Raw genomic sequence first — 228,144 nt, 5'->3', positions numbered from 1 at the left:
ACGTGTCGAGCCGCAGCTCCAGCCCGGCGCGTACGGCGGCCAGCCGGAACGGCATCTCGTAGAGGTGGGTCGCGTCGCAGGGACGGCAATGCCGCAGGTAGGGCTCGGGCATCAGCTCGGCGAGCCGCCCGGAGACCTCGCCCTTGACCGTCGGCTCGCGGACGATCTCCCGCATCCGCGTGGCCACCTCGTCCAGAGCGGCGAGGATGCCGATGCCGGCCGCCTTCAACGGCTTCGCCGCGTCGTAGATGCGCTTGCCCGCGTCGGCGTCGGAGAACGGCTCGACGGCGGCGGCCACCGCTCCCACGTCGGCGCGTCGGTAGAGGTGCGGGGCGCCGCGTACGGTCCAGAGCATGACCACGTCGTCGCCGGTCAACGGGCCCACGTCGACCCCGCGCGTCGCCAGCGCCCACCGGCCGCCGTCGGGCCCGGTGTCCTGCACGCCGATGTCGAGCACCGCGGTGTCGGCGAGCGAGCCGTGCGCCCGGTCGAGATGCTGAGCGCGCACGCGGAAGGCCATGACCTGACGCCTGTCGACCATCGCCACAGCGTAGGCGGCGGCACCGACACTTCCGGCGCAGCGCGGCCCGTTCGCCACGGTGGGACCAGCCGTCGGTGGAACGCTGTGGGTGTCTCCGGCCGCGTTTGACACCCATGGCGTTCCAGTCGTCGCCCGTGGGCGAGGGGACGGGGCGTCAGCTCCCGGCGAGCAGCCGTTCGCGGACCTCGCGGCGCAGGATCTTGCCGATCTGGGAGTACGGCAGCTCGTCGACGATCACGACCCGGCGCGGCACCTTGTAACCGGCCAGGCGGGTGCGGCACGACGTCCGGATCGCCTCCGGGTCGCCGGCCACCGCCGGGTCGACCACCACCGCGGCGACGACCTCCTCGCCGTCGTCGGTGGGCATCCCCACGGCGGCGGCCTCGCGTACGCCCGGGACGCGGCGCAGCGCCTCCTCCACCTCGGACGGGTAGACGTTGAAGCCGCCCGTGATGATCAGCTCCTTGATCCGGTCCACCACGGTGACGAAGCCGTCAGCGTCCATGGTGACGATGTCGCCGGTGCGCATCCAGCCGCCCGGCAGCAGCACCTTGGCCGTCTCCTCCGGCCGGTGCCAGTAGCCGGAGAACACCTGCGGGCCGCGGACCAGCAGCTCACCGGCCTCGCCCGGGGCGCGGTCGCGGCTCGGGTCCTCCGGGTCGACGATACGTACGTCGGTGGAGGGGAACGGCACGCCGACGGTGCCGGGCCGGCGGGTCGGCGCGACCGGGTTGCCGACGGTGATCGGGGACGTCTCGGTCATCCCGTACCCCTCGACCAGCAGGCCGCCGGTCACCTGTTCCCACAGCTCCACGGTGGCCGGTGGCAGCGACATCGCGCCGGAGATCGCGTACCGGATGGAGGTGAGGTCGACGCCGCGTTCGCGGGCGGCGGTGGCGAGCTTCGCGTAGACCGGCGGCACCGCGGGCAGGAACGTCGGCGGGCGGCGGCGGACCGCGTCGAGCACCTGGTCGGCGTCGAAGCGGGGGAACAGCACCAGCGTGGCCCCGATGCTCACGGCGAAGGTCAGGCAGAGCGTCAGCCCGTAGGCGTGGAACAGCGGCAGCACCGCGTACACGGTCTCCTCGCCGTCGCGCAGGCCGGGCACCCAGGCCCGGCCCTGCGCGGCGTTGGCGCGCAGGTTGCGGTGGGTCAGCACCGCGCCCTTGGGCTCGCCGGTGGTGCCGCCGGTGTACTGGAGCAGCGCGACGTCGCCTGCCTCCGGCGCGGGATGCCCGGCGGGCAGCGGCCCGGCCGCGGCGACCAGGTCCGACCAGGCCAGGGTGCCGGGCGCGGGGGCGGTCATCGCGGCGCGGGCGGCGCGGACCTTCGGCAGCGGCGCCCGCAGCGCCCACCGCTTGAGCCGCGGCAGCGCCGCGGTCAGGTCGACCGCCACCACGGTACGCACGGCGCCGCGTCCCGCCACCAGCGGCGCGACCTTGTCCCACGCGATCGCGACGCCTGCGCCGTGGTCGGTGAGCTGACGGTCCAGCTCGTCGGCGGTGTAGAGCGGGTTGTGCTCGACCACGACCGCGCCGAGGCGCAGCACGGCGTAGAAGGCGACCACGTGCTGCGGGCAGTTCGGCAGCACCAGCGCCACCCGGTCGCCCGGGCCGACGCCGAGGCCGCGCAACGCCTCGGCGGCGCGGGCCACCTGCTCGGCCAGCTCGGTGAACGTGGTGGTGGCACCGTAGAAGTCGAGCGCGACCCGGGGGCCGAACCGTCCGGCCGCCTCGGTGAGCAGGTCGACGAGGGAGCCGTCCGGCTCGGTGATCTCGGCCGGTACCCCCGGCGCGTAGCTACGGGTCCAGGGTCGCTGGGCGGTCGCGTCCATCGCCGTTACTCCTCGTCGCGCGGATGACGACCCCAGCCTAACGTGACCGGGCGGTAACCTACGCTGACGTAGGTTGCCGGGTAGGTCACACCTGCGCAGGTCAGCGTCGGCGTGTCGAATGCTGGTGCACCACCCGCCGGCCCTTCACGATGCCGACGATGATCACCGCGGCGAGCGCGATCACGCCGATGATCACGAGCCAGCGGACCGCCTCCAGCAGCAGCCCGAGCAGGATGATCACACCGGCGACCACGCCGACCACCCAGAGCAACGCGCGCATGTCCCAGCCTCCCGTCGTACGGTCGGCCGTCCGCTTTCCCACTGGTCGTGCGGCCATGCGCCGCCGGGCCGGTCAGTGCCGGGCCACGTACACGGTGTTCGCCGCCTCCCGGCCCTGCAACGGGTTCGGGAACCGGACGACGTGTGCCACCGAGGTCGGGAACACAGCGGTGAGCGTGCGCTGGAACGCCGTGTCCGGCGGGTCGTTCGACCAGAGCGCGAAGACCCCGTCCGGGTGCAGCAGCGCGGCCAGCCGGCGCAGCCCGTCGACGGTGTAGAACGCGGCGTGGCTCGGGTGCAGCACCTGGCGGGGGGAGTGGTCCACGTCCAGCAGCACCGCGTGGAAGCGGCGGCCCGGCTCGTCCGGGTCGAAACCGCCGTCGGCGACCGCGGCGAAGAAATCCGCCCGGACCAACCGGGTACGCGGATCGGTGGCCAGGCCTGCGGTGAACGGCAGCAGGTCCCGCCGGTGCCAGTCGATCACGTCCTCGATCGCCTCGACCACCAGCAGCGAGCGCACCCGGGGATCCTCCAGCGCGGTACGCGCCGTGTAGCCGAGGCCCAGCCCGCCGACCACCACATCCAGCTCCGTGCCGGTGAGCGGGGCCAGCCCGAGCCGGGCCAGTTCGATCTCCGCCACCGGGAAGGCGCTGGACATGAGGTACTCGTCGTCGAGCTTCACCTCGTACACCTCGGAGCCCAGCGCCGGGTCGCGCCGCCGCCGCAGGCTGATCTCGCCGATCGGCGTCTCCCGCCAGGCCAGTTCCTCGAAGCGCGCGCCCACCCGGTGTCCTCTCCGCCGATCCGTCCCCGGATGCTACCGGCCGGTCCCGGCCCGGCCCGGCGAAACCCCGGCGCGCGGCGCTCAGTCGGCGGGGCGGGTGGCCACCACGACCGTGTCCAGCGCGTCGACGGCGCCGCCGTCGCTCGTCGGGACCGGCCGGCGGGTGGTCTCGGCCCGCTGGACCCGCAGCCCGGCCAGCCCGTCGACCACCGCCTCGGGCGTGAGCAGCACGGCGGGGTCCTGCGGGCCGCCGGTGCCACCGGTGAGGTTGGCCAGGTCGTGCCCGACCACCACGAGCGTGCCGCCGGGACGCAGCGCCGACTTCGCCGCGGCGAGCACGCCGGCGAACTCGGCGGCGGGCAGGTGCAGGTAGCTGATCAGCACCAGGTCGTAACTGTTCGGCACCGGCCGGTACGCGGTCACGTCCGCAACCCGCCAGTCGACGGTCACGCCCCGCGCGGCGGCCAGCTCCCGCCCCCGGTCGACGGCCACCGCGGAGAAGTCCACCGCGTTGACCCGCCAGCCCTGACCGGCCAGCCAGACCGCGTTGCGCCCCTCGCCGGCGGCGATGTCCAACGCCGACCCGGGAGTCAGCCCGGCGACCGACTCGACCACGAAACGGTTGGGCTCAGCGCTCCACACCAGTCCGGGCGTGTCGGCGTACCGGCTGTCCCAGGTGCTGCTGTCCACTGTGTCCCCTTCCTCGGCGGCCCCACACCGCCATGGTGACCGTACCGGCCACGGCAACCGCTCCCACGGCGAGTCCCCACACCGGCGGCAACTGCTGCGCGAGCACGAACACGCCCATCACCACGACGAACCAGCCGAACCCGCGGCGCAGCAGATCGGCCGGGATCCGCCCGGCGAGCCGGCCACCGAGCAGGCTGCCGACGACCGCGGCGGCCGTGACCGCGCCGGCCAGCCCCCAGTGGATCTGCACGCTGGACAGGTAGCCGGCCAGGCCGGCGAACGACTTCATCGCGATGACGACCAGCGAGGTGCCGACCGCGACCGGCATCGGCAACCCACCCAGCAGGGCCAGAGCCGGTACGACCAGGAAGCCGCCGCCCGCGCCGACCAGGCCGGTGACCAGGCCGACGACCACGCCGTCTCCGACCACCCGCAGCATCGGCAGCTCGTGCGGCTTCGGGCGGCGCCCGGCGGACCGGCGGCCCCGGAGCATCGCGACCGCGGTGGCCAGCATCATCAGGGCGAACCCGGTGAGCAGGACGCCCGCCGGGACGAACTCGGCCAGCCGGCCGCCCGCGTACGCGCCGGTCATGCCGGCCACGCCGAAGACGAGCCCGGTACGCCAGCGGACCCGGTTCGCCCAGGCGTGCGGCAGCACGCCCACCGCGCTGGTCACGCCGACGACGAGCAGCGAGGTGGCGATGGCCTCCTTCGCGGGCAGGTCGGCGACGTAGACCAGCAGCGGCACGGCGAGGATCGACCCTCCGCCGCCCAGCAGGCCCAGCGTCACGCCGATCAGCACCGCGCCGGCCAGCGTCAGCGCGAGAGTGGTCACCTGCGGCCCCCGTCGCGCAACTGCCCGACGATCGTGTCGAGGTCGCAGCTCGCGCCACGGTTGTACGGCAGCTTGCTCAGCAGCATGCCCATGGCGCAGGTGTTGGTGAGCGCGGCGAACGTGAGGCCCGCGCCGATGAACGCGGCGACCCACTTCAGGCCGGGCACGAACACCGAGCCGAGCACGGCGGCGAGCACGATCGCGCCGGCGACGAGGCGCACCTGGCGCTCCAGGTCCCAGCGGGCCCGGCCCTGGTTGACCTGCGCGCCGGTGGCCTGCCAGGCCAGCATGCCGCCGTCGAGCACCTTGAGGTTGGGCAGGCCGACGGCGCCGAGCGCCTGGCCGGCCTGACCGGCCCGGGCGCCGGAGCGGCACACGAGCACCACGTCCTCGTCCAGGTGGCTGCGCAGCTCGGCGCGGTGCTCGCGGAGCAGGTCCAGCGGCACGTTGTACGCGCCGGGGATGTGCGCCGCCTCGAACTCGCCGGGCGTCCGCACGTCCAGCACCCGGGGCGGACGGCCGGCGGCGATCAGCTCACGCAGGGTGGCCGCGTCGATGGTGGTGGGGGTGGTCGTGGTCATGCTCTGTCTCCTTGGGCTGTTTTCGGGCAGGGTCCGGCGCCGGCCGGCGTGTCGGCACGCCGGCCGGGCGTCGGGGGAGAGGGTCAGGCGGCGGGCGCCATCCGTACGCCGGCCTCCGCGGCCCGGGCGTACGCGTCGTCGATCAGCACCACGTCGCGGCCGGCGTTGGCGAGCAGGGACGCGGCGGCGGTGGCCCGGTAGCCGGAGCCGCAGTGCACCCAGATCGTCCCGGCGGGGATGTCGGCGAGCCGCTTCGGCACGTCCGGCAGCGGCACGTGCACCGCGCCGTCGATGTGCCCGGCCTTCCACTCGTTCGTCATCCGCACGTCGAGGACGACCTGCGGCTCGGGCAGCCCGGCCGGGGACTTCCCGGCCTGCGCGGCGGCGAGCGCGCCGAAGTCGGCCACGGCCATCTCGCGCAGCTGCGCCGGGTCGCCGGCCCACTGCTCGGGTTCGCCGGTGGCCTGGGCGGCCGGGCGGTCGATGCCGATGCGGACCAGTTCCCGCTGGGCGTCGGCGACCTGCTCCGGGGTCTGCGCCAGGAACGTCACCGGCACGCCCCAGTCGATCAGCCAGCCGAGCCACGTCGACATCGGCCCGTCGAGGCCGAGGCTGACGGTGCCGGCCAGGTGCGAGGTCGCGTACGCCTTGCGGTGGCGCAGGTCGACCACCCACTCGCCGGCGGCGATGCGACGGCGCAGCTCGTCGGCGTCGGCGCGGGCCACCGGCGTGAGGTCGACCGGGGCGGGCCCGGCCGCGTTCGCCACGCCCATGTGGGCGTAGTACGCCGGGTAGGCGTCCAGACCGGCCAGCGTCTCGGTGACGAACCGGTCGGCGGCCAGCCGCAGCACCGGGTTGGCCTCCTTCTCCCGGCCGATCGTCGACTCGGGGGCGTCGGCCTGGCTGGCCGAGCAGAAGCTGCCGAAGCCGTGCGTGGGCCACACCTGCGCGCCGTCGGGCAGCAGGTCGGCGAGCTTGCGGGCCGAGGCGTGCTGGTGGTGCGCCAGTTCGTGCGCGTACTGCTGGCCGAGCAGGTCGGTACGGCCGGTGGTGCCGAACAGCAGTGACCCGCCGGTGAACACGCCGGCCGGAGTCCAGCCGCCGTCGCGCTCGTCGAGCACGTACGACAGGTGGTGGAACGTGTGGCCCGGCGTGCCGAGCACCCGCAGCCGCATCGTGTCCGAGACCGGCACGGTGTCGCCGTCGGAGGCCGGCGTGCGGTCGAACTCGACGGTGTCGGCGGCGGCCACCAGGTACTGCGCGCCGGTGATCCGGGCCAGCTCCAGGCCGCCGGAGACGTAGTCGTTGTGGATGTGCGTCTCCACCACGTGGGTGATCCGTACGCCCTTGGCGCCGGCCAGGTACAGGACGCGGTCGATGTCGCGCTGCGGGTCGACCACGATCGCCACCCGGCCGTCGGAGGCCAGGTAGCTGCGGTCGCCGAGCGAGGAGGTCGCGATGACGGACACGTCGAGAGTCATGCCGTTTCCTCTCTTTGCCTATATACCCCGGGGGGTATGTGAGGGACAGTCTGCGGCCCGGGTCCTCCGGGCAGTGGTTTACCCACCCGCGCCGTGGTCACACGGCGCGGGTGGGACTCAGCTCGTCAGGCGGGCACCGTCAGGGGGCGCCGTCAGGCGAGGGACAGGAAGAGCTTCTCCAGCTCCTCCTCGGTCATCTCCGGCTCCTCGCCGGCCTGGCGGGCGGCGTCGCAGTAGCGCATGCCGGAGGCGATGATCTTGAAGCCGGCCCGGTCGATGGCCTTCGAGACCGCGGCGAGCTGGGTCAGCGCGGCGCGGCAGTCCTCGCCGTTCTCCATCATCTCGATGACGGCGTTGAGCTGCCCCCGGGCTCGCTTGAGCCGGGTCAGCGCCTCGCCGGTCATCTCGGGTCGAAGATTCACGTCCCACCTCCTGTGCTCGAAGATACCCCAGGGGGTACCCCGGTCGCCACCCCGATCAGACGCCGGCCTGAGCCCGGACCTCGTTCATGTCGAGGTCACGCACGGCCCGGATCAGCTCCTCCAGCCCGGCCGTCGGCAGAGCGCCCGGCTGGGCGAACACCAGCACGCCGTCCCGGAACGCCATCAGTGTCGGGATCGACCGGATCTGGGCCGCGGCCGCGAGCGCCGGCTCCGCCTCGGTGTCGACCTTGCCGAAGACGATGTCCGGATGCTGCTCGGCGGCCTTCTCGTAGACCGGCGCGAACGCCCGGCAGGGGCCGCACCAGCCGGCCCAGAAGTCGACCAGGACGATGCCGTCCCGGTTGACGGTCTCCGCGAAGTCGGCGGTGGTCAACGCCACGCTGGCCATCAGTACCTCCGTTGGTTCGGGTTCCGGCATGTGTAACACACCCCCGGGGGTATCCATTCCGGGAGGGTGCTCCGGTCGCCTTGATCGACCCCACCTCGGGGAGGTGGTGAGGTCCGGGCCGATGTGATGCGGCCACCTCGGGGAGGTGGCGAGGGTGGGTTCCGTGCCCCTGCCTTGATCGGCTCCACTTCGGGGAGGTGGTTGGGTCCGGGCCGCTGTGATGCGGTCACCTCGGGGAGGTGGCGGGCGAGTGCATCGGCGTGGCGAACGCGCTGTCCTGGTGGGGCAGGGTTCCTGTGGAGGAGCTGCACAGGGCTCGGGCCTTGGCTGGCCTGGATCGCCTGGTCGACCGAAGCCGGGGCTGGGCTGTGTGCCGTGGCGTGATCGACTCCAGTTCGGCGAGGTGGTGTGGTCCGGGCGGGTGTGATGCAGCCACTTCGGCGTACTTGCGCTGGGGCCTGGGGTGGGCGTGCTTTGTTCCGGTGCTCGGGCGAATTGGGGCGGATGGGCGTCCGTGTGCGCCCGCGGCGTGATCGGCTCCAGTTCGGGGAGGTGGTCGGGTCCGGCCGGGTGTGATGCAGCCACTTCGGCGTGCTTGCGCCGGGGCCCAGCGCGGGCGCGCCCGTGCCGGTGCTCGGGCGGGCGCACACCCTGTGGCTTGATCGACTCCAGATCGGGGAGGTGGTCGGGTCCGGGTGGGTGGGATGCAGCCACTTCGGCGTACTGGCGGAACGGGGCGACAACCAAGGGCCGGTGAGGGACACGCAGGGTCGCCGGCGCATCGACGGAGCGCTTATCCTGTGCGCCGACCATCCCGGCGGGAAGGGACCCGATGGCGTCGCGGCAGGACCAGCTGCACTCGTACCAGTTCACCGTCCAGCGGGCGGTCGCCGCGCTCGTCATGCGGGAGACCGACCCGCCGCAGTCCCCGTTCCGCCGGCTGGCCGGCGCCGGTCTGGCCAGCGTCCTGGTCGCCGCGATCGCGCTCGGCGGCGTCGCCCTCTACGGCCTGTTCACCGGCGGCGGTGACTCGTGGCGCGAGACCGGCGCGGTGATCGTGGAGAAGGAGTCGGGCGCGCGGTTCGTCTACCGCGACGAGAAGCTGCACCCGGTGCTCAACTACGCCTCCGCGCTGCTGATCATCGGGGCGGAGCAGCCGAAGACGGTGCTGGTCAGCCGCCGCGCCATCGAGGGGGTGCCGCGCGGCCTGCCGCTGGGCATCGCCGACGCGCCGGACTCGCTGCCCGCGCCGAATCGGCTGGTCCGCGACGCGTGGACGCTCTGCTCCATGGAGGGGGACGAGAGCGGGCGCGGCGAGGCCCGGTCGGTGCTGCTGATCGGGCGGGAGGCCACCGGCGGCCGGGCGCTCGGCGACCAGGGCCTGCTGGCACGCCACCCGGACGGCGGCCTGCACCTGGTCTGGCGCGACCGGCGCTACCTGCTGCGCGACACCGACCGGGTGCTGGCCGCGCTGGCGGCCACCCGGGAACGGGCGGTGCCGGTCGCGGCGGCGCTGCTCAACTCGCTGCCGGCCGGCGCCGACCTGGCCCCGCCGCCGGTCGGCGACCTCGGTGAGCCGTCCGAGCGGGTCACCGGCGCGAGCGTGGGTGACGTCTACCTGGTGCGCAACTCCGGTGGCGGACGGCAGTACGCGGTGGCCCAGCGCGGCGGGCTGGCCGGCATCACCGAGTTGCAGGCGGCGCTGCTGCTGGCCCGCACCGGCCAGGGGGAGCCGGAACCGATCACGCTCGGCCGGTTCGCCGCGCTGCCGAAGCTGCCCGGTCTGGTGCCCGGCGGGCCGACCGCGCCGCCCGCGGTACCGCCCCGGCTGGCCGCCGCCGAGGGCGGTGCGCTCTGCGCGCGGGCCGGTGACGACACCGGGGTACGCGAGATCCGCGTCGGCGTCACCGCGCCGGACCTCGCCGCCGCCACGCGGACGCCCGCCGGCCGGGCCGGGCTCGCCGACGAGGTGGTGGTGGAGCCGGGACGCGGCGCGCTCGTGGAGGCGGTGTCCGCGCCGGGCGCTACCGGCGGCGCGGTCTGCGTGGTCACCGACCTGGGACGGCGGTACGCGCTGACCGGCGCGGAGGTGGCCGGCATGCTCGGGTACGCGGGCGTGCGCCCGGCGCGGCTGCCGGCGGGCCTGGTGGACCTGCTGCCGGCGGGTAGCCCGCTCGACCCGGAGGCCGCCCGCACTGTCGCCGCACCAGCCTGACCGCCAGGAGCACGGGCGCAGGCCGGGCGGGAAGAGGAGCGGGTCAGTCGGCGGGGCGGCGCAGCACGCTCACCGCGAAGTCGGCGTCGTCGCGCCAGGGACGCAGGTCCCAGGTGGCGAAGCGGTGCTCGGGGCGCAGCCCGGCGGCGATCGCGTCGGCGTCCAGGTCGGCCACCGGGTAACCGCGGTCGGTGGCGAAACCGACCACGACCAGGCCGTCCGGGCGCACGTGCGCGGCGACGCGGCCCAGCACGTCGCGTTCGGTGCCGGGGGCGACGAAGACCATCACGTTGCCGGCGAGCACCGCGGCGTCGAACGGCTCGGGCTCGCCCTGGGCGGGCAGGTCCAGCTCGGCCAGGTCGGCGACCAGGAAGCGGGGACCGGGGTGGTCGGCGCGGGCCGCCTCGACGAGTGTCGGGTCGGCGTCCACGCCCACGGCGTCGTGCCCGCGCGCGGCGAGCGCGGCGGCGACCCGGCCGGTGCCGCAGCCGGCGTCCAGCACGCGCGCGCCGGGCGGTACGAGCGCGTCCAGGAGCCGCGCCTCACCGGCCAGGTCGGCGCCCTCGGCGGCGAGCTGGCGGAAGCGGTCCACGTACCACTGGGAGTGGCCGGGCTTCGTGTCGGTCACCCAGCGGGTCGGCTTGCCCATGAGGCCACCGTAGCTGATCTTGTGGCGGCGGGTCAGGCGAGCGCCAGGAACGTGCCGGCGGCGAGCGGCCCGCCCAGCGCGACGCCGGCGAGCACCTGCGGCCAGGTGTGGTCGCCCAGCCGTACCCGGGACCAGCCGACGGCCGCGACGAGTGCCCAGCCGACGTTCGCGGCCGGGCCGGCCAGCGGCACCAGCACGGCGACGGTGGCGGCGGCCACCGCCGCGTGGATGCTGAGCTTCCACCAGTGGTTCACCAGCGCGCACGCCGCGCCGACCACGAAGACCACGACGATGACGGCGAACAGTTCGGCGGGTGCGCGTACCGCCGCCAGCAGCAGCAACCCGGCTGCCACCGAGGCGAGCCCGATCGACAGCGGCCGGGCCCGCTGGGTGCGGTCGCCGACGTGCCGGTCGGTGAGCCGCCCCCGGCGTACGCCGTGCACGAGCACGCCGATCGGGATGACGGCGCAGAACAGCAACGCGATGCCGCCCCAGAGCAGGAACTGGCCCGCCGAGCGGCTGACCCGGGCGGCGGCGATCAGCGGCAGCGCCGTGACCAGGACGGTCGGGGCGAGCGCCTCGGTGAGCAGCCGGGCCGCCCGCGCACCGGCCCGCTCGTCCCGTGATACTCGCACCCGATCATCCTGGCACGGACGCTCAGCCCTTCTCGGCTCCGCTGGTGAGTCCCTCGGTCAACAGCCGCTCTCCGGCGAAGAAGAGCACCACGATCGGCAGCGTGAGGATGACCGAGCCGGCCATCAGCACGGTCTTGGGCACCTCGACGCCGTCGGCGAGCAGCGACAGCCCCAGCGACACGGTCCACCGGTCGGGCCGGTCCACCAGGAACAGCAGCGCGAACAGGTACTCGTTCCAGGCGATCATGAAGTCGTACAGCGCGACAGCCATCACCGACGGGGCGGCCAGCGGCAGGCTGACCCGGCGGATGATGCCCAGGCGTCCCGCGCCGTCGATCGCCGCCGACTCCTCCAGGCTGACCGGGATGGTCTCGAAGTAGTTCTTCAGCATGTAGACCGAGACGGGCAGCGTCTGCGAGATGTAGACGAGCACCAGCCCGGTCAGCGACCCGCGCAACCCGGCCCGGGTGAAGACCATGAACAGCGGGATCGCGATGACTATCGACGGGAACAGGTAGACCGCCAGGAACAGCGCGCTGACCTGCCGGCGGCCGAAGAACCGCAGGCGGGACACCGCGTACGCGCCGGGAATGGCGATCACCAGGGTGAGCGCGGTGGCGGCGAGCGCCACCAGGCCGCTGTTGCGGATGAACGTGAGGAAGCCCTGGCCGCCGTCGGAGACGGACTTGAGGACCTCGGCGTACGTGGCGACGGTCAGCTCGCCGAACGGCACCCAGAGCGAGCCGGGTTCGAGCAGCAGGCGTTCGATCGGGCGTACCGAGAGCACCAGCATGTACCAGAACGGCAGCAGCGTGACCACCAGGAAGCCGGCGATCACCAGCCGGCGCAGCCATCGCAGGCTGACCGTCTCGATCCGGTCCCGGTCCATCACGCCTCCCGTCGCGCGCCGAAGAAGCGCAGGTAGATCGCCACGAACACGAGCAGCACCACGGCGAGCACGACGGCCTGGGCGGCGGCCGCGCCGATGTCGGTACGGGCGGTGAGGAACTGGTAGACGCGGACGCTCACCACCTCGGTGCCGGCCGAGCCGCCGGTGAGCAGGTAGACGTCGTCGAACTTGTTGAACGTCATGATGAAGCGCAGCACGCCGATCAGCGCGATCACCGGCATGAGCTGCGGCAACAGGATGTGCCGGAACCGCTGCGTGGGTGTGGCGCCGTCGACCCGGGCGGCCTCCTCCAGCTCACCGGGCACCGCCTGGAGCCGCGCGAGCAGGAACAGGAACGCGAACGGGAAGTAGCGCCACGCCTCGAACGCGATCACCGTCCACAGCGCGGTGGACTCCTGGGACAGGAACGGCACCGGCTGATCCCAGCCGAGGAAGCGCTTGCCCCAGTCGTTGACGATGCCGAGCTGCGGGTCGAGCATCACCTGCCAGACGAACGTTATGGCGACCACCGGCGCCACGTACGGCAGCAGCATCGACGCGCGTACCAGGGTGCGGCCCCGGAACGGCCCGCGGACGGCCAGCGCCGCCACCAGGCCGACCAGTATCGAGCCGGCGGTGCCGCCGACGCTGTAGAGCACTGTGGTCCAGAGCGTGTCGGCGAATCCGGGGGTGTGCAGGACCCGGTCGATGTTGTCCAGCGTCAGCTCGCCGAACAGGCCGGTCTTGCGCAGTGTCGCCAGGCGTACCCGCTGGAAGGCCAGCACCACGGTCCAGACGATGGGTATGCCGATCACCGCGAGCACGACGAGCAGGGTCGGGGCGACCAGCGCGAGCCCGGCGCGGGACTCGCGGCGGCGCAGCGTCAGCGGTCGGCGGCCGGGTCGGCGGGGTCGCTCCGGTGCGGGGGAGCGGCCGGCCTCCGGCGCGGTGGTGGTCAATTGACGCCCTTGGCTATCGCCTCGACGTCCTTGCGGGCGCGTTCGGCGGCGGCGCGGGCGTCGGACTTGCCGCCGACGACGTCGGCGAGCGCCTTGGGCACTGGTAGTTCACCCAGGATGGCGCCGACCAGCTTGCCCTGGTTCTCGGTCAGGCCCCACCGCTGGAACGTGTCGGGGCTGCGCCGCAGCGTGGCGAGCACGTCCTCGCCGTAGACCTCGGACAGCGGCTTCTTGGTGTCCACCCCGGCAGGGCTGGTGTTCCAGGCGGTGCGGAACTTCTGCTTGTCCTCCGGCGTGCCGGTGCGCACCGGGAAGCGCCCCTCGGGGGACATGCCGAACCAGCGGGGGTAGCCGTCGGAGAGCATGTACTCCACGAACGACTTCGCCGGGTCGGCCGCGCCGTCGAGCACCGACCAGGAGCTGACCTCGCCGTACTGGGCCGGTTCGGTGCCGTTCGGGCCCTTGATCGCGGTGACGAAGCCGCTGTTCTTGGCGAGCCACGCCGGGTCGGACTGGCACTGCGGGCAGGTGGGACGGGCATCGGCGCGCAGGCCGGCCAGCTCGTCGAGGATGAACGGCGACCAGATCAGCATGGCCGCCTTGCCGGCGAAGTAGGTGGCGCGGGTGGTGTCGACGTCCTGGGCGCCCTTGACCGAGTTGTTCCGCATCAGGTCGCCGTAGAAGCGGAACGCCTCGACGCACTCGGGGGAGTCGAGGGTGATCTTGCCGGAGTCGTCGGTGAGGCGGCAGTTGTTCGCCAGCGCCAGGTGTTCGAACGTCTGCTGGGTGAACACGTCGCCGGGGGCGGTCGCCGCGGTGATGCCGGCGACACCGCCGGTGTTCAGCTTCGCCGCCGCGGCGGCGATCTTCTCGTACGTGTCGGGCACGGGCAGGCCGGCGGCGGCGAACAGGTCCTTGCGGTAGACGAGCAGCTGGCCCCACCCGTCGCTGGGTACGGCGAGCTGCTTGCCGCCGTCGCTGGTGAGTTCCAGCGCGCGGGGCGTGAACGTGTCCTTGCCGAGGCGGTCGACGACCGTGCCGTTGGCGTCGGCGTCGACCAGTTCGTTGGCGGACAGCGTGCGCACCCCGGCCAGGGAGACCGAGCCGACCACGTCGGGCAGGTCGCCGGCGGCGGCGCTGGAGGCGATCAGGGACGGGAACTGGTCCTCGTTGACGGTGACCAGGTTGACCTTGACGCCGGTCTTCGCGGTGTAGTCGGCGATGATCGCCTTGGTGGCGGCGACCCGGTCCGCCACGTCTTCCAGGCTCCAGACGGTGATCCGGGAACTGTCGGATTTCTGCCCGTCGTCGCTGCATGCGGCCACGCCGGTCCCGGCCAGTGCCAGGATCAGGCCTAGTGCGAGCCGCCGTGTTGAGGGTGATGACATCGGTGGCACTCCTCTCGAAAGAGTACGGCTTGCCGCTAATACCCATCGATTCATCAATGTAATCACATATGCCCATTTTTTGGGTTAGAATCGAGGTCGGCACTTTCTTCGGAGCGACGCCATGAGCAACTGGGTTGTCTCTCTGGCCGGGCCCCGGCGCGTACGCCTGGAGCCCTGCCCCGCGGACCGGCTCGGTCCGGGCCAGGTCCGCGTCCGCACCCACTACTCGGGCATCTCCGCCGGCACCGAACTGACCCTCTACCGGGGCAGCAACCCGCGCCTGCGCAAGGACTGGGACGCCGGTGCCCGCATGTTCGTGCCCCGGCAGGCCGGCCCCGCGTACCCGGTCGTGGGTTTCGGCTACGAGGAGGTCGGCGAGATCGTCGAGGCCGCTCCGGATGTCGCCGACCGGCGGCCCGGCCAGCTCGTCTGGGGCATCTGGGGGCACCGCGCCGAAGCGGTGCTGCCCGCCGCGGCGGCGCATCCGCTGCCGCCCGGCATCGACCCGCTCGCCGCCGTCTTCGCCCGCCCCGGCGCCATCGCGCTGACCGCGGTGCTCGCCGGTGACCTGCACCTGGGCGACTGGGTGGGCGTCTTCGGGCAGGGCGTGATCGGGCTGCTCGGCACCCGCCTCGCGGTGCTCTCCGGCGCCCGCGTGGTAGCCGTCGACCGGATGCCCGGGCGGCTCGCGCACGCCACCGGGCTCGGCGCCCGCCGGGTCGTCGACGCCGCCGCCGGGTCGCCCGCCGCCGCGCTGCGCGCCGCCACCGGCGGCCGGGGCGCCGACGTCTGCCTGGAGCTGTCCGGGTCGTACCCGGCGCTGCACGAGGCGATCCGGGCCACCGCGCACGCCGGCCGCGTCGTCGCCGCCGGCTTCTACCAGGGGTACGCCCACGGGCTGGAACTCGGCGAGGAGTTCCACCACAACCGGATCCAGCTGGTGGCCGCCCAGGTCTCCGGGCCGGACCCGGCACCCGGCACGGCCGGCCGGTGGTCCGGGACCCGGATCGCGGACACGTTCATGGACCTGGTGGCCGAGGGCAGCGTCGACCCGCTGCCGCTGGTGAGCCACGTCGTCGACGCGGGCGCGGTGGCCGACGCCCTCGCGTTGCTCGACCGCGGTGACGGTGACGTCCTCCAAGTGGTGCTGAGGTTCTGATGGACATTCCGCTCGCCTGCCAGGAGCAGCTGCTTCCCGGCGCCGACCTGACCCGGAAGTACGCCCTCGCCGTGTCCCTCGGCTACCAGGGCATCGAGCTGCGCGGCCGGGGTGACCACGCGCTGGCCGGACGGCTGCCGGAGCTGCGCCGCGCCCGCGCCGCCGGTGTGGTCATGCCGACCGTCTGCGTCGAGATGGACCACTTCATCGGCGACTTCGACCCGGCCCGCTCCCGCGACGCGGTGGACAACCTGCGCTCCCAGCTCTCGGTGATCGCCGAGTTGGGCGGCGTCGGCGCGATGACGCCGGCCGCGTGGGGCATGTTCTCCCGCCGGCTGCCCCCGTTCGAACCGCCACGCTCGGCCGACGGCGACCGGCGGGTGCTCGTCGACGCCCTGGGCGAGCTGGCCGGGCACGCCCGCGCCGAGGGGGTCACCCTGTTCCTGGAACCGCTCAACCGGTACGAGGACCACATGGTCAACCGGCTCGACCAGGCCGTCGAGCTGTGCCGCGCGGTCGGGTCACCGGCGCTGCGGGTGGCCGCCGACACGTACCACATGAACATCGAGGAGGACGACCCGAACGCCGCGCTGCGCGCCGCCGCGCCGTACCTCGGGCACGTGCAGGTCAGCGACTCCAACCGGCACCAGCCCGGCGCCGGGCACCTGGACTGGGCCGCGCTGCTGGCCACGCTCGACGCGATCGGCTACACCGGCTGGCTCGCGCTGGAGTGCCGGCTACGCGGCGAGCCGGTCGCCGCGCTGCGCCAGGCCGCCGGCGCGCTGGCCCAGGCCCGTCCCCGGCGGGCCGCCGCATGACGCTGACCACCGGGGTACGCGCCGACGCCGACCGTCACGCCCGGCTGCGCCGCCTCGCGCTGGCCACCCTGGACGCCAACTGGGAACACGACCACACGGTGCCCTCGCGCACGCTCTACCCGCACCAGTGGAGCTGGGACTCGGCCTTCATCGCGATCGGCCTGGCCCACGTCCGTCCCGACCGGGCCTGGCGGGAGCTGCGCACGCTGTTCGCCGCGCAGTGGGTCGACGGGCGGGTGCCGCACATCGTGTTCAACCCGGCCTCGCGCGCCGGGCCGTACTTCCCCGGGCCCCAGTTCTGGGACTCCGCCCGCGCCGACGGCGCCCCGGCCCGGGCCACCTCCGGGATCGTCCAGCCGCCGGTGCACGCCCCGGCCGCCTGGCTGGTGCACCGCCGGGCGCCCGGCGAGGCGTCGGTGGCCGCGCTGCGGCGGCTCTACCCGAGGCTGGTCGCCCAGCAGCGCTACCTGACCGGTCGACGCGACGCGGGCGGCGGCGGGCTTGCGTCGATCGTGCACCCGTGGGAGTCCGGGCTGGACAACAGCCCCGCCTGGGACGCGCCGCTGGCCGCGGTGCCGGCCGACGAGGCGGTGATGCGCGCGTACCGCCGGCACGACACCGCGCACGCCGACGCGGCGCAGCGCCCCACCGACCTGGACTACGCGCGCTACGTCGCGCTCGTGGAGTCGTACCGCGCCGGCCGCTACCGGGACGAAGGGCTGCTCGGGCGGCACCCGTTCCTGGTGGAGTGCCCCCTGGTGAACGCCGCGCTCGGCGTCTCCGAGTACGCCCTCGCGCGCATCGCCACCGTGATCGGCGCCGACCCGGGGCCGCACCGCGACCGGGGCGCCCGGATCACCGAGGCGATCGTCAGCCGGCTCTGGGATCCGGTCACCGGCACGTTCCGCCCCCGCGACGTACGCGCCGACCGGCTCGTGCCGGCCCGCACCGTGCTGGGGCTGATGCCGCTGGCGCTGCCCGAGCTGCCGTCGGCGCAGGTGAGCGCGGTGCTGGCCGAGGCGTGCTCGCAGCGCTTCGGGCTGGCCGCCCGGATGGACCGGCCGCTGCCCACGTACGACCGCACCGCGCCGGACTTCGAGCCGCTGCGCTACTGGCGCGGCCCGAGCTGGATCAACACCGGCTGGCTGCTCTGGCAGGGCCTGCGTACCCACCGGCGGGCCGACCTGGCCGCCGGGCTGCGCGAGTCCCTGCTCGACCTGGTCGACCGGGCCGGCTGCCACGAGTACTTCCACCCGGACACCGGCACCGGACTCGGCTCGCCGGCGTTCAGCTGGACCGCCGCGCTGGTGCTGGACGCGCTCGCCCAGGAGTGACACCGGTGGGCGCCGGACACCGGCGCCCACCGGATCCGTACCGGGTCAGACGAGGCCGGCCGGGGTGCCGCCGCCGATGCGCAGGGCCGCCATCGGGGCGTCGTCGATCGCGTAGCCGAGCGCGTCGACCACCTCGACCACGCCGCTGACCTGCCGGGCCAGCCGCACCGCGAGCTGAGCCGTGGAACGGCGCTCCACCTGCCCGGTCAGCGTCACCACGCCCCGCTGGACGGTCACGTCGACCACGCCGTCGCGGACGCCGAGGCTGCGCCACAGCACCTCCTCGACCACGTCGCGCCGGATGCCGGCGTCCGGGCGCAGGTGCACCTTGAGCAGGTCGCCGCGGGTGACGATGCCGACGAGACGGCCGAGGTCGTCGACCACCGGCAGCCGCTTCACGCCGCGCGCGTCCATCAGCCGGGCCGCCTCGACGATCGTCGCGTCCGGCGTGACGGTGACCGGCGGGGCGGTCATCAGGTCCGCGGCGAGCGTCGCGCCCGCCTTCGCCCGCGCCTCGCGGCGGTGCCGGTCGGGCAGGATCCGCCGCTCCCGGGGCTGCCCCAGCAGCTCCACCTTGTACATCAGGTCCGCCTCGGACACCACGCCGAGCACCCGCCGGGTCTCGTCCACCACCGGCGCCGCCGTGACGTGCCGGTCGGCCAGCACGTCGACGATCTCCCGGTACGCCGTGCCCTCCCGTACCGACGCCACGTCCCTGGTCATCACGTCCTGCACCTGCCACGTACGCATGGCGAACCTCCCTGTGTCCGCCTCCGACGCTAGGTGGCGGCGACGGGCCGGAGCAGGGGCGCAAAGACCAGGTCAGGGGGCCGGAGGTCCCGAATCACCCAGCCGCGACGGGCTCGGCGACCTCGTCGGCGGGCGGCTCGACGATCAGCAGGCCGGCCGGCACCGGCTCGACCTCCACCCGGCAGTCGTGGAACGTCGGCGCCTCGCCCAGGTCGGTGTCGCGGACCCCGGTGACGGCGTTGACGGTGGAGCGCCCCGGGCTGCGCCGCGCCCAGTACGCCTTGTAGGTGAACGCCAGGCCCGGCCGGGCCGCCTCGTCCACGGCCACCGCGGCGAGGAACGCGCCCCTGTCGTTGTGCACGCGTACCGCGTCGCCGTCGGCGAGCCCGCGCGCCGCCGCGTCGGCCGGGTGCAGGTGCACCCGGGGCGGACCGGCCCGGCGGGCGTGCCAGGGCAGCGAGGCGAACGTGGAGTTCATCAGGTAGCGGTTGGCCGGGGTGAGCAGCGTCAGCGGGAACCGGCGGGCCAGCTCCGGGTCGGCCGCCTCGGCCGGCGGCGTGTGCCCGGGCAGCGGGTCCACGCCGAGCGCTGCGAGCGCCGGGTCGTGCAGCCGGGCCCGGCCGTCCGCTGTGGGGAAACCGCCCTCGGCGTACGGCGCGGAGCCGACCGGCACGCCGGTGAGCCGGGCGTACGTGCGCTCGCGCAGCTCCTCGTACGTGATCGGCGCGCCGGCCAGCAACTGCCGGGCCAGGTCCTCGTCGCTGTCCGAGAACGCCGGATGGTCCACGCCCAGCGCGGCGGCGATCCGGCGGAAGATCTCGGTGTTCGGCAGCGCCTCGCCCGGCGCGCGGGTGGCCGGCAGGTTCAGCGTCGTGTAGTGGTGCCCGTAGGACGTCTGCAGGTCCAGGTGCTCGGGCTGCATGGTCGCCGGGAGCACCACGTCGGCGTAGTCACACGTGTCGGTCCAGCGTTGCTCCAGCACCACTGTGAACAGGTCCGCGCGGCCGAGCCCGGTCAGCAGCCGGGCCTGGTCCGGCGCGGTCGCCGCCGGGTTGGCGTTGAACACCACGAGCGAGGTGACCGGCGGGTCCGCCTCCCCGGTGAGCACGGCGGCCAGCCGGCTCATGTTCAGCGTCCGGGCCGGCGGGGCCGGCAAGCCGGCGGGCCGGATCACCGGGCCGTTGTCGATGCGGTGGTGGCCGCTGGTGGTCACCAGGGCCCCGCCGCCGGGGTACCGGAAGTCGCCGGTGACCAGCGGCAACGCGCAGATGGCCCGGATCGCCTGCCCGGCGCCGTGGTGCCGTTGCAGGCCCAGCCCGACCCGTATCGCGGTGGGCCGGGTGGTGGCGATCCGCTCGCCGAGCCGGCGTACCGTCCCGGGCGGCAGGCCGCACTCGGCGGCGGCCCGCTCGACCGGCCACTCGTCGAGCCGGGCGGCCAGCTCCGGCCAGCCGGTGGTGTGCGCGGCCAGCCACGCCTCGTCGGCCGCCCCGGCGTCGCGGACGTGGCGCATCAGCCCGAGCGCGAGCGCCGCGTCGGTGCCTGGTAGCGGCGCGACGTGCTCGTCGCTGCGGGCCGCCGTGTCGGTACGCAGCGGGTCGATGGTCACCACGTACGCGCCGCGCTCGCGGGCCTGCTGCACGAACGGCCACAGGTGCAGGTTGGTCACCAGCGGGTTGGCGCCCCAGAGCACGATCAGGCCCGCCTCCACGATCGACTCCGGCTCGAAGCCGACCGAGCTGCCGTAGAGCGAGCGCAGCGCCGCCCGTGCCGCCGCCGTGCAGATGGTGGTGTCCAGCCGGGACGCGCCCAGGTGGGCGAAGAGCCGGGGGCCCATGGTCCAGCCCTGGACCAGGCCCATGGTGCCGGCGAAGTAGTAGGGCAGCACCGATTCCGGGCCGTGGAGTTCGATGCTCGCCCGCAGTCCGGCGGCCACCCGGTCGACTGCTTCGTCCCAGCTCGCCGGCCGGTACGCGACCCGGCCGGCGCCCTTCGGGCCGGTGCGGACCCAGGGCTTGGTGAGCCGGTCCGGCCCGTTCACCGCGTCCAGGTAGCGGTTGACCTTCCCGCAGAGCGCGCCCCGGGTGAACGGGTGGTCGCGGTCGCCGCGCAGCGCGACCGCGCGGCCGTCGGAGACGGTGAGCTGCCAGACGCAGGTGTCGGGGCAGTCCAGCGGGCAGGCGCCGGGGTGGGTGGTGACGGGGGCCATGGGGCGGATGCTACCGACGCGACCGGCCACGTGCCCTGCGGCTTTCCCACCTGCCGGCGGGTGGGGGAGTTTGGCCGGGGTGGGGGCGGGTACCCGCCGGGGCCGACCGGGGCGGGCGTGGTGCCCGCCGTCGGCGAGGGGAGGGTGGGATGCGGTTCCCCCTGTTCGTCGAGGCGGTGGCGCGGCGGTCCGAGTTGCCGTCCGACGAGGCCGCGACCATCTCCCGGGCGGTGTTGCAGGCCCTCGCCGAGCGGATCACCGCGGACGAGGCGGCCGACCTGGCGGCGCAGTTGCCGGACGACGTCGGCGGCTACCTGGCGCCGGGCGGGACCGCGACGACCGGCGGCGCGGTGGACTTCCTGTACCGGGTGGCAGAACGCGCGGCGGTGGACCCGGCGGTCGCCGAGGTGGGTGCGGCGGCGGTGCTCGCCACGCTGCGCGACACGGTGACGGTGGGGGAGTTCCAGGACCTCGTGGCGCAGCTTCCGAAGGGCTTCGACGCGATGGTGGACCCGATCCCGCGGCCACCCTACGATGTCTGAGCAGGCTCCCCGCGATCCGGGTTGAGCTGCGGCACCGGGGCCGCCGTGACGAAGATTCGACGGCGAGAAAGTATTTTCACCGTAAAATAACTCGTCGGTGATCACCTACGCTGTAAAACGTCTACGCGCTAGAGGGATGATCGGACGAATTCCTCCAGCCGAGGTTCCAGGACGTCTTCCTCCCTTCGGGTCAAGCCGCATCGATGCTCTTCCGGTGCGGAGATTGAGCAATATTCTGCTTCCAATGTGAAGTCCTGGGGGGGATCAATGATCACATTCGTCGATCGCTGCGTGCCTGTCCTCTGTGGAGCGCATCCCGCTTCCTGATATGGCAGAGCCGATGATTATCAATCGTTTCGGCGCGATCACGGCGGTACACGGCGGACGTCCGGCACTTCTCGGTGAGACCCACGAGGTCACCTACACCGAGCTGGCCGAGGCGGCCGGCGGGCACGCTGCCGTGTTCGCCGCCGCGGGCCTGCGCCCCGGAGACCGGGTCGCGCTGCTCACCGCGCACGGCGCACCGACCGTCGCGGCGCTGCTCGGCGCCCTGGCCGCCGGGTGCGCGTACGTGCCACTGGACCCGGGCTTCCCGGTCGCGCGACTGCGCCACATGGTCGGCGCCGCCGGGGTCACCGCCGTGGCGTGCGCCGCCGAGCACCGCGACCTGGCCACGGCGCTGGCCGGTGAGCGTCCGGTCGTGCCGCTGGACGAGGTGCCGCCGGCCCCGCTGCGCCCGGTCGCCGACGACCCGGACGCGCTGGCGTACGTGCTGTTCACCTCCGGCTCCACCGGCGTGCCCAAGGCGGTCGGGCAGACCCACCGCAACCTGGCCCACGTCGTCGACAACCAGATCGCCGCGCTGGCCGTCGGCCCGGACGACCGGCTCAGCCTGCTCGCGTCGTTCAGCTTCGACGCCGCCATCCCCGACCTCTACCCGGCGCTGCTCACCGGCGCCGCCGTCGTCCCGGTCGACCTGCGCCGCCAGGGGCTGGCCCACGCCGTCGAGCAACTCGACCGGCGCCGCGCCACGGTGCTGCACTGCACGCCCACCGTCTACCGCTTCCTGCTCGACACGCTCGGCGCGCGCCGGCTGCCCACCGTGCGGGCCGTGCTGCTCGGCGGCGAGCAGGCCACCTGGACCGACGCGGCACGCGGCCGGGACCGGTTCGCCGCCGGGTGCGTGCTGGTGAACGGCTACGGCGCCACCGAGATGACGTTCGCAGCCCGGCACGTGCAGCGGCTGTCCGAGGTGGACCCCGACGCCCGCGGGCCGCTGCCGGTCGGCACCGCGTTCCCCGGCTACCGGCTCGACCTCGCCCCGGACACCGGCGAGATCGTCGTCCACAGCCGGCACCTCACCCCCGGCTACCTCAACCAGGACAGCGACCGGTTCGACGTCGACGCCGACGGGGTGCCGTCGTACCGCACCGGTGACCTGGGCCGGCTGCTGCCCGGCGGGGAACTGGTCTGCCTCGGCCGGCTCGACCGCCAGGTCAAGGTACGCGGGCACCGGGTCGAGCTGACCGAGATCGAAACGGTGCTGTCCGCCCAGCCCGGCGTCGCGGGCGTCCGCGCCGTCGTCCGCGACGGCGAGCTGCTCGCGTACGCCCGCCCGGCCGGCGCCCGCCCCGACCCGGCGGCGCTGCGCGCTGCGCTGACCGCGGCGCTGCCCGACTACGCGGTGCCCCGCGCGGTGGTGGTGGTCGACGAGTTCCCGCTCACCGTCACCGGCAAGATCGACGAGCGGGCGCTGCCCAACCCGGTGGCCGAGGTGCCGGCCGAGGCGGCGCCGGCCACCGGGACCGAGCGCGCCGTGCACGACATCTGGTGCGCGGTGCTCGGCCGCGACGCGGTCGGCCGCACCGACAGCTTCTTCGACGTGGGCGGGCAGTCGCTGCTGCTGGGCCAGGTGCAGCAGCGCCTCGCCGAGCGGTTCGGCGTCCGCCTGCCGATGCTGCGCCTGTTCGACCACCCGACCGTCGCCGCCCAGGCCGCGCTGCTCGACGCCCCGTCCGAGGCGGTCCGCGCGCCGGTGCTGCCCGCGCCCGCCGCGCCGGTGCGCGCCGCCCGCGAGTACACCGGCGACGAGATCGCCGTGGTCGGCGTCGCCGGGCGGTTCCCCGGCGGGCCCGACGTGGCGACGTTCTGGTGGAACCTGTGCACCGGCGTCGACTCGGTGCACGACCACACCGACGAGGAGCTGACCGCGCTCGGCGTCGGGCCCGGCCTGCTCGCCGACCCCCGGCACGTACGCGCCACCGGCCGCCTCGACGGGGTGGCCGACTTCGACGCCGAGTTCTTCGGCTTCGGCGCCGACGAGGCCGCCCGCACCGACCCGCAGCACCGGCTGTTCCTGGAGACCGCCTGGGAGGCGCTGGAGGACGCCGGGCACGACCCGTCGCGCTTCCCCGGCCTGGTCGGCGTCTACTCCGCCACCTCGGCCAACCGCTACTTCCTGTTCCACCTCATGGACAACCCGGCGGTGGTCGGCGACGTCGATCCGGACGACTGGGAGGCGCGGCTCGTCGGCCGCCAGTTCACCGACCACCTGCCCGGGCAGGTGGCGTACCGGCTCGGCCTGAGCGGCCCGGCGATGGCCGTACAGTCCGCCTGCTCCAGCTCGCTCGTCGCGGTCTGCCTGGCCGCGCAGAGCCTCGCCGACTACCAGTGCGACCTGGCCCTGGCCGGCGGGTCCACAGTGACGTGGCCGCGGCACCGGGCGGGCGGGCTCACCTCGCCCGACGGGCGGTGCCGCGCCTTCGACGAAGCCGCCGCCGGCTCCGGGTTCGGCTCCGGCGCCGGGGTGGTCGCCCTGCGCCGGCTCGCCGACGCGCAGGCCGACGGCGACCGCATCTACGCGATCCTGCCCGGCTGGGCGGTCACCAACGACGGCCCGGACCGGGCCGGATTCGCGGTGCCCGGCCCGGCCGGGCAGGCCGCCGCCGTCGCAGGCGCGCTCGCCACCGCCGAGGTCGCGCCGGGCGAGGTCCGCTTCGTCGAGGGCCACGGCAGCGGCACGCCGCTCGGCGACGCCATCGAGGTCGCGGCGCTGCACGAGGTGTACGCGGGCGCCGCGCCCGCCGAGTCGACAGCGCTCGGCTCGGTGAAGACCAACATCGGCCACCTCGACGCCGCCGCCGGCATCGCCGGGCTGATCAAGGCGGTGCTCGCCGTCCGGCACGGGGTGATCCCGCCGAACCTGCACTTCACCCGCCCGCACCCGGAGATCGACCTGGCGGCCGGACCGTTCTACGTGCCCACCAAGGCGCGGGACTGGCCGGACGGCGCGCGCCGTGTCGCCGGGGTGAGCGCGTTCGGCCTCGGCGGCACCAACGCCCACGTGGTGGTGGAGCAGCCGCCGCCGGCCGAGCCGGCCGACCCGCCCGGCGAGGGGCCGTGGCTGCTGCCGGTCTCCGCGCGTACCCCGGCGGCGCTGCGGGCCGCGTTGGCCCGCCTGCGGACCCACCTGGCCGGCGCCGCGCCGGCGCTGCCCGACGTGGCCGCCACGCTGGCGCTCGGCCGGCGGGCGTTCGCCCACCGGGCGGCGGTGGTCGCCGCCGACCTGCCGGCCGCGCTGTCCGCTCTGGACGTGCTGCTGGACACCGACGCCCGCATCGCCGGCGACGGCGGGCCGCTGCGCGAGACGGCCGCCGACTGGGTCGCCGGGCGCGACGTCGACTGGCACGAGCTGCACCCCGACGGCACGGTGCGACGCACCGGACTGCCCACCTACCCGTTCCAGCGCCGCCGGCACTGGATCGACCCCGTGCAGAAAGGTCCGCGGTGAACTGGTTCGTCTCCGCCGGAAGCCGCCCCGAGGCCCCGGTGCGACTGTTCTGCCTGCCCTACGCCGGGGCCGGCGCCAGCGCGTTCCGGCGCTGGGCGGCCGAGTTCGGCCCGGGCGTCGACGTGACGCCTGTGCAACTGCCCGGCCGGGAGAACCGGATCACCGAGGACCCGCGCTTCAGCGTCGCCGACGTGGCCGACGCCATCGCCTCCCGGGCCGACCGCCCGTACGCGATCTACGGCCACTCGATGGGCGGACGGCTCGGCTTCGACGTGGTCCGCGAGCTGCGCCGCACCGGCCGGCCGCTGCCGCTGCGGCTCTACGTCGGCGGCGCCCGCGCCCCGCACGTGCGTACCCCCGGCCCGTTCGACGGCCTGTCCCGGGCCGGCGACGACGAGCTGCTGCGCCGCCTCGGCGAGGGCGGCGGCCTCCCCGCCGAACTGCTCGACCACCCGGAGCTGGTGGAACTGCTGCTGCCGCTGCTGCGGGCCGACTTCGGCCGCGTCGACGACTACCGCCACGTGCCCGGCGAGCCGCTGCCGGTGCCGATCGTCGTGTTCGCCGGGCGCACCGACCGGGCGGTCACCCGGGACCAGAGCGCGGCCTGGGCCGAGCACACCGCGGCCGGGTTCACCCTGCACGAGCTGGACGGCGGACACTTCTTCCTGCACGACCGGCTGCCCGAACTGGCCGCGCTGATCCGCGCCGACCTGACCGCCGCGTCCACTGACACCCGCGCCGGCACGCCGGACGCGGGTCCGGACCCGGTGCGCGCCGCCGGCCGCGGGACCGCCGGCGCCGCGCACCGGGTCCCCCTCGGCGACACCGGCTGGTCGGTGTGGCGCGACGCGGTGCTGCGGACCACCGGGTTCCCGGCCGACGGGCTGGAGCTGTTCACCGCGTCCCGGGCCGCCACGGCCGCCGACGAGCTGCTCGCCACCGGCGCGGGTGAGGACCGGTTCGACAAGGAGTTCGAGGAGGCGCTGCGCGCCGGCGCGCAGCGGTTCAGCGAGCTGGCCGCCGACCCGTCGCTGCGCGAGGCGGTCACCTGGCAGAACCGGGGCGCGCTCGTCGCGTTCGACGGGCTGGTGCGCGGCGGCGCCGACGCGGCCCGCAACGTCCGCCGCCGCGACCGGGAACGGGCGCTGCTGAAGTACTGGCAGCGCTACTGCGGCAAGAACGAGACGGTCGGCTTCTTCGGGCCCAGCTGCTGGGTCACAGTCGATCCGGCACAGCCGGAAGTTGCCCGAGTCAACCCCGGCGCCGGGCTGACCCGCCGACGCTGGGTGTGGTTCGAGTCGTGGGCGCTGACCGCGTACGCCGACCGGATCGGCGCGGACCTGGCGGTCCGCCGCTGGTGGCCGCCGATGCTCCGCCCCCACCTGGCGGTCCGGGACCGGGCCGTGCTGCGGCCCGGACGGCCGCCGCTGACGCTGACTCCGGTCGAGGCCGAGCTGCTGCGCGCGGCCGACGGGCGGCGCCCCGCCGCCGACCTGGTCACCGACCCGGCGATCGGGCTGCGCCGCCCCGAGGACGGCTACGCGCTGCTCGACCGCCTGGTGGAGCGGGAGCTGATCACCTGGGACGCGGCTCTGCCGGTGAGCCCGGACGCCGAGCGGGTGCTGGCCGACCGGATCGAGGCGATCGGCGACGAGCCGGCCCGCGCCGCCGCGCGCGCCGGGTTCGACCGGCTCCGCGCCGCCCGTGACGACGTCGCCGCGGCGGCCGGGGACGCCGACCGGCTGCGCGTCGTCCTGGACGCGCTGGACGCCACGTTCACCGAGCTGACCGGCGTCCCGGCGGCACGCCGGGCCGGACAGATGTACGCCGGACGCACGCTCTGCTACGAGGACAGCGCCCGGGACCTGGACGTGGTGTTCGGCGCGCCGCTGCTGGCCGAGCTGGCCGCCCCGCTCGACGTGCTGCTGCGCGCCGCCCGCTGGCTGGCGAACGCGCTCGCCCGCGCCTACGTCGACGTGCTGCGCGGCCTGTACGAGGAGCTGCGCGCCGAGTCCGGCGCCCCGGTGCCCCTGGCCGACCTGTGGTTCCTCGCCCAGGGCATGTTCTGGGGCGACGGCGAGCGGCCCGTCGACGCGGTGGCGGCGGAGTTCGCCGCCCGCTGGTCCGGGCTGTTCGGCCTGGACACCCTGCCCGCCGGCGCCACCGACGTACGGCTGCGCGCGGCCGATCTCGCCGACCGGGTCGACGCGGTGTTCCCCGGCACCGGCCCGGAGTGGTCGAACGCCGCCATCCACAGCCCCGACCTGCAGATCTGCGCCACGGACGCGGACGCGCTGCGGCGCGGCGAGTACACGGTGGTGCTCGGCGAGCTGCACGCCGCCTGGTCGTCGTTCGACTGCGCGGTGTTCACGCCGTCGCACCCGGACGTGGAGCGGCTGCGCGAGGCGCTGGCGGCGGACCTCGGGCAGCGGCGGGTCCGGCTGCTGTTCCCCGCCGACTGGCCGCGGCGGACCAGCCGTACCGCCGAGTCGCTGACCGGCCCCACCGACCGGCACCTGGCGTTCCTCGACGCGCCGGGCGCCGACCCGGCCCGCGTGCTGCCCACAGTGGACCTGGTCGTCGACGACGTCGACGGCGAGCTGGTCGCCACCGCCTCGGACGGGCAGCGCTGGCCGCTCACCGAGATCTTCGCCGAGCCGTTCAGCGCGCACGCCGTGGACGGCTTCAAGCTGGTCGCCGCCGCGCCGTACACGCCCCGGATCACCGTGGACCGGCTGGTGCTGGCCCGGCAGACGTGGCGGAGCACTGTGGGCGAGAGCGGCCTGGCCGTCCCGAACGGCGAGCGCGAGCGTTTCCTCGCCGTCCGGGACTGGCGCCGCCGCCTCGGCCTGCCCGAGCAGGTGTACGTCAAGTTCGGCACCGAGACCAAGCCCTGCTTCGTCGACCTGTCCGCGCCGGCGTTCGCCACCACGCTCTGCGCGATGGCGCGCGCCGCCCGGGTCGACGGCGGCGACGACGTCTCGTTCACGGTGAGCGAGATGCTGCCCGCCCCGGAGCAGGCGTGGGTGCCCGACGGGCAGGGGCGCCGCTACTTCAGCGAGCTGCGCCTGCACATCACCGACGCCGGGCGGGAGGGCCACCGGTGAGCCACCTGGTGCCCCTGGGCGACACCGGCTGGTCGGTGTGGCGCGACGTGGTCCTGCGGACCGCCGGTTTCCCGGCCGCCGGGCTGGACCGGTTCGCCGCGCCGGACTGCGCCGCCACCGCGGACGCGCTGCTCGCCGGCGACACCGGACCCGAGGTGTTCGACAAGACGCTGCGCGAGGCATTCGCCGAGTCTTCCGCGGTGGCCGGCGAGCTGGCCGCCGACCCGCTGCTGCGCGAGGCGGTGACCTGGCAGAACCCGGACATGCTGATCGCGCTGGACGGGCTGCTGCGCACCGACCCGCAGGTCCGCAACGTGCGCCGCCGCAAGCGCGAGCTGAGCCTGCTGCGCTACTGGCAGCGGTACTGCGGCAAGGCCGAGACCATCGGCTTCTTCGGCCCGGTCTGCTGGGGCACGTTCGACACCACCCGGCCCGGCGTGCGCACCGTGCCCGGTGACGCGCTGGTGCACCGGCGGCGGGTGTACTTCGAGGCGTGGGCGCTCATCGCGTACGCCGACCGGCTCGCCGACGACCTGGCGGTGCGCCGCTGGTGGGCGCCCGCACTGCAACCGCACCTGACCGTCGCCGGGCGGGAGCTGCGCTGGCCGCTGCACCCGCCGATCGCGCTGACGCCGGTCGAGGCGCTGGTGCTCGGCGCCTGCGACGGGCGCACGCCCGCGGTGGAGCTGGCGCAGCGGCTGCGCGACGCCGGCGAGGTGCACAGCGCCGACGACGTCTACCTGCTGCTGGACCGGTGGGTCGAGCGTGGCCAGCTCAGCTGGGGTGCGAACCTGCCGATCGCGCCCGATGCCGAACGGGTGCTCGAAGCGCGGATCGCCGCGATCGGCGACGAGCCGGTCCGCGCCGCGACGGCTGCCGAGTTCGGCCGGCTGCGCGCCGCCCGCGACGAGGTGGCCGCCGCGGCCGGCGACCCGGACCGGCTCGGCGCCGCGCTCGCCACGCTCAACGCCGGGTTCACCGCCGTCACCGGGCGCCCCGCCACCCGGCACAGCGGCCAGATGTACGCCGCCCGTACCGTCTGCTACGAGGAGACCGCCCGCGACCTGGAGTTCCAGATCGGCGCGGCAGTCGTCGACGCGCTCGCCGAGCCGCTGGCGGTGGTGCTGCGTACCGCCCGCTGGTTCACAGGCGAGGTGGCCGCCCGCTGCGGTGACCTCTTCACCGAGCTGCACGAGGAGCTGGCCGCCGACGGGAGACCGGTGCGGCTGGCCGACCTGTGGCTGCTGGCCCAGGGCACGCTCGTCTCCCCGGACGGCCCGATCGGCCGGGCCGGCGCGACGCTCACCGCGCGCTGGGCCGAGCTGTTCGGCCTGGCCGACCTGCCGGAGGGGCAGGCGGAGCTGCGGCTGCGCGCGGCGGACCTCACCGACCGGGTCCGGGAGCTGTTCCCGGCCGAGCAGCCCGGCTGGCCGTCGGCCCGGCTGCACAACCCGGACGTGCAGCTGTGCGCCGACTCGCCGGAGGCCGTCGAGCGGGGCGACTTCCTGCTCGTGCTCGGCGAGCTGCACCCGGCGTCGGTTGCCTTCGACAGCGCGGTGCTCAGCCCGTTCCACCCGGACCCGGCGGCGTTGCGCGCCGACCTCGACGCCGACCTGGGCCCGGTCCGGCTGCGGGTGCTGTGGCCGGACAGCTTCCCCCGCCGCACCACCCGCACCACGTACGCGCTGACCGGCCCGGCGGACCTGCAGCTCGGCATCGACACCGCGCACGGCGCGGACGTGGACCGACTGGTCCCGGCCACCGGCGTGGTGGTCGAGCGGACCGGCGACACGCTCACCGCGGTCTTTCCCGACGGCGCCCGCTGGCCGCTGATGGAGGTCTTCGCCACGCTGCTCGGCGCGCTGCTGCTCGACGCGTTCAAGCTGCTCGGCGCGGCCGCGCACACGCCCCGGATCACCATCGACCAGCTGGTGGTGGCGCGGCGCACCTGGCGCACCACGGCCGGGGCGTGCGGGCTGGGCGGCCACTCCGACGAGTCCGCCCGCTACCTGGCGGTACGCAGCTGGCGCGCGGAGACCGGCCTGCCCGAGCGGGTCTTCGTCAAGGTCGGCACCGAGATCAAACCCTGCTACGTGGACCTGACCGGGCCGCTGTACGCGCAGTCGCTGTGCGCCATGGTCGACGCCGCGCTGCGGACCGGCCCGGACGTGCCCGTCGTGGTCTCCGAACTGCTGCCCGCCCCCGCCGAGTCCTGGGTGCCCGACGCCCGGGGCCGCGGCTACGTCAGCGAACTGCGCCTCCAGATCACCGACCCGGCCGAGCACCTTGGAGCACTCCGGTGACCGACACCCTGACCGTCAGCGCCGTCCACGGCACGGACCTGCCGTGGCCGGACGCCACCCTCGCCGACCTGATCACCGCGCAGGCCGCCCGGACCCCGGACGCGGTGGCGGTACGCCAGTGGGACACCCGGCTCACCTACCGGCAGCTCGTCGACCGGGCCGCCGGGGTGGCCGCCGCGCTGCGTGGGCACGGCGTCGGCCGGGGCGACCGGGTCGGCGTGTGCGGCGCACGTACCCCCGACCTGGTGGTGAGCGTGGTCGGCGTGCTGCTGGCCGGAGCGGCGTACGTGCCGCTGGAGCCGGGCGGCCCCCGGGCCCGGCTGCGCGGCATCGCCCGCGACGCGGGCGTGCGGGTGGTGGTCGGTGACGCGGCGGCGGCCGAATTCGGCGACGAGCCCGGCGTGGTGGCGCTCGCGCTGCCCGGCCCGGCCCCGCTCGTGCCCTGCCCGGCCCGGCCCGGCGACCCGGCGTACGTGCTGTTCACCTCCGGCTCCACCGGCCGCCCCAAGGGCGTGCTGACCACCCACCGCAACGCCGTCGAGTTCGTCACCGGGGTGAGCGCGCTGACCGGCGCCGACGCCTCGGTACGCAGCCTCGGCATCGCCTCGCTCGGCTTCGACGCGGCCACCATGGACCTGTTCGTGCCGCTCACGCTCGGCGGCGCGGTGCAGCTGCTCGGCGCCGACGACCGGGCCGACCCGGTACGGCTGGCCCGGTTCGTCGCCGAGCACGAGGTCACCTGGGGCTTCATCACGCCGACCGTGCTGTCGCTGCTGGACCCGGCCGGGTTCCCGTCGTGGCGGGTGCTGCTCTGCGGCGGCGAGGCGGTCCCGGCCGAGCTGGTCGCCCGCTGGGCGCCGGGCCGGCGGTTCCTCAACGGCTACGGCCCGACCGAGACCACGGTGCTGGCGGTCACCTGCGACCTCACCCCGGCCGACACCGACCCGATGCCGATCGGCCGGCCGCTGCCCAACCACCGGGCGTACGTGGTCGACGCCGACCTGCGGCCGGTGCCGGCGGGCGAGACCGGCGAGCTGCTGATCGGCGGGCCGGGCCTGGCCGACGGCTACCTGAACCGGCCCGGCCTGACCGCCGAGCGGTTCGTGCCCGACCCGTTCGGCGACGTCCCCGGCGAGCGGCTCTACCGCACCGGCGATCTGGTCCGGCAGGGCCCGGACGGCCGGATCGTCTACCTCGGCCGCGCCGACCGGCAGGTGAAGGTGCGCGGCCAGCGCATCGAGCTGGGCGAGATCGAGGCGGTGCTGGCCGCCTGCCCGGGCGTCGAGCGCGTCGCGGTGGAGGCGGTGCCCGGCCCGGCCGGCGCCGAGCTGGTCGCGTTCCTCACCCCGTCCGGCGCACCCGGCGACGACGAGCTGCGCGCGTACGCGACGACGCGGCTGACCACCGCGATGCTGCCGGCCCGGACGGTGCGGCTGGACGCGCTGCCGGTCAGCCCGGTCACCGGCAAGCTGGACCGGCCGGCGCTGCGCGAGCTGGCCGCGGCCGCCCCGGCCGGCGTGGACGACGCGCCCACCGACGGCGACCCGGTGACGGTGGCGGTCCGGCGGATCTGGACCCGGCTGCTCGGCGCCGCGCCCGCCCCGGACAGCGACTTCCTCGCCGCTGGTGGCAACTCCATCGCCGCGATGCGGCTGGTCGCGGCGCTGCGCGCGGAGCTGGGCCGGCAGGTGGACACGCGGGTGCTGTTCGCCGACCGCACGTTCGTCGCGCTGGTGGACCGGGTCCGCGCCGCCGACCCGGCCGACGCCGACGGGCTGACCACCGGCAACCCGCCCACGCTGTCCCCGCCGCAGCGGCGGCTGTGGTTCATGGACCAGCTCGCCCCGTCCAGCGCGCCCTACAACATCGCCGTCGCGCACCGGCTGCGCGGGCCGCTGGACGTCGCCGCGCTCGGCGCCGCGCTGCGCGCCGTGGCCGAACGGCACGATGTGCTGCGCTGGCGGATCCCGCAGAACGGCGGCGTGCCGTACGCGGTCCGCGAGGAACCGACCGACGTGGCGGTGCCGGTGGTCGACCTGACCGGCGGCGCCGACCCGGACACCGAACTCGCAGGAATGCTCGCGGCCGGCGCCGGGCACGCGTTCGACCTGGCCACCGGCCCGCCCTGGCAGGTGACCGTGTACCGGCTCGCCGCCGAGGAGCACGTGCTCGCGGTCACCGTGCACCACGCGGTCTTCGACGGCTGGTCCGAGGCGCTGCTCTACGACGAGCTGGCGCTCGCGTACGCCCGCGCGCTCGGCCGGTCCGTGCCGGGCCGCCCGCCGCTGCCCGCCACGTACGCCGACTACGCGGTGTGGCGCGCCGACCGGGACCGGCGCCGCGGCGAGGCGGACCTGGCCTGGTGGACCGCGCACCTGGCCGGCGCGCCGACGGTGCTGGACCTGCCCCGCGACCGGCCCCGCCCAGCAGTGCAGACGTACGCCGGCGCGGAGGCCGCGGTGCGGCTGGACGCCACCGCTGACCGGGACGTGCGCGACCTGGCCGCCCGGCGCGGCACCACAGTCGCGGCGGTGCTGCTGGCCGCGTTCGGCGAGCTGCTGCGCCGGGTCACCGGCGGCGACGAGCACGTGCTCGGCGCGATCGTCGCCGACCGGCGGCTGGCCGCGTTCGACGAGGTGATCGGCTTCTTCATCGACACCGTGCCGGTGCGGGTCCGTTCCGGCGGCGCGAGCTTCGCCGAGCAGGTCGACCGGGCCGCCGCCGAGCTGCACGAGGTCACCGCCCACCCGGGCGCGCCGCTGGAACGCATCGTGGAGTCGCTCGGCGTGGGCCGGGACACCTCCCGTGCCCCGCTGGTGCAGGTGCTGTTCAATGTGCTCAACTTCGCCGCGCCCCGGCTGACGCTGACCGGTCTCACGGCCGAGCCGCTGCCGGTGCCCAAGCCCGGCTCACCGTTCGACCTGACCGTCTACGTGGTGGAGCGCGACGGGCGGGCCGGCGTCGAGGTGGTGCACAACCCGGATCTGTTCGAGGCCGAGCGGATCAGCGCGCTCCTGGCCGACCTGGCCGCCCTGGTCGGCGCGCTCGCCGCCGACCCGCACAGGCCGGCCGCCGAGGTGGCGCCCGAGCTGCCCCGCCCGGCGGTGCGCGTCGCCGCGCTCGGCGCGATGACTGTCGCCACCGCCGAACCGGCCCGCGCGCCGCTGCCCACCGGCTCGGACGCGCTCACCGGCACCGAGGAGCTGATCGCCGGCATCTGGCGCGACGTGCTCGGCCGGGACACCGTCGGCGTCACCGACAACTTCTTCGACATCGGCGGCCACTCGATGGCCCTCGCCGCCGTGTACGCCCGCCTCACCGAGGCCACCGGCCGCTCGATCACCATGCTCGACCTGTTCCGCCACCCGACCGTGCGGGCGCTCGCCGCCAGCCTCGACGGGGCCGCCGACCGGCCGGAACTGGCCCGCGCCGCGCTGCGCGCCGCCGCCCGGCGGGGCCGCGCCCGCCGTACCCCGCCACCACGCCGACCTCACCAGTGACGCGCTCCCTTGTGAACTGAAGGAACCCCCATGCAGAACGACATTCCCGCCGACGACGGCCTCGAACCCATCGCCATCGTCGGGCTCGCCGCCCGCCTGCCCGGCGCGGCCGACGTCGACGAGTTCTGGCGCAACCTGGTCGACGGCGTGGAGTCGACGACCGAGCTGACCCGCGAGGAGCAGCTCGCCCGCGGCGCCCGGCCGGAGGAGGTCGACGACCCGGGCTGGGTCAACCGCGCGCCGCTGGTGGACGGCTACGACGAGTTCGACGCCGGCCTGTTCGGGATGACCGCCCGCGAGGCCGAGATCACCGACCCGCAGCACCGGCTGTTCCTGGAGACCTGCTACACCGCGTTGCAGGACGCCGGCTACGACCCGGGCCGCTACGACGGCGCGGTCGGCGTGTACGCCGGCACCGGCGGCAACACGTACCTGCACCGCAACGTGCTGCGCAACAAGCGGGTCGGCGGGAACCCGCACGGCGCGGTCTCGCTTGCCACCGGCAACTCGCCGAACTACGTGGCCACGAACGTGTCGTACCGGCTGGACCTGCGCGGCCCGAGCATGACCGTGCACACCGCCTGCTCCACCTCACTGGTCGCGTTCCACCTGGCCTGCGAGGCGCTGCGCAACGGCGAGTGCGACATGGCCCTGGCCGGCGGCGTCAACATCGAGCTGCCGCACGTCGGCTACCTCGGCATGGACGGCTTCACCTCGCCGGACGGGCGGTGCCGGCCGTTCGACGCCGCAGCGAACGGCACGGTGTGGGGCAGCGGCGTCGGCGTGACGCTGCTCAAGCGGCTCTCCGACGCGATCGCCGACGGCGACCACATCCGCGCGGTCGTGCTCGGCAACGCCATCAACAACGACGGCGCCGGAAAGGTCGGCTTCACCGCCCCCAGCATCGACGGGCAGACGGAGGCCATCGCCCAGGCCGTCGCGCTCGCCGGCGTCGACCCGCGCAGCATCAGCTACGTCGAGGCGCACGGCACCGGCACCGCGCTCGGCGACCCGATCGAGATCGCCGCGCTGTCCGCCGTCTACACCAGGGACACCGACGAGCGCGGCTGGTGCGGCATCGGGTCGGTGAAGTCGAACATCGGCCACCTCAGCCAGCCCTCCGGCATCGTCAGCGTGATCAAGACGGTGCTGGCGATGGAGCACGGGCTGATCCCGCCGACCATCAACTACGAGACGCCGAACCCGGCCATCGACTTCGCCGACACCCCGTTCTACGTGGCGAACACGCTGACCAAGTGGGACACCGACGGCGGGCCGCGCCGCGCCGGGGTCAGCTCCTTCGGCATCGGCGGCACCAACGCCCACGTGGTGCTCCAGGAGGCGCCCGCCGCGGAGCGGGACGAGCCGCCGGCCCGCCCGGCGCACCTGCTCCAGGTGTCGGCGAAGACCCCGACCGCGCTGGACGTCGCCGTGCGGCGGCTCGCCGAGCACCTGGAGGGCGGCAGCGACGTGGCGCTCGCCGACGTGGCGCACACGCTGCGCGTCGGCCGCCAGACGTACGCCCACCGCGCCGCCGTCGTGGCCGGCGACCCGGGCAGCGCCGCCGCCGCGCTGCGCGAGCGGCGCAAGGGCCACCGGGGCGTCGCCGACGGACCCGCGCCCCGGGTGGCGTTCCTGTTCAGCGGCCAGGGCTCGCAGTACGCCGGGATGGGCGCCGAACTGTACGCCCAGGACCGGGCGTTCGCCGCCGCCGTGGACGAGTGTGCCGACCTGCTCCGGCCCGAACTGGGCCTGGACATCCGGGACCTGATCCTCGGCCGCGACCCGGACGCGGCGGACAAGCTCACCGAGACCCGCTGGACGCAGCCCGCGCTGTTCACAGTCGAGTACGCCCTCGCCGTCGCGTGGCGGGCCGCCGGGGTCGTCCCGGCCGCGATGATCGGCCACTCCATCGGCGAGTACGTGGCCGCCACGCTCGCTGGCGTGCTCGACCTCGCGGACGCGCTGCGGGTGGTGGCCGCCCGGGGCCGGCTGATGCACTCCCTGCCGGCCGGTTCGATGCTGGCGGTCACCCTCGACGAGTCGGCGGTGATCGACCGGCTGCCCGCGGGCCTGTCGGTGGCCACCGTGAACGGCCCCGGCACGTGCGTGGTGGCCGGTGAGACCGCCCTGGTGGAGGAGTTCGCCGCGAGCCTGGGCGGCAAGAACAAGTCGAAGCTGCTGCGCACCTCGCACGCGTTCCACTCGCCGATGATGGACCCGATCCTGGACGAGTTCACCGCGCTGATGGCGACGGTGTCGCTGCGCGCCCCGGCGGTGCCGTTCGTGTCGAACGTGACAGGCACCTGGATCACCGAGGCGCAGGCCACCGACCCGGCGTACTGGGCCGCGCACCTGCGCCGCCCGGTCCGCTTCGGCGCGTGCGTGGCCACCCTGCTCGCCGAGGGCACCTGGGCGCTCGTCGAGTGCGGCCCCGGCCGGCAACTGGCCAACCTGGCCCGGATGCAGATCGCCAAGGCCGCCGAGGCGCAGCGCGCGCTCACCCCGCTGGGCAGCCTGCCCGGTCCGGGCGAGCAGACCGGCGACCTGGCCGCGCTGCTCGGCACGGCCGGCGCGCTGTGGTGCGCGGGCGTGCCGGTGCGGCTGCCGGCCGACCCGGACGCGCGGCGGGTGCCGCTGCCCACGTACCCGTTCGAGCGGCGCCGCTACTGGATCGACCCGGACCCGGAGCAGGGGGTCGCCGCGGCGCCCGCCGAGACCGGCCCCCGTCCGCTGCCGGAGTGGTTCGCGGTGCCGGTGTGGCGCCAGGCCGCCCCGGCCCGCACGGTCGAGCCGCTGGGCCGCTGCCTGGTGCTGGCCGACGGCCCGCGCGGCGAGGCGCTCGTGGCCGCGTTGCGCGCCGCCGGCGACGACCCGGTCGAGGTACGCGCCGGTGAGGCGTTCTCCGCCGGCCCCACCGGTTTCCGGCTGCGCCCGGGCGTACGCGCCGACGCGGAGGCGCTGGTCGCCGCGCTCGGCGCCGACCTGCCCCGCCGGATCGTGCACGCGTTCGCCCTCGACGGCGAGCCGGCCGGCATCGACGCGGCGGCCGCCTGGGCGGCCCAGGAGCGCGGCTTCTTCGGCGTGCTGCACCTGGTGCAGGCGCTCGCCGGCGCCGGTGTGCCGGCCGACGAGGCGGGCGTACGCCTGGACCTGGTCACCGCCGGCATCGGCGACGTACGCGGCGACGACCTCGTCCGCCCCGAGCACGCCACGCTCGCCGGCCTGGCCCGGGTCCTCCCGGCCGAGCTGCCCGGCCTGACCGTGCGGCTGCTGGACACCGACCCGGCCGCGCGCGGCGTGGCCGCCCTGGTCGCCGAGCTGCGCAGCCCGGTCGACGCCGAGCACCCGGAGGTGGCGCTGCGCGGCGACCGCCGCTGGCTCGGCGGCTACGAGCAGGTGAGCGTGGCCGCCGAGGACGAGCCGGGCGTACTGCGCGAGGAGGGCCGCTACCTGATCACCGGCGGTCTCGGCGGCATCGGCGTCACCCTGGCCGAGGACTTCGCCCGCCGGGCCCGCGCCAAGCTGGTGCTGCTGGCCCGCTCCGGGCTGCCCGAGCGGGACGACTGGGACGCGCACCTGGCGGTGCACGGCGGCGCCGACCGGGCCGGACGCGCCATCGCGGCGATCCGCCGGATGGAAGCCGCGGGCGCCGACGTGCTGGTGCTGGCCGCCGACGTCACCGACCCGGACGACCTGCGCCGGGTCCGCGACGAGGCCGAGCGGCGGTTCGGCGGGCTCGACGGCATCGTGCACGCCGCCGGCCTGCCCGGCGGCGGCATGGCCGAGGTCAAGGAGCGCGACGAGGCGCAGCGCGTGCTGGCCCCGAAGCTGGCCGGCACGCTCGCGCTGGCCCAGGTCTTCGGCGACCTGCCGCTCGACTTCGTCGTCCTCTGCTCCTCGATCACCGCGGTGATCGGCGGTTTCGGCCAGGTCGACTACTGCGCCGCGAACAACTTCCTGGACGCCTTCGCGCGTTCCGGGGCCGGGTTCCGTGCCCCCGTGGTGTCGCAGAACTGGGGCGGCTGGGCCGAGGTCGGCATGGCGGTGGAGACCGCCGCGCCGGCCGCGTTCCGGGCCGCCGGGCGGGACACCGTGACCACCGCGCTCACGCACCCGGTGCTGACCACGATGGTCGCCGGGCCGCACGGCACGGTGCTGCACGGCCTGGTCGCGGCCGACACCCACTGGCTGCTCGACGAGCACCGGATCGGCGGGGTGCCGGTGGTGCCGGGCACCGCCCACCTGGAGTCGGTGCGCGCCGCGGTGGCCGCCGCGCTGCCCGCGCCGGGCCCGGACGCCGCTGTCGAACTGCGCGACGTGGTCTTCCTGGAGCCGTTCTCGGTGCCGGACGGCACTGTGGCCCAGTACCGGGTCGAGCTGACCCCGGCCGAGGACGGCACCGACTTCACTGTCGCCAGCCTCGCCGCCGGCCAGGCGCGTACCCACGTGCGCGGCACCGCCGGATGGACCACCGAGGCGGCGCCGCCGGCAGCGGTGCCCGCCGTCGCCGGGCGGCGGGTCGACGACGACGCCTCGTTCGGCCGGGGACGCACCAGCATGCTGACGTTCGGCCCGCGCTGGGCGGCGCTGGCCGAGCACCACCTCGCCGACGGCGAGGAGCTGGCCCGCGTGCAGGCGCCCGCCGCCGCGCTCGGCGATCTGCCCTCGTGGGGGATGCACCCGGCGCTGCTGGACGTGGCCACCGCGTTCGGCCGCGGCCAGGGCTCCGGCACCTACCTGCCGCTGTCGTACGGCCGGATCGTGGTGCGCGGCGCTCTGCCGGCGACGTTCCACAGTCACCTGCGGCACCGGCCCGCCGCCACCGACGAGGTGGTCGCCGCCGACCTGTCGCTGCGCGACCCGGACGGGCGGGAGCTGGTCGCGATCAGCGACTTCGTGCTGCGCCGGGTCGACCAGGGCGCGTTCACCGGCAACCTGGCCGAGTCCCCGGCGGCGGACGCCGACGCCCCGGCGCCGGTGACCGAGGACATCCGCCCGGTCGACGGCGCGGAGGCGTTCCGGCGCAGCCTCGCCGCCGGGCTCGGCGCCCAGGTGGTGATCGCCACCCGCACCGTCGCCGACATCCGGCGCCGGGCCGCCCGGGTCACCACCGACAGCATCGCCGAGGAGACCGGCGCGCCGTCCGGCACGTCGGACGCCACCGGCGGCGGTTCGGCCGCACCAGGCACCGAGCTGGAGAAGACGATCGCCCAGGTGTGGCGCGACGGTCTCGGCGTCACCGACGTCGGCGTGGACGACGACTTCTTCGCCCTCGGCGGCAACTCGCTGGTCGCCGTGCAGCTGATCGCCGCCATGCGCAAGGCGACAGGGGTGCGGCTGCCGATGCGCAGCCTCTTCGAGACCCCCACGGTGGCCGGCCTGGCCGCCCGGATCGAGGAGCTGCGCGCCGAGGCGCCCGCCGACCAACCGGCCGCCCCGGCGGCGATCCCGGCCATCCCGCGGCTGCCCCGCGGCTGACACCCCGACGCAAACAAGGAGACACCGCACCATGAGCGAGACAACCGCGACGCTGCCGGTGGTCGTCGAGAGCGACGGCCGGGCGCTGACCGACCTGATCACCGCCCGGCGCGCCGAGCTGCGGGACACCCTCGTCGCGAGCGGAGGGCTGCTGTTCCGCGGCTTCGACGTGGGCGGCGTGGACGGCTTCGACCAGGCCGTACGGGCCCTGGCCGGCGAGCCGCTGACCTACACCGAGCGCTCCTCGCCCCGGCACTCCATCAAGGGCCGGGTCTACACCTCGACCGACTACCCGCCAGACGAGGAGATCTTCCTGCACAACGAGAACTCGTACCAGGCGCGCTGGCCGCTGACGCTGTTCTTCTACTGCGTCACGCCGCCGGACACCCGGGGCGCCACGCCGCTGGCCGACGTGCGCCGGGTGTACGAGCTGATCGACCCGGCGGTACGCGAGGAGTTCGTCCGCCGCCGCTGGATGCTGGTGCGCAACTTCCACGGCGACTTCGGCACCCGCTGGCAGGAGGTGTTCAACACCGAGAACCGCGCCGAGGTCGAGGCGTACGCGGCGGCGAACGGGATCACAGTGGAGTGGGTCGGCAAGGACGGCCTGCGTACCCGCGCGGTCCGCGACGTGGTGCACCACCGGCCGGGATCGGAGACCCCGCGCTGGTTCAACCACGCCACCTTCTTCCACCTGAGCACGCTGCCGAAGGACTACCAGGAGGGCCTGCTGGCCATGTTCGGCGCCGACGGGCTGCCGTCGAACACCTACTACGGCGACGGCGGCGAGATCCCCGCCGACGTCATGGACCACCTGCGCGCCGCCTACCGGGCGGCCACGGTCCGCTTCGACTACCAGCGCGACGACGTGCTGGTGGTGGACAACATGACCGCCGCGCACGGCCGGGAGCCGTTCACCGGCCCTCGCAAGATCGCCGTGGCGATGGCCGAGCCGCACACCCCCGACAACGCAGGAGCGAACTGACATGGCCGAATCCCGATTCCTTGTCGTCCGCAACGACGAGGAGCAGTACTCGATCTGGTCGGCCGACCGCGAGCTGCCCGCCGGCTGGCACGGCACCGGCTTCGCCGGCAGCCGCGAGGAGTGCCTGGCCCACGTGGACGAGGTCTGGACCGACATGCGTCCCCGCTCGGTGCGCGAGGCCCTCTCATGACGCAGGAGTGGACCTTCCCGGCCTCCTACGCCCAGGAGCGGGTGTGGATGGCCAACCAGCTCGACGCCGGGTCGCCGGTGTTCAACGTGTCCTTCCCGTGGCTGTTCCCGGCCGGCGTGGACACCGGCACGGCCAGTGACGTGGTCAACCGGGTTGTCGCCCGGCACGAGGCGCTGCGTACCCACCTGCGTGTGGACGACGGCGCGCTGGTGCAGGTCGTGCGCGCCCACGAGCCGGCGCCGCTGCCCGTCACCGACGTCACCCACCTGCCCGCCGGTGAGCAGCGAGGCGAGTTCGAGCGGATCCGCGGCGAGATGGCGCGGATGCCGATCCCGCTGGACGCGGCGCCGCTGTGGCGGGCCCGGCTGATCCGCATGGATGAAGGGCTGGCGCTGGCATTCGTGGCGCACCACGCCGTCTTCGACAGCCACTCGGCGGTGCTGTTCCACGGCGAGCTGGTCGCGTTCTGCGCGGCCGCGCGCACCGGCGCCGAGCCCGCCGTGCCCGAGCTGCCCATCCAGTACGCCGACTTCGCGGTCTGGCAGCGCCAGCAGCTCACCGGTGCGGAACTGGACCGGCAGCTCGCGTTCTGGACCGGCCACCTGGCCGGCGCGCCGCCGGTCACCAATCTGCCGCTGGACCGGCCCCGTCCGGCCCAGCTCGGCTTCGCCGGTGACGAGGTGCGCTTCACGCTGCCCGACGGGCTGCTGGACCGCGTCGGCGCGCTGGCCACCGGCGCGCAGGCCACCCCGTACATGGTGCTGCTGGCCGGTTTCGCGGCGCTGCTGTCGCGGGTCTCCGGCGACGCCGACGTGGTGGTCGGCGTCTCCACCGCGGGCCGGGACAACCCGGAGCTGACGCCGCTGATCGGCATGTTCGTCAACCCGGTGGCGCTGCGCTGCGACGTCTCCGGCGACCCGACGTTCGCGACGCTGCTCGGCCGGATCCGCAACGGCCTGATCGACGCCATGGAGCACGGGCAGGCGCCGTTCCAGAAGATCGTCGAGGCGGTCGACCCGCAGCGGGACCCGTCGGTGCAGCCGATCTTCCAGACCGCCCTGAACTGGATCCCGGACTCCGGCCTCGACCCGGTGGAGCTCGGCACCACGAAGGACGACCTGGCCTTCGACATCACCACCGGCGACTGCCGCCTGGTCTACCGCACCGACCTGTTCGACCGGTCCACGGCCGAGACGGTGGTCAGCCGCTACGTGCGGCTGCTCGCCGCCGCCGTCGCCGAGCCGGAGCGGACCGTGGCCGCGCTGCCGCTGCTCACCGACGACGAGCGTGACCTGGTGCTCGGCGCCTGGAACGAGACCGCCCGCGACGTGCCGGCGACCACAGTGGTCGACGAGGTGCAGCGGCAGGCCGCCGCCACCCCGGACGCGGCGGCGCTGGTCAGCGACGGCGTGACGCTGCGCTACGCCGAGCTGAACACCGCCGCGAACCGGCTGGCCCGGCTGCTGGTGGCGCGCGGGGCCGGCCCGGAGACCCGGGTCGCGCTGGCCCTGCCCCGCTCCTGCGACCTCGTCGTGGCGATGCTCGCCGTGCTGAAGGCGGGCGCCGCGTACGTGCCGGTGGACACCACGTACCCGGCCGGGCGGATCGCGTACCTGCTCGAGGACGCCGCGCCCGCGCTGGTGGTGGCCGACCCGGACACCGCCGCCCTGGTGCCCGGCGACGCGCTGGTGCTCGACGGCGAGGTGGGCTCCGACCAGCCCGGCGACGACCTCACCGACACCGACCGGATCGCCCCGCTGCGCCCCGAACACCCGGCGTACGTGCTCTACACCTCCGGCTCCACCGGCCGCCCGAAGGGCGTGGTGGTCGAACACCGGGCGGTGACCGCGTACCTGGCTTGGGCCCGCGCCACCTACCCGGGGCTGGCCGGGGTGACGCTGCTGCACTCACCGGTCTCGTTCGACCTCACCGTCACCGGCCTGCTCGGCACGCTCACCGCCGGCGGCACGGTGCGGCTGGCCGCGATCGACGACCCGGCCGCCCGCGCCGGCGGCCGGCCGGCCTTCCTCAAGGTCACGCCGAGCCACCTGCCGCTGCTCGACGCCGAGCTGTCACCGACGACCGACCTGGTGATCGGCGGCGAGGCGCTGACCGGGGAACAGCTCGCCGCCTGGCGGACCGCGCACCCCGACGTGGCCGTGATCAACGAGTACGGCCCGACCGAGGCCACAGTGGGCTGCGTCGCGGCCCGCATCGCCCCCGGCGAGCCGGTCCCGGTCGGTCCGGTGCCGATCGGCACACCCACCTGGAACACCCGGGCGCTGCTGCTCGACGCCGCCCTGCGCCCGGTGCCCCCGGGCGTGGTGGGGGAGCTGTACGTCACCGGCACCCAGCTCGCCCGTGGCTACCACGACCGGCCCGGGCTGACCGCCGAGCGGTTCCTGCCCTGCCCGTATGGTCCGCCCGGCGCCCGGATGTACGCCACCGGCGACCTGGCCCGCTGGCGCGCCGACGGCACGCTGGACTACCTGGGCCGCCGCGACGACCAGGTCAAGGTGCGCGGCATGCGCATCGAGCTGGGCGAGGTCGAAGCGGCGCTGCTGGCCCACCCGGACGTGCGCGCCGCCGCCGCGGCGGTACGCGCCGACGGCGGCGAGCCGATGCTCGTCGGCTACCTGGTGGGCCCGGCCCACGAGGACTCGGTCCGCGCCGAACTGGCCCGCGAGCTGCCGGCGCACCTGGTGCCGGCCGCCCTGGTCCGGCTGGACACGCTGCCGCTGACCCCGAACGGCAAGCTGGACCGCGCCGCGCTGCCCGCCCCGGCGGCGGCCGAGCCGGCCCAGGACAGCTACGTCGCGCCCCGCAGCGAGGCCGAGGCCCTGGTCGCCGAGGTGTACGCCGACATCCTCCAGGTGGAGAAGGTCGGCGCGCACGACGACTTCTTCGCCCTCGGCGGCAACTCGCTGCGCGGCATGCGGGCGATGGCCCGGATCCGCGCCGAGGTGGACGTCGAGCTGCCCATGCGGGCGCTGTTCAGCAGCCCCGTGGTGGCGGACCTGGCCGCCCAGATCGAACAGCGGATCGCCGCCGAGCTCGACGGGCTCTCCGACACCGAGGTCGCCGCGCTGCTCGCGGCGGAAGAGGGAACCAACTGATGACCGACCTGAAGGATCCGGCCCGCGAGGCGGCCCGGCAGGCGCTGATCGCCCGACGGCTACGCGCCCGCCAGACCGCCCCCGCGGCCCGGATCACCCCTCGCCCGGCCGGCGCCCAGGTGCCGCTGTCCTACGCCCAGGAGCGGGTCTGGTTCATGGACCAGCTCGCCCCGGGCGAGGCGGCGTACCACATCGCGGTGCCGCTGCGGGTGCGCGGGCCGCTCGACGTGGACGCGCTGCGCGCCGCCCTGACCGGGCTCGCCGAGCGGCACGAGTCGCAGCGCACCCGCTTCCCGGCCGACGCCGACGGCCGTCCCACTGTGGTGATCGCGGACACCGCGGACGTGCCGCTGACGGTGGTGGACGCGCCCGACGAGGCCGCCGCGCAGGCGCTGGTCGACGCGGCGGCGGCCGAGCCGTTCGACCTCGCCGACGGGCCGCTGCTGCGGGCGCTGCTGATCCGGCTCGCCGCCGAGGAGCACGTGCTGTTCCTCGCCCAGCACCACATCGTCGGCGACGGCTGGTCGGTGGACGTGCTGCTGCGTGACCTGATCACGCTCTACCGGGGCGGCGAGCCGCCCGCCCTGCCGGTCCAGTACGGCGACTTCGCCGTCTGGGAGGCCCAGGAGCTGGACGGCCCGCAGGCGCGGGCGCACGTCGACTACTGGAAGCAGCGGCTGGCCGGCATCACTCCGCTGGAACTGCCGCTGGACCGGCCGCGCCCGGCCACCCAGACCTACCGGGGTGACTTCGTCGAGTTCCAGCTCGACCCGGCGGCCACCGAGGCGCTCAACACGCTCACCCGCGACAGCGGCGGCACGCTGTTCATGACGTTGCTCGCCGCGTACCAGGTGCTGCTGGCCCGGCACTCCGGCCAGGACGACTTCGCGATCGGCGCCTCGGTCGCCGGCCGGTCCGCGCCGGAGCTGGAGAACCTCGTCGGCATGTTCATCAACATGCTGCCGCTGCGCGCCGACCTGGACGGCGACCCGACGTTCACCGAACTGCTGGAGCGCACCCGCCGCACCGTGCTGGACGGGTTCGAGCACGCCGAGGTGCCGTTCGCCAAGGTGGTGCACGAGCTGGGCCTGCCGCGCGACGTCAGCCGCTCCCCGGTGTTCCAGGCCATGTTCGTGCTGCAGAACTACGAGATGGGCCGGTTCACCGGCGTGTCCCGCACCGACGAGGTCACGTTCACCTGGACGCCGATGGAGTTGCGGGCCACCCGCTTCGACTTCGAGCTGCACGCGGTCGAGACCGTCGACGGGCTCTGGGGCAAGCTGGTCTTCAACACCGACCTGTTCGACCGGGCCACCGTCGAGCGGATGGCCCAGCGGTGGACCGCGCTGCTGGACGCGCTCGTCGCCGCGCCGGACACCCCGGTGTCCCGGTTGCCGCTGCTGCCCGCCGCCGAGCGGGAACTGCTGGCCGCCTGGAACGACACCACAGCCGACTTCCCGCGCGCGCAGACGCTGCACGGCCCGATCGAGGAGCGCGCCGCCGCCAACCCGGACGCGGTGGCCGTCACCATCGACGGGCACAGCCGCACGTACGCGCAGCTCAACGCGCAGGCCAACCGCGTCGCGCACCGGCTGCGCGCGGCCGGCGTCGGCCCGGAGACCCTCGTCGGGGTCTGCGCGGAACGCTCGGTGGAACTGGTCGCCGGGCTGCTCGGCGTGCTCAAGGCCGGTGGCGCGTACCTGCCGCTGGACCCGGAGTACCCGGCCGACCGGCTCGCGTTCATGGTCGGCGACGCGGACGCGCCGGTGGTGCTGGTCCAGTCGCACCTGCGCGACGTCCTGCCGGACACCGGCGCCACGGTGCTCGAACTGGACGACGCCGCGGTCTGGGCCGGCCAGCCCGAGACCGACCCGGTGCCCGCCGCCGGGCCGGAGCACCTGGCGTACGTCATCTACACCTCCGGCTCCACCGGCCGCCCGAAGGGCGTGCCCAACACGCACCGGGGCATCGTCAACCGGCTCGACTGGATGCAGAAGACGTACCGGCTCGGCGCCGACGACGCGGTGCTGCAGAAGACGCCTGCCAGCTTCGACGTGTCGGTGTGGGAGTTCTTCTGGCCGCTGCGCGCCGGCGCCCGCCTCGTGCTGGCCAAGCCCGGCGGCCACAAGGACGCCGGCTACCTGCGCGACCTGCTGGTGTCCGAGCGGATCACCACCGCCCACTTCGTACCGTCGATGCTGACGGTCTTCCTCGCCGAGGACGGGGTGGAGGCGGCGACCGCGCTGCGCCGGGTGATCTGCTCCGGCGAGGAGCTGCCGCTGGCCTCGGCTGTCGACTTCACCGCCCGGCTGCCCTGGTGCGGCCTGCACAACCTGTACGGCCCGACCGAGGCGGCGATCGACGTGACCGCCTGGGCGTGCGAGCCGGACCGGCTCGCGGAGGTGACGAGCGTGCCGATCGGCGCGCCGATCGCCAACCTGCGGCTGCACGTGCTCGACCCGTCCGGTGCGCAGTGCCCGGTCGGCGTGGCCGGTGAGCTGCACATCGGCGGTGTCGGGCTGGCCCGCGGCTACCACCGCCGGCCGGCGCTGACGGCGGAGAAGTTCGTCCCCGACCCGTTCTCCGGCGAGCCGGGCGCCCGCCTCTACCGCACCGGCGACCTGGCCCGCTGGGTGATCGGCCCGGACGGCGCCGGAGTGATCGAGTTCCTGGGCCGCATCGACCACCAGGTCAAGCTGCGCGGCCTGCGCATCGAGCTGGGCGAGATCGAGAGCGCGCTGCGCGAGCAGCCGGGCGTCACCGAGGCCACGGTGATCGTCCGCGAGGACAGCCCGGGCGACAAGCGGCTCACCGCGTACCTGGTGGGGGCGGCCGAGCACACCGCGTTGAAGGCGGCGCTGAAGGACACGCTGCCCGAGTACATGGTGCCGGCCGCGTTCGTCACGCTCGACGCGCTGCCGCTGACCCCCAACGGCAAGCTGGACCGCAAGGCGCTACCGGCGCCGGTGGTCACCCGCGAGGCGTCTGTGGCGCTTGTCGAGCCGCGCGACGACACCGAGCGGGCGCTCGCCGCGATCTGGTCCGAGGTGCTCGGCGTGGACACGCTCGGCATCGACGACGACTTCTTCGACCTGGGCGGGCACTCGATGCTCGCCACCCAGGTGGTCGCGAAGATCCGCAAGGCGGAGCTGGGCGGCCGGGCGGTCGGCGTGATGGACCTGTTCCAGCAGCGCACCATCCGCGACCTGGCCGCGTTCATCTCCGGTGACGCCGCCCAGGAGGGGCCGCGCCGGCTGCTCTACGAGCTGACCAAGCCGATCCCGGCGGCGAAGCGGGTGCTGACGTACGTCTGTGTGCCGTACGGCGGCGGCAGCGCCATCGTCTACCAGCCGCTGGCCGACGCGCTGCCGGCCGGGCACGCGCTGTGGTCGCTGGCCATCCCCGGCCATGACGTCGGCCTCACCGAGGACGCGCTGCCGTTCGAGGAGCTGACCAGCCGGGTCGCCGACGAGATCCTGGAGCGGGTCGAGGGGCCGATCGCCCTGTACGGCCACTGCGGCGTGGGCAGCGCGATCGTCGCCGAGGTGGCCCGCAAGGTCGAGGCGGCCGGCCGGGCCCTGGAGGCCGTCTACATCGGCGCGATGTTCCCGTTCGCCCGCCCCAAGGGCGTCTTCTCGGCCGCCCGCAACAAGCTGGAGCAGCTGCGCAGCAACAAGCACTACGCGAGCTGGCTCAAGTCGATGGGCGTGGACACCGACGAGCTGGACCCGGAGCAGGCCGACCGGATCATCAGCAACATGCGGGCCGACTCCCGCGCCTCGGAGGAGTACTTCACCCGGCTGCTGGACCAGCAGGCGACGAAGCTGCGCGCGCCGATCGTCTCGGTGGTCGGCTCGGAGGACCCGGTCACCGACTACTACCGCGAGCGGTACACCGAGTGGCAGTTCCTCAGCGACACGCTCGGGCTGGTCGTGCTCGACCAGGCCGGCCACTTCTTCCTCAAGTACCGCGCCGGGGAACTGGCCGAGATCGTCAGCCAGACACATCCCGCCGTGACGGCCGGCGACGTCAGCGCGCTGACGCCGGAGGCCCGGGGTGAGGACGCCGGCTGGGCGGTGGCGGACACGCTGCGCGTGGGCGTGACCCGCAAGGTCAGCACCGCGGTCAAGCCGAGCATGGGCCGCTTCCTGGCCATCACTGTCGGGCAGCTCGTCTCCAGCACCGGATCGGCGCTCACCGCGTTCGCGCTGCCGATCTGGCTGTTCAACCGCACCGGCTCGGTGGCGAACCTCGGCCTGCTCTGGGCGCTCGCGCTGATCTGCGGCGTGCTCATGCTGCCGGTGGCCGGCGCGCTGGTCGACCGGGTCAGCCGGCGGCGGATCATGATGACGGCCAGCTGCTTCGCCGGATCCGTCCAGCTGGTGCTGGCCGCCCTGCTGTGGACCGACAACCTGGTGCTCTGGCACATCTACATGCTGGTGGCGCTGAGTTCGGTGGCCGGGTCGTTCCAGCGGATCGCGTTCCAGTCGGCGGTGCCGCAACTGGTGCCCAAGCGCTACCTCGGGCACGCCATGGGCATCACCCAGCTGTCCACCGGTGTGGCCACGCTGCTCATGCCGGCGTTCGCGGCCGGCCTGCTCGCCACCATCGACCTCAAGGGCATCCTGCTCGTCGACGTGGCCAGCTACGTGCTCGCGGTGCTCACCCTCGCCGTGGTCCGCTTCCCGGACATGCTCGGCTGGCGGCCCCGGGAACGGCTGCTCGTGGCCATCGCCAACGGGATGCGCTACTCCTGGCGGCACCGCGGGTTCCGGCTGATGCTCGGCTACTTCGCGCTGGGCAACATCTTCCTGGCGCCCGCGCTGGTGCTCATCACCCCGCTCGTGCTGTCGTTCGGCAGCCCCACCCAGGTCGCCCAGGTCGCGCTGGCCGAGGCGGTCGGCGCGGTGCTCGGCGGCGTGCTGATGTCGCTGTGGGGCGGTCCGCGCAAGCGCCGGATGATCGGCGTGCTGATCGGCAACCTGGGCACCGCCATCGGCTGCATCCTGATCGGCCTGGACGCGTCGGTGGCGATGATCTGCGTCGGCTTCTGCTGGCTGGCCATGTCGATGACCACCGCGCAGTCGATCTACGCGACGATCGTGCAGGTCAAGGTGCCGCAGCGCTTCCACGGCCGGGTGTTCAGCCTCAACCAGACCATCTCCTGGTCCACGCTGCCGATCGGGTTCGCGCTGCTCGCGCCGGGCGCCACCGCGCTGTTCGAGCCGATGCTCGCACCGGGCGGGTCGCTGGCCGGCACTGTGGGCGCGGTGATCGGCACCGGACCGGGCCGGGGCATCGGCTTCGCGTACATCTGTTTCGGCGCGGCGCTGGTCCTGGTCACGCTCGGCGGGTTCGCGATCCGCCTGCTGCGCCGCTTCGACATCGAGGTGGAGGACTCCCTGCCGGACGACCTGATCGGCGCCCAGGAGCGCGAGAAGCGCCTGGCCGCCAAGGCCGAGGAGAAGGAACTCGTCTCGGTCTGACCCTGTCGATCAAGGAGTTCGTGTCGGTTCCGGGCCTCCCGGCCGGCACGAACTCCTTACCAGCGGTGGCCCTCCGGGGCCGGATCCGGCTCCGCCCACCCGTCGGTGCGCCGGGGCTGCACGATGAGCAGCGCCACCAACAGGTGGGGGATGGCCACCGGCACCGCCGCCCTCGCACCGGCCGCGGCGAACACGAACAGCGGGAGCGGCACGCCGAAGAGCAGGATCGCAGCCAGCCTGAACCAGTACCACCGGACGCGGGACAGCAGGCGCAGCACTCCCAGGCAGCCTGCGGCCAGAGCGGTCACCATCACCCCACCGGGGCTGAGGAGCACGGACGGCAACTCGGTGAGGGCCCGGCGGAGAGCCTCGACGCGGCCGCCGGCCGGGGCCGGCTCCCACAGCAGGGGGACCACGACGGCGACACCGAGGTAGAGCAGCAGGTGGATGCCGACCCAGAGAGGGGCGGGCAGGGCAGCGAGAGCGTGGATCGGTCGCCGGCGAGACGCATCGACGTTCACGGCGCGAGCGTAGCCGGAATCCGGCGGTGTGCGGTTAGCCTCGACACCATGATCGACGAGTTCACCGACGGGTTGCTGGGGGAGGTGACCCGCCTCGATCCGTGTGTGGCGGTGGTCGAGGCCGGTGAGCAGGACGTCGACGGGCTCACCGACTACAGCCCGGAGGGTCACCAGGCCCGCGCCGATCTCGCCGCGCGCGCCCTGCGCCGGATCGAGGCGCTGCCCGCCAGGAGCCCGCTGCACGAGCACCTCGCCGAACGGCTGCGCGCCCGGATCGCCTTCCACACCGCCGGGGAGGACCTGCGGGAACTGCACGTCGCGGCCACCGGCCCGCTCCAGCTCATCCGCCAGTGCGTCGAGTCCACGGTGCCGGGCCGCGACGCCGGGCGCGCGGCCCACGAGGACGGCTGGGCCCGCGTGGGCGCGCGCCAGGCCGCGATCCCGGCATCCCTGGACGGGTACGCCAGGAGTCTGCTGGTCGCCGCCGAACGCGGTCACCTGCCCACGCGACGCCAAGTGGACCTGGTGACGCAGCGCTGCCGCAACTGGATCGACGAGGACACGGCGCTCGTGCAGCGCTACGGCGACGGCCCGCAGCGCCCGTCGTTGCAGGCGGCGGCGCGGGACGCGCGGGAGGCGTACCGGAGGTTCGCCACGACGCTCACCGCGGACCTCGCGCCGCTCGCGCGCGACGACGAGGCGTTCGGCCCGGCGCGGTACGCCCTCTGGGTGCGGACGTTCCTCGGCATGGAACCGGACCTGCGCGAGCTGTACGAGTGGGGCTGGGACGAGTTCACCGCGACCGAGGCGCAACTGGTCGCGGAGGCGAAGACGCTGGGCGGGACCGTGCCCGAGGCGCTGGACCGGCTCGGCCGTCCCGACGCGCCCGGCACCATGCACAGCCGGGCCGCGTTCGGCGCGTGGTTGCAGGAACTGCTGGAGGCCACCACCGAGCGGCTCCACGGCACGCACTTCGACATCCCCGCGCCGCTGCGCCGCGTCGAGTCGCGCATCACCGCGTCAGGTGGCACCGCCTACACCGCGCCGTCGCGGGACCTGACGCGGCCGGGCCGGGTCTCGTGGCTGCTGCCCGCGGGCCAGGAAAGCTTCCCCACCTGGTGGGCCTACAGCACCGCGTACCACGAGGGCGTTCCCGGCCACCACCTGCAACTCGGCGCCGAGGCGTGCCGGGGCGGTCCCGGGCAGCGGTTGAACCTGCTCGGCGGGCTCTCCGGCGCCCAGGAGGGCTGGGCGCTGTACGCCGAGCGGTTCATGGACGAGCTCGGGCTCTACGAGCAGCCCGGCGCCCGGTTGGGACACCTGTTCATGCAGTTGCTGCGGGCGGCGCGGGTCGTGCTCGACATCGGCTTGCACCTGCGGCTGCCGATGCCGTCCGCCGACGGCGCGCCGTGGACGCCGGAGTCCGCGCTGGACCTGCTGCGCGACCGCTGCCACCAGGGGCCGTACGCGCCCCTGGAACTGGCCCGGTACCTGGGCCGCCCCGGGCAGGCGCTCACCTACAAGGTGGGGGAGCGGGTGTGGCGCGACGGCCGCGCGGCGTTCCCCGGCGACCGGCGGGCGTTCCACAGCCACGCCCTGGCGCTCGGCTCGCTGGGACTGGACCAGCTGGCGAGGGCGCTTCCCGCCTATCCGGCCTCGTCGGCGGGCAGCTCCTCCGGGTCGGCCACCCAGGCGGAGTAGACCGGCAGGGCGTGCCAGGGGCCACCGGCCGCTTCGGTGGTCACCGCGACCACCGCGTACGGATGACCGAAGCGCAGCTCGGCGACGCGGGCGACACCCTCCGGCGGCAGCGCTGTCGCCCGGCCGAACGCGGTCACCGCGGCGGCCTCGAAGCCGTAGCGGCCGAACCGGGCAACCGCCGACTGCGCGGCGTCGAACCCCGGCCCGGCCAGTCCCAGCAGCCGGCCCAGCGCCCGCGCCGCCGCGTCGAAGCCGAACCCGGCCCCGGTCAGGTCGTGCCGGCTCTGCGCCGACCAGCACGGCAGCACCGCCGTCGCGCGTTCCTCCCGGCCGTCGTCCGCGTACGTCCGGGTCGGCTCCTCCCGCAGCGTCCACAGCGGCGTCTCGCCCAGCGGCAGGTCGAACAGCGAGCGGCGCCCCGGGTCCGGCGCCGTGGCGGCGGCCACGGCCAGCTCCTGCGCGGCGGCCAGCACGTCGGCGGCCGGAACCTGCGGCGCGGCGGCCACCGACAACACGAGCATCCCGGCGCCGTCGTCGCCCTCGGCGGCCGGGACCGCGTGCACCGCCACCTCGCCGGCCCGGTCGGTGGCCGCCACCCAGCAGCGGTGCCCGAACGGCGGCGTGCGCAGCACCCGGCTCAATCGGCTCGACCAGGCGCTGCCCGAGCCCAGTTCCGTGCCCGGGGCGGTGTCGAACGGGTCGGCCCACGACACCCGGGTGGCCAGCGCGTTCGCCAGGACCAGCAGCGTGTCCGCGGCGACGTCGAGCGGGAACCGCTCGATCAGCCCGCCGGTACGCTCCCGCGCCCAGGCGTCGAGCGCCGCCTGGTCGGGCAGCGCGCCGCGTTCGGTGTCCTCCGGCAGGGCGGCCCGCCACGCGGCCAGCTCCGCCATCGGCGTGCGCTCCCACAGCGCGGTGGCCGCGGCGACCATCGGGTGCGGCGCGGCGAGCAGCGCCCGCGCCTCGGCGGCGGCGTCGTCCGGGTCGAGGCCGAGCGCCCCGGTCAGCGCCGCACGGTCCTGCCCGGTGGCGGTCGGGCCGGTCAGCGCCAGCAGCAGCCATGCGCCGAGCGGCGAGGCGACGTGGTGGGTGTCACCGGCGGCGCGGTGCAGCCGCTCGGCGTAACGGGCCAGGGATGCGCGCAGGGGAGTCACGGCTCCACTCTGCCCGCTCGCGCGCCGCGTGGCACGCCCGCGCTCAGGACCACAGTTCGAACGGCTCGTCGATCTCCTCGCCGGCCAGGAACGCGGGCAGCAGCTCCGGCAGCCGCCCGGGATAGCAGCGCGGCCGCTCGGCGAGCACCTCGGCCAGCGGCCACCAGCGGAACCCGAAGTAGTCCTCCACCTCGTAGTCCAGCCGCAACGCCTCGTCCACGTCCGGCCCGGGGCCGGGCAGCCGTACCGCCACGATCACCTCGTCCTGGAGGTGCCGGCGCTGCCGGTGCCGGAAGCTGGCCCGGCGCCGCCACGTCGGCGCGCCCACCTCGTCGGGGCCGATGGCGATGCCGGTTTCCTCGCGCAGTTCGCGGACCGCCGCCTCCCGGTACGTCTCACCCGGGTCCAGGCCGCCGCCGGGCAGCTCCCACCACACGCCGAGGTCGGGGTGGTCCGGGTCGCGGGTGTGGAACAGCAGCAGGCGGTCGGCGGCGTCGAGCACGACCAGCCGAACCGCGCTGCGCTCGAACACCGGCAGATCGTCAGGTAGCTGCACGCCCCCAGCGTAAGGAAGGGCCCCTTATTAACGCCTCCGGTAGTAGAAGGGCCCCTTATTAACAGCGCGCCTCGCGGCGCCGCGCCGCGCCGGAACCGCTCAGCCGGCGTCGACGATCCGGGCCACGTCGGGCGGCAGCGGGTACGGCCGCTCCACCGGCACCAGCGCCGCCGCGCCGACCTCGTCGCCGTCGGTGAGTCGACCGTGCACGGACCGGGCCAGCCCGGTGACGTCGGTGAGCCCGAGGACCCACTCGTCGACGTACCGGTGGACCGCCTCGCCGGACAGCCCGACCTGCAGTGAGCGGTACGGCAGCGGCGCCAGCCGCAACGAGCGTTCCGGGTCCCACTGCACCCGCACCGGGCTGACCCGCAGGCCGCGCCGCCATGCCTCCCGGTCCGGGTGCAGGCGGGGGGCGTAGCTGCTGAGGCAGGCGTGCCGCAGGGCCCACTCGAAGCCGGCCCGGCTGATGTCGACCGCCAGCACCCGTTCCTGGCCCGGCTTGAGCGCCCAGCCGCAGCGGTACATCATCCAGCGGAACGACGGCTTGATCCAGGTCATCCGTTCCCGTTTGAACGGCGGCACGAACCGGCCCGCGCGCAGCGCGGCGTCGGCGATCTCCGGCGGGTACGCCTGGTAGACGGTGACGGCGTCCGCGGTGAACGCGGCGCGGATCTGGTGGCGGGGCACTGTCACCGGCGCATGATGGCACCGCCTACCCGACCCGGCGACCCGATTCCCGGGCGGTCGCACCCCGGCCGATAGGCTGCCCGCCGTGGCAGGTCTGTTGAAGAACGTGGCGTCGCGGCTCGGCCGGATCACCCGGGGCGTGCCCGCCCCGCCCCGCACGGGCGGGCCGATCCCGGCCCAGGTCGCACGCCGCCGCCAGGTCAGCGCGCTGCAGCGCCGCGAGTTGTCGTACGCGCCGGAGCCGGACGGCCAGGCCGACCCGGGCGAGATCGTCTGGACGTGGGTGCCCTACGAGGACGACCCCCGCCAGGGCAAGGACCGCCCGGTGCTGGTGGTGGGGCGGCACAGCCGCACGTTGTTCGGGCTGATGCTGTCCAGCCAGAGTGACCGGGACGGTCAGCGGCACTGGCTGGCGCTCGGCCCGGGGGAGTGGGACCGGGACAACCGGCCCTCCTGGGTGCGCCTGGACCGGGTGCTCACCATGCGCGAGGACAGCATCCGCCGCGAGGGCGCGGTGCTGGACCGGCCGCGGTTCGACCGGGTCGGGCAGGCGCTGCGCGCCGGCTACGGCTGGCGCTGACCGCGCGGGTCAGTACTCCGCGACGAGCTGGCGGGGCGGCCGGGCCGCGCCGAGCGTCTTCGCCTCGTACATGGCGGCGTCGGCGCGGCACAGCGCGTCGGTGAGCTGCGTCGGGCAGTGCACCGGCGCCAGCCCGACCGAGGCGGTGACCTGGATGCTGCGCCCGCCCAGCGGGATGGGCGCGGCGAGCGCCTCGCAGAGCCGCCGGGTGGCGTGCTCGATCCACCGGCGGTCGGCCGTGGGGCTGGCCAGCAGGCCGGCGAACTCGTCGCCGCCGAGGCGGGCCACCAGGTTGTTGCCGGCGAACGCGGCGAGCCGCTGCGCGACGCTGATCAGCACCTGGTCGCCGGCGGCGTGCCCGTAGCGGTCGTTCACCTGCTTGAAGTTGTCGAGGTCGAGGACGACGGCGACCAGTGGCTGGCCGGCCGGGTCGGTCAGCAGGGTGGCGGCCAGCCGGAAGAACGCGCGGCGGTTGGGCAGCCCGGTGAGCGGGTCGTGGCTGGCCGCGTGCCGTTCGGCGGCCAGTTCGGCCTGGAGCAGCTCGATTTCGGCCTCGGCGCGTACGGCGCGACGGCGCAACTGCCAGGCCGAGATCAGGGCGCCGGCGGCGGATATGCCGGAGGCGACGGTCATCGGATCCGGCACGCGCGTCCTCCTCACCGCAGTCCCCTAGCCGCGCGCGGCGGCATCCGGAGGCCGGGTTCGGGTCACCGAATGTGAGCGACCCGGCACACCGTACGTTTCGGCTATCATGCTCTCCGTCCATTGCAGATGCAATAGCAGATGCACGTGCATCTCACTCCTCAGTCGACAGACGTCGCCACCCACCGCTCCTCCCCGCGGCCTCGGCTGGCTCATCCCGAAGGACGCCCATGCAACAACCCCCGAACGGTGTGCCCGTACCCGAGCTGCCCCCGATGCGCTGGTCGAAGAGTCGTCGCAGCAACCCCAGCGGCAACTGCGTCGAGTTGGCCGAGCTGCCCGGCGGCACCGGAATCGCGGTCCGAAACTCCCGGCACCCGGAGGGCCCGGCGTTGATCTACACAGTGGACGAGATCGCCGCCTTCGTGCTCGGCGCGCGCGACGGCGACTTCGACCACCTGATCCCGCCGTCCCGCACACGGGACTGATTCGTCGCTCCGAAGGAGTTCACCTCACTGTCAGTTCATGGCATGCTTACTCGTCGGCCGGGACGGCACCCGGCCGGGGCAGTCGGGATGCGAGGGCGGTCAGGTGGCGACGGTGCCCGTCGAGGGTGGTCCGACAAGCGGGCCCACCGTGCTGCGCATGTTGCTCGGTGGGCAGCTGCGGCGGCTGCGTGAGGGGGCCGGGGTCAGCCGGGAGACGGCCGGCTGGGAGATCCGCTCCTCCGAGTCGAAGATCAGCCGGATGGAGCTGGGCCGCGTCGGCTTCAAGGAGCGCGACGTGGCCGATCTGCTCACGCTCTACGGCGTCACCGACGCCGCCGAGCGCGAGGCGCTGCTCAAGCTCGCCCGGGACGCGAACAGCCCGGGCTGGTGGCACCGCTACGGCGACGTGCTCCCCGCGTGGTTCCAGGCGTACCTGGGCCTGGAGGCCGCCGCCGCGCTGATCCGCACGTACGAGGTGCAGTTCGTGCCCGGCCTGCTGCAGACCGCCGCGTACGCCCGGGAGGTGATCCTGCTCGGGCACCGCAGCGCGTCGGCGGCGGAGCTGGACCGGCGGGTGGAGCTGCGGATGCAGCGCAAGGAGCTGCTGCGCCGCAGCAACCCGCCGCAGTTGTGGGCGGTGCTCGACGAGGCGGCGCTGCGCCGCCCGATCGGCGGAACCGCGGTGATGCGCGAGCAGTTGGACGCGCTGATCGAGGCGACCGCCGCGCCGCACGTACGGCTGCAGATCGTCCCGTTCTCCGCCGGCGGGCACGCCGCGGCCAGCGGCGCCTTCAGCATCCTGCGCTTCGGCGACGCCGACTTGCCGGACATCGTCTACATCGAGCAGCTGACCAGCGCCATCTACCTGGACAAGCGCGACGACCTCGACTTCTACGCCGAGGCGATGGAACGGCTGTGCGTGGAGGCCGCACCGCCGGAGCGCACCCGTGAGCTGCTGGCCCGCCTTCGCGACGAGCTGTACCCCGCCTGACCGGCCCGGCCCCGGGCAGTAGCATGATCCGCACCGGAGACAGTGGACTGTGGCACCCGAGTCGTGGAGGCGGCCTTGACCAGCGACGCACCAGGGACGGCGCCCGGTTCGGGGCCGCTCGGCGACCGGATCGACACGACCGTGGCGCACCCCGCCCGCCGGTACAACTACTGGCTCGGCGGCAAGGACAACTTCCAGGCCGACCGTGACTCCGGCGACGCCATGGCGGCACGCTTCCCGACCATCCGGATCAGCGCGCTGGAGAACCGGCGGTTCCTGCGCCGCGCGGTGCGTCACCTGGCCGGTGAGGCGGGCATCCGGCAGTTCCTGGACATCGGCACCGGCATCCCCACCGCCGACAACACCCACGAGGTGGCGCAGGCGATCGACCCGCGCGCCCGGGTGGTGTACGTCGACAACGACCCGATCGTGCTGGCCCACGCCCGCGCGCTGCTCACCAGTTCGGCTGACGGCGTCACCGCCTACCTCGACGCGGACCTGCGTGACCCGGAGCGGATCCTGGCTCACCCCGATCTGCGCCGCACGCTCGACCTGTCGCAGCCGGTGGCGCTGATGCTGCTGGCGGTGCTGCACTTCGTGCCCGACGGCGAGGACCCGTACGCGATAGTCGACACCCTTCTCGACGCGCTGCCCCCGGGCAGTTACCTGGCCGCCTCGCACGCCACCCACGACTACCTTCCGGCGGAGGTGGCCGCCGAGGCGAAGGCGGCGGCCCGGGGCGGTGGCCCGCACGGCGTGATCAACCTGCGCAGCCGGGAGGAGGTCGTGCGCTTCTTCGACGGCCTCGAACTGGTCGAGCCGGGCGTCTGCTCGGTGGCCGAGTGGCACGCCGACGGCGAGCCGGAGCCGCGGCCGTCGGTGGTCGACGTCAGCATGTACGGCGGGGTCGCCCGCAAGCGCTGACGCGGGCGGAAGAACGCCGGAACGGTACGAAACGGGGGGCGCGGGTTGGTGCGGCCGGTGCCGCACGTGGCAGCCTGGTGAATTATGTCGCCGTTCACGCCCGCCCTGCGCCTGCACGACCGCTACGTCCTGCGTGAGCGCATCGGCCTCGGCGGGATGTCCGAGGTGTGGCGCGCCGACGACGAGGTGCTGCACCGTTCCGTCGCGGTCAAGGCCCTCGCCGGGCAGCTCGCCGCCGACCCGCAACTGCGGGCGGTGATCCAGCGCGAGGCCCGCGCGGCGGCGCGGCTCACCCACCCGCACGTGACCCAGGTGTACGACTACGGCGAGGCGACGCTGGACAGCGGCGTCGTGGTCCCGTACCTGGTGATGGAGCTGGTGGAGGGGCAGACGCTCGCCGACCGGCTGGCCGGCGGGCCGCTGGCCTGGCCGGACGCGGTCCGCACGGCCGGGCAGGTCGCCGGGGCGCTGGCCGCGGCGCACCGCATCGGCGTGGTGCACCGCGACATCAAGCCGGCGAACGTGATGCTCACCGAGACCGGCGCGAAGGTGCTCGACTTCGGCATCGCCGCGCCCGCCGGCCCGCACCCGGTCACCGGGCACACCGGCGTGCTGCTGATGGGCACCCCCGCCTACTTCGCCCCGGAACGCCTCGACCCGGGCCCGGCGAACCCGGCCGGCGACGTGTACGCGCTCGGCGTGCTGCTGTACCGCAGCCTCACCGGCCGGGCCCCGCTGCCGGTGCGCAGCTGGGACGACGTGCTGGAGGTGCGGCGCAACCGGTCGCCGGTGCCGCCGCCGCGGGTGCCCGGCCTGCCGCCGGAGATCGCCGATCTGGTGCTGGCCTGCCTCGCGGCGGACCCGCAGCGGCGGCCCACAGCGGCCCGGCTCGCCGAGCGGCTCGGCGCGGGCCGCCCGGCGGATCCGCCGACCGCGATCCTGCCCACCGTGGCGCCGGTGGCGCATTCGCCCACCCTGGTCGAGCGGGTTCCGGCCGCCACGGCCCGCCCGGTAGCGCCGCGGCGTCCCGTCGCGCCGCCGCGCCCGGCCGTCTCCTCGAACCGGCTGTTCGGGCTGCTCGTCGCCGGTGCCGTGGTGCTGCTGCTCGCGGTGGTCGGCTCGCTGCTGTGGGGCGACGGCTCCGGCGCACCGCCGGCCGCCGCGCCCACGGCCGGCCCGTCGACGCGCGCGGCCGAGCCGCCCGCGCCCGAGCCCAGCAGCGCGGCGCCGCCGTCGACGGCGCCCGAGCCGGTGACGCTGCGGCAGCTCGGCGACCGGTTCGACGAGTTGCTCGACCGGGCCGAGTCGATCGGGCTGATCGACGGCAAGACCGCCGACGACCTGCGCAAGAAGGCCGCCGAGCTGGAGCGGGGCAAGCCGAAGGACCGGGAGAAGCGGGTCGAGGACCTGCGCGAGAAGATCGAGGACGCCGCCGAGGACGACAAGATCGATCGCGTCACCGCCGCCGGGCTGCGCAAGCTGCTCGACGGCTACGAGCGGCTGCGCGGCGGGGACGAGGGCTGAGGCGCCCGGCCGTCTCTCGTCCTCAGTGCAGGGTTCCGGTGACCACCTCACCGGCATCCGCGCCGGCGCGGACCACCGGCTCACCCGCCGGTGACCAGATCCCCGAACCGCCTGCGGCGCGCGCGTACCCGCCCCCTGTCGACCCGGCGAAACTCGCCGTCGCCACCCACACGCCGTGCGCGGCGGCGACCCGGCGGGCCCGTTCCTCCGGCACCGCCGCGTCGTCGGCGGACTCCAGCACCCCGGCCAGGTAGGCGTCCGCGCCGAGCGCCACAGTCGCCGCCGCGTGCTCCGGCGTGCCGGTGTCCTTGCAGACCGCCAGGCCCAGCCGCCAGCCGTCCACATCGAGCACCGCCGGCTCCCGGCCCGGCCGCATGTGCTGCGGCTCCGCTCCACCCAGGCACATCTTCCGGTACGCCACCCGCACGCCCTCGCCGTCGACCGCGAGCACCCCGATGTGCGGCCCGGGCACCGGCGCGCCGGCCAGCGCCAGCGTCCCGGTCTCGGCGCACGCCGCGCGCAGCGGCGCGAGCCGGGGATCGTCCGGGTCCAGCGGCGCGGCCGTCAGTTCGTACCCGGTCAGTGACATCTCCGGGAAGACCACCACCCGGGCCGACGCGGCGCGCACGGCGTCGGCGTGCCGTGCCGCGTTGCCCTCGACGTCGTCGGAGAGGGTGAGCGGCTGGGCGACCGCGATCCGCAACGGCGTACGCATGCCGCACACGATAATGGTTCCCATCACGCGTGGCCGTCCACGGCTTCGCCCCGTAACGTTGGTCGGATGATCGGAAACGCACAGCTGCTCGCCGGCCACCGGGTGAGCGCCGCGCGGGCGGCAGAGCCGTCCGGCGACGGGGTGACCGGGTGGGTCACCGGCCTGATGGAACGGCTCGGCGGTCCCGGCGCCGGGCTCGCGGTGGCGCTGGAGAACCTGTTCCCGCCCATCCCCAGCGAGGTGATCCTGCCGCTGGCCGGCTTCACCGCGAGCCAGGGCCGGATGAGCCTGGTCGGTGCGATCGTCTGGACCACACTCGGGTCGATCGTGGGCGCGCTGGCGCTCTACTACATCGGCGCGGCGCTGGGGCGGGACCGGATGCGCGCCCTCGCCGCGCGGCTGCCGCTGATCAAGCTGGAGGACGTGGACCGCACCGAGGCGTGGTTCCTGCGCCACGGCGTCAAGGCGGTGTTCTTCGGCCGGATGATTCCGATCTTCCGCAGTCTCATCTCCATCCCGGCCGGGGTGGAACGGATGCCGGTGCCGGTGTTCCTGCTCTACACCGCGCTGGGCAGCCTGATCTGGAACACCACGTTCGTGCTGGCCGGGTACCTGCTCGGTGAGCAGTGGCACGTGGTCGAGGCGTACGCCGGCACGTTCCAGAAGATCGTGATCGTGGCGGTGGTCGCCGGGTTCTGCTGGTTCGTGGTCAGCCGGGTCCGCCGCTCGCGCCGGACCGCCCTCGCGCCGGACCCGACCCCGGCACCGGAGTCGGCACCGGCGCCGGAGTCGGAGTCGGCCCGGCAGGGCACTGTCTACCGGGGCGGCTGGTACGGCCGCGAGGAGGGCTGAACCGGACAGGCCGGATAGAGCGGGCGGGTGCCGGCGCCGGCGGCCCGGGCGGCCTGGTCGCTGAACCGGCAGCCGAAGTCCGGCGCCGCCACCGCTCGCGCGTCGGTGACCGGGTCACCGGCCGGGCGCTTTCCGGTGCGTACCCAGCGGGTCAGGTCGTCCCAGGCGGCGCCGGCCTCGGCCGGGCTGAACTCGCAGTGCTGCGCGGTGCGGACGGCCCGCTGCACCAGCAGCCGGGACCGGCCGTGCCGGGCCACGTCCCGGGCGTACGCCTGCTCCATGCCGAACGGCACGAACAGGTCGCCGAGGCCGTGCAGGCTCAGCACCGGCGCGGTGGGCCGCCCGGCGATCCGGGGCACCTCGGTCAGGGTCGGCGAGAGCCGCTGGCGCAGGTTCTCCGGCGCGACCCGCTGCACCGTGGCGTCGAGGTTCACCGGCTGGTTCGGCGTGTACCTGGTGAACAGGTTCGTGGCGAGCTGACCGGGGCGCCGGGCGGGGGAGCCGTCCGCCTCGCTGACCGCGATGCCGAACAGGAAGTCCTTCCAGACGGCGAACGCGGCGTCGGCGCCCGGCCGGGGCCCGCCGGAGCGCGCCACGGTGACCGCGCGCAGTTGCTTGCCGAGCGCGTTCGTGGTGTCCGGGCCGCCCGGGCTCAGCCCGGCCAGGCCGAGCGTGACCTGGATCCGGGGCACCGCCGAGGTCAGGTAGTCCGGCGGCGTCGGGTACGCGCGCACCCCGGCCAGCGCCTGCGCCACCAGGTTGTAGTCCAGGAAGAAGTCGAACAACTCCTGGTCGCCGAGCACCCCGCACATCGGCAGCGCCCCGGCGTAGTAGCCGGGGTACTGCTCCAGCGAGCGGCCGATGACGTGACCGCCCATCGACACCCCGGCGATCAGCACGCGGTGCGGGCGGCGGACGGTACGGCTGAACAGGTCGGCGAGGGCGCGGGTGCTGCGTACGCCGGAGCGCACGTCGTAGCCGTTGCGGTCGTACGACGACGACGCCCACGCGTACCCCTGCGCCACCAGGCGCTGCCGCAGGTCGAAGCCGGGCGGCTCCGGCGACAGCTCGGTGCCCTGGCCGCGGTAGCCGTGTGCCCACATCACCAGCTCGCCGTTCCAGCGCGCGGGGATCTCGATGACATACCCGGCGTTGGCGTGCACGCCCTGCCGCACGGTGGTGGCGGCCCCGCCGACGACGAGCGGCGGCAGCGGCGGGTTGACGATGGTGTAGCCGGGCAGCGGGCCGCTGCCGTCGTCGCGGCCGGTGGCGGCGGCGGGGGCCGCGCCGGTGAGGCCGAGCGTCAAGGCGAGGGCCATGCCGACGGCGAGCAGCCGGCGGCGGACGGGTGAGGGCTGCATCGCTGCTCCCCGGGGACGGGTGCCACCCCGGGACGGGGGCGACGACGCGGGACGGATGCCTACCGACCGGTAGCGCCCTGAACCTAGGCCGGGCTTCGAGAGCTGTCAATCACTGACCGACCGCTCGGTCAGCGCCCGTCCCGCGTGCCGCTCACACCAGGCCGTGCGCCAGCATCGCCTCGGCCACCCGCCGGAACCCCTGGATGTTCGCGCCGGCCACGTAGTCGCCCGGCAGGCCGAACTCCTCCGCGGTCGCCCAGCACCGGTCGTGCACGTCCCGCATGATCTCGCGCAGCCGCTGCTCCGACTCGCCGAACGTCCACGTGTCGCGGCTGGCGTTCTGCTGCATCTCCAGCCCGCTCACCGCCACGCCGCCGGCGTTGGCCGCCTTGCCCGGCGCGAACCGCACCCCGGCCCGGCCGAGGATCCGCACCGCCTCCGGCGTGGTGGGCATGTTCGCCCCCTCCACCACCGCGACACACCCGCCGGCCACCAGCGCGGCGGCCTCCGCGCCGCCGATCTCGTTCTGCGTGGCGCAGGGCAGCGCCAGGTCGCAGGGCACCTCCCAGACGTTGCGGTCCGCGACCGTGACGGCGTTGCGCGCGTGCTCGGCGTACTCGGCCAACCGTCCCCGGCGCTGCTCCTTCAGCTCCCGCAGCAGCGCCAGGTCGATGCCCTTCTCGTCGACCACGTAGCCGCCGGAGTCGGAGCACGCCACCACCGTGCCGCCGAGCTGGTGCACCTTCTCGATCGCGTAGATGGCGACGTTGCCGGAGCCGGACACCACCACCCGCTTGCCCTCCAGGCTGTCACCCGCCTGCCGGAGCATCTCGTCGGCGAAGAACACCGCGCCGTACCCGGTCGCCTCCCGGCGCGCCTGCGCGCCCCCGTACGCCAGGCCCTTGCCGGTGAGCACGCCCGCGTCGTACCGGTTGGTGATCCGCTTGTACTGCCCGAACAGGTAGCCGATCTCCCGGCCGCCCACCCCGATGTCACCGGCCGGCACGTCGGTCTGCGGGCCGATGTGCCGGTACAGCTCGGTCATGAAGCTCTGGCAGAACCGCATCACCTCGCGGTCGGAGCGACCCTTCGGGTCGAAGTCCGCGCCGCCCTTGCCGCCGCCGATCGCCAGGCCGGTCAGCGCGTTCTTGAAGATCTGCTCGAATCCGAGGAACTTCACGATGCCCAGGTAGACCGACGGGTGGAAGCGCAGCCCGCCCTTGAACGGGCCGAGCGCGCTGTTGAACTCCACCCGGAAGCCGCGGTTCACCCGTACCCGGCCCTGGTCGTCCTCCCACGGCACCCGGAAGATGATCTGCCGCTCCGGCTCGCAGACCCGCTCGACCACCTCGGCGTACTCGGGATGCCGGGCCAGGGCCGGACCGATGCTCTCCAGCACCTCACGGACCGCCTGGTGGAACTCGGGCTCTCCCGGGTTCCGGGCGACCACGCCGGCGAACACCGACTCGACGGTCTCCGGCATCACGGGCACCTCCTCTCGCCTCGCACACCGGCCCTGCGACCGGCGTCGCCCCAGGATACGAACGGTTTGAGCGGTCAGGTTCACTGGTTGCCGTGGACGCCACCATCTGGACAACGGCGCGGGACGCGCGCGCCTGGCTGGACGCCGCGAACGGCCGCGGCGACACCGAACTGACCTGTCGCATCCTCAAGATCGGCGAGGAGGCCGGCGAGGTCGCCGCGGCCTGGATCGGCCTGCTCGGCCAGAACCCGCGCAAGGGCGTGACGCACACCCGCGAGGAGGTGGCCGCCGAGTTGGCCGACGTGGCGTTCACCGCGCTCGTCGCCATCGAGAGCCTCGGCCTGGACGCCCACGCCGTGCTGACCGCGTGCGCCGCCAAGGTGCGCTCCCGTACCGCTGCCGCCCAAGGGGAATGAACCGAGTGGGAAACGGACACGTATGACCCGGTGGGGACCGGCGAGAGGGGACGACCATGACCGCATCCGAGGATGAGCCCGGCCTGACCCGACCCCGCTGGTCCGGCGCGGCCCGCCTGCTGGCCGCCGCCGCCGTGCTGGTGGTCGTGCTCGGCGGGGTGGCCGTGGCGGTGACGCTGTCCAACCCGGGCCGGCTCGGCGTGGTCTTCTCCGGCGGCGCGCCCCCGTCGCCGGCCACCGGCGCCGGAGGTGTGGGCGCGGCCGAGGCCGCCGGGGCGCAGACGCTCGCCGCGCCCCGGGCCGGCCGGCAGCGCGCCGAGTTCGAGCTGACCGACGGCCTGACCCGGTTCACCCTGCGGACCGCCGACCTCGGCGCCGACCTGTACCGCATCGACGTACCCGAGGACGCCGGGGTCACGCCGCGCCCGCTGATGGTCGGGGACCGGGTCCGCCTGCGGATCGAGGAGAACGGCCGCCGGGGGCCGGCCGCCGTCGACGTGGTGCTCAACTCCCGGGTCACCTGGCGGCTGCGGCTCGTCGGCGGCGTCAGCGAGCAGCGGCTCGACCTGGGCGAAGCCCGGCTCGCCGGGATCGACCTGGTCGGCGGCGCCTCGCGTACCCGGCTGCTGCTGCCCCGGCTGAACGGCTCGCTCACCGTCCGGATGACCGGCGGGGTCAGCGAGCTGACCGTCACCGTGCCCGGCGCGCCGCCGGTCCGGGTGCGGGTCGCCGCCGGGGCCGGTTCCCTGACCGTCTACGAGGAGCGGCACGGCGGGATCGCCGCCGGGGACCTGGTCAGCTCACCGGGCTGGGACCGGGCGGCCGACCGGCTCTACCTCGACCTGGCCGCGGGCGCGAACGCGGTGAGCGTCACGGCGGACTGAGCGTACAGTCGGGGTGGTGGACCGCACCGAATCCCTGCCTGCCCAGACGCTTCCGCCCGGCGTCGGCCCGACCGACCCGGGCAGCGTGCTGCTGCCGGGGCACGACGTCCCCCTCGGCCGCTACACCACGGTGCGCCGGCTGCTGCCCCAGCGGCAGCGCCGGATGGTGGGCGCCTGGTGCTTCGTCGACCACTTCGGGCCCGACGACGTCGCCGACCGGCCCGGCATGGAGGTGCCGCCGCACCCGCACACCGGGCTGCAGACCGTCACCTGGCTGCTCGACGGGGAGATCCTGCACCGCGACAGCCTCGGCAACGTCCAGCCCATCCGCCCCGGCCAGCTCAACGTGATGACCTCCGGGCGCGGCATCGCGCACTCCGAGCGCTCCCCGCTGGTGCACCCGCCGCTGATGCACGGCGTGCAACTCTGGGTGGCGCTGCCCGACCCCGCGCGCGCCGGCGACCCGGACTTCGCCCACCACGCCGACCTGCCCCGCTGGCGCGACGGCGACCTGGACGTCACGTTGCTCGTCGGCGAGTTCGGCGGGCATCGCTCGCCCGCCGTCGTGCACACCCCGCTGGTCGGCGCGCAGCTCGAGGTCCGCGGCGCGGCGCCGGCCACGCTGCCGCTGCGTCCGGACTTCGAGTACGCGCTGCTGGCCATGTCCGGCGCCGCCGACTGTGACGGCACGGCGCTGGCTCCCGGCGCGCTGCTCTACCTGGGTCTCGGCCGGAGCGCGCTGACGCTGAGCGCCGAACCGGGCACCCGGCTGCTGCTGCTCGGCGGCACCCCGTTCGACGAGCCGCTGGTGATGTGGTGGAACTTCGTGGGCCGCTCGCACGAGGAGGTAGTGGCCGCCCGGGAGGACTGGATGGCCGGTCGCCGCTTCGGCGTGGTCGCCGACGACGCGGCGCCGCCGCTGCCCGCGCCCGCGCTGCCCACCACCCGGCTCAAGGCCCGCGACCGCAGTGGCGGCGTACGCGGCTGACCGTCGTACCCGAATGCCGGGCCGTCGCCTGGGTAGTCGGCGGCATGCCGACAAAGACCGCCCCGCGCGACGTCGCGGACAAGAAGCGGCTCGCCCGCCGGCTCGCCGGGGACGGCCGCGGGTTCGCCGAGAGCTTCGGGTTCCGGGTGACGAACAACCCGGCCCAGTTGTTCCAGGTCCTCTACCTGTCCGTCCTGCTGGCTCGCCGGGGCGACTTCCACCGCGCGGTCGACGCGGCCACGGCGCTGCGGGACGCCGGCTGGGACACGGCGGCGCGGATGGCCCGGTCCCGCCACGAGGACCGGGTACGCGTGCTGCGCGCCGCCGGGCTGCGCGGCGACCTGGCCGGGCTCGCCGACACGCTCGGGGACCTGGCCCGCACGCTCGTCGACACGTACCGGGGCGACCTGCGCCGGCTGCGTACCGCCGCGCGCCAGGACCCGGCGGGGGAGCGGCGGTTGCTGATCGATCTGCCCGGAGTGGACGACGAGGTGTGCGACCTGTTCCTGCGCGAGGCGCAGGCGCTGTGGCGCGAGGCGGCGCCGGTGGCCGACCGGCGAGCGCTCGCGGCGGCCCGCCGGCTCGGCCTGGGCCGCACCGCCGGCGACCTCGCGGGGTTGGCCGGCAGCGGCGAGTCGGAACGACTGTCGTGGCTGGTCGGAGCGCTGGCGCGAGTGGACCTGGAGCGGCGGTACGCCGAGGTGACCGCCTGAGCGCGGGCGTGCGCCCGGCCACAGTTTCGCGATTCTCACCCGTTCGGCTGATGTTGCGTCGTATGATGATCGTGGCAGCGATGCCCGCCCGGTTCGGGCGAACATCTCACCGCTCTGCGGTCGCGACCCGGTTCGGGCGTGAACCGCTGGGGAAAGGTGCTGCGTGGCGCCCCAGGTCGCGGTTCGTGACTTGGGGCGCTCGCCTGTCCCGGGCCCGCCGGCGAACCGGACGCGCGACCGCTCACCTGCGACGTCACGCGCCACCGTCCGCGCGCGACGGTCGCGCGCGGGCCGGGCACGCCGAGGCCGGCGGCCGTGTCGCCCGCCGGCTCTCCCCGCGGTGCTCAGATGCCGCGCAGGTGCTGCGAGACGCGCGGGTGGTCGTCCCGGGCCTGCGCCGCGCGCTGCGAGCGGCTCACCTCGGGCGCCGCGTCGATGCCGGCCGAGCGGGCCACCTCGGTGCCGTTGGCATAGTCCACCGGGGGCAGCGCGCGCAACGCCCGCAACACGTCCGGCGGCGCGCCCTCCCGCTCCGCCTCGCGGATGACGTCGTCCTTCCCGGCCGGATAGTCCAGCGCGGACAGGTACTCCAGGACGTCCGAGTAACTCGCCATCAGTCGGGCTCCTCGCGGCAGTAGTTGGGGTCACGACCGGGCGGCGGTTACCCGTCGCGCCGCCGCTCACGCCCGCCGCCGCGGAAAACGTGCCGTCGTTGGCGGAGCCGTTTCCGCAGCGCCGGGGCGGGTAGCCGCGGTGGGCGCACCGAAGGGGGTACCACCGATGCACTACCTGACGTTCGTGGGCCGGGTCGCCCGGCTCACCGGCACCAGCGAGGACCGGGCCGCCACGCTCACCGCCGCCACGCTGGAGACGTTCGCGCAGCGGCTGACCGGTGGCGAGGTGCTGGACCTGGCCGCGCAACTGCCGAAACCGCTGCAGGGGCTGCTCAGCCCGTACCCGCGTGACGAGGCGGCCGACCGGTTCGGCGCGGCCGAGTTCGTCGCCCGGGTCGCCCGCCGCGCCGACTGCGACGAGAACACCGCCCGGGAGGCGGTCCGCGCGGTGTTCACCACGCTGCGCGAGGCGATCGGCGGCGGCGAGTTCCAGGACGTCGTGGTCCAGTTCCCCCGCGACTACCGCGACATGGTGGAACCGGCCCTCGCCCCGGCGGCCACGCACCGGCGCTGACCCGGCCGGCAGCGATCAGGCGATCACACCGGCGGCGCGCAGCGCGGCGATCCGGCCGGCGTCCACCCCGGCGGCCTCGGCGAGCACCTCGTCGGTGTGCTCGCCCGGCCTCGGCGGCGGCCGCCGCACACTGGTCGGGGTGGCCGAGAAGCGCGGCGCGGGCGCGGGCTGGGTGACCCCGTCCGGCGCGACGAAGGCGTCCCGGGCGCGCAGGTGCGGGTGCTCCGGCGCCTCGGCCCAGTCGAGCACCGGCGCCACGCAGGCGTCCGTGCCGGCCAGCAGCTCCGTCCACTCGTCCCGGGTGCGGGTGCGGAACAGCCGCGCCCAGGCGGCCCGCAACGCCGGCCAGTTCGCCGGGTCGTCCCGGTCCAGCGCGCCGCCGTCCGGCGCGTCGTCGCCGTCCAGCGGGAAACCGGTGAGCCGGACCAGTTCGGCGTAGAACTGCGGCTCCAGCGCGCCCACCGCCACGTACCGCCCGTCGGCGCACTCGTACGTGTCGTAGAAGGGCGCGCCGCCGTCGAGCAGGTTCACCCCGCGCGGGTCCTGCCACAGGCCGATGCCACGCAGCGCGTGGATCTGCGTCGCCAGCACCGACACGCCGTCCACGATGGCGGCGTCGACCACCTGGCCGGGCGCGCCGCCGCGCACCGCGTGCAGCGCCGCGACCACGCCGAGGGCCAGCATCATGCCGCCGCCGCCGAAGTCGCCGAGCAGGTTCATCGGCGGCACCGGACGCTCACCGGCCCGGCCCACCCCGTGCAGCGCGCCGGTCAGCGCCAGGTAGTCGATGTCGTGCCCGGCGCGCTGCGCCAGCGGGCCGTCCTGCCCCCAGCCGGTCATCCGCCCGTACACCAGCTTGGGGTTGACGGCGAGGCAGTCGCCCGGGCCGAGGCCGAGCCGCTCGGTGACCCCGGGCCGGAAGCCCTCCACCAGCGCGTCCGCCCCGGCGACGAGCGCCAGCACCAGGTCGCGGCCCGCGGGCTGCTTCAGGTCCACCGCGACCGAGCGGCGGTTGCGGTTGAGCAGGTCGCCCGGGAAGGCGCCGAAGCCGCCGCCGCCGAGCCGGTCGACCCGCACCACGTCCGCGCCGAGGTCGGCCAGCATCATCGCCGCGAACGGCCCGGGCCCGATCCCGGCCAGCTCGATCACCCGTACGCCGGTCAGCGGTCCCTGATTGGTCACCCGCGTCACCCTAGGGGCCGCGATGACCTGGCGCCATGCCCGTCGTCCCCGGCGCAGCTGTTGACCAGGGCAAGCATCTGTGTCCCGACTTGGCGTCCGGTCCGGCGGTGACCTAGCCTTGTGCAGGCGAGGGGAGTACTTCCCACGAATCATTCCGGTCAGTACGGCAAGCCGCCGAGGCGAGCCCCGGGTGGTTGCCCACGAAAACGTGGGTGAAGGAGACCTCGAACATGACACGGTGTTCGAGGAGGTTCCATGCCCGAATTGTCCCCCCTGGCTGCGTCCGAGCTGTCGTCGGTCGGTACGCCCACGCTCTGGGCGGTGACGATCGTCGGCGTGCTCGTGCTGCTGGTGCTGGATTTCCTGGTCACCCGCAAGCCGCACGAGGTCTCCATGCGCGAGGCCCTCGGCTGGTCGGCCTTCTACATCGCGCTGCCCCTGGCCTTCGGCGCCTGGATCTGGTCGCGCTGGGGCAGCCAGCAGGGCATCGAGTACCTCACCGGTTACCTGGTCGAGAAGTCGCTGTCGGTCGACAACCTGTTCGTCTTCATGCTGCTTCTCGCCGCGTTCGCCGTGCCCTCCGTGCTGGCCCAGCGGGTGCTGCTCTACGGCATCGCGGGCGCCCTGGTGCTGCGCGGCGTGTTCATCGCGCTCGGCGCCGCCGCGCTCAAGACGCTCGACTTCGCCTTCCTGCTCTTCGCGCTCATCCTCATCGCCACCGCGGTGAAGCTGCTGCGCGACGCCCTCAGCGGGCACGAGCAGGAGGTCGACATCAACAAGATGCGGTCGGTACGACTGCTGCGCAAGGTCATGCCGGTGGTCGACGACTACCACGGCGCCCGCATGACGATCATGCAGAACGGCCGCCGGGCGCTCACCCCGTTCGCGCTCGTCGTCGTCGCGGTGCTGGCCACTGACATCGTGTTCGCCGTCGACTCGGTGCCCGCCGTCTACGGCATCACCGAGGACCCGTACCTGGTCTTCGCCACGAACGCCTTCGCGCTGCTGGGCCTGCGGGCGCTCTACTTCGTGCTGCACGCCGCGCTGAGCCGGCTCGTGCACCTCAGCTACGGCCTGGCCGTCATCCTGGCGTTCATCGGCCTCAAGCTCGGCCTGCACTGGGCGCACGGCATCTGGGAGGGCGTGCCGGAGATTCCGACGCTCGCCTCGCTCGGCGTGATCATCGGTGTCCTGGTGATCGTCACCATCACCAGCCTCCGGGCCACCCGGGACAGCGGCGACGGCAAGCGCACAGTCGTGCACGAGGTGCAGGGCGGAGGCGGCGCCTGACTCGGTGGGAACCGCTGCCCCGGCACGGCCGGCGGTGGTACGACTGACGGGTGGGAATCGTCTCGCCGGGCTTTCAGGGCCGGCCCCGTTCGTCCGCCTCCGACCTGCCGCCGGGGCAGTACCTCACCGAGGACTTCCCCGTGCTCTCCGCCGGCCCGACGCCGCGGGTGCCGCTGGACACCTGGGAGTTCGTGCTGACCGGTGAGACCGGCGCCGAGTACCGCTGGTCCTGGGACGAGATGATGAGCCTGCCGCAGGACACGCCGACTGTGGACCTGCACTGCGTCACCCGCTGGTCCAAGCTCGGCACCGCCTGGCAGGGCGTCTCCCTGGACACGCTGCTCGACGGCGTCGACACCTCCGCCCGGTACGCGCTCGCGCACTCCTACGGCGGCTACACCACGAACCTGCCGCTGGACGACCTGCGCGGCGGGCGGGCCTGGGTGGTGCACACGTACGACGGAGGGCCGCTGCCGGCCGAGCACGGCGGCCCGGCGCGGCTGCTCGTGCCGCACCTGTACCTGTGGAAGTCGGCGAAGTGGGTGCACGGCATCCGGCTGCTCGTCGACGACCGGCCCGGCTTCTGGGAGACCGCCGGCTACCACGACTACGGCGACCCGTGGCGCGAGCAGCGCTACCAGGGCGACTGAGGTGACGGCGCAGGCGCAGGGCCGCCGCGTCGCGCCGCTGATGTGGCGGGTGGCCCGGCTCGCCGAGCGGCGGATCGAGACGCCCACCGCGCAGACGCTGGTGCTGGACGTGCCCGGCTGGCCCGGGCACCTGCCCGGACAGCACGTCGACCTGCGCCTGACCGCCGAGGACGGCTACCAGGCCGCCCGGTCGTACTCGCTGGCCGGCCCCGCCGACGGCGAGCGGATCGAGGTCACAGTGCAGCGGGTGCCCGACGGGGAGGTGTCGCCGTACCTGACCGACACCTACGCCGAGGGCGACCCGATCGAGGTCCGCGGACCGGTCGGCGGCTGGTTCGTCTGGCGTACCGACGAGACCGCGCCGGTGCTGCTGGTCGGCGGCGGATCCGGCGTCGTGCCGCTGATGGCGATGATCCGCGCGCGCCGGGCCGCCGGCAGCCGCACCCCGTTTCGGCTCGTCTACTCGGTGCGCACCCCGGACGACGTGATCTACGCCGACGAGCTGCGCCGCCGCGCCCGCGACGACCAGGGTCTGGACGTCGCGTACGTCTACACCCGCACCGCGCCCGACGGCTGGCGCGGCGAGCCGCACCGGATCGGCCTGGCCGACGTGAACAGCCACGGCTGGCCGCCGGACCTGGAGCCGCTCTGCTACGTCTGCGGCCCCACCGGATTCGTGGAGACCGTGGCCGACCTGCTGGTGGGGCTCGGTCACCCGACCCGGCGCGTGCGGACCGAACGGTTCGGCCCGACCGGCTGACGACCCGAGGAGAGCGGATGACCGACCTGTCCTACCTGGATGGCAACATGCTCGACGGGCCGCTGCGCGAGTTGTTCGCCGTCGACCTGAGCGCCACCACCGGGCGTTGCGACAACTGCGGCATGACCGGCCCGATGGCCGGGCTGCACGTCTACTCGCACGCCCCGGGCCTGGTCGGGCGCTGTCCCACCTGCTCCGGAGTGATGGTGCGCCTGGTCCGCGCGCCGCAGCGGGCCTGGCTGGACCTGCGCGGCACCACGTACCTCCAGGTGCCCATGCCGGCCGAGCCGGGCTTCCGCGCCGCGCCCTGACGTCTGCGTGGTGGCCGGGCCGCGCCCCGACCCCTGCGCTGCGGCCGGGCCGCGCCGCCGCAGCCGCCCGACGAGTTGCCCGACGGTCACCGGCACCACGGACAGGACGAGCTGACCGTTGCGCGCGTCGACGGTGGCCGCCACCGCGTACAGCCGGGCGCCGTGCCGCAGCAGGCGGGGCCGGCCGAGGGCGAGCCCCGGCACGCGCACCGCGGCGCCGCCGCGCCCGTGGTCGCCGTCCACCTCGGCGCGTACCGGATGACGCCGGCCCTCGGCGGAGCTCGCGGCCAGGAGCCGATCGAGGGGGAACTCCGTGCGGACCGTGCGGGCGGTCGGGTCGCCGGCGTCGACCCGGGTGGCGCCCACGACCGGACCGGCCAGCAGCCGCACCGGCCCGGCCTCCGCGGCGAACCGGGGGTACGGGCTGCGCGCCGTCACCGCGAGAGTGTGCCCGTCGACCCAGCTCACGTCGACGGCGTCCAGCCGTGCCAGCCAGTCTGCGCGTACGTCGGTGACGTCGGTCCAGCCGGCCGGCGCGCCCGGGTAGCCAGCGTGCCACCGGTCCCCGTCGAACACCGTCGCCGGCACCCCCCGGTCGGTGTCCTGCGCGATGACGGCCAGCAGCTCGTCGACCCCGCCCGCGGTCACCGCGCCCAGGCGCAGCCGGGCCTCGATGCCGAGCCGGTCCCGCAGGCCGTCGGTGACGTGCCGCCGCACCAGCCGGGCGACAGTGTCGTGCACCCGCTCCTGCGCGGCCCGGTCCAGGTGCCGGAAGTCGTCGCCCACCAGGTTCGCCAGCTCCAGCCCGACGTGGCGGCACAGCACCGCGTCCCGGCGCGGGCCGGCGGGGATCAGGTCGGCCACGAATGCGAACAGCCGCTCCACGCTGACCAGGCGCTGCTCGACCCGGCTGTGGTAGGTGATGTTGCGGGCGTCCAGGCGGCGTACCGCGTGGTAGTAGTCGTAGTCGCCCAGCACCGAGACCCGCCGGGCGTGGTAGCAGGCGGCCAGCGTGAACGGCTGGTCGCTGAGGACCGGCATGTCCTCCGGGAAGCGCAGCCCGAGCCGGTCGACCAGCTCGCGGCGGAACAGCTTCGTGTTCGCCAGCGACCAGGGCAGCGCCGAGTCGAACAGGCTCACGTCGACCGCGTTGCCGCCGGCGAACACGTCCGAGAAGACGTGCCGGCCGTTGACGCCCACCACCTTGCCGAGCACCACGTCCGAGCCGTACCGGTCGGCGGCGGCGACCAGACGTTCGAGGGCCTCCGGGCCGAGCCGGTCGTCGGAGCCGAGGAAGAAGACGTACCGGCCGGTGGCCAGGTCCAGTCCCCGGTTGCACGGCGCGGCCGGACCACCGGAGTTGGGCTGGTGCGCCACCCGTACCGTGCCCGGGTACCGCGCGGCGTACCGGTCCAGCAGGCGGCCGCTGCCGTCGGTGGAGCCGTCGTCCACCGCCACGATCTCCATCCGGTCCGGCCCGATCGTCTGCCGCAGCAGCGAGTCGAGGCACTGGCGCAGGTAGCGCAGCGTGTTGTAGACCGGCACGACGACGCTCACGTCGGGGTGACTCGTCGCGGCTGGGCGGTGCGTGGTCGGTGGGCGGTGCGTCGCCTCCTCGGCTGCCACTGCTGCTCCTTCGCGCTCGCCCGGATGGTCCGGCGCGACCCAGCGTGGTGGAGCGACCCGTCCGGGTGACGACACCCGCGTGACGGCGAGGTGGCCGGAAGGCAGCCGTTGCATACACGCGAAAGGGCCCGACCCCTGTGGTGGGGGTCGGGCCCTTCGTCAGGTCGTTCGGTCAGGAGCTGTAGCCGCGGCTGGCGATCCAGCGGGCGAGCTCGTCGACGTCCATCCGGTAGGAGGCCTGGGTCGGGTTGGCCGAGTCGGCGATCGTTACGACCTTCCCGCCGTCGCGGTAGCCCACCACGCTGATGTAGTGGCCGCCCTCGAAGGAGTGGGTGTTGCCGTCGGTGTCGGTGGCGGTGCCGGCGATGTTGGCCACCACGGCGCGGCCGTCGTCGACGGTCTTGACCACGTCGGCGCGCAGCTTGTCGACCTTGTCGCGGTCGCGGGCCTTGTCCACGGGGATCTCGGTGGACTTGTAGACGTCCTTGCCGGTCTCCTTGTTCAGGATCGGGGTGATGTCGTTGATGGAGTTGGTGCCGGCCTCGGTGGTGCCCATCTCCTCGGCCATGGCGTGCACGTCGATGTTCTTGCCCTGCACGCTCAGCGCGTTACGGGCGGCGGCCGGGCCGCAGAAGTAGAAGTTGGGCTGGGCTTCGTAGCGCACGTCCAGTTCGCGCTCGCCGTGGCCCTTACGGTCAGCCACCACGCTCGTGGTGCCGGTGGTGGGGGCGGCGTGGGCGGCGATCGCGGGGCCGGCGATGCCACCGGCGGTGGCGGCGACACCGGCAGCGGTCAGAACGGTCTTGCGCAGCAGAGTGGTAGCCATGATCAGTTGCCTCTCTGTCGGGGGTACGCGGCGATGGGGGCTGCCGCGAGGGGGAGAAGTCTTGGGGTGCCCGTGGAAGGGCTGGCACGCGGGCGGCTCGGGGGCCTGCTCGGCGCGGCTCTGGGGGTGCAACGACCTGCGGGCCGGGGTCATTCCCACCGGGTGGTGGCTGCCAGCCGGGGTGACCGGGGGCGTGGGCCTGGGGGATGTAACGATGTCCGGGCCGGCGCCATTCCCGGGGACGGCGGCGTGCCCGTCGCTCGGGAGGGTGTGTGTGTAACGACGTCCGGGCCGGGCCGATTCCCTGACCTGGCGACCCGCTCGCGCGGGCTGGTGTTCGGCGCTCGTCCCGGTGCCCCGGGGGTCAGCCATGTACAACGCCCCGCGCCCGCCACCGATTCCACCCTCACGGTGGCACCGACCACAGCCTCGCCCCCACAAGCGAACCGGACACTCAATGCCAAACCACCCGGCCCCGCACATCGCAGACGGGTCCGCTTGCTCAACAGGCCGCAAGACCCACTCTTCCGCGCGCGATCTTGCACTTTGTTGCCCGGCAAACCTCGCAAAGCGGGCAGCTTCCGGGCACTAACTGCAAGATCGCGTGGGCGTGGGCGTGGGCGTGGGCGTGGGCGTGGGCGTGGGCGTGGGCGTGGGCGTCGGCGTGGGCGTCGGCGAGCGCCCTGGCGCCCGTCGTGCCCAAGGGGCGGACTGGCGGTCTTGCTGAGCGGGACGAGCCCTCGTGGTGGGCGAGATCTTGGTGCGAAATGGCCCCTATTGGGGCGCTTTCCGTCCAAGATCTCTTGTGGTCCTGAGAGGTGGGACGGTGCTCCCGGTGAGTAGGACGGCGGGCGGCGGAACTGACCCGGGTGGGGCGGGGTGGGGGCGGTGGCCGAGAGTGGAGCGGTGCGATATCTGCGCAGCGACGGCCGCGTCGCCATCCGCCGTCCCCGCCCCGCCGACGAGGCGGAGTTCGTCGCCGCCGCCCGGCGCAGCCGCGACCTGCACCATCCGTGGCTGTCTGCGCCGGACGACGCGCAGCGGTACGCGGCGTACCTGCGCAAGATCCGGCGGCGGGACAGCTCCGGGTTCCTGTTCTGCGACCGGGAGAGCGGCGAGATCGCCGGGTACGCGAACATCAGCGGCATCGTGCTGGGCGCGTTGCGCGGCGGCTACCTCGGGTACGCGGCGTTCCGCCCGTACGCCGGGACCGGACACGCCTCGGCCGGGGTGCGGCTGGTGATCGGGTACGCGTTCGGGCCGCTGGGGCTGCACCGGCTGGAGGCGAACATCCAGCCCGGCAACGAGCCGTCGAAGCGGCTGGCGCGCCGTCTCGGCTTCCGGCTGGAGGGCTTCTCCCCGGACTACCTGTTCATCGACGGCGCGTGGCGCGACCACGAACGCTGGGCGATCACCGCCTGACGACCGAGCCGCCGGACGCCGGGCCCGCGAAGGCCCGGCACCCCGGAAGAACCACCGAGCAGCCTCAGCTACCCGGCTTCGGGAACGCGACCGGGCTGCGGTGCCCGGCCCGGTCCACCGCCCGTACGCCGAAGAACACGTTGTCCTTGGACAGGTCGATGGTCACCTCGGTGACGTCGCCGACCGGCAGCACCTTCTGCCACTGGTCGGCGGTGGTCTCGCGCCACACCACCTCGTACCCGGCCAGGTCCGGCTCCGGGCCGCGCTGCCACCGCAGCGTGGTGTCGTTGGTCAGGTTGGTGGTCACCACTGTCACGTTCTTCGGCGTGCCGGGCGCCTGGGCCAGTGACCACAGCGTCGCGGCGTTCACCCGGGCCACCCGGGTGATGTAGTCGAAGTCGCAGAACTCGGGCAGGTCGCCGTACTGCATGCCGTCGACCACGCGCACGTCCTGGTGCTGGTGGGCGAAGTCCTCGTTGGGCTCGGTGAAGCGGCCGGCCGGCCAGCCCTCGCGCAGGAACGAGATGTGGTCGCTGCCGCGCAGGTACCGGTCCCGCCGGTAGATGACGCGCACGTCCATGCCGGTGGCGGAGTTCTCGGCGACGTCGGTGACGAACCGGGCGAGCTGCCGCGAGGGGGAGTCGTTCTCGCCGCCGACGGACTGCCGCACGCTCGCCTCGGCCGGGGTCTCGGCGGTCGGCACTCCCTCGGCGAACAACCGCACGGTACGCGGGTCGCGGGTGCCGTCGTCGGCGGTGCTGGACCCGACGATGTCGTTGCTGAACATCGCCTGCACGTCGACGCCGGCCGCCTTCAACTGCGACGCCAGGTACGCCGAGCCGTACAGGCCCTGCTCCTCGGCGGCGACGGCGGCGAGCACGACGGTGGCCTCGGTGCGCCGGGTGGACAGCACCCGGGCCAGTTCCAGCACCACCGCCACGCCGGAGGCGTCGTCGTCGGCGCCGGGCGCGTCGCTGACCGCGTCCATCACGTCGGTGGCCCGGGAGTCGTAGTGGCCGGTGATCACGTACACCCGCTCGGGCGTGACGTCGCCGCGCAGGGTGGCCACCACGTTGGTGATGGTGGTCGCGGTGGGGATGCGAGAGGCGGGCTGCTGCACGTACGACTGCAGTTCGACGCTCATCCGGCCGCCCGACGCGGCGGCGTACCCGGACAGTTGGGCGTGGATCCAGTCACGGGCGGCGCCGATGCCGCGTACCGGATCGGTCTGGCTGGACAGGGTGTGGCGGGTGCCGAACGCGGCGAGCCGGCGCACGGTGGCCTCGATCCGGCGTCTGTCGATCTCGCGCAGCAGCGCGGTCAGCTCGCGGCCGGGCCGCTGCGGCCGGGCCGGGCGGCCCGGGCCCGGGGGCGCGCCGGTCGCGGCGGCGGCCGGGGCGGCGGCCAGCGGGGTGGCGACGGCGGCGGCGGTGGCCGCGGCGGAGGCGGTGAGGAAGGTACGCCGGCTGGACCTCGTGGGCCTGTCCTCGGCGGTCTCGTGGTTTCCCATCCCGGCATCCTCGCGCCGATCACGAGGAATGTCCATATAGTCACCGATGGATGGATCATGGGCACGTTTGTCGCAGGTCTGCCCGGGAACGGCAGCAGGCATGACGAAACCACGGGTGGTGATCGTGGGGGCCGGGTTCGCCGGGTACCACGCGGCCAAGACGTTGCGCCGACTGGCCCGCGACCGGGCCGAGATCGTCCTGCTGAACACGACCGACTACTTCCTCTACCTGCCGCTGCTGCCCGAAGTGGCGGCCGGCGTGGTGGAGCCGACCCGGATCGCCGTCCCGCTGACCGGCACGCTCGACGGCGTCCGCGTGGTGATCGGCGAAGCGGACCGGGTCGACCTGCAGAACCGGTGGGTCGGTTACCGCTCCGTCGAGGGCGACCACGGGCAGATCGCGTACGACCGGCTGGTGCTCAGCGTCGGCAGCGTCAACAAGCTGCTGCCGATCCCCGGCGTGACCGAGTACGCCCACGGCTTCCGCGGGCTGCCCGAGGCGCTGTTCCTGCACGACCACGTGGTCCGGCAGATAGAGCTGGCCGAGCTGACCGACGACCCGGCCGAGCAGCGGGCCCGCTCCACGTTCGTGGTGGTCGGCGCCGGCTACACCGGTACGGAGGTGGCCGCGCACGGGCAGCTGTTCACCGACCGGCTGATGGCGCAGCGGCCGCACCTGAAGGTCCGGCCGCGCTGGATGCTGCTCGACGTCGCGCCCCGGGTGCTGCCCGAACTGGACCGGCGGATGTCGGTCACCGCCGACCGGGTGCTGCGCAAGCGCGGCGTGGACGTGCGGATGGGCACCTCGGTCGCCGAGGCCACCCCGGACGGGGTGATGCTCACCGACGGCGAGTACGTCCCGACGTGCAGCCTTGTCTGGTGCGTCGGCGTACGCCCCGACCCGTTCGTGGCCGACCTGGGGCTGCGCACCGAGAAGGGCCGGCTGGTGGTCGACGAGTACCTCAACGTCCCCGGCTTCCCGGAGGTGTTCGCCTGCGGCGACGCCGCCGCCGTGCCCGATCCGACCCGCCCGGGACAGGTGTGCGCGATGACAGCGCAGCACGCCCAGCGGCAGGGCAAGCTGGCCGCGCACAACATCGCCGCGTCCTACGGGCAGGGCGCGCGCAAGTCGTACAAGCACCACGACTTGGGCTGGGTCGTCGACCTGGGCGGCAAGGACGCGGCGGCGAACCCGCTGAAGGTGCCGCTGGCCGGGCTGCCCGCAAAGGCCGTCACCCGGGGCTACCACCTGCTGGCGATGCCGGGTAACCGGCCCCGGGTCGCGGCGGACTGGGCGCTCGACGCGACGCTGCCCCGCCCGGCCGTGCAACTGGGCCTGGTGCCGGCGAACGCGGTGCCGCTGGAGAGCGAGTCACCGGAGCTGGCCCGCCGCCGCTGAGCGCCGCACGCACCCGCCGGCCGGCCCTCACCCGCCGGCCGGCGGCCGTTCCGCCGGTTCGCCGTCGGCGGGCTGCGGCAGGGCCTGCCGCCCGGCCGGCACGAACTCGCGCAGCAGCACCTGCACGATGCCGGCCGCCGGGATCGCCAGCAGCGCGCCCACCAGCCCGGCCAGCTCGACCGCCAGCAGGACGCTGACCAGCACCGTCAACGGGTTCAGCCGGACCGCGCGGGCCATGATGACCGGTTGCAGCAGATGGTTCTCCACCTGCTGGTAGACCACGAAGAAGACCAGCACCACGATGCCGGCGGTGGGGGAGTGCAGGAACCCCGCGCCGGTCGCGGCGATCGCACCGAGCGTGGCGCCGACGAGCGGGATCAGGTCGAACACGGCGACCGTCAGCGCGATCACCGCGGCGAACGGCACACCGAGCAGGAACAGCACGAGGAACGTCAGAAGGCCGCAGATCACGCTGATCAGCAGGTTGCCGCTCAGGTAGCCGGTGACGATCCGGGACGAGTCTCGCCCGATGCGCCGCAGCCGCGCCGCCGGGCCGTCGCCGGTCAGCCGCAGCGTTGCGGCCACGATCCTTGGCGCCTCCAGGACCATCAGGTACGCCAGCACCACCACGGTGACCAGGGCGGCGACCGCCTGGACGACGCTGCGGACCACCCCGACTGTCGGGTCACCGAGCCGGGCGCCGAACCGGCGGAGCTGACCGGGTTCGGCGTACCGGAGCAGGTGGAAGCGCTCCAGCAGCCGCCCGAGCGGTCCCTGCCCGGCCTGCGCCTCGCGTACCAGCTCCGGCGCCCGGTCGGCGAACCGGCCCACCTCGTCCACCAGCGGCACCACGATCAGCGCGCCCATGGCGGCGAACAGCGCGAACGCGGCCAGGAACACCAGCAGCGTGGCGAGCGCGCGGCGGCGTACCCGACGTTCCAGACGGTCCACGAGCGGTTTGAGGGCGACCGCGAAGAACACCGCCACCAGCCCCCACACCAGCACCCGCCGGGTGGCCCAGACCAGCGCCAGCCCGACCACGGTGGCGAGGACCAGACCGATCACGATCAGCGTCCGGCGCGCGGTGGACCGGTCCGTGGCGGCGCTCATCCGGCGCGGCTACCCGCGACGCCGGTGCGGAAACCCGGCTCAGCCCAGGTCGGCGTCGGTGACCGGGAGGGCGCCGGCGGCGAACTCGTCGAGAGTCGCGGCGTGCAGCACGGTTCCGGGCACCGGATCGGCGGCGACGCGGTTGGCGAGCCGTACCACCGGCAGCCGCCCGGCGGCGGGCGACGCGGCCAGCACCACGTTGCCGTACCGCCGTCCGCGCAGCATGCGCCGGTCGGCCACCAGGCAGACGTCGGCGAACACCGCCCGCAGCGTGGCCACCTGTCCCCGGGTGTGCGCCAGCGGCGGCAGGTCGGTGAGGTTGATCAGATAGAGGCCGTCCGGGCGCAGCACCCGGGCCACCTGCGCCGCGAACTCGAGCGCCGCCACCTGCGGCGGCATCCGGGCCGCCCGGTACACGTCGGCCACCACCACGTCGTACGCCCCGGACGGCGCCTCGGTGACCGCCTCCCGGGCATCACCGAGCGCCACCACCACCTCCGGCGGCAGCGGCGGCAGCTTGCGCCGGACCAGCTCGACCACGCCCGGGTCCCGCTCGATCACCCGCTGCGCCGAGCCGGGCCGGGTGGCGGCGAGCCAGCGCGGCAGCGTGAGCGCGCCCCCGCCGAGGTGCAGCGCGGTCAGCGCCACGCCCCGGGGGGCGGCCAGGTCGATCGCGGCGGCGATCCGCCGCACGTACTCGAAGTGCAGGTACCGGGCGTCGGCGACGTCCACGTACGACTGCTCGACGCCGTCGGCCAGCAGCGTGCGCCCGGACGGACGGGCCGGGTCCACCACGATCTCCAGCGCCTCGGCGTCGCGTTCCACGGCGGGACACGCTACCTCGCGGCCACGGGCGGCCCCGGCCCGCGGGGGACCGGGGCCGTTCCGCCGCCGGGTCAGCCGGCCGCCATTCCGGCGCCGGCCTCGTCGATCGCCGCGTCCACCCGGTGCGCGAGGTCCACGTCCGCCGCGGTCACGCCGTCTACCTGCTGCGTGCGGACCGTGAGCACGGCGTTGTCCGGGTCCGGCCGCCCGATCTGCGGCGCCCGTCCGGCCTCGGCCTTGAGCTGGTCCAGCCGGTCGAGCACCCGGTCCAGGTTGCCGCCGGGCAACTCGATCGTGCGTACCAGCGACCGCCGGTCACTGGACCAGTAGGGCAGCGAGGCCAGCGCGTCACGCAGCTCCGCCTCGGTCAGCGGCGCGGTGGCCGAGGACGCGCCCACCAGGCCGCCGCCGAAGTCGGTCGGCCCGAGCAGGTCGCGCAACTCGTCCGGTACGCGCAGCGACTCGACCAGCTCCGCGTCGGCCTCGGCGAGCGCGGCGAGCGTCGCCTCGGCCTGGTAACGCGCCTGCTCCGGGGTGAGGCGGCTGTAGCGGCCGACCTCGGCCAGGAAGCCGGGCAGGTCGCGGCGGGGTTCCATGCCGTAGACCGGCACCACGTCGTGCAGGGTCAGCGGCACCGCCTCCAGCAGCCGCTCCCGTTCCGCCTCGTCCAGCGCCTGGGCCAGGGCCAGCACGGTGCCCTCCGCCGCGACCTTGGCCGTGGTGAAGTCCACCCCGGCGCGTCGGCTCACGTCGTCGACGAGGTCCCGGTAGCTCATCGAGATCCCGGGTGACGGCGCCGGGTCCGGCAGCGGTCGCTGCTGCTCCGCGACGGCGACCGGCGGCGGCGCGGGACCGCCGCGCGTGGTGTCCGGCTTGTGCCGTCCGGCCGGCGGCGGACCGGACCGGTCGTGCTGGTCCAGCGAGGTGACCTGCTTGGACGCGCTCAGGCTGGCGCCGGTCTGGCTGGGCCGCAGCCCTCGTTCGCGGGCCTGACGGGCCAGGGCCCGGCGGCGCTGGTTGTCGCCCTCCATCTGCTTGCGCATCGTCGCACCTCGTTCCTGGTCGGTTGCGCTTGCGCCGACCGCGTTCCCGGCGCTGCCGGGAAGCTAACGGGGGCCCGCCCGGGCGGAGGCTTCACTCGCTGCGGGTGAGGAGCGCTCACCCCGGCGGGCGGCAGGATCGGATGGACCGGACAACTTCCGACGCACGCGGAAGGGCAGGTCGACATGAAACGGATCGTGGAGATCGTCCCCGCCCGCCCCGGGTGGTACGCCCGCTGGCGGATCGGCCCGGACGTCACCCGCTGCTACCCGGTGACCCTCTGGGCGCTGCTGGAGCACCACGACGGCACCGGGCGTGAGGTGATCGGCGTCGACTGCGTCGGGCAGTGGCCCGGCGCGGACGACGACGGGGATACCGGAGACTTCGTCCGTTACCTGTTCCAGACGCCCGATTCCGGCGCGCCGGAGGACGCCGAGGCCCTGCTCGCGGAGCCGCGCGACAGCGGTCCGCGCCGGCAGGCCGCGCCCGCCGCCTGAGCCATCCTCCCGGCCCCCGGCCCCTGGTCCCAGGGCCGGGGGCCACCCCTTCCCGGGAACGCCGCGCGGGCGGTCAGCCCACCTCGCGGGCGCTGCCGGTGACGCCGCGAGGCGGGGCGGCCAGCAGCTCGGCCAGGCCGGTGCGGTCCAGCAGATGCCGGATCTGGGCGTTCGTGTTCCGCAGGCGGACCGCGCCGGTGCCGGAGCGGTGGATCACCACGAGCGCGCTCAGCCCGGAGGAGTCGCAGAGGACCACGCCGGCGAAGTCGAGCTCCACCTCCTGGTAGCCGTCGCGGCGAAGCTGCGCCACCGCCTCGACGAGTTCCGGGGCGGTGTCGAAGTCCAGCTCACCGGCCAGCCGCACCCGGGCGGCGCCGGCGTCGAGCCGGTCCGCCTCGATGGTCAGCATCTGCGAGGGCACGCGTCCATGTTCCCAGCCGGGCACCGGCGGGAAACCCCCGGGGTCACGCGGAGGCGGCCGAATTCACGGCCGGCCACCCGGGCTGGTCGTCCACCGGGGAACGGTCGAGCAGGCCGGTGACGCCGGTCAGGTCGAGGATCGTCTCCAGGAACCGCGGCACCGCGCGAAGCTCGATGCGGGTGCCGGCCTGCTGGCCCTCCCGCCAGGCGTGCACGATCACGGACAGGCCGGTGCTGTCCAGGAAGAGCAGGTCGGCGAAGTCGAACACGAGCGTCGCCGGGCGCCCGGCGAGCAGCCGGTCGACCTCCGCGCGCAGCGGCGCCGCCGTGGCGTAGGCAAGGTCGCCACCGACGCCGAGCACCGGGACGGCGGGGTCGGAACGATCCACGGAGATGCTCAGCGGGGTCGCCTCGGGCCTACTGCGTTGAGGAACCACCATCACGCCTTTCCGCACGCTGCCGGTGGGGCAGGGATGCCTGGATCGTAACAACAGCCGCACCGCTCCGCTGGGCGCGCGGGCCGCCCGAGCAGCGTCGGCGGGGTGGCGGTCGTGGCATACCGGCGTAGTGTGGGGTGAAGCGATATGGCCACAGGCGCCGTGCGGGCGCCCCGGGGGTGCCGACGAGGAGAGTGGGGCTCAGCTGGTGACTGCTGCCGACGTCAGGGGTACCGACCCGGGCGACGGACGGATCTCCACGCCGAGTGCCGCACGGGCTCCGGAATGGTCCGCCGCCGCTGCGGCGACGCCCGCCCTGCCGCCGCTGGCAGCCGACCGCGGCTCCTCCGTCCCGGACTGGTCCGAGGTCGTCGAGCACTTCCGGGAGGGCCTTGTCGTCTGCGACGCCGACGGCGTCGTGCGGCACGTCAGCCCGGTCGCGGAGCGCCTGGTCCCCGAGGTCAGCGCCGGCGAGCTGCTCGTCGCGGCGGGCGTGGACGCGCTGCGCGGCGACGGACCGGCCGAGTTCACCCACCACCGGCGGCGGCTGCGCGTACGGCCGGTCGCGCTGTCCGGTCGCCGGCGCTGCTGGTACGTCGAGGACGTCACCGAGAGCGTCAGCCGGGCCGACGCGCTGCTCGCCGAGCGGGCCCGCTCGGCGTTCCTCGCCGTGGTCGGCGAGAAGCTCGGCAACCCGCTGCACCCCGACCGGGCGGCCGCCGCGGTGGTCCGCCTCGCCGTGCCGACGACGGCCGACGTGGCGGTCCTGGTGCTCGCTCCCCGCTCCGGCCGGTCCCGGTGGTGGCGGGCGGTACGAGCGGACGACCAGGCGCCAGTGGTGGACAGCGGCATGCTGCCCGCCCCGGCGCTGCCCGCGGCCATCGAGGCCGGCCTGTCCGGCGCCGAGCCGCACGAGATGGACTGGCTGGTCGAGCAGGCCGCCGAGGCGGGCTGGCTGCCCGGTCTGGACACCGCCGGCGCCGTCGCCCGGGTGGTGCCGCTGCCCGGCCGGGAGGCGCCGGCCGGCGCGCTGCTGGTGGCCCGTCGCGCGGACCGCTGGTACGACGAGGCCGATGTGGACCTGATCCGCGCGTTCGCGGCACGGGCCGGCGCGGCGCTGACCACCGCCCTGCTCTACCGCGACCAGGCCGAGGTCGCCGACACGCTGCAGGCCAGCCTGCTGCCGGTCGAGCCGGCACCCGCAGCCGGCGTGCAGTGGGGCACCGCGTACCGGCCCGCGCAGGCCGGCCTGCGCATCGGCGGCGACTTCTACGGTTCGCACCAGCTCACCGACGGCGGGTCGGTCTTCTTCCTCGGTGACGTGTCGGGCAAGGGCGTGGAGGCGGCCGTCTTCACCGGCCAGCTGCGCCAGTGCCTGCAGGCGCTGCACCGGGTCGAGACCCAGCCCGGGCGGCTTCTGAAGCTGCTCAACGACGCGCTGCTGGAGACCACCCAGGCGCACGGGCAGGGCCGGTTCGCCACCATGGTGCTCGGCGTGGCGCGCCCGCACCGCGACGGCGGCCAGACCCTGACCCTGGCCGGTGGCGGGCACCTGCCACCGCTGGTGCTGCGGGAGTCCGGTGACGTCGAGGTGGTGCCGTTGCGCGGCATGCTGATCGGCGTGGTGCCCGATCCCCGCATCGGCGAGGTCACCGTGCGCCTGGCGCCGGGGGAGACCTGCCTGTTCTACAGCGACGGGGTGACCGAGGCGCGGGGCGGCCTGCGCGGCGACGAGCAGTTCGGCTCCGAGCGGCTGCTCAACGCCGTGGCCGGCTGCCACCGGATGCCGGCGCCCGCGCTGGCCGAGCGGGTCGAGCAGGTGACCTGCGACTGGCTCGGGCACGGCGACCACGACGACATCGCGGTGCTGGCGCTGCGGGCGACCGGCCCGGCCGGGCGTACGCCCCGGCACCTGCACGCGGTGCCGGAACCGGCCGCGGCCGAGCGAACGAGGGAGGGGTCCGCGTGACAGTGCCGGTTGTCGAGGCCGATCCGGGTCACGCCTTCGCCCGTTACCTGCAGTGCCTGGCCGAGGCCGACGAGGCCGCCGCCGTGGCGGTGGCCAGAGAGCTGCTGGACGCCGGTGTGCCCGCCGAGCGGGTGCTGCTCGATCTGGTCGCCCCGGCGCAGGCCGAGGTGGGCGAACGGTGGGCGCGCAACGAGTGGAGCGTCGCCGAGGAGCACGCCGCCACGCACATCAGCGAGCGGGTGGTGGCGGCGGTGGCCGCGTACGCCGATCCCCGGCCGACCCGCGGACGGATCGTGATGGCCTGCATGGACGGCGAGTGGCACGCGCTGCCGGCCCGGCTGGTGGCCGAGGTGCTGCGGCTGCGCGGCTGGCAGGTCGTCTTCCTCGGCGCGAGTGTGCCCGCCGCCCACCTGGTCTCCTACCTGCACCGCTACGACGCGGAGGCGGTGGCGCTCGCCTGTGCCCTGCCGATGCGGCTGCCGCACGCGCATCGGATGGTGGAGGCGTGCCGCCGCTCCGACGTGCCGGTGGTGGTGGGTGGCCGGGGCTTCGGCGAGGACGGCCGCTGGGCGCGCGTGCTGGGTGTGCCGTGGGCGCCGGACGCGCCGGCCGCGGCCGACCTGGTCGCCGACGAGCGGGCGCTGCGCGAGGTGCCGCCCGCCCGGCTGGACCACCTGGCCGACGACGAGTACGCCAGCCTGGTCAAGCGGCGCGGTGAGCTGATCGACAGCGCCCTGGCCGACCTGCGGGAGCGGGTGCCGTCGGTGGCCGGCTACACCCCGGCGCAGCTCGACTCCACGATCAGCGACCTCGGCTACATCGTGGACTTCCTGGCCGCCGCGCTCTATGTGGACGACGGGACGCTGTTCACCGCGTTCGTCGAGTGGCTGGTGGAGATCCTGGTCAGTCGCGGGGTGCCGGCCGGGGCGGTGGGTCTGACCCTGGAGCACTATGGACAGCAACTGCGCGACTTCCCGCGCGCGGCCGGTTTCCTCGACCGGTCCCGGGCTCTCGTCGGCGGCCTGTCGGCGGCGGGCCGCTGACGGCGTCCGGGTGGGCCGTCCCATATACTTGCACTACTGCAAGGGTTTGCCTGCGGTGGGAGCGAGGGGGACCGTTGTGACGTTCACCGTCACGTACGCCCGGCGGGACGAGGGCGACGCCTGCCTCCGGCTGGCCGGTGAGCTCGACCTGAGCACGGCCCCCGAGCTGAACTCGGCGATCGACCGGCTGGTCGCCGAGGGGCGGCGTGAGTTGCTGCTCGACCTCGCCGAGTTGACCTTCTGCGACTCGACAGGCATCGCCGCCTTCGTCCGCGGGGACAACATCGTCGCCGCCGACGGCGGCTGGCTGCGCCTGACCGGGGCGACCGGCCGGGTGGCCCGGGTGCTCCAGGTGACCGGGCTGGCCGAGGTGCTCCGACACCCCCGTGACACCGTCGACCCGGCCGCGCCGGCCGCCTCCTGATCCGATACATTTCCCCGCCAGCAACCGGCCGCCCGGCCGGCCGCCCTCCTCGAGACAAGCAGGTAGAACGCATGGGTCAGACCAGCCCGAGCCCGGTTCGCATCCTGGTCGTGGACGACGATCCGGGTGACGTCCTGATGATCGAGGAGGCGCTCGCCGACTCCGACGTCGACAAGGTCATCGACGTGGTCGCCGACGGCCAGGAGGCGATGGAGTTCCTCCGTCGCGAGGGCCGGCACGTCGAGGCGCAGCGCCCGGACGTGATCCTGCTCGACCTGAACATGCCCCGGATGGACGGGCGGCAGGTGCTCGGCGAGGTCAAGGGTGACGAGAGCCTGCGGACCATCCCGATCGTGGTGCTCACCACCTCCAACGCCGACACCGACGTGGTCAGCAGCTACACGTTGCAGGCCAACGCGTACGTGACCAAGCCGATCGACCTGGACGACTTCAACGACGTGGTACGCCGCATCGACGAGTTCTTCGGACGGGTGGTCGTGCTCCCGAAGCACCCGTAGGGGCGGGAAGTCCGGGCGTCCGCAATCTGAACATTTTGCGCGAACGGCCGCCCTCGGCGGTGCCCGGACCGCAGGATCGGCAGTGGGGACGAACACCGGCTGCCTGGGGGGCGACGCATGAGGTTCTCGGTGGTGGAGACCGGATACGACAGGCGTCAGGTGGATTCCTGCCTCGACGAGCTCAGCCTCCGGCTGGGGCGGCTGGCGGCGCGGGCGGAGGGCGCCGCCGGGGCCGGCCGGGAGTGGGACCAGATCCGGTCGGACGCCCTGCACCTGTGCGACTTCCTGCACCGGCGGGCCGCGCCGGTCGAGGGCCCGGGGACGGCCGGACCGTCGGCGGCCGAGCGGGAGGCCGCCGAGCTGCTGGCCACGGCCCGCGCCGAGCTGGAGGCCGCGCGCCAGGAGGCCCGCCGGTTGCGGGAGGAGGCGTACGCCGAGGCCCTGCGGGCCCGCCGCGAGTTCGAGGCGGCCCTGCTGGCACGACGTCGCCGCGAGTCCCGGGTCGACGAGATCCTGGCCGGCGCGCGCGGGGAGCGGGTGCCGGCGGACACCCCGACCGCCGCCGCGGGCGTGCGGCCCGGTGCCGCCTGACCGGTCCGGGTCAGGTCAGCGCCGCCACCACTGTCGTGGCCCGGTCCTCGTGCCGGGCGTACGCGTCCGGGTACGCGGACACCTGCACCGCCTGGGCGGCGGCGGTGACGCTCATGTCCGCCCAGCCGGGCACCTCGCGCAGGGCGGTGTAGAAGGCGCGGGCCGCGTACGCCGGCCGCATGAGCTGGGCGACGGTGCCCCAGCCGCTGCTGGGACGCTGCTGGAACAGCCCGACCGAGTCGTGGTCGGAGCCGCTGCCCTGGTGCGGGTGGTCGAAGGATGCCGGGAGCACGTCGCTGGCCAGGTTGTACAGGTTGCTCTCCTGCATCGCGGTGGCCACGGCCACGACCAGCGCCCGGCGGGGCATCTTCATGTCCCGCCCCACGTCCACGATGACCTTCGCGTTGTTCATCTGCCGCTGATCCAGCCCGGCGACCGGCCGCGGGTTCTTCGGGCGGGCGGGCTTGCGCGGCGGCTTCTTGGCCGACGCCGTCGGGCTCGGCGTGACGGCCGGGGCGGGCAGCGCCGGTACGGCGACGGCCGGTGGCGCGAGGCGGGTGAAGTCGCGGGAGGCCCGCAGGTCGGCGGCGGCCCGGTCGGCGACCGCCTCGTGCACGTCCAGCCGCGCGGGCCCGGTCTCGCCGACGCCCGCCACGCCGATCAGGCCGAGGCAGCAGGTGACGCCGGTGGCCACGGCGATCCGGCCCGGTACGGAGCGGGCCGGGCCGCGCCGGGGCGGCTCCGGGGCGCGGTGACGCCCCACTCTCCGTTCGGCTGATGCCGGGTCAATCGTTCGGCGAACCGGGCGGTTGGCGGGCAACGGCTGATGATCGGGGTGGTCGGGATGCACCCGCCGAGGCTAGAAAGCTTCCGGGCCTTTGCCATCGGGGTGATTGGTGGCATGCGCCACAATCTGCCGGATTCGCGGTCGGCATTCCGCGCGGCGGATCAGGAAAGGAGTGAACCGCGCGTACCCGGAAGATGCCTCATGTCGGTTTAAGCCGTGGGAACCGGGCGAAGGTGCGGGCGTGCGACGCCGCGACCCGGCCTCCACCGTTCGGCGGACGGTGGGCTGGTCGACCGGCCCGCCCGGCGCGGCGGTCCACTGACGGGCGGCATCGACCACGCCTGATGACGCGGTTGTTGTGGATCATGGCGAGGCCCCGGCGCGGTGACCCGGGCGCTCGATACGATCTCCACGGTGACCGAGCAGCAGGCCGACGAGCGCGCCCCCGGAGAGCCGCCCGGCTCCCGGAGACGGCGCGGTCTCGTCGTCATCGCCTGCGCCGTGCTGCTCGCGGCGCTCCTCGGCGGGCACCGTGCGGTGCCGAACGTGCGTGGGCTGGGCAGCCTGCTGGACAGCGCCGTCCCGCTGCTCGGCCTCGGCGTACCCCTGCTCGCGCTCGTGGCGCTGCTGCGCCGCTCCCGCCCGGCGCTGCTGGCAGTGCTGCTGCCGGCGCTGGTCTGGGCCGGCCTGTACGGGCGCGCCTGGCTGCCCCCGGCGGCCGGCGCGGCCGGCGCCTCGGTGCGGGTGGTCAGCCAGAACCTGCGCGTGGGCAACCCCGACCCGGCCGCCACCGTGGGCGCGCTCGCGGGTGACGGTCCGGACCTGATCGGGCTCCAGGAGGTCGCCGACGGCGACCGCGTGGCGTCGGTCCTGGCCGGCCGGTACCCGCACCGCGCGGTGGTGTCGACGGTGGCGCTGTGGAGCCGGTGGCCGATCCGGGAGGCGCACGGCGTCGACACCGGGCTGGGCTGGGACCGCGCGCTGCGCGCCGTGGTGGCCGCCCCCCGGGGCGACCTGACCGTGTACGTCGTCCACCTCGGCTCCGCGCGCGCCGGGCACACCGCCACCCGGGACCAGACCGTCGCCGCGCTGGCCGACGCCGTGCGCGCCGACCCCGCCGAGCGGCTGGTGGTGCTCGGCGACCTGAACACCGCCACCACCGACCGGGTCTTCGACCCGCTGACCCGGCTGCTGCGCGACGCGCAGGCCGAGGCCGGGCAGGGATTCGGCTTCACCTGGCCGGCGGAACTGCCGGTGACCCGCCCGGACCACGTCCTCTACCGGGGACTCACCCCCACCACGGCCGGGGTGCTGCGCACCCCCGACAGCGACCACCGGGCGGTGACCGCCGGCTTCCAGTGGTGAGCGCTCAGTGCCGGCCGTTCTCCGCCGGGGTCACAGTGAGCCGGTGCCGGCTCGGATCGCCGCTGGAGAACGGCCAGAGCCGGTCGGCGTACGCGACCAGGTCGGCCAGCTGATCCCGGGTCAGTCCCGCCGAGGAGATCTCGGCGTGCACGTCGGCCCGGTAACGGCCGTCGTCGTCCCGGCCCAGCTTCGCCTCGGCGGTCACCTGCACTGTGTGCGCCTCGTCGGTGATCTCCCCGGCCGCCTCCACCGCCGCGTGGTGCAGGCAGGAGGCGAACGCCGCGGCCAGGAGCTGCTCCGGCGTCAGGCCGGTGCAGTGCGGCGCCAGCGGGGACGCCAGGGCGGAGGAGAGCCCGCCGTCATCGGTGCGTACGTGACCGCCCGCCGCGGTCGCCGTGGCCGTCTCGGCCAGCCAGGAACTCGGATCCGGCATCGCGTTCCTCCCGTCACTCACCGGACCGCGTTCCCGGACCCCGAGCAGCGAAACCGCGCCCGGTCAGGCAGTACGCGCGCTCAGCGGATCCGGCCGCTGGTCGCGGCGTCGACGGCCATCGCCTCGGTGGCCTCGGCGGCCGCCCGGCTGGTCCACGGCGACACCTGCTCCGTGCGCTGGCGGGGCAGCATCGCGCTCATCGGCACGTACACCCGGGCGTCCACCGCCTCGGCCAGCAGCAGCGCGGCCATCGGGCTGGTCGGCCGGGCCGCCGGGTCGGCGTCGAGGCAGGTGCGGCACAGCTCGGCCACCTCGGGCGGCAACCCGGGCACGTCGGGCAGCGGCCGGGGCGTCCGGCGACCCGGCGACCCGAGCAGCTGGGTGGTGCTGTCCGCCTCGTACGGCAGGTGACCGGTGAGGCAGTAGTAGAGCAGCACGCCGAGGGCGTACATGTCGGCGGCCGGGGTGGCGGGCTGCCGGTCGAGCTGCTCCGGCGCCAGATAGGCGGGCGTGCCCACGACGACGCCGTCCGGAGTGTGGTCCGGCGCGCCGGCCGCGGTGGCGATGCCGAAGTCGAGCACCTTCACCCCACACGGGGTGAGGATCACGTTCGCCGGCTTCACGTCCCGGTGCACGATGCCGTGCGCGTGCGCGGCCGCGAGCGCGGCGCACACCTCGGCGCAGACCCGCACCGCGATCCGCCAGTCCAGCGGCCCGGAGCGCAGGTGCGCGGCGAGCGTCTCGCCCTCGGCCAGCTCCATCACGATGTACGGCACCGGCCGGCCGTCCGGCAGCGTGGCGGTGCCGAAGTCGTGCACACTCGCCACGTTCGGGTGCACCAGCCGCGCCGCCGAGCGCGCCTCGGCCCGGATCCGCTCCACCGAGCCGGCCTCGCCGTCGAGCCGGGGCGAGATCAGCTTCACCGCGACGGTCCGGTCCAGCACGCGGTCGTGCGCCCGCCAGACCTCCGACATGCCACCCAGGCCGGCTCGCTGTTCGAGCTCGTACCGCCCGCCCAGCGTCCGCATCGCCCACTCCTCGCCTCGTCCGGTGTGCCCTCCGGTCCCGCTACCCGGCCCCGGAGCTGTGCAAACCGCCGGGGGTTCCCGTCCCGGCGGGGTAGCTTCGCGGCGGGGGGTCGACACAGGGAGGGCGGCGGTGGCTTCGGTGCGCGTACGGTTCGTCGGCGGTCCGGCCGACGAGCTGACCCGGGATCTGCCCGCGGGGCCGGACGGCGGGCCGCCGCCACGGTGGGTGATGCGTCATCCCGAGGAACCGGCCGAGGGGGTGGCCGACCACCTCTACGAACGCGACGAGCACGCCGCGCCGGGCGGCTGGACGATGCGCTACGTGCACACGTTCCCGTTCGGCGCGACCGAGTGAGGGCTCAGTCCGGGCGGGCGCCTGTGGTGCCGAGGATGACCGAGGCGACCAGCTCCGGGTCGTCGTGCATCGGCACGTGCCCGCAGCCGGGCAGGTCGAGGTGCCGCGCGCCGGGCAGCCGGGTACGCGCCAGCGCGGCCTGCCGGTAGGGCAGGATCCGGTCCCGCGTACCCCAGGCGATGGTCACCGGCACTGTCGGCGCGCCCGCGTAGGCGTATCCCCGGCCGGCGCGGGCGACGGCGCGGAACGCCCGCGCCTGGCGCAGCGCGCGGGCGTCGGCGAGCGCGTCGTCGAGCGCCATCCGGTTGGGCCGGGCCAGGATCATGCCCATCGCCAGCATCCGCCCCGCGGGCGCGGCGAACAGGCGGCGCAGCACCGGTTCGGGCAGCCGGGCGGCGTTGCGGTGCAGGGTGAGCACGGTCAGTGCCCAGCGCAGCTCGCGCGCGGTGCAGAAGCCGGCCGGGGACAGCGCGGTGGCGGAGGAGACCGCGTCGAGCGCTGCCAACTCCAGCGCGATCGCCCCGCCGAGGCTGTTGCCCGCGACGTGCGGGCGCTCCAGCCCGAACGCGGCGAACAGCTCGATCATGGCGGTGGCCAGCCCGCGCATGTCGGCGGGCAGCCCGGCGGCGGGCACCGGCGAGCGGCCGAAGCCCGGCAGGTCGACGGCTATCACGTCGTGCGCCTCGGCGAGCCGGTCCAGCACCGGCCGCCAGGCGCCGCCGTGGTGACCGATGCCGTGCAGCAGCACCAGCGTGGGCCCGGCGCCGCGCCGCTCGTAGACGACCTCCATGGGCGCGGTCACGGCCGCCCCTGCGGTGTGCTGGGGCCGAAGCCCCGGCCCAGCGCCCGGGCCTGCTCCTCGATCAGCGGTACGGTGGTCCGGGCGGTGCGGCCCACCAGGCGGTCGGCCAGCGGGCTGACCAGCACCGAGCGCACCGCCTGCACGCCGGCCACGGCGCGCGGCACGTACACCCGGCGGCTGCGGCGCTCGATCGCCCGCACGAACGCCTCGGCGCACTCGATGACAGTGGTGGTGCGCCGCAGCGGCCACGGCAGTTTCGCCAGCGCCGCTTCGAAGGCCGGCAGGTCGGCGCGCGCCTCGCGGACCAGGTCGGTGTCCACCCACGACGGATGGGCGGTGCCGACCGCCACGCCCCGGTGCGCCAGCTCCAGCCGGACCGCGTTGCCGAACTGCTCGACACCAGCCTTGGAGGCGCAGTAGGCGGCCATGCCGGGCAGCGCGGCGAACGCCGCGGCCGAGGACACGATGAGCAGGTAGCCACCCCGGTCGACGAGCGCCGGCACGGTCGCCGCGGCGGTGCGCATCACCCCGATCAGGTTGACCTCGACGGTACGCACCAGCGCCTCGACGTCGCCGACGGCGATCGTGCCGCGGTTGGCCACGCCCGCGTTCGCGACCACCGCGTCGATCCCGCCCAGCGTCTCGACCGTCCCGTCGACCGCCGCGGCGAGGGCGGCCTGGTCGGTGACGTCGGCGGCGAACCAGACGTGCCCGGGGCCCAGCTCGGCGGCGAGCGCGGCGAGCCGGTCGGGTTCCAGCCCGACAAGTGCCAGCCGGGCGCCGCGGGCGGCCGCGAGGCGGGCGGTGTGGGCGCCGATGCCGCGGGCCGCCCCGGTCACGAGCACCACCTTGCCGGCCAGCCGGCCGGAAAAACGACCGTCGATGGACATGCCCGCAAGTTACCATCGGGTAGCCTGCGTGCGGAAGACCCGGCCGGACCTGCCCGGATCCCCGTCGCCTGGCGCGCACAGCTGGTACACAGGATCGGGACAGCCCGGCGACAGCGGGTCCGCCCACGATGGGGGCATGGTCATGAACGCGCAGTCCGCGCAGGGTCGGATCGAGCTGCGCCGACCGGACGGCGAGCCGGTGCGGGTGCTCGTGGTCGACGACGAGCCGACGCTCACCGACCTGCTCTCCATGGCCCTGCGGTACGAGGGCTGGCAGGTCGCCACGGCCGGCAACGGGATGGCGGCGATCAGCACCGCCCGCCAGTTCCGCCCGGACGCCGTGGTGCTCGACGTGATGCTGCCCGACCTGGACGGCTTCCAGGTGCTGCGCCGCCTGCGGGAGGAGTCGCCGAGCGTGCCGGTGCTGTTCCTGACCGCCAAGGACGCCGTGGAGGAGCGCGTCGCCGGGCTCACCGTCGGCGGCGACGACTACGTCACCAAGCCGTTCAGCCTGGAGGAGGTGATCGCCCGGCTGCGCGCGCTGCTGCGCCGCTCCGGCTTCGCGGTCGCCGCCCGTCAGGAGGCGGTGCTCACCGTCGGCGACCTCACCCTCGACGAGGACAGCCACGAGGTACGCCGCGGCGACGACCTGATCACGCTCACCGCCACCGAGTTCGAGCTGCTGCGCTATCTCATGCGCAACCCGCGCCGCGTGCTCAGCAAGGCGCAGATCCTCGACCGGGTCTGGAACTACGACTTCGGCGGCCAGGCCAACGTGGTCGAGCTGTACATCTCGTACCTGCGCAAGAAGATCGACGCGGGCCGGGCGCCCATGATCCACACGTTGCGTGGGGCGGGCTATGTCCTCAAGCCGGCCGAGTGACGGCCGCGGCCGGCTGCGCCGCCGCCTGGCCGGCTGGTCGCTGCGCCGCCGGCTGGTGCTCTCCGTGGTGGCGCTGCTGGCGCTGGTCAGCGTCGGCATCGGCGGCCTGACCACCGTCGCGCTGCGGCACTTCCTGATCGACCAGATCGACAACCAGCTCAGCTTCGGCGACCGCCGCCCGGACGACCTCGAACGCTGGGCCCGGCGGGGCATGGATCCGCCGCGCCCGGACCAGCAGCCCATCCCGCCGGACTCCGACGAGGTGGCGCCCGCGCCCCCGGGCGGTTTCCCGCCGGGCTCGATCGCGGTCCGGGTGCCCGCCACCGCCGAACCCGTCGGCCGGATCCGGTCCGGCGACGGTGACAGCGAGGAGGTGCCCGCCGCGGACCTGACCGCGCTGGCCCGCGTACCCGCCGGTGAACGCCCGCGCACCGTCGTCGTCGGTGACCGGGGCGAGTACCGGGCGGTCGCGATGCCCTCGCCGCGCGGCGACGGCGACGTCCTGGTCCTCGCGATCCCGATGGCCCAGGTGGACGACACCGTCATGTGGATGGTCGTCGCCCAGGCCGGGGTGATCGGCGCCGGGCTGGTCATCGCCGGCGCCCTCGGCACGCTCGTCGTGCGGGCCACGCTGCGCCCGCTCAACCGCGTCGCCGCCACCGCCGCACGGGTCACCGAACTGCCGCTGGACCGCGGCGAGGTGGCCCTGTCGGTGCGGGTGCCGGCCGCCGACACCGACCCCCGCACCGAGGTCGGGCAGGTCGGCGGCGCGCTCAACCGGATGCTCGGCCACGTCGCCGCCGCGCTCGCCGCCCGGCAGGCCAGCGAGACCCGGGTACGCCAGTTCGTCGCCGACGCCAGCCACGAGCTGCGCACCCCCCTGGCCGCCATCCGCGGGTACGCCGAGGTGGCCCGCCGGGGCCGCCAGGAGGTCCCGCCCGACGTGGCGCACGCGCTGCGCCGCGTCGAGTCGGAGAGCACCCGGATGACCAGCCTCGTCGACGACCTGCTGCTGCTGGCCCGGCTGGACTCCGGCCGCCCGCTCGCCACCGAGCCGGTCGACCTGACCGCCATGGCGGTGAACGCGGTCAGCGACGCGCACGTCGCCGGCCCGGACCACCGCTGGCAACTCGACCTGCCCGACGAGCCGCTCACCGTCACCGGCGACGCCCACCGTCTGCACCAGGTGCTGGCGAACCTGCTCGCCAACGCGCGGGTGCACACCCCGGCCGGCACCACTGTGACCGTACGGCTCGCACCCGTGCCCGGCGGCGTCGAGCTGCGCGTCACCGACGACGGGCCGGGCATCCCGGAGCAGTTGCAGCCGGAGGTCTTCGAGCGCTTCGCGCGCGGCGACAGCTCCCGCTCCCGCGCGCAGGGCAGCACCGGCCTCGGCCTCGCCATCGTCGCCGCCGTGGTGGAGGCCCACCACGGCCGGGTCGACGTGGTCAGCCGGCCCGGCCACACCGCGTTCACGGTCTGGCTGCCCGGATCCACAGCCGACGCATAGGCTGCTCACGGCAGCGGGTCAGCGGGCGCTCCGAGGCTTGCCGGCATGGACAGAACCGAGAGCCTGCTGACCGCGCCCGCGGCCGGACCACCCGGAACCGTGCCCGTACCCCTGGAGAACCGCACCGGCTCCGATCCGCGCTGGGTCCGCCCGGCCCTGCTCGGCCTGCTGGCCGCCACCGGGGTGCTCTACCTGTGGGGACTGGGCGCCTCCGGCTGGGCCAACGCGTTCTACTCGGCAGCCGTGCAGGCCGGGTCGCAGAACTGGACCGCGTTCCTCTACGGCTCGTCCGACGCGGCCAACTCGATCACGGTGGACAAGACCCCCGCCTCGCTCTGGCTGATGGCGCTGTCGGTCCGGATCTTCGGCTTGAGCAGCTGGTCGATCCTGGTGCCGCAGGCGCTGCTCGGCGTCGCCTCGGTCGGCGTGCTGTACGCGACGGTGCGCCGCTGGTACGGCCCGGCCGCCGGGCTGCTCGCCGGGACGGTGCTCGCGCTCACCCCGGTGGCGACGCTGATGTTCCGGTTCAACAACCCGGACGCGCTGCTGGTGTTCCTGCTGGTCGCCGCCGCGTACGCGACTGTGCGCGCGGTCGAGACGGCGAGTACCCGGTGGATCGCGCTGACCGGCGTGCTCGTCGGCTTCGGCTTCCTCACCAAGATGCTCCAGGCGTTCCTGGTGATCCCGGTCTTCGCCGGGGTCTACCTGCTGACCGCGCCGACCGGCCTGGGACGGCGCATCCGCCAGCTCCTGCTGGCCGGGCTCGCCGTCGTCGTCTCGGCCGGCTGGTGGGTGGCGATCGTGGAACTGGTGCCGGCCGGCGCCCGCCCCTACGTCGGCGGCTCGCAGAACAACAGCGTCCTGGAGCTGACGCTCGGCTACAACGGCCTGGGCCGGATCACCGGCGACGAGGTGGGCAGCGTCGGCGGTGGCGGCGGACGCCCCGGCGGCGGACCGTTCTCCGGGCAGGCCGGTCTGCTGCGGATGTTCGACACCGAGGTGGGCGGGCAGATCTCCTGGCTGCTGCCGGCCGCGTTGATCCTGCTGGTCGCCGGGCTGTGGCTGGCCGGGCGGGCGCCGCGTACCGACCGGATCCGGGCCGGTCTGCTGCTCTGGGGCGGCTGGCTGCTGGTCACCGGACTGATCTTCAGCTTCATGTCCGGCATCTTCCACGCCTACTACACGGTCGCCCTGGCCCCGGCGGTCGGCGCGCTGGCCGGCATCGGCGTCACAGTGCTCTGGCGGGCCCGCTCCGCCGAGGCGATGGCGCCCGCCCCGCAGGGTCCGGCTGCATCTGGCTCGGCTGCATCTGACTCGGCAGCGCCGGCCCGGTGGCGTGGGTTCGCCGCCACGCTGGTCCTGGCCGCCACGCTCGCGGTCACCGCCGGGTGGTCCTGGCACCTGCTCGGCCGCACCCCCGACTGGCACCCCTGGCTGCGCCCCACGGTCCTGGCCCTGGGCCTGACCACAGCCGTCCTCCTGGCCGCATCGGCGTTCCTCACCCGCCCCCGCCGGGCCGCTCCGCCCTCTCCCGGCTCCCCGCCCACCCCGGGCTCCCCGCCCACCCCGGTGATCAAGGAGTTTGTGTCCGGGAACGGCGTTCAGGATGACCCAAACCCCTTGGTCAACTCCGAGGCGGGGGCGGCGGCGGGGCACCGGGCCGGGTTTGCCGGGCGGGTGGTGCGGTGGGTGGTGCCGGTGGTGTCCGTCGCCGGGATCGCGGTGGCGCTGGCCGGGCCGGCCGCGTACGCGATGCAGACCGCTGCCACCCCGCACAGCGGCGCCATTCCGAGCGCCGGTCCGGCTGGAGCGGGTGGCTTCGGCGGCCCGGGTGGACCGGGCGGGCGGATGCCGGGCGGCGGGAACGGGCAGTTCCCGGGCTTCCCGGGCTTCCCGGGCGGCACCGGCTCCAACGGCACGGGTCCGGACGGCACCTGGCCGGGCGGCGGGGCGAACGCCGGTGGATTCCCCGGCTTCCCGGGCGGTGGTTCGGCCCCGGGCGCGCCCGGCGGCGCCGGTCCGGAGGGTGGCATGGGACCGGGCGGCCGGGGCCAGCGCGGCGGGGGCATGGGCGGGCTGCTCGACGCCCGCGAGCCGAGCGCCGAGATGACCGCTCTGCTCACCGCCGACGCCGACGACTACACCTGGGTCGCCGCCACGATCGGCTCGAACAACGCCTCCGGCTACCAGCTGGCCACCGGCCGGCCGGTCATGCCGATCGGCGGCTTCAACGGCAGCGATCCGTCGCCGACGCTCACCGAGTTCCAGCGCTACGTCGCCGACGGGCGGATCCACTACTTCCTCGGCGGCGGCGGGTTCCGCGCCAACGGCGGCAGCAACGCCTCGGCCGAGATCGCCGCCTGGGTCGCCGGAACCTTCACCGCGAGCACCGTCGACGGCGTGACCGTGTACGACCTGAGCAGCGGAAAGCAGGGCTGAGCGGTGACCGGCACGTACGCGCCCCGGGCCGCTGTGCGGGCCCGGCCCGCCACCGGCAGCGCGGTGCTCGACGTGGTGGTTCCGGTCTACAACGAGGAGGCCGACCTGGGCCCCTGCGTCCGGCGGCTGCACGAGCACCTGACCGCGCACTTCCCGTACCCGTTCCGGATCACGGTGGCCGACAACGCCAGCGTGGACGGCACCCCGGCGGTGGCCCGGGCGCTCGCCGACGAACTGCCCGAGGTGGGGGTGCTGCGCCTGGACGAGAAGGGACGCGGGCGGGCGCTGCGGGCCGCGTGGTCGGCCTCGCCCGCGCCGGTGCTCGCGTACATGGACGTGGACCTCTCCACCGACCTGGCGGCGTTGCTGCCGCTCGTGGCGCCGCTCATCTCCGGGCACTCGGACCTGGCCATCGGCACCCGGCTGGCGCGGACCAGCCGGGTGGTCCGGGGCGCCAAGCGGGAGGTGATCTCGCGGGGCTACAACCTGCTGCTGCGCGGCACGCTCGCGGCGCGTTTCTCCGACGCGCAGTGCGGCTTCAAGGCTATCCGCGCCGACGTGGCGGCCGAGCTGCTGCCGCTGGTGCGCGACACCGGCTGGTTCTTCGACACCGAGCTGCTGGTCCTGGCGCAGCGGGCCGGGCTGCGCATCCACGAGGTGCCGGTGGACTGGGTGGACGACCCGGACAGCCGCGTCGACATCGTCGCCACCGCGCTGGCCGACCTGCGGGGCATCGGGCGGCTGGGCCGTGCGCTGGTCACCGGGGCGCTGCCGCTGGCGCAGCTGCGCGCCCAGCTCGGCCGCGGCCCGTTGCCGGCCCCACCGGCGCGGGTGCCGCCCGGCCTGCCGCGTCAGCTCGTCCGGTTCGCCGCGGTGGGCGTGGCGAGCACGCTCGCGTACCTGCTGTTGTTCCTGCTGGCCCGCGGACCGCTCGGGGCGCAGCCGGCGAACCTGCTGGCGTTGCTGCTCACGGCGGTGGCGAACACGGCGGCCAACCGGCGGCTCACGTTCGGGGTCAGCGGACGCCGGCACGCCGGCCGGCACCACCTCCAGGGGTTGCTGGCGTTCGCGCTGGGCTTGGCCCTGACCAGCGGCTCCCTCGCCACCCTGCACGCCACCACGACCCCGGCCCGCCTGCTGGAGCTGACCGTCCTGGTCGTGGCCAACCTGGCCGCGACGGCCCTGCGCTTCCTCCTGCTCCGCCTGGCGATGCACCACCGCCAGTGACCCCTCCCACCCCGTCGATCATGAGGTTGGCGGCGCGACACGCCGGACGCCGGTGGCGTCAACTTCATGATCGACGGGGAGGGTGGCAGGGTTGAGGGCGTGTACCGGGAGTGGGGGGCGCCGGGAGTTCCGGGCGGGGTGCTGTGGAGCAGCGTGTCCGGCGGGAGCGAGACGCGGGTGCTGCCGGACGGGTGCGTCGACCTGCTCTGGTCCAGCCGGAACGGGCCGCTGGTGGCCGGTCCGGACCGCACCGCGCACCTGTCGCGGTCGGCGCCGGGGGACCGGTGGATCGGACTGCGACTGCCGCCGGGAACCGGCCCGGCCGTGTTCGGCGTGCCCGCCGAGGAGCTGCGGGACCGCCGCGTACCGCTCGCGGACCTGTGGGGCCGCGTCGCCGCCGAGGTGGCCGAGCGGGTCGAGGCCGCGCTGTCCGCGCCGGCCGGCAGCGACGGGACGGACGCCGCCGCTGCCGTGCTGACGCGGGTCGCCCGGGATCGGCTGCGCGCCGCCGGCGGCCCCGACCCGCTCGGCGCGCGGATCGCCGGACGCCTGTCCGCCGGGGCCACTGTGGCCGCGACCGCCGCCGAGGTCGGCCTCGGCGCGCGGGCCCTGCATCGGCGCAGCCGGACCCTGTTCGGGTACGGCCCGAAGACGCTGGCCCGCATCCTGCGGATGCGCCGCGCGCTGGACCTGGCCCGTACCGGCGCGCCGCTCGCCGAGGTGGCGGTGCGCAGCGGGTACGCCGATCAGGCCCACCTCACCCGCGAGGTGCGGGAGCTGGCCGGGGTGCCCCCGACGCGGCTGCTCACCCCGGCCACCGCCTGACCGGCCGCCGGTCAGTCGCCCGCCGGCAGCGGGGCGAACAGGTCCACGCCGTTGCCGTCCGGGTCGTGCAGGACCGCGTACCGCTGGCCCCAGAACGCGTCCCACGGGGGCAGCTCACCGTGGTGGCCGGCGGCGGTCAGCTCGGCGTACCAGCGGTCCACCTCGGCCGGGTCGGCGCACCGGAAGGCCAGGCTCATCCGGTTGTTGCCGCCGGACGGGTCGAAGTCGGGGTGGAAGCTGCGGATCACCTCGACCGTGTCCCAGGCCAGCCGTACGCCGTTCGGCAGGGTGACCTCCACGTGTCCTTCCGTCTCGGCGCCGGCCGGGATCGGCAGCCCCAGCCGCCGGTAGAAGTCGAGCGTGCGCGGCATGTCGGTGACCACGGCCCCGACCAGATCGAACTGCGGTGTCATGCCGCCACGGTAGGCGCGAACGGACCGCCCGTCTTGAACGGATCGGACGGGGGACGAGTGGCCGGTGTGGCCGCGCGTGCGGCGCCCGAGGCGTTACGGTGGGGAACAAGTCCGGCTTTGAGCATTAAAGCTCGCATACCGGGCGCGCACCGACGACCGGCGACGGAAGGAAAGCAGCCGTGAACCACCTGGCCTACCTGGACGCGGGATCGGGCAGTCTCATCGTGCAGGCGGTGGTCGGCGGCGTGGCCGGAGTGGCCGTGGCCGCCAAGCTCTACTGGCGGCGCCTGGTGTCCCGGTTCCGCCGCCAGCCCAGCGACCAGGGCCCCGCGGCGTGACGGTCCCCGACACCGGCGTCCGTGTCGAACCCGGCTCCTTCCGCGACCCCGGCAACCGGGTGTTCCACCGGGGCGAAGAGGTGCTGCGCGGGCTCGACGAGCGCTCCGCCCGCGACTGGCGGGCGCTGTCCGTCACCGACTTCTTCCGCCGCGCGGCCGAGCAGGGGCAGATCGTCGCCACCGAGGAGCTGACCCCGGTCCCTGTCGACACGCAGTGGGCGGCGGTGCTGCGGCACGAACGCATCCCGTTCGTCTCGCACCCCTACGAGTGGTCGTCCGCCATGCTGCGCGACGCGGCGCTGCTGCACCTCGACGTGCTGCGTGCCGCCCTGGAGGCCGGCTTCACCACCAAGGACGGCTCGGCGTACAACGTGCAGTGGCGCGGCGCGCGACCCGTCTTCATCGACGTCGGCTCGTTCGAGGCGCTGCGCGACGGCGAGCCCTGGGCCGGGTACCGGCAGTTCTGCCAGACGCTGCTCTACCCGCTGCTGATCCAGGCCCACCTCGGGCTGGACTTCCAGCCGTTCCTGCGGGCCCGCGTCGACGGCGTCGAGGCGGACCAGATGCGCCGGCTGTTCGGCGGCGCCCGGCGCTGGCGGGCCGGTGTGCCCACCCACGTGCACCTGCACGGCGCGATGCAGTCCCGCAACTCCGCCGCGAGCACCACCGACGTCCGCGCCCAGTTGCGCGCCGCCGGTTTCTCCCGCGAGCTGGCGCTGGCGACGGTACGCGGACTGACGAAACTGGTCCGCCGCCTCGACCACCGGCCGGGTGGCAGCCACTGGTCGGACTACCAGCGCACGTGCGCGTACTCGGTGCCGGGCCGGCAGGCCAAGGAGGAGTTCGTCGACCGCGCGGTGGCCGCCACCGGCGGCGGCTCGGCGCTGGACCTGGGCGCCAACGACGGCCGGTACGCCCGCATCGCCGCCCGCCACGCCGCGCACGTCGTCGCGGTCGAGCAGGACCCGGCGGTGGTCGACACGCTCTACCGCGCGCTGCGCGACGAGGGCGAGACGCGGATCCTGCCGCTGGTGATGGACCTGGCCGACCCGTCGCCCGGCGGCGGCTGGCGCGGCGTCGAGCGGGCCGCGTTCGCCGACCGGGCCCGCGCCGACGTGGTGCTCGCCCTCGCCGTCGTGCACCACCTGGCGATCGGACGCAACGTGCCGCTGCCCGAGGTGCTGGACCAGCTCACCGCGCTCACCGCCACCGGCGGCAGCCTGGTGGTCGAGTTCGTGCACCCGGACGACCCGATGGCCCGCCGCCTGCTCGCCAACAAGCCCGACGGCCTGTTCCCGGACTACCGGCGCGACGCCTTCGAGGCGCTGCTGGCCCGCCGGGGCCGGGTGGTCGCCCGCACCGAGCTGCCGTCCGGCACCCGCACGCTCTACCAGGTGGTGGTGGGTGGCTGAGCGCACCCTCGCGCCACCCCGGGACCACGCGGCCGGCCCGGACCGGCGGGAACGCCCGCCCTGGTGGCGGTCCGAGGCGGCGCGGCTGGCGGAGGTGACGGCGCTGGTCGGGCTGGTGGTCACCCAGCCGCTGCTCGACGTGCTCGGCCGCAGCCCCGACTTTTTCCTGTTCCACCGCGCATCCCGGGGCGACGTGCTGCTCCTGGTCGCCCTGATCGCGCTCGCGCCGACAGCGCTGTTCGGCCTACTGGGCGCGTTCGCGCTGCTCGGCGCGCTCGCGGTGCCCGCCGGACGCCTCGTCCGGGCCGCCGTGCACACCGCGTTCGTCGGCCTGCTGCTCGCCGCGCTGGCGGTCCAGGTCGGCCGGCACGTCACGCCGCTTCGGGGCGTACCCCTGCTTGTGGTCGCCGGTGTGGCCGGAGCCGCCGGGGCGGCCGCGCACCGGCGGTGGCGGGCGCCCCGGCGGGTGCTGCGGGTGGCCGCCGCCGGGCCGCTGGTGTTCGTCGGGTTGTTCCTGTTCGCCTCGCCGGCCTCGGCGGTGGTGCTGCCGCGCGGCGAGGGCGGCGCGGCCGGGGTGGCCGGCGCGGGCACGCACCCGCCGGTGGTCATGATCGTGCTGGACGAGCTGCCGCTGGTGTCGCTGCTCGGCCCGGACGGCCGGATCGACGCCGCCCGCTACCCGAACTTCGCCGCACTCGCGGCCGGGTCGACCTGGTACCGCAACGCCACCGGCGTCAGCGGCTGGACGCCCTACGCGCTGCCCGCGATGCTCACCGGGCGCTACCCCGAGCGGGGCGTGGCGCCGCACTACTCGCAGTACCCGGACAACCTGTTCACCGCGCTCGGCGGCCTGTACCGGGTCAAGGCCGAGGAGAGCATCACCCGGCTCTGCCCGCCTAGCCGCTGCGAGCAGGCCACGACGCCGGAACAGGGACTCGGGGTGCTGGTCCGGGAGAGTGGCAAGCTGCTGGGCCGGATCGCCGCGCCGGTGGACAGCCGCGTCGACCCGGAGGACTCCTACCGCGAGCGGACCGCCGCCGAGGCCGGGCTGGACGCCGCCGAGCCGGTGCCGGACGACCCCAAGTTCCGCTGGGACACCCTCGACGACAACCAGCCGGCCCGGTTCACCTCGTTCCTCGCCGGGCTGCGCCCCGACCCCCGGCCCACGCTGCACTTCCTGCACCTGCTGATGCCGCACTCGCCGTGGGCGTACCTGCCGTCCGGGGCGCACTACGCCGCGCCCGAGGACCTGCCGAACGACGGCGCCGGCTGGGTCGACCTGGCCCGCGCCCGGCACCTGGCCCAGCTCGGCTACACCGACCGGCTGCTCGGCGAGACGCTGCGCACGCTGCGCGCCACCGGCCTCTACGACCAGGCGCTGGTGGTGGTCACCGCCGACCACGGGGTGAGCTTCCGGCGGGACTGGCAGGGGCGTGGGATGGACGCCATCGACCACGCCGCGAACGAGGTGGCCTGGGTACCGATGTTCGTCAAGAAACCCGGCCAGCGCGCCGGACGGGTGGACGACCGCAACTGGGAGCACGTGGACCTGCTGCCCACGATCGCCGACGAGACCCACATGCGGGTGCCCTGGCGGATGGACGGCCGGTCGGCCGCGGCGGCCCCGCGCGAGCGTAGCGACAAGCGCTTCTACGACCGCCCCGGCCAGCCGGTGACGATCACCGGCGGGGTGCCCGCCCCGCTCCCGTTCGTACCCGTCGACCCGCTCGTCGGCACCCGGGTCCCCGACGTGCCGGTGGTCGGGTCCGCCACGGTGGCGAACCGGGACGCCTTCGACGCGGTCGACCCGGCGCGCGGCGGCCTGCCCGCGCTGGTCTGGGGGACGGTCCCGGACGACGTGCCCGACGGGACGCGGCTCGCCGTCGCGGTGAACGGCACGGTCGGCGCGGTGGTGCCCGTGGTGCCCCCGGACGCCGGAGGCCGGCGGTTCGCGGCGTTCCTCCCCGACGACCGGCTCTTCGCCGCCGGCACCAACCGGCTCGACCTCTACCGGGTCGGCGACGACGGGTCGCTGCGCCGGCTCACGCTGTCGTGACGGGCCCCCGGCCGGCGCCCATGGTCGCGCTCCCAACCGGTTTCCGGACCGCCTGGCCGGGAAACAGGTGACGCACACCTCACCCCGAAACCATGACGAGCGGTGTTCTCCGCGCCGTGATTACGGTAGAAGCGAAGGCAATTCAACGAAGATCTTGCCGGCGAAGCGAGGAACAGATGACGGAAGTCAAGCTCGACCACCCCGGTGGGCAGCTGTCGATGCCGGTGCAGTCCGCGGTTGAGGGCCCCGCCGGGATCGGGGTGAGCAAGCTGCTCAAGGAAACCGGGATGACCACGTACGACCCCGGTTTCGTGAACACCGCGTCCTGCTCGTCCGCCATCACCTACATCGACGGTGATGCCGGCATCCTGCGGTACCGGGGTTACCCGATCGACCAGCTGGCCGAGAAGTCCTCCTTCCTGGAGGTCTCCTACCTGCTGATCTACGGCGAGCTGCCGACCCAGACGCAGCTCACCGAGTTCAGCGAGCGGATCCGGCGGCACTCGCTGCTGCACGAGGAGATGCGCCGGTTCTTCGACGGCTTCCCCCGTGACGCGCACCCGATGGCCGTGCTCTCCTCGGCCGTCAGCGCCATCTCCACCTTCTACCAGGACAGCCTGGACCCGTTCGACTCCGAGCACGTGGAGATGTCCACCGTGCGGCTGATGGCGAAGGTCCCGACCATCGCCTCGTACGCGTACAAGAAGTCGATCGGTCAGCCGCTGCTGTACCCGGACAACTCGCTCGGCTACGTCGAGAACTTCCTGCGGATGACCTTCGGCGTGCCGGCCGAGCCGTACGAGGTCGACCCGGTGGTGGCCCGGGTGCTGGACATGCTGTTCGTCCTGCACGCCGACCACGAGCAGAACTGCTCCACCTCGACCGTGCGGCTGGTCGGCTCCAGCAACGCCAACCTGTTCGCCTCGGTCTCGGCCGGCGTGAACGCGCTGTTCGGCCCGCTGCACGGCGGCGCCAACCAGGCCGTGCTGGAGATGCTCCAGAAGATCCAGGCCGACGGCGGTGACGTCCGCTCCTTCGTGCGGAAGGTGAAGGACAAGCAGGACGGCGTGAAGCTGATGGGCTTCGGGCACCGGGTCTACAAGAACTACGACCCGCGCGCCGCCATCGTGAAGAAGGCCGCCCAGGACGTGCTCGGCCGGATGTCCAAGCCGGACCCGCTGCTGGACCTCGCGGTGCAGCTGGAGGAGATCGCGCTCGCCGACGACTTCTTCGTGTCCCGCCGGCTCTACCCGAACGTGGACTTCTACACCGGCCTGATCTACAAGGCCATGGGCTTCCCGACCAAGATGTTCACGGTGCTGTTCGCGCTGGGCCGGCTGCCCGGCTGGATCGCGCAGTGGCGCGAGATGATCAACGACCCGGAGACCAAGATCGGTCGCCCGCGGCAGATCTACACCGGTGCCACCGAGCGGGACTACGTCCCCGCCGACCAGCGCTGAGCGTGCAAGGAAGGGCCCCCTATTAACGCCTCCGGTAGAGGAGGGGCCCCCTTTTAACACGCGGACGACGAAGGCCGCCGACCCAGCTCGGGTCGGCGGCCTTCGTCGCGTGCACCGGGGTGGAGGGCGTTAACAAGGGGCCCTTCCTCTACCCCAGGCGTTAATAGGGGGCCCTTCCTTACCGCAGGCCGGCGGCGGTGAGGAGGTTGCCCTCGGGGACTCGCGGCGTGGGGTGGCCGTGGGCCATGCGGTGCTGGGCCCGGGCGGCGGTGAACGCGGGGTCGCCGGCGATGGCGGCGGCGTACGCGGCGGCGGTGCGGGACGCGATGGCGGCCCAGCCGTACCGCTCGTGGACCATGGCGCGGGCCCGCCGGGCGAGCGCACGGGCCCGGTCCCGGTCGGACAGCAGCGCGTGCACCGCCTCGGCGAGCCCGTCCGGGTCGTGCGGGGCGAACGTCATCCCGGTGACGCCCGGCTCGACGATCTCGGCCAGCCCGCCGGTACGGGCCACTGCCAGCGGCGCGCCCGCGGCGGCCCCCTCCAGCGCCACCATGCCGAACGGCTCGTAGATGCTCGGCACCGCGAAGCAGTCCGAGGCGGCCATCACGGCGGGCAGGTCGGTGCCGCCGAGGAACCCGGGCATGCTGACAGTGGCGCCCAGCCCGAGGCGGTGCACCTCGGCCTCCAGTTCGGCCCGGTACGGCCCGTCGCCGACGATCACCGCGCGCAGGCCGGGGTGCCGGTCGCGCAGCCGGGGCAGCCCGGCCAGCAGGTGCTGCACGCCCTTCTCGTACACCAGGCGGCCGGCGAACGTGACCAGCGGGCCGTCGGCGGCGAACCGGGCCCGGGCGGCGGCGACCGCCGACGCGGGCACCCGCCAGCGGTGCGGCTCGACACCGTTGGGCACCACGTCGACGCGGGCGGCGTCCACGCCGAACAGCGCGCCCACCTCGTCGCGCATGTAGCCGGAACACACGATCACGCGGCCGGACTCGCCGGCGAGCCAGTGCTCGACGCCGTGGATGGTGCGGTTCATCTCCTCCGGCAGCCAGCCCTGGTGCCGGCCCGCCTCGGTGGCGTGGATCGTGCTGACCAGCGGCACGTCCAGGTGCTCGCGCAGCGTCATCGCGGTGTGCGCGACGAGCCAGTCGTGGGCGTGGATGACGTCGTAGGCGCCGGAGGAGGCGGCGCGCAGCGCGGCCCGGGTCAGCGTGTGGTTGAACGCCATGGTCCAGGCCAGCAGCGACCCGGTGGCGAGCGGGAACCGGACGGGGTCCTCGGCGGCGCGGACGATGCGCACGCCGTCGGCGTACTCCTCCAGGGGAGCGCCCTCGGCGTGGCGGGTGACGACTGTGACCTCGTGCCCGGCGGCGGCCAGCGCGACGGACAGCGCGTGGACGTGGCGGCCGAGCCCGCCGACGAGCACCGGCGGGTACTCCCACGACAGCATCAGGATGCGCCGGGTCCGGGGCCCTGTCCCGGCCGGTGACGGCGGGGCCGGGCGGGAGGTGAGGGTGGGCCGGTGGAGCCGGTCCGTCGCGGTGGCGGGCTGAGCGCCGACCCGCAGAGTGGTCACGTCGATCTCCGTCCATGCATGGTGAGGCACGCCGGCATCGATGGCGGCGACGAGCGGTGGTCAGGAGCGACCGGGCGGCCGGCCGGGCGTCGGCACCAGCTCGCCGACGACGGCCTGGGCCGGATACCGATCGCGGGCCACCGGGAGGGTGCTGACGTCGATCGGGAACCGGAACCGTCCAGTCACCCTGCCAACCTACTGCGCCGGATCCTCTCGCGCGCGGTGAGCGATCCTCGTCACTCTCCGGCGACCCCCGTACACATGAGACGGTCACGGGAACGGGTGCGGGTGCGGGTTGATCTCCTCCGGGGTGAGCGGTTCGGCCCGGTGTCCGAGCCGGACCGGCAGGTCGCGCAGCCGGGGCAGGTCGACGCGCCGGTTGCGGTGGCCGAACGTCATCGGCAGCAGCCCCGGGATCAGCACCTTCACGCTGGTGAGGCCGACGGCCGCCTGCTCGCGGGCGGTCTGGTCGACGACCACCACGTCCAGGCCCTCGTCGAGGTAGCGTCCGGTCACGTGCCGCAGGTCGTCGAGCAGGTCCGTGGCCGGGCGGTGGCGCGCCGCTGGCGGGAAAGCCTCCGCCATGGACAGGATCTCGTCGCGCTCGTACAGGAACGCGAAGCGCGGCCAGGCGTCCGGGCAGGCCGCCACCAGCAGGTGGTCCTCCATGGTCCGGACCAGGTCGGGGTCGGCGACCAGGCCGGGGGCCGTGGTGTCCTCGGCGACCATCTCCCGGGTGGCCTCGGCGACGCTGGCGAGCTCCACCAGCGCGGACCACAGGGCACGCTCCGGGTCCAGGTGTGCCCCCGCACCGCAGAACGCCCGGGGACGTCCCGGCCGCACCTCGTCGTCGACGAGCATCAGCCACACCGCCGGGACGCCTTCGGGCATGGTGATGTCGAAGACGTCCAGGCGGCTGCCGGTGGTCCGCTGGATCCAGTCGACGAGCACGCGGGTCATCGGGTCGGCGGAGGTCATCGGGTCCACGCGCGGCACTGGCAGCCGGGCGTACCAGGTGGACAGGAAGGCGTCCCGTTCGGCGACCTCGAAGATGCCGTGCAGGATCGCCTCTTCGAGGTTCGCGCCCAGCGCGCAGCCGTTGGAACACTCCGGACCGAAACCCGTGCCGTGCGAGCCGTAGTAGGCGAAGGTCTCCGGCACCAGCACCGGGCCGTCGCGCCGGAACGAGTAGGCGTACACCCATTCCACGGGCCGGCCCGGGTCGTACGCGACCGCGTGGTCGTCGGGCGGCGCGGGCGGCAGCCCGAACTCCGTCGGCTCGACGGCCCGCCCGGGTCCGAGCTCGCGGAACGAGGCGCGGGTGACGGTACGGCGGGCGCGTGGCACGTTGCCGCCGAGCCGTTCCAGCGCCTCGGCGACGGCGACGGCCACGCTCGCCGGGTAGGTGAAGGTCCGGCCGTAGCCGGCCAGTTCACCACAGCACAACGGGCCACCGATCGCGCCGGCGAGGACCATCGGATGGTTGTGGTGGACGGTGATAGACGACAGCAGCCCGGTCTCCTCGTCGTGCAGCGCCGCCAGCAGGGCGAGGTGCTCGTCGGGGAGGCTGCGGGCCCGGTAGTCGCCCGGTGCCCGCTTCGGCCGGGACGTCAGCGTGAAGGTGCCGGCGGCCGGGCCGTCGTCCGTCAACGGGCCGCACACCGGGCAGCCGGGTTCGGGGACGAACCGGTGCCGCTTGACGGCCAGCGAGGCCGTGACGACCTCCAGCACCGCTTCCGCGCACCGGCCGTCGCCGCCCTGCGCGACCCGGCGCAGCTCGTCGGCCACGAGCGCGGCCACAGTGGCGCGTACCGGCGGGCCGAGGACGGGCCGGGCGGGCTGCACGCTGCCGTCGTAGAGCCCCTGCCACAGCGCGGACCGGTGTGGTGTCCCGGTGGTCCGCGCCCGGCGTTGCCGCACCTGGAGGCAGTGGTGGCAGCCCGGCCGTCCGGGCCTGACGAAGGGGCCGATCCGTACGCCGCGCGGCGTGGTGTACACCGGCAGGAAGGCCCGGCCGGCGTCGGCAGCCGCCCGGGCGGCCACCTCGACGTCCTCCGGTGACCCGTCGACGACGAAGACGTCGACGTCGGCGACCGGGGCGGCGCCCAGCGCCTGTTCCACCGCCCGGCACAGGGCGCCGGCGCCGAGGATCCGCAGGCCGTGACGCGGCGCCACGTCGGGCGAGGCGGGGACGGCCGGTGTGGTCGTGACGTCGGTCATGCCCTGCTCCCCGCTCGTGGCGACCACGCCGCCCTGATCATGAACGGCATCACCCGCTGCGCCCCGGGCAGCGAGTCGGCCGGCCGCACCAGCAGCGACCGCCCGTCCCGTGCCAGCTCGCGCAGCAGCGGCGGCAGCGCCGTGTCCCAGTCGCCGCCGCCCACGTCCGGTCCGATCTCGGCGCCGTCCGGGCGGCGTCCGGTCAGGACGGCGACCGCCGCCTGCATCGCGTTCGCCAGGGCGGTGTCCGTGTCGGTGGCGCAGCTGTGGGCGACCCACCTGTCGCCGGCGGCGACGAACACGGTCGGGGTGCTCGATCCGTCGTGCCACGCCCGCGGCTCGTGGCCGAGGAGTGCCAGCTCGTGTGCCATGACGCGGGTCCGCTCCGGCCACCGCGTCCGGTCGAGCCAGCCGCCGGACGGCCCGCCGTCGGCAGTGGTGACCTCCGGCGGGGTCGCGGCCGCACGCCGCAGTTTCAGGATCGCCCGGCCGCGCGCCTCCGCCCAGGTGTGACCGCCGGCGATCACCACGCCGTCCGGCTGCGCGTCGACGAGAGCGCCGCGCCCGGCGTCCCACCACACCGTGGCGTCGTCGTCGGTGCAGCCCCGCGCCGCGAGCGTCTCCAGTGCCGCCGTAGCGGCGCGCAGCAGCGCCTGCTCCCGGCTGCCGCCGACGGCGGTGAGCAGCCGCGGGGCGCCGCCGGCCAGGTCCACGACCGTCGCCTCGACGCAGCTGACCGAGATCTGCGAGTGGGCGCCGGTGTCGATGGCCAGCAGCGGGCCCAGGCGCGCGTCGACCAGGAACGGCATCCGGGCGACGAACTCCTCGACGTCCACCGGCGTGCGGGCGGCCATCGCGTCGACGTGCGCGGCGAGATCGGCGTACGCGACCGGGGGCCGGCAGGAGCGGCAGCGGGGGTGCACGTCGAGCAGATGCTCGCTGGTGACAGCGGTTTCCAGGTCCACGCGGGTCATCCGGTTCGTGGCGGTGGTCTCGGCTCCCATCCGGTGGCGCAGGTACGCGAACCCGAGCGCCGCGCCGATCAGGCCGCAGACCGGCGCCGACAGCCACTCGGACGTCGTGTCCGGCTCGTCGCCGTCACTCGGGGGGACCCCGGCGCCCTGCCGGCTGAGCAGGCCGCACTCCCAGCAGCCGCCGGCGACGCCGCCGCCGGTCGGGCCGATCCACGCCTCCTCGCCGCCGGGTACCGCGTGCAGGACGGGCACCCCGATCGCCCGGGCCGCCCGGTTCAGCCGCGTCGCCCGCGCGGCCATCGGACGGGCGGCGCAGTGCAGCACCGCGTCGTACCCCGCCAGCAGGCCGGCGAGACCTTCGTCGGTGTCGAGGGCGGCGGCCGCGTCCAGCAGCGTCAGCCCGGTCGTCGGATCCTCGGCACGACGCCGCTGCACGATCCGCCGGAAGCCGTCGCGTTCGGTGCCGGTCTCGGCGGTCTCGACCAGCGAGGCCGTACGCAGCCCGAGTTCGAACAGCGTCTGGACGAGCGCGAGCATGCCGGCGCCGGCGCCGACGAGCAGCACCCGTCCGTTGCGGAACGCCTCGAAGCGGCTCAGCGGCGCGTCGGTGGCGTGCTCGGCGAACGCGATCGAGTCCCGGTAGGTGTCGAGTTCCCAGTCCCGCAACGTGTGTGGCGGCTCGCTGTCGAGGTCGCGGGCGATACCGCGCCGCACCAGCATCCCGACCAGGTCGGTGACGAGCTGCCGCTGTGCCGCGGGGAGACCGTCGGTCAGCTCCTGCACCGTGTGGCTGCCGTCCAGATGCGGGGCGAGCCGCTGCACGAGGCCGTACGCCGACGCGCCCGCCAGGTGCGTACTGGCGAGCCCTGTCTCCAGGTACACGCCGTCGTCGACCGGCACGTACATCAGGTCGTCGCGGAGCTTGACCCTCACGCGGCCACCTCCTTCCGCAGGTGTCCCATCCGCACCGCGACCGCGCGTCCGGCGTCGGTGAACGCCTGCCGGCCGTGCAGGTACCGGGAGTTGTCCACGACCAGCACGTCACCGGACCGCCACGGCACCGCCACAGTCAGCCGCGCGGCGACGTCCGCGGCGGTGGCCACGAGGTCCTCGGGCACCGGTGCGCCGGTGCCGGAGCGCACCCGCAGCCGCCGGTCGTGGTACTCGCCGGGCTGCGGGCGGCTGATGAACAGCGAGTTGCAGAACGCCGGCACACCTTCGAAGAGGGTCGGTGGCGTGCACCGGGTGCCGAAGCCGACAGTCATCGCGTCCTCGTCCACGTCGATGTGGATCGACTCCCACGGCCGCAGGTACGGCTCCCACTGCCGCAGCATCCGCTCCGCCGCCGCCGGGTCGGTCGTGCCGCACATCCGCTGCCACACCGGTGTGGGCAGCGCGCTCTCCCAGCGCAGCGTCAACTCCTCGCAGGCGGCGCGGACCGCGGCGGGCAGGGCGGCCAGCAGCGCGAGACCGTCGCACAGCGTCGTGGCCCCGCCGTCGGCGGCGGGCCGCTCGCACCGGAACATCAGCAGGTCCGGGGCGCCGGGCGCGTACGACGCCTCCCGGTGCAGCGGCATGCCCTGCGTTCCCCGGGTGACTGTGGTCGTCGTCGGGTCACCGCCGATCACGTCCCGCTCGTCGTGGAACCCGCCCTGGTACGGCGACGCGGTCATCAGCGCGTCGCCGAGCGCGACGTAGGCGTCGTGCCGCCACCCGCCGCGCAGCAGCACCGCGCCGTGCTCGGCGACCGCCGCGAGCACCGTGTCCGGCGTGGGGGTGCCGACGAGCGCCGGAACGTCCTGTTCAGCCATGAGGGTTCCCTTCGGTGAGATGGGCCGCCAGCACCCCGGGACGCGGCGCGGGCGTGCCGACCAGCAGTTGCGTCAGCGGCGACGCCCCGTCCGGCAGGCCGAGCCGGGCGGCGACCGCGTCGGCGGTGAGGCCGCCCAGTGCCCGGCTCGCCGCGCCGGTCGCGGTGGCGGCGAGCCCGGCCAGGTGAAGGGCCACGCCGGCGAGCAGGTGCAGCCGGTGGAACGAGGCCGGGGAGAGCTGGTCGACGGGCCGGCTTCCGGCGTGGACCAGGTAGAGGGTCGCGCCGCGGGTGACCATCCGGCGGTCGACCCGGTGCGGGTACGCCGCCGCGTCGTCGGCCGTTCCCGGCGGCCCGGTCGGCACCAGCCGGTGGCGGTGCGGCCGGTAGCGGTACGCGTCCGCCGGGATGCCGTCGACGGTCCGGGCGAGGCACCAGATCTCCGGGTACAGCGGCTGCCGGGCCAGCGCCACCAGGGCCGGCGACCCGGCCCGGCCGGCGGCGCAGGCCAGGATGTCGGCGACCTGCCCGGCGGTCAGCCCCGGGCCGAGGTTCGCGGCGGAGGCGCGGCGGGCGGCGGCCGCGACCAGATCGAGCGGCCGGGCCGGCGGCAGGTCGAGCGCCCGGCCCGCCGCCGGGCCCACCGGAAGGCGGTCCGCCGGGAGGCGCCGGGCCGAGAGACAGTCGGCCGGGAGGCGGTCGGCCGAAGGCGGCTCGGCGTCGGCGTAACGGTCGTACGTCGCCCGGTGCAGCGCCACCGCGCTCGGGTGGGCGGCGTCGTGGCCGAGCCGGTCGTGGTCCAGCCCGGTCGCCGGGGGCGGCCCGCCGGAAGCGAGCGGTGTCCAGGGGACGTCCGCGTGCGCGGGGAACTCGATCGCCGCGTAGGTGGCCTCCAGTTCGGCGTCGAGTCCGAGCAGCTCACCGGCGAGCGCCGGATCGAGGTCCAGGCGCGGTGTCGCGTCCACCGGCGACGTGAGCATCTGGGCCAGCAGGACACCGGAGTCGACGATGCCCAGCCGGTAGCCGAACGCTCCGTACTTGCTGGTGTTCTTCCACGGCCGGTGGGTCAGCAGCAGCGCGTGCCGGGGCGCCGCCGCGACCCCGAGAAGCCGGTCGAGCCGGGCGGCCGGGCTGCCCGGGCGCAGCAGTTCCAGGCAGTGGTGCGGCGGGTCGTAGTGGTAGACGCCGGCCGCCAGGTCGGGGGAGCCGGCCCAGGCGAGGTAGATCTCGTTGGGGTGGAACGCCCCGCCGGAGGGCACCGACCGGCGCAGCGTGTGCCAGCCGGGCAGCAGCCGCGACGGCGTGGGCGTGTCCAGCGGGGCGCCGGTCAACGCGGACAGCCCGGCCAGCGTGATCGTCTCCGCCCGGCGTGGCGCGTACCCGAGAAGCATCGCGCTGAGCCGGTCGAGGCAGCCGTCGCCGAGCGGCACGGACCCCGGGCCGGGCCACCGCAGCGGCCGGCGGGCCGCGCCCGGATACCGCTTGCCGCAGGGCGGCAGATACGCCGTCGGCTGCCCGGTGTCGGCCCGCACCGCCGCCAGGTACCGGCCGGCGACGCCGGCTCGCGAAGCCGCCATCTCAACTGCCCGCGCTCTCGTACCGGCGCAACCCGGCCCGGAAGAGCGCCCACGCCCCGGCCGCGCAGGCCGCCGCGACGACCGGGGTGAGCGCGCCCGCCGTGGTCGAGGCGCCCTTGTCCAGCAGCGCGGCCGTCGGGAAGTAGCCGACGAACGCGACGGGTACGAGCGTCAGCAGCGAGCGCAGGCCGGTGCCGTACAGGGTCAGCGGATAGCGGGCCAGATCGCCGAGGGTGTGCACGCTCGCCGCGAGCGAACTGGACGGGCTCAGCAGCCAGAAGACGACAGCGTTGGTGGCCAGGTTGACCGCCAGCTTGACCAGCACCCCGCTGACGAGCAGCAGCGCCGCCCAGAGCACCGTCAGCGGCGTCCAGGCCAGGTCGAGGTGGACGGCCGCGGCGCCGAGCAGCGCCGCGCCGAACCCGACGTTGCCGAGACCGTTGAACCCGACCGCGTTGCCGGTGACCTGGAGCACCACCGGGTAGGGCCGGACCAGCAGGTAGTCCAGCAGGCCGAGGTTGACCAGGCCGCCGAGATGCCACGTCCCCTCGAACAGCAGGGAGCCGACGCCCTCGGCGAGCATCACCATGGCGCAGACGTACAGCACCTCCCAGCGGGTCCACCCGCCGAGCGCCGTCACCTGCCGGAACACCATGACCACGAAGACCAGCCCGGCGAGCTGACCGAGCAGTGTCGCCCCGATCGTCAGGAGCGCGTCGGCGCGGTACTCGAGCACCGCCCGCAGATGCGCGCCGAGCAACCGGCGGTAGATCCGTGCCTCGTGCATCATCGGCCGGTCACCCGCCGTGCGCGGTGAGCCGCCGCACGCCCGCGGACCACAGCAGCCGGGCCGCGCCCCACAACACCACGACCCAGAGCAGCTGTACGCCGATCAGCGTCACCGCCTCGGCGCCACGTACCTGCCCCAGGTAGATCAGCGCCGGGGTGGAGACGATGCCGGGGAACGGGGAGAGCTGGCAGACGACCTGGAGCCAGCCCGGGAACAACGCGATCGGCACCAGCGCCCCGGAGAGGATGTTGGTGATCGCCACCCGCGACAGGCTCAGCCCGTGGAAGTTGCCGGTCCAGAAGCACAGCAGCCCGACGAGGTAGACCAGGCCGAACTTCAGCGGCACCACCGCCAGCAGGCTGAGCAGGAACAGTCCGGCCTGACCGGCGGCGGGCAGCGCGGCGCCGCCGAACGCCGACACCAGCGTCGCCGCCATCACCGCCACCGTCAGCACCTCACCGACGACGTATCCGAGCGACAGCGCGAAACGCGAGAGCTGGTAGTCGATCGGCCGGACCAGGTCGAGCGCCACGGTGCCGTGCAGCACCGGGCCGGCGATCTGCGCGTCGGTGAAGCTCGACAGCAGCGCCCCGGTCAGGAACGCCACGACCAGGTAGCCCTTCATCTGCTCCCAGGACAACCCGCCCACCGCGCCGCCGGCCGCGCCGGCGAAGACCGCCTGCCAGACCGCGAACAGCGCCACGGTCTGCACCACGACCCCGGTGAGCTGGAGGAGGAACTCGCCCCGGTAGATCAGCAGCGTCGACCAGGACATCCGCGCCAGCGTCAGGTACGCCCTCATGCCGGCACCGACGGGCTCAGCTCGCCGGCGTACGCCCGGCGCACCACGTCCTCGATGGACGGCTCGTCGATCCGGATGTCCACCACCGGCGCCTGACGGGCGACCACCGAGACGATCTCGCCCGCGCCGTACGCGCCGTGGTCGAACGTGACAGCGATCTGCCGCGCCGACCCGTCGTGGGCCAGCCGGACGCCCGGCAGGTCGGCGTCGAGGTCGCCGTGCCAGTCGGCGCCGAGCGTCAGGTGCACGGTCCGCTGGTCGGCGACCAGCCGGCGGACGGCGTCGATCGAGCCGTCGAAGATGATCCGGCCCCCGTCGATGATCACGAGCCGGCGGCAGACCTGCTCGATGTCACCGATGTCGTGCGTGGTCATCAGCACCGTGGTCCCGCTCGCGCGCTGGGCCCGCAGGAAGTCCCGGACGGCCTGCCGGGCGACGATGTCCAGCCCGATGGTCGGCTCGTCGAGGAACACCACGGGCGGTGAGTGCAGCAGCGCGGCGGCCAGGTCGGCTCGCATCCGCTGGCCGAGCGAGAGCTGCCGGGCGACCACCGGCAGCAGCCGGCTGAGCCCGAGCAGCGCGTCGAACTCCTCCAGGCGTGCCGCGTACCGGGCCCGGGGGATGCGGTGGATGTCGCGCAGCAGGGCGAGGGAGTCGCGCACCTGCAGGTCCCACCAGAGCTGGCTGCGCTGGCCGAACAGCACGCCGATGTTGCGGGCGTTGGCGTGCCGGTCGCGGTGCGGGTCGAGGCCGCAGACGCGTACCCGCCCGGCGGTGGGGTGCAGGATGCCGGTGAGCAGCTTGACAGTCGTCGACTTCCCGGCGCCGTTGGGCCCGACGTACGCGACCGCCTCGCCGGCGGAGATCGACAGGTCGACGCCGTCGACCGCCACGTGCTCGACGTGTCGTGGCCGTACGAGATGGCGCAGCGAGCCGCGCAGGCCCGGCTGCTTGTCGGCGATCCGGAACCGCTTGGTCAGGCCACTGGCCTCGATCACTGGCATCGGCGTTGCCGTTCCCGGTCAGCCGGCCGCGACGGCGGCACGGCGGTGCGGGCGCAGCCGCAGCACCGAACCGAGGCCGTCGACCTCGGTCAGGGTGGTCTCGAACGCCGCGCCCATGACCCGGCCGAGGTAGCCCAGGCTCGCCGGATCCGGGTCGAACCGCGCCGAGAGCTCCGCGCCGGTGGAGACCAGGTGCACCTCGTCGGCGAGGCCACCGGCGACGTTGACGAACTGGCACAGGTCCTCCCAGTAGAGGTACCGCCAGAAGTCGACGCTGACCACGGCGTCCAGGCTGTCCGCGGCGACCGGTGGCCTGATCCCGACCAGGTGGAAGTTGGCCGGACCCGCCGGCGCCCCGTAGTCGTAGGTCAACGCGCCGTCGGGCAGCCCGGCCTCGGCGCTGCCGGTGCCGACCCACAGCACCCGGTCGCCGGGCAGGCGACCGGCGAGCCGCTGCACCGCCGGGCCGATCCGGCACCAGGACCGGCGTACGCAGTCGTCCATCGCCCGGCGGTAGTGCACCACCCGCTCGGCCGCGCGGGCCACGTCCACCGGCCCGGCGAACTCCCACTCCACGACCGGGTACTTGAGCGCGACCCGATCCAGGTTGTCCATGAAGTCGTTCCAGTTCTGGATGACGTTGCGGTGGTGCGGCAGGTGGTAGACGGCGGCCAGGTCGTCGTAGGCGAAGTTGCGGTTGAGCACGCCGAGGTGCGCGTGCACCCGGTAGAACAGCTCCATGTCCTCCAGGCCCCAGCGCAGGCCGAAGCCCTCGTCGAAGCCGCCCACCGCCTCGAACACGTCCCGGCGTACCGACGCGTTGTGGGTGAAGCAGAACAGCCAGCCGGCCAGCAGCCAGTCGTCGCCGGACGGTCCCTCCTCGGTCCCGAACCGCATGTCGCCGCCACCGCGCCCACGGAGCCGGGGTACGGGCATCGTCGGCTGGTCGGCCAGCGCCGCGTGCACGTGCTCGATGCCGGTCTCGTCGCGTCGGCCCATCAGCACCGCCGGCGCGGACGGGTCGCGGTGGTGGTCGAGGTGGCGGCGCAGCAGGTCCGGCGTGGCGTACGAGTCGGCGTCGAGGAACAGCAGCAGCGGCGAGGTCGCCCGCCGCGCGGCCTCGTTGCGGGCCGCCGCCCGGCCGCCGCGCTCGGGCCGTTCGACGAAGTGCAGGCGCAGCCCTTTGCCGGCGTCGGCGATGCCGGAGTACTGGCTGCCGTCCCCACCGTCGCGGACCACGATGACCTCGAAGCGGTCCGGGTCCAGCGTCTGGCGTCGCAGCGACCGCAGCGTGAGCTCCAGGCAGGGGGCGTCCGCGTGGGTGGGGATCACCACGCTCAGCTCGACGGCTCGACCGGGTTCAACGCTCATCTGACGTACCTCTCCGCTTGTCCCACGAGCCGGGCCACCGGCCGCGCTGACGGGGACGGAGCCGCCGGCGATCGCCGGCGGCTCCGCGATGATCAGTGGCAGTTGACGCAGCACCACTGGATCGGCCGGCCCTGGCACGCGGCGCCGCCGCAGGAGCCCTTGCCCATGGCGGACGGGTCGGTCAGCGTGATCCCGCCGGCCGTCGGCATGGCGTAGAGCCCTGCCGACGCCTCGTCACCGGCGCCCGACCAGGAGACCGCAGTGGTGTCCAGGTCGGACAGGTCGATCGACGCGTTCCTGCTTTCACCCATCGATTCATCCTCTTTTCGGATCGATGTGGACAGTGGAACGAAGCGTAGGCCGGACCTGGCGGGATTGGCGCCGCGCTGATGTAACGGGGAGATAAAGCGAGGCGGAACCGTCAATTCGCGCAGGTGACGGCCGGTCAGGAACGGAAAGGTTCCGGGCGGTGACGCGGCGTAGTTCCGGATCCACTATTCGAGAAGCTCCAGTTCAGGCGGGGTTGAACGGTGAATCGCTGCATCAATTGCCCCCTTTTCTGATCGTGTGAAGTCGATGTAACGAGAAGATAAAGTGGGGGAGGGGCGTCTATGAATGCGGGTGACCCTCTATTGTGAAGTGACCTGCCTATTCCGTCGGGCCCGGCTATGAAATGCCGGGACGGGTGAGCCCGACCGTCGCAGGGTGCCCGAAACGTGACACCCGGCCCCACGAGGGCGGATTTCGGTTACCGTCCGAACGGGTGGATTGACGAGGCGTACGACGGGGCATCACCGGCGTGCGCATCGGCGGCCCCCTGTCCGCTGCGCTCACGATCATGGGCCGAAGGAGCGACATGCAGGTCTGGCCGGGCGAGAGCTACCCCCTCGGCGCCACGTACGACGGGATGGGGACCAACTTCGCGATCTTCTCCGAGGTGGCGGAGAAGGTCGAGCTCTGCCTGTTCGACGAGTGGGACATCGGCACCGAGCGCCGGGTGGAGCTGCGCGAGGTCGACGCGTACGTCTGGCACGCCTACATCCCCGGCGTCGAGCCCGGCCAGCGGTACGGCTACCGGGTGCACGGCCCGTGGAACCCGGCCGAGGGGCTGCGCTGCAACCCGCACAAGCTGCTGCTCGACCCGTACGCGAAGGCGGTCGACGGGGAGGTCACCTGGCACCCGTCGGTCTACGACTACGAGGTCGGCGGCGACCCGGACCGGATGAACACCGAGGACTCGGCGCCGTACATGCCGAAGTCGGTGGTGGTGAACCCGTACTTCGACTGGGGCAACGACCGGCCGCCGCGCACCCCGTACCACCACTCGGTGATCTACGAGGCGCACGTGCGCGGGCTGACCATGCGCCACCCGGGCATCCCGGAGGAGCTGCGCGGCACGTACGCGGCGATCGCCTCGCCGGTGATGATCGAGCACTTCAAGCGGCTCGGCGTGACGGCGGTGGAGCTGATGCCGGTGCACGAGTTCGTGCACGACCACCGCCTGACCGACCTGGGGCTGCGCAACTACTGGGGCTACAACTCCATCGGCTTCTTCGCCCCGCACCACGGCTACTCCGCGCTGGGTCGCCTGGGCCAGCAGGTGCAGGAGTTCCGGGGCATGGTCAAGGCGCTGCACGCCGCCGGCATCGAGGTCATCCTCGACGTGGTCTACAACCACACCGCCGAGGGCAACCACCTCGGGCCGTCGCTGAGCTTCAAGGGCATCGACACGCCCAGCTACTACCGCCTCTCCGAGGAGGATCGGCGTTACTTCGTCGACTACACCGGCACCGGCAACAGCCTCAACGTGCGCAGCCCGCACTCACTCCAGCTGATCATGGATTCGCTGCGTTACTGGGTCACCGAGATGCACGTCGACGGCTTCCGGTTCGACCTGGCGGCCACGCTGGCCCGCGAGTTCTACGAGGTGGACCGCCTGTCCACGTTCTTCGAGGTGGTGCAGCAGGACCCGGTGGTCGGCCGGGTGAAGCTCATCGCCGAGCCGTGGGACGTCGGCCCCGGCGGCTACCAGGTGGGCAACTTCCCGCCGCAGTGGACCGAGTGGAACGGCAAGTACCGCGACACCGTACGCGACTTCTGGCGCGGGGAGCCGGCCACGCTCGCCGAGTTCGCCTCCCGCATCTCCGGCTCGGCCGACCTCTACCAGGACGACGGCCGCCGCCCGTTCCACAGCATCAACTTCGTCACCTGCCACGACGGGTTCACGCTCACCGACCTGGTCTCCTACAACGACAAGCACAACGACGCAAACGGCGAGGACAACCGGGACGGGGAGAGCCACAACCGGTCCTGGAACTGCGGCGTCGAGGGGGAGACCGACGACCCGGGCGTACGCGCGCTGCGGGCCCGGCAGCGGCGCAACTTCCTGGCCACGCTGATGCTGTCCCAGGGCGTGCCGATGCTCGGCCACGGCGACGAGCTGGGCCGCACTCAGCGCGGCAACAACAACGCCTACTGCCAGGACAGCGAACTCGCCTGGGTCGACTGGGACCGGGCCGACACCGAGCTGCTGGACTTCGTCCGCCGGCTCACCGAGTTCCGCAACCGGCACCAGGTGTTCCGCCGCCGCCGGTTCTTCACCGGCCTGCCGGTGGGCGGCCGGGCCGCCGGCTCCGGGCTGCCGGACCTGGCCTGGTACACCCCGGACGGCCGGGAGATGACCGGCGAGGACTGGGGCAACGACTTCGGCCGCTCGGTGGCCCTGTTCGTCAACGGCGACGGCATCGGGGAACGCGGCCAGTACGGCCAGCGCCACCGGGACGACTCGTTCCTGCTGCTGTTCAACGCGCACGACGCGCCGCTGGACTTCACGCTGCCCGGCGAGGAGTTCGGCAGCCGGTGGGAGCTGGTGATCAGCACCGCGGAACCCGATCCGGAGAAGACGACACTGGTCGAGGCGGGCGGCACGGTCTGCGTACCGGACCGCTCGCTGCTGGTCCTGGAGAGGACGGCCTGACCCATGCCCGACACCCCCCGCTCGACCTACCGGGTCCAGGTGCGGCCCGGCTTCGACCTGGACGCCACGGCCGAGCTGGCGGGCTACCTCGCCGCGCTCGGCGTCACCCACCTCTACACCGCGCCCCTGCTCACCGCCACGCCCGGCTCCACGCACGGCTACGACGTGGTCGACCACCGCGCGGTCAACCCGCAGCTCGGCGGCGAGGCCGCCCGGGCGCGGCTGGTCCGGGCGCTGCGCGCGGCCCGGCTGGGCCTGGTCGTGGACATCGTGCCCAACCACGCCGGCGTCGCCCGGCCGGAGGCCAACCCGGCCTGGTGGGACGTGCTGCGGCGGGGACGCGAGTCGGCGTACGCGCGCTGGTTCGACATCGACTGGGACCGCGGGCGGCTGCTGCTGCCGGTGCTCGCCGACAGCGCCGACGCGCTGGACGACCTGAAGCTCGTCGACGGGGAGCTGCGCTACCACGAGCACCGCTTCCCGGTCGCCGACGGCACCGGCGACGGGACGCCCCGGCAGGTGCACGACCGGCAGCACTACGAGCTGGTGAACTGGCGGCGCGGCGACGCCGAGCTGACGTACCGCCGGTTCTTCGCCGTCTCCGACCTGGCCGGCCTGCGGGTGGAGGACCCGGAGGTGTTCGACGCCACCCACGCGGAGATCCTGCGCTGGGTCGACGCGGGGGAGGTCGACGGCATCCGGGTCGACCACCCGGACGGCCTGCGCGACCCGGCGGGCTACCTGGCCCGGTTGCGCGCCGCCGCGCCGGAGCGCTGGCTCGTGGTGGAGAAGATCCTGGAGTACGGCGAGGACCTGCCGGACTGGCCGGTCGACGGCACCACCGGATACGACGCGCTGGCCGCCGTGTCCGGGCTGTTCGTCGACCCGGACGCCGAAGCGGAGTTCACCACGCTGGACGGCCGGCTCACCGGGCGGCACAGGTCCTGGGAGGACCTGACGCACGCCACCAAGCTGGAGGCCGCCACCCGGCTGCTCGCCGCCGAGCTGACCCGGCTGTCCACGCTCGTGCCCGAGCTGCCCGGCGAGCAGGTCCGCGCCGCCCTGGCCGAGCTGGCCGCGTGCTTCCCGGTCTACCGCGGCTATCCACCCTCCGGCGCCCGGCACCTGGCCGCCGCCCGCGCCGAGGCCGGCCGCCGCCGTCCCGACCTGACCGGCGTGCTCGACCAGGTCACCGCGAGGCTGCGCGACCCCGGCCACGAGCTGGCCGCCCGGTTCCCGCAGCTGACCGGCGCGGTGATGGCCAAGGGCGTGGAGGACACCGCGTACTACCGGTGGAGCCGGTTCGTCGCGCTCAACGAGGTCGGCGGCAGCCCGGCCCATTTCGGCGTACCAGCGGCCGAGCTGCACCGCTTCGCCGCCGCCCGGCAGGTGCGCTGGCCGGCGAGCATGACCGCGCTGTCCACCCACGACACCAAGCGCGGCGAGGACGTCCGCGCCCGGCTCGCGGTGCTGTCCGAGCTGCCCGGCCGCTGGGCCGAGCGGGTCGCCGACTGGATGTCCCGCGCGCCGCTGGCCGACCCCGCGCTGGCCCACCTGCTCTGGCAGACCGCCGTCGGGGCCTGGCCGATCGAACGGGAGAGACTGCACGGGTACGCCGAGAAGGCCGCCCGGGAGGCGTCGGTCACCACCAGCTGGGCCGACCCGGACCCGGGCTTCGAGCACGAGCTGCACGCCCTGGTCGACCGGATGTACGACGACCCGGAGCTGCACGCGCAGATCACCGCGTTCGCCGCCGAGATCACCCCGCCCGGCTGGTCCAACGCGCTCGGGCAGAAGCTGGTGCAGCTCGCCATGCCCGGCGTGCCGGACGTCTACCAGGGCACCGAGCTGTGGGAGAACTCGCTCGTCGACCCGGACAACCGGCGTCCGGTCGACTTCGCCGTACGCCGGGACCTGCTGGCCCGGCTCGACGCCGGCTGGCGGCCCGCGGTGGCCGCCGACGGCGCGGCCAAGCTGCTCGTGGTGTCCCGGACGCTGCGGTTGCGCCGTGACCGCCCGGACCTGTTCGGCGGCTACCGGCCGGTGCCGGCGCGCGGCCCGGCCGCGGCGCACGCGGTGGCCTTCGACAGGGGTGGCGCGGTGGCGGTGGCGACCCGGCTGCCGCTGCGGCTGGCCCGCTCCGGCGGCTGGCGGGACACGGTGCTGTCACTTCCCGTTCACGAGCGCACCGACTTGTTCACCGGACGGGTCTACAGTGGTTCTGAGCTGCTCCTCGATGATCTGCTGAGCACCTATCCCGTCGCCCTCCTCGCACCCACCGACTCTGTGGAGGCCGCCGCATGACCGAGTTCACGGTGTGGGCGCCCGAGGCCGCCCGGGTGCGGCTGCGCCTGCCCGGCGCCGACGACCACGCGATGCGTCAGGGCCCGGACGGCTGGTGGCGGGTCGAGGTGCCCGGCACCGGGCCGGGCACCGACTACGCGTTCCTGCTCGACGACGACGAGCAGGCCCTGCCCGACCCCCGCTCGGCCTGGCAGCCGGCCGGGGTGCACGGGCCCAGCCGGCTCTACGACCACGCCGCGTTCGGCTGGACCGACTCCGCCTGGACCGGCCGGCAGCTGCCCGGCAGCGTGCTGTACGAGCTGCACATCGGCACGTTCACCCCGGAGGGCACGTTCGACGGGGCGATCGCCCGGCTCGACCACCTCGTCGACCTCGGCGTGGACATGGTCGAGCTGCTGCCCGTCAACGCGTTCAACGGCGAGTACAACTGGGGCTACGACGGCGTCTGCTGGTTCGCCCCGCACGAGCCGTACGGCGGCCCGGACGGCCTGAAACGGTTCGTCGACGCCGCCCACGCCAAGGGCCTGGGGGTGATCCTCGACGTCGTCTACAACCATTTCGGGCCCTCCGGGGCCTACGCGCCGCGGTTCGCGCCGTACCTCACCGAGCAGAGCAACACCTGGGGCCGCACCGTCAACCTGGACGGCCCGCACTCCGACGGGGTACGCCGCTACATCGCCGACAGCGTGCTGGGCTGGCTGCGCGACTACCACGTCGACGGGCTGCGGCTGGACGCCGTGCACGCCATGCCGGACGGCCGGGCCGTGCACTGGCTGGAGGAGGTCGCCGCCGAGGTGGAGGCGCTGTCCACGCATCTGGGCCGCCCGCTGTCGCTGATCGCCGAGAGCGACCTCAACGACCCGCGCCTGATCACGCCCCGCGAGGCGGGCGGGTACGGCCTGCACGCCCAGTGGAACGACGACGCCCACCACGCGCTGCACACGCTGCTCACCGGCGAACGGCAGGGCTACTACGGCGACTTCGGCTCCCTGGAGTGCCTCACCGACGTGCTGACCGGCGGGTTCTTCCACGCCGGCACCTGGTCCAGCTTCCGGGGCCGCAGCCACGGCCGCCCGGTCGACAGGCAGCGCACGCCCGGCCACCGCTTCGTGGCGTACCTGCAGAACCACGACCAGATCGGCAACCGGGCCACCGGCGACCGGATCTCCGCCACCCTGTCGCCCGGGCTGCTGCGGGTCGGCGCGACGCTGCTGATGACAGCGCCGTTCACGCCGATGCTGTTCATGGGGGAGGAGTGGGCGGCCACCACGCCGTGGCAGTTCTTCACCAGCCATCCCGAGCCGGAACTGGCGACGGCTGTCGCCACCGGCCGCAGACGGGAGTTCGCCGACCACGGCTGGGCCACCGACGACGTGCCGGACCCGCAGGACCCGCAGACGTTCCTGCGGTCCCGGCTGGACTGGGCCGAGCTGGACAAGCCGGAGCACCGCGAGACGTACGACCTCTACCGGCGGCTGATCGCGCTGCGCCGCTCGCGGGCCGACCTGTCCGACCCCCGGTTGGACCGGGTCGACGTCCGTCACGGCGACCGGTTCCTGGTGATGCGGCGCGGCGACACGCTCGTGGTGGCGAACCTGGCCGACCGGGCGCAGCGGATCAACCTGCCCGGGGTGGTACGCCGGGTGCTGCTCGCCACGTCCGAGGGCGTCACGGTGATGCGCGACGGTATCGAGCTGCCGCCGGAGTCGGCCGCGATCGCGGCGCTCTGACGGCTCACCGGTGGAGTTTGCGCCGTACCGCCTCGGCGTCGGCGTGACCGAGCTCCTCGTACAGCGCGAGTGACCGCCGCCAGGCGTCCCGGGCCGCGTCCGCCCGCCCGGCCGCGGCCCACGTGTCGCCGAGGTGGTCCAGCACGATGCCTTCGGCGTGCCGGTCACCGATCTCGGCGAACAGGGCGAGGGCCTGCCGGTAGCAGTCGACGGCCTGCTCGTACTCGCCGAGGTGGTGGTGGGCGAAGCCGATGCTGTCCCACGTGTTCGCCTGCCCGTACGCGCTCCCGGCCTGCTCGGACAGGGCGAGCGCGCGGCGGCAGAAGGTGATCGCGTCGTGGTGCTCGCCGAGCTGCGAGTGGTACCAGCCGATCGCGTTGAGCGCCACCGCCTGCTTGAGCGGGCTCCCGACCCGTTCGTAGAGGGCGAGACTGCGGCGCGCGTGCGGCAGGGCCTCCCGGGGCTGCCGCTGCCGGTCGTGCAGCATGCTGAGGTCGAAGTGGGTGTGTGCCCGCCCCTCGTCGTCGCCCAGCGCGGCGAACAGGTCCAGCGCGGCGAGCAGGTTGCGCTGCGCCTCGGCGTGCCGGCCGAGGTTCGAGCAGGCCCCGGCCAGGAGCCGGTGCGCCTGCGCCTGTGCCGGGCGGTCGCCCGAGCGCCCGGTCGCCTCGACCGCCCGGCGGGCCACAGCGGCCCAGTCGTGCCAGTGGCCCTGCCTGTCGAAGTAGGTGGCCAGGGTCCACGAGAGCTGCCCGGTGGCGACGTCGAGGCCGTTTCCGGCGGCGTACTCGATGATCGCGAGGAGCACCTGGTGCTCGCCGGTGAACCAGGCCAGCGCCGCCGCCAGGTCGTCGAGCCGTTCGGCTGTCACCCCCGGCGCGGCGGGCGCCAGGGTCAGCGGGTCGCGCTGCGGGGACAGCAGCAGCGCGGCCGCGTGCGCGGTGTGCAGGTGGTGGTCGACCAGCCGGCGCAACGCGGACCGGGAACCGGCCGGGTCGCCGCTCGCCCTCTCGACGGCGAAGCTCCGGACCAGGTCGTGCATGCGGTACCGGCCGGCGACGTGCTGCTGCACCAGGTGCGCGTCGACCAGCTCGCGCAGCGGCGGGCGCAGCTCGTCCGGCGTACGGGCGGTCAGGCTGGCTGCCGCGGCCCGGCCGATGTCCGGGCCCGGGGCGAGGCCGAGCAGCGCGAACACCTCCGCCGCGGCCGGGGTGAGCGCCGCCAGCGAGCGGGACAGCACCACCCGCAGGTTCGTCGTCACCTCGTCGCCGGCCAGCGCGTCCAGCGGGCTGACCGCTGAGGTCAGCTCGGCCGCTACGGACGACAGGGCCAGTTCGGGGTTGAGCGCGGCGCGGGCCGCCACGATCCCGAGAGCCAGCGGCAGGCCCCCGCAGAACCGCAGGATGTCCGCGACGGCGTCCGGCTGTCCCGCCACCCGCGCGGCGCCCACCTGCCGGACGATCAGCTCGCGGGCCTCGTCGTCGGGCAGCACGTCCAGCGGCAGCGGTCGCGCGCCGTGGGTGGTGACGAGACCGGCCAGCTGCCGTCGGCTGGTCACCAGGACCGCGCTGGTGGGGGTGCCCGGCAGCAGCGGGATCACTGTGGCGGCGTCGCGGGCGTCGTCGAGGACCACCAGCAGCCGGCGTCCGGCGACGAGCGTGCGGTACAGCGACGCCTGGGCCTCCGGATCGGCCGGTACGCGCGCCGGTTCGACGCCGAGCGCCTCGAGGAAGCCGCGCACCGCGTCCGGCCATTTCACCGGGTCCGAGGTCGGGTCGAAGCCGCGCAGGTTGACGTAGAGCTGCCCGTCGGGGAAGCGGCCGGCGTTGGCGTGCGCCCAGCGCAGCGCGAGCCAGGTCTTTCCGACGCCACCGCCGCCGCCGATGGACGAGATCACCACCGGTGACCCGGCACCGTCCGGGTGTCCCGCGTCGGCGAGTTGTTCGTCGAGGCGCGCGAGCTGGGCGGTCCGGCCGGCGAAGACGCCCGGCGACGCGGGCAGTTGCCGGGGCACGGTGCCCGCGTCCTGTGCCGTGCCGGTGGCCGTCGCGCTTGCTTCGTCGCGGCCCGGCGAGTCCGGTGGTGCGATCGCCGCGTCGGCGGTGAGGATCTGCTGGTAGAGCTGCGCCAGCGGCGGGCTGGGGTCGGCGCCGATCTCGGCGGCCAGCCTCCGGCGTAGCCGGTGGAAGTGGTCCAGCGCGTCGGCCTGCCGTCCGCACCGGTACAACGCGAGCATCGCCTGCGCCGCCAGGCGCTCGTCCCACGGGTACCGGCCGCTCAGATCCAGGACGTCGGGAAGGATGCGGGCGTGCGCGCCCCGGCGCAGCGCGATGTCGTTTCGGTCCAGCGCGGCCGCGAGTCGCTGCCGGTCGAGGGTCTGTCGGTAGGCCGCCAGCCACGGCGTGGTCAGCCCGTCGAACGCCTCGCCGCGCCAGAGCCCCAGCGCCCGCTCCAGGCAGCCGATCGCCGTCGCGTCGTCCCCGGCGCGCCGGGCCTGCTCGGTCAGCGCGCGGAAGCGGTGCAGGTCGACGCGGTCCGGGTCGACGGCGAGCAGGTAGCCGGGATGGCGCCGGACGATACGGACGTCGTCCGTGTCGGCCAGCGCCTGCCGGAGTCGCGACAGGTAGCCACGCAGCGTGGCGCCGGCCCCGTCCGGCACCTCGTCGCCCCAGACCCGGCTGATGAGTTGCCCGGTCGCGACGACCCGGTTGGGCTCGACCAGCAGAGCGGCGAGGACGCACTGTTGACGGGCGTGACCGATCCGGACCGCCCGGCCGTCGATCCGGACGTCCAGGTCGCCGAGCACCCGGAACTCCACCGCCACGGACTGTCACGCTAGCCCTGGGTGGTGCTGGTCGGACCGGGCGTGACGACGATCCGACAGGCAGCAGCGCGACGGTCCGCGTTCCCGGTATCCCGGTGCGCGGACCGCCGTGCCGGCGGGATCACGGGCAGTTGATCGGGACATCCAGGGTGGGCCTGACATCGTCGATCACCGCGTCCGGTCCGCAGTTGCCGTCGTCCCAGCCGGGGCCGCCGACCAGGGTGTCCACGCCCTGGTCGCCGTAGAGGTGGTCGTCGTTGCTGCCGCCGTCCACGCGGTCGTTGCCGTCCAGGGCGCTGGGCCCGATGAACCGGTCACCGTGGATGGTGTCGGTGCCGCCGTCACCGTGGAGGTTGTCGTTGCCGAGATCGCCCCAGATGTCGTCGCCGGTCAGGCCGCCGTAGACGATGTCGTCGCCGGTGTTGGCCTTGATGTCGTCGTTGCCGGCGAGGCCGCAGATGATGTCGTCGTAGACGCTTCCGACGATGACGTCGCGAGCGGTCGTGCCGATGATGAACTCCCGGCTGTTGGCGTTGGTGCTGACGTAGCGCCCGCCCACCGGCACGTTCTGCTGGCTGTATCCGGCCGGCACCGGTGCCCCGGAGTAGGGGCCGCAGTCGGCGGGGACGATGTAGGCCGCCGACGCCGGGGTGGCGCCGGCCAGGCCCGCGGCGGCCAGGACGAGCGCCCCGACCACCGAGGCGGTGGTACGGGCGGTGGAGAGGAACTTGTGTGACATGACGCTTCTCCCTTGCGGTTGGTGTGTGCGAGAAGCGTCACCGGCGAGCGTTCAGCGGACGTGCAGCAAACGTGCAGCCCCCGCCCTCAGCGCCGATCTTGGAGTTGTGGCGCCTCGAAGGTCGCCGATGCCAGATTTGCGAACCACCACAACTCCAAGATCGGCGGAGCGGTGAGTTCGTCCTGGGAGCGCGGTCCTACCTCCGACGACCCGACCCTGGAGGTTTCATGTCCGACACGCTGACCCGCCGCGAGCTGTGGGCGCTCGCGCACGCCGAGCGCGCCGCCCTGGCCGACGATCTCGCCGGTCTCGACGCGGCGCAGTGGGCGCGGCGCTCGCTGTGCGGCCGGTGGACGGTGCAGGAGGTGGTCGCGCACCTCACCGCGGCGGCGAGCGTCGGCCGCGCCCGCTGGGTCGCCAGCGTGCTCGGCGCCCGGTTCGACTTCGACCTGCACAACGACCGCCGGCTGGCCGAGCACCGGGGCGCCGACCCGGGGGAGACGCTCGACCGGTTCCGGCGGATCATCGGCAGCACCACGTCGACGTTCGGGCCGACCGAGGCGTGGCTCGGTGAGGTGGTCGTGCACGCCCAGGACATCCGGCGTCCGCTCGGCCTGACCCGGACGCCCCCGGTCGAGGCGGTCACGCCGGTCGCCCGGTTCTACGCCGGGCGGGACTTCACGGTCGCCGGGCGCAGCGCCATCGACGGCCTGCGGGTGGAGGCGACCGACGGGCCGTTCACCGCCGGCGACGGCCCGCTGGTCAGCGGCACCACTGTGGCGCTGATGATGGCGATGGCCGGGCGGGCCGCGTACTGCGACGACCTCGCCGGGCCCGGAGTCCCCAGGCTGCGGGAGCGGTGCGCGCCCGCGTGACCAGGGCCTCGGGTCGGGCCCGGGTCACGACCTCGGCAGCGTCAGGATCTCCGCGCCGTCGTCGGTGATGGCGATGGTGTGCTCGCTGTGCGCGGTACGGCAGCCGGTCGCGCTGCGCAGCGTCCACCCGTCGGCGTCGGTGACCAGCGTGGCGGTGTCCGCCATCACCCACGGCTCCAGCGCCAGCAGCAGCCCGGGGCGCAACTTGTACCCGCGCCCGGGCCGCCCGGTGTTCGACACGTGCGGGTCCTGGTGCATCGTCGACCCGACGCCGTGGCCCCCGAACTCGGTGTTCACCGAGTATCCGGCCGCGGTGAGGACCGATCCGATGGCGTGCGAGAGGTCGCCGACCCGGGCGCCGGGACCGGCGGCGGCGATCCCGGCCTGCAACGCGCGCTCCGTCGCGTCGATCAGCGCGACGCTCTCCGCGGGCCGGGCGTCGCCGACGAGGAAGCTGATCGCGGAGTCGGCCACCACTCCGCCGAGGCTGACGGCCAGGTCGAGGCTCAGCAGGTCGCCGTCGGCGAGCGCGTAGTCGTGCGGCAGCCCGTGCAGCACCGCGTCGTTGACCGAGGTGCAGATGTAGTGGCCGAACGGCCCGCGCCCGAAGGACGGCTCGTAGTCGACGTAGCAGGACTGCGCCCCGGCCTCGACGATCATGCGCTGGGCCTGCCTGTCGATGTCGAGCAGGTTGGTGCCGACAGTGGTCCGGCTGCGCAGCGTCTGAAGGATGTGGGCGACCAGGGCGCCGGTGTCCCGCGCCCGCCGTACGTCGGTGGGGCTCAGGATCTCGATCATGCAGGCGCCTTCCTCGCGCGACCAATAAGTATCCCGGTCATGTTATCCCGGTATTAGAATCTCGGCATGGTCCGGTTGCCCCTCACCCCCGCCGAGGTCGAGCGCGGGCAGCGCCTCGGCGCGCTCCTGCGCCGTGCCCGGGGTGAGCGATCCATGCTGCTCACCGCGCTCGACGCGGGTGTCTCCCCGGAGACGCTCCGGAAGATCGAGTCCGGCCGGGTAGCCACCCCGGCGTTCCCCACCATCGCCGCGATCGCCGACGTCCTCGGCCTCTCCCTCGACGCGGTGTGGTCGGAGATCAACCACTCCGACGACGCGGTGCGTCTCGCGCCGTCCGAGCGGCGCCTCGCCTCGTAGGGCCGCCCTGTCGACGAGGAGAGCATACCGAGTATGTAAGCTCGCATGCATGCCACCCTCGCGTCGCGCCGTCGCGTTTGTCGTACCCGTCGCCGGATTCCTGCTCGGCTTCCTGGACTTCGTCTGGATCAAGCGGGTGCCGTTCCCGTTCGCCGAACTGGGCAACTCCACAGCCACGTGGGCGGTGGCCGCGTTCGCGCTGGGCTGGTGGATCCGGTCGGGCGCGGTACGCGCCGCCGTGGCCGCCAGCGTGTTGCTGATCGTCGCGGTGCCCAGCTACTACCTGGCGGCGACGCTGCTGCAGGGCGACGACCTCGCCGTGATCTGGGCGCTCACCTCGTTCATCTGGATGGCGTTCGGCGTGGTGGCGGGCGTGGCGTTCGGTGTCGCCGGAATCTGGGCGCGCACCGACGGATGGCGGCGCGTCGTGGGGACCGCGCTGCCGGTGGCCGTGTTCGTCGAGGAGGCGCTGCGGTTCGCGCTGAAGTCGCGGTCGGACTATCCCGGCGTGTGGTGGAACGTCGCCATCGACCTCGGGCTCGCCGCGCTGCTCGTGGTGCTGATCGGCCGGTCCGCCCGGGTGCGGCTGCTGGCCGCCGCGGTGGCGCTGCCCCTGGCCGCGGCGGGCGCTGTCACGTTCGCCGCCGTCGCGGGCTGACCTGCCCGCTGGTCGGCGGGCCACCGCGCCGGCCGAGGCGGCGAGCCGCAGGGGCGGCCAAGGCGGCGAGCCACAGCGCCGCCGTGGCGGCGGACCACCGGCCCGGCGGGATCGGCGACAATGATCCGAGAACGGCGTGGTCCGGACGACGGGGGAGGAAACGGGTGATCCGACGGCAGATGCTCGCGGCGGCGATGCTCACGGCGACGGCCCTGGTGGCCGGCTGCACAAGGGACCAGCCCGAAGCCGCGCCGTCCACCAGCGCCCCGACCGCACCCACGCCGAGCGCCACGCCGAGCGCCGAGCCGGTACCCGCGCCGGCCGAGCTGGCGGCGCTGGAGCGGCGCTTCGGCGCCCGCATCGGCGTCTACGCCGTCGACACCGGCACCGGCCGCACCCTCGCCCACCGGGCCGACGAGCGGTTCGCGTACGCCTCGACGTGCAAGGCGCTCGCCGCCGGCGCGGTGCTGGCCGCCACGTCCGACGCCGACCGGGACCGCGTGCTCCGATACCGGCGCGCCGACCTGGTGGCGCACTCACCGGTGACCGAACGGCACGTGGACACCGGGATCACGCTGCGGGACGCCGCCGAGGCGGCGGTGCGGCACAGCGACAACACCGCCGGCAACCTGCTGTTCGACGCGCTCGGCGGCCCGGCCGGCTTCGCACGGGCGCTGCGGGACGCCGGTGACCGGGTCACCCGGCCGGTCCGCACCGAGCCGGAACTCAACGCGGCCACACCCGGCGACACGCGCGACACCAGCACGCCCCGCGCGCTCGTCGGCTCGCTGCGGGCGTACACGCTGGGCGACGCCCTGCCGCCCGCGGACCGTGACCTGCTGCTGGGCTGGATGCGCGCGAGCACCACCGGCAGCGCCCTGGTCCGGGCCGGCACGCCGGCCGGCTGGCAGGTGGCCGACAAGTCGGGCACCGGCGGGTACGGCACCCGCAACGACATCGCCGTGGTATGGCCCCCGGACGGGGCGCCTATCGTGCTCGCCGTCCTGACCAGCCACGACAGCCGCGACGCGAAGCCCGACGACGCCCTGGTCGCCCAGGCCGCGCGGGCGACGGTGACCGCGTTGCGCTGACGGGACGCCCGGCTCAGGGGATGGGCCACTCGTGCACGGGCCGGTTGCTGTGCATCAGATCGACGTAGTGGCGGACCACCTCGCGCAGCGCCGCCGGCCGGTCCAGGTGGTCGGCCGACTCCAGCCGGTGCAGCGTCTCCACCTGCCAGGTCGCGCCGTTGCGGCCGGTCAGGCAACGCTGCTCGACGATGCCGAGCAGCCGGTCCCGTTCCGCCGGGTCCAGGCCCCACCGGTCCAGCCCGTGGTGGGCCAGCGGCAGCAACCGGCGCAGCACCAGCTCGGTCACCGGCAGGTAGCCCAGCCCGGGCCAGTACACCTGCGCGTCGATGCCGTGCCGGGCGCAGGCGTTGAAGTTCTCCTCGGCCGCGCTGAACGACATCTGCGACCACAGCGGCCGGTCGGACTCGGCGAGCGCCCGTACCAGGCCGAAGTAGAACGCGCCGTTGGCGACCGTGTCCAGCACCGTCGGCCCGGCCGGCAGCACCCGGTTCTCCACCCGCAGGTGCGGGCGGCCCTTCAGCACGTCGTAGACCGGCCGGTTCCACCGGTAGATGGTGCCGTTGTGCAGCCGCAGTTCGGCCAGCTTCGGCACCCCGCCGCTGTGCAGCGTGGTCGCCGGGTCCTCCGGGTCGCAGACCGGCAGCAGCGCCGGGAAGTAGCGCACGTTCTCCTCGAACAGGTCGAACACCGAGGTGATCCAGCGTTCCCCGAACCACACCCGCGGGCGTACCCCCTGGGCCTTGATCTCCTCCGCCCGGGTGTCGGTGGCCTGCTGGAACAGCGGCACCCGGGTCTCGCGCCACAGCTCCCGGCCGAAGAACAGCGGGGAGTTCGCGCCGAGCGCCACCTGGATGCCGGCGATCGCCTGGGCGGAGTTCCAGTAGTCGGCGAACTGCGCCGGGCTGACCTGGAGGTGGAACTGGGTGCTGGTGCAGGCCGCCTCCGGCGTGATCGTGTCGGCGGTGGTGGCCAGCCGCTCCACCCCGCTGATCGAGATCGGCAGATCCTCGCCCCGGGCGGCGAAGATCTGCTCGTTCAGCAGCGCGTACCGGGGATTGGCCGACAGCGTCTCGGCGGTCAGGTGCTCCGGGCGCAGCGTCGGCAGGATGCCGACCATCACCATGTGCGCGCCCACCGTGCGGGCCTTGGACTCGGCGGCGTTCAGGCTGGCCCGCACGTGCTCCTCGAACGCGGCGGTGCCGGTGCCGGCGAGCCGTCGCGGCTCGACGTTGATCTCGACGTTGAACTGGCCCAGCTCGGTCTGGAACGCCGGGTCGGCGATCGCCTCCAGCACGTCGGCGTTGCGCATGGCCGGGTCGAAGTCGTCGTCGACCAGGTTCAGCTCGATCTCCAGGCCGGTCATCGGCCGCTCCACGTCGAACCGGGACTCGCGCAGCATCTCGGCGAAGACGTCCAGGCACCGCCGGACCTTCTCGCGATAGCGGGCCCGGTCCTCCCGGCTGAAGGTACGCACGCCGACGTCCTCGCCCATGGTCACCGCCCTGTCACAGTTGGTTCTTCCCAACCTCGCACGGAGTGGCGGGTCAGGAAAGGTCCGCCAGGCCTTTTCTCTACCCCGTGGCGGCCCCGGTGATCCCCGTCGCGGGCCCGCGGGTTCCGTCCGGACGGCCCGGACCGGGCGGCTAGCATGGCCGCCGACGGCGCGAAGGGGAGTGGCTGATGCGCGACGGGTGGATCCGGGCGTTCGTGGTGGCGGCGTTCGCCGAGGGATGCTCGTGGGCGGCGCTGCTGGCCGGCATGGCGGTCAAGTACGGCCCGCCCGGCAACGAGATCGGCGTGAAGATCTTCGGCCCGATCCACGGCGCGTTGTTCGTGGTCTACGGCCTGCTCACGCTCGTCGTGGCCCTGCGGCGTCGCTGGACGCTCGTGCAGACCGGGCTGGCCCTGGCCAGCGCGGTGCCGCCGTTCGCCACGGTGCTGTTCGAGCGCTGGGCGCGCCGCCGGGGACTGCTCGACGCGCCGCCTGTCGTCGAACGGCCGCTCACCCCCGCCGGTCGCTGACCGCGGGGAGGTCCTCCGCGAGGAACCCGGCCAGCACGTCGGTCAGCTCGTGCGGCGCCTCCTCGGCCATGTGGTGCCCGGACGGGATCGAGGCGGTCCGCACGTCGTCGGCCCAGTCCCGCCAGATGGCGGCCGGGTCGCCGTACAGGTCGACCATGTCGTCACGCTCGGACCAGGCGAACAGCACCGGGCAGCCGATCCGGCGCCCGGCGGCCCGGTCCGCGTCGTCCGCCGCCCGGTCCGGCCCGAGCCCGGCCCGGTAGTCCTCGCACATGGCGTGCACTGTCGCCGGATCACCGATGGCGCGCCGGTAGTCGGCGTACGCCTGCTCGCCCATCTCCTGCGGTGAGCCGCCGTACCAGGCGTCGGGATCGGCGTTTATGACCCGCTCGGCCGGCTTGGCGAGCTGACCGAGGAAGAACCAGTGCCACCAGCGGGCCGCGAACCGGGCGTCGCAGCGGGCCAGCGCCTCGCCGATCGGCACCCCGTCCAGCACCCCGAGGCGGCTCACCCGGTCCGGGTGGTCAAGGGCGGTCCGCATGGCCACGTACGCCCCGCGGTCGTGACCGATCACGGCGGCGCGGCGGTGGCCGAGCGCGTCGAGCAGCCCGACCACGTCCGCGGCCATCGCCCGCTTCGAGTAGACCGTGTGCTCCGGGTCGCTCGGCGGCTTCGACGAGCCGCCGTAACCGCGCAGGTCCGGGCAGATCACCGTGTGCCGCGCGGCCAGCCGCGGCGCCACCCGGTGCCAGGTCGCATGGGTACGCGGGTGCCCGTGCAGCAGCACCACCGGTGGCCCGGAGCCGCCGTGGCGCACGCGCAGGCGTACCGGCCCCACGTCGATCTCGCTGAGCGTGAATCCTGCGAACATGGCCGCAGCGGTGCCCACCTCCGACGACGGGGAAACCTAGGTCAGCGCCGAGCAGGCGGCCACGCCGAACAGCAGCACGGCGCCCAGCATGGCCTGCAACAGCAGCGCCGGACCCAGGTGTGACCAGAGTGTGGCGGTACGCGGACGCAGCAGCTGACCGGTGGTCAGATTGACGATCCGCTCGATGCGGGGCGCCAGGTCCGCGTCGCGCTGGGCCCGCAGCGTGAGCTGGACGTGGTCGCCGGGGTGCAGCGCGCTCTGCGGCAGGTGGCCGTGCAGCTCGACCTCGACCAGCCGGCCGCTCGCCTCGCGTACCCGGACCGGGGTGACCAGGAACTCCGGGCCCTTCTTCAGCTCCTTGAAGCTGCGCCGGGCCCCGCCGCCACCGCTGCTGAGCAACGCGCGCACCACCTTGAGCAGCAGCCCCACCACCCCCGCGGCGGTCAGCACCGCGACCAGCGCCGGCTGCGCGACCCGTACCTCCCGGGCGTAGCCCTCCATCAACCGGACCAGACGGCCGGTGACGACGCGCTCCGCCGGGTGGACGACGCGTCGGGTGTACAGCTCCGTGTCCATGTTCACCACCGAGAGTTCCGATCCGTGCACAGATGGTATCGACCCGTGGAGTTGAACGACGTGAATGAACACTGGTCACGCCCGGGAAGCCGGCAGGTGAACTCCGCCGGGGCGCGGGTATGCGTGCGGCCGAGCCGGAAAGGGGTCGAGCATGCAGCTGTCCTTCCTGCGCCCGCTCTACAACCGTCCCGGGCCCTGGTGCTCGGTGTACATGGACGCCTCCCGCGACACCCAGGACGCGCGAGCGCAGGTCGACCTGCGCTGGCGGGCCCTCAAGGGCGACCTGCTGAGCCAGGGCGCCGACCCGGTCACCGTCGAGGCGGTGGAGGAGGTAGTCCGCCGGCACCAGCCGATGCCCGGTGACTACGGCATCGCCGTCTTCGCCACCCGGGGCCGCGTGGTGCTCACCGAGTACCTGTCCGCGCCGCCACTGCGTGACCTGGCGAGCTGGTCGGCGCTGCCGCACACCATGCCACTCGTCGCCCAGCGCGGCGAGCAGGTGGCCTGGGTGCGGGTGCTTGCCGACCGCACCGGCGCGGACGCGATGGCGGTGAGCGCCGGCGGCGTGCCCCGCCGCGCCCACGTCACCGGCGCGCAGAGCCGGCAGCTGCGGCGCGTGCAGCCGGGCGGCTGGTCGCAGTCGCGCTACCAGCGCGCCGCCATGGAGGCGTGGCACCAGAACGCCGGTGACGCCGCCGCGGCCACCGCCGACCTCGCCGAGCGGGTCGGCGCGGACGTGGTGGTGGTGGCCGGGGACATCCGGGCCACCGGGATGATCGCCGCCCAGCTGCCGGAACGGTGGCAGGACGTGCTGGTCCGCACCGACGCCGGCTCCCGCGACGTCGGCGCGGACGACACGCTGATGGACGACATCACGGCGCAGACCGTCGCCGAGGTTGCCGACCAGCGCGTCACCGCCGCCCTGGACCGCTTCGGCGTGCAGGAGGACGTCGGCGCCGGCCTCGACGCCGTGGTCTCCGCGCTGCAACGCAACCAGGTCGACACCATGCTCATCGTGGACGATCCGTCCGCCGACGGCGAGCTGTGGGTGGGCCCCGAGCCGACCGAGATCGCCACCGACCCGGGCCAGCTGGCGGACATGTCCGTGGCCGACCCCCAGCGGGTACGCGCCGACGCCGCGCTGCTGCGCGCGCTGATCGGCACCGACGCGGACCTGACGGTGCTCGCGCCGGAGGAGGCGCCGGAGCTGACCGACGGGGTCGGCGCGGTGCTGCGCTACGTCGACGCGAGCACGCCGGGGCGGGGTAATGGCTGAGCGCATCGTCGCCGACCTGGTGGTCGAACGCCTGCGGGCCTGGCGGGTGCCGCGGGTGTTCGGCTGTCCGGGCGCGGCGATCGCCCCGCTGGTGGGCGCGCTCGACGACGCGGGCGGGGACCCGGCTTTCGTCCCCGCCCGGCACGAGGAGACCGCCTCGTACATGGCCACCGGGCACGCGAAGTTCACCGGCGGCGTCGGGGTGTGCCTGGCGACCCAGGGGCCCAGCGCGGTGCACCTGCTCAACGGGCTCTACGACGCCAAGCTGGACAGCAAGGCGGTGGTCGCGATCATCGGCGAGGACGTCACCGGCCCGCTCGGCGGCGCGCACGAGGAGATCGGGCTGAGCCGGCTCTTCGGCGACGTGTGCAACCAGTTCGTCCGCTACGGCCGCCGGCCCGAGCAGGTGCCGGCGCTGCTGGACCAGGCGTTCCGCACCGCCGCCGCGACCCGCAGCCCGACCTGCGTCGTGCTGCCGCGCGCGTTGCAGGTCACCGCCGTGCCGGACCTGCTGCCACAGACCGCCGGGGTGGTCACCGCGACGCCCGGCGAGCCGCTGGCCCGGGTGCTGCCGCACGACGCCGACCTGGACGCCGCCGCCTCGCTGCTCGGCAACGGGCGGCGGGTGGCGGTGCTGGTCGGTCAGGGCGCGCACGGCGCGGCCGAGGAGATCGTCGCGCTGGCCGACCGGCTCGGCGCGGGCGTGGCCACGTCGCTGCTCGGCAAGCCGGTGCTCGACGAGCGGCTGCCGTTCCACACCGGCGTGCTCGGCGAGGTCGGCACCACCGCCGCCGCGCAGCTCATGGGCGGCTGCGACACGCTGCTGATGATCGGCACGAACGACCCGTGGACCGACTGGTTCCCGATGCCGGGACAGGTGCGCACCATCCAGATCGACATCGACGGCCGGCGCATCGGCACCCGCTACCCGGTGGACGTGCCGCTGGTCGGCGACGCCGCCGAGACGCTGCGGGCGCTGCTCACCCGGGTACCCGACCAGCCCCAGCGCGAGTGGCGCGGCATGGTGGAGAAGATGGTGGACCGGTGGCGGGAGACCGCCGCCGAGCGCGCCGCCGCCCCGGCCGAGCCGGTCAACCCGCAGCTCGTGCTCCGCGAGCTGTCCGCCCGGCTGCCCCGGCACGCCGGGGTCGCCGTCGACGTCGGCTCGGTCATCTACTGGTACGCCCGGCACCTGGAGCTGCCGCCGGGGGTGCAGGCGCAGCTGTGCGGCACGCTCGGCTCGATGGGCTGCGCGCTGCCGTACGCGGTCGCGGCCAAGCTGGCCCGCCCGGACGAGCCGGTGCTCGCGCTGCTCGGCGACGGCGCGATGCAGCTCAACGGCCTGGCCGAGCTGATCACGGTGGCCCACCACTGGACGCGGTGGCGCGATCCCCGCCTGGTCGTGCTGGTGCTGAACAACCGGGACCACTCCGGCGTGGGCGCCGGGCGGACGCCCGGGGGGCGGCGCTCCGACGTGCCGTACGCCGGGTGGGCCCGCCTGCTCGGGTTGCACGGCGTCCGGGTGGACCGGCCCGACCTGGTCGGACCCGCCTGGGACGAGGTGCTCGCGGCCGACCGGCCGGCCCTCCTGGAGGCGGTGGTGGACCCGGCCGTGCCGCTGGAGGCGCCCGAACCGGCGCTTGCCGACCTGCGTGGCCTGGTGACCGACGGGGACGCCGCCCGCCGGGTGCGGGAGCGGGTGATCCAGACCGAGGCCATTGCGGCCGACGAGGTCGTTTAGCCGGATCACGCCGGGGCACTGCGACCAGGCACAACAGTCCCGGGAGGTCCCATGTCCGTCGCCGCCGGCCGTCGCTACGGCCCCGCCCCGCTGCCGGCCGCCCGCGGCCCGGTCTCCGCCGCGCTGCTCACCGCCCTGAACGGGACACCCGGCGAGCTGCCCGCCGGGCTGGGCGCCGAGTTCGGCGCGGTGGCCGCGCCGCTGACCGACGAGGACCTCCAGCTCACCCTGTTCCTCTGCTACGAGCTGCACTACCGGGGCTGGTCCGGCGTCGACGAGGCGTGGGAGTGGGAGCCGTCGCTGCTGGCGCTGCGCGCCCGCGCCGAGCGGCCGTTCGAGGCCGCGCTGAGGCAACTGGCCGGCCCGCTGCCGGCGGTGCTGCCGGCCGCCCTGCCCGCGGCGCTCACCGACGTGGTGAGCGCCGACGACGGCCCGCCGCTGGCGGCCACGCTGCAACGCCGGGCCGACCTCGACCAGTTCCGCGAGTTCGTGACGCACCGCTCGATCTACCACCTGCGCGAGGCCGACCCGCACAGCTGGGCGCTGCCGCGCCTCGGCGGTCCGGCGAAGGCGGCGCTCGTGGAGATCCAGACCGACGAGTACGGCAACGGCCGGCTGGACCGGATGCACGCCGAGCTGTTCCGCACCACGATGGACCGGCTCGGCCTGGACACCGGCTACGCCGCCCATCTGGACCGGGTTCCGGCGGTGACGCTGGCGACGAACAACCTGATGTCGCTGTTCGGGCTGCACCGGCGGCTGCGCGGGGCGCTGCTCGGGCACCTGGCCGCGTACGAGATGACCTCGTCGCTGCCGAACCGCCGCTACGGCAACGGGCTGCGCCGGCTCGGCTTCGACGCGGTGGCCACGCGCTTCTACGACGAGCACGTCGAGGCCGACGCCGTGCACGAGCAGATCGCCGCCCACGACATGTGCGGCGGGCTGGTCCGGGCCGAGCCGGCGCTCGCGTCCGACGTGCTGTTCGGCGCCGCCGCCGCGCTGGCCGTGGACGCCCTGTTCGCCGCGCATCTCCTCGACGCCTGGTCGTCCGGGCAGTCCTCGCTGCGCCCACCCGCCCACGCCCTCGCCGCCGCCTGACCCCCGCGCCCCCTACCCCCGCGCCCCCTACCCCCGCGATCTTGCAGTCCTGGCCCCCTGATTGCCCGCTTCGGGAGGGTTTTCCGGGTCCCGAAGTGCAAGATCGGCGAGGCGAGAGGGCGGGCGGGGATCAGGCCTCGCGGTCGCTGCCGGCCCGGAAGCCCGCGACCTTGTGCGTGCCGTCGCAGAACGGCTTGATCGCGCTCTTGCCGCACCGGCACAGCGCCACCGTGCCCCGGCGCGTCTCGATCGGCGTCCCGTCGGGCGTGACGAGCGCGAAGTCGCCGCGCACCAGCAGTGGTCCGTCCCGGTACGGGGTGATGGTCGCCGCCGGGGTGCTCTCGTCGTCGGGCATGCGCCGTGCAGTGCCCGTCCCGCTCCGGCCCAAACCCGCATCCGAGCGCCGTTGCGCCCGCGAGGGCGGGCGCGCGGCGCGACGGCGTACCTGGGTGCCGCGGGCGGTGCGGCCATGGGGCGGGCCTTGGTCCTCACCAGTGGGGAGATGCCCCGTTTAGACCCCAGAGGGACGGGAAGCCGGGCCGCGTGGTGAGCGAACGAGTCGAACGGACGCCGGTCAGCGGCGCTGGGCTGCCCGCGGAGCGGGTGGTGGCGGCCGGCAGCGCCGCCCGCACCCTGGTCGCCGTGACCGCCCGGGCGCTGCGCGGCGACGACTGCGGCGACCTCGGCCACCCGCGTGCGCTGTCCCGCCTCACCGGCGCGCCCGAGCCGGTACGCCGCGCCGCCGCCGTCCGAGCCGCCGGGCGTGCCGCGCTCACCGCCGCCCAGGTCGCCGCCGTGGACGCCGAGCGGGTGGCCGGATGGTTCGCCGGGCAGTACCCGGACCGGCGCTGGCCCGGCGTGGTGCTCGGTTCGCCGCACGGCGCCGCCGCCCACCTCGCGGTGGCGCTGGGCGTGCCCTGGCTGCCGGCCGGCTTCGAGATCGCCGCCCAGTGGAGCCGGGGCGCGGTGGACCGCCCGGACGCGGCGTTCGACCACGGGGTCCCGCTGGCCGACCGGCTGCTCACCGGCAACCCCAGGGTGCACGTACGGCAGGTGCACTGCCCGGCCAGCCGGGGCGCGGCGGCGGGCGCGGTGGTGACGTTCGCGGTCCGCTGGCGCGCGCTGCCGCGGGCGTACGCGCGTTTCCTGGCCGACCGGCTGGAACCGGCGGCACCGGTGCTGCTGCTGCACGACGCCCGGACCTGGCCGGTGCGCGACGGCGGCGACGGGCACAGCTTCCAGGCCGGCTGCCCGGCCGGCGGGCTGGACCCGGTCGACTTCCACCCCGACGCCCGCGCGCTGGGCCAGGTGCTGCGCGCGGCCGGCGGGGACGAGGCGCGCTGGGCGGCGCCGGAGGTGACGGTGGCGGGCGCGTTCGCCGAACACGGCGTGGAGTCCGGTTTCGAGCACGACGCCCGCTCCTGGGGCGATCGGCACGGGCATCCGCTGCACCGGGTGGTCGTGCCGCAGCCGGACGCGCTGAGCGCGGTGACCGCCGACCTGTACCGGCGCTGGCTGCGGCGGGCCGGCAAGACCGGGGACCGGCTGGTGGTGGAGTGCGGGCGGCTGCTCGATCCGGGACAGGTGCTGCGGGCCGGTCTGGTGCCCTACTGGTGCGAGAACGCCACCGCGCGCCGGGTGGCTGGAGTCGAGTGGTGGCTGGCCGGCAGCGAGCCGTTCAGCTCGGTGGACGTGCTGGCCGAGCCGCCCGGCCTGCGTTCGCCCGCGCACGCGGGGCTGCCGCAGTGGCTCGCCGTGGCGGGGTTCGGGCGCCGCCGGCGGGCGCTGGACCGGGGTGCCGCGCGCGGGTACCCGGTCGCCTCGGTACCCACCCGACGTGCCACGGAGGTGTTGCGCAACCAGCCCTGCGACCTGCCCGCGCCGCCGCCGTTGCGGATGGCCGACGCCCTCGCCGCGCTCCGCGACGCCGGTGCCCACCAGGGCCTGCTGGTCTGCTGACGCGCCCGTCGGTGACGGCGCGCCGGGCATCCTGGCGAAACATCCTCGCGATCCTGCGGTCCGTGATTGAGTACGTACGTAGCGGGAAGAACGCTCGCCGCGGAACGGCCCACGACGCCGTGCGGCGAACGGCCACCGCTTTCGACGTACTCCGTCACGTAACCCAACTTCCTCACCCGGTGCGTGGTCCGACCACGCGCACGACCGGTTACGACCGGGCGGGGACCTTCGGCGAGGGGGGCGCGGATGTTCGGACAGACCACCACACCCACACCACCGACCACCGACCGGGGCCTGGAGGACCTGGACGCCGCGGCGCTCGCGTACGCGGCCCGGATCGAGGGACTGCCACCGGAACGGCGGCAGGAGGCGCGGGACGACCTGGTCCGGTTCGCGTTGCCGTTCGCCGGCCGGCTGGCCCGGCGCTACCGGGGACGCGGCGAACCGCTGGAGGACCTGGAGCAGGTGGCCCGTCTCGGGCTGGTCAACGCCGTCGACAGGTACGACCCGGAACGGGGCTCGTTCACCGCGTACGCGGCGATCACCATCGTCGGCGAGATCAAACGGCACTTCCGCGACCGCACCTGGGGCGTGCACGTGCCGCGCCGGCTGCGGGACCTGATCCTGGAGGTCGGGCAGGCGACGGCGACGCTCACCAGCGAGCTGTCCCGCGCCCCCACGGTGGCGGAGCTGTCCGCCCGGCTGGAGACGCCGGAGGAGGAGATCCTGGCCGCGCTGGAGTCGGCCGCCGGCTACAGCCCGGCGTCGCTCAACGCGCCCGTCGGCGGGGAGAGCTCCGCCGAGTTCGGTGACCTGGTCGGCGAGTCCGACCACGCGCTGGAGTCGGTGGACGACCGGGTGACTGTGAGCGGCCTGCTGCACCGGCTGCCCTGGCGGGAGCGCCGCATCCTGGCGATGCGCTTCTACGGCAACCAGACCCAGGCGGAGATCGCCGCCCGGTTCGGCATCTCGCAGATGCACGTGTCCCGGCTGCTGTCGCGGGCGCTGACCTGGCTGCGCCAGGCGATGCTGGCCGAAGCGCCGCCGCCCTGGCAGAACGGCGCCGCCGAGGCCGAGCCGGCGAAGGCCCGCATCTCGGTGAAGCAGAACGGCGACCGGGTGGTCGTCGAGGTCGGCGGCGAGGTCGACCGGGCCGGCGCGGACCAGCTGCGCCGGGCCGTGCTCAAGGCGGTCACCGGGCAGCCTCGCGAGGTCGTGGTGGACCTGGTCGGTGCGGGTGGCTTCGACGCCGGCGGGATCGCCGCGCTGATGGCAGGGCGGGACGCCGCCGCGCGTACCGGGGTGCCGCTGCGGCTGACCCGGGTGCAGCCGGCGGTGCGCCGCTCGCTGACCGCTGCCGGACTGCCGGCCGCCGACTGACCCGTCGCACGGACGTGTCGCGCCGGCTCCCCACGACGGGGAGCCGGCGCGTGGCGTACGGCGAGGGCCGGCGCCCGCACGGCGCCGGCCCTCGTGCTTCGTCTCAGTTCTCCGGGGTGTCCCCGTGCCCGCGCGGGTGCCGCCACCTGTCGTTGGGCTGCTCGTCGCGTTCGGCGTTGAGGGCGCTGCCCTCCGGCTCGTCGGTCTCCTCGAAGCTGGGCCGGCGCACCTCCTCCGGCGCCGGCACCTCCACCGGCCGGGCGCCGGACTGCGGCGCGGGCTGGTAGTCCACCGCCTCGGGCGCGCCGTACGCGCCGCCGGCCGACGGCGACTCCGGCACGTGGTGCTCGTGGTGCAACTCCTCCCGGAACGTCTGCGGCGGCTTCGTGGTGCGCTGCGGCAGGTCCCGGCCCAGGTCGGAGACGAGCGGACCGTACTTGAGGTCGAACGCCGGCCGCTCGGAGCGGATGCGCGGCATCCGGTCGAAGTTGCGCAGCGGCGGCGGGCACGTGGTGGCCCACTCCAGCGAGTTGCCGAAGCCCCACGGGTCGTCCACGGTGACCAGCGCGCCGTACCGCCACGACTTCCAGATGTTCCAGATCACGAACAGGGTGGACGCGCCGAGCACGAACGAGCCGATGCTGGAGATCGTGTTCAGCGTGGTGAAGCCGTCGCCGGGCAGGTAGTCGGCGTACCGGCGCGGCATGCCCTCGTTGCCCAGCCAGTGCTGCACCAGGAACGTGGCGTGGAAGCCGATGAACATGGTCCAGAAGTGCATCTTGCCCAGCCGCTCGTCGAGCAGCCGCCCGGTCATCTTGGGGAACCAGAAGTAGAGCCCGCCGAACGCGGCGAACACGATGGTCCCGAACATCACGTAGTGGAAGTGCGCCACCACGAAGTAGCTGTCGGTGACGTGGAAGTCCAGCGGCGGGCTGGCCAGCAGCACCCCGGTCAGGCCGCCGAGCAGGAACGTCACCAGGAAGCCGACGGCGAACAGCATCGGCGTCTCGAACGTGATCTGGCCCTTCCACATGGTGCCGATCCAGTTGAAGAACTTCACCCCGGTGGGCACCGCGATCAGGAAGCTCAGGATGCTGAAGAACGGCAGCAGCACCTGCCCGGTGGCGAACATGTGGTGCGCCCAGACCGTCATCGACAGCACGGTGATGGCGATCGTGGCCAGCACCAGGCCGGTGTAGCCGAAGATCGGCTTGCGGGAGAACACCGGGATGATCTCGGTGATGATGCCGAAGAACGGCAGCGCGATGATGTAGACCTCGGGGTGGCCGAAGAACCAGAACAGGTGCTGCCAGAGCATCGGCCCGCCGGTCGTCGCGTCGTACACGTGCGAGTGCAGCAGCCGGTCCGAGGCCAGCGCCAGCAGCGCGGCGGCCAGCAGCGGGAACACGAAGATCACCAGGACGCTGGTGAGCAGCGCGTTCCAGGTGAAGATCGGCATCCGGAACATCGTCATGCCGGGAGCGCGCAGCGTCACGATCGTGGTGATCAGGTTGACCGCGCCGAGGATCGTGCCCAGGCCGGACACGGCCAGGCCGACCACCCACAGGTTCGCGCCGACGCCGGGGGAGTGCTGCGCGGTGCTCAACGGCGTGTACGCGGTCCAGCCGAAGTCCGCCGCGCCGGCCGGGGTGGCGAAGCCGCCCACCACCATCAGCGCGCCCAGGAAGTAGAGCCAGTACGCGAACGCGTTCAGCCGGGGGAACGCCACGTCGGCGGCGCCGATCTGCAGCGGCACCAGGTAGTTGGCGAACCCGAAGAACAGCGGGGTGGCGAACAGCAGCAGCATCACCGTGCCGTGCATGGTGAACATCTGGTTGTACTGCTCGGGGGAGACGATCTGCATCCCCGGCCGGGCCAGCTCCGCCCGGATGACCAGCGCCAGGATCCCGCCGACGATGAAGTACGCGAACGACGTGATCAGATAGAGCAGGCCGATCTGCTTGGCGTCGGTGGTGCGCAGCAACCGCCACAGCGCGTTGCCCTTCACCGCTTCCCGTACGGGCCCGGGGAAGCCCCCGAACCGGGCCGGCGCGAGGATCGCGGGCCCCCGGTCTCGTGCCGGTTCCGTGACTACCCGCTTGGGCATGGCATCTCACCCCGTGTGACGACAGACAGGACGGGCGGGCGTACCCGGCCCCCTGCCCATGTAACCAGGCGAGAGCGGAGAATTCGGTCAATTAGCTGGGAGCATGGCCCAGACGACCTTGCCGGCGCCGACCGGGGTGCTGCCCCAGCGCTGGGTCAGCTCCCGCACCAGCATCAGCCCGCGGCCCCCCTCCTCGCGCGGGTCGCGGCTGCTCGCGGCGCGGGCGTCGGCCGGGCTGCCGTCCATCACCGCCACCCGCAGGTACGGCCGGCGCAGCGTCAGCGTCACCTGCATCGGGGTGCCGGCGTGTCGCACCACGTTGCCGACCAGCTCGCTGAGCACCAGCGAGGCCGGGCCGGCCAGCTCCGGCACGTTCCACCTGCCGCACGCCTCGGTGACCAGCTCCCGGGCCCGCCGGCAGGCCCCGGCCACCGGCTCCAGCCGGGCCCGCAGCCGGGGCGTCGAGTCCTCGCCGGCCAGCGCCGCCGCCTCGGCGCAGTCCCGCCGCACCGGCACCACCCGGCAGGCGGTGGTCTCGTTCAGCCAGGCCGCCGTCTCGGCCGGTGGCGCGGCCAGCACCATCGGCACCGCCGGCCAGTCGGCCGCCCGGCGCGCCGCGGCGGCGAAGACGGACAGCGCCAGCGGCTCGCCGACCTCGATCTCCTCCAGGTCGACCACCAGGGCGTCCGGCTGCGCGGCGAGGCACCGGTCCAGCACCTCGTGCACCGCGCGCATCGTGGCCAGGTCGAGCGCGCCGGCCAGCCGTACGACAGTGACCGGCGACTCGTCGCGGACCTCGCACCTGATCCGGGTCACCATCGCCGTCCTCGTTTCCGTTTCGTCGGGGAGGGTCGCCCGGCTGCGGCGGTCGCCGCCTCCCGCAGCCGGAGGACTACGGACGTACCCGGGCCCCCGGCCTTCGAAACCGGGCATCCGGGTCACGGGAGCGCAGGTCAGCGGCGGTCGCCGCGCCGCGCCGCGAGCAGGCCCAGGACCAGCATGGCGGCGCCCAGCAGCAGGTGCAGCCAGGCGTCGGCGCGGTTGACCGCCAGCACGTTCGCCGCGTCGCGCCGGTCGACTCCCAGACCGGCCAGCCACAGCACCAGGTAGATCGCCCCGGCGCCGATCAGGAACGCGCGGGCCCCGGCGACGCTGCGCGCCAGCGCCAGCCCGGCCACCCCGAGGACCAGGTGGACCAGGTTGTGCACGACCGAGACCTGGAACAGCCCCAGCAGCCGGGCGCCCGACCCCGGGCCGGCGAAGCGCAGGTCCGCGTAGTCGCTGGTGATGCCGGGCACGAAGCCCAGCGCGCCGAGCAGCAGCAGGAGCACGGCGAACCCCGAGGCGATCCGGCGCACCGGCGCCCGGCCGTCGGCCGGGTTGCGGCGCGCCCGGGAGTGCGCCATCGAGTTCGTCACGCCGGCCTCCTCGCCACGCGGGGCAGCGACGGTTTCCCGGGCCGGGCGCGGACAAACGCCGGCCCGGCCACGCGGAGTGGCCGGGCCGGCGCCGGGTTCGCGACCGGATCAGGCGGGCTGCAACGGCTGCGCCGCGCCCCGGCGGACCCGCTCGTACAGCTCCAGGTAGCGCTGCGCCATCCGGGCCGGGGTGAACCGGCGGGCCGCCTCGCGCCGGCACTCGTCCGGCTCCAGGCCGCCGGCGGCGAGGACCATCTCGCCCAGTTCCTCCTCGTCGCCGGTGAGCAGGCCGGTGCGGCCGTGCTCGATCAGCTCCGGCAGGCAGCCCCGGGCCGTCGCCACCACCGGCGTGCCCAGCGACAGCGACTCGACCACCGCGGTGCCGCCCGGCTCCTCCCAGCGCAGCGGGAACAGCGAAGCCCGGGCCGAGGCCACCAGGTCGTCGCGGTCCCGCCCGGCCACCGTGCCGACCCAGCGCACCCGGTCCCCGTCGACGTACGGCGCGACGTGGTCGTGGAAGAAGCGCACGTCCGGGTTCTGCCGGGCCTCGTCGCCGGCCGCGGCGAGATCCTCCGGCCGGTGGTACGGGCCGACCGGCCCGGCCAGCACCAGCGGGAAACCGGCCTCGTGGGCGAGCCGCGCGCCCAGGTCCTGCCCCTTGCCCGGGTTGATCCGGCCGAGGATCACCACGTGGTCGCCCTTGGGCACGGGCGCGTGCCGGTCCGCGCCCACCGCGAGCGGGGTGGACAGGTGCACGTGACCCACCGAGTGCGCCCGCAGCGCCTCCGGCGCGCGGGCCAGCTGCGACGCGGACACCCCGTTGACCCGTACCCGGTCGCCGCCGTCGAGGTTGCCGTACAGCTCGGGGTGCTTGGCCAGGTCCCAGTGCAGCGTGTGCAGCACCGGCGGGGCGTCCGGGCCCATCGCCGCGAGCGTGGCCAGCCCGACCGCCTCCACGTGGTCGTGCACCAGGTCGATGTCGTCGCGGGCGTGCAGCGCCCGCACCACCCCGGCCAGGTGCGCCTGGGACACGCCGCACACCTGGTTGTACGGCCGTTGCAGCGCGTGGAACTGGCCGTCCGGGAAGACCGCGATCTTCTCGTCCACCGGCAGCGTGCTGCTCTCCACCGAGGCCAGCACCACCCGTACGCCCAGCCGGCGCAGCTCCGGCACCAGCGTGGCCACCACGTTCTCGATCCCGCCGTAGCCGGGCGGCGGCACGGACAGCCACGGGCCGGCGTTCATCAGCACGGTGAGCGTCATGCGTTGCTCCTCCTCGCGCTCACGCGGCCGCGACCCGGCGGCGGCGCGGGATGCGGTGCCGCAGCTGCGCCAACGGCGGGCGCTCCTGCACCGACACGTCGTTGACCACGATCTCGCGGTCCAGGTTGGGCAGCGCCTCCGAGCCGCCGCGGCGGAACTGCGTCAGCAGCGCGCCCGGCGAGACCCCGGGCGCCGCCCAGCCGCGCCGTTGCAGCCGTGACCAGGCGGTCAGCATGATCTGCGCCGACATCCGGCCCAGCGCCGCGGTGTCCTGGTGCCGGTGCTTGCGCTCGCCCAGGTCGACCTGGGCCAGCGCGTCCAGCCCGACCATCTCCAGCAGGTCGATGAGCATTGCCGTCTCCACCCCGTACCCGGTGACGAACGGCACCCGTTCCAGCACCTGGCGGCGGCCGGCGTACTCGCCCGCGAGCGGCTGCACGAAGCCGGCCAGCTCCGGCCAGAACAGGTTGAGCAGCGGCCGGGCCATCAGCTCGGTCACCCGCCCGCCGCCGTCGGGCTCCACGCTCGTCGCGCCGACCAGCGGCCGGTGGTAGAAGCCCTTCACGAAGTCCACGCCCGGATCGGTGAGCAACGGCCCGAGCAGCCCGGTGACGAAGTGCGGCCGGAACTCGCGCAGGTCGGCGTCGATGAACGCGACCACGTCCCCCTCGGCCGCGGCCAGCCCGGCCCAGAGCGCGTCGCCCTTGCCGGTCAGCCGGGGCAGCCCGCGCGTCATGGCGTCCTGGCTGACCACCTCGGCGCCGGCCGCGCGCGCCACCTGCGCGGTCCGGTCGGTGGAGCGGGAGTCGACCACGATCAGTTCGTCGACCAGCGGCACCCGGTCCATCAGGTGCTCCCGGACCGTCGACACGATCGCGCCGACCGTCGCCTCCTCGTCGCGCGCCGGCAGCACCACGCTGACCCGGCTGTTTCCCTTGGCACGCACCAGTCGCTGCGCCGGCCAGTCGGCGGCGGTGCTGGTGCGGTACGTGGCCCACGCCTCAACCACTGGTGAGACGGTCGAATCTGCTTCCCGCACAGGCACCCCCATCGACGGTGGATAAGCGGATCTGGTTTTCCCAATCCCGCATCCGCGCTAACCGGATCTTGCCCAACATCCTGATCACCTGCCGCGTACCGGGAGGTTCCGGGCGCATGAACGTTGCGTTGCGCACCTCGGCGGAGTTTGGCGCGACGCCGCCGGGGGGAGTGGTGTCCGCAGTTTCTCCAGTCGTGGTGAGAGGGTTGGTCGGATGCGTGCCTGCCGGGTGGGACTTGTCGGAGCCGGCGGGGTGGCGCAACGCCACGCCCGGGTGCTCACGGGCTTCGAGGATGTGGAACTGCTCGGCGTGACAGACGTCGCGCCGGACGCGGCGGGCGCGCTCGCCGGCACGTACGGCGGCCGGGTGTTCCGTGACGTGGACGAGCTGCTCGGGGCCGGCCCGGACGCGGTGTACGTCTGCGTGCCGCCGTTCGCGCACGGCCCGGTCGAGGAGGCGGTGGTCGCCGCCGGGGTGCCGATGTTCGTGGAGAAGCCGGTGGCGCTGGACCTGGAGACCGCCGAGCGGGTCGCGGCGCTGGTGCAGCGGCGCGGGCTGCTCACCGGCGTCGGGCACCACTGGCGCTACCTGCACGTGGTCGAGGAGGCCCGGCGGCTGCTCGCCGACCGTCCGGTGCGGATGGTCAACGGCGCCTGGCTGGACAAGGTGCCGCCGGTGGCCTGGTGGGCACGGCGGGACCGCTCCGGCGGCCCGGTGGTCGAGCAGGCCGCGCACGTGCTCGACCTGGTGCGGCTGCTGGCCGGCGAGGCGGTCGAGGTGAGCGCGTACGGCGACGGCAGCCCGCCGCCGGTCGACGGCGCCGACATCGACTCGGTGACCGCGGCGACGCTGCGCTTCGGCTCCGGCGCGGTGGGCACGCTCGCCGCGTCCTGCGTGCTGGGCTGGAAGCACCGGGCCGGCGTCGAGATCCTCGCCGACGGGCTGGCGTTGTGGCTGGCCGAGGACGGCCTGACGATCCGCGACGCCGACGGCGAGCGGCACCTGCCCGCCGACCCGGACAGCGCTCGGGTCGCCGTCGACCGGGCTTTCGTCGACGCCGTGTGCGGCCTCGGCGACGACGTCCGGGTGCCGTACGCCGAGGCGCTGCGCACCCACCGGCTCGCGCTCGCGGTGGCCGAGTCGGCGCGGACCGGCCGGCCGGTGGCGCTGCCGACCGGGCCGGCGTCGCGGCTCACCGTGCCGGTCGCGGACGCGGGGGTGAGCGTCGATGCGTGACCGCGTGGTGGTGGTCGCCGGACCCGGCCGGGTCGAGCTGACCGAACTGGACGCGCCGGAGCTGCGCGAGGGCACGTTCCGGGTGGAGACGCTCTACAGCGGCGTCTCGGCCGGCACCGAGCTGAGCTTCGTCAAGGGCACAAACCCGTACCTGCACGTCACCTGGGACGCCGGGCTCGGGCTGTTCCGGCCCGGTGGGGCGAGCACGCCGTACCCGGTGACCCGGCTCGGCTACATGCAGGTCGGGCGCGTGGTGGAGAGTCGTACCCCGGCCGTCGCGGTGGGCGAGGTCGGCGCCATGACGTACGGGCACCGCAGCGGCTGGGTCGCCGACCCGCTGACCGAGCGGTTCGTGCCGTTGCCCGACGACCTCGACCCGCTGCTCGGCATCTACGTCGCGCACATGGGCCCGATCTGCGCCAACGGGCTGCTGCACGCCGCCGCCGACCTGTGCGGCGCCGACGTGCGCTCGCTCGGCGACGGCGTACGCGGGCGCCGGGTGGCGGTGGTGGGTGGCGGCGTGGTCGCGTTGCTCACCGCGCTGTTCGCCCGCCGCCACGGCGCCGCCTCGGTGGTGGTGGTCGATCCGACGCCGGCGCGCCGGCAGGTGGCCGAGGCGCTCGGGCTGGACACGCTCGACCCGGACGCGGACGACCCGGCCGTGCTGCTCAAGACCCGGTGGAACCACGCGGCGGGGGACCGGGGCGCGGACGTGGTCTTCCAGTGCCGCGGCCAGGACTGGGCGTTGCAGCTCGCGCTGCGCCTGCTGCGCCCCCAGGGCACGGTGATCGACCTTGCGTTCTACCAGGCCGGCGCGGACGCGGTCCGGCTCGGCGAGGAGTTCCACCACAACGGGCTGTCGCTGCGCTGCGCGCAGATCGGCCGGGTTCCGCGCGGCCTGACCCCGACCTGGGACCGCGAGCGGCTGTCCGCGGAGACGGTGGAGCTGCTGCGCCAGTACGGCGACGTGATCCGCAAGCACCTGATCTCGGCCGTGGTCCCCCTCGACGAGGCCCCCGCCCTGCTGACCGACCTGGCCGAGCGCCGCCGCTCCGAACTCCAGGTGGTCCTCACCCCCTGACCCGCACCCTTTCCAGGGCGTCGATCATGAGGTTGGCGGCGACAAAACGGGCACCGGACGCCGCCAACCTCATGATCGACCGAAGCGGACGCGACGGGCGGAACCCGGCGCGCGGCGGGCGGGGGTCACAATCGGCTCCGGTTCGCGTACCGTTGCCGCTCATGGGTGTGTCGCAACGGTTGAAGACCAGGTTCCGCCGGTTCCTCCAGCGCCCGGGGACGACTGTCGAACTGGCTCCGCTGGAGAAGCTGCTGCCGGCGATCGAGGCGCGCGAGGCTGACCTGGAGAATCTCTCCGACGCCGAGCTGACCGAGGCCGCCGGCCAGGCGTCGGGATACGAGGAGATCTGCGCGATCGGTCGCGAGGCGGCCCGGCGCGGGCTCGACCAGCGCCCCTACGACGTGCAGCTGCTCGGCGCGATGGCGCTGCTGTCCGGCAAGGTCGCCGAGATGGCCACCGGTGAGGGCAAGACGCTCACCGCGACCGTCGCCGCGTACGGGCACGTGCGGCTGGGCAACGGCCCGGTGCACGTGCTCACCGTCAACGACTACCTGGCCCGCCGCGACGCCGAGTGGATGACGCCGGTCTACGACCTGCTCGGGCTGACCGTCGGCTGGGTCAACGAGGCGTCCACGCCCGACGAGCGGCGCGCCGCGTACGCCTGCGACGTCACCTACGTCTCGGTCAGCGAGGCCGGCTTCGACTTCCTGCGCGACCAGCTCGTCACCGACCTGGCGGACCGGGTGCAGCCGCCGCTGAAGACCGCGATCGTGGACGAGGCCGACTCGATCCTGATCGACGAGGCCCGGGTGCCGATGGTGCTGGCCGGCGCGGTCGGCGGCGAGCAGGACCCGGTGCACGCCGCCGCGGCGCTCGTGCGCGGGCTGCGCAAGGGCAAGCACTACACGGTCGCCGAGGACGGCCGCAGCGTCGCCTTCACCTCGATCGGCCTGGCCACCGTCGAGGCCAAGCTCGGCGGCATCGACCTGTACGACGAGGAGCACGTCGGGCAGCTCTCCGCGGTGAACGTGGCGCTGCACGCGCACGCCCTGCTGCACCGCGACGTGGACTACATCGTCCGGGACGACTCGGTCGAGCTGATCGACGAGATGCGCGGCCGGGTCGCGCAGCGCCGCCGCTGGCCCGACGGGCTGCAGGCCGCGGTCGAGGCGAAGGAGGGGCTGGACGCCACCGCCGAGGGCGAGGTGCTGGGCACGGTCACCGTGCAGGCGTACATCGCGCTCTACCCGACGGTGTGCGGGATGACAGCGACCGCGGTGCTCGTCGGCGACCAGCTCCGCGAGTTCTTCGGCCTCGAGGTGGCGGTGATCCCGCCGAACACCCCGTGCGTGCGCGAGGACGAGTCGGACCGCATCTACGCCACCCGCGCCGAGAAGGAGGAGGCGCTGGTCGACGAGATCACGCGCTGCCACCAGGCGGGGCGGCCGGTGCTCGTGGGCACGCTCGACGTGAAGGAGTCCGAGGGACTGGCCGCCGCGCTGAACGCCGCGGGCGTGTCGTGCGTGGTGCTCAACGCCAAGAACGACGACGAGGAGGCCGGGATCATCGCGGAGGCCGGCGCGTACGGCGCGGTGACGGTCTCCACGCAGATGGCCGGCCGGGGCGTCGACATCCGGCTGGGCGGCAGCGACCAGGCCGACCGCGACCGGGTGGCGGAGCTGGGCGGCCTGTACGTGATCGGCAGCGGCCGGCACGACAGCCGCCGGGTCGACGACCAGCTCCGCGGCCGGGCCGGCCGGCAGGGCGACCCGGGCGGGTCGGTCTTCTTCGTCAGCCTGGAGGACGACCTGGTCGTCCGGCACGCCGGCGACACCGTCCCGGCCTCGCCCCGGATGAACGCCGACGGCCTGGTCACCGACCCGCAGGTCGACTACGCGGTCGAGCACGCCCAGCGCGTCGCCGAGGGCGTCAACCACGAGATCCACCGCAACACGTGGCGTTACAGCCAGGTGATCGAGCAGCAGCGCAAGGCGCTCGCCGAGCGCCGGGAGCGGCTGCTGACCAGCGACATCGCCGCGCTGATGCTGCTGGAGCGGGTGCCGGAGAAGGCCGGCGAGATGGACGAGGACCTGCTCGCCGACGTGGCCCGCAAGATCGCCCTCTATCACCTGGACCGGCTCTGGGCCGACCACCTGGCCGAGCTGTCCGAGGTGCGCGAGGGCGTGCACCTGCGGGCGCTGGGCCGGCTCGACCCGCTCGACGAGTTCCACCGCAGCGCGGTGCCGGCGTTCAACGCGCTGGTGCCCGAGATCGAGACGCGGACCGTGGCCACGTTCGAGGAGACCGAGTTCGACGAGGGCTGGGAGCCGGACTCGTCGAAGCTGGTGCGGCCGAGCGCCACCTGGACGTACCTCGTGCACGACAACCCGTTCGGCTCGGAGCTGGACCGGCTGATCGCCTCGGTGGGGCGGCGGCTCATCTCCGGGTCGCGCTGACCCGCGCGGAAAGGCCCCTTCCGGCGCGACCGGGAGGGGCCCTTTTTGCGCGGTTTCGCCCGCGGTCTGGGAGGGTAGTAGGCCGAGGCCCGGCCACAGGAGGGACGGACATGGGACAGGCAACGACGCCGAGCGGGACCATCGGGTGGACGGTGGAGGCCACGGCCCGGTGAACCTCGACACGCGTCAACCCATGATCGACAACCTTGGTGTGCTGGAGACCGCCGCGTTGCTGCGCGAGCTGACCGCCGGCCTGATCGGCGCGACCGGGTTCGACGAGGCGCTCGACCGCCTGGTCCGCATCGCCCGCGACGCCGTGCCGGCCGTGGACTGCTGCGGCTTCACCGTGCTGCGCGCCGGTGAGCCCGCCGGCGTGGCCGCCTCCGACCCGGACCGGGCCGAGCTGGACGACCTGCGGCACGGCCCGGACACGCCGGCGATGACAGCGATCCGCCGCCGGGAGATGATCACCGCGGGCGGGCTGTCCGGCGACACGCGCTGGCCGGTCTGGAGCGAGCGGGCCCGCGCCCTGGGGGTGCACGGGGTGATCTCCGCGCCGGTCGACATCGACGAGCAGGTCATCGGCGCGATCAACCTCTACGCCGACTCGCCCGACGCGCTGACGCCCCGGCACCAGCTCACCGCGATGCTCCTGGCCGAGCACGCCGGGCTGCTGCTCGCCGCCGCGCGCGACCGCGAGCGGGCGGCCACCCGGGCCGGTCAGCTCGACGACGCGCTGCTGGCCGAGGGGGTGGTCGGGCAGGCCGTCGGCGTGATCATGACGCAGCGCGGCTGTCCCGCCCCGGAGGCGCTGCGGGTGCTGCGCAGCGCGGCCTCCTCGTTGGACATCCCGCTGCGCGAGGTGGCCGAGCGGCTCGTGCTGACCGTCTCACGGCCCCGGGACAACTGACCGACAGTCGTTTCGCCTCGCGGCGCCTCGGGTAGCACTCTGGACTGGTGAGCTGCGCGGACCTGGGGAGGAAGCGATGCAGAGCCGTCTACGGGTGCAGGGGCACCCCATCCAACCGATGCTGGTGACGTTCCCGTTCGGCCTGTTCGTCTGTGCCGCGGTCTTCGACCTGGCCGACGTGGCGGGCGGCCCGGCGTTCCTCGGTGAGGTGGGCTACTGGACGGCGGTGGCCGCGCTCGTCGCGGCCGGGCTCACCACTGTCGCCGGGATGGTCGACCTGTGGGACGTGCGGGCCGGCCGGACCAGCCGTACGGTGCTGATGTTCAACCTCGTCAACGCCGTGATGGCGGCGCTGTTCCTGCTCTCCTGCCTGATCCGGGCGAGCGCGCCGCAGCGGGGCGCGACCGGTGTCCTGCTCGCCGCCGAACTCGTCGCGCTCGTCGTCGGCGCGGTCGGCGTGGCCCTGGGCGCGCGGCTGATGCAGCAGTTCGACCGGGCCACCGAGCCGAGGGGCTTCGAGACGTTCGCCGACGTGCCCGCCGGGTCCACCGTCGAGATCGCCCGTCCGCGCCCCTTCTGACCCCGACCGAAATGCGTTGCCGTGGCCGCCGACGGGCGGCAGGCTCGCGGGCATGGTCGGCACGTTCGAGGAACTGGTAGCCGAAGCCGAGGCGGCGCCGGTCGAGGGCTGGGGCTTCGACTGGCTGCGCGGCCGCGCCACCGAGGAGCGCCCGCCCTGGGGGTACGCGCGACTGGTCGGCGAGCGGATGGCCGCCGTGAGGGCGGCGCTGGACATCGACACCGGCGGGGGAGAGGTGCTGGCCGAGGTGCCCGTGCCGCCGCCGCTGCTGGTCGCCACCGAGGCGTGGCCGCCGAACGTGCCGGTGGCCCGGCGCCACCTGCGCCCGCTCGGGGCGTCCGTGGTGCGGGTGGGCGACCGCCCGCCGCTGCCGTTCCGGGACGCCGCCTTTGACCTGGTAGTGAGCCGTCATCCGGTGCACACCTGGTGGGACGAGGTGGCCCGGGTGCTGCGACCCGGCGGCGCCTACCTGTCCCAGCAGATCGGCCCCGGCACGATGCGGGAGCTCAGCGAGGCCGTCCTCGGGCCGCTGCCGCCGCCGGAGCACCGCCACCCGGAGGCGGCGGTCGCCGACGCGCGGGCCGCCGGCCTGACGGTGGTCGACCTGCGTGAGGCCACGCTGCGTGCCGTCTTCCACGACATCGGCGCGGTGGTCTGGTTCCTGCGCAAGGTGGTCTGGACGGTGCCCGGCTTCACTGTGGACCGCTACCGGGACGAGTTGCGCCGCCTGGACGAGCGGATCCGGTCCGAGGGGCCGTTCGTCGCGTACGCCCGCCGTTTCCTCATCGAGGCGCGCCGGGACTGAGCGGGCCGGGCCGGTGGGCGGCGGCGTGGTGCGCGGCCAGCACGTCGGCGCCGAAGTCCCCGGCCGGGCGGCGCAGCACGGTGTGCGCGTGGTTGCCGTCGTCGGCGGTGTTGTCGTACTCGATCAGCAGGTCCTCGCCCTGCACCCGGTAGTAGTGCCGCCGGCCCGGCTCGACCGGCCCGGCCCAGGCGAAGTGCAGCTCGCCGCCGTCGAGCCGGGCGGCCTCCCGGGCCGCCAGCTCCGGCGGAAGCCGGTCCAGGTAGAGGGCGACCAGCCGGTCGAGCAGCGCCCGGCCGGTCGGTCCGAGCCGCCCCCGGGGTACGCCGAGCGGGTCGACCCGGCCGGGCGCGGTGGCCCGGGTGGCGCTGATGATGTCGGCGGGCGCTGCGTCGGCGACCATCGCGGCGGACCGGCCGCCCGGACCGAGCGCGTCGAGCAGCTCCCGGGCCAGGTCCTCCTCCGGGCCGAGCGGCCGGGTCACCGGGCGGCCGGCGTGCCGGACGGTGGCCGGGTTGGCGCCGAGGAAGACCGGCGCGGGGGAGACCTGGTCGTCGGCGACCGTCATGCTCACCGACAGGTGGTGTCCCTCGAACCGCCAGGCCCAGCTGTCGTCGCGGTCCGGGTCGCCGAAGACGGCCACCCAGTAGTCGCCGCTGTGCCGCCCGCGCCGCCATCCCTCGGCCCGGTCGAGCACCTCTTCCAGGGCCATCACGGTCATGGCCTGCGCGTACGCGGCCGGGCTGAGCGCGGTGGCGAGCAGCCGGTGTGCGGCCTTGCGCGCGGTGACGTCCAGGCCGTCGAGCGCGACGCCGGGCCGGGGCCGCGGCCGGTACTCCAGCCACCGCCGGGCCGGCTCGTCGTCGAAGGCGTGCCGGGCGGCGTCGCGGCCGGGCTCGTCCAGCGCGGCCAGGAACGCCGCCGCGGCCGTGCGCATCCGCTCGGGTACGGGATCCTCCACCGTCTCTGTATACCGCCTTGGGCTCACTCGCGGCCGAGCAGCGCCAGCATGTCGGGCAGTTCGAAGAACCGGGCGGTCTCGACCGCCGACGGGCCGCCGTGGTCCGGGTCGGCGCCGGCGTGCAGCAGCGCGCGGACCGCCGCCTCCTGGCGCCGGAACACCGCCGCGGCGAGCGCGGTCTGCCCTCTGTCGTTCACCCGGGCGGGGTCGGCGCCCCGGGTGAGCAGCGCGGTCACGGTGTCCGGGTGGGCGTGGTACGCGGCGAGGATCAGCAGCGTGTCGCCCTTGGCGTTGGTGAGGTTGACCGGCAGCCCGGCGTCCACGTTGGCCGCCAGTTCCTCGGTGGCGCCGGCCCGGGCCAGGTCGAACATCCGGTGGGCGAAGGCGATGGTCTCGTCGTCGAGTTCGTCGGGCATCCGCCCAGGCTATGGCGTCGCGGCCGGGCGCGCCTGGTAGCTTGCGCAGCCGGGCACGGGAGGCGCGCACATGGACGATCGGGTGTACGTCGGCAACGCGGCGGTGGACGGCGCGACCGACGCGGGCTGGCTGCTGGGCCATTTCAAGCCGGCCGGCGACGTGCGGCACAGCACCGACGTGGAGGTCAAGTGGGGCGTGCACCCGGCGGGGGAGAGCCGGTCCCGGTGGGCCACCGGTGAGCGGCGTACCGCCCTGCTGGTGCTGATCAGCGGTGCGTTCCGGATCGAGCTGCCGGATCGCACGGTGGTGCTGCGCGCGCCCGGCGACTACGTGGTGTGGGGCCGGGGCGTGGACCACTCCTGGTACGCGGAGCGGGAGTCCACGGTGCTCACCGTCCGCTGGCCGTCGGTGCCCGGGTACCGGGTGGACCCGCCGGTCCGCCGCTGAGCCGCGCCCGGCGTCCCAGTATCTGGTATTACCTACTAAACCTATAGGCTTTACCGTCTAAGCTGGTGGGGCACATCCGCTCCGCACCGTGAGGACGCCCCGCCGATGACCAGCACCGTTCCCGCCGATCTGCTCGCCGTCGCCGCCCGCTGGGCCGACCCCGCCCGCTGGCCGGTGCCGCTGCGCTTCGACGCGTCCGAGCGGTGGTACGCCCGCCTGGACGCCGCCGACGAGCACGAGGTGTGGGCGCTGAGCTGGCTGCCCGGACAGGGCACCGGCCTGCACGACCACGGCGGCTGCGCCGGCGCCTTCCTGGTCGTGGCCGGCGTGCTCACCGAGGAGACGGTCAGCGGCGCGCGGCTGCGCCCGCACCGCCTCGCCGCCGGGACCGGCCGGCGCTTCGGCGCCCGGCACGTGCACCAGGTCACCAACCACGGCGACCAGCCCGCCGTGAGCGTGCACGTGTACCGGCCGGCGCTGACCCGGATGACCCGCTACCACCTCGTCGCCGGCCGGCTCCAGGTCGCCGAGGTGGCCGAAGCCGGCGTGGCCTGGTGACCCACCCCCGCAACCCCGACGAACGGAAGGACGCCACGATGGCGCAGACCCCCACCACCGCAACCGAGCGCTGTCCGGCTCCGCCACCCGGCTCGCGGGGCATCGACGAGATCCTCGCCGCCGCCCGGGCCCGCCTGCGCCGCCTCGACCCGGAACAGGCGCACCTGGCGTGCCGGGCCGGCGCGCTGCTGGTGGACATCCGCCCGGCCGCCCAGCGTGCCGCACAGGGCACAGTGCCCGGCGCGCTCGTCGTCGAGCGCAACGTGCTGGAGTGGCGCTTCGACCCGCGCTGCGCCGCCCGCCTGCCGCAGGCGGTCGACTACGACGTCCCGGTGATCGTGCTCTGCCAGGAGGGCTACACCTCGTCGCTGGCCGCCGCCGCGCTCCAGGACATCGGCCTGCGCCGCGCCACCGACGTCGTCGGCGGCTTCGCCGCCTGGCACATCGCCGGCCTGCCCACGCTCGGTCCCACCCCGCCGACCCGACCCTCGTCCGCCGCGCCCCCGGTCACCGCCGGAGGGGCGCTCCGCTGACCGTCCCGCCACGACCGGCGGGGCGGGGCGACCGCCCGCACAGGAGGCTCCCATGTCCGTCGTCGCCCTCACCACCCGTCCGGCCCGATCGGGCCGCCCCGACCGGGCAGTGCCGCCCCGGCCGCGTACCGCGCCGACCGTGACCATCACCCTCGACCTGGGCAGCGGCCCGCTGACGCCGGGCCTGGCCCGCCTGGCCGAGCTGCTGGACGAACTCGCCGCCTCCGGCGAGGCGGTGGTCGGCCCGGACGAGCACCGGGCCGCCCGTACCGTGCTCGACCTGCGCCGCCCCGCCACCGCGCCGCCGCCGGCCGGCGGCGGCCTGCGCATCCTCACCGGCACCCGCCGGGTCCGGCTCGGCGACACCGAGATCACGCTCACCCGGATCGAGTACGACCTGCTGCTCTTCCTCGCCGAGCACCCGCGCCGGGTGTTCACCCGGCTGCAACTGCTCGCCAACGTCTGGGGCTACGAGCACGCGGTGGCGCGCACTGTCGACGTCCACGTCCGCCGACTGCGGGCCAAGTTCGGGCCGGACACACCGCTGGTCACCACCGTCTACGGCGTCGGCTACCGCCTCGCCGACGACGCCGCGATCACCGTGGACCGCGACGCCTGACCTGCCTTCGGCCCGCACGCGGCGCACCCGACGACGGGTGCGCCGCGTTCACGTTCAGGACGCATCCGCCATTGTGAACCGCCGGGGAGACCCCCCGTACCGTCCCGAAACGGCGCTCTGCTGTAATCAACGGGCCTCGCACGCAGAGCGAGCGCACGGCTCCGATGTGTTCGTCAAATGTCACATTCATGCAACGCAGCCGCCTCTTGACCCTCGCAGAGACGCCGGGAAGCATCGATGAGGCGGCGTCCCGGGCCGTGGGGAGATACCCGGACCAGCCCAAGGAGGACCATGTCGGTCAGCCCCGCCTCGTCGCGCGCCGGATGGCATACGTCCCAACCCGCGGTCCCCGGTCGTCCCCCCGGTGGCCAGCGTCGTCCCGCCAACACCGCCGCGCCCATGCTCACCGTCACGCTGACCATCCCTCTGGCCTGTGAGGAGTCGCTCACCCCGGCCGCGCGCCGGCTGCTCGACGCCGCCCGCGAGATGCTCGAACGCGGCGACGCGGTGGTCACCGCCGCCGTGCCGGCCGAGCGCCGGCCCGACGCCGTACCGTCCGGCCGCGCGCCGTCCCGGCCGCTGGCCCCGACCATCCCGACCCTGCACATCCTGGCCGCCTCCCGGTCGGTGCTGCGCGACGGCGAGCCGCTGCCGCTGACCCGCCTGGAGTTCGACCTGCTGCTGCACCTGGTCGCCCACCCGCGCCGGGTGTTCACCCGGCTGCAACTTCTCAACGCCGTCTGGGGGTACGAGCACGCCGGCGTCCGCACCGTCGACGTGCACGTCCGCCGGCTGCGCGGCAAGGTCGGCGTGGACGTACCGCTGGTCACCACCGTCTACGGCGTCGGCTACCGGCTCGCCGACGACGCCCGCGTGACCATCGACCGCACCGGCTGACCCGGGACACCACGCGCCGATCGCGTCCGGACGGAGCCCCGACCGCCCGGACGATCCATGTGGTGACCCGCCCGCCCGCGCGGCACGATGGTCCGATGCGTGTCCGCCCGATCAGCCCCGACCGGCTCGTCACCGAGCTGGCCGGGCGTCTCGTCAGCACCGGGACGCCCGGCCGGCTGCGGGTCGCCGTCGACGGCCCGCCCGCCGCCGGCCCGGACGCGCTCGCCGAAGCCCTCGTCGACCCGCTGCGCGCCGCCGGCCGGCCGGTGCTGCACGTACGCGCCGACGACTTCCTCCGCCCCGCCTCGGTCCGGCTGGAGCACGGCCGCACCAACCCCGACGCGTACTACGAAGGCTGGCTCGACGAGCCCGGGCTGCGCCGCGAGGTGCTCGACCCGGCCGGCCCGGACGGCTCGGGCCGGCTGCTGCCGTCGCTCTGGGACGCCGCCGCCGACCGGGCCAGCCGGGCCGCGTACGTGGATCTGCCGCCCGGCGGGGTGGTCCTGGTCAGCGGCGCGCTGCTGCTCGGCGGCGCGTTGCCGTTCGACGTCACGGTCCATCTCGTGCTGTCCCCGGCGGCGCTGGCGCGGCGTACCGACCCGGCGCTGCGCTGGACGCTGCCCGCCTTCGCCCGCTACGCCGACGAGGTGGTCCCCACGTCCTTCGCCGACGTGGTGGTCCGGGCCGACGACCCCCGCCGCCCGGCGCTCGTCGAGGCGGCCTGACCAGCGGTTCCGGACTCACCGGAAACACTCAGGAAACAGCCGGTTTGGCCTGCGGTGGGCGGGGGTAATCGCCCGGCTCACAGAGCACGGGTGATCTCGTCGCCCGCGCTTTCACAGTCGGACCGGGGTCCGGGGCGCCGGCCGCCCCGGTCCGGTATGAGGACGTAGGAAAGGCAGGCAGCGATGCTCGTCCACGACACGACAGCCACCGGCCGCTCCCAGGCGGAGGCCGACCAGATCCGGCAGTCCCTGCGGTCGCGGTACGACGAGCTGACCGCCGAGTACGAGCACACGCTGGCGCAGAGCCACGTGCTGCGGCTGGTCGAGGTCGGCGACACCGCCGGCGACGACCAGGCCGACAGCGGCACCAAGACCGCCGAGCGGGACACGGCGCAGTCGCTGCTGCGCACCATCCTGGAACGGCGGGCGCAGTTCGAGCACGCGCTGACCCGCCTGGACGAGGGCACCTACGGCTTCTGCGAGGGCTGCACCGCCCCGATCCCGGTGGAGCGGCTGGAGATCTTCCCGTCCGCCACCTCCTGCGTGGCCTGCAAGCAGACCCGGGAGCGGCGGGCGGCCTGAACGCCGTCCGGGTTGCCGGTCGGTCCGCCGACGCGATGAACTCCCACCATGGGTGAGATCAAGGTGGGCACCGCCTCGTGGACCGACCGGACCCTGCTGGACTCCGGCTGGTATCCGGACAGCGCCGACACGCCGGAGCGCCGGCTGTCCTACTACGCCCGGCAGTTCCCGCTGGTCGAGGTGGACGCCACCTACTACTCGCCGCCGGCCGAGCGCACCGCCCGGCTGTGGGCCGAGCGGACACCGGCCGGGTTCACGTTCAACGTCAAGGCGTTCAGCCTGCTGACCGGCCATCCCACCCGCGTCTCCGCGCTCTACAAGGACCTGCGCCCGGACACGGACAAGCGCAACGTCTACCCGGACGACCTGCCCGCGCAGGCGTACGAGGAGGTTTGGACGCGGTTCCTGTCCGCCCTGGACCCGCTCGTCGAGGCGGGCAAGCTGGGCGCGCTGCTGTTCCAGTTCCCGCCCTGGTTCACCATCAAGCGGGACAACAAGCAGTATCTGCTGGAGGTGGCCCGGCGCTGCGCGCCGCTGCGCCCGGTCTTCGAGTTCCGGCACGCCTCCTGGTTCGACGGCGACAACGCCGAGGAGACACTGGGTTTCCTGCGCGAGCACGCGCTGCCGTTCGTGTGCGTGGACATGCCGCAGGGACACAAGTCGTCCGTCCCCCCGGTGCTGGCGGCCACCGCGGCCCTCGCGATGGTGCGCTTCCACGGGCACAGCGACAAGTGGACGAGCAAGGACATCCACGAGAAGTTCGGCTACGACTATTCCAAGCGGGAGCTGCGCGACTGGGCGCCGAAACTGCGCGAGCTGGCCGGCGAGGCCGAACAGACCCACGTCCTGATGAACAACTGCTACCGGGACTACGCCCAGCGAAACGCCCGTACGCTCGTCGACCTGCTGGACGCCTGAGCGGCTCACCCTCGGAGGGTGAGGCCGGCTCACCCGCCCGCGGCACAGCATGAGTGTGGACGCGCTCCGCCGGCCGGGCGGAGGCGCCGCGACGAGGAGGTGGGTCATGACGGTACGGGTGGTGGCGGATCGACGCCGCGGTGGCGTACTGCACGTGGTCGGCAGCTCCGAGGCGCCTCGGCGGGCCGAACGGCCCGGCCGGTTCAGTCCGACCCGGTTGTGGCGGGGACCCAGCGGACCGCCGCGCCGTGCCGAAGACCGACGCTGGGAGACCGAAACCCGGGGGTGATCCCGATGGCCGAACAGCTGTTGTCCGCGTTCGAGTCCTCGCTGGACAAGACGAACGTGATCCTCAAGGAGATCGAGTCCGCGTACGGCTGGCCGAAGGACCAGCGCAACCAGTCCTACGCCGCGCTGCGTACGGTGCTGCACCTGCTGCGGGACCGGATGCCGGTGCAGGAGAGCGTCGAGTTCGCCCAGCAGTTGCCGGTGCTGGTGCGCGGCATCTACTTCGACGGCTGGCAGCCGGAGAACGTGCCGATCAAGCTGAACCGGGACGACTTCCTCTACGAGGTGCGCCAGGGTTTCCCGTACGACGTCGAAGGCGGCGCGCAGCGGGTGGTGCAGGTCGTGCTGGACACGTTGCGCCGGCACGTCACCCAGGGTGAGTGGCAGGACGTGAAGTCCACCATGCCGAAGGATCTGCGTCAGCTCATTCCCTGACCCGGCACCGGTCCGGTCCGTCCCGCCCCCTCGGCGGGGCGGGCCGACGGCGTGCCGACCAGGAACGTCGCCGCGCCCTACTGAAGGTTGATCTGGAACACCTCGAACGTGGCGCCGAACCGCGCGCCGAGCCGGCTCCCGGCCGGGCGGGCCATGCCCTCCAGGAACTCCTCGGCGTCGAAACCGCCGTCGCCGAGCCCGCTCAGGTACGCCCCGTGCGCCCGCAGCGACGCCACGCCCTTGTCGAACGTGTCGGTCACGTCCACCCCGTGCCCGGCTGCCGGCGACCCGGCCGCCCACACCTCGCGGACCCGCGACCACGGCTGCGTGCCGTCGGTGAGCTGCTCCGGGAAGATCCACCGGTTGCCGGCGTCGCGGACCGCGTCCAGCGTGGCCCGGCCGCAGGCGATGTGGTCGGCCTGGTTGAGCGCGTACGCGCCGTCCCAGGTCTCCCGGAAGTTGTTCGTCAGCACCACGTCCGGCCGGTGCCGGCGCACCACGGCGGCGATGGCCCGGCGCAGCGGCACGCCGTACTCCAGCAGCCCGTCGGGCAGGCCGAGGAACTCGACCACGGGCACCCCGACCACGGCGGCGGAGGCACGCTGCTCCTCCTCGCGCACCACCCGGGCGCGCTCCGGCGCCATCCCGTCGATGCCCGCCTCACCGCTGGTCAGCAGGCAGTACACCACCTCCTTGCCCTGGGCGGTCCAGCGCGCCACCGCGGCGGCGGCGCCGAACTCCAGGTCGTCGGGGTGCGCCACCACTGCGAGCGCCCGCTGCCAGTCCTCGGCCAGTGGGGTGAGCGGCTCCGGCTGCGTCACGTGCGCCTCCTCGCGGTCGTCCTCCCGCCATCCTGGCATCCACCCGTCCCGGCCGCTTGCCCCGCGAACCGTCCGTACGGCGGCGTCCGGGCGTCTACCGTGTGGTTAGAGACGATCGGGCGTGGGGTACCACCCGCTGCACACGGACCCCGGCACCACGCGGGGCGGCACACCGAGGGAGCACCCATGGCATTGAACGACGACGACATCCAGAGCAGCGGCGGCAGCGGCCTGGAGGGCCCCGCCGACGGCGGTGCCACCCCGGGTCAGCACGACGGTGGCGCGGACGGCGGCGCGGAGGGCCCCGCTGACGGCGGTGCCACCCCGGGTCAGCACGACGGTGGCGCGGACGGCGGCGCGGAGGGTCCGGCTGACGGTGGCGCGACCCCGGGTCAGCACGACGGTGGCGCGGACGGCGGCGCGGAGGGCCCCGCCGACGGTGGCGCGACGCCCGGTCAGCACGACGGCGGCGCCGACGGCAGCGCCTGACACATGAGCACGCACGTCGACCCGCCGGGTGGCCACGGCCGCCCGGCGGTTCCGCTTTCCGCCACCGAGGCGCTGGCCCGGTGCGTTGCAGTGGAGCCGGCCAAGTTCGCCGCCGACCACTGGGGGCGCAGCCCGCTGCTGTCCCGCGCCGCGGAGCTGCCCAACGCGTACGGTTTCACCGACCTGCTCAGCCCCGCCGACGCCGACGAGCTGCTCAGCCGCCGCGGTCTGCGTACCCCGTTCCTGCGGGTCGCGAAGGACGGCCAGCTCGTGCCGGCGGCGCGCTACACCGGCGGCGGTGGCGCGGGCGCCGAGATCGGCGACCAGGTCCTCGACGACAAGGTGCTGGCGCTCTACGCCGACGGCGCCACACTCGTGTTGCAGGGCCTGCACCGCACCTGGCCGGCGCTCGTCGACTTCGCCCGCGACCTGGGCGTAGCGCTGGCCCAGCCGTTGCAGGTGAACGCCTACCTGACCCCGGCCGGCAGCCAGGGCTTCGCCACCCACTACGACACCCACGACGTGTTCGTGCTCCAGGTCGACGGGCGCAAGCACTGGCGCATCCACCCGCCGGTGCTGGCCGACCCGCTGGAGCGCCAGCCCTGGGGCGGCCGGGCCGACGAGGTGTCCGCCACCGCCGAAGGTCGCCCCGAGCTGGACGTGGTGCTCTCTCCGGGCGACGCGCTCTACCTGCCGCGCGGCTGGCTGCACAGCGCCCAGGCCCAGGAGTCCAGCTCACTGCACCTGACAGTGGGCATCCGGGCGCTGACCCGGTACGCGGTGGTCGAGGAACTGCTCACGCTGGCCGCCGAGGACGCGCGGCTGCGCGCGAGCCTGCCGTTCGGGCTGGACCTGGCCGACCCGGACGCGATCGAGCCGGAGCTGACCGAGACGGTCGAGGCGCTGCGCGACTGGCTGCTGCGCGCCGACCCGGCGGCGGTGGCCGACCGGCTGCGCGCGCGGGTCTGGCCGGCCGCCCGGCCGGCGCCGATCCGGCCGCTGGCCCAGGCGCAGGCGCTGGCCGGGCTGAGCCCGGACAGCGAGGTCGCGGCGCGCGGCGGGCTGCGCTGGCAGCTCGTCCCGGCCGCCGACGGACGGGTGACGCTGCGGGTGCCCGACCGGACGCTCACCCTGCCCGGCACCTGCGAGGCGGCGCTGCGCGCCCTGCTCACCGGCGAGGTGACGAGGGTCGGTGACCTGCCCGGCCTCGACGACGACGCCGACCGCCTGGTGCTGGCCCGCCGCCTCCTCAAGGAGGCGGTCCTCGTCCCCGCCTGACCGGCGCGATCATGAGGCTGACCGGCGGCGCGACGGCGTGTCGCGCCGCCGACGGTCAGCGGGTGTAGGTCACCGTGAGCAGCAGGACGGTGGTGACCAGGCCGGAGACGGCCACCAGAATCATCGGGCGCGGGGTCAGCACCGCGTGCCGCCGGTCGGCCAGCAGGCGGGCCGGCGCCAGCCCGATCACCGGGCCGAGCAGCGTCACCACCAGCGCCAGCACCGGCAGACCCACCGCCAGGTCACCGCTGGCGCCGGCCGCCAGCGCTCGCGCCGCCACCCCCAGCGCGTACGCCACCAGCGCCCCGCCGATGCCGCACGCGATCAGCAGCGGGTTCACCGAACCGGGCAGCTCACCCGGCGCCCCGGTGCGCTCCAGCAGCTCCCGGACCGCGCGCAGCAGCGGCACCGGGTCACCGGCGGCGCCGCGTACCGGGCCGGGCGGGTCACCCAGCCGCCGGGCGCCGACACCGAGCCGGGCCCGCAACTGCGTCCACAGGTGAGTGGCCTCGCCGTCGACGCGCTCCACCATCCGGGACGCCTCGGCCACCTCGGCCTCGGCCTGCCGGACCTGCTCGGCCGCCTCGGCCACCGCCCGGTCGGCGGCGGCCACCTGCTGCGCGTACCAGGTGTGCGCCTCGGCCCGCTGGGCGGACACCCGGGCGGTCAGCCCGGCCAGCCGCCGGATGTGCGCGTGGTACGTCTCACTGGTAACCGGTTCGTTCATCGGGAGGGACCATAAGGGATGATCACCTGTCCGGTGCGGTGCACCGCCCGGTCGAAGTAGAGGCCGCGCCACGGCCGGGGATACCAGTCCGGCCCGCCGCTGCCCGGGTACAGCGAGGAGCCCAGCTCACCGCCCTGCACGTCGAGCGCCACCCAGGCGCCGATCTGGTCCGTGCGCGCGCCCGCGCCGCCCAGGTCCACGCGCATCCGGGCCACGCCCCGCCACCACGCCAGCACGTGCGTGCGCCGCTCCGGCCCGTCGTGCAGAATCCGGCGCAGCTGCTCCAGCCCGGTCCGCGTACCGGCCTTGCCGGCCAGCGCCGCCGCGGCCGCGTCCACCGCGTACAGCAGCAGGAAGTGCGGGGTACGCGACGCGCCCGGCGCGCCGAGCCCGTCGCCCACCTCGGCCATCAGCTCCGGCACGGTCTCCTCGTCGTACCAGGAGGCGTCCCCGGCCAGGTCCTCGTACAGGGCGCGGGCGGCCGGGTCGGCGTCCGGGTCCAGGCAGGCGATGGAGAAGCGGGCCGCGCCGGGCTGGTACTGCCGGGCCAGCGAGCGGGCGGCGGCGTCGAGCACCGCGCACGCCTCGTCCACCCGGGTGCCCAGCACCGCCAGGTTGCGGCCCGGGGCACGGGGCAGCCGCAGCGCCGCCGACCGGGCCTGCACGTCGATGATCTCGCCGAGCAGCGCCACCGGGTTGCGTGGGACGCCCTGCTCCGGCGCGGTCAGCGCGCGGAAGTCCGGCGCGTCGGCCAGCTTCGGGATCGCGTCGCCGTCGAAGAGCCGGGCCGGCGCGGCGTCCTGCGGGCGCATCCGCCACAGCCGGTGCTGAAGTTCGCTCCACGTCTCCCAGTCGCTGGCCGACGGGATGCGGGCCACCTCGTTCCCCTCGGCCAGGCCCGACTCGGCGTTGATGACCGCGTGGTGCCGGGGCAGCGACTGGGCCGCGTCGTTGCGTTCGGCCAGGATGCGCAGCGCCTTCGGCAGCGCGATCCGCAGCGTGAACTGGGCGACCAGCGCGGGCCGCCCCCACAGCGCCTCGATGCCGCGCACGTCCTGCGAGGCGAGCACCAGGTGGATGCCCTGCGACCGGCCCCGCCGGGCCAGGTCCTCCAGCAGGTCGGCGGCCTCCCGGGCGACCACGTCCCGGCCGGCGAGCAGCGCCTGGAACTCGTCCACCACGGCCACGATGCGCGGCCAGTGCCCGTCCGGGTCCACCGCGCGCAGCTCGGCCAGCTTGGTGACCTCGTGCTTCTTCGCCGCGTCGGCGCGCCGGCGCAGTTCCTCGGCGAGGAAGCGCAGCAGCGCCAGGCCGAACTCCCGGTCGGTGTTGACGTTGATGCCGACCAGCCGCATGTGCGGCAGCCAGCTCGGGTCGCGGCGGCCCTGCGCGAACCGGGCGAAGGACACGCCCTCCTTGAAGTCCAGCAGATAGAACTCCAGCTCGGCGGGGGAGTAGCGGGCCGCGAGCGCGCCGATCCAGGCGAAGATCAGATTGGTCTTGCCGGTGCCGGACGGGCCGCCGATCAACGCGTGCGGCGGGTAGTCGCCGAGCGTGAGCAGCACCTGCCGCCCGTGCGGGCCCTCGCCGACCGGCGCGCTGAGCCCGTGCGCCGAGTCCTCCCGCCAGTACTCCTCCGGCGGCGGCAGCAGGTCGGTGAAGGGCGTCGGGGGCGGGCCGGCGGCGACCCGGGAGGCGACAGTACGGCAGGTCTCGGTGACCAGCGCGGGCGGCGGCGGCGCGTCGAGCACCACCGGCAGCCCGGCCACCCGGGCGTCGTCCGGCTCCACCACGATCCGGACGACTGTCGGGTCGTCGGGCAGCTCGATGCCGCGGACCACCAGGTGCACGCCGCATGCCGCGCCGGTGCGTACCACCCGGTCGAGCTGGCCGCGCTCGTGCCGGGACAGCTCGTCGCCGCCGAGCAGCACCGCCACCCGCCACGGCTCCGGGCGGCGTCCGGTCGCGGCGGCCAGCTCGCGCAGCGAGGCGTACTCACCGGCGAGCACAGTGGCGTTGATCCGGCGGATCTGCTCCACCAGGTCGTCCAGCAGCCGGCCCAGGCCACCCGGCCCGACGAACGTGAGCAGGCCGGCGGTGCCGAGCGGGGCGAACCCGGCCAGGCCGCCGCCCAGGTGCTCCGGGTCGTACCCGTACAGCCGCACCGCGCCCGGGTCGGCGCGGCCGACCGAGCGCAGCAGCAGCGCGGGCACCACAGTGGCCAGCCCGGCACGGTCGCCGCCGGCCAGGTGCGCGTGCCCGGCGTCCAGGAGCGGGACCAGCGCCGGCACCGGCTCGGCGCCGTCCAGGCGTACCGTGCCCACGCGCAACGCGCCGGGCGGCTCGGCCCGGCCGGCGGGCGTGGCCTGCCAGCGGTCCCAGGGCGCGGACGCCGCGCCGGGCGCCTCCCGCTGCGCCGCTGCGGCGGCCCGGCGGGCCAGCTCCGCCAGACGGGCGGTGTGCCGGGCGTCGATCTCGGCCAGGCGGCGGTCGCGGGCCGCGCCCACCCGGGCGGGCACTGCGGCGGCGGCCCGGCGGGTACGCGCCAGCCGCTCCCGGCTCGCGGTCAGCTCCGCCTCGGCGGCGGCGAGCCGGGTACGGGTCGCGCCCAGGGCCTCGGAGAGCATCCCCCGGACCCGCGTCACCAGTTGCGTGCGGACGTCAGCCACGGGACGTCTCCCGTTCGTCGGTGTCCTTCGGCAGGTCCCGGCCGAGCCGGTCGAGCAGCACCCCGGTGAGCACCCCGGCGGTGACCGCCGGGTCGGCCGCGTGCGGCTGCTCCGCGTCGTCGTCGCGGCGCGGCGGGGGCATCCGGCACACCCGGGTCAGCAGCGTGTCCAGCACCGGCCGCGGCAGCCCGGGCAGCAGGTCACGGACCCGGGAGTCCAGCGCGCCGCGCAGCCGGGGCAGGTCGTCCGCGCGGGGCGGATGGCCGAGCAGCTCACCGGCCAGCTCGCGCAGCAGCGGTGGGGCGATCGCGGCCAGCCCCAGCCCCACGTCGGCGTGCGCGGCGCGCAGCTCGCGGTGCAGCCGGTCCCGGTCACCGGAGCGGACCCCGGCGACCACCCGGCGCAGCAGCTCACGGGAGTCCCCGACGCGCTCGTCCGGCTCGTCCGGCGTCCCCTCCCGGCCGCCGGTCAGCTCCGCCACCCGCACCGCCCACCAGCGCCGTACCGCCGGCTGCTCGCCCGGCTCGGGGGCCGCGCCGGGGGCGGGCGGGTCGTCGCCGCGCGGCGTGTCGTGCCGGGGCCGCCGCTCGCCCGGCGGGGGTGGTGGCGCGCCGTCGGGGGCCAGCCCGATCGCGGCCAGGTACGCGGCGAGCTGCTCCTGCGCCACGCGCAGCGCGTAGCCGGCGGTCTCGGCGTGCTCGGTGGCCGAGGACAGCTCCGGCACCCCCATCGGGTCGGCCGACTCCTGACGCACCCAGCGCAGCCGCTCCTGCGCCTGGCCGAGCTTCTCCAGCGCGGCGGCGAGCTGCGCCAGCGGCAGGTCCTCGGCGGCGGCGCGGACCTGCGCGCCGATGTCCTCGACGATGGACACGGCCGGCCTCAGAGCGTCGCGACGTAGAGCTGTGCCTGCTCGACCGCGACGAGTGTCGCGGCGAGGCACTCCTCCAGCTCCTGGCTGGCCTGTGTCAGCGAGGCCTGGGCCGCCTCGACGGTCTCGTGGCCGCTGCCCTCCAGCGCGCCGGCCAGGGTCTGCTGTGCCTCGGCCAGCTTCTCGCCCGCTGCCTGCACCGCTGTCTGGCCGTCACCGATCTGCTGGAGAGCGACATCGATGGCGGCCTTCAGCTCGGCGACGCTCGCCACGGAACCTCCTGGGGGCAAAAGAGATCTCCATTACAACCCATCGGAACGAGTGGACGAACATCCACCCTCGACCCGTTGCGACCCGCGTGTCCGGTTCCCGCCCTGACGTGCGCGAAGACCTCGCCGCCGGTCCCGCCGGTGGTCCTGCCGGTCCCGTGGACGGAACCGGATGATCTAGCGGCCCAGCCAGCGCGGGCCGCGTACCTCCGCGCCGAGCGCGGTCACCCGCTCGCGCAGCTCCCGGTCGGCGGTGACCACCACCCGCCGACGCTGCGGCGCGGCGGCGACCAGCTCGACCACCGTGTCGTCGCCGGAGCCGGGCGCGGACACCACCTCCACCCCGGGCACCGAAGTGACGTGCCGGGCCGCGCCCTCCACCACCAGCACCACCCGCACCGGCGGGGGCAGCTCCGGCGGCACGCCCGCCTCCCCGACGGACGCCAGCGCGTCGCGCAGCCGCGCCGCCGCGCCGGCCCGGTCCCGCCACCAGCCGTCCGGGCGCGAGCCCACCACGTTCGCGCCGTCCACGACCAGCAGCGGCCTGCTCTCCATACCCCCAGCCTGCCATCCGGTCGCGTTTGTCGCGCCGACCGCCGGGTAGCCACCGCCGACCGTGCCGCGCGTGCCGGGTACCGGTCGTGCCGACCGACTGCGGAGGACGATGATGATGGGACCGGGTGACTTCGGCAACGACCCCTGGGACGAGTTCCTGGCCCGGTACTTCGGCCGGGGCGAGGGGGGACGCCGACCGGCGCACCGGGTCGACATCACCCGACTGATGACCGCCGACGCCCGGGAGATGCTCGCCGACGCGGCCCGCCGGGCCGCCCAGAAGCACAGCAACGACCTGGACACCGACCATCTGCTCTGGGCGGCGTTGCAGCGCGAGCCGCTGCGGGACCTGGTACGCCGGGCCGGCGCCGACCCCGACACGCTCGTCAACGCGCTCGGCGGGCGGGGGGAGGGCGCGCCCCGGGGCGAGGTGCCGCCGAACCTGTCGCTGACCCCGGCCGCGAAGCGGGCACTGCTGGACGCGCACCAGCTGTCCCGCGCGATGGGCGCCAACTACATCGGCCCCGAGCACATCCTGATGGCGCTGCCGCTGAACCCGGAGTCGCCGGCCGGCCGGATGCTCGCCGCCGGCCGGATCCAGCCGGAGTCGTTGCAGGCGGCCAGCGCCGAGCGGGGCGCGGCCGGCCAGCCGCGCCCGGACCGCGGCACCCCCACCCTCGACCAGTACGGCCAGGACCTCACCGAGCTGGCCCGGATGGACCAGATCGACCCGGTGATCGGCCGCGCCGACGAGATCGAGCAGGCGGTGGAGATCCTGTCCCGGCGGACCAAGAACAACCCGGTGCTGATCGGCGAGGCCGGTGTCGGCAAGACCGCGATCGTGGAGGGCCTGGCGGAGCGGATCTGCGACGGCGACGTGCCGCAGACGCTCATCGGCAAGCGGGTGATCCAGCTCGACCTGTCCGGCCTGGTCGCCGGCACCCGCTACCGGGGCGACTTCGAGGAACGCCTGAAGAAGGTGATCGACGAGATCCGCGCCCACCGCGACGAGCTGATCATCTTCCTGGACGAGATCCACACGCTGGTCGGGGCGGGCGGCGCCGGCAGCGAGGGCGGGATGGACGCGTCGAACATGCTCAAGCCGGCCCTGGCGCGCGGCGAGCTGCGGGTCATCGGCGCTACCACGCTCGACGAGTACCGGCGCAGCATCGAGAAGGACGCGGCGCTGGCCCGCCGGTTCCAGCCGGTGCTGGTGCCCGAGCCGAGCGTGGAGGACACCGTCGCGATCCTGCGCGGGCTGCGCGACCGCTACGAGGCGCACCACCAGGTCCGGTTCACCGACGAGGCGCTGATCGCCGCCGGTGAGCTGTCCGACCGGTACGTCACCGACCGGTTCCTGCCGGACAAGGCGATCGACCTGATCGACCAGGCCGGGGCGCGGGTGCGGCTGCGCACGCGTACCCCGGCCGAGGACGTGCGCGAGCTGGAACAGCAGCTCGAGGACACGCGCCGGGACAAGGAGCAGGCGGTCTCCGACGAGCAGTACGAGCGGGCCTCCGCGCTGCGTGACCGGCTCGCCGAACTGGAGGACCAGGTGCGCCGCGCCCGCGGCGACGAGGCGCCCAACCACGTGCCCGAGGTGGGGCCGACGGAGATCGCCGAGGTGGTCTCGCGGGCCACCGGCATCCCGGTCACCCAGCTCACCGAGGAGGAACGCGACCGGCTGCTGCGCCTGGAGGGGCACCTGCACGAGAAGATCATCGGCCAGGACGACGCGGTCAGCGCCGTCTCCGAGGCGGTGCGCCGCTCCCGTACCGGGCTGGCCGACCCGAACCGGCCGATGGGCAGCTTCCTGTTCCTCGGCCCGACCGGCGTCGGCAAGACCGAGCTGGCCCGCGCGCTGGCCGAGGCGCTGTTCGGCGAGGCGGACCGGATGGTCCGGGTGGACATGAGCGAGTTCCAGGAGCGGCACACGGTCAGCCGGCTGGTGGGCGCGCCGCCCGGGTACGTCGGCTACGAGGAGGCCGGCCAGCTCACCGAGGCGGTCCGCCGCCGCCCGTACGCGGTGGTGCTGCTGGACGAGATCGAGAAGGCGCACCCGGACGTGTTCAACATCCTGCTCCAGGTGCTCGACGACGGCCGGCTCACCGACAGCCAGGGCCGGACGGTGAACTTCAAGAACACCGTGCTGATCATGACGAGCAACCTCGGCTCGGAGCTGATCACCGGCACCCAGCGCACCGTCGGCTTCGCCAGCGGCGCCCCCGGCGAGCAGGAGAACGACGAGCTGCGGGAGCGGCTGATGCGCCGGCTCCAGGAGAACTTCCGCCCGGAGTTCCTCAACCGCATCGACGAGGTGATCATCTTCCAGCGGCTGGAGGCCGAGCAGCTGCGCCAGATCACCGGTCTGCTGCTGGAGGAGACCCGCCGCCGCATGCACGCCCAGGACATCCAGGTCGAGTTCAGCACCGCCGGGGTGGACTGGCTCGCCGAGCACGGCTACCAGCCGGAGTTCGGCGCCCGCCCGCTGCGCCGGGTGATCCAGCGCGAGGTCGACAACCGGTTGTCCCGGATGCTGCTGGAGAACGAGATCTCCCCGGGGCAGAAGGTCACCGTCGACACCCGCGACGGCCAGCTGGTCTTCGACGTCACCGCCGGTGAACGCGGGCACGCGGCGGCCACCACGTCTCATCCCCGATGACCGGCGACGGTCCGTCCCGTACGGGACGGACCGCCTCGGCACCGAAGGATCGGAGGACGGACATGACCGAACCTGAGGAATCCCGCGACGACACCGCCGCCGGTGAACCGATCGAGGCGGCCCCGACGGCGAACCCGTCCCGGGTCCGGGTACCGCCGGAGGGCGTGCAGCAGCAGACACCGAACGAGGGCGAGGCGGCACCCGGGCCGCCGCCGGCAGAGGAGGCGTGATGGCACGCGAGGCGCGACTCGACCCCGAGGTCGAGGTGATCTGGGACGACTTCCACGCCGAGGTGAACGTCGAGTCCGAGACGCTGCGGCAGTGGTTGCTGACCCGCGGGTCGGGCGAGGAGGCGTTCGGCCCCAATCCGGACCTCGACCTGCCCGAACCCGGGCGGCAGATCCTCGCCGTGCTGCGCAAGCGCAAGGTGGACCTCACGCCGGAGGACATCGAGGTGATGCAGGAGGCGATCACCCGGATCCGGGAGCTGACCGCCGAGCGGCCACGCCGGGGCAACGCCGACGACGAGTGGCGGCACGCCCTGCTCGACCTCGGTCACGACGTGCTGATCGAACGCTGAGCCGGTACGCCGGCGCCCGGGCGGATCGCCCGCCCGGGCGCCGGCGTCTACTCCGACTCCAGGCTGGGCAGTCGCAGCCCGGCCGCGTCCGCCGCGGCCAGCAGGTCGTCCCGGGCCCGCTCCGCACGGCTGAGCAGGTTGGCGTACTCGGTGACGTCGGCCGGGTCCGGCACCTCCGGCAGCCGCCGCAGGAACGCCTCCACCTCGGCGGCGGCGGTGGTGTGCGCGGTGGCCGCCTGACGCAGCAGCTCCCGCTGGTCGGCGGCCGGATACAGATCAGTCATGTCGCCGGTGTTACCCGGGTTCAGGCGATTCGCACCCCGCCGGTGCCGTTGGGCTGCACGCCGAACTCCGGGTGCGCCAGCAGCCAGCCCAGATAGTCGGGGTGGTTGGCCAGCGCGTCCGTGTACGCGGCCACCGCCGCCGCCAGCACCGGGTCGGCCACCCCGGCGGCCGGCACGTCCGGATGCCAGCCGAGCAGCAGCCGCCAGCGCAGCGGCGAACCGGCCAGCCGCCGCGTGACCAGCCCGGCGACCGGCCGGAACGTGGCCTGGCACAACGCCACCGCCTCGCCCGCGTCCACCAGCTCCAGGGCGGCCCGCACGTCCGCCTCGTACACCTTCTTGGGGGTGAAGCCGGCGCGGGCGCACGCGGCGGCGAAGCAGTCGCCGAAGCAGCCGTCGCCCGGCGCGGCCACCCACCGCTCGTGGCCGAGGTCGACCAGGTCGATCTCGGCGCGACCGGCCAGCGGGTGGGTCTGCGGCAGCAGCACGCAGATCGGCTCCACGGCCACCTCCCGCCAGCTCAGCCCGAACCCCGCCGACGGCGTCGAGTCGCCGCACACCCCGGTGAGGGCGAAGTCGAGCCGGCCGCCGGCCACCATCTGCGCCAGCTCGTCCACCGACCACGAGGAGTACGTGGTGATCTGCGCGTCCGGCCGCTCGGCGGCGAGCCGGTGCACCAGCCGGCCCATGATCGGGCTGTTCACCCCGCCGAAGCGGTACCGGCGCAGCGGGTCGCCCGCGCCGGCCATCCGGGCCGCCTCGTCCCGCAGGCCCTTCATCGCCGGCAGCAGCACCCGCGCCCGGTCCAGCACCAGCTCGCCCAGCGCGGTCGGTCGGGCGCCGCGGCGGTCCCGTTCGAACAGTGGCCCGCCCAGCGCCCGTTCGATCCGCTGAAGCTGGGCGGTCAACGCCGGCTGGGCCAGGCCGAGCGCCGAGGCGGCCTTGGTCACGCTTCCCGTCTCCGCGATCGCGCAGACCACACGCAGGTGTCGCAGCTCCAGATCCATACCGTGACGGTAGGACCACTAACCGATACGCGAAAGGGGCGATCGGCTCATGCCTCGCGGCGGTGTTCCAGGTCACTCAGCCGGGTACGCCGTCCGGAGACCACGTCGCGCACCTTGTCCAGCACCCCGACCGCCGGCTCGACGATCTTGTTCCAGGGTGGGGTGGCCGGGGTTCCGGGGTGCGGACGCGTCGGCGCCGCCTCCTCCGCGATCTCCCACCGGTTGCCCAGCCGGATCAACTCGGCGTCGCTGGCCACCTCCCGCAACGGCGTGACCAGCGCCGCGACACGACTGACGTGCCGGCGCACCCGCTCGGCCACGTCCGCGACCCCCGGGTCGTCCGCGCCGGACAGCCCCTTGAGCGCGGTCAGCAGCCCGGCGTCGGCCTCGATCTCCCGTTCGACCAGCTCGACGGCGTCCGGCATGGCGGCCCGGGCCGCCGGGAACAGGTACTGCTCCTCGGCCGACAGGTGCCGGGACACCGCGGCGGTCAGCACGTCCAGCACGTCGCGCCGCTCGGCCGCCGCCAGCGCCGGGTCGGTGACCCGGTCGGCCAGCCCCAGCAGCGCCCGGTGCTCGGTGTCCACGAGGTCGGCGACGCTGCGACCCCCGGGCCGGTACGCGTCGTCGGCGGCGGGCGGCAGCGGCGGCAGCGGGACGGTCATGGGGCCCTCCTCGTGACGGCCGGGGTCGATGTCCCGGGCGCCTCCGCCGGTACCCGGCCGGGAGATCCACGAAACCGCGGCGCGCACCGACGGCCGCGACGACCCCGCCTGCTGGTATAAGGAAGCGATGACGAGCGACGCCCTCCCCGCCCGGCCCGACGCCACCGACGAGGTCGTGGACCTCTGCCGCGACCTGCTGCGCATCGACACCACGAACACCGGCGACAACGACACGAGCGTGGGGGAGCGGCGCGCCGCCGAGTACGTGGCGGAGAAGCTCGCCGAGGTCGGTGTCGACGCCGAGATCCACGAGTCCGCCCCCGGCCGGGCGAACGTGGTCGCCCGCATCGCCGGCACCGAGCCGGGCCGCGACGCGCTGCTCGTGCACGGCCACCTCGACGTCGTCCCCGCCGACCCGGACGAGTGGTCGGTGCACCCGTTCTCCGGCGAGATCCGCGACGGCTACCTGTGGGGCCGCGGCGCGATCGACATGAAGGACTTCGACGCGATGGTGCTCGCCGTGGTGCGCGGCTGGCAGCGCGCCGGCGTCCGCCCCCGGCGCGACATCGTGCTCGCGTTCACCGCCGACGAGGAGGCCGGCAGCGACTACGGCGCGCACTTCCTCACCCAGCGGCACCGTGACCTGTTCGACGGCTGCACCGAGGCGATCGGCGAGGTGGGCGGCTTCTCCTACTCGGTGGACGAGCAGCGCCGCCTCTACCTGATCGAGACCGCCGAGAAGGGCATCGACTGGCTGCGCCTGCACGCCAAGGGCCGACCCGGCCACGGCTCGATGATGCACGACGACAACGCGGTCACCGCGCTGGCCGAGGCGGTCGCCCGGATCGGCCGGCACCGCTTCCCGGTGGTGATGACCGACACCGTACGCGCCTTCCTGGCCGAGGTGTCCGACGTGCTCGGCATCGAGATCGACCCGGACGACCCGGAGACCGCGATCGCCAAGCTCGGCCCGATCGCCAACATCATCGGCGCGACCATCCGCAACACCGCCAACCCGACTCGGCTGGCCGCCGGCTACAAGGACAACGTCATCCCCGGCCGGGCCACCGCCACCATCGACTGCCGCAGCCTGCCCGGGCAGAGCGAGGAGCTGGAGCGGCAGCTGCGCGAGCTGGTCGGCCCGGACATCGCCATCGAGTACGTCCAGCGCCAGCCGGCCCTGGAGACCACGTTCGACGGTGACCTGGTGGCGGGCATGTCGGCCGCGCTGCGCGCCGAGGACCCGGGCGCGCACCCGGTGCCGTACATGCTCTCCGGCGGCACCGACGCCAAGAAGTTCTCCCAGCTCGGCATCCGCTGCTTCGGTTTCGCGCCGCTGCGGCTGCCCGCCGACCTCAATTTCTCCGGCCTGTTCCACGGCATCGACGAGCGGGTTCCGCTGGACGGACTACAGTTCGGCGTGCGGGTTCTGGACCGCTTCCTGCGTACCTGCTGACCGCGCCCACAGCGGCGCCGCCGGCGCGGAACCCTCCCCCCATCGCGAAGGGACTGCCACACATGACCGACCAGCACGGTGAGCTGGATGCCGCCCTCGAGCGGGTGATCGACGCCGCTCGCGCCCACCTGGCCGCCGTCCGGGCCGCCCAGGGCCGGATCGACGACGACGCCGTCTGGCAGGCGTACGTCGCGTTGAACAACGCCTCGTTCGCCTACGACGAGCAACTGCTCGACGCGTTCGGCGAGGTGACGCCCTGGGACGTGGAGTCGATCGACCCGGACGAGGCCGACGAGCGCTTCGGCGCCGTCGAGGGTGGCGAGCCCACCGACCCGCACCCGCGGGTCATCTCGGTGCGGCAGCGGCGCGACTACCGGGTGCCGAGCGTCGCCGCGCTGCTGCGCGCGGCCGAGGCGGCCCGCCGCGACGGCACCCCGGAGGACGACGAGCCGGCCCCGGTGGAGGGGGTCGGCGAGGCGGTGCTGGAGCTGCTGCAGAGCGGCGACGGCTCGCTGTCCGCGCTGGACGTGCCGGAGCTGGAGCCGCTCGACGGCGTGGTCATGGTCAGCGAGGTCGGCACCCCTGTCGACCTGGAGTCGTTCGACGACGACGACCCGGTCGGGCCGTTCCAGCCCGCCGCCGACGACCGGCTCGTCGGCCGGCTCGACGAGCACCCGTTCATGGAGCTCGACGAGGAGCACGACCACGCGCACTAGGCCGTGCGCGTCCCCGGGGCCGTGCCGCGTCGCGCGGCCCCGGGGACGGGCCCGTCAGTACGACAGGCCCGGCTGCGGCTTGTTCACCAGGCGGCGCCGCAGCACCACCTGCCGCGTGCCGTCCCGGTAGAGCCGCACCCGGGCCAGCTCCCAGCCGGAGAACTCGGCCTGGATCGCCAGCTGCGCCGCGGCGGTCAGCCGATCGACGTTCGAGGGCAACCGCAGCGGCGCGTATTCGTAGTCCATGCCCCTATGCTGCCCAGGTGGCGGGCCCTCCGCCACCCCCTGACGGTGACCCGGATCGCCCCGCCGCGGCTCAGCCGTCGCGCTCCGGATAGCCCACCGGCACCGCCGAGACGTCGTCGAGCGCCGTGACGATCTCCGCCGGCAGCGTCATCCGCTCCACCTGCAACGCGCCGAGCAGTTGCCCGACGGTGCGGGCGCCCAGGATCGGCGCGGTCACGCCGGGCCGGTCCCGGACCCAGGCCAGCGCCACCTCCAGCGGCGACACGCCGAGCCCGCCGGCCGCGATGGCGACCGCCTCCACGATGCTGGAGCAGCGCGGCTCCAGGTAGGTGGCGACGAACCGCTCGAAGTGCGGCGACACCGCCCGCGAGTCGGCCGGGCGGCCGTTGCGGTACTTGCCGGTGAGCACGCCCCGGCCCAGCGGCGACCAGGGCAGCACGCCCAGCCCCATCCCGGCGCAGGCGGGCAGCACCTCCCGTTCCACGCCGCGCTCCAGCAGCGAGTACTCCACCTGCGCGGCGACCACCGGCGCCCGCCCCGGCCAGGCGGCCTGCCAGGCGGCGGCGCGGGCGGTCTGCCAGCCGGAGAAGTTCGACACGCCGACATAGCGGGCCTTCCCGCTGGACACGGCGTGGTCCAGGGCCGAGAGCGTCTCCTCCAGCGGGGTGTCCGGGTCGTACCCGTGGACCTGCCAGAGGTCGACGTGGTCGGTGCCGAGCCGGCGCAGCGAGGCGTCGAGCGTACGCAGCAGGTGCCCGCGCGAGCCGTCTCGGCGCCGGCCGCTGCCCGGCCGCAGCCCCGCCTTGGTGGCGATCAGCAGCTCGTCACGGTCCACCAGGCTGCCCAGCAGCGAGCCGATCACCGACTCGGCGTCGCCGTCGGCGTACACGTCGGCGGTGTCCACGAGGTTGCCGCCCGCGTCGAGGAAACTCTTCAGCTGGGCGGCCGCGTCGTCGGCGTCGGTGTCCCGTCCCCAGGTCATGGTGCCGAGCGCGAGCCGCGATACCGCCAGCCCGCTTCGGCCGAGCGGTCGCTGTTGCATGCGTGAACCTTATTTCGAACCCGGCGTCACGGATATCCTCGCCGCAGTCAAGTTCCCGCGCGACATCAGACCGGTGTGACATGTTCGGGTGAGCCGGACGTCGAGTGCGCCACGCTCATTGCGTAACCTGATGCGACCTGTGGTGCGGATGGCGGGAGGATCAGTGCGACTCGGGCTCAACCTCGGATACCAGACGGCGTGGAGCACGCCGTTCGACCACCTGGCATTGGCCCAGGAGGCGGACCGGCTCGGCTACTCGGTCGTGTGGGCCGCGGAGGCGTACGGCTCGGACTCGCCGAGCATCCTGTCCTGGATCGCCGGTCAGACGGAGCGGATCGACGTCGGGTCGGCGGTCATGCAGATCCCGGCCCGCTCGCCGGCCATGACCGCGATGACCGCCGCGACCATCGACGCGATCTCCGGCGGCCGGTTCCGGCTCGGCCTGGGCGTGTCCGGCCCGCAGGTCTCGGAGGGCTGGCACGGCGTCCGGTTCGCCAAGCCGCTGGCCCGCACCCGGGAGTACGTCGACATCGTCAAGCTCGCGGTGGCCCGCAAGGAGGTCGCGTACGACGGCGAGCACTACACGCTGCCGCTGCCGGACGGCCCGGGCAAGGCGCTGCGGCTGGGCTTCCACCCGCCGCGCGAGCACATCCCGATCTACCTGGCCGCCGTCGGCCCGAAGAACCTGGAGCTGGCCGGCGAGATCGCCGACGGCTGGCTGGCCGTCTTCTACTCCCCGGAGTTCGCCGAGGAGCACCTCGCATCGGTCCGGACCGGCCGCGCCGCCGCGGGCAAGGAACTGGCCGGCTTCGACGTGGTGCCGTCCGTGCCGGTCGTGATCGGCGACGACATCGCCACCTGCGCCGAGCTGGTCCGCTGGTACGCCGCCCTGTATGTCGGCGGCATGGGCAGCCGCAAGCAGAACTTCTACAACCAGCTCGCCACCCGGATGGGCTACGGCGACGCGGCCCGCGAGGTCCAGGACCTCTACCTGGCCAAGCGGCAGCGCGACGCGGCCGCCGCCGTACCCATGGAGTTCATCGACCGCACCTCGCTGCTCGGCCCGAAGGAGCGCATCGCCGAGCGCATGCGGGAGTACGCCGCCGCCGGCGTGACCACGCTGTCGGTGTCGCTGTTCGTGGCCGACCGGGAGAGCGGGGTGCAGACGCTGCGGACCGTGGCCGAGGCGCTGGAGCTGTCCGGAGTCGGCGAGTGACCTGGCTCGAAGCCATCGTCCTGGGCCTCGTCCAGGGACTGACCGAGTTCCTCCCGGTGTCCTCGTCGGGCCACCTGCGGATCACCTCGGCCATCTTCTTCGGCCGGGACGCGGGCGCCTCGTTCACCGCGGTCACCCAGCTCGGCACCGAGGCCGCCGTCCTGATCTACTTCGCCAAGGACATCTGGCGGATCGTCCGGACCTGGTGCGTGGGCCTGGTCGACCGCTCGGTGCGCTCCAGCCTCGACTACCGCATGGGCTGGTACGTCATCGTCGGCACCATCCCGATCGGCATCTTCGGACTGATCTTCAAGGACCAGATCCGCACCGCCGGCCGCAACCTCTGGCTGATCTCCTGCACACTGATCATCGGCGCGGTGCTGCTCGCCTTCGCCGAGTACTGGGGCCGCCAGACCCGTACGCTGGAGAACTTCCGGATGCGCGACGGCGTGGTCATGGGCTTCGCCCAGGCCGCGGCGCTGGTGCCCGGCGTGTCCCGCTCCGGCGGCACGCTGACCGCGGGCCTGCTGCTCAACCTGACCCGGGAGACCGCGGCCCGCTACTCGTTCCTGCTGGCCATCCCGGCCGTGGTGATCTCCGGCGTGTTCAGCCTGCCGGACGTCTTCGAGCCGTCCGCGCCCGGCACCGCCGCGCCGAGCGTCGCGCAGATGGTGGTGGCGACGCTCATCGCGTTCGTCGTCGGGTACGCCGCCATCGCCTGGCTGCTGCGCTACGTCGCACACCACACGCTGTACGTCTTCGTGCTCTACCGGGTCGCGCTCGGCAGCCTGGTCATCTGCCTGCTGGCCACGGGCACGCTCAGCGCGACCTGACGCTGCCCCTGGCACGTGAAAGGCCGGCACCCCGTCTCGGGGTGCCGGCCTTTCACGTGTGTCTGTTACTTGTTCCAGTGTTCGGCGACGAGGTCGGCGGCCTGCTGTTCCCACTGGGCGTAGTGGTCGGGGTAGGCACTGACCTGGACGGTCTGGGCGGCGACGGTCAGCGGCATGTCCTTCCAACCGTCGACCTGCTTGAGGCCCTTCAGGAACGCCATGGTCGAGTACTCGGGGTCGGTGATCTGCTCGACCGTGCCCCAGCCGCTGGAGGGGCGCTGCTGGAACAGGCCCTGCGAGTCGTGGTCGTTGCGGTCGCCGAGGTGGCCGAGGTTCTCCAGCTTCGACTCCTGCAGCGCGGTGGCGATGGAGACGACGGCGGCGCGCTCGTCCATGCCGGCCTTCTTCGTGGCGGCGATGATGGCCTTGACGTTGGCGGTCTGCTCGTCGGTGAGGTCGATGTGGGACTGGTTGCCCTGCACGCCGTGCGGGATCAGCGTGGCGGTGTCGAGCGTGCCGGCGGCCTGGGTGGTGACGGCCGCGTCGCGGGTGGTGGGGGTGGTGTCGTGGTTGAGGGGGCCGGCGGCCAGGCCACCGGCGACGGTCAGACCGGCGATACCGAGGATGCTCTTACGCAGAATGCTGTTCATGGGGGGCTCCATTCGGGGGTCGACGCACCCAGGGGACGGGGTGCGTGGGCACCGTCAGGCGCTCAAAAGTCTTCGGGGGATCCGGCTCGCTGCTCGTGGTGCGGGGGCCGGAGGCATGTGCAACGACCGCCGCCCCGCGTTCATTCCGGGGCCTGTCATCCGCCCGCGGGGTGCGAGGGGGATGCTGCTGCGGTCGTTCACCAGGTATAACGCCTGGACGCCGCCACCGATTCCGCCAGCCAGGTGTCCCCGACCACCCCGAAACCGACACCGCACCCCACTCGCGGACACCGGTCCCGGACCGCCGCCCGTCACAGCCCGACTCCCGGCCCAGCCCAGGCCCTGGCCGCCCTTGTTGCCGTCGATGATGAGGTTGACGGCACCGGACGTCCGGTTTCCACCGTCAACTCATGATCAACGGCCGCGCCTGCCCTCGCCTTCCAGGAGATCTTGGAAGGAAACGGCCCTCATGGGGGCGCAAAGCTTCCAAGATCTCCCGCGCCGGGCCGCAAGCCACGCTCAGTGAGCGCCGAAGATTGGTTCCACCGCGCTGGGACATCCCTGGGCGTCGGGGACACGTGCGTCCGCTTCGGGCGCAGCTCTCTGCGACCGGGCATCTCAGCCAACGCGCACGCCTCACCTTCCCCGAGTCACCCGACCACCCGCCGCTTCCACCCCACCCCTGCCGCCGGCCCTTGCCCGCCGATCATGAAGTTAACGGCGTTCGGTGTCCGGTTTGTCGCCGCCAACTTCATGATCGACGCAGGCCTGCGGACAGCAGATGGGCGGGCTGGCCGACGCGTCCCTACCTGCGAGGAGATCTTGGTACGGAACGGCCCCCGTGAGGGCGAATCCGTACCAAGATCTCGATTGCCGCGCCGTGCGTCGCCGTTGACCATGAGGGTTGGCGGGTTGTGCTGCCCGTTATGTCTCGGTCAACTTCATGCTCGACGGAGCAGAGCAGGGAGGGCGGGGAAGGTGGGCGTCGTGGCGGGACGATCACCTTTGGGGCGTACCGCCTAGGGTGGTCAGCGTGGCGACCCTTCTGCTTCTGCGACACGGCCGGACCACCGCGAACGCCGACGGCGGCCTGGCCGGGCGGCAGCCGGTCGAGCTGGACGACACCGGCCGGGCGCAGGCGACGGCGGTCGGCGCACGCCTGGCCGGGCTGCCGCTCGCGGCGGTGGTGACCAGCCCGCTGATCCGCTGCCGGCAGACCCTCGAGCTGGCGCTGCCGGACGCCGAGCCGGTGGTCGACGAAGGGCTGATCGAGTGCGGGTACGGCGACTGGGAGGGACAGTCGCTGAAGAAGCTGGCGAAGGAGCCGCTCTGGCCGGTGGTCCAGCAGCACCCGAGCGCCGCCGCGTTCCCGCAGGGGGAGTCGATGGCGGCGATGTCCGCGCGCGCGGTGGCCGCGGTACGGGCGTGGGACGCGCGGGTCACCGCCGAGCACGGGCCGGAGGCGGTCTGGCTGGCGTGCAGCCACGGCGACGTGATCAAGGCGATCGTGGCGGACGCGCTCGGCGTACACCTTGATCTTTTCCAGCGGATCGTGGCCGACCCGGCGTCGGTGACGGCGATCCGTTACACCCCGTTGCGGCCGTTCCTGGTCCGGCTCAACGACACCGGCGGCGACCTGTCGGCGCTGGTCCCGCCGCCGCGCAAGCGGCGCCGCCGCTCGGCGCGGCCGGCCGGGTCGGACGCGGCGGTCGGCGGGGGCGCGGGCGCGGCCGGATAGCCGGCCCGGCGCGGCGCGTTCGCTCTGGGCGGATTCGGCGTCGGTGGGCTGCGCGGCACTTCCACGCGCCGGATAGGGTCGTGGGTATGACGCACCAGGTGCACGCCTTCGAGCCGCCCGAGCGGTTCGTCGCCGGTACGGTCGGCCCGCCGGGGGAGCGTACGTTCTTCCTCCAGGCGCGCGGCGGCGGCCGGCTGGTCAGCGTGTCGCTGGAGAAGGTCCAGGTGTCGTTGCTCGCCGAGAAGCTCGAGGAGCTGCTCACCGAGGCGCAGCGCCGCTTCGGCGTGCAGCTGCCGGAGGCCGCGCCGACGACGGGCGGCGACAACGAGCCGCTCGACACCCCGGTGGACGAGGAGTTCCGCGTCGGCACGCTGGGCCTGGCCTTCGACGTGGACACCGCGACAGTGGTGATCGAGGCGATCGCCGTGGGTGAGGCGGAGGTCGAGGTCGAGCTGGGCGGCGCGGACGACGACGCCGACGAGGAACCGGAGGAGCCGGACGACGACCTCGACCGGCTCCGGGTACGGCTGACCCCGGAGGCGACCCGCGAGTTCATCGAGCGGGCCAAGCGGGTCGTCAACGCCGGCCGTCCCCCCTGCCCGCTGTGCGGGCAGCCGCTGGACCCGGCCGGTCACCTCTGCCCCCGGAACAACGGCTATCACCGGTGACCTCGTCGGAACTGCAGCCCCGACAGGACGGCGCCGAGGCGCTGCGGCTGCTCGCCGACGGTGAGCTGACCCTGGAGGGGCGGCTTGTCGACGCCTCCAACGCCACGCTGCGCGGCGTCGTCGCGCTCGGCGACGTCACCGCCCACTGTGTCTACAAGCCGGTACGCGGCGAGCGCCCGCTGTGGGACTTCCCGGACGGCACCCTCGCCGGCCGGGAGGTGGCCGCCTACCTGGTGTCCCGTGCCACCGGCTGGGACCTGGTGCCGCCGACGGTGCTGCGCGACGGCCCGTTCGGTCCCGGCTCCTGCCAGCTCTGGATCGACGAGCCGGACGACGCCGAGCCGCTCGTCGGGTTCGTGCCGGCGCGCGAGATCCCGCCGCGCTGGTTCCCGGTCGCGGCGGCCCGCGACGACGACGGCGCGGCGTACGCGCTGGCGCACGCCGACGACCCGCGCCTGGCCCGGCTCGTCGTGCTCGACGCGGTCATCAACAACGCCGACCGCAAGGGCGGGCACGTGCTCGTCGGCCCGGACGACCGGATCTACGGCGTCGACCACGGCGTGAGCTTCCACGTCGAGGAGAAGCTGCGTACGGTGCTGTGGGGCTGGGCCGGCCGCGAGCTGCCACCGGACGCGGTGGAGATGCTCGACGGCCTGGCCGGTCAGCTTCGTGGCCCGCTCGGCGACGAACTGGCCGAGCACCTGACGATCGGCGAGACCTCTGCGCTGGCGGCCCGGGTACGGCGGCTGCGCGAGACCGGCCGGTTTCCGCTGCCCCCCGAGGAGTGGCCCGCGATGCCCTGGCCACCGATGTGAGCCGCTGTCGCGTTGATCACCCGTAGGGCGGCACCCGAGCGTCTGACGGATCGTTAGGCTGGCGGTCATGGAGTCTTGGGCGGGACACGAGGTGCCACGGCTGCCCGGCGCGGGCGTGCCGCTGAGGTTGTACGACTCGGCGCGGCAGGGCGCCCACCCCAGCCGGCCCGAGGGCGCGGCCTCGATGTACGTCTGCGGCATCACCCCGTACGACGCCACGCACCTGGGGCACGCCGCCACCATGATCGCGTTCGACCTGGTGCAGCGGATGTGGCGCGACGCCGGCCTGGACGTGCGCTACGTGCAGAACGTCACCGACATCGACGACCCGCTGCTGGAACGCGCCGAGCGCGACGGCGAGGACTGGAAGGTCCTGGCCATGCGCGAGACCGCGCTGTTCCGCGAGGACATGGAGTCGCTGCGGATGATCCCGCCGGCGCACTACGTCGGCGCTGTCGAGTCGATCCCGGAGATCGCCGAGAAGGTGCTGGTGCTGCTCAAGGACGGCGCGGCGTACCGGCTCGACGACGGCACCGGCGACGTCTACTTCGACGTCTCCGCCGCCCCGCGCTTCGGATACGAGTCGAACCTGTCCCGCGAGCAGATGCTGGAGTTGTTCGCCGAGCGCGGCGGCGACCCGGAGCGCGCCGGAAAGCGCGACCCGCTCGACCCGCTGCTGTGGCGCGGCGCCCGCGAGGGCGAGCCGTCCTGGCCCGGCGGTGAACTCGGCGCGGGCCGTCCCGGCTGGCACATCGAGTGCACGGTCATCGCGTTGAACCTGCTCGGCGACCGCATCGACGTGCAGGGCGGCGGCAACGACCTGATCTTCCCGCACCACGAGTGCTCCGCCGCGCACGCCGAGCGGCTCACCGGCGAGGCGCCGTTCGCCGACCACTACGTACACGCCGGCATGATCGGCCTGGACGGCGAGAAGATGTCGAAGTCCCAGGGCAACCTGGTCTTCGTGTCCCGGCTGCGGGCCGACAAGGTCGACCCGATGGCGGTGCGGCTGGCCCTGATGAGCGGGCACTACCGCACCGACCGCTCCTGGACCGACGAGCTGCTCACCGAGGCGCACGAGCGGCTGGACCGCTGGCGGCGGGCCGCCGCCGCGCCGGCCGGGCCGTCGGGGGCGGCGTTGCTGGCCGAGGTACGCGAGCGCCTGGCCGACGACCTGGACACGCCGGGCGCTCTGGCGGCGGCTGACCGCTGGGCCGACGGAGCCCTGAACGGCGCCTCGGACGACCCGGAGGCCCCGGCCCTCTTCCGCGACACGGTCGACGCCCTCCTCGGCATCGCCCTGTAGCCGTTCCGCCTTTTGCCCGCTAGCACGTCCCGTGCCACCCCGTCGTGCCCTCTTGCACCTTCGCCGCGCCCTGCCCGCTCCCGTCCCCGAGCCGCCCTCTGGCTCCGTGCCGCGCCCTGCCCTTTGCTCGTCCCCGGGCTGCCCCTCTTGCCCCGTGCCGCGCCCTGCTCGCTCGCCTATCCCCGAGCCGCCCTCCCGCGCCCCGTGCCGCTTTCTCCCTCTCCCTCCCTCCCTCGCCTCGCCTTGCCTCGCCTCGCCTCGCCTCGCCTCGCCGATCTTGCACTTGCGGCCCGCGTTCTCGCTGTTTCGTCCGGCTTTGCGGGGGCCGCAACTGCAAGATCGCGTCGCTCGACGGGTGGGTGGAACGTGATGGGTGTGTCGGAGGCGGTTTGACACCCATGGTGTTCCACCCGGCATGGCCCGAGCCGGGACTCCGCCCCGGCGTGGCCGTTCTGGGAGCTGCGCCCGCGTGCCCCGGCCCGGGGAGTTCCGCCCGGGCGCGGCCCTTCCGGGAGCCTGCGTGCGTGCGGCGCCGGCCCTGCCGGTGCGCCTCAGCGATCTTGCGCTTGTGGCCCTTGAGGCGTCGTAAATGCCCCATCTGCCGGGGCGCGAAGTGCAAGATCGCCGAGGCGTGCGCATGATCGCCGGGGCGCGGGGCGCGGGGCGCGGGGCGCGGGGCGCGGGGCGCGGGGATGGGCGGTCAGCCCAGGACCAGGCCGGGGTCGGGGTCCTGGTCGGGGGTGGGGGCGGGGATCTTGTACTCCTCGGTGAGCGTGGTCATCGGGCCGGGCCAGGTGGCCTGTGCGACCTCGATCGGCTTGTGCCGCTCGTCGTAGGCCACGTGCAGCAGGTGCAGCACCGGTGTGTCCGGGCGGATCTGGAGGATTTCCGCCTCCTCCCGGCTGGGCTGGCGCGCGCTGATCGTGTCGGTGGCGGTGACGTACCGACGGCCGGTGACCTCCTCGGCCTCCTGGTAGAGGGGGCGGCCGAACGCCTCGGCGCGCTCCAGTGAGGTGCCGGCGGTGTCGGCGGGCAGGAACCACGACGCGCCGACCTCGACCGGGGAGTCGTCGGTGCGTACCAGGTGTCGCCGGCAGAGCAGTTCGGTGCCGTCGGCGACGCCGAACGCGTCGGCCACCTCGGCCGGGGCGGGGGAGCGGCCGACCGAGACGAGCTGCTGACGGTACCGGGCGGCCAGGTCGGTGTGGTAGCCGCGGAAGCCACCGTACCGGCCCCGGGACAGGCGGTTGAGGCGGCGCCGGGTGCCCCGGACGTACGTACCGGAGCCGGGTTTGGTGATCAGGATGCCTTCGACCCGCAGCTGGTCGACGGCGCGCTGGACGGTCTGCTTCGCGACGCCGAACATCTCGGCGATGGCCGGGATGGACGGCAGCCGCTCGCCGGGACCCCAGTCGCCGCGGCGCACCTGGGCCTTGAGCTGCGCGGCGATCTGCCGGTGCGGGAACTCGGCCGCGCCGGGGTTGATCTGCATCCGGGCCTCCTCAGAACAGCTAGGTTCCTAGGATGCCCTAGAGGGTGTGACGCCGCCACCCCGGACACGAAGAAGCCGGGCCCCAACTACGGGACCCGGCTTCGGCGGAACAGGGCTACCAGGAACCCGCTGTCGGTCCGGCGGAACCGCCGCGGCGGCGCAGGTACTTCTCGAACTCCTGGGCGATCTCGTCCCCGGTCAACGGGGTGATGCCGGCGTCGCCGACCCGTTCCTCCAGCTCACGCACGTACTCGCCGAGTTCGGCGTCCTGTTCGGCGGCGCTGCGTACCCGCTGCTCCCACTCGGCTGCCTCCTCGGCCAGGTCGGCCATCGGCACCGGCAGGTCGAGCACCTCCTCGACGCGGTGCAGCAGCGCCAGGGTGGCCTTCGGGCAGGGCGGGTTGTTCGCGTAGTGCGGCACGTGCACCCAGAACGACACCGCGTCGACCTCGGCGCGGGTGCAGGCGTCGTGCAGCACGCCGACGATGCCCGTCGGCCCGTCGTACCGGGTGGGGGTGAGCTGGTAGCGCTTGGCCGCGTCGGCGTCCGACGCGCTGCCGCTGATCGGCAGCGGCCGGGTGTACGGCACGTCGGCGAGCAACGCGCCGAGCAGCACCACCCGCTCGACCTCCAGGCTGTGGCAGATCTCCAGCACCTGCTCGCAGAAGGTACGCCAGCGCATGCTCGGCTCGATGCCGCGGATCAGCACCACGTCCCGCTCGGTGCCCTCCGGGCTGGCCACCATGAAGCGGGTGGTGGGCCACTCGACGCGCCGGGTCTCGCCGTCGGCCATGGTGATCGTCGGACGGCTCACCTGGAAGTCGTAGAAGTCCTCCGGGTCCAGCTCGGTCACCTGCCGGGCCTGCCAGACCTGCTCCAGGTGTTCCACGGCGGCGGTGGAGGCGTCGGCGGCGTCGTTCCAGCCCTCGAAGGCCGCGATGGCGACCGGCGAGCGCAGTACCGGCAGCCCGTCGAACTCGGTCACGCCGTCACCTCACCCTGCTCGTCGGGCGCGGCGTCGCCCCGTCGCACTGTCGCACCCCTGTTGTCCTTCACGTCCGCCAGCCTACGTGCCGCCGCCGGAGCGGGCCCGTCGGCCGCGCCGGTCGCCGAGCCCGACCACCCGGGCGAACCGGCGCAAAGACGTACGCGGTCCGCCGGGCAGTATGTGGGAAGGCCCGGTTCGGGTGAGTCTGCCGTACTCGGGCGCACTAACCTGGGCCATGTGCCTATTTCGTTGCGTGACCTCCTGGCGGATCGGATCCTGATCGCGGACGGCGCGATGGGGACGATGCTCCAGGCGGCCGACCTCACCCTTGACGACTTCGACGGCCTGGAAGGCTGCAACGAGATCCTCAACGTGACCCGGCCGGACGTGGTCCGCGGCGTGCACGACGCCTACCTGGCAGCCGGCGCGGACTGCGTGGAGACCAACACGTTCGGCGCGAACCTGCCCAACCTCGCCGAGTACGGCATCCCCGGCCGCATCCGGGAGCTGTCCGAGGCGGGCGCGCGGATCGCGCGGGAGGCGGCCGACGCGTACGCGTCGCCGGAGCACCCCCGGTTCGTGCTCGGCTCGATGGGTCCGGGCACCAAGCTGCCCACGCTCGGGCACGCGAGCTACGCCTCGCTGCGCGACGCGTACCAGGAGAACGCCGCCGGCCTGATCGCCGGTGGGGCGGACGGGCTGATCATCGAGACCTGCCAGGACCTGCTCCAGGTCAAGGCGGCGGTGGTCGGGTCGAAGCGGGCCCGCGCCGAGGCGGGCCGGGACGTGCCGATCATCTGTCAGGTGGCCGTGGAGACCACCGGCACCATGCTGCTGGGCAGCGAGATCGGCGCCGCGCTGACCGCCATCGAGCCGCTCGGCGTCGACCTGATCGGCCTGAACTGCTCCACCGGCCCGGCGGAGATGGGCGAGCACCTGCGCTACCTGGCGCAGCACTCGCGTATCCCGATCTCGGTGATGCCGAACGCGGGCCTGCCGGTGCTGACCGCCGACGGGGCGTACTTCCCGCTCAGCCCGGACGAGTTGGCCGACGCGCTGGAGCAGTTCGTCACCGACTACGGCGTGGGCCTGATCGGCGGCTGCTGCGGCACCACCCCGGAGCACATCCGGGTGCTGGTGGAGCGGCTGGGCGGGCGGGCGCCGGTGGCGCGGGAGCCGAAGCCGGAGGCCGGGGTCTCCTCGATCTACCACCACGTGCCGTTCGCCCAGGACGCCAGCATCCTGATGGTGGGGGAGCGGACCAACGCCAACGGCTCGAAGGCGTTCCGCGAGTCGATGCTCGCCGGGGACTGGCAGGCCTGCGTGGAGGTCGCCCGCAGCCAGGCCCGGGACGGCTCGCACCTGCTCGACCTCTGCGTCGACTACGTGGGCCGCGACGGCACGCAGGACATGCGGGAGCTGGCCGGCCGCTTCGCCACCGCCTCGACGCTGCCGATCGTGCTGGACTCCACCGAGCCGGCGGTGATCGAGGCCGGGCTGGAGATGCTCGGCGGCCGGTGCGTGGTCAACTCGGTCAACTTCGAGGACGGCGACGGCCCCGAGTCCCGCTACGCGCGGATCATGCCGGTGGTCCGGGAGCACGGCGCCGCCGTCGTGGCGCTGCTCATCGACGAGGAGGGCCAGGCCCGCACCCGCGAGTGGAAGGTACGGGTGGCCTCCCGGCTGATCGACGACCTGACCGGCCGGTGGGGGATGCGCCGGGAGGACATCCTCATCGACGCGCTGACGTTCCCGATCGCCACCGGGCAGGAGGAGACCCGCCGCGACGGCATCGAGACGATCGAGGCGATCCGGGAGATCGCGGCGCGCTACCCGGGCGTCAACTTCACCGCCGGCATCTCCAACGTGTCGTTCGGCCTCAACCCGGCGGCCCGGCAGGTGCTCAACTCCGTGTTCCTGCACGAGTGCGCCCAGGCCGGGCTGACCTCGGCGATCGTGCACGCCAGCAAGATCCTGCCGATGTCGCGGATCCCGGACGAGCAGCGCGAGGTGGCGCTCGACCTGGTCTACGACCGGCGCCGCGAGGGCTACGACCCGGTGCAGCGGTTCATCGAGGCATTCGAGGGCGTGGACGCGGCGTCGGCGCGCGCCACCCGGGCCGAGGAACTGGCCGCGCTGCCGCTGGACGAGCGGCTCAAGCGGCGGATCATCGACGGCGAGCGCAACGGCCTGGAGGCCGACCTGGACACCGCGATGGCGCAGGGGCGTACGCCGCTGTCCATCATCAACGACCTGCTGCTGGACGGCATGAAGGTGGTCGGCGAGCTGTTCGGCTCGGGCCAGATGCAGTTGCCGTTCGTGCTCCAGTCCGCCGAGGTGATGAAGACCGCGGTGGCCTACCTGGAGCCGCACATGGAGAAGACCGACGACGACGGCAAGGGCCGCATCGTGCTCGCCACCGTCAAGGGCGACGTGCACGACATCGGCAAGAACCTGGTCGACATCATCCTGTCCAACAACGGCTACGACGTGGTGAACATCGGCATCAAGCAGCCGATCAACGCGATCCTCGACGCGGCGGAGGAGCACCGGGCCGACGCCATCGGCATGTCCGGCCTGCTGGTCAAGAGCACCGTCATCATGAAGGAGAACCTGGCCGAGATGGCCTCCCGTGGCGTCGCCGAGCGCTGGCCGGTGCTGCTCGGCGGCGCGGCGCTGACCCGCGCGTACGTCGAGGACGACCTGCGGTCGATCTACCCGGGCCAGGTGCACTACGCCCGCGACGCGTTCGAAGGGCTGTCCCTGATGGACCGCGTGATGGCGGCCAAGCGCGGCGGCGCGCCGGTGGTCGACCCGGAGCGCGAGGCGGCACTGGCGGCCCGCCGGGAGCGCCGCGAGCGGCAGCGGGCGCAGGTCCGCGAGGCGTTGCCCGAACTGGACGACGCTTCGGTCCGCTCCGACGTGGCGGCGGACGTGGCCGTGCCGAAGCCGCCGTTCTTCGGCACCCGCGTCGTCAAGGGTGTGCCGCTGGCCGACTACGCGGCGCTGCTGGACGAGCGGGCCACGTTCCTGGGCCAGTGGGGGCTGCGCGGCGCCCGCGGCGGCAAGGGCCCGTCGTACGAGGAACTGGTCGAGACCGAGGGCCGGCCCCGGCTGCGGTACTGGCTGGACCGCCTGATCTCCGACCAGGTGCTGGAGGCGGCCGTGGTGTACGGCTACTTCCCGGCGTACTCCGAGGGCAACGACCTGGTGGTGCTGGACGAGAACGGGCACAGCGAGCGGGCCCGGTTCTCCTTCCCCCGGCAGCGGCAGGAGCGGCGGCTGTGCCTGGCCGACTTCTTCCGGCCCAAGGGCGACCAGCTCGACGTGGTGGCGTTGCAGTTGGTCACCGTCGGGCAGCCGATCAGCGAGTACACGGCGAAGATGTTCGCCGGCAACGAGTACCGCGACTACCTGGAGGTGCACGGCCTGTCGGTGCAGCTCACCGAGGCGCTGGCGGAGTACTGGCACCGGCGGATCCGCGCCGAGCTGGTGCTGCCCGGCGGCGGCACCGTGGCCGACGAGGATCCGGCTGACCTGGCGGGTCTGTTGCGCACCGACTACCGGGGCTGCCGGTACGCGTTCGGCTACCCGGCCTGCCCGGACCTGGAGGACCGGGCGAAGATCGTGGAGCTGCTGGGCGCGGAGCGGATCGGGGTGCAGTTGTCCGAGGAGTTCCAGTTGGTGCCGGAACAGGCCACCGACGCGATCGTGGTGCACCACCCGGAGGCGAACTACTTCAACGCCAAGTGACGCCCTCGGGGGCGCATAGAGGCAGTCGGATGCGTGGTCAGGTGACCGTCCCGGCGGTGAGGAAGAACGTGACCGCGTACGTGAACGGCTTCGCCGCGAGTGCACCGCGTTGCACAGCCGTAGCAGCCCAGGTGCGCAGACCGAGAACGTTGTCGACGGCTGCCGGTCGACATCGGTGGATCCGTGCACGACCGGCAGCCTGTTCCGAGAATGGCAGCCCAACCGGTGTCCGGTCACCACGGCGGCAATCCGATCATGTAGAAACGCGAACCTGGTTGGGCGTTCGGCGCGTTCGGCGAGGTGGGCATCGTACTTCCCACGTTCAGCGCTGAGGAAGGTTCCACCACTCCAGATTGGCGGCCGCCTGGGCGACCGGCTCGATGATCTCCCACCCCTCGGCGATCAGCCCGTCGTCGATCCGCCAGATGTCGACGACAGCAATTTCCGGTCCTGCGTCTGGAAGCCAGCGTCGCGAGTGCACCACGACGTGGTCGTCGTCGGCCAGCACCTGATGAATCTCGACCTGCATGCCGACGAGGGGTGCCAGCGCAGCGCGGACGGCGGCGAGCCATTCCCCTTTGGTCGATGTGGTCGAGCCCGGCCTGTGGTGGACGAAGTCATCACTGAGAAACTGTGCGAGCGCGTCCACGTCACCAGTCTCGATCAGCCCTGCCAGCGCCCGTTGGACGAGGTTCTTGTTCTCCGTGGTCATGGACGCAGTGTTTCCGCGCCCGCGTCGCTTGTCGATGACATCGGATTTCATGGCGCCCGGCTCATCGATGGGTACGCTTCATGATCGTGTACACGGTCGGGGAACTCCTACGGCAGTGGCGGCAACGCCGAGGACTCAGTCAACTCGATCTTGCTATCGCGGCGGACGTCTCTGCTCGGCACGTCAGCCTGGTCGAGACGGGTAGATCCCAGCCGAGCGCTGACATGATCCTGCGGCTCGCGGCCCAGCTCCACGTGCCGCTACGTGAGCGCAACCGGCTCCTGCTCGCCGGCGGCTTCGCCCCCCGGTATACCGAGCGTCCACTCCACGACATCGCACTGTCGGCCGTCCATGACGCGATCCGCCGGGTGCTCCACGCACACGAGCCGTATCCAGCCGTGGCATTCGACCGCCGGTGGAACATCGTGATGACCAATCGCGCCGTCGACCGGTTCTTCGCACAGGTGGCTCCCGACCTGCTGCGGCCGCCGGTCAACCTGGTGCGGCTGGGGCTGGACCCGCGCGGGCTCGCTCGCATGGTCGTCAACCTGGCCGACGTGCGCGCGGTGTTCCGCACGCGGATCTCACGCCAGCTCGCCGCAGCTCCCGACCCTGAACTCACCGCACTCTACGAGGAGCTCCTGGCGCCCGAGCCCGACGACGCGTCAGACCACCGGATCGACGACGGCGTCGTGCTCCCGATGATCCTCAGCGTCGGCGGGCGAGAGCTGCGGCTGTTCTCGACCATCACCACATTCGGTACCCCGATGGACATCACGATCGACGAGGTCGCGATCGAGTCCTACTACCCGGCAGACGCGGAGAGCGCCGCCTACTTCATGAAGTAGTGCAAGCACTCTCCGGTCGTTCGAGGTGAACTGACGTGCGCCGCCAGGTGATCATCGGGTCCGGAGGCTCCGCGTCAGGGCGGGGATCATCACCGCCGCCGCGAGAACGTGCAGCCCGACCAGTGTGATGCTGGTCGTGGCGGCGGCCCCGACGAGGAACGGCGGGACCAGCGACAGCGCGGTCAGCGCCACCGCCGTCCACACGAACCGTTCGGCGGGGCGGGCGCTCCACCGCAGCAGGCCGGCGGCGATGACGACGCCCACGAGCGAGAAGAATCCCGTCACCACGGCGAACCCGCCCAACGGGATCGTCTCGTCACCGCCGTCGGGGATCGCGAAGTCGACGCCTGCGGCCCGGGCGAGCGCGGCGGCGACCGGTGTGGCAGTCATGGCCGCTACCGTGGCGATGACGCCGGTGACCGCGAGCCGCCGGAAGCGGCGCGGCCGGCCGGTACGGCCTGAGGCGAGGTCGGCTCCGGTGTTCGTGCTGCTGGTCATGTCGTTCCTCCATGGTTCGAGGTGAGGCGTGAGGATCCGCACCGTCGCGGTACGACGGCCGGGGTTGCGCAGCGCGCGTACGCCGGTGCCGCGCAGCCAGAAACCGGCGTCGCGGCCGAGGACCGGGCCGGGAGTGCCGTCACCCAGCTCCAGCTGCACCCGCCCGCGCGTGACCACGCCGTACGCGTGCTGCCACTGGGTCGCGACCACCGGAACACGCGCGCCGCCGGGCAGCGCGAGCATCCGCGCGGGCACTACGGCGTGCGGTCGGCGGGCAGGCGGTCCGGCAGCCCGAGTCGCGGGAACTGGTCGGCGTGGAACGTGACGATCTCGGTGATCGCTCCGCCGGTGATACGCAGGGCGTCGACGGTGAGCGGTAGGTACGCGCCGCCGCTGTCCTGCCAGAGGTAGAACGCGACGGCGGGCTGCCTGTTCACGGCGGTGGGCACGGCCCGCAGGCTGCCCAGGCTCTCGAAGCCGTCCGCGACCCAGTCGTTCACCACCGCGTCGCGGCCGATCTGGAGGCCCGGTGTGGGCGGCATCGAGCACCGCACGTCCTCGCGCAGCAGCGCGGCGAGCCGGCCGACGTCCTTGGCCAGGCTGGCGTCGGTGAAGCGGCGCACCAGCTCGCGCGTACCGGCGTCCTCCTCGCCGCCGGTCCAGTCCTGCCGCTGCGCCGGCAGGTGCTCCCGCATGCCCGCGCGGGCGCGCTGCAACGCGCTGTTCACCGAGTTGACGGAGTCGCCGAGCAGTTCCGCGACGTCCTTCGCCGGCCAGCCGAGCACGTCCCGCAGGATCAGCACGGCACGGGGGCGCGGTGCGAGATGTTGCACCGCGACCAGGTACGCCAGCTCGATCGTCTCCCGCGCCACCGCGACCGTCTCCGGCTCGTCCGCGCCGGCGGCGGGCAGTTCGTCGAGCAGCCGGTCCGGGTAGGGCTGCAGCCACCGCACCTCGCCGCCGCTCGCCGGCTCGGGACGGCACTTGGCCAGCAGATCCAGGCAGGCGTTCGTGGCGATCCGGTACAGCCAGGCCCGGAACGTCGAGCGTCCGGCGAACGTCTCGCGCCGCCGCCAGGCCCGCAGGAACGTCTCCTGGACGGTGTCCTCGGCGTCCTCGAACGATCCGAGCATCCGGTAGCAGTGCACGTGCAGCTCCCGCCGGTGCCGCTGCGCCAGCCCGGCGAACGCCGGCTCGTCGACCTCGCCCAGGTCGCGTACGTCCAGCTCCGCCTGCCGCGTCTCCGCGCCCATCACGTCATCCTCCCGCGTCGTCGTGTCCCGTCGTCTGTGTGACGGGCACGGGCGCGGAAACTCATCACCGCGACGTCAGCTCGCGCGTGGGGCGTACATGATGACGGCGACGCCGACCAGGCAGATGGCCGCGCCGGCGAGGTCGTAGCGGTCGGGCCGGAACTTGTCGACCACCATGCCCCAGGCGAGCGACCCGGCGACGAAGACGCCGCCGTAGGCGGCGAGGATGCGGCCGAAGTTCGGGTCCGGCTGGAACGTGGCGACGAACCCGTAGGCGCCGAGCGCGATCACCCCGGCGGCGATCCAGAGCAGCCCGCGGTTCTCCCGCCAGCCCTGCCACACCAGCCAGGCGCCGCCGATCTCGGCGAGCGCGGCGACCAGGAACAGCAGGATGGACCGGACGACAGTCATGCGTCAGACCGTAGCCGGGCCGTTGTCCGGACCGGCGAAGGGCAGCGGGCAGCGAGAGCTGCCGGCGCAGGTGATCAGGTCGTCGCAGCCGGCCGAGATCGCCTCTCGCAGCGTGTCGCGCACGGCGGTGAGGTCGGCCAGCCGCCGTTCCACCTCGGCGAGCTTGTCGTGGGCCCGGTTCCGCAGGCCGGCGTCGTGCCGCCCGGCCGCAAGCAGGTCCGCGACCTCGGCGAGGGTGAAGCCGAGACGTTGCGCGGCCTTCACCACCCGCAGCAGGGTGACCGTCTCGGCCGGGTAGAGCCGATGCCCGCCGGGCGACCGCCGGGGCGCGGCCAGCAGCCCGCGCCGTTCGTAGTAGCGCAGCGTCTGCACGTTGACCCCGGCCGCGTCGGCGACCTGGCCGCTGCGCAGCTCCGGCTCACCCATCACCGGCCCCGCGCGGCCGTGGCCCGCTGGGCCAGGGCATCGAGTTCGGCGACACGGGCGCCCGGAACCCGGATGTCGAGCCTCAGCGGGCTGTCGTCCGGGCGGGCGAGGTCGAACGTGAAGAACGAACAGCACGCCGACTCGCGGGCGATCAGGTCGCGGGCGGCCGGTTCGGCTGCGTCGTCGAGGTGCAGCCGCAGGTGCCGGGCGGTCAGCCGGTCGACGCCGTGCAGCGCGTCGCGGAACAGCGTGTCGAATTCGGCCAGCCGCAGCGGCCGTTCGGCGGTGGGCAGCGTGCAGGCGTCGGGCACCCAGGAGTCGTCGGTCACGTCACGACGGTAAGCCCGTACCGGGTACCGGATGCAAGCGCCGGTACATCACCTCGTGAATACAGCAGACGCTGTACAGTCGCGGCATGCGGACGCTGCACCACTCCCAGGCGTTGTCCCGTTTCGGTCACGCACTGTCCGACCCGCTGCGCGCCGGGCTGCTGCTGGCCCTGCGCGACGGACCCGGCTACCCGGCCGAACTGGCCGAGGCGCTCGGCACCAGTCGGCAGAACCTGTCCAACCACCTCGCCTGCCTGCGCGGCTGCGGCCTGGTCGTGGCCGTACCGGAGGGGCGCCGCACCCGCTACGAGCTGGCCGACGCCCGCCTCGCCCACGCGCTCGGCGACCTGGTCGGTGTCGTGCTCGCGGTCGACCCGGCCGCCTGCCCGGACGCGGCGAACGGGTGCTGCTGATGAGCCTGCCGCTGATCCCCGCCGCGCCCGCCGGCCCGGTGCCGGCCCGCCGCGCGCTGCTCACCCGCCGGGTTCGGCTGCTGGTCGCCGCGACGATCACCTACAACGTGATCGAGGCGGTGGTGGCGATCGGCGCGGGTACCGTCGCGTCCTCGACCGCGCTGATCGGTTTCGGCCTCGACTCGGTCGTCGAGGTGGCCTCCGCGGCGGCGGTGGCCTGGCAGTTCGCCGGCCCGGACCCGCAGGCCCGGGAGCGGGTCGCCCTGCGCGTCATCGCGGTGTCGTTCTTCGCGCTCGCCGCGTACGTCACCGTCGAGGCGGTCCGGGCGCTGCTCGGTGGCGCCGAGGCCGCGCACTCGCCGGTCGGGCTGGCGCTCGCCGGGCTCTCGGTGATCGTGATGCCGGTGCTCTCGGCCGCGCAGCGGCGCGCCGGCCGTGAACTCGGCTCCCGGTCGGCGGTGGCCGACTCGAAGCAGACGCTGCTGTGCACGTACCTCTCGGTGGTTCTGCTCGTCGGGCTTGCCCTCAACGGCCTGTTCGGATGGTCCTGGGCCGACCCGGTCGCGGCGCTGGTGATCGCCGTGGTCGCGGTCCGTGAGGGCCGCGACGCCTGGCGCGGCGAGACCTGCTGCGCCGCCTGCGGTCCGCCGGGCCCGCAGGCGTGATCACCGGCCGCGACCTGCGGCGACGTCGGGAATACGGCTGTGCTCGACGGCCCGGCGGGCTACCGTCACCGGAGTACGGGCCGACGCCGGATCAGACGCCGCGTCCACGCCCGCGCCGTCGGCGTTGACGTGGCGGAAACGCCCGAGGGCGAGCATGGGTACGACGAAAGGGGCGGACATGACCGACGAGGTGACGTCGCAGGTCCCGCCGGACCCGGCTCCCGTGCTGAGCGCGCCCGCTGGCACCGGGCCGGTCGGACCGCCGAGCAGCCTGGACCTGTGGGCGCGTGCCCAGGTGCTGCACCGCTGCTTCGGCGACGACGACGGCGAGCCGCACATCATGCGCGGCCTGGACTGACCGCGCCGGTCAGCGCACCGTCACGCCGGCCCGCGCCAGCGTCTCCCACCAGGACGCGAGGTCGGCAACCGGCTCGGCGCGGGCGGTGAGTTCCTCCAGCCGCCGCAGTTGTTCCCTGCTCGGTGACGGTGAGACGGTGGCGCCCACGCCGACCAGGGCGTACCGGTGGCCGCCGACGGTGAGCAGCATCGTGCCGAAGATCGTTCCCCGGGCCCCGACCTGCCCGGCGGGCGCGGCGAACACCTCCGCGCCGCGCCGGTCGCCGGCCCGCAGCCAGCCCTCGTCGAGCGTCATCAGCACCGGCACGCACCGCAGGCCGTTCCAGAGGCTACGTCGCCAGTAGACAATTCCGGCGTACGACGGGCGCGGCTCCATCCCGGCGACGGTACCCGGGCCGATCCAGGGTGACCGGCGCGGACGCCCGGGACGCCGTCGCCCGGCACCCGGTGAACGTTTCCCGGTGGCGGTGCGTGTGAGCCGGTGAGCATCACCGGCGTCCGCCGGGGGTACTGCTGCGGGACACGGGCACGACAGCCGGGAGGTCATGGTGGGGGACAGGGCGGGACGTCAGGGGCGCGGGCCGGTCGCCGGACTGGTGGTGGCCGCGCTGGTGGCAGCCGGCTGCATGGCCGGCGGCGTCGACCAGGGCGAGCCGCAGCAGCAGCCCGCACCCCGGCGCAGCGCGCAGCCCGACTCGCAGACCACCCGGGCGGACGGCACCACGAGCGTCGCCGAGTTCAAGCAGGACATCGAGGACGCGGTCCGGCTGGCCGAACGCTACTGGGCGCAGCAGTTCCGCGCCTCCGGTCAGCGCTTCACCCCGATCCGGCGGGTGGTGCCTTACAGCCGAGAGGGCGAGGTGGCCTGCGCCGGGCAGGCGCTGCCGCGCAACAACGCGGTGTACTGCTCGGCCGGCGACTTCATCGCCTACGACGTGAACTGGTCGGTGGCGGCGTTCCGGCAGATCGGCGACGCGTTCCTGTTCTACCTGCTCGGCCACGAGTACGCCCATGGCATGCAGGTGCGGCTGGGCATCCGCTACAACTTCACCATCCAGCAGGAACTGCAGGCCGACTGCATGGCCGGCGCGTACCTCGGGGACAGCGTGCGTTCCGGAGCGCTGGAGCTGGAGGACGGTGACCTGGAGGAGTTCCGGGAAGGGCTGCTGGCGGTCGGCGACGACCCCGACCAGCCGTGGTTCGCCGAGGGCTCGCACGGCACCGCCGAGCAGCGCAGCGACTCGTTCTTCCGGGGGTACGAGAAGTCGCTGGGCGCGTGCGGCCTCGGGTGATGCCGCGGGTCACCCCGATCGGGGACGGTGGCGGGCGGGCCCGGCGCGGCTGGCAGGATCGGCGGGGTACGCGTACCGAAGGAGGCCCCCGCTGATCAGCAAGCACCCCGCCGCCGTGCTCTTCGACATGGACGGCACCCTGGTCGACAGCGAGAAACTGTGGGACGTCGCGTTGCAGGAGCTGGCCGCCGTGTACGGCGGTGTCCTGTCCGACGACGCCCGCCGCGCGATCGTCGGCACCGGGATGGCCGACGCGATGCGGATCGTGCACGACGACCTGGGCCAGCCGCAACGGGACGTGCAGGAGAGCGCCGACTGGATCAGCGCCCGGATCCTGGACCTGTTCCGCACCGGGCTGCGGTGGCGTCCGGGCGCGCTGGCGCTGCTGCGGGCGGTACGCGACGCCGGCATCCCCACCGCGCTGGTCACCTCCAGCGGCCGGTCCCTGGTCGAGGTGGCCCTGGACACGCTGGGCCGGGACAGCTTCGACGCGGTGGTCTGCGGCGACGAGGTGGACGCGGCCAAGCCGCACCCGGAGCCGTACCTGACGGCCGCGCGACTGCTGGGCGTGCCGGTCGAGCGGTGCGTGGCGATCGAGGACTCACCCACCGGCGTTGCGAGCGCCCTCGCAGCCGGGGCGGCGGTGCTGGCCGTACCGGCCGAGGTGCCGCTCGCGCCCGCCGACGGCGTACACCAGGTGGAGAGCCTGCTCGGGGCGGACCTGGAGCTGCTCGCGGCCCTGCTCAACCGTTAGGAAGGGCCCCTTCTTATGCGCGAGGCGTTAAGAAGGGGCCCTTCCTTTCCCGTCAGTCGTGGGCGATGGCACCCAGGACGTTGATCCGCGCGGCGCGGATCGCCGGCAGCACCGCCGCGACCACGCCGATGATCGCGGCGAGGATCAGGAACGTCACCATCTGACCCCACGGCAGGATCAGGTCGGTGATGCCCTCGTCCTTGAGCGCCTCGACCACCGCCGCGCCGAGACCGGTGCCGACCACCACGCCGAGCAGCGCGCCGAAGATGGAGATCACCACCGCCTCGACAGTGATCATGCGCATGGTCTGGGCACGGCGCAGGCCGATCGCCCGCAGCAGACCCAGCTCCCGGGTCCGTTCCAGCACCGACAGCGCGAGCGTGTTGATGATGCCCAGCACCGCGATCACGATGGCCAGCGCCAGCAGGATCTGGATCATCTGGAGCAGGGAGTCCAGCTGGCCGGTCTGCTGCTTGATGAACGCGGCCCGGTCGGCCACCGACACCTCCGGGCTGTCCGCCAGCAGCCGCTCGACCTGCGGCTGCACCGCGCCCACCGACGTGCCGGGGGCGAGCTGGAGGAAGCCCTGGATGGGCTGCGGGATGGCGAAGTCCGCTGTTGCCTGCGGCGGCAGCGTCACCGGGTTGGTCAGCTGCGAGCTGGAGTAGATGCCGCTGACCGTGTAGGTGCGGGCCTCCCCGCGGGACAGCTGCACCGGCACCGTCGAGCCGACGGTGAGGTTGCGTGCCTTCGCGGTGTCCGAGCTGACCAGCATCTGGTCCGCCGCCAGTTTGCTGATGTCACCGGCGGCGGCCTTCGCCCCGAAGATCTGCTGGAGCGCGGCCACGTTGCTCGTCGCGGCCACCCAGGTCCGCTCGCCGCCGACCACCGCCATGCCGCCGTACTCGCCGGAGACCATCCGCACGCCCGGGATCGCGGCGGCCTTCTCCAGCACCGCCGGGTCGAAGCTCGCCGGACGCGGCCCGGTCGTGGACCCGGAGATCACCAGTTCCGCCTTGATGGTGTCCTCGGCCAGCTTGCCGATGCTGCCCTTGGCCGAGTCCAGGATCACCGTCACGCCGGTGACCAGGGCGATGCCCACCATCAGCGCGGCCGCGGTGATCGCGGTGCGGCGCGGGTTGCGGCCCGAGTTGAGCCGGCCCAGCTTGCCCGGCACCGACCAGGAGAACATCGCGCCCAGCAGCGAGACCACCGGCCGGCTGATCACCGGGGTCAGCAGCGCCACCCCGATGAACGCGAACAGCACGCCGCCGAGGATGGTCGCCAGGGTGCTGTCGCCGGCGTGCCCGCCGAGACCGAGGAACAGCAGCACCGCGCCGATGCCGGTGACCACCGCACCGCCGACGGTGACCTTGGTCAGCGGGCGGTCCGGCGTGGCGACGTCCTGCATCGCGGCGATCGGCGGGATGCGCGAGGCGCGCAGCGCCGGCAGCAGCGCGGCGACCACAGTGATGAGCATGCCGACCGCGAACGCGCCGATCACCGCCGACGCCGGCACGCCCAGCCCGGCCAGGGTCAGACCCCCGGCGAGCTGACCGAACAGGTACGCCAGCAGCGCGCCCACGCCGATGCCGGCGGCGAGCCCCAGCACCGAGGCGATCAGGCCGACCGCGAGCGCCTCCAGCACCACCGAGCCGATGACCTGCTTGCCGCTGGCCCCGATCGCGCGCATCAGGGCCAGCTCACGGGTGCGCTGGGCCACGATGATCGAGAATGTGTTGAGGATCAGGAACGTGCCGACCAGCAGCGCCACCGCGGCGAACCCGAGGAGGATCTTGTTGAAGAACGACAGCCCTTCCTTGAGGCCGGCCGAGGCGTCGGCGGCGAGCTGCTCGCCGGTCTTGACCTGGTAGTCGGCGCCCAGCGTGCGGGCAAGCTCGTCGCGCAGCGCGGCCGGCGTGGTGCCGTCGGCGGCCTGGACGCTGACGTTGCTGAACACGTCCGGCTTGCCCAGCATCAGCTGCTGCGCCACCGGGGTGGTGAAGTAGACCTCGTTCGCGCCACCGATCGAGTCCCGGCCGCCGCTGTAGCCGAACACGCCGACGAGCGTGAACTCCTTCTTCGGGGCGAGGGTCAGCACGCCGACCCGGTCGCCGACCTTGACCTTGCCCGCCTCGGCCAGCGCGGCGTTGATCACGATCTCGTCGTCGGCCTGCGGCGCGCGGCCCTCGCGCAGCTCGAGCAGGTCGCTCTCACCGAGCCAGTTCTGGCCCAGCTGCGGCGGGCCGAACGAGGTGACCACCTTGCCGTTGCTGCCGATCATGCGGGCGCCCTCGGCGGCCACCACGCCCTCGGCGTCGGCGACGCCGGGCACCGCCTTGACCCGGTCGAGCACCGACGCCGGCATCGGGGTGCTCAGCGGCATTCCCTCGGCCGTGGAGACGTCGATCTTCGGCTTCGCCTCGACGCTCACGTCGACCTCGGCGTACGCGTCGGCGAAGACCGCGTCGAAGGACCGCCCGAGCGTGTCGGTGAGCACGAACGCGCCGGAGACGAACATGACGCCGAGCACCACCGCCAGGCCGGACAGCAGCAGGCGCAGCTTGCGCGCCAGCAGGCTCTTGAGCGTTGCCCGCAGCATCAGTTGCCCACCTCGACCGGGGCGTCCAGCTTCTTCATCGTGTCCAGCACCGTCTCGGCGGTCGGCTCGATCAACTCCGAGACGATCTGCCCGTCGGCGAGGAAGACCACCCGGTCGGCGTACGCGGCGGCGGTCGGGTCGTGCGTGACCATGACGATGGTCTGGCCGTGCTCGCGTACCGAGTTGCGCAGGAACTTGAGCACCTCGGCGCCGGAGCGGGAGTCCAGGTTGCCGGTCGGCTCGTCCGCGAAGATCACCTCGGGGCGGGCCACGAGCGCCCTGGCGCACGCCACGCGCTGCTGCTGGCCGCCGGAGAGCTGCGCCGGGCGGTGCCCGAGCCGATCCCGCAGACCGACGGTGTCGATCACCGTGTCGTACCAGGCCTGGTCGGGTTTGCGCCCGGCGATCGACAGCGGCAGCAGGATGTTCTCCTGCGCGGTGAGCGTCGGCAGCAGGTTGAACTGCTGGAAGATGAAGCCCACCTTGTCGCGGCGCAGCTTCGTCAGACCCGCGTCGTTGAGACCGGTCACAGTGGTGTCGCCGATCATCACGGTGCCCTTGGTCACCGTGTCCAGACCCGCGAGGCAGTGCATCAGAGTGGACTTCCCGGAGCCGGACGGTCCCATGATCGCGGTGAACCGGCCGCGTTCGAACTCGGCGCTCACCCCTCGCAGCGCGGCGACCTGCGCCTCGCCGCTGCCGTACACCTTCCACACATCGTTCGCCCGGGCCGCGGCCTGCTCTCGGCCTACCGTCGCGGTCACGTCATCTACCTCTTCCGTATGTCGTTCTCATGCCGCACCGCCCCCGCTGGCCGGTGCGGCGTGATCCATCCTCGGGGCCGCGAGGTCGAAAACCCTCCGACCTGGGGTGGAATCCGCGCCGATCTTCTGGTGAGGGTCGCCCCCCATCCGGGCTCAGGGTGACCCCTGACCGCTCGGCGGCGCCGACGTTAGGGCCTCACCTGGCGTGATGGTCAACACATCAGCCCCGCCGCTGGTCACGGTAGGTGACACGCGCCACCTCACCGGCCCGGACGGACCAGACCCGTCTCGTACGCGAGCACGACCGCCTGGACCCGGTCGCGCAACCGTAGCTTCGTCAGCACATGCCCGACATGGGTTTTCACAGTGGTCTCGCTGACCGACAGCACCCGGGCGATCTCCGCGTTGGACAGACCGCGCGCCATGTGGACGAGCACCTCCCGCTCCCGGTCGGTCAGCGGGTCCAGCGCCCGCGCCGGCGCGGCCGCCGGGTCGGGCAGCAGTTCGGCGAAGCGGTCCAGCAGCCGGCGCAGGATGCGCGGCGACATCACCGCGTCCCCGGCTGCGACCGTACGGATCGCGGCGACCAGGTCCTCGGCCGGCACGTCCTTGGTCAGAAAGCCGCTGGCCCCGGCCCGCAGCGATCCGACGACGTGTTCGTCATGCTCGAACGTGGTGAGCACGAGCACCCGCACCGGCAGCCGGGCGGACACGATCGCGCGCGTCGCGGCCACCCCGTCCATCCGCGGCATCCGGATGTCCATCAGCACCACGTCGGGCAGCAGTCGCCGGGCCAGCTCCACCGCCTCCGCGCCGTCGCCGGCCTCACCCACCACGTCCAGGTCGTCCTCCGCGCCCAGCACCATCCGGAATCCGGTACGCAGCAGCGGCTGGTCGTCGGCGAGCAGGACCCGCACCGGCCGGGACACGGCGCCGTCGGTCATGCGTCCCCCTCCTCGTCCGGGCGGCGGTCCGGCCGGGACCGGTCGGCGCCGGCACGCGCCCGCGATCCGCCCAGCGTGCAACCGGGCCGCGTCAACCACCGTAGAGGGCGCCGGCCGCCCGGTCGCCGGTCAGGCCGCCCCGATCCCGCAGGTTGGCCGGGCTCCGCGCGTCCGGCCCGCGCGAGATCGCGGGCTCTGTGTGCCGGGTCCGCGCGGGATCGTGGGCGGTCTGTGCGTCGGGTCCGGGCGGGGTCGCGGGCTCTGTGTGCCGGGTCCGCGTGGGACGTGGGCGGTCTGTGTGCCGGGCCTGCGCTGGAGCGCGGGCGCCCACGGTGGCCCGGCGCCGCAGGCGTCCGAGGGTGACCCGGAACCCGATTTGCCGCGCGGCGACCTGGCGCCGGACTCGCCGGCTCGGGGAGCGCTACGCGCCCGCTCGGCGAGCCCGTCCCGGCTGGTGGTGCACGCCCGCACGCATGATCGACTCCACCTCGCCGAGGTGGCTGCACCCACCTCCATCCACCCCGCCACCTCCCCGATGTGGCTCGCGTGCCTGGTCCCACTGACGGTGATCGACACGTGTTCGGGGAAGGTGCGGCATCGTGCACCCGTTGACCCCGCCACCTCGCCGAAGTGGTCCGCGTGCCTGGTCATCACTGACCGTGATCCACACGTGTTCGGGGAAGTTGCGGCATCCCACCCCCGTCGACCCCGCCACCTCCCCGATGTGGCTCGCGTGCCTGGTCCCACTGACGGTGATCGACACCTGTTCGGGGAAGTTGCGGCATCGTGCACCCGTTGACCCCGCCACCTCGCCGAAGTGGTCCGCGTGCCCGGTCATCACTGATCGTGATCCACACGTGTTCGGGGAAGTTGCGGCATCGTGCACCCGTTGACCCCGCCACCTCGCCGATGTGGCTCGCGTGCCTGGTCGCCACTGACGGTGATCGACATCTGTTCGGGGAAGTTGCGGCATCCTGCGCCCGTCGACCCCGCCACCTCCCCGATGTGGCTCGCGTGCCTGGTCCCACTCACGGTGATCGACACCTGTTGGGGGAAGTTGCGGCATCCTGCGCCCGTCGACCCCGCCACCTCCCCGAAGTGGCCCGCGCGCCCCCAGCGGCGGGAAGCGCGCGGTCAGGCGGGGAGTGGTTACCCAGCCGCAGGAGCCCTGCCGGTCGAACGCGGAGGCGGCGGCCACGGCGTGCCGGTGTGGATCAGCCTCAGGACCGTGACCGGGCCCGGCCCGTACCCCCGGTACGGCTCGCAGTGCTGGGCGAACGCCAATGCCAACCGCGGTCCCGGGGCGGACCCGGCGCGCAGAGCATCGTGGGAGTGGACCGACGACACCGAGATGGCCTGCTCCATGGTGGCGAGCAGGCCGCCGCCGGACGCATCGACCGGGACGTCGGTCACGCTCCGCCCGCCGAGCCGCGCGGGATCGCGGGCGCTCTGCGCACCGGCCGCGCAGCATCTCCCGCCGGTCCGGGGCCGCCTTGCCAGGTGTCGGCCGGGCCCCTCCGGCGGGAGCGGAGGCTACTCGTCGGCGCCGGGCGCCACCGGGCGGGAGCGGGCGTCCACCAGCGGGTCGGGCGCGGCGGCGGCCACCGGGAACGGCGGCGGCGTGCCGCCGTAGCTCGGGCAGAGCGCCTGGTGGCTGCACCAGTCGCACAGGCGGCTGGGCCGGGGACGGAAGTCCTGTCGGGCGGTGGCCTGCTCGATTGCCCGCCACAGCGCCACCACCGTGCGCTCGAAGCGCACCAGCTCGTCGGCGTCGGGCGCGTAGTCGCAGACCTCGGCGTCCTTGAGGTAGAGCAGGCGCAGCACCCGCGGCACCACGCCCCGGGTGCGCCACAGCACCAGGGCGTAGAACTTGAGCTGGAACAGCGCCCGCGCCTCGAACGCCTCGCGCGGCGCGCCGCCGGTCTTGTAGTCGACCACCCGCAGCGCGCCGTCGGGCGCGACGTCGAGCCGGTCGAGGTAGCCCCGGATGAGCAGCTCGTCGTCGACCACCGCGGAGATCAGCGCCTCGCGCTCGGCCGGCTCCAGCCGGCGCGGGTCCTCCACCGCGAAGTAGCCGTCGAGCAGCGCCGTCGCCGACCGGAGGAACTCCTGCGGACCGGCGGTGTCGCCGTCGGCGAACAGCGAGGCCAGCTCCGGCTCCTCGGTGACCAGGCGGTCCCACTGCGGCGCGACCAGCTCACCCGCCGACTCCGGGGTGCGCGCCGACGCCGGCAGGTCGAACAGCCGCTCCAGCACGGCGTGCACGAGCGTGCCCCGGGCCTGCTCGACAGTCGGGCGCTCGGGCAGCCGGTCGATGCTGCGGAACCGGTAGAGCAGCGGGCAGGTCTTGAAGTCGGCCGCCCGGGACGGTGACAGCGACGCCCGCACCGTGACCGGCGCCGGTGCCGCCGTCTGGTCGCCGTGGCTGTCGATCATCGGTTCCGCCGTCATGCCCGGAAGGTTAGGCCACGCCTGTGACACCGCCGCCGTCGCCGCACCGAAGCATGATCGGAACCCCCTCTCAGCGACCCCGGCGGTCCGCCGCGCGCTCTCACGTAGCATCGGGCCGGTGCAGCAGCGGAGCCGAGGACCCCGCCGGCCGGGGCTCAGCCTCGGCCGGGTGCTCGGGGTGCCGCTGCGCGTCGACGCCTCGATGCTGCTGCTCACCGTCGTCGTCACAGTGCTGTACGCGGCGCTGGCCCGCCGCCAGCTCGACCTCGGCCCGCTCGGCGGCTACCTGGTCGGGCTCGGCTTCGTGATCTCGCTGCTCGGCTCGGTGCTGCTGCACGAACTGGGGCACGCCCTGACCGCCCGCCGGTACGGCATCGGTGTGCGCGGGATCACGCTGGAACTGCTCGGCGGGTACACCGAGATGGACCGCGACGCCCCCAGCCCTCGAACAGAGCTGCTGATCTCCCTGGCCGGCCCGGCCGTCTCCGCCGTGCTCGGCGCCGGCGCGGTCGCGGCGACCCTCGCGCTGCCCGCCGGCACGCTCGGCCACCAGCTCGCCTTCCAGCTCGCGGTCAGCAACGTCGTGGTGGCGATCTTCAACAGCCTGCCCGGCCTGCCGCTGGACGGTGGGCGGGCGCTGCGCGCCGCGGTGTGGGCGCTCACCCGCGACCGGCACCGCGGCACCGAGGTGGCCGGCTGGGTCGGCCGGGCCGTCGCGCTGGGCACGCTGGCGCTTGTCGTGGTGCTCACCATGCGCCGGGCGCTGGCCCCGCTGGCCCTGCCGCTGCTGCTGCTCGTCGCGCTGACGCTGTGGCGCGGCGCCGGCCAGTCGATCCGGATGGCGCGCATCGGCCGCCGGCTGCACCTGGTCGACCTGGCCCGGCTGGCCCGCCCGCTGCTGCCGGTGCCCACCGGCACGCCGCTGGCCGAGGCCCAGCGCCGCCGCGCCGAGGCGGCCACCCCGGACGCCGCGCTCGGCGTCGTCGACTCCGCCGGCCGTACCGTCGCCCTGGTCGACCCGGCCCGCGCCGCCGCCGTACCCCCGGAGCGGCGGCCGTGGCTCGCGGTGGACGAGGTGGCCCGCGACCTGTCCGCCGTGCCGGCCCTGCCGGTCGGCGCGGACGGTGAGCGGGTCCTGGAGACCGTGCGCACCCACCCGGGCGCGCAGTACGTCGTGACGGCAGGCGAAGATGTGGTCGGCGTGCTGCACATCGCGGATCTCGCCCAGCTCCTGGAACCCAAACGGAAGACGAACACGTGACCGTAGAGATCTCCACCGTCCCGGCGTTGCCCCCGGTCCACCGCGGGCCGTTCCGGCCGGGCGACCGGGTCCAGCTGACCGACCCGAAGGGCCGGATGCACACCGTGACGCTGGAGCCCGGCAAGGAGTTCCACACCCACCGGGGGATCCTCAAGCACGACACCCTGATCGGCCTGCCCGACGGCAGCGTGGTCACCACCGCCGGCGGGGGCACCGCGTTCCTGGCGCTGCGGCCGCTGCTGTCGGACTACGTGCTCTCCATGCCGCGCGGCGCCCAGGTGATCTACCCGAAGGACTCGGCGCAGATCGTCGCCATGGGCGACATCTTCCCCGGCGCCAAGGTGCTGGAGGCCGGCGCCGGGTCCGGCGCGCTGTCCTGCTCGCTGCTGCGGGCCGTCGGCACCGAGGGCGAGCTGCACTCCTTCGAGCTGCGCGACGACTTCGCCCAGATCGCCCGCCGCAACGTGGAGGCGTTCTTCAACGGCCCGCACCCGGCCTGGAACCTGCACGTCGGCGACGTCGCCGACTGCGCCGAGACCGGCTTCGACCGGATCATCCTGGACATGCTGACCCCGTGGGAGATGCTCGACATGGTCGAGCGGGCGCTGGTGCCCGGCGGCGTGCTGATCGGCTACGTGGCCACCACGCCGCAGCTGTCCGAGCTGGTCGAGGCGCTGCGCGAGCGTGGCGGCTGGACCGAGCCGCGCGCCTGGGAGTCGCTGGTGCGCGACTGGCACGCCGAAGGGCTGGCGGTCCGCCCGGACCACCGGATGATCGCCCACACCGCGTTCCTGGTCTCCGCCCGCAAGCTCGCCCCCGGGGTCACCGCGCCGCCGCGCCGCCGCAAGCCCAGCAAGGGCGCCGAGGCGTACGCGCAGCGCCGCGACGCCCTGCGCGCCGCCGCGGCCGCCCGCGCCGCGCAGGAGCCGGAGCAGTCCTGACCCCCGACGCGCGGGAGCGCGCGTACGGGCGGATCATGTGTGCCGGTGGGGACGACACCTGAGCGGGTGGAGACGGTGGCATGAGCGAGCGGATCGGGGCGCGCGTCGGGCGGCGCGCCCGTGCCGGTGATCTGGACCGGTGGCAGCACGGCGGCGTAACCCGGTGGGAGGCGGCGTGAGCAACCCCGGCTACGGCAACGGTGACCTGCCCGCGGTCTTCCCGGACTGGTCGCCCTACACCGACCTGGAGTCGGCCGCCCGCGCGTACCTGCGCGACCCGGACATCGCGCTGGAGGCGCTCGACGGCGTGCTGCGCGGCGCGTCCGTGCTCGGCTTCACGCTGGAACGGTTCGTCAACGAGGTGAACGGCGTGTGGCAGGAGGTAGTCGTCTGCGACGGCAGCCGGTTGGTGCTCTGGCACGGCGAGGACGTGCCGCCGGGGGAGGGGCCGCCCGGCGCGATGACCTCGTCGCTGCGGGTGGTGCCGCTGTCCACCGTCACCGAGGTCGGCTGCCGGCGGCGGCTCATGCGGGCCGACAACGGCACCGTACGGGTCGACAGCATCGACGTGTACCTGCTGCTCAGCTCGCTGGACGAGGCGCCGCCCAGCGACGAGGTGGCGGGCGCTCCCCGGCACGACGCGCTGCGCTTCGGCAAGACCCTCGACGACGGCGGGGCGGGGCAGATCGCCCGGCTGGAGGAGTTCGCCCGGCTGGTCGCCTCGGTGGTCGGCCGGCCCCTGCTCTGAGGCGGACGAACGACGGGCCGGGGACGTGTGGTCCCCGGCCCGTCGTGCATCTGTCTGCGCTCAGTCCTCGGCCTCCGGGCCGGCCACCTCGACGCCGTCGCTGCCGCGCACCACGTGGATGCACTCGCCCGGGCACTCCTTCGCCGAGTCGATCACCTCGAGGCGCAGGTGCTCCGGCACGTCCACCCGGGCGCCCGGGGCCTGCCGCAGCTCGCCGTCGGGGCCCTTGACGTACGCCAGGCCGTCGACGTCGAACTCGAAGACCTCCGGCGCGTACTGCACGCAGAGCCCGTCACCGGTGCAGAGGTCCTGGTCGACCCAGACCTGCAACTGGTCGGTCGCGACGTCGGTCACGAAGCACCCCCCATGTTCTCCCGTCCCACGCTCCGACGGTACCCGAACGCCCGTACCCACCCCGCGACCAGCCCTTCGCGATCAAGCTTCGGTGACGAGCGCGTTGCTGTGGACCGAATCGGGCTCATAGCGGCTAGTGTTAGGTCAGAACGTTCAAGCCCCCCGGGGAGGTGGGACGTGGCACGCAGCGACGACGCGGACTCGCGCGCCGCACGGTGGGAAAAGGAAGCCCACGATCTCTCCACGCAGGTCGCGTTCCTGCAAGAGGAACTCGCTCTGGTGCGGCGCAAGTTGACCGAAAGCCCCCGACACGTCAGGCAGCTCGAAGAGCGGCTGGCGGCCACCCAGGCCCAGTTGGCGCGGCTGACCGAGAACAACGAACGGCTCGTGAGCACCCTCAAGGAGGCTCGCGCGCAGATCGTGACGCTCAAGGAGGAGATCGACCGGCTCGCCCAGCCACCGAGTGGCTACGGCGTCTTCCTGGCCAAGCACGACGACGGCACGGTGGACGTGTTCACCGGCGGGCGCAAGCTCCGGGTGGCCGTCTCGCCCTCGCTGGAGGTCGACGAGCTGCGCCGTGGCCAGGAGGTCCTGCTCAACGACGCGCTCAACATCGTCGACGCGTTCGGCTACGAGCGGGTCGGCGAGGTCGTGATGCTCAAGGAGATCCTGGCGGGCCCGGACGGCGCGCCGGGTGACCGGGCGCTCGTGGTCTCGCACTCCGACGAGGAGCGGATCGTGCACCTCGCCGAGACGCTGATCGGCAGCGCGATCCGGGCCGGCGACTCGCTCATGATCGAGCCCCGCTCGGCGTACGCCTACGAGCGGATCCCGAAGAGCGAGGTCGAGGAACTGGTCCTGGAGGAGGTGCCCGACGTCAACTACGAGGACATCGGTGGCCTCCAGGCGCAGATCGAGCAGATCCGCGACGCGGTGGAGCTGCCCTTCCTGCACTCCGACCTGTTCCGCGAGCACCAGCTCCGGCCGCCGAAGGGCATCCTGCTCTACGGCCCGCCCGGCTGCGGCAAGACGCTGATCGCCAAGGCGGTGGCCAACTCGCTGGCCAAGAAGATCGCCGAGCGGGAGGGCAAGGACCGGCACACCAGCTTCTTCCTCAACATCAAGGGCCCCGAGCTGCTCAACAAGTACGTCGGCGAGACCGAGCGGCACATCCGGCTGATCTTCCAGCGGGCACGGGAGAAGGCCGGCGAGGGCACTCCGGTGATCGTGTTCTTCGACGAGATGGACTCCGTGTTCCGCACCCGCGGCTCCGGCGTCTCCTCGGACGTGGAGAACACCATCGTCCCGCAGCTGCTCAGCGAGATCGACGGCGTGGAGGGCCTGGAGAACGTCATCGTCATCGGCGCCTCCAACCGGGAGGACATGATCGACCCGGCGATCCTGCGCCCGGGCCGGCTCGACGTGAAGATCAAGATCGAGCGTCCGGACGCCGAGGCGGCCAAGGATATCTTCTCCAAGTACATCCTCGCCGGCCTGCCGCTGCACGCCGACGACCTGGCCGAACACGGCAGCGACGCCCAGGCCACCGTCGCGGCGATGATCGACGCGGTGGTCCTGCGGATGTACTCCGAGACCGAGGAGAACCGCTTCCTCGAGGTCACCTACGCCAACGGCGACAAGGAAGTCCTCTACTTCAAGGACTTCAACTCCGGCGCGATGATCCAGAACATCGTCGACCGGGGCAAGAAGATGGCCATCAAGGAGTTCCTCACCTCCGGCCGCAAGGGGCTGCGCCTGCAGCACCTGCTCGACGCCTGCGTCGACGAGTTCCGGGAGAACGAGGACCTGCCCAACACCACCAACCCCGACGACTGGGCCCGCATCTCCGGCAAGAAGGGCGAGCGGATCGTCTACATCCGCACGCTCGTCTCCGGCGGCAAGGGCGCCGAGGCCGGACGGTCCATCGAGACCGCCAGCAACACCGGTCAGTACCTGTAGTCCGAACCTCCGACGAAGGCCCGTGGCGTACGCGCCACGGGCCTTCGCGCGTACCCGGGTGGGCCGCCACACCGGACCGGCACGTCCGCCGCGCCCCCTCGGCGCGTCACGCCGACTACGCTCGACGTGACGGGGACCGGGACGGCGAGCGGAGCGGGCAGGTCGATGAGCGTCAGAAGGATCATGGGCACCGAGGTCGAATACGGCATCTCCGTGCCCGGCCAGGCTGGAGCCAACCCGATGGTCACCTCCTCGCAGGTGGTGAACGCCTACGGGGCGCGGCCGGAACTCAACCGGGGCGGCCGGGCCCGCTGGGACTACGAGGAGGAGTCGCCGCTGCGTGACGCCCGCGGGTTCACCTACTCCGGCGCGGCGTACGACCCGGCCGAGGCGCTCGCCGACGAGGACCTCGGCCTCGCCAACGTCATACTCACCAACGGCGCGCGGCTCTACGTCGACCACGCTCACCCCGAGTACTCCACGCCCGAGGTGACCAATCCGCTGGACGTGGTCCGGTGGGACAAGGCGGGGGAGCGGGTGATGGCCGAGGCGGCCCGGCGGGCCGCGACCATCCCGGGCACCCAGCCGATCCACCTGTACAAGAACAACACCGACAACAAGGGCGCCAGCTACGGCGCGCACGAGAACTACCTGATGCGCCGGCAGACGCCGTTCGCCGACATCGTGGCGTACCTGACGCCGTTCTTCGTCACCCGGCAGATCGTCTGCGGCGCCGGGCGGGTCGGCATCGGCCAGGACGGCGGCCAGAGCGGCTTCCAGATCTCCCAGCGGGCCGACTTCTTCGAGGTCGAGGTGGGGCTGGAGACGACGCTCAAGCGGCCCATCATCAACACCCGCGACGAGCCGCACGCCGACGCCGACAAGTACCGGCGGCTGCACGTCATCATCGGCGACGCCAACCTCTCCGAGATCTCCACGTTCCTCAAGGTCGGCACGACCTCGCTGATCCTCACCATGATCGAGGAGAAGGCGCTCGGCGCGGACCTGGGCATCGCCGACCCGGTGGGGGAGCTGCGCGCGGTGAGTCACGACCCGTCGCTGAAGCACCTGATGCGGATGCGCGACGGCCGCAAGCTCACCGCGCTGGACGTGCAGTGGGCGTACCTGGAGCGGGTCAGCTCCTTCGTGGACGACCGCTACGGCCAGGACGTGGACGCGCAGACTGCCGACGTGCTGCGCCGCTGGGAGAGCGTGCTGGACCGGCTCGGCCGGGACGCGTTCGAGTGCGCCGACGAGCTGGACTGGGTGGCGAAGCTGCGGGTGCTGGAGGGCTACCGGGAGCGGGAGAAGCTCGGCTGGGGCTCGCACAAGCTGCAACTGGTCGACCTGCAGTATTCCGACGTGCGGCCGGAGAAGGGCCTGTACCACCGCCTGGTGCAGCGTGGCTCGATGAAGACGCTGCTCAGCGACGAGCAGACCCGCACCGCGATGACCGAGCCGCCGGAGGACACCCGGGCCTACTTCCGGGGCCGCTGCCTGGCGCAGTACGCCTCCGAGGTGGTCGCCGCGAGCTGGGACTCGGTCATCTTCGACGTGGGCCGGGAGTCGCTGGTCCGGGTGCCGATGATGGAACCCGAGCGGGGCACCCGGGCGCACGTCGGCGAGCTGTTCGACCGCTGCGAGAGCGCCAAGGACCTGCTGGAGACGCTCACCGGCGGCTGACCCGGATGCCGGAAGGCCCGCCGGGCGCCGGAACCGGGTGCGCGACGGGCTTTTCGTCGCTCCCGCGAGGTAAGTTGATCGCAGGCGATCGTGGAGGAGGCACCACCATGGCGACCCAAGAGGGTGGGCAGACCCAGTCCGGCAAGTCCCGCGAGGAGGTCGACGAGGTCACCGCGGAGGCGAACCCCGAGGTGGCCGAGCGGCACGCCGAGATCACCGAGGACGTGGACGACCTGCTCGACGAGATCGACTCCGTCCTGGAGGAGAACGCAGAGGAATTTGTGAGGGGATATGTACAGAAGGGGGGTCAATGAGGCTTATGTCCGATTTGCCGAAGGCGTCGGACAAGCTTTGCCCCCAGTGCCGCCGGTCGCTGCCGGCGTCGGCGTTCCACCGTAATCGCCGTCGTCCGGACGGACTGGCGTTCTACTGCAAGACGTGTGCCGCTGCCCGCTCGGAGGCGAGCCGCCGCAGACGCGGGATCGCCCCGCAGCGAAGGGCAGCGGTGCCGGTCGCGGACGGCCTCAAGTGGTGCCCCGACTGCGAGCAGATCAAGCCCGTCGAAGACTTCCCGCGAACGACCAACGCCAGCGGCCGGCACAGCTACTGCAAGCCGTGCCATGTGGCCCGCGGCAACGAGTCCAAGCAGCGGCTCTACGGCGGCAATCGCGAGTACCACCTGCGTCGCCGCTACGGGGTCGGGGAGAAGGAGTTCCAGGAGCTCCTGGCCGAGCAGGGCGGCGTGTGCGCGATCTGCCGGCGCCCCGATCCGGAACATCTGGACCACGATCATCGCACCGGATGGGTGCGCGGGATACTCTGCTTCAACTGCAACGGTGGTCTTGGCCAGTTCAAGGACAACGCCGACGTCCTGGCCAGGGCGATCACGTACCTGAGAGGAACCACGTGGCAGCGGGTTTTGATCCATCCGGGCGTCTTCCAGATGTGTTCACCAACGCGGGGACGTCCTCCTTCACAGCGTTCCTGAGCAAGGTGGCCCCCGAGATGCTGCCCGGCCGTCGGCCGCTGCCGCCCGGCATGGCCGCCGACATGGCGCCGCACGCGACCACCATCGTGGCCATCTCGGCCGCCGGTGGCGTGGTCATGGCCGGCGACCGGCGCGCCACGATGGGCAACCTGATTGCCCAGCGCGACATCGAGAAGGTGCACCCGGCCGACGCGTACTCGCTGGTCGGCATCGCGGGCACCGCCGGCATCGGCATCGAGCTGATGCGACTGTTCCAGGTGGAGCTGGAGCACTACGAGAAGATCGAGGGCGCGATGCTCTCGCTCGACGGCAAGGCCAACCGGCTCGCCTCGATGATCCGCGGCAACCTGGGCGCGGCCATGCAGGGCCTGGCCGTGGTTCCGCTGTTCGCCGGCTTCGACCTGGCCGCGAGCGACCCGGCGCGGGCCGGGCGGATCTTCAGCTTCGACGTGACCGGCGGCCCGTACGAGGAGACCGGCTACGACGCGATCGGCTCCGGCTCGCTGTTCGCCAAGTCCGCGCTGAAGAAGCGGTTCCGGACCGGCCTGTCGGTCGAGGACGCGACGCGGCTGGCGGTCGAGGCGCTCTACGACGCGGCGGACGACGACACCGCCACCGGCGGCCCGGACCTGACCCGGCGGATCTACCCGGTCGTGATGACCGCTACCGCCGAGGGCACCCACCGGCTCACCGACGCCGAGACGGCGGCGATCGCGGAGAGTGTGGTGGCCGGCCGGATGGAGAACCCCGGCGGCTGATCCCGCTTCCCGTCCACCGACTCAGCAGTCCCGCACCATCAGGTCCGAAGGAGAACCGCCGCCGTGGCCATGCAGTTCTACGCCTCGCCCGAGCAGATCATGCGCGACCGCTCCGAGCTGGCCCGCAAGGGCATCGCCCGGGGCCGTAGCGCGGTGGTCCTGAGCTACGCCGGCGGGGTGCTCTTCGTCGCCGAGAACCTGTCCAGCACGCTGCACAAGGTCAGCGAGATCTACGACCGGATCGGCTTCGCCGCCGTCGGCCGGTACAACGAGTTCGAGAACCTGCGCCGCGCGGGCGTGCGGATGGCCGACCTCAACGGCCTGAGCTACGACCGGCGGGACGTGAACGGCCTGGCGCTCGCGAACGCGTACGCGCAGACGCTCGGCGCGATCTTCACCGAGCAGTCGAAGCCGTTCGAGGTGGAGATCTGCGTGGCCGAGGTGGGCGCCACGCCCGAGGACGACTCCCTCTACCGGGTGACCTACGACGGCTCGGTGAACGACGAGCCGGGCCGGATGGCGATGGGTGGTCAGGCCGAGGCGATCAGCGGCGTGCTGAAGAACGAGCACCGGCCGGAGATGTCGCTGTCCGAGGCGGTCCGCGCCGCGGTGAAGGCGCTGGGAAGCGTCGGTGGCGAGGGCGGCGCGGCGCGGAGCATCGCCGCGCACCAGCTGGAGGTGGCGGTCCTGGACCGGGGCCGGGTGGGGCGGACGTTCCGGCGGGTCACCGGCGCGGCGCTGACCGCGCTGCTGGAGGGCGACGCGGAGGCCGACACCGCGCCGGCGCCGGGCCGGGCGAAGACGCCGACGGTGCCGACGGAGGAGGCGAAGAAGCCGACCACGTCGGCCGGCTCCGCCGACCTGGAGGGCAACGCGGAGGACAAGCCCGCCGAGTGACACCTGCGCACGGACCCCGCCACCGCCCGCGCGGTGGCGGGGTCTTTTCGCGTACGGATGCCGCCGGCTGGACGATCCGCCGGGGGAGATCGCAAGCGGCGAGCGTCGGCGCTGCCCATCGAGGGCTCCGGGCGGCTAATGTCTCATCATGGAGCGGCGAATCTTCGGCCTCGAGACCGAGTACGGCGTCACCTGCACCTATCGCGGGCAGCGCCGACTGTCCCCCGACGAGGTCGCGCGGTACCTGTTCCGGCGGGTGGTGTCGTGGGGCCGGTCGAGCAACGTGTTCCTGCGCAACGGCGCCCGCCTCTATCTGGACGTGGGCTCGCACCCGGAGTACGCGACTCCGGAGTGCGACTCGGTGACCGACCTGGTGGCACACGACCGGGCCGGCGAGCGGATCCTGGAAGGGCTGCTCGTCGACGCGGAGAAGCGGCTGCACGACGAGGGCATCGCGGGTGAGATCTACCTGTTCAAGAACAACACCGACTCGGCCGGCAACTCGTACGGCTGCCACGAGAACTACCTGGTGTCGCGGCACGGCGAGTTCGGCCGGCTGGCCGACGTGCTCATCCCGTTCCTGGTCACCCGGCAGTTGATCTGCGGCGCGGGCAAGGTGCTGCAGACGCCGCGCGGCGCGGTCTACTGCCTGTCGCAGCGGGCCGAGCACATCTGGGAGGGCGTCTCCTCGGCGACCACCCGCAGCCGGCCGATCATCAACACCCGGGACGAGCCGCACGCGGACGCGGAGCGGTACCGGCGGCTGCACGTGATCGTCGGCGACTCGAACATGAACGAGGTCACCACGCTGCTGAAGGTCGGCACTGCCGACATCGTGCTGCGGATGATCGAGGCGGGCGTGGTGATGCGGGACCTCACGCTGGAGAACCCGATCCGGGCGATCCGCGAGGTGTCGCACGACATCACCGGCCGGCGCAAGGTGCGGCTGGCCGCCGGCAAGGAGGTCTCGGCGCTGGAGATCCAGCAGGAATACCTGGCCAAGGCGACGGAGTTCGTGGAGCGCCGGGGCGGTGACCAGACCGCGAAGCGGGTGGTCGACCTGTGGGGGCGGGTGCTGCGCGCGGTCGAGACCGGCGATCTGGACCCGGTGGCCCGGGAGATCGACTGGGTCACGAAGCTGAAGCTGATCGAGCGCTACCAGCGCAAGCACGACCTGCCGCTGTCGCACCCGCGGGTGGCGCAGATGGATCTGGCCTACCACGACCTGCGGCGCGGGCGTGGCCTGTACGGGCTGCTGGAGCGTCGCCGCGAGGTGGACCGGGTGGCCACGGATCCGGAGATCTTCGAGGCGAAGGAGACGCCGCCGCAGACGACCCGGGCGCGGCTGCGCGGGGAGTTCATCCGGCACGCCCAGGAGAAGCGGCGCGACTTCACGGTGGACTGGGTGCACCTGAAGCTGAACGATCAGGCGCAGCGCACGGTGCTGTGCAAGGACCCGTTCCGGGCGTACGACGAGCGGGTGGAGCGCCTGATCGCGAGCATGTGATCGCCACGGGCGGCCGGTGCCCGGCACCGGCCGCCCGCCCACGGGTACTCTGGCGTCGCGATGAACACTTCCGAACCCGCCGGTCGCCCCGGCCGTGAGACGCCCTCCGGCCGTGACGGCGCCGAGAAGCTCAACTGGATCGATCGCCGCCGGGAGAAGATCCGCGCCGAGATCGAGCGCAACCGGCGCGGCGACCACAAGGTCCCGACGTGGGTGCTGGCGGCGGCGCTGGTGCTGATCGTCGGCGGCTGGCTGGCGTTGGTCCTGCTGCTCGGCTGAGTTCCGGGCGGCTCAGTTGTACGGCATCCGGGGGAACCAGCCGAAGCCGAACATGGCCGGCACCCGGATGTCCCAGTAGATGACTGTGAAGACGCCGAGCGCGACGAGCAGCGCTCCGGTGACGGCGGCGGCGCGGCGGGGGTCGGCCATCCAGGCGAGGAAGCGTCCCCGGCTGATCGCCACGGCGAGGGCGAAGACGGCCGTGACGAGCACGATGTTTCCGAGGGACTGCAGCGTGAACGCGAGCGCCCCGTAGAGGGGGTTGCCGGTGTCGACGGCCCAGTGGAACAGCTTGTTGAACATCGGGTAGGGGCGGCCGACGAGGAACCCGCCGACGAGCGCGCCGATGGTGATCACCCGGGCGACGGGCCGGTGCGCGAAGACGTCCGGCACGAGCTTGAGGGCGGCGAGCCCGAGGTAGGTGAGGGCGAGTCCGATGACGCCGAAGACGACCGAGGACTGGATGAGGCGTACCGGGACGCCGCCGACGGCCTCGGTGGACAGTTGGGGCAGCCGGTCGCCGAGCAGGACGCCGATGATGCCGTAGGCGGCCGAGACGACGACCATGCCGAGGGCGAGCCAGCCGACCGGGCGCAGCAGGGCGCGCAGCGCGGACCGGGTGCCGCCGGCGGGGTCGGCGCCGGAGACCTGGCTCATCGGCCCGACCGAGGCCGCCACCGCGATGTTGCAGGCGGTGAAGGTGCCGGCGAAGCCGGAGACGAAGGCGAAGAGCAGTCCGGCGACGGTGCCGGTGATGGCGGTCTCCTTGGCGTCGTGGCCGAGCACGGTGTTCGCGACGTTGTCGCCGATGACCTTGTCGACGAGCTCGAAGGACCACAGGACGGCCAGCAGCACGCCGGCTGCCGCGCTGATCAGGGCGAGTCGGAGGGGATGCGGCGGGCGGTGGGTGGAGATCCCGGCGTCGGGGGTCGCGTTCGGGAGCTGTCGCAGTGCCATGGGGGTCGCCTCCTAAACGGCGGCCAGCCGCGTTTCCCGCGCGGCTGCCTGGCGCGGACGGCGGTGACGGGGTGGCCGGAGTCGATTTCCCGGACAGTATGGGGAGGCCGCGTGGGGCGCTGGTTCTTCGATCATGCTGACCTGTCGCCGGCTTCTGGCCGGGGCGCGGGGAGGACGGCACTCTGGACGGCGGGCCGCCGGCGTGACCGGGCCGGCACGGACAGGGGAGCGTGACGTCATCGCACACATCGATCTCGGGCTGGACGAGAAGGCATATCCGGGCATCCAGGGGCCGTTGCGGTTCCGTCCGGAGACGGCGAGGCCGCTGGGCGAGCTGGCGGAGGTGTTGTTGCGGGCTCCGCATCCCACCTTGTCGCCGGGGGAGCGGGAGCTGATCGCGGCGTACGTCTCCGGCCTCAACGACTGCGACTTCTGCTGTTCGTCGCACGCGGCGTTCGCCGCCGCGCAGCTGCCCACGGGGATGGAGTTCGTCGACCAGGTGCGCGCGGACGTGGCGACCGCGCCGGTCGACGCGAAGCTGCGGGCCCTGCTGCACGTCGCCGCCGCGGTCCGGCGCAGCGGCCGGGAGGTCACCACCGAGCTGGTCGAGGCGGCCCGCGCGGAGGGCGCCACGGACCTGGAGATCCACGACACGGTGCTGATCGCGGCGGCGTTCTGCATGTTCAACCGCTACGTCGACGGGCTGGGCACGTGGACGCCGCAGGATCCCGAGGCGTACGCGCGGGCCGCCGACCACCTGGTGGCGAACGGCTACCTGGCGATCTGAGGGCGGCGGCTCAGCCGAGCAGGCGGGCCGCGTGGCGCCCGGCGGCCGCCGCGGCCAGGAAGTAGGCGTGGTCGGCGTCCAGGCCGCGGCCCATCGTGGACAGGCCGACCGGGCTGGCCCGCAGCGCCGCGTCGAGGCCGTCGGCGGGCACTGTGACGATGGTGTGCCGGCCGGCCAGCGGCGCCAGCGCCGCGGCGACCTCCGCCGCCAGGGCGGGGTCGAGGCCGTCCGGCACGACCAGCTCCGCGGGGGCCAGCGCGACCCGGCCGTACGCGGTGAGGCTGTGGTGGGAGACGCCCCGGTGCCGGGGCCGGGCGTCGGCGTCGGAGATGCGCAGCGAGCCGACCGGGCGTCCGCCGAGCGTGGCGACGGCGTTGACCGCCTCGCCGACGGCGACGCCGGAGAAGCCCCAGCGGGTGCCGGTGCCGAGGTTGCCGGGGCCCTGGGCGACGATCGTCAGGTCCGCGCCGAGCACGTGCCGGGCGGCGAGCAGGCCGCTGTGCAGCGTGCTGGCCTCCAGGTCGCCGCCGAACGCCTGGCCCACGCTGACCGTGCCCACGAGGTGCCCGGACAGGCCGGCCAGGGTGCGGGAGAACCAGGCGGGCAGCGCCCCGCCGTCGGTGAGCACGTACGCGACCCGGGCGCCGGGGGCGTCGGCGCGTACGCCGGCCAGGATCGCCGGCAGCGCGGAGTGCAGGTCGGCGGTGACCACCGGCATGCCGTCGACCGAGTCGGCGGCGGCCAGCGTGTCGTGGTGCGGCGACGCCTCCTCGTCCACGCCCAGCAGGATCGGTTGCAGCGGGGTGTAGCGGGCCTTGACCAGGTGCCCGGCGTCGCGGCTGTCGCCGGCCTGCGGCGGGTCGGCGGGCAGCCGGTCGGGCAGCGCCACGACCAGGGCGTAGCCGCCGGTGCCGAGGCCCATCAGCAGCGCTCCGGCGTTGAGCAGCACCCGGTCGCCGGGCTCCGGCTCGCCGACCAGCGCCGGGTACGCCAGGGCGCGCATCCGGGCGCCGTCGGGCAGGTCGACGTCGAGTTCGACGGCGCCGGTCCACCGTCGCCGTACCGCCGTGACCGTGCCGGACCGCCATCGCACCATGCGGTGCACGCTATCGGCCGCCGCCGGAACGCCCCCCGGGCGGGTCAGGGGTTGTCGCCGTCGAGCGGGCGGCCCGTCTCGTCCTGGGTGGTGCGGGCGGGCCGGCCGGCCGTGCGGGAGCGGGTGGGGTCGAGGAACACGTACGCGATCTCCGGGAAATGCCCGGTGAGGCGGCGTTCGGCCTCGTCGGCGGCGGCTTCGATGTCGGCGCCGGTGGCGTCGTCGCGGAAGTCGACCTTGGCGGCGACGAGGATGTCGTCGGGGCCGAGGAACATGGTCATCAGGGTGTCGATCCGGTCGACAGTCGGCACGTCCGCCAGTTCCCGTTCGATGCGCCGGTGCAGCCGGTCGGAGACGGAGCGGCCGACCAGCAGCGAGATGTTGCTGCGGGCCAGCACGACGGCGACCACCAGCAGCAGCACGCCGATGAGGACCGAGGCGATCCCGTCGTACAGCTCGTCGCCGGTGAGGTGGGACAGGGTGAGCCCGCCGGCGGCGATCAGCAGGCCGACCAGCGCGGCGCTGTCCTCCAGGAAGACGGCCTTCACCGTGGTGTCGGCGGTCAGGCGCAGGTAGCGGCGCGGGGTGGTGCCCCAGCGGCGCGACTCGCCGCGCACCTGCCGCACCGCCCGGGCCAGCGACACCGACTCGATCGCGAACGAGACCGCCAGCACCACGTACGCGACGAGGTATTCGCCGCTGTGCTCGTGCACCAGGATGGTGGTGACGCCGTGGGTGATGGCGAAGCCGGCCCCGGCGACGAAGGTGAACAGCGCGGCGAGGAACGCCCAGACGTAGCTCTCCTTGCCGTACCCGAAGGGGTGCCGGGTGTCGGCGGGCCGCGCGCCGCGGCGCAGCGCCAGGTAGAGCAGCACCTCGGTGGTGGTGTCGGCGAGCGAGTGGGCGGCCTCGGAGAGCATCGCCGCGGAGCCGGAGATGAGGCCCGCGACCAGCTTGGCGACGGCGATGGCGAGGTTCGCCGCGCCGGCCACCACGACCGTGCCGACGCTCTCGGCCTTGACCTCCGGTTCCGCCATGCGCTCACCCTATGACCGGTCGATGTCCGCCGCCGGGTGGGAAGACAGTGCGCCGCGCCGCGCGGGTGCCCGCGCGCCACGCGCGGGCTGCTAGCGTTTGCACGTGTCCCGGACCCGTACCGAACGCCTGGTCAACCTGGTGATCTGCCTGCTGTCCACGCGGCGCTTCCTGACCGCCGCGCAGATCGCCGCGACCGTGCCCGGCTACGAGCACGACCCGGACGACGCCAAGGACCACGAGGCGTTCCAGCGCAAGTTCGAGCGCGACAAGGCCGAGCTGCGTGAGCTGGGGGTGCCGTTGGAGACCGGCACGGCGAGTGTCTTCGACGCCGAGCCGGGCTACCGGATCGCGCCGCGCGCGTACGCGCTGCCCGACATCCCGCTCGAACCGGACGAGGCCGCAGCGGTGGGCATCGCCGCACGGCTGTGGCAGCACGCCGGGCTGGCCGCCGCCGCGTCGTCCGGGCTGGCGAAGCTGCGCGCCGCCGGCATCGACGTGGACCCGCACGCCACGCTGGGCCTGGAGCCGATGGTCACCGTCGACCCGGCGTTCGCGCCGCTGACCGCCGCCGCGCGGGACCGCCGGGAGGTCAGCTTCGACTACCGGGTGCCGGACCGGGACGCGCCGACCCGCCGCCGCCTGCAGCCGTGGGGCGTGGTCTGCTGGCGCGGCCGGTGGTACGTGGTCGGCCACGACCTGGACCGCGCCGCGACCCGCTGCTTCCGGCTGTCCCGGGTGGTCGGCGCGGTGCGGGCGACCGGCGAGGCGGACGCCTACGAGCCGCCCGCCGGGGTCGACCTGATCAGTCACGTGGCCCGCTGGTCGGGGCCGGTGGAGCACACCGGCCGGGCCACGGTGCTGGCCGCGCCGGGCCGCGCCGCCGGGCTGCGCCGCTGGGCGGTGGAGTGCCAGGCCGGTCCCGACGGCGACCGGCTGGTGCTGCCGTACGCCGACGCCGACTACCTGGCCGGCCAGATCGTCGGGTACGGCCCGGACGTCCGCGTCCTGGAACCACCGGAGGTGCGGGAGGCGGTCATCCAGCGGCTCAAGGAGGTCGCCGCCCGGCACGACGAGCTGGCGACCGCCGGGGGTGCCCGGTGACCCGCCCGGCGGCCCGCGCGGGCCGTGCCTCCGCCGACCGGCTGGCCCGGCTGCTCAACCTGGTGCCCTACCTGCTGGCCCGCCCCGGCATCGAGATCGCCGAGGCGGCGCACGACCTCGGGGTGACCGAGAAGCAGCTCCGGGAGGACCTGGAACTGCTCTGGGTGTGCGGGCTGCCCGGCTACGGCCCCGGTGACCTGATCGACATGGCGTTCGACGGCGACCGGGTCACCATCACCTACGACGCCGGCATCGACCGGCCGCTGCGGCTCACCCCCGACGAGGCGCTGGCCCTGGTGGTGGCGCTGCGGATGCTCGCCGAGACTCCCGGGGTGGCCAACCGGGAGGCGGTCGAGCGGGCGCTCGCCAAGATCGAGAACGCGGCCGGTGACCTGGCCGGCGCGCCGGTGGAGGTCCGCCTGCCCGGCGACACGGCCCGGGTACGCGAGTTGCGCGCCGCCGTCGAGCGAGGCCGGGCGCTGCGGATCACCTACTACACCCCGGCGCGGGACGAGACCACCGAGCGCACCATCGACCCGCTGCGGATGCTGATGGTGGGCGGCCGGGCGTACGTGGAGGCGTGGTGCCGCCGCGCCGAGGCGGTGCGGCTGTTCCGGGCCGACCGCATCGACGCGGTGGCCGAACTGCCGGAGCAGGCGGTCGTGCCGCCGCAGGCCCGCCCGCACGATCTCAGCGACGGCGTGTTCCGCCCGTCGGCGGACCTGCCGCTGATCACGCTGCGGATCGGCCGGAGCGAGCGGTGGATCACCGAATACTATCCGTGCGAGCGCGTCGAGGCCGACGGCGAGCAGTGGCTGGTGTCGCTGCGGGTCACCGACCTCGGGTGGGCCCGGCGGTTCGTGCTCGGGCTGGGCCCGGAGGTGACAGTGGTCGCCCCGGCCGAGCTGGCCGAGCAGGTACGCGCCCAGGCCGTGGCCGCGCTCGACGCGTACGCCACCCCGGCCGGCAGCGCCGACCCGGCGGCCGCCGGCGTCACCCGATAGGCTGACCGCCGTGGTGATGTGGATCGTGCTCGGGGTCGTGCTGTTCGCGCTGGTCGTTCTCGCTCTGGCGGTCCGTCCGGTGGTGAGCCGCCTGTCCGGGCTGCGCCGTTCCGCGCTGGCGTTGCAGCGCCGCGCTGCCGAGGCGGAGTCGCTGCGTACCGCCGCCGAACAGCTGCAGGCGCGGGCCGAGTCGCTCCAGGAACGGATCGTCGTCGCGCAGGAGCGGATGACGTTGATCAAGGCCAAGCGCGGCGACTGATCGACGGCCCTCGGCCCGGTGAGCGTCGTTTGCGCGTAACCGGGCGGTTGCGCGCAGAAATGCGCGGACCTGGACGGTTGACGGGACACTTCGGGTTGGTCGAAACTTCACCGATCGGGCCCGCACCAGCAGGCCCACCGGGGTGGCAAGCCGCTGCGACGCACGTACGATGGGCGGCGACCCACCCTCACCGACACAGAGCGACTGGAGCTTCCCATGGGTGCCCTCAAGCCGTGGCACATCGCCGTACTCGTGGTCGTGCTGATCCTGCTGTTCGGCGCGAAGCGGCTCCCCGACGCGGCCCGCTCGCTGGGCCGATCACTGCGGATCATCAAGGCCGAGACGAAGAGCCTGCAGGACGACGACCGTGACCTCGCCGAGAAGGCGGACGCGCAGGCCGGCTACCAGCCGCTCCCGCCGCAGCAGCCGGTGCAGGGGCAGCCGTACGCGCAGCAGCAGCCGTACACCCAGCAGCCGTACGCGCCGCAGCCGCAGCAGCCGGTCGCTCCGCCGGCCGACCCGGTGCAGCGCGTCCGCGAGAACTGATCCGAGAGGGCCTCAACCACCGTGGCCTTCGGGTTGAAGAAGCGCGGCCCGAGCAGCTTCGCGCGCGCGGCCGACGGCTCGATGACGCTCATCGAGCACATCCGGGAGCTGCGCAACCGGCTGTTCCGCGCCTCACTGGCGATCCTTGTCGGTTTCGGCTTCGGCATCTGGCTGGCCACGCCGGTCCGGGTGTTGCTGTCCAAGCCCTACTGCGACCTGCCGCAGTCGATCGATCCGGAAACCGGCAAGTGTCTGTTCGTGCAGCTCGGCGTCGCTGACGTCTTCCTGCTGAATCTGAAGATCGGTCTCTGGGTCGGTCTGATCATCGCGGCGCCGGTCTGGCTCTACCAGCTCTGGGCGTTCATCGCGCCCGGTCTGCACCGCCACGAGCGACGCTACGCGTACGTCTTCACCGCCCTGGCGGCCCCGCTGTTCGCGGCCGGCGCGGTGCTGGCATTCTTCGTCACCACCAAGGGACTGGAGTTCCTGCTCAACGTCTCCGGCGACGACATCGCGACCAACCTCGAGGTGACCCGCTACATCTCGTTCGTCACGAACCTGATCCTGCTGTTCGGGGTCGCGTTCGAGTTCCCGCTGATCGTGCTGATGCTCAACTTCGTCGGCCTGGCCAGCGCCAAGCGGCTGCTCAGCTGGTGGCGGGTGGCGGTGTTCGTGTTCTTCGCGTTCGCCGCGGTGGTCACGCCGACGCCCGACCCGTTCGGCATGACCGCGCTGGCGATCTGCCTCTGCGCGCTCTACTTCGCCGCGGTGGGGGTGGCGTTCCTCAACGACAGGCGACGCGGGCGCGGGCGTGAGGTCTACGCCGGCATCGCCGACGACGAGGTGTCACCGCTGGACCTGTCGACCGAGCCGGTGCCCGCCGGCGGCCGGATCGAGGCGTCCGATCCGATCGGGGCACCCGAGCCGGTCGCCGCGCCGAAGCCGATCGAGCGCCGCTACGACGACATGACCTGACCGACCCGCTCACCCGGACGCCGTCCCCACCTGAAGGGGACGGCGTCCGCATTTCCGCAGCCGACCCTCTCCGCCGCGCAGACGACCCGCCCCCTACGTTGATCATGCACTTGGTGCCCCTCGGGTGCCCGATATCCACACTTTGCCCGGGCACAAAGTGCAAGATCGCCGGGGCTGGGCTGAGGACGGCGGCAGGGCGAGGGCGGGGGTCAGGTGATGCGGCGGGCTGCCTGGGGGTGCGGCGGGGGGAACGCGTCGGGGTGGAGGATCGCGGCTGTCGCCTCGGCGCCGTCGACCAGGCGCGGGCCCGCGCGCACGATCAGCCCGTCCGCGTCCAGCGCCCACACCTGCGCGCCGGGGAAGTGCCCGGCCACCGTGGCGGCCTGCTCGGCCGCGCCGTCGAGGTGGAAGCCGCACGGCGCGACCAGCACCACGTCGGGGCGGGTGGCCCGCAGTGCGTCCCAGGTGGTCGGGCCGGACCGGGCGCCCGGATGGGTGCCCACCGGCTCGCCGCCGGCCACGTCGACCAGGTCGGGGATCCAGTGCCCGGCGCCGAACGGCGGGTCCACCCATTCGACCACCGCGACCCGCGGCCGGGGCCGGCCGGCCACCGCCACGCGGATCGCCGCGAGCCGGGCGCGCAGCCCGTCGACAAGGGCCTCGGCACGGTCCGGCACCCGGGCCGCCGCGCCCACCGCGCGGATCGACTCCAGCACGTCGTCCAGGGTGTACGGGTCAAGCGACAGCACCTCCGCCCGGCACCCGAGGTGGTCCACGGCGTCGGCGACCCGGCCCGAGGGCAGCGCGCAGACACGGCACAGGTCCTGGGTGAGGATCAGGTCCGGGGCGAGCCCGGCCAGCGCCCCGGCGTGCAGCGTGTAGAGGTCGGCACCGGCCGCGAGCTGCGCATTGACGTACGCGTCGATCTCGCCGGGGCTCATGCCCCGGGTGTCCCGGCCGCCCACGACCACAGTGGTGCCGGACCGGTACGACGCGGGCACCTCGCATTCGAAGGTGA

General features: G+C 74.1%; 210 protein-coding genes and 2 pseudogenes (2 of these 212 only partly in view). 114 read left to right on the top strand and 98 right to left on the bottom strand.

Annotated features, from left to right (window positions below; translation table 11 throughout):
- From AMK25_RS19840 to trxA, 10 genes are all read right to left on the bottom strand, one after another.
- Positions 1-541 carry the 5' portion of a winged helix DNA-binding domain-containing protein gene (locus AMK25_RS19840; protein ID WP_073830045.1) on the bottom strand. 551 nt of this gene lie to the left of the window's left edge, so only the first 541 of its 1,092 coding nucleotides appear in the window; the start codon lies at positions 539-541; its stop codon lies off the left edge, out of view.
- A gap of 154 nt (positions 542-695) precedes the next feature.
- A complete protein-coding gene (locus AMK25_RS19835) occupies positions 696-2,375 on the bottom strand; it encodes a long-chain-fatty-acid--CoA ligase (RefSeq protein ID WP_073829822.1) in 1,680 nt (559 codons plus the stop codon).
- 100 nt (positions 2,376-2,475) lie between these two features.
- Complete coding sequence (locus tag AMK25_RS19830; RefSeq protein WP_073829821.1) at positions 2,476-2,655, bottom strand: hypothetical protein; 180 nt, start codon at positions 2,653-2,655, stop codon at positions 2,476-2,478.
- A gap of 72 nt (positions 2,656-2,727) precedes the next feature.
- Positions 2,728-3,438 (bottom strand): spermidine synthase, encoded by a 711-nt coding sequence (locus tag AMK25_RS19825; protein WP_073829820.1) that lies wholly within the window; start codon positions 3,436-3,438, stop codon positions 2,728-2,730.
- Between the two features lie 81 nt (positions 3,439-3,519).
- On the bottom strand, positions 3,520-4,128 hold the full coding sequence (locus AMK25_RS19820; protein ID WP_073829819.1) for a class I SAM-dependent methyltransferase: 609 nt from the start codon (positions 4,126-4,128) through the stop codon (positions 3,520-3,522).
- Positions 4,067-4,963 carry a sulfite exporter TauE/SafE family protein gene (locus AMK25_RS19815; RefSeq protein WP_073829818.1) on the bottom strand — a complete coding sequence of 299 codons (897 nt, stop codon included), beginning with the start codon at positions 4,961-4,963 and terminating at the stop codon, positions 4,067-4,069. Before AMK25_RS19815 ends, AMK25_RS19820 begins: the two co-directional genes overlap by 62 nt.
- Complete coding sequence (locus AMK25_RS19810) at positions 4,960-5,544, bottom strand: rhodanese-like domain-containing protein (RefSeq protein WP_073829817.1); 585 nt, start codon at positions 5,542-5,544, stop codon at positions 4,960-4,962. Before AMK25_RS19810 ends, AMK25_RS19815 begins: the two co-directional genes overlap by 4 nt.
- An 83-nt stretch (positions 5,545-5,627) precedes the next feature.
- A complete protein-coding gene (locus AMK25_RS19805) occupies positions 5,628-7,025 on the bottom strand; it encodes an MBL fold metallo-hydrolase (RefSeq protein ID WP_073829816.1) in 1,398 nt (465 codons plus the stop codon).
- 152 nt (positions 7,026-7,177) lie between these two features.
- Complete coding sequence (locus tag AMK25_RS19800; protein WP_013285930.1) at positions 7,178-7,447, bottom strand: metal-sensitive transcriptional regulator; 270 nt, start codon at positions 7,445-7,447, stop codon at positions 7,178-7,180.
- Between the two features lie 55 nt (positions 7,448-7,502).
- Entirely contained in the window at positions 7,503-7,856 is a 354-nt protein-coding gene (trxA, locus tag AMK25_RS19795) for a thioredoxin (RefSeq protein ID WP_073830044.1), read from the bottom strand.
- Positions 7,857-8,688: 832 nt separating this feature from the next.
- Between trxA and eccB the strand changes: the two genes are divergently transcribed.
- Positions 8,689-10,071, top strand: coding sequence for a type VII secretion protein EccB (gene eccB, locus AMK25_RS19790; RefSeq protein ID WP_073829815.1), 1,383 nt, complete (start codon positions 8,689-8,691; stop codon positions 10,069-10,071).
- Between the two features lie 43 nt (positions 10,072-10,114).
- Here the strand turns inward: eccB and AMK25_RS19785 are convergent, their stop codons facing one another.
- The 5 genes from AMK25_RS19785 to AMK25_RS19765 are packed head-to-tail and all read right to left on the bottom strand — an operon-like array spanning position 10,115 to position 14,591.
- Complete coding sequence (locus AMK25_RS19785; protein WP_073829814.1) at positions 10,115-10,720, bottom strand: class I SAM-dependent methyltransferase; 606 nt, start codon at positions 10,718-10,720, stop codon at positions 10,115-10,117.
- A 32-nt stretch (positions 10,721-10,752) separates the two neighbouring features.
- Entirely contained in the window at positions 10,753-11,355 is a 603-nt protein-coding gene (locus AMK25_RS19780; RefSeq protein WP_073829813.1) for a phosphatase PAP2 family protein, read from the bottom strand.
- A 22-nt stretch (positions 11,356-11,377) separates the two neighbouring features.
- The gene (locus AMK25_RS19775) at positions 11,378-12,244 is read right to left on the bottom strand and encodes a carbohydrate ABC transporter permease (protein ID WP_073829812.1); all 867 of its coding nucleotides are present in this window, start codon (positions 12,242-12,244) and stop codon (positions 11,378-11,380) included.
- Positions 12,244-13,203, bottom strand: coding sequence for a carbohydrate ABC transporter permease (locus AMK25_RS19770; protein WP_073829811.1), 960 nt, complete (start codon positions 13,201-13,203; stop codon positions 12,244-12,246). The genes AMK25_RS19775 and AMK25_RS19770 overlap by 1 nt, the downstream gene beginning before the upstream one ends.
- Positions 13,200-14,591, bottom strand: a complete 1,392-nt coding sequence (locus tag AMK25_RS19765; RefSeq protein ID WP_073829810.1) for an ABC transporter substrate-binding protein — start codon at positions 14,589-14,591, stop codon at positions 13,200-13,202. The genes AMK25_RS19770 and AMK25_RS19765 overlap by 4 nt, the downstream gene beginning before the upstream one ends.
- A gap of 121 nt (positions 14,592-14,712) precedes the next feature.
- Here AMK25_RS19765 and AMK25_RS19760 point away from each other — a divergent pair, with 121 nt between their 5' ends.
- Genes AMK25_RS19760 through AMK25_RS19750 form a run of 3 tightly spaced genes read left to right on the top strand, consistent with a single transcriptional unit; the run spans position 14,713 to position 17,902 of the window.
- Positions 14,713-15,750: a zinc-binding dehydrogenase gene (locus AMK25_RS19760; RefSeq protein WP_073829809.1), complete on the top strand. Its 1,038-nt coding sequence runs from the start codon at positions 14,713-14,715 to the stop codon at positions 15,748-15,750.
- Positions 15,750-16,568 (top strand): sugar phosphate isomerase/epimerase family protein, encoded by an 819-nt coding sequence (locus AMK25_RS19755; RefSeq protein WP_073829808.1) that lies wholly within the window; start codon positions 15,750-15,752, stop codon positions 16,566-16,568. The genes AMK25_RS19760 and AMK25_RS19755 overlap by 1 nt, the downstream gene beginning before the upstream one ends.
- On the top strand, positions 16,565-17,902 hold the full coding sequence (locus AMK25_RS19750; RefSeq protein WP_073829807.1) for an MGH1-like glycoside hydrolase domain-containing protein: 1,338 nt from the start codon (positions 16,565-16,567) through the stop codon (positions 17,900-17,902). Before AMK25_RS19755 ends, AMK25_RS19750 begins: the two co-directional genes overlap by 4 nt.
- Positions 17,903-17,947: 45 nt before the next feature.
- Here AMK25_RS19750 and AMK25_RS19745 read toward each other — a convergent pair whose 3' ends face one another.
- A complete protein-coding gene (locus tag AMK25_RS19745) occupies positions 17,948-18,652 on the bottom strand; it encodes a CBS domain-containing protein (RefSeq protein WP_073829806.1) in 705 nt (234 codons plus the stop codon).
- Positions 18,653-18,746: 94 nt separating this feature from the next.
- Entirely contained in the window at positions 18,747-20,861 is a 2,115-nt protein-coding gene (locus tag AMK25_RS19740; protein ID WP_073829805.1) for a molybdopterin-containing oxidoreductase family protein, read from the bottom strand.
- Between the two features lie 149 nt (positions 20,862-21,010).
- On the opposite strand from AMK25_RS19740, the gene AMK25_RS19735 reads away from it, so the two are divergent.
- The 10 genes from AMK25_RS19735 (at position 21,011) to AMK25_RS19690 (ending at position 49,361) form a co-directional block, all read left to right on the top strand.
- Positions 21,011-21,403, top strand: coding sequence for a DUF2267 domain-containing protein (locus AMK25_RS19735; protein WP_073829804.1), 393 nt, complete (start codon positions 21,011-21,013; stop codon positions 21,401-21,403).
- A gap of 340 nt (positions 21,404-21,743) precedes the next feature.
- Positions 21,744-25,193, top strand: a complete 3,450-nt coding sequence (locus AMK25_RS19730; RefSeq protein ID WP_241826413.1) for an AMP-binding protein — start codon at positions 21,744-21,746, stop codon at positions 25,191-25,193.
- Positions 25,190-28,300, top strand: a complete 3,111-nt coding sequence (locus AMK25_RS19725; RefSeq protein ID WP_073829802.1) for a thioesterase domain-containing protein — start codon at positions 25,190-25,192, stop codon at positions 28,298-28,300. Before AMK25_RS19730 ends, AMK25_RS19725 begins: the two co-directional genes overlap by 4 nt.
- The gene (locus tag AMK25_RS19720; RefSeq protein ID WP_073829801.1) at positions 28,297-30,603 is read left to right on the top strand and encodes a lantibiotic dehydratase; all 2,307 of its coding nucleotides are present in this window, start codon (positions 28,297-28,299) and stop codon (positions 30,601-30,603) included. The genes AMK25_RS19725 and AMK25_RS19720 overlap by 4 nt, the downstream gene beginning before the upstream one ends.
- Positions 30,600-34,103 (top strand): non-ribosomal peptide synthetase, encoded by a 3,504-nt coding sequence (locus AMK25_RS19715; protein WP_073829800.1) that lies wholly within the window; start codon positions 30,600-30,602, stop codon positions 34,101-34,103. The genes AMK25_RS19720 and AMK25_RS19715 overlap by 4 nt, the downstream gene beginning before the upstream one ends.
- Before the next feature lie 30 nt (positions 34,104-34,133).
- On the top strand, positions 34,134-39,584 hold the full coding sequence (locus tag AMK25_RS19710) for a type I polyketide synthase (RefSeq protein ID WP_073829799.1): 5,451 nt from the start codon (positions 34,134-34,136) through the stop codon (positions 39,582-39,584).
- 31 nt (positions 39,585-39,615) lie between these two features.
- The gene (locus AMK25_RS19705) at positions 39,616-40,569 is read left to right on the top strand and encodes a TauD/TfdA family dioxygenase (RefSeq protein WP_073829798.1); all 954 of its coding nucleotides are present in this window, start codon (positions 39,616-39,618) and stop codon (positions 40,567-40,569) included.
- 1 nt (position 40,570) lies between these two features.
- On the top strand, positions 40,571-40,759 hold the full coding sequence (locus AMK25_RS19700) for an MbtH family protein (RefSeq protein WP_073829797.1): 189 nt from the start codon (positions 40,571-40,573) through the stop codon (positions 40,757-40,759).
- Entirely contained in the window at positions 40,756-43,875 is a 3,120-nt protein-coding gene (locus tag AMK25_RS19695) for a non-ribosomal peptide synthetase (protein WP_073829796.1), read from the top strand. Before AMK25_RS19700 ends, AMK25_RS19695 begins: the two co-directional genes overlap by 4 nt.
- Positions 43,875-49,361, top strand: coding sequence for a non-ribosomal peptide synthetase/MFS transporter (locus tag AMK25_RS19690; RefSeq protein ID WP_073829795.1), 5,487 nt, complete (start codon positions 43,875-43,877; stop codon positions 49,359-49,361). Before AMK25_RS19695 ends, AMK25_RS19690 begins: the two co-directional genes overlap by 1 nt.
- Before the next feature lie 56 nt (positions 49,362-49,417).
- On the opposite strand, the gene AMK25_RS19685 is transcribed toward AMK25_RS19690, so the two are convergent.
- Positions 49,418-49,882 carry a hypothetical protein gene (locus tag AMK25_RS19685; RefSeq protein ID WP_073829794.1) on the bottom strand — a complete coding sequence of 155 codons (465 nt, stop codon included), beginning with the start codon at positions 49,880-49,882 and terminating at the stop codon, positions 49,418-49,420.
- 48 nt (positions 49,883-49,930) lie between these two features.
- Here AMK25_RS19685 and AMK25_RS19680 point away from each other — a divergent pair, with 48 nt between their 5' ends.
- On the top strand, positions 49,931-51,583 hold the full coding sequence (locus AMK25_RS19680) for a DUF885 domain-containing protein (RefSeq protein WP_073829793.1): 1,653 nt from the start codon (positions 49,931-49,933) through the stop codon (positions 51,581-51,583).
- Here the strand turns inward: AMK25_RS19680 and AMK25_RS19675 are convergent.
- The 3 genes from AMK25_RS19675 to AMK25_RS19665 form a co-directional block, all read right to left on the bottom strand.
- Positions 51,529-52,737: a hypothetical protein gene (locus tag AMK25_RS19675; protein ID WP_073829792.1), complete on the bottom strand. Its 1,209-nt coding sequence runs from the start codon at positions 52,735-52,737 to the stop codon at positions 51,529-51,531. The two genes, AMK25_RS19680 and AMK25_RS19675, sit on opposite strands and share 55 nt — an antisense overlap.
- A 43-nt stretch (positions 52,738-52,780) precedes the next feature.
- The gene (locus AMK25_RS19670) at positions 52,781-53,293 is read right to left on the bottom strand and encodes an NUDIX hydrolase (protein WP_073829791.1); all 513 of its coding nucleotides are present in this window, start codon (positions 53,291-53,293) and stop codon (positions 52,781-52,783) included.
- A gap of 99 nt (positions 53,294-53,392) precedes the next feature.
- A complete protein-coding gene (locus tag AMK25_RS19665) occupies positions 53,393-53,989 on the bottom strand; it encodes a DUF4291 domain-containing protein (protein WP_073829790.1) in 597 nt (198 codons plus the stop codon).
- A 79-nt stretch (positions 53,990-54,068) separates the two neighbouring features.
- Here AMK25_RS19665 and AMK25_RS19660 point away from each other — a divergent pair, with 79 nt between their 5' ends.
- Positions 54,069-54,563 (top strand): type II toxin-antitoxin system PemK/MazF family toxin, encoded by a 495-nt coding sequence (locus tag AMK25_RS19660; RefSeq protein ID WP_073829789.1) that lies wholly within the window; start codon positions 54,069-54,071, stop codon positions 54,561-54,563.
- 9 nt (positions 54,564-54,572) lie between these two features.
- On the opposite strand, the gene AMK25_RS19655 is transcribed toward AMK25_RS19660, so the two are convergent.
- Positions 54,573-55,208, bottom strand: a complete 636-nt coding sequence (locus AMK25_RS19655) for a GGDEF domain-containing protein (RefSeq protein ID WP_073829788.1) — start codon at positions 55,206-55,208, stop codon at positions 54,573-54,575.
- 227 nt (positions 55,209-55,435) lie between these two features.
- Between AMK25_RS19655 and AMK25_RS19650 the strand changes: the two genes are divergently transcribed.
- The 4 genes from AMK25_RS19650 to AMK25_RS19635 all read left to right on the top strand — a co-directional run bounded on the left by AMK25_RS19650 (position 55,436) and on the right by AMK25_RS19635 (position 59,132).
- Positions 55,436-55,693 carry a DUF397 domain-containing protein gene (locus AMK25_RS19650; protein WP_030502645.1) on the top strand — a complete coding sequence of 86 codons (258 nt, stop codon included), beginning with the start codon at positions 55,436-55,438 and terminating at the stop codon, positions 55,691-55,693.
- A gap of 103 nt (positions 55,694-55,796) precedes the next feature.
- Complete coding sequence (locus tag AMK25_RS19645) at positions 55,797-56,684, top strand: helix-turn-helix domain-containing protein (RefSeq protein ID WP_073829787.1); 888 nt, start codon at positions 55,797-55,799, stop codon at positions 56,682-56,684.
- Between the two features lie 75 nt (positions 56,685-56,759).
- Positions 56,760-57,608, top strand: coding sequence for an SAM-dependent methyltransferase (locus tag AMK25_RS19640; RefSeq protein ID WP_073830042.1), 849 nt, complete (start codon positions 56,760-56,762; stop codon positions 57,606-57,608).
- Between the two features lie 84 nt (positions 57,609-57,692).
- On the top strand, positions 57,693-59,132 hold the full coding sequence (locus AMK25_RS19635) for a serine/threonine-protein kinase (RefSeq protein ID WP_073829786.1): 1,440 nt from the start codon (positions 57,693-57,695) through the stop codon (positions 59,130-59,132).
- Between the two features lie 22 nt (positions 59,133-59,154).
- On the opposite strand, the gene AMK25_RS19630 is transcribed toward AMK25_RS19635, so the two are convergent.
- The gene (locus AMK25_RS19630) at positions 59,155-59,847 is read right to left on the bottom strand and encodes a carbon-nitrogen hydrolase family protein (RefSeq protein ID WP_073829785.1); all 693 of its coding nucleotides are present in this window, start codon (positions 59,845-59,847) and stop codon (positions 59,155-59,157) included.
- 66 nt (positions 59,848-59,913) lie between these two features.
- Between AMK25_RS19630 and AMK25_RS19625 the strand changes: the two genes are divergently transcribed.
- Positions 59,914-60,699: a DedA family protein gene (locus AMK25_RS19625; RefSeq protein ID WP_073829784.1), complete on the top strand. Its 786-nt coding sequence runs from the start codon at positions 59,914-59,916 to the stop codon at positions 60,697-60,699.
- Here AMK25_RS19625 and AMK25_RS19620 read toward each other — a convergent pair.
- Both AMK25_RS19620 and gdhA read right to left on the bottom strand, forming a co-directional pair.
- On the bottom strand, positions 60,663-62,060 hold the full coding sequence (locus AMK25_RS19620) for an alpha/beta hydrolase family protein (protein WP_073829783.1): 1,398 nt from the start codon (positions 62,058-62,060) through the stop codon (positions 60,663-60,665). The two genes, AMK25_RS19625 and AMK25_RS19620, sit on opposite strands and share 37 nt — an antisense overlap.
- 151 nt (positions 62,061-62,211) lie before the next feature.
- Complete coding sequence (gene gdhA / locus AMK25_RS19615) at positions 62,212-63,543, bottom strand: NADP-specific glutamate dehydrogenase (protein ID WP_073830041.1); 1,332 nt, start codon at positions 63,541-63,543, stop codon at positions 62,212-62,214.
- 92 nt (positions 63,544-63,635) lie between these two features.
- Between gdhA and AMK25_RS19610 the strand changes: the two genes are divergently transcribed.
- The 4 genes from AMK25_RS19610 to AMK25_RS19595 are packed head-to-tail and all read left to right on the top strand — an operon-like array spanning position 63,636 to position 66,544.
- The gene (locus tag AMK25_RS19610; protein ID WP_073829782.1) at positions 63,636-63,959 is read left to right on the top strand and encodes a MazG-like family protein; all 324 of its coding nucleotides are present in this window, start codon (positions 63,636-63,638) and stop codon (positions 63,957-63,959) included.
- Between the two features lie 56 nt (positions 63,960-64,015).
- Positions 64,016-64,843, top strand: a complete 828-nt coding sequence (locus AMK25_RS19605; protein WP_073829781.1) for a hypothetical protein — start codon at positions 64,016-64,018, stop codon at positions 64,841-64,843.
- 16 nt (positions 64,844-64,859) lie between these two features.
- Entirely contained in the window at positions 64,860-65,831 is a 972-nt protein-coding gene (locus tag AMK25_RS19600; RefSeq protein WP_073830040.1) for a pirin family protein, read from the top strand.
- Positions 65,832-65,875: 44 nt separating this feature from the next.
- Positions 65,876-66,544 carry a hypothetical protein gene (locus AMK25_RS19595; RefSeq protein ID WP_073829780.1) on the top strand — a complete coding sequence of 223 codons (669 nt, stop codon included), beginning with the start codon at positions 65,876-65,878 and terminating at the stop codon, positions 66,542-66,544.
- Positions 66,545-66,888: 344 nt separating this feature from the next.
- Here the strand turns inward: AMK25_RS19595 and AMK25_RS19590 are convergent, their stop codons facing one another.
- Entirely contained in the window at positions 66,889-67,158 is a 270-nt protein-coding gene (locus AMK25_RS19590; protein WP_073829779.1) for a DUF2795 domain-containing protein, read from the bottom strand.
- Positions 67,159-67,324: 166 nt separating this feature from the next.
- Here AMK25_RS19590 and AMK25_RS19585 point away from each other — a divergent pair, with 166 nt between their 5' ends.
- The gene (locus tag AMK25_RS19585; RefSeq protein WP_073829778.1) at positions 67,325-67,732 is read left to right on the top strand and encodes a DUF2267 domain-containing protein; all 408 of its coding nucleotides are present in this window, start codon (positions 67,325-67,327) and stop codon (positions 67,730-67,732) included.
- A 15-nt stretch (positions 67,733-67,747) separates the two neighbouring features.
- On the opposite strand, the gene AMK25_RS19580 is transcribed toward AMK25_RS19585, so the two are convergent.
- Positions 67,748-68,923: a CaiB/BaiF CoA transferase family protein gene (locus tag AMK25_RS19580; RefSeq protein ID WP_073829777.1), complete on the bottom strand. Its 1,176-nt coding sequence runs from the start codon at positions 68,921-68,923 to the stop codon at positions 67,748-67,750.
- Between the two features lie 246 nt (positions 68,924-69,169).
- Between AMK25_RS19580 and AMK25_RS19575 the strand changes: the two genes are divergently transcribed.
- From AMK25_RS19575 to AMK25_RS32755, 4 genes are read left to right on the top strand one after another with little or no spacing between them, the layout of a single operon-like run.
- A complete protein-coding gene (locus tag AMK25_RS19575; protein WP_073829776.1) occupies positions 69,170-70,204 on the top strand; it encodes a TerC/Alx family metal homeostasis membrane protein in 1,035 nt (344 codons plus the stop codon).
- Positions 70,205-70,254: 50 nt separating this feature from the next.
- Positions 70,255-70,854 (top strand): sulfite oxidase-like oxidoreductase, encoded by a 600-nt coding sequence (locus AMK25_RS19570; protein ID WP_073829775.1) that lies wholly within the window; start codon positions 70,255-70,257, stop codon positions 70,852-70,854.
- A gap of 40 nt (positions 70,855-70,894) precedes the next feature.
- On the top strand, positions 70,895-71,614 hold the full coding sequence (locus AMK25_RS19565) for a ferredoxin reductase (RefSeq protein ID WP_192900350.1): 720 nt from the start codon (positions 70,895-70,897) through the stop codon (positions 71,612-71,614).
- A 17-nt stretch (positions 71,615-71,631) separates the two neighbouring features.
- Entirely contained in the window at positions 71,632-71,925 is a 294-nt protein-coding gene (locus AMK25_RS32755; RefSeq protein ID WP_225980862.1) for a DUF6510 family protein, read from the top strand.
- A gap of 45 nt (positions 71,926-71,970) precedes the next feature.
- On the opposite strand, the pseudogene AMK25_RS19560 reads toward AMK25_RS32755, so the two are convergent.
- Positions 71,971-73,551: pseudogene (locus AMK25_RS19560) on the bottom strand (glycosyltransferase family 2 protein); the annotation flags it as partial.
- A gap of 172 nt (positions 73,552-73,723) precedes the next feature.
- Complete coding sequence (locus AMK25_RS19555; protein ID WP_073829773.1) at positions 73,724-74,377, bottom strand: C39 family peptidase; 654 nt, start codon at positions 74,375-74,377, stop codon at positions 73,724-73,726.
- An 888-nt stretch (positions 74,378-75,265) separates the two neighbouring features.
- Here AMK25_RS19555 and AMK25_RS19550 point away from each other — a divergent pair.
- Positions 75,266-75,799, top strand: a complete 534-nt coding sequence (locus tag AMK25_RS19550) for a GNAT family N-acetyltransferase (RefSeq protein WP_073830039.1) — start codon at positions 75,266-75,268, stop codon at positions 75,797-75,799.
- Positions 75,800-75,863: 64 nt separating this feature from the next.
- Here AMK25_RS19550 and AMK25_RS19545 read toward each other — a convergent pair whose 3' ends face one another.
- Positions 75,864-77,309 carry a M20/M25/M40 family metallo-hydrolase gene (locus tag AMK25_RS19545; RefSeq protein ID WP_073829772.1) on the bottom strand — a complete coding sequence of 482 codons (1,446 nt, stop codon included), beginning with the start codon at positions 77,307-77,309 and terminating at the stop codon, positions 75,864-75,866.
- Between the two features lie 100 nt (positions 77,310-77,409).
- Between AMK25_RS19545 and AMK25_RS19540 the strand changes: the two genes are divergently transcribed.
- Positions 77,410-78,708: an NAD(P)/FAD-dependent oxidoreductase gene (locus tag AMK25_RS19540; protein ID WP_073829771.1), complete on the top strand. Its 1,299-nt coding sequence runs from the start codon at positions 77,410-77,412 to the stop codon at positions 78,706-78,708.
- Between the two features lie 27 nt (positions 78,709-78,735).
- On the opposite strand, the gene AMK25_RS19535 is transcribed toward AMK25_RS19540, so the two are convergent.
- The 3 genes from AMK25_RS19535 to AMK25_RS19525 form a co-directional block, all read right to left on the bottom strand.
- Positions 78,736-79,818, bottom strand: coding sequence for an AI-2E family transporter (locus tag AMK25_RS19535; protein WP_073829770.1), 1,083 nt, complete (start codon positions 79,816-79,818; stop codon positions 78,736-78,738).
- A gap of 39 nt (positions 79,819-79,857) precedes the next feature.
- Positions 79,858-80,643, bottom strand: a complete 786-nt coding sequence (locus AMK25_RS19530) for a spermidine synthase (RefSeq protein WP_198937584.1) — start codon at positions 80,641-80,643, stop codon at positions 79,858-79,860.
- Between the two features lie 71 nt (positions 80,644-80,714).
- Positions 80,715-81,686 carry a DUF2267 domain-containing protein gene (locus AMK25_RS19525; RefSeq protein WP_073829768.1) on the bottom strand — a complete coding sequence of 324 codons (972 nt, stop codon included), beginning with the start codon at positions 81,684-81,686 and terminating at the stop codon, positions 80,715-80,717.
- 183 nt (positions 81,687-81,869) lie between these two features.
- Between AMK25_RS19525 and AMK25_RS19520 the strand changes: the two genes are divergently transcribed.
- Positions 81,870-82,181 carry a hypothetical protein gene (locus tag AMK25_RS19520; protein ID WP_073829767.1) on the top strand — a complete coding sequence of 104 codons (312 nt, stop codon included), beginning with the start codon at positions 81,870-81,872 and terminating at the stop codon, positions 82,179-82,181.
- A gap of 73 nt (positions 82,182-82,254) precedes the next feature.
- Here AMK25_RS19520 and AMK25_RS19515 read toward each other — a convergent pair whose 3' ends face one another.
- On the bottom strand, positions 82,255-82,602 hold the full coding sequence (locus tag AMK25_RS19515) for an STAS domain-containing protein (RefSeq protein ID WP_241826412.1): 348 nt from the start codon (positions 82,600-82,602) through the stop codon (positions 82,255-82,257).
- A 43-nt stretch (positions 82,603-82,645) separates the two neighbouring features.
- Positions 82,646-82,990 carry an STAS domain-containing protein gene (locus tag AMK25_RS19510; protein ID WP_073829765.1) on the bottom strand — a complete coding sequence of 115 codons (345 nt, stop codon included), beginning with the start codon at positions 82,988-82,990 and terminating at the stop codon, positions 82,646-82,648.
- Positions 82,991-83,246: 256 nt separating this feature from the next.
- Here AMK25_RS19510 and AMK25_RS19505 point away from each other — a divergent pair, with 256 nt between their 5' ends.
- The 5 genes from AMK25_RS19505 (at position 83,247) to AMK25_RS19485 (ending at position 87,583) form a co-directional block, all read left to right on the top strand.
- A complete protein-coding gene (locus AMK25_RS19505) occupies positions 83,247-85,007 on the top strand; it encodes a PP2C family protein-serine/threonine phosphatase (protein WP_073829764.1) in 1,761 nt (586 codons plus the stop codon).
- On the top strand, positions 85,004-86,050 hold the full coding sequence (locus tag AMK25_RS19500; protein ID WP_073829763.1) for a cobalamin B12-binding domain-containing protein: 1,047 nt from the start codon (positions 85,004-85,006) through the stop codon (positions 86,048-86,050). Before AMK25_RS19505 ends, AMK25_RS19500 begins: the two co-directional genes overlap by 4 nt.
- Positions 86,051-86,126: 76 nt before the next feature.
- Positions 86,127-86,474 carry an STAS domain-containing protein gene (locus AMK25_RS19495; protein WP_073829762.1) on the top strand — a complete coding sequence of 116 codons (348 nt, stop codon included), beginning with the start codon at positions 86,127-86,129 and terminating at the stop codon, positions 86,472-86,474.
- A gap of 71 nt (positions 86,475-86,545) precedes the next feature.
- Positions 86,546-86,992 (top strand): response regulator, encoded by a 447-nt coding sequence (locus AMK25_RS19490; protein WP_073829761.1) that lies wholly within the window; start codon positions 86,546-86,548, stop codon positions 86,990-86,992.
- Between the two features lie 117 nt (positions 86,993-87,109).
- Positions 87,110-87,583, top strand: a complete 474-nt coding sequence (locus AMK25_RS19485; RefSeq protein WP_073829760.1) for an ATPase — start codon at positions 87,110-87,112, stop codon at positions 87,581-87,583.
- A gap of 10 nt (positions 87,584-87,593) precedes the next feature.
- Here AMK25_RS19485 and AMK25_RS19480 read toward each other — a convergent pair whose 3' ends face one another.
- On the bottom strand, positions 87,594-88,433 hold the full coding sequence (locus AMK25_RS19480; protein ID WP_073829759.1) for a hypothetical protein: 840 nt from the start codon (positions 88,431-88,433) through the stop codon (positions 87,594-87,596).
- Between the two features lie 351 nt (positions 88,434-88,784).
- On the opposite strand from AMK25_RS19480, the gene AMK25_RS19475 reads away from it, so the two are divergent.
- Complete coding sequence (locus AMK25_RS19475; RefSeq protein WP_073830038.1) at positions 88,785-89,735, top strand: endonuclease/exonuclease/phosphatase family protein; 951 nt, start codon at positions 88,785-88,787, stop codon at positions 89,733-89,735.
- Positions 89,736-89,739: 4 nt separating this feature from the next.
- On the opposite strand, the gene AMK25_RS19470 is transcribed toward AMK25_RS19475, so the two are convergent.
- Together AMK25_RS19470 and AMK25_RS19465 are read right to left on the bottom strand one after the other, a co-directional pair.
- The gene (locus tag AMK25_RS19470) at positions 89,740-90,168 is read right to left on the bottom strand and encodes an OsmC family protein (protein WP_013285994.1); all 429 of its coding nucleotides are present in this window, start codon (positions 90,166-90,168) and stop codon (positions 89,740-89,742) included.
- A gap of 80 nt (positions 90,169-90,248) precedes the next feature.
- Positions 90,249-91,196, bottom strand: a complete 948-nt coding sequence (locus tag AMK25_RS19465) for a serine/threonine-protein kinase (protein ID WP_073829758.1) — start codon at positions 91,194-91,196, stop codon at positions 90,249-90,251.
- Between the two features lie 130 nt (positions 91,197-91,326).
- Between AMK25_RS19465 and AMK25_RS19460 the strand changes: the two genes are divergently transcribed.
- A complete protein-coding gene (locus AMK25_RS19460; protein ID WP_073829757.1) occupies positions 91,327-91,551 on the top strand; it encodes a hypothetical protein in 225 nt (74 codons plus the stop codon).
- A gap of 4 nt (positions 91,552-91,555) precedes the next feature.
- On the opposite strand, the gene AMK25_RS19455 is transcribed toward AMK25_RS19460, so the two are convergent.
- Positions 91,556-92,353, bottom strand: a complete 798-nt coding sequence (locus AMK25_RS19455) for an alpha/beta fold hydrolase (RefSeq protein WP_073829756.1) — start codon at positions 92,351-92,353, stop codon at positions 91,556-91,558.
- Entirely contained in the window at positions 92,350-93,243 is an 894-nt protein-coding gene (locus tag AMK25_RS19450; protein WP_073829755.1) for an SDR family oxidoreductase, read from the bottom strand. The genes AMK25_RS19455 and AMK25_RS19450 overlap by 4 nt, the downstream gene beginning before the upstream one ends.
- A 136-nt stretch (positions 93,244-93,379) precedes the next feature.
- Between AMK25_RS19450 and AMK25_RS19445 the strand changes: the two genes are divergently transcribed.
- From AMK25_RS19445 to AMK25_RS19425, 5 genes are all read left to right on the top strand, one after another.
- Positions 93,380-94,126, top strand: coding sequence for a response regulator transcription factor (locus AMK25_RS19445; RefSeq protein ID WP_073829754.1), 747 nt, complete (start codon positions 93,380-93,382; stop codon positions 94,124-94,126).
- Complete coding sequence (locus tag AMK25_RS19440) at positions 94,104-95,636, top strand: sensor histidine kinase (RefSeq protein WP_073829753.1); 1,533 nt, start codon at positions 94,104-94,106, stop codon at positions 95,634-95,636. The genes AMK25_RS19445 and AMK25_RS19440 overlap by 23 nt, the downstream gene beginning before the upstream one ends.
- A gap of 45 nt (positions 95,637-95,681) precedes the next feature.
- Positions 95,682-98,075, top strand: coding sequence for an ArnT family glycosyltransferase (locus AMK25_RS19435; RefSeq protein WP_073829752.1), 2,394 nt, complete (start codon positions 95,682-95,684; stop codon positions 98,073-98,075).
- Between the two features lie 3 nt (positions 98,076-98,078).
- Entirely contained in the window at positions 98,079-99,302 is a 1,224-nt protein-coding gene (locus tag AMK25_RS19430; protein WP_073829751.1) for a dolichyl-phosphate beta-glucosyltransferase, read from the top strand.
- Between the two features lie 99 nt (positions 99,303-99,401).
- A complete protein-coding gene (locus AMK25_RS19425; protein WP_073829750.1) occupies positions 99,402-100,127 on the top strand; it encodes a helix-turn-helix transcriptional regulator in 726 nt (241 codons plus the stop codon).
- Positions 100,128-100,138: 11 nt separating this feature from the next.
- Here the strand turns inward: AMK25_RS19425 and AMK25_RS19420 are convergent, their stop codons facing one another.
- The gene (locus tag AMK25_RS19420) at positions 100,139-100,540 is read right to left on the bottom strand and encodes a VOC family protein (protein ID WP_073829749.1); all 402 of its coding nucleotides are present in this window, start codon (positions 100,538-100,540) and stop codon (positions 100,139-100,141) included.
- Positions 100,541-100,719: 179 nt separating this feature from the next.
- Here AMK25_RS19420 and AMK25_RS32450 point away from each other — a divergent pair, with 179 nt between their 5' ends.
- The 4 genes from AMK25_RS32450 (at position 100,720) to AMK25_RS19405 (ending at position 105,806) form a co-directional block, all read left to right on the top strand.
- A complete protein-coding gene (locus AMK25_RS32450) occupies positions 100,720-100,878 on the top strand; it encodes a hypothetical protein (RefSeq protein ID WP_184685639.1) in 159 nt (52 codons plus the stop codon).
- Complete coding sequence (locus AMK25_RS19415) at positions 100,875-102,290, top strand: methyltransferase domain-containing protein (RefSeq protein WP_073829748.1); 1,416 nt, start codon at positions 100,875-100,877, stop codon at positions 102,288-102,290. The genes AMK25_RS32450 and AMK25_RS19415 overlap by 4 nt, the downstream gene beginning before the upstream one ends.
- Positions 102,283-104,346, top strand: a complete 2,064-nt coding sequence (locus tag AMK25_RS19410) for a sulfatase-like hydrolase/transferase (RefSeq protein WP_073829747.1) — start codon at positions 102,283-102,285, stop codon at positions 104,344-104,346. Before AMK25_RS19415 ends, AMK25_RS19410 begins: the two co-directional genes overlap by 8 nt.
- A gap of 176 nt (positions 104,347-104,522) precedes the next feature.
- Positions 104,523-105,806 (top strand): citrate synthase, encoded by a 1,284-nt coding sequence (locus tag AMK25_RS19405; protein ID WP_073829746.1) that lies wholly within the window; start codon positions 104,523-104,525, stop codon positions 105,804-105,806.
- Between the two features lie 178 nt (positions 105,807-105,984).
- Here AMK25_RS19405 and AMK25_RS19400 read toward each other — a convergent pair whose 3' ends face one another.
- The 11 genes from AMK25_RS19400 to AMK25_RS19355 form a co-directional block, all read right to left on the bottom strand.
- Complete coding sequence (locus AMK25_RS19400) at positions 105,985-107,382, bottom strand: glycosyltransferase family 4 protein (RefSeq protein WP_073829745.1); 1,398 nt, start codon at positions 107,380-107,382, stop codon at positions 105,985-105,987.
- A 60-nt stretch (positions 107,383-107,442) separates the two neighbouring features.
- Positions 107,443-107,568 (bottom strand): hypothetical protein, encoded by a 126-nt coding sequence (locus AMK25_RS32995; protein WP_274534186.1) that lies wholly within the window; start codon positions 107,566-107,568, stop codon positions 107,443-107,445.
- An 84-nt stretch (positions 107,569-107,652) separates the two neighbouring features.
- Entirely contained in the window at positions 107,653-109,602 is a 1,950-nt protein-coding gene (locus AMK25_RS19395; protein ID WP_073830037.1) for a TOMM precursor leader peptide-binding protein, read from the bottom strand.
- The gene (locus AMK25_RS19390; RefSeq protein WP_073829744.1) at positions 109,599-111,509 is read right to left on the bottom strand and encodes a hypothetical protein; all 1,911 of its coding nucleotides are present in this window, start codon (positions 111,507-111,509) and stop codon (positions 109,599-109,601) included. Before AMK25_RS19390 ends, AMK25_RS19395 begins: the two co-directional genes overlap by 4 nt.
- Positions 111,506-112,387, bottom strand: a complete 882-nt coding sequence (locus AMK25_RS19385) for a TauD/TfdA family dioxygenase (RefSeq protein ID WP_073829743.1) — start codon at positions 112,385-112,387, stop codon at positions 111,506-111,508. The genes AMK25_RS19390 and AMK25_RS19385 overlap by 4 nt, the downstream gene beginning before the upstream one ends.
- Positions 112,380-113,963, bottom strand: coding sequence for a hypothetical protein (locus AMK25_RS19380; protein WP_073829742.1), 1,584 nt, complete (start codon positions 113,961-113,963; stop codon positions 112,380-112,382). Before AMK25_RS19380 ends, AMK25_RS19385 begins: the two co-directional genes overlap by 8 nt.
- 1 nt (position 113,964) lies before the next feature.
- The gene (locus AMK25_RS19375) at positions 113,965-114,753 is read right to left on the bottom strand and encodes an ABC transporter permease (protein WP_241826411.1); all 789 of its coding nucleotides are present in this window, start codon (positions 114,751-114,753) and stop codon (positions 113,965-113,967) included.
- 7 nt (positions 114,754-114,760) lie between these two features.
- Positions 114,761-115,555 (bottom strand): ABC transporter permease, encoded by a 795-nt coding sequence (locus AMK25_RS19370; RefSeq protein ID WP_073829741.1) that lies wholly within the window; start codon positions 115,553-115,555, stop codon positions 114,761-114,763.
- Positions 115,552-116,559 carry an ABC transporter ATP-binding protein gene (locus AMK25_RS19365; protein WP_073829740.1) on the bottom strand — a complete coding sequence of 336 codons (1,008 nt, stop codon included), beginning with the start codon at positions 116,557-116,559 and terminating at the stop codon, positions 115,552-115,554. Before AMK25_RS19365 ends, AMK25_RS19370 begins: the two co-directional genes overlap by 4 nt.
- Positions 116,560-116,577: 18 nt before the next feature.
- Positions 116,578-117,930 carry a glycosyltransferase gene (locus tag AMK25_RS19360; protein ID WP_083664763.1) on the bottom strand — a complete coding sequence of 451 codons (1,353 nt, stop codon included), beginning with the start codon at positions 117,928-117,930 and terminating at the stop codon, positions 116,578-116,580.
- Between the two features lie 92 nt (positions 117,931-118,022).
- Positions 118,023-118,241, bottom strand: coding sequence for a hypothetical protein (locus AMK25_RS19355; RefSeq protein WP_073829738.1), 219 nt, complete (start codon positions 118,239-118,241; stop codon positions 118,023-118,025).
- Positions 118,242-118,786: 545 nt separating this feature from the next.
- On the opposite strand from AMK25_RS19355, the gene glgX reads away from it, so the two are divergent.
- Genes glgX through treZ form a run of 3 tightly spaced genes read left to right on the top strand, consistent with a single transcriptional unit; the run spans position 118,787 to position 124,941 of the window.
- Positions 118,787-120,907: a glycogen debranching protein GlgX gene (gene glgX, locus AMK25_RS19350; protein ID WP_073829737.1), complete on the top strand. Its 2,121-nt coding sequence runs from the start codon at positions 118,787-118,789 to the stop codon at positions 120,905-120,907.
- A 3-nt stretch (positions 120,908-120,910) separates the two neighbouring features.
- Positions 120,911-123,211 carry a malto-oligosyltrehalose synthase gene (treY, locus tag AMK25_RS19345; protein ID WP_073829736.1) on the top strand — a complete coding sequence of 767 codons (2,301 nt, stop codon included), beginning with the start codon at positions 120,911-120,913 and terminating at the stop codon, positions 123,209-123,211.
- The gene (gene treZ, locus AMK25_RS19340) at positions 123,208-124,941 is read left to right on the top strand and encodes a malto-oligosyltrehalose trehalohydrolase (protein ID WP_073829735.1); all 1,734 of its coding nucleotides are present in this window, start codon (positions 123,208-123,210) and stop codon (positions 124,939-124,941) included. The genes treY and treZ overlap by 4 nt, the downstream gene beginning before the upstream one ends.
- Positions 124,942-124,945: 4 nt before the next feature.
- Here the strand turns inward: treZ and AMK25_RS19335 are convergent, their stop codons facing one another.
- Both AMK25_RS19335 and AMK25_RS19330 read right to left on the bottom strand, forming a co-directional pair.
- Positions 124,946-127,762 carry an AfsR/SARP family transcriptional regulator gene (locus AMK25_RS19335; RefSeq protein WP_073829734.1) on the bottom strand — a complete coding sequence of 939 codons (2,817 nt, stop codon included), beginning with the start codon at positions 127,760-127,762 and terminating at the stop codon, positions 124,946-124,948.
- Between the two features lie 121 nt (positions 127,763-127,883).
- A complete protein-coding gene (locus AMK25_RS19330; RefSeq protein WP_073829733.1) occupies positions 127,884-128,501 on the bottom strand; it encodes a calcium-binding protein in 618 nt (205 codons plus the stop codon).
- Between the two features lie 227 nt (positions 128,502-128,728).
- On the opposite strand from AMK25_RS19330, the gene AMK25_RS19325 reads away from it, so the two are divergent.
- Positions 128,729-129,376 (top strand): maleylpyruvate isomerase family mycothiol-dependent enzyme, encoded by a 648-nt coding sequence (locus AMK25_RS19325; protein WP_073829732.1) that lies wholly within the window; start codon positions 128,729-128,731, stop codon positions 129,374-129,376.
- Between the two features lie 24 nt (positions 129,377-129,400).
- On the opposite strand, the gene map is transcribed toward AMK25_RS19325, so the two are convergent.
- On the bottom strand, positions 129,401-130,174 hold the full coding sequence (map, locus tag AMK25_RS19320; RefSeq protein ID WP_073829731.1) for a type I methionyl aminopeptidase: 774 nt from the start codon (positions 130,172-130,174) through the stop codon (positions 129,401-129,403).
- Positions 130,175-130,240: 66 nt separating this feature from the next.
- Here map and AMK25_RS19315 point away from each other — a divergent pair, with 66 nt between their 5' ends.
- The 3 genes from AMK25_RS19315 (at position 130,241) to bla (ending at position 132,280) form a co-directional block, all read left to right on the top strand.
- Complete coding sequence (locus AMK25_RS19315; protein WP_073829730.1) at positions 130,241-130,531, top strand: helix-turn-helix domain-containing protein; 291 nt, start codon at positions 130,241-130,243, stop codon at positions 130,529-130,531.
- A 49-nt stretch (positions 130,532-130,580) separates the two neighbouring features.
- Positions 130,581-131,189: a DUF6518 family protein gene (locus AMK25_RS19310; protein WP_073829729.1), complete on the top strand. Its 609-nt coding sequence runs from the start codon at positions 130,581-130,583 to the stop codon at positions 131,187-131,189.
- Between the two features lie 179 nt (positions 131,190-131,368).
- Positions 131,369-132,280: a class A beta-lactamase gene (gene bla / locus AMK25_RS19305; protein WP_073830034.1), complete on the top strand. Its 912-nt coding sequence runs from the start codon at positions 131,369-131,371 to the stop codon at positions 132,278-132,280.
- Between the two features lie 13 nt (positions 132,281-132,293).
- Here bla and AMK25_RS19300 read toward each other — a convergent pair whose 3' ends face one another.
- Positions 132,294-133,772, bottom strand: a complete 1,479-nt coding sequence (locus tag AMK25_RS19300; RefSeq protein ID WP_073830035.1) for a glutamate--cysteine ligase — start codon at positions 133,770-133,772, stop codon at positions 132,294-132,296.
- A gap of 188 nt (positions 133,773-133,960) precedes the next feature.
- Between AMK25_RS19300 and AMK25_RS19295 the strand changes: the two genes are divergently transcribed.
- Entirely contained in the window at positions 133,961-134,302 is a 342-nt protein-coding gene (locus AMK25_RS19295) for a DUF3817 domain-containing protein (protein ID WP_073829728.1), read from the top strand.
- Here the strand turns inward: AMK25_RS19295 and AMK25_RS19290 are convergent.
- Both AMK25_RS19290 and AMK25_RS19285 read right to left on the bottom strand, forming a co-directional pair.
- Complete coding sequence (locus AMK25_RS19290) at positions 134,283-135,173, bottom strand: alpha/beta fold hydrolase (RefSeq protein WP_073829727.1); 891 nt, start codon at positions 135,171-135,173, stop codon at positions 134,283-134,285. The genes AMK25_RS19295 and AMK25_RS19290 overlap by 20 nt on opposite strands.
- A 36-nt stretch (positions 135,174-135,209) precedes the next feature.
- A complete protein-coding gene (locus tag AMK25_RS19285) occupies positions 135,210-135,749 on the bottom strand; it encodes a hypothetical protein (RefSeq protein WP_073830033.1) in 540 nt (179 codons plus the stop codon).
- A 151-nt stretch (positions 135,750-135,900) separates the two neighbouring features.
- On the opposite strand from AMK25_RS19285, the gene AMK25_RS19280 reads away from it, so the two are divergent.
- Genes AMK25_RS19280 through AMK25_RS19270 form a run of 3 tightly spaced genes read left to right on the top strand, consistent with a single transcriptional unit; the run spans position 135,901 to position 139,864 of the window.
- The gene (locus AMK25_RS19280) at positions 135,901-137,025 is read left to right on the top strand and encodes a baeRF2 domain-containing protein (RefSeq protein WP_073829726.1); all 1,125 of its coding nucleotides are present in this window, start codon (positions 135,901-135,903) and stop codon (positions 137,023-137,025) included.
- Positions 137,018-138,766 carry a thiamine pyrophosphate-binding protein gene (locus tag AMK25_RS19275; RefSeq protein ID WP_073829725.1) on the top strand — a complete coding sequence of 583 codons (1,749 nt, stop codon included), beginning with the start codon at positions 137,018-137,020 and terminating at the stop codon, positions 138,764-138,766. The genes AMK25_RS19280 and AMK25_RS19275 overlap by 8 nt, the downstream gene beginning before the upstream one ends.
- Before the next feature lie 51 nt (positions 138,767-138,817).
- Positions 138,818-139,864, top strand: coding sequence for an iron-containing redox enzyme family protein (locus AMK25_RS19270; RefSeq protein WP_073829724.1), 1,047 nt, complete (start codon positions 138,818-138,820; stop codon positions 139,862-139,864).
- 130 nt (positions 139,865-139,994) lie between these two features.
- Here AMK25_RS19270 and AMK25_RS19265 read toward each other — a convergent pair whose 3' ends face one another.
- Positions 139,995-140,219, bottom strand: a complete 225-nt coding sequence (locus AMK25_RS19265) for a CDGSH iron-sulfur domain-containing protein (protein ID WP_073829723.1) — start codon at positions 140,217-140,219, stop codon at positions 139,995-139,997.
- A gap of 188 nt (positions 140,220-140,407) precedes the next feature.
- On the opposite strand from AMK25_RS19265, the gene AMK25_RS19260 reads away from it, so the two are divergent.
- Together AMK25_RS19260 and AMK25_RS19255 are read left to right on the top strand one after the other, a co-directional pair.
- Positions 140,408-141,823 carry a hypothetical protein gene (locus AMK25_RS19260; protein ID WP_073829722.1) on the top strand — a complete coding sequence of 472 codons (1,416 nt, stop codon included), beginning with the start codon at positions 140,408-140,410 and terminating at the stop codon, positions 141,821-141,823.
- A gap of 246 nt (positions 141,824-142,069) precedes the next feature.
- Positions 142,070-143,203 (top strand): SigB/SigF/SigG family RNA polymerase sigma factor, encoded by a 1,134-nt coding sequence (locus AMK25_RS19255; RefSeq protein ID WP_064446137.1) that lies wholly within the window; start codon positions 142,070-142,072, stop codon positions 143,201-143,203.
- Positions 143,204-143,306: 103 nt separating this feature from the next.
- Here AMK25_RS19255 and ctaD read toward each other — a convergent pair whose 3' ends face one another.
- The 5 genes from ctaD to AMK25_RS19230 form a co-directional block, all read right to left on the bottom strand.
- Positions 143,307-145,310, bottom strand: coding sequence for an aa3-type cytochrome oxidase subunit I (ctaD, locus tag AMK25_RS19250; protein WP_073829721.1), 2,004 nt, complete (start codon positions 145,308-145,310; stop codon positions 143,307-143,309).
- Between the two features lie 87 nt (positions 145,311-145,397).
- Entirely contained in the window at positions 145,398-146,129 is a 732-nt protein-coding gene (locus AMK25_RS19245; RefSeq protein WP_073829720.1) for an ATP-binding protein, read from the bottom strand.
- A gap of 134 nt (positions 146,130-146,263) precedes the next feature.
- Positions 146,264-146,716 (bottom strand): DUF4383 domain-containing protein, encoded by a 453-nt coding sequence (locus AMK25_RS19240; RefSeq protein WP_073830032.1) that lies wholly within the window; start codon positions 146,714-146,716, stop codon positions 146,264-146,266.
- A 120-nt stretch (positions 146,717-146,836) separates the two neighbouring features.
- Complete coding sequence (locus tag AMK25_RS19235; protein WP_073829719.1) at positions 146,837-147,991, bottom strand: glycosyltransferase; 1,155 nt, start codon at positions 147,989-147,991, stop codon at positions 146,837-146,839.
- Between the two features lie 19 nt (positions 147,992-148,010).
- Positions 148,011-149,042 (bottom strand): glucosyl-3-phosphoglycerate synthase, encoded by a 1,032-nt coding sequence (locus AMK25_RS19230; protein WP_184685699.1) that lies wholly within the window; start codon positions 149,040-149,042, stop codon positions 148,011-148,013.
- A 202-nt stretch (positions 149,043-149,244) separates the two neighbouring features.
- Here AMK25_RS19230 and AMK25_RS19225 point away from each other — a divergent pair, with 202 nt between their 5' ends.
- From AMK25_RS19225 to AMK25_RS19200, 6 genes are all read left to right on the top strand, one after another.
- A complete protein-coding gene (locus AMK25_RS19225; protein ID WP_073829717.1) occupies positions 149,245-150,267 on the top strand; it encodes a Gfo/Idh/MocA family protein in 1,023 nt (340 codons plus the stop codon).
- The gene (locus tag AMK25_RS19220; RefSeq protein ID WP_073829716.1) at positions 150,260-151,348 is read left to right on the top strand and encodes a zinc-dependent alcohol dehydrogenase; all 1,089 of its coding nucleotides are present in this window, start codon (positions 150,260-150,262) and stop codon (positions 151,346-151,348) included. Before AMK25_RS19225 ends, AMK25_RS19220 begins: the two co-directional genes overlap by 8 nt.
- A gap of 161 nt (positions 151,349-151,509) precedes the next feature.
- Entirely contained in the window at positions 151,510-153,804 is a 2,295-nt protein-coding gene (gene secA2, locus AMK25_RS19215) for an accessory Sec system translocase SecA2 (protein WP_073829715.1), read from the top strand.
- 193 nt (positions 153,805-153,997) lie between these two features.
- Entirely contained in the window at positions 153,998-154,714 is a 717-nt protein-coding gene (locus AMK25_RS19210; RefSeq protein ID WP_241826410.1) for a GAF and ANTAR domain-containing protein, read from the top strand.
- A 76-nt stretch (positions 154,715-154,790) separates the two neighbouring features.
- The gene (locus AMK25_RS19205; RefSeq protein WP_073829714.1) at positions 154,791-155,294 is read left to right on the top strand and encodes a DUF2231 domain-containing protein; all 504 of its coding nucleotides are present in this window, start codon (positions 154,791-154,793) and stop codon (positions 155,292-155,294) included.
- Positions 155,295-155,346: 52 nt separating this feature from the next.
- Positions 155,347-156,099: a class I SAM-dependent methyltransferase gene (locus AMK25_RS19200; protein ID WP_073829713.1), complete on the top strand. Its 753-nt coding sequence runs from the start codon at positions 155,347-155,349 to the stop codon at positions 156,097-156,099.
- Here AMK25_RS19200 and AMK25_RS19195 read toward each other — a convergent pair.
- Positions 156,077-157,033, bottom strand: coding sequence for a DUF3500 domain-containing protein (locus AMK25_RS19195; RefSeq protein WP_443189918.1), 957 nt, complete (start codon positions 157,031-157,033; stop codon positions 156,077-156,079). The genes AMK25_RS19200 and AMK25_RS19195 overlap by 23 nt on opposite strands.
- A 47-nt stretch (positions 157,034-157,080) precedes the next feature.
- Positions 157,081-157,473, bottom strand: coding sequence for an ankyrin repeat domain-containing protein (locus AMK25_RS19190; protein WP_073829711.1), 393 nt, complete (start codon positions 157,471-157,473; stop codon positions 157,081-157,083).
- 70 nt (positions 157,474-157,543) lie between these two features.
- Here AMK25_RS19190 and AMK25_RS19185 point away from each other — a divergent pair, with 70 nt between their 5' ends.
- From AMK25_RS19185 to AMK25_RS19140, 9 genes are all read left to right on the top strand, one after another.
- Positions 157,544-157,921 (top strand): hypothetical protein, encoded by a 378-nt coding sequence (locus tag AMK25_RS19185; protein WP_030504031.1) that lies wholly within the window; start codon positions 157,544-157,546, stop codon positions 157,919-157,921.
- Positions 157,922-158,026: 105 nt separating this feature from the next.
- Positions 158,027-158,479, top strand: coding sequence for a cysteine dioxygenase (locus AMK25_RS19180; protein ID WP_073829710.1), 453 nt, complete (start codon positions 158,027-158,029; stop codon positions 158,477-158,479).
- Positions 158,480-158,517: 38 nt separating this feature from the next.
- Complete coding sequence (locus AMK25_RS19175; protein WP_073830029.1) at positions 158,518-159,012, top strand: rhodanese-like domain-containing protein; 495 nt, start codon at positions 158,518-158,520, stop codon at positions 159,010-159,012.
- A gap of 52 nt (positions 159,013-159,064) precedes the next feature.
- Positions 159,065-159,631, top strand: coding sequence for a winged helix-turn-helix domain-containing protein (locus AMK25_RS19170; protein ID WP_073829709.1), 567 nt, complete (start codon positions 159,065-159,067; stop codon positions 159,629-159,631).
- A 291-nt stretch (positions 159,632-159,922) separates the two neighbouring features.
- Positions 159,923-160,528, top strand: a complete 606-nt coding sequence (locus AMK25_RS19165; protein WP_073829708.1) for a winged helix-turn-helix domain-containing protein — start codon at positions 159,923-159,925, stop codon at positions 160,526-160,528.
- A gap of 95 nt (positions 160,529-160,623) precedes the next feature.
- The gene (locus AMK25_RS19160) at positions 160,624-161,253 is read left to right on the top strand and encodes a uridine kinase (RefSeq protein WP_073829707.1); all 630 of its coding nucleotides are present in this window, start codon (positions 160,624-160,626) and stop codon (positions 161,251-161,253) included.
- 183 nt (positions 161,254-161,436) lie between these two features.
- Positions 161,437-161,835 carry a TraR/DksA family transcriptional regulator gene (locus AMK25_RS19155; RefSeq protein ID WP_073829706.1) on the top strand — a complete coding sequence of 133 codons (399 nt, stop codon included), beginning with the start codon at positions 161,437-161,439 and terminating at the stop codon, positions 161,833-161,835.
- A 48-nt stretch (positions 161,836-161,883) separates the two neighbouring features.
- Positions 161,884-162,753 (top strand): DUF72 domain-containing protein, encoded by an 870-nt coding sequence (locus AMK25_RS19150; RefSeq protein WP_073829705.1) that lies wholly within the window; start codon positions 161,884-161,886, stop codon positions 162,751-162,753.
- Positions 162,754-163,047: 294 nt separating this feature from the next.
- A complete protein-coding gene (locus tag AMK25_RS19140) occupies positions 163,048-163,476 on the top strand; it encodes a DUF2267 domain-containing protein (RefSeq protein WP_069089812.1) in 429 nt (142 codons plus the stop codon).
- A gap of 77 nt (positions 163,477-163,553) precedes the next feature.
- On the opposite strand, the gene AMK25_RS19135 is transcribed toward AMK25_RS19140, so the two are convergent.
- Positions 163,554-164,297, bottom strand: coding sequence for a PIG-L deacetylase family protein (locus tag AMK25_RS19135; protein ID WP_073830028.1), 744 nt, complete (start codon positions 164,295-164,297; stop codon positions 163,554-163,556).
- 186 nt (positions 164,298-164,483) lie between these two features.
- On the opposite strand from AMK25_RS19135, the gene AMK25_RS19130 reads away from it, so the two are divergent.
- Together AMK25_RS19130 and AMK25_RS19125 are read left to right on the top strand one after the other, a co-directional pair.
- Positions 164,484-164,786 (top strand): hypothetical protein, encoded by a 303-nt coding sequence (locus tag AMK25_RS19130; RefSeq protein ID WP_073829703.1) that lies wholly within the window; start codon positions 164,484-164,486, stop codon positions 164,784-164,786.
- Positions 164,787-164,789: 3 nt separating this feature from the next.
- Entirely contained in the window at positions 164,790-166,064 is a 1,275-nt protein-coding gene (locus tag AMK25_RS19125) for a cupin domain-containing protein (RefSeq protein WP_073829702.1), read from the top strand.
- A 55-nt stretch (positions 166,065-166,119) separates the two neighbouring features.
- Here the strand turns inward: AMK25_RS19125 and AMK25_RS19120 are convergent, their stop codons facing one another.
- The 5 genes from AMK25_RS19120 to AMK25_RS19100 form a co-directional block, all read right to left on the bottom strand.
- Positions 166,120-166,791: a hypothetical protein gene (locus AMK25_RS19120; RefSeq protein WP_073829701.1), complete on the bottom strand. Its 672-nt coding sequence runs from the start codon at positions 166,789-166,791 to the stop codon at positions 166,120-166,122.
- Entirely contained in the window at positions 166,788-169,460 is a 2,673-nt protein-coding gene (locus AMK25_RS19115; protein ID WP_073829700.1) for an FtsK/SpoIIIE domain-containing protein, read from the bottom strand. Before AMK25_RS19115 ends, AMK25_RS19120 begins: the two co-directional genes overlap by 4 nt.
- The gene (locus AMK25_RS19110) at positions 169,453-170,331 is read right to left on the bottom strand and encodes a hypothetical protein (protein WP_073829699.1); all 879 of its coding nucleotides are present in this window, start codon (positions 170,329-170,331) and stop codon (positions 169,453-169,455) included. The genes AMK25_RS19115 and AMK25_RS19110 overlap by 8 nt, the downstream gene beginning before the upstream one ends.
- An 8-nt stretch (positions 170,332-170,339) precedes the next feature.
- Complete coding sequence (locus AMK25_RS19105; RefSeq protein ID WP_030504016.1) at positions 170,340-170,600, bottom strand: hypothetical protein; 261 nt, start codon at positions 170,598-170,600, stop codon at positions 170,340-170,342.
- Positions 170,601-170,774: 174 nt separating this feature from the next.
- Positions 170,775-171,152, bottom strand: a complete 378-nt coding sequence (locus tag AMK25_RS19100; protein ID WP_073829698.1) for a hypothetical protein — start codon at positions 171,150-171,152, stop codon at positions 170,775-170,777.
- A gap of 112 nt (positions 171,153-171,264) precedes the next feature.
- Here AMK25_RS19100 and AMK25_RS19095 point away from each other — a divergent pair, with 112 nt between their 5' ends.
- The 3 genes from AMK25_RS19095 to AMK25_RS19090 all read left to right on the top strand — a co-directional run bounded on the left by AMK25_RS19095 (position 171,265) and on the right by AMK25_RS19090 (position 174,394).
- The gene (locus tag AMK25_RS19095; RefSeq protein ID WP_073830026.1) at positions 171,265-173,814 is read left to right on the top strand and encodes an ATP-dependent Clp protease ATP-binding subunit; all 2,550 of its coding nucleotides are present in this window, start codon (positions 171,265-171,267) and stop codon (positions 173,812-173,814) included.
- 62 nt (positions 173,815-173,876) lie between these two features.
- A complete protein-coding gene (locus tag AMK25_RS32445; RefSeq protein WP_198937580.1) occupies positions 173,877-174,044 on the top strand; it encodes a hypothetical protein in 168 nt (55 codons plus the stop codon).
- Positions 174,044-174,394, top strand: coding sequence for a DUF3140 domain-containing protein (locus AMK25_RS19090; protein WP_073829697.1), 351 nt, complete (start codon positions 174,044-174,046; stop codon positions 174,392-174,394). Before AMK25_RS32445 ends, AMK25_RS19090 begins: the two co-directional genes overlap by 1 nt.
- 47 nt (positions 174,395-174,441) lie before the next feature.
- Here AMK25_RS19090 and AMK25_RS19085 read toward each other — a convergent pair whose 3' ends face one another.
- The 3 genes from AMK25_RS19085 to AMK25_RS19075 are packed head-to-tail and all read right to left on the bottom strand — an operon-like array spanning position 174,442 to position 176,350.
- Entirely contained in the window at positions 174,442-174,678 is a 237-nt protein-coding gene (locus tag AMK25_RS19085; protein ID WP_043324442.1) for a hypothetical protein, read from the bottom strand.
- Positions 174,679-174,698: 20 nt separating this feature from the next.
- Complete coding sequence (locus tag AMK25_RS19080) at positions 174,699-175,685, bottom strand: LysR family transcriptional regulator (protein WP_073829696.1); 987 nt, start codon at positions 175,683-175,685, stop codon at positions 174,699-174,701.
- A gap of 47 nt (positions 175,686-175,732) precedes the next feature.
- Positions 175,733-176,350 (bottom strand): hemerythrin domain-containing protein, encoded by a 618-nt coding sequence (locus AMK25_RS19075; protein ID WP_073830024.1) that lies wholly within the window; start codon positions 176,348-176,350, stop codon positions 175,733-175,735.
- A gap of 127 nt (positions 176,351-176,477) precedes the next feature.
- Here AMK25_RS19075 and AMK25_RS19070 point away from each other — a divergent pair, with 127 nt between their 5' ends.
- Complete coding sequence (locus AMK25_RS19070) at positions 176,478-177,806, top strand: M20/M25/M40 family metallo-hydrolase (RefSeq protein WP_073830023.1); 1,329 nt, start codon at positions 176,478-176,480, stop codon at positions 177,804-177,806.
- Positions 177,807-177,868: 62 nt separating this feature from the next.
- Positions 177,869-178,522, top strand: coding sequence for a hypothetical protein (locus tag AMK25_RS19065; RefSeq protein ID WP_030504008.1), 654 nt, complete (start codon positions 177,869-177,871; stop codon positions 178,520-178,522).
- Between the two features lie 54 nt (positions 178,523-178,576).
- Here the strand turns inward: AMK25_RS19065 and AMK25_RS19060 are convergent, their stop codons facing one another.
- Complete coding sequence (locus AMK25_RS19060) at positions 178,577-178,768, bottom strand: DUF5703 family protein (RefSeq protein ID WP_043324435.1); 192 nt, start codon at positions 178,766-178,768, stop codon at positions 178,577-178,579.
- A gap of 70 nt (positions 178,769-178,838) precedes the next feature.
- Positions 178,839-179,810: an aldo/keto reductase gene (locus AMK25_RS19055; protein ID WP_073829695.1), complete on the bottom strand. Its 972-nt coding sequence runs from the start codon at positions 179,808-179,810 to the stop codon at positions 178,839-178,841.
- Positions 179,811-179,973: 163 nt separating this feature from the next.
- Between AMK25_RS19055 and AMK25_RS19050 the strand changes: the two genes are divergently transcribed.
- The gene (locus AMK25_RS19050; protein WP_073829694.1) at positions 179,974-181,026 is read left to right on the top strand and encodes an LLM class F420-dependent oxidoreductase; all 1,053 of its coding nucleotides are present in this window, start codon (positions 179,974-179,976) and stop codon (positions 181,024-181,026) included.
- Positions 181,023-181,859, top strand: coding sequence for an undecaprenyl-diphosphate phosphatase (locus AMK25_RS19045; RefSeq protein WP_073829693.1), 837 nt, complete (start codon positions 181,023-181,025; stop codon positions 181,857-181,859). The genes AMK25_RS19050 and AMK25_RS19045 overlap by 4 nt, the downstream gene beginning before the upstream one ends.
- Positions 181,860-181,924: 65 nt before the next feature.
- Here the strand turns inward: AMK25_RS19045 and AMK25_RS19040 are convergent, their stop codons facing one another.
- Complete coding sequence (locus AMK25_RS19040) at positions 181,925-182,509, bottom strand: hypothetical protein (RefSeq protein ID WP_073829692.1); 585 nt, start codon at positions 182,507-182,509, stop codon at positions 181,925-181,927.
- A 1,024-nt stretch (positions 182,510-183,533) separates the two neighbouring features.
- On the opposite strand from AMK25_RS19040, the gene AMK25_RS19035 reads away from it, so the two are divergent.
- The 4 genes from AMK25_RS19035 to mshC all read left to right on the top strand — a co-directional run bounded on the left by AMK25_RS19035 (position 183,534) and on the right by mshC (position 187,036).
- On the top strand, positions 183,534-184,247 hold the full coding sequence (locus AMK25_RS19035; RefSeq protein ID WP_073829691.1) for an MSMEG_4193 family putative phosphomutase: 714 nt from the start codon (positions 183,534-183,536) through the stop codon (positions 184,245-184,247).
- Positions 184,248-184,333: 86 nt separating this feature from the next.
- Positions 184,334-184,915: a DUF3090 domain-containing protein gene (locus AMK25_RS19030; RefSeq protein WP_073829690.1), complete on the top strand. Its 582-nt coding sequence runs from the start codon at positions 184,334-184,336 to the stop codon at positions 184,913-184,915.
- On the top strand, positions 184,912-185,730 hold the full coding sequence (locus tag AMK25_RS19025) for an SCO1664 family protein (protein WP_073829689.1): 819 nt from the start codon (positions 184,912-184,914) through the stop codon (positions 185,728-185,730). The genes AMK25_RS19030 and AMK25_RS19025 overlap by 4 nt, the downstream gene beginning before the upstream one ends.
- A gap of 67 nt (positions 185,731-185,797) precedes the next feature.
- The gene (gene mshC / locus AMK25_RS19020) at positions 185,798-187,036 is read left to right on the top strand and encodes a cysteine--1-D-myo-inosityl 2-amino-2-deoxy-alpha-D-glucopyranoside ligase (protein ID WP_073829688.1); all 1,239 of its coding nucleotides are present in this window, start codon (positions 185,798-185,800) and stop codon (positions 187,034-187,036) included.
- A gap of 700 nt (positions 187,037-187,736) precedes the next feature.
- Here mshC and AMK25_RS19015 read toward each other — a convergent pair.
- Together AMK25_RS19015 and AMK25_RS19010 are read right to left on the bottom strand one after the other, a co-directional pair.
- Positions 187,737-188,528 carry a GntR family transcriptional regulator gene (locus AMK25_RS19015; protein ID WP_073829687.1) on the bottom strand — a complete coding sequence of 264 codons (792 nt, stop codon included), beginning with the start codon at positions 188,526-188,528 and terminating at the stop codon, positions 187,737-187,739.
- A 115-nt stretch (positions 188,529-188,643) separates the two neighbouring features.
- Complete coding sequence (locus AMK25_RS19010; protein WP_030504102.1) at positions 188,644-189,513, bottom strand: PAC2 family protein; 870 nt, start codon at positions 189,511-189,513, stop codon at positions 188,644-188,646.
- Positions 189,514-189,753: 240 nt separating this feature from the next.
- Here AMK25_RS19010 and metH point away from each other — a divergent pair, with 240 nt between their 5' ends.
- Positions 189,754-193,269: a methionine synthase gene (gene metH / locus AMK25_RS19005; RefSeq protein ID WP_198937578.1), complete on the top strand. Its 3,516-nt coding sequence runs from the start codon at positions 189,754-189,756 to the stop codon at positions 193,267-193,269.
- 322 nt (positions 193,270-193,591) lie between these two features.
- Here metH and AMK25_RS19000 read toward each other — a convergent pair whose 3' ends face one another.
- Positions 193,592-193,981: a nuclear transport factor 2 family protein gene (locus tag AMK25_RS19000; RefSeq protein WP_073830022.1), complete on the bottom strand. Its 390-nt coding sequence runs from the start codon at positions 193,979-193,981 to the stop codon at positions 193,592-193,594.
- Positions 193,982-194,061: 80 nt separating this feature from the next.
- Here AMK25_RS19000 and AMK25_RS18995 point away from each other — a divergent pair, with 80 nt between their 5' ends.
- On the top strand, positions 194,062-194,829 hold the full coding sequence (locus AMK25_RS18995; protein WP_198937574.1) for a helix-turn-helix domain-containing protein: 768 nt from the start codon (positions 194,062-194,064) through the stop codon (positions 194,827-194,829).
- A gap of 51 nt (positions 194,830-194,880) precedes the next feature.
- Here AMK25_RS18995 and AMK25_RS18990 read toward each other — a convergent pair whose 3' ends face one another.
- The 5 genes from AMK25_RS18990 to AMK25_RS18970 form a co-directional block, all read right to left on the bottom strand.
- On the bottom strand, positions 194,881-195,570 hold the full coding sequence (locus tag AMK25_RS18990; RefSeq protein WP_241826408.1) for a DUF6069 family protein: 690 nt from the start codon (positions 195,568-195,570) through the stop codon (positions 194,881-194,883).
- An 11-nt stretch (positions 195,571-195,581) separates the two neighbouring features.
- Complete coding sequence (locus AMK25_RS18985) at positions 195,582-196,580, bottom strand: RNA polymerase subunit sigma-70 (RefSeq protein ID WP_073829684.1); 999 nt, start codon at positions 196,578-196,580, stop codon at positions 195,582-195,584.
- A gap of 75 nt (positions 196,581-196,655) precedes the next feature.
- On the bottom strand, positions 196,656-196,991 hold the full coding sequence (locus AMK25_RS18980) for a YnfA family protein (protein WP_073829683.1): 336 nt from the start codon (positions 196,989-196,991) through the stop codon (positions 196,656-196,658).
- 3 nt (positions 196,992-196,994) lie between these two features.
- Positions 196,995-197,417 (bottom strand): MerR family transcriptional regulator, encoded by a 423-nt coding sequence (locus AMK25_RS18975; protein ID WP_073829682.1) that lies wholly within the window; start codon positions 197,415-197,417, stop codon positions 196,995-196,997.
- A complete protein-coding gene (locus tag AMK25_RS18970; protein ID WP_073829681.1) occupies positions 197,417-197,746 on the bottom strand; it encodes a hypothetical protein in 330 nt (109 codons plus the stop codon). The genes AMK25_RS18975 and AMK25_RS18970 overlap by 1 nt, the downstream gene beginning before the upstream one ends.
- Before the next feature lie 86 nt (positions 197,747-197,832).
- Here AMK25_RS18970 and AMK25_RS18965 point away from each other — a divergent pair, with 86 nt between their 5' ends.
- Positions 197,833-198,159: an ArsR/SmtB family transcription factor gene (locus tag AMK25_RS18965; protein ID WP_073829680.1), complete on the top strand. Its 327-nt coding sequence runs from the start codon at positions 197,833-197,835 to the stop codon at positions 198,157-198,159.
- A complete protein-coding gene (locus tag AMK25_RS18960) occupies positions 198,159-198,824 on the top strand; it encodes a cation transporter (protein WP_073830020.1) in 666 nt (221 codons plus the stop codon). Before AMK25_RS18965 ends, AMK25_RS18960 begins: the two co-directional genes overlap by 1 nt.
- Here AMK25_RS18960 and AMK25_RS31985 read toward each other — a convergent pair whose 3' ends face one another.
- Positions 198,825-199,004, bottom strand: coding sequence for a hypothetical protein (locus tag AMK25_RS31985; RefSeq protein WP_143194756.1), 180 nt, complete (start codon positions 199,002-199,004; stop codon positions 198,825-198,827).
- Between AMK25_RS31985 and AMK25_RS18955 the strand changes: the two genes are divergently transcribed.
- Positions 199,003-199,182: a hypothetical protein gene (locus AMK25_RS18955; protein ID WP_043324402.1), complete on the top strand. Its 180-nt coding sequence runs from the start codon at positions 199,003-199,005 to the stop codon at positions 199,180-199,182. The two genes, AMK25_RS31985 and AMK25_RS18955, sit on opposite strands and share 2 nt — an antisense overlap.
- A gap of 9 nt (positions 199,183-199,191) precedes the next feature.
- Here AMK25_RS18955 and AMK25_RS18950 read toward each other — a convergent pair whose 3' ends face one another.
- Positions 199,192-199,557: a hypothetical protein gene (locus AMK25_RS18950; RefSeq protein ID WP_073829679.1), complete on the bottom strand. Its 366-nt coding sequence runs from the start codon at positions 199,555-199,557 to the stop codon at positions 199,192-199,194.
- Between the two features lie 172 nt (positions 199,558-199,729).
- On the opposite strand from AMK25_RS18950, the gene AMK25_RS18945 reads away from it, so the two are divergent.
- Together AMK25_RS18945 and AMK25_RS18940 are read left to right on the top strand one after the other, a co-directional pair.
- On the top strand, positions 199,730-200,473 hold the full coding sequence (locus AMK25_RS18945) for a neutral zinc metallopeptidase (protein WP_073830019.1): 744 nt from the start codon (positions 199,730-199,732) through the stop codon (positions 200,471-200,473).
- A gap of 115 nt (positions 200,474-200,588) precedes the next feature.
- Positions 200,589-201,227, top strand: a complete 639-nt coding sequence (locus AMK25_RS18940; RefSeq protein WP_073829678.1) for an HAD family hydrolase — start codon at positions 200,589-200,591, stop codon at positions 201,225-201,227.
- Between the two features lie 52 nt (positions 201,228-201,279).
- Here AMK25_RS18940 and AMK25_RS18935 read toward each other — a convergent pair whose 3' ends face one another.
- From AMK25_RS18935 to AMK25_RS18920, 5 genes and pseudogenes are all read right to left on the bottom strand, one after another.
- On the bottom strand, positions 201,280-203,829 hold the full coding sequence (locus tag AMK25_RS18935) for an ABC transporter permease (protein WP_073829677.1): 2,550 nt from the start codon (positions 203,827-203,829) through the stop codon (positions 201,280-201,282).
- Positions 203,829-204,593 carry an ABC transporter ATP-binding protein gene (locus AMK25_RS18930; RefSeq protein WP_073829676.1) on the bottom strand — a complete coding sequence of 255 codons (765 nt, stop codon included), beginning with the start codon at positions 204,591-204,593 and terminating at the stop codon, positions 203,829-203,831. The genes AMK25_RS18935 and AMK25_RS18930 overlap by 1 nt, the downstream gene beginning before the upstream one ends.
- Before the next feature lie 260 nt (positions 204,594-204,853).
- Entirely contained in the window at positions 204,854-205,537 is a 684-nt protein-coding gene (locus AMK25_RS18925; protein ID WP_073829675.1) for a response regulator, read from the bottom strand.
- Positions 205,538-206,645: 1,108 nt separating this feature from the next.
- Positions 206,646-206,827, bottom strand: a pseudogene (locus tag AMK25_RS31980) (ADP-ribosylglycohydrolase family protein); the annotation flags it as partial.
- A gap of 243 nt (positions 206,828-207,070) precedes the next feature.
- Positions 207,071-207,988, bottom strand: coding sequence for a RecB family exonuclease (locus AMK25_RS18920; protein ID WP_073829674.1), 918 nt, complete (start codon positions 207,986-207,988; stop codon positions 207,071-207,073).
- Between the two features lie 169 nt (positions 207,989-208,157).
- Here AMK25_RS18920 and AMK25_RS18915 point away from each other — a divergent pair, with 169 nt between their 5' ends.
- The 3 genes from AMK25_RS18915 to AMK25_RS18905 all read left to right on the top strand — a co-directional run bounded on the left by AMK25_RS18915 (position 208,158) and on the right by AMK25_RS18905 (position 210,938).
- A complete protein-coding gene (locus tag AMK25_RS18915) occupies positions 208,158-209,249 on the top strand; it encodes a M50 family metallopeptidase (RefSeq protein WP_073829673.1) in 1,092 nt (363 codons plus the stop codon).
- Positions 209,246-210,190, top strand: a complete 945-nt coding sequence (locus tag AMK25_RS18910; protein ID WP_073829672.1) for a tRNA (adenine-N1)-methyltransferase — start codon at positions 209,246-209,248, stop codon at positions 210,188-210,190. Before AMK25_RS18915 ends, AMK25_RS18910 begins: the two co-directional genes overlap by 4 nt.
- Before the next feature lie 175 nt (positions 210,191-210,365).
- The gene (locus tag AMK25_RS18905) at positions 210,366-210,938 is read left to right on the top strand and encodes a hypothetical protein (protein ID WP_073829671.1); all 573 of its coding nucleotides are present in this window, start codon (positions 210,366-210,368) and stop codon (positions 210,936-210,938) included.
- Positions 210,939-210,998: 60 nt separating this feature from the next.
- On the opposite strand, the gene AMK25_RS18900 is transcribed toward AMK25_RS18905, so the two are convergent.
- On the bottom strand, positions 210,999-211,292 hold the full coding sequence (locus AMK25_RS18900; RefSeq protein ID WP_013286103.1) for a ferredoxin: 294 nt from the start codon (positions 211,290-211,292) through the stop codon (positions 210,999-211,001).
- Positions 211,293-211,469: 177 nt separating this feature from the next.
- Between AMK25_RS18900 and arc the strand changes: the two genes are divergently transcribed.
- From arc to AMK25_RS18860, 8 genes are all read left to right on the top strand, one after another.
- Entirely contained in the window at positions 211,470-213,251 is a 1,782-nt protein-coding gene (gene arc / locus AMK25_RS18895) for a proteasome ATPase (RefSeq protein WP_073829670.1), read from the top strand.
- 165 nt (positions 213,252-213,416) lie between these two features.
- Entirely contained in the window at positions 213,417-214,934 is a 1,518-nt protein-coding gene (gene dop, locus AMK25_RS18890; RefSeq protein WP_073829669.1) for a depupylase/deamidase Dop, read from the top strand.
- A gap of 107 nt (positions 214,935-215,041) precedes the next feature.
- A complete protein-coding gene (locus AMK25_RS18885; protein ID WP_030504127.1) occupies positions 215,042-215,248 on the top strand; it encodes a ubiquitin-like protein Pup in 207 nt (68 codons plus the stop codon).
- 5 nt (positions 215,249-215,253) lie between these two features.
- Positions 215,254-215,922 (top strand): endonuclease VII domain-containing protein, encoded by a 669-nt coding sequence (locus AMK25_RS18880; protein ID WP_073830018.1) that lies wholly within the window; start codon positions 215,254-215,256, stop codon positions 215,920-215,922.
- Positions 215,841-216,680: a proteasome subunit beta gene (gene prcB, locus AMK25_RS18875; RefSeq protein ID WP_030504129.1), complete on the top strand. Its 840-nt coding sequence runs from the start codon at positions 215,841-215,843 to the stop codon at positions 216,678-216,680. Before AMK25_RS18880 ends, prcB begins: the two co-directional genes overlap by 82 nt.
- Positions 216,681-216,743: 63 nt before the next feature.
- Positions 216,744-217,577, top strand: a complete 834-nt coding sequence (gene prcA / locus AMK25_RS18870; protein ID WP_073829668.1) for a proteasome subunit alpha — start codon at positions 216,744-216,746, stop codon at positions 217,575-217,577.
- 148 nt (positions 217,578-217,725) lie between these two features.
- Entirely contained in the window at positions 217,726-219,084 is a 1,359-nt protein-coding gene (gene pafA, locus AMK25_RS18865) for a Pup--protein ligase (RefSeq protein ID WP_030504131.1), read from the top strand.
- A 60-nt stretch (positions 219,085-219,144) separates the two neighbouring features.
- The gene (locus AMK25_RS18860; protein ID WP_073829667.1) at positions 219,145-219,363 is read left to right on the top strand and encodes a hypothetical protein; all 219 of its coding nucleotides are present in this window, start codon (positions 219,145-219,147) and stop codon (positions 219,361-219,363) included.
- Positions 219,364-219,375: 12 nt separating this feature from the next.
- Here the strand turns inward: AMK25_RS18860 and AMK25_RS18855 are convergent, their stop codons facing one another.
- The gene (locus AMK25_RS18855; RefSeq protein WP_073829666.1) at positions 219,376-220,320 is read right to left on the bottom strand and encodes a hypothetical protein; all 945 of its coding nucleotides are present in this window, start codon (positions 220,318-220,320) and stop codon (positions 219,376-219,378) included.
- 238 nt (positions 220,321-220,558) lie between these two features.
- Here AMK25_RS18855 and AMK25_RS18850 point away from each other — a divergent pair, with 238 nt between their 5' ends.
- Positions 220,559-221,107, top strand: a complete 549-nt coding sequence (locus tag AMK25_RS18850) for a carboxymuconolactone decarboxylase family protein (protein WP_073830016.1) — start codon at positions 220,559-220,561, stop codon at positions 221,105-221,107.
- A 10-nt stretch (positions 221,108-221,117) separates the two neighbouring features.
- Here AMK25_RS18850 and AMK25_RS18845 read toward each other — a convergent pair whose 3' ends face one another.
- Entirely contained in the window at positions 221,118-222,203 is a 1,086-nt protein-coding gene (locus AMK25_RS18845; protein ID WP_073829665.1) for a DUF3866 family protein, read from the bottom strand.
- 44 nt (positions 222,204-222,247) lie between these two features.
- Positions 222,248-223,240 carry a cation diffusion facilitator family transporter gene (locus AMK25_RS18840; RefSeq protein WP_073829664.1) on the bottom strand — a complete coding sequence of 331 codons (993 nt, stop codon included), beginning with the start codon at positions 223,238-223,240 and terminating at the stop codon, positions 222,248-222,250.
- Positions 223,241-223,343: 103 nt separating this feature from the next.
- Here AMK25_RS18840 and AMK25_RS18835 point away from each other — a divergent pair, with 103 nt between their 5' ends.
- The 5 genes from AMK25_RS18835 (at position 223,344) to tatC (ending at position 227,126) form a co-directional block, all read left to right on the top strand.
- Entirely contained in the window at positions 223,344-224,342 is a 999-nt protein-coding gene (locus AMK25_RS18835) for a helix-turn-helix transcriptional regulator (RefSeq protein ID WP_073829663.1), read from the top strand.
- Complete coding sequence (locus AMK25_RS18830; RefSeq protein WP_073829662.1) at positions 224,339-225,346, top strand: helix-turn-helix transcriptional regulator; 1,008 nt, start codon at positions 224,339-224,341, stop codon at positions 225,344-225,346. The genes AMK25_RS18835 and AMK25_RS18830 overlap by 4 nt, the downstream gene beginning before the upstream one ends.
- Before the next feature lie 16 nt (positions 225,347-225,362).
- A complete protein-coding gene (locus AMK25_RS18825) occupies positions 225,363-225,605 on the top strand; it encodes a hypothetical protein (protein ID WP_409073879.1) in 243 nt (80 codons plus the stop codon).
- A 216-nt stretch (positions 225,606-225,821) separates the two neighbouring features.
- Positions 225,822-226,151 carry a Sec-independent protein translocase subunit TatA gene (tatA, locus tag AMK25_RS18820; RefSeq protein ID WP_030504140.1) on the top strand — a complete coding sequence of 110 codons (330 nt, stop codon included), beginning with the start codon at positions 225,822-225,824 and terminating at the stop codon, positions 226,149-226,151.
- 21 nt (positions 226,152-226,172) lie between these two features.
- Positions 226,173-227,126, top strand: coding sequence for a twin-arginine translocase subunit TatC (gene tatC, locus AMK25_RS18815; protein ID WP_073829660.1), 954 nt, complete (start codon positions 226,173-226,175; stop codon positions 227,124-227,126).
- Positions 227,127-227,335: 209 nt separating this feature from the next.
- On the opposite strand, the gene AMK25_RS18810 is transcribed toward tatC, so the two are convergent.
- Positions 227,336-228,144: the 3' portion of an ABC transporter substrate-binding protein gene (locus tag AMK25_RS18810; protein ID WP_073829659.1), read on the bottom strand. Its footprint extends 76 nt past the window's final position; the window shows 809 of its 885 coding nt (coding positions 77-885); its start codon lies beyond the right edge, outside the window; the stop codon is at positions 227,336-227,338.

The organism is Micromonospora sp. TSRI0369 (assembly GCF_001905625.1).
Classification (GTDB): Bacteria; Actinomycetota; Actinomycetes; order Mycobacteriales; family Micromonosporaceae; genus Micromonospora; species Micromonospora echinospora_A.
Note: the sequence above shows the minus strand (reverse complement) of the source record. Positions and strands in the feature narration are given on the sequence as shown.

Bases quoted from the DNA above. Each gene is read 5' to 3' on its own strand.
- AMK25_RS19545 (WP_073829772.1), bottom strand. From the start codon at position 77,309: ATGGGAAACCACGAGACCGCCGAGGACAGGCCCACGAGGTCCAGCCGG.
- tatA (WP_030504140.1), top strand. From the start codon at position 225,822: ATGGGTGCCCTCAAGCCGTGGCACATCGCCGTACTCGTGGTCGTGCTG.
- AMK25_RS19470 (WP_013285994.1), bottom strand. From the start codon at position 90,168: ATGCCGGATCCGAGTTCCTGGCTGGCCGAGACGGCCACGGCGACCGCG.
- dop (WP_073829669.1), top strand. From the start codon at position 213,417: ATGAGCGTCAGAAGGATCATGGGCACCGAGGTCGAATACGGCATCTCC.
- AMK25_RS19565 (WP_192900350.1), top strand. From the start codon at position 70,895: ATGTGGCGGGTGGCCCGGCTCGCCGAGCGGCGGATCGAGACGCCCACC.
- AMK25_RS18985 (WP_073829684.1), bottom strand. From the start codon at position 196,580: ATGGGCGCGGAGACGCGGCAGGCGGAGCTGGACGTACGCGACCTGGGC.
- AMK25_RS19705 (WP_073829798.1), top strand. From the start codon at position 39,616: ATGAGCGAGACAACCGCGACGCTGCCGGTGGTCGTCGAGAGCGACGGC.
- AMK25_RS18950 (WP_073829679.1), bottom strand. From the start codon at position 199,557: ATGGAGCCGCGCCCGTCGTACGCCGGAATTGTCTACTGGCGACGTAGC.
- AMK25_RS19000 (WP_073830022.1), bottom strand. From the start codon at position 193,981: ATGACCACGGAGAACAAGAACCTCGTCCAACGGGCGCTGGCAGGGCTG.
- AMK25_RS19690 (WP_073829795.1), top strand. From the start codon at position 43,875: ATGACCGACCTGAAGGATCCGGCCCGCGAGGCGGCCCGGCAGGCGCTG.
- AMK25_RS19765 (WP_073829810.1), bottom strand. From the start codon at position 14,591: ATGTCATCACCCTCAACACGGCGGCTCGCACTAGGCCTGATCCTGGCA.
- AMK25_RS19355 (WP_073829738.1), bottom strand. From the start codon at position 118,241: ATGGGTGAAAGCAGGAACGCGTCGATCGACCTGTCCGACCTGGACACC.
- mshC (WP_073829688.1), top strand. From the start codon at position 185,798: ATGGAGTCTTGGGCGGGACACGAGGTGCCACGGCTGCCCGGCGCGGGC.
- AMK25_RS19420 (WP_073829749.1), bottom strand. From the start codon at position 100,540: ATGACACCGCAGTTCGATCTGGTCGGGGCCGTGGTCACCGACATGCCG.
- AMK25_RS19290 (WP_073829727.1), bottom strand. From the start codon at position 135,173: ATGTTCGCAGGATTCACGCTCAGCGAGATCGACGTGGGGCCGGTACGC.
- AMK25_RS18935 (WP_073829677.1), bottom strand. From the start codon at position 203,829: ATGCTGCGGGCAACGCTCAAGAGCCTGCTGGCGCGCAAGCTGCGCCTG.
- AMK25_RS19625 (WP_073829784.1), top strand. From the start codon at position 59,914: ATGATCGGAAACGCACAGCTGCTCGCCGGCCACCGGGTGAGCGCCGCG.
- AMK25_RS19490 (WP_073829761.1), top strand. From the start codon at position 86,546: ATGGGTCAGACCAGCCCGAGCCCGGTTCGCATCCTGGTCGTGGACGAC.
- AMK25_RS19080 (WP_073829696.1), bottom strand. From the start codon at position 175,685: ATGGATCTGGAGCTGCGACACCTGCGTGTGGTCTGCGCGATCGCGGAG.
- AMK25_RS19595 (WP_073829780.1), top strand. From the start codon at position 65,876: ATGCCGACAAAGACCGCCCCGCGCGACGTCGCGGACAAGAAGCGGCTC.
- AMK25_RS19275 (WP_073829725.1), top strand. From the start codon at position 137,018: ATGGCTGAGCGCATCGTCGCCGACCTGGTGGTCGAACGCCTGCGGGCC.
- AMK25_RS19075 (WP_073830024.1), bottom strand. From the start codon at position 176,350: ATGACCGTCCCGCTGCCGCCGCTGCCGCCCGCCGCCGACGACGCGTAC.
- AMK25_RS19830 (WP_073829821.1), bottom strand. From the start codon at position 2,655: ATGCGCGCGTTGCTCTGGGTGGTCGGCGTGGTCGCCGGTGTGATCATC.
- AMK25_RS19360 (WP_083664763.1), bottom strand. From the start codon at position 117,930: ATGAGCGTTGAACCCGGTCGAGCCGTCGAGCTGAGCGTGGTGATCCCC.
- AMK25_RS19620 (WP_073829783.1), bottom strand. From the start codon at position 62,060: ATGCAGCCCTCACCCGTCCGCCGCCGGCTGCTCGCCGTCGGCATGGCC.
- AMK25_RS19485 (WP_073829760.1), top strand. From the start codon at position 87,110: ATGAGGTTCTCGGTGGTGGAGACCGGATACGACAGGCGTCAGGTGGAT.
- AMK25_RS19785 (WP_073829814.1), bottom strand. From the start codon at position 10,720: ATGGGCAAGCCGACCCGCTGGGTGACCGACACGAAGCCCGGCCACTCC.
- AMK25_RS19085 (WP_043324442.1), bottom strand. From the start codon at position 174,678: ATGACTGATCTGTATCCGGCCGCCGACCAGCGGGAGCTGCTGCGTCAG.
- pafA (WP_030504131.1), top strand. From the start codon at position 217,726: ATGGAGCGGCGAATCTTCGGCCTCGAGACCGAGTACGGCGTCACCTGC.
- AMK25_RS19040 (WP_073829692.1), bottom strand. From the start codon at position 182,509: ATGAACAGCATTCTGCGTAAGAGCATCCTCGGTATCGCCGGTCTGACC.
- AMK25_RS31985 (WP_143194756.1), bottom strand. From the start codon at position 199,004: ATGTCCGCCCCTTTCGTCGTACCCATGCTCGCCCTCGGGCGTTTCCGC.
- AMK25_RS19445 (WP_073829754.1), top strand. From the start codon at position 93,380: ATGGTCATGAACGCGCAGTCCGCGCAGGGTCGGATCGAGCTGCGCCGA.
- AMK25_RS19740 (WP_073829805.1), bottom strand. From the start codon at position 20,861: ATGGCCCCCGTCACCACCCACCCCGGCGCCTGCCCGCTGGACTGCCCC.
- AMK25_RS19170 (WP_073829709.1), top strand. From the start codon at position 159,065: ATGTCCGTCGTCGCCCTCACCACCCGTCCGGCCCGATCGGGCCGCCCC.
- AMK25_RS19810 (WP_073829817.1), bottom strand. From the start codon at position 5,544: ATGACCACGACCACCCCCACCACCATCGACGCGGCCACCCTGCGTGAG.
- AMK25_RS32445 (WP_198937580.1), top strand. From the start codon at position 173,877: ATGACCGAACCTGAGGAATCCCGCGACGACACCGCCGCCGGTGAACCG.
- AMK25_RS19270 (WP_073829724.1), top strand. From the start codon at position 138,818: ATGTCCGTCGCCGCCGGCCGTCGCTACGGCCCCGCCCCGCTGCCGGCC.
- AMK25_RS19630 (WP_073829785.1), bottom strand. From the start codon at position 59,847: ATGCGTACGCCGTTGCGGATCGCGGTCGCCCAGCCGCTCACCCTCTCC.
- AMK25_RS19375 (WP_241826411.1), bottom strand. From the start codon at position 114,753: ATGATGCACGAGGCACGGATCTACCGCCGGTTGCTCGGCGCGCATCTG.
- AMK25_RS18840 (WP_073829664.1), bottom strand. From the start codon at position 223,240: ATGGCGGAACCGGAGGTCAAGGCCGAGAGCGTCGGCACGGTCGTGGTG.
- AMK25_RS18825 (WP_409073879.1), top strand. From the start codon at position 225,363: ATGTGGATCGTGCTCGGGGTCGTGCTGTTCGCGCTGGTCGTTCTCGCT.
- AMK25_RS19205 (WP_073829714.1), top strand. From the start codon at position 154,791: ATGCAGAGCCGTCTACGGGTGCAGGGGCACCCCATCCAACCGATGCTG.
- AMK25_RS18885 (WP_030504127.1), top strand. From the start codon at position 215,042: ATGGCGACCCAAGAGGGTGGGCAGACCCAGTCCGGCAAGTCCCGCGAG.
- AMK25_RS19150 (WP_073829705.1), top strand. From the start codon at position 161,884: ATGGGTGAGATCAAGGTGGGCACCGCCTCGTGGACCGACCGGACCCTG.
- gdhA (WP_073830041.1), bottom strand. From the start codon at position 63,543: ATGCCGGAGACCGTCGAGTCGGTGTTCGCCGGCGTGGTCGCCCGGAAC.
- AMK25_RS19330 (WP_073829733.1), bottom strand. From the start codon at position 128,501: ATGTCACACAAGTTCCTCTCCACCGCCCGTACCACCGCCTCGGTGGTC.
- AMK25_RS19255 (WP_064446137.1), top strand. From the start codon at position 142,070: ATGTTCGGACAGACCACCACACCCACACCACCGACCACCGACCGGGGC.
- AMK25_RS19775 (WP_073829812.1), bottom strand. From the start codon at position 12,244: ATGGACCGGGACCGGATCGAGACGGTCAGCCTGCGATGGCTGCGCCGG.
- AMK25_RS18845 (WP_073829665.1), bottom strand. From the start codon at position 222,203: ATGGTGCGATGGCGGTCCGGCACGGTCACGGCGGTACGGCGACGGTGG.
- AMK25_RS19520 (WP_073829767.1), top strand. From the start codon at position 81,870: ATGAAACGGATCGTGGAGATCGTCCCCGCCCGCCCCGGGTGGTACGCC.
- AMK25_RS19245 (WP_073829720.1), bottom strand. From the start codon at position 146,129: ATGGTGACCCGGATCAGGTGCGAGGTCCGCGACGAGTCGCCGGTCACT.
- AMK25_RS18855 (WP_073829666.1), bottom strand. From the start codon at position 220,320: ATGGCACTGCGACAGCTCCCGAACGCGACCCCCGACGCCGGGATCTCC.
- treY (WP_073829736.1), top strand. From the start codon at position 120,911: ATGCCCGACACCCCCCGCTCGACCTACCGGGTCCAGGTGCGGCCCGGC.
- AMK25_RS19295 (WP_073829728.1), top strand. From the start codon at position 133,961: ATGCGCGACGGGTGGATCCGGGCGTTCGTGGTGGCGGCGTTCGCCGAG.
- AMK25_RS18980 (WP_073829683.1), bottom strand. From the start codon at position 196,991: ATGACTGTCGTCCGGTCCATCCTGCTGTTCCTGGTCGCCGCGCTCGCC.
- AMK25_RS19200 (WP_073829713.1), top strand. From the start codon at position 155,347: ATGGTCGGCACGTTCGAGGAACTGGTAGCCGAAGCCGAGGCGGCGCCG.
- AMK25_RS19745 (WP_073829806.1), bottom strand. From the start codon at position 18,652: ATGCGTACGTGGCAGGTGCAGGACGTGATGACCAGGGACGTGGCGTCG.
- AMK25_RS19315 (WP_073829730.1), top strand. From the start codon at position 130,241: ATGGTCCGGTTGCCCCTCACCCCCGCCGAGGTCGAGCGCGGGCAGCGC.
- AMK25_RS18960 (WP_073830020.1), top strand. From the start codon at position 198,159: ATGAGCCTGCCGCTGATCCCCGCCGCGCCCGCCGGCCCGGTGCCGGCC.
- AMK25_RS19525 (WP_073829768.1), bottom strand. From the start codon at position 81,686: ATGCGCAAGCAGATGGAGGGCGACAACCAGCGCCGCCGGGCCCTGGCC.
- AMK25_RS19140 (WP_069089812.1), top strand. From the start codon at position 163,048: ATGGCCGAACAGCTGTTGTCCGCGTTCGAGTCCTCGCTGGACAAGACG.
- eccB (WP_073829815.1), top strand. From the start codon at position 8,689: ATGGCGTCGCGGCAGGACCAGCTGCACTCGTACCAGTTCACCGTCCAG.
- AMK25_RS19365 (WP_073829740.1), bottom strand. From the start codon at position 116,559: ATGCCAGTGATCGAGGCCAGTGGCCTGACCAAGCGGTTCCGGATCGCC.
- AMK25_RS32755 (WP_225980862.1), top strand. From the start codon at position 71,632: ATGACCGACCTGTCCTACCTGGATGGCAACATGCTCGACGGGCCGCTG.
- AMK25_RS19465 (WP_073829758.1), bottom strand. From the start codon at position 91,196: ATGCGGACGCTGGGCGGGCGGTACGAGCTCGAACAGCGAGCCGGCCTG.
- AMK25_RS18925 (WP_073829675.1), bottom strand. From the start codon at position 205,537: ATGACCGACGGCGCCGTGTCCCGGCCGGTGCGGGTCCTGCTCGCCGAC.
- AMK25_RS19240 (WP_073830032.1), bottom strand. From the start codon at position 146,716: ATGGCGCACTCCCGGGCGCGCCGCAACCCGGCCGACGGCCGGGCGCCG.
- AMK25_RS19755 (WP_073829808.1), top strand. From the start codon at position 15,750: ATGGACATTCCGCTCGCCTGCCAGGAGCAGCTGCTTCCCGGCGCCGAC.
- map (WP_073829731.1), bottom strand. From the start codon at position 130,174: ATGATCGAGATCCTGAGCCCCACCGACGTACGGCGGGCGCGGGACACC.
- AMK25_RS19835 (WP_073829822.1), bottom strand. From the start codon at position 2,375: ATGGACGCGACCGCCCAGCGACCCTGGACCCGTAGCTACGCGCCGGGG.
- AMK25_RS19540 (WP_073829771.1), top strand. From the start codon at position 77,410: ATGACGAAACCACGGGTGGTGATCGTGGGGGCCGGGTTCGCCGGGTAC.
- AMK25_RS19750 (WP_073829807.1), top strand. From the start codon at position 16,565: ATGACGCTGACCACCGGGGTACGCGCCGACGCCGACCGTCACGCCCGG.
- AMK25_RS19190 (WP_073829711.1), bottom strand. From the start codon at position 157,473: ATGCCCGACGAACTCGACGACGAGACCATCGCCTTCGCCCACCGGATG.
- AMK25_RS19590 (WP_073829779.1), bottom strand. From the start codon at position 67,158: ATGGCGAGTTACTCGGACGTCCTGGAGTACCTGTCCGCGCTGGACTAT.
- AMK25_RS19130 (WP_073829703.1), top strand. From the start codon at position 164,484: ATGGCATTGAACGACGACGACATCCAGAGCAGCGGCGGCAGCGGCCTG.
- AMK25_RS19405 (WP_073829746.1), top strand. From the start codon at position 104,523: ATGACGGAAGTCAAGCTCGACCACCCCGGTGGGCAGCTGTCGATGCCG.
- AMK25_RS19180 (WP_073829710.1), top strand. From the start codon at position 158,027: ATGACCAGCACCGTTCCCGCCGATCTGCTCGCCGTCGCCGCCCGCTGG.
- AMK25_RS19385 (WP_073829743.1), bottom strand. From the start codon at position 112,387: ATGGCTGAACAGGACGTTCCGGCGCTCGTCGGCACCCCCACGCCGGAC.
- AMK25_RS19805 (WP_073829816.1), bottom strand. From the start codon at position 7,025: ATGACTCTCGACGTGTCCGTCATCGCGACCTCCTCGCTCGGCGACCGC.
- AMK25_RS18975 (WP_073829682.1), bottom strand. From the start codon at position 197,417: ATGGGTGAGCCGGAGCTGCGCAGCGGCCAGGTCGCCGACGCGGCCGGG.
- AMK25_RS19650 (WP_030502645.1), top strand. From the start codon at position 55,436: ATGCAACAACCCCCGAACGGTGTGCCCGTACCCGAGCTGCCCCCGATG.
- AMK25_RS19230 (WP_184685699.1), bottom strand. From the start codon at position 149,042: ATGGGGGTGCCTGTGCGGGAAGCAGATTCGACCGTCTCACCAGTGGTT.
- AMK25_RS19065 (WP_030504008.1), top strand. From the start codon at position 177,869: ATGACCGACCAGCACGGTGAGCTGGATGCCGCCCTCGAGCGGGTGATC.
- AMK25_RS19175 (WP_073830029.1), top strand. From the start codon at position 158,518: ATGGCGCAGACCCCCACCACCGCAACCGAGCGCTGTCCGGCTCCGCCA.
- AMK25_RS18955 (WP_043324402.1), top strand. From the start codon at position 199,003: ATGACCGACGAGGTGACGTCGCAGGTCCCGCCGGACCCGGCTCCCGTG.
- AMK25_RS19195 (WP_443189918.1), bottom strand. From the start codon at position 157,033: ATGCGCACGGCCGCGGCGGCGTTCCTGGCCGCGCTGGACGAGCCCGGC.
- AMK25_RS19395 (WP_073830037.1), bottom strand. From the start codon at position 109,602: ATGACCGACGTCACGACCACACCGGCCGTCCCCGCCTCGCCCGACGTG.
- AMK25_RS19735 (WP_073829804.1), top strand. From the start codon at position 21,011: ATGCGGTTCCCCCTGTTCGTCGAGGCGGTGGCGCGGCGGTCCGAGTTG.
- AMK25_RS19605 (WP_073829781.1), top strand. From the start codon at position 64,016: ATGACCGCATCCGAGGATGAGCCCGGCCTGACCCGACCCCGCTGGTCC.
- AMK25_RS19450 (WP_073829755.1), bottom strand. From the start codon at position 93,243: ATGTCCATCGACGGTCGTTTTTCCGGCCGGCTGGCCGGCAAGGTGGTG.
- AMK25_RS19700 (WP_073829797.1), top strand. From the start codon at position 40,571: ATGGCCGAATCCCGATTCCTTGTCGTCCGCAACGACGAGGAGCAGTAC.
- AMK25_RS19710 (WP_073829799.1), top strand. From the start codon at position 34,134: ATGCAGAACGACATTCCCGCCGACGACGGCCTCGAACCCATCGCCATC.
- AMK25_RS19185 (WP_030504031.1), top strand. From the start codon at position 157,544: ATGGACGATCGGGTGTACGTCGGCAACGCGGCGGTGGACGGCGCGACC.
- AMK25_RS19440 (WP_073829753.1), top strand. From the start codon at position 94,104: ATGTCCTCAAGCCGGCCGAGTGACGGCCGCGGCCGGCTGCGCCGCCGC.
- AMK25_RS19165 (WP_073829708.1), top strand. From the start codon at position 159,923: ATGTCGGTCAGCCCCGCCTCGTCGCGCGCCGGATGGCATACGTCCCAA.
- AMK25_RS19535 (WP_073829770.1), bottom strand. From the start codon at position 79,818: ATGAGCGCCGCCACGGACCGGTCCACCGCGCGCCGGACGCTGATCGTG.
- AMK25_RS19380 (WP_073829742.1), bottom strand. From the start codon at position 113,963: ATGGCGGCTTCGCGAGCCGGCGTCGCCGGCCGGTACCTGGCGGCGGTG.
- AMK25_RS19125 (WP_073829702.1), top strand. From the start codon at position 164,790: ATGAGCACGCACGTCGACCCGCCGGGTGGCCACGGCCGCCCGGCGGTT.
- AMK25_RS19225 (WP_073829717.1), top strand. From the start codon at position 149,245: ATGCGTGCCTGCCGGGTGGGACTTGTCGGAGCCGGCGGGGTGGCGCAA.
- trxA (WP_073830044.1), bottom strand. From the start codon at position 7,856: ATGGCCAGCGTGGCGTTGACCACCGCCGACTTCGCGGAGACCGTCAAC.
- AMK25_RS19030 (WP_073829690.1), top strand. From the start codon at position 184,334: ATGACGCACCAGGTGCACGCCTTCGAGCCGCCCGAGCGGTTCGTCGCC.
- AMK25_RS18995 (WP_198937574.1), top strand. From the start codon at position 194,062: ATGATCGTGTACACGGTCGGGGAACTCCTACGGCAGTGGCGGCAACGC.
- treZ (WP_073829735.1), top strand. From the start codon at position 123,208: ATGACCGAGTTCACGGTGTGGGCGCCCGAGGCCGCCCGGGTGCGGCTG.
- AMK25_RS19300 (WP_073830035.1), bottom strand. From the start codon at position 133,772: ATGGGCGAGGACGTCGGCGTGCGTACCTTCAGCCGGGAGGACCGGGCC.
- AMK25_RS19635 (WP_073829786.1), top strand. From the start codon at position 57,693: ATGTCGCCGTTCACGCCCGCCCTGCGCCTGCACGACCGCTACGTCCTG.
- AMK25_RS19070 (WP_073830023.1), top strand. From the start codon at position 176,478: ATGACGAGCGACGCCCTCCCCGCCCGGCCCGACGCCACCGACGAGGTC.
- AMK25_RS19220 (WP_073829716.1), top strand. From the start codon at position 150,260: ATGCGTGACCGCGTGGTGGTGGTCGCCGGACCCGGCCGGGTCGAGCTG.
- AMK25_RS18880 (WP_073830018.1), top strand. From the start codon at position 215,254: ATGTCCGATTTGCCGAAGGCGTCGGACAAGCTTTGCCCCCAGTGCCGC.
- AMK25_RS19285 (WP_073830033.1), bottom strand. From the start codon at position 135,749: ATGGACACGGAGCTGTACACCCGACGCGTCGTCCACCCGGCGGAGCGC.
- AMK25_RS19280 (WP_073829726.1), top strand. From the start codon at position 135,901: ATGCAGCTGTCCTTCCTGCGCCCGCTCTACAACCGTCCCGGGCCCTGG.
- AMK25_RS18965 (WP_073829680.1), top strand. From the start codon at position 197,833: ATGCGGACGCTGCACCACTCCCAGGCGTTGTCCCGTTTCGGTCACGCA.
- AMK25_RS19120 (WP_073829701.1), bottom strand. From the start codon at position 166,791: ATGAACGAACCGGTTACCAGTGAGACGTACCACGCGCACATCCGGCGG.
- AMK25_RS19210 (WP_241826410.1), top strand. From the start codon at position 153,998: ATGATCGACAACCTTGGTGTGCTGGAGACCGCCGCGTTGCTGCGCGAG.
- AMK25_RS19370 (WP_073829741.1), bottom strand. From the start codon at position 115,555: ATGAGGGCGTACCTGACGCTGGCGCGGATGTCCTGGTCGACGCTGCTG.
- secA2 (WP_073829715.1), top strand. From the start codon at position 151,510: ATGGGTGTGTCGCAACGGTTGAAGACCAGGTTCCGCCGGTTCCTCCAG.
- AMK25_RS19235 (WP_073829719.1), bottom strand. From the start codon at position 147,991: ATGACGCTCACCGTGCTGATGAACGCCGGCCCGTGGCTGTCCGTGCCG.
- AMK25_RS19730 (WP_241826413.1), top strand. From the start codon at position 21,744: ATGATTATCAATCGTTTCGGCGCGATCACGGCGGTACACGGCGGACGT.
- AMK25_RS18990 (WP_241826408.1), bottom strand. From the start codon at position 195,570: ATGCTCGCGCTGCCCGGCGGCGCGCGTGTTCCGGTGGTCGCGACCCAG.
- AMK25_RS19555 (WP_073829773.1), bottom strand. From the start codon at position 74,377: ATGGCTACCACTCTGCTGCGCAAGACCGTTCTGACCGCTGCCGGTGTC.
- bla (WP_073830034.1), top strand. From the start codon at position 131,369: ATGCTCGCGGCGGCGATGCTCACGGCGACGGCCCTGGTGGCCGGCTGC.
- ctaD (WP_073829721.1), bottom strand. From the start codon at position 145,310: ATGCCCAAGCGGGTAGTCACGGAACCGGCACGAGACCGGGGGCCCGCG.
- AMK25_RS19090 (WP_073829697.1), top strand. From the start codon at position 174,044: ATGGCACGCGAGGCGCGACTCGACCCCGAGGTCGAGGTGATCTGGGAC.
- AMK25_RS19325 (WP_073829732.1), top strand. From the start codon at position 128,729: ATGTCCGACACGCTGACCCGCCGCGAGCTGTGGGCGCTCGCGCACGCC.
- AMK25_RS19310 (WP_073829729.1), top strand. From the start codon at position 130,581: ATGCCACCCTCGCGTCGCGCCGTCGCGTTTGTCGTACCCGTCGCCGGA.
- AMK25_RS19100 (WP_073829698.1), bottom strand. From the start codon at position 171,152: ATGGAGAGCAGGCCGCTGCTGGTCGTGGACGGCGCGAACGTGGTGGGC.
- AMK25_RS19060 (WP_043324435.1), bottom strand. From the start codon at position 178,768: ATGGACTACGAATACGCGCCGCTGCGGTTGCCCTCGAACGTCGATCGG.
- AMK25_RS19435 (WP_073829752.1), top strand. From the start codon at position 95,682: ATGGACAGAACCGAGAGCCTGCTGACCGCGCCCGCGGCCGGACCACCC.
- AMK25_RS19155 (WP_073829706.1), top strand. From the start codon at position 161,437: ATGCTCGTCCACGACACGACAGCCACCGGCCGCTCCCAGGCGGAGGCC.
- AMK25_RS19015 (WP_073829687.1), bottom strand. From the start codon at position 188,528: ATGCAGATCAACCCCGGCGCGGCCGAGTTCCCGCACCGGCAGATCGCC.
- AMK25_RS19680 (WP_073829793.1), top strand. From the start codon at position 49,931: ATGATCGACGAGTTCACCGACGGGTTGCTGGGGGAGGTGACCCGCCTC.
- AMK25_RS18860 (WP_073829667.1), top strand. From the start codon at position 219,145: ATGAACACTTCCGAACCCGCCGGTCGCCCCGGCCGTGAGACGCCCTCC.
- AMK25_RS19760 (WP_073829809.1), top strand. From the start codon at position 14,713: ATGAGCAACTGGGTTGTCTCTCTGGCCGGGCCCCGGCGCGTACGCCTG.
- AMK25_RS19095 (WP_073830026.1), top strand. From the start codon at position 171,265: ATGATGGGACCGGGTGACTTCGGCAACGACCCCTGGGACGAGTTCCTG.
- AMK25_RS19585 (WP_073829778.1), top strand. From the start codon at position 67,325: ATGCACTACCTGACGTTCGTGGGCCGGGTCGCCCGGCTCACCGGCACC.
- AMK25_RS19575 (WP_073829776.1), top strand. From the start codon at position 69,170: ATGCCCGAATTGTCCCCCCTGGCTGCGTCCGAGCTGTCGTCGGTCGGT.
- AMK25_RS19055 (WP_073829695.1), bottom strand. From the start codon at position 179,810: ATGCAACAGCGACCGCTCGGCCGAAGCGGGCTGGCGGTATCGCGGCTC.
- AMK25_RS19265 (WP_073829723.1), bottom strand. From the start codon at position 140,219: ATGCCCGACGACGAGAGCACCCCGGCGGCGACCATCACCCCGTACCGG.
- glgX (WP_073829737.1), top strand. From the start codon at position 118,787: ATGCAGGTCTGGCCGGGCGAGAGCTACCCCCTCGGCGCCACGTACGAC.
- AMK25_RS19160 (WP_073829707.1), top strand. From the start codon at position 160,624: ATGCGTGTCCGCCCGATCAGCCCCGACCGGCTCGTCACCGAGCTGGCC.
- AMK25_RS18920 (WP_073829674.1), bottom strand. From the start codon at position 207,988: ATGACGGCGGAACCGATGATCGACAGCCACGGCGACCAGACGGCGGCA.
- AMK25_RS19695 (WP_073829796.1), top strand. From the start codon at position 40,756: ATGACGCAGGAGTGGACCTTCCCGGCCTCCTACGCCCAGGAGCGGGTG.